The 229,709-nt window shown below is 69.7% G+C and carries 197 protein-coding genes, 5 tRNA genes, 1 other RNA gene, 4 pseudogenes and 1 riboswitch; of the genes and pseudogenes, 86 read left to right on the top strand and 121 right to left on the bottom strand.

Features of this window, described 5'->3' with window-relative positions; all coding sequences use genetic code 11:
- Positions 1-2 precede the first annotated feature (2 nt).
- Together ACFWBQ_RS06060 and ACFWBQ_RS06065 are read right to left on the bottom strand one after the other, a co-directional pair.
- On the bottom strand, positions 3-899 hold the full coding sequence (locus ACFWBQ_RS06060) for a spermidine synthase (protein WP_385484545.1): 897 nt from the start codon (positions 897-899) through the stop codon (positions 3-5).
- Positions 900-986: 87 nt separating this feature from the next.
- Positions 987-1,358: a hypothetical protein gene (locus ACFWBQ_RS06065; protein WP_385484548.1), complete on the bottom strand. Its 372-nt coding sequence runs from the start codon at positions 1,356-1,358 to the stop codon at positions 987-989.
- 241 nt (positions 1,359-1,599) lie between these two features.
- On the opposite strand from ACFWBQ_RS06065, the gene ACFWBQ_RS06070 reads away from it, so the two are divergent.
- The gene (locus ACFWBQ_RS06070) at positions 1,600-2,982 is read left to right on the top strand and encodes a tetratricopeptide repeat protein (protein WP_385484550.1); all 1,383 of its coding nucleotides are present in this window, start codon (positions 1,600-1,602) and stop codon (positions 2,980-2,982) included.
- Between the two features lie 403 nt (positions 2,983-3,385).
- Here ACFWBQ_RS06070 and ACFWBQ_RS06075 read toward each other — a convergent pair whose 3' ends face one another.
- Positions 3,386-3,982 (bottom strand): histidine phosphatase family protein, encoded by a 597-nt coding sequence (locus tag ACFWBQ_RS06075; protein ID WP_385484553.1) that lies wholly within the window; start codon positions 3,980-3,982, stop codon positions 3,386-3,388.
- Between the two features lie 303 nt (positions 3,983-4,285).
- Between ACFWBQ_RS06075 and ACFWBQ_RS06080 the strand changes: the two genes are divergently transcribed.
- The 7 genes from ACFWBQ_RS06080 to ACFWBQ_RS06110 all read left to right on the top strand — a co-directional run bounded on the left by ACFWBQ_RS06080 (position 4,286) and on the right by ACFWBQ_RS06110 (position 10,659).
- A complete protein-coding gene (locus ACFWBQ_RS06080; RefSeq protein WP_385484556.1) occupies positions 4,286-5,236 on the top strand; it encodes a phosphatase PAP2 family protein in 951 nt (316 codons plus the stop codon).
- Positions 5,130-6,317 carry a hypothetical protein gene (locus ACFWBQ_RS06085; RefSeq protein WP_385484559.1) on the top strand — a complete coding sequence of 396 codons (1,188 nt, stop codon included), beginning with the start codon at positions 5,130-5,132 and terminating at the stop codon, positions 6,315-6,317. The genes ACFWBQ_RS06080 and ACFWBQ_RS06085 overlap by 107 nt, the downstream gene beginning before the upstream one ends.
- Positions 6,308-7,933 carry a hypothetical protein gene (locus ACFWBQ_RS06090; protein ID WP_385484562.1) on the top strand — a complete coding sequence of 542 codons (1,626 nt, stop codon included), beginning with the start codon at positions 6,308-6,310 and terminating at the stop codon, positions 7,931-7,933. Before ACFWBQ_RS06085 ends, ACFWBQ_RS06090 begins: the two co-directional genes overlap by 10 nt.
- Complete coding sequence (locus ACFWBQ_RS06095) at positions 7,930-9,264, top strand: AAA domain-containing protein (protein WP_385484565.1); 1,335 nt, start codon at positions 7,930-7,932, stop codon at positions 9,262-9,264. Before ACFWBQ_RS06090 ends, ACFWBQ_RS06095 begins: the two co-directional genes overlap by 4 nt.
- Positions 9,265-9,371: 107 nt before the next feature.
- Entirely contained in the window at positions 9,372-9,713 is a 342-nt protein-coding gene (locus ACFWBQ_RS06100; protein ID WP_385484568.1) for a hypothetical protein, read from the top strand.
- A gap of 174 nt (positions 9,714-9,887) precedes the next feature.
- On the top strand, positions 9,888-10,595 hold the full coding sequence (locus ACFWBQ_RS06105) for a hypothetical protein (protein WP_385484571.1): 708 nt from the start codon (positions 9,888-9,890) through the stop codon (positions 10,593-10,595).
- Positions 10,586-10,659, top strand: a tRNA-Lys gene (locus ACFWBQ_RS06110). Before ACFWBQ_RS06105 ends, ACFWBQ_RS06110 begins: the two co-directional genes overlap by 10 nt.
- A 57-nt stretch (positions 10,660-10,716) precedes the next feature.
- Here ACFWBQ_RS06110 and ACFWBQ_RS06115 read toward each other — a convergent pair.
- Positions 10,717-11,958, bottom strand: a complete 1,242-nt coding sequence (locus tag ACFWBQ_RS06115) for a M6 family metalloprotease domain-containing protein (RefSeq protein ID WP_385484574.1) — start codon at positions 11,956-11,958, stop codon at positions 10,717-10,719.
- 411 nt (positions 11,959-12,369) lie between these two features.
- Here ACFWBQ_RS06115 and ACFWBQ_RS06120 point away from each other — a divergent pair, with 411 nt between their 5' ends.
- A complete protein-coding gene (locus ACFWBQ_RS06120; protein ID WP_385484577.1) occupies positions 12,370-14,217 on the top strand; it encodes a putative bifunctional diguanylate cyclase/phosphodiesterase in 1,848 nt (615 codons plus the stop codon).
- A gap of 12 nt (positions 14,218-14,229) precedes the next feature.
- Here ACFWBQ_RS06120 and ACFWBQ_RS06125 read toward each other — a convergent pair whose 3' ends face one another.
- Positions 14,230-15,330, bottom strand: a complete 1,101-nt coding sequence (locus tag ACFWBQ_RS06125) for an LLM class flavin-dependent oxidoreductase (protein WP_385484580.1) — start codon at positions 15,328-15,330, stop codon at positions 14,230-14,232.
- An 89-nt stretch (positions 15,331-15,419) separates the two neighbouring features.
- On the bottom strand, positions 15,420-16,184 hold the full coding sequence (locus tag ACFWBQ_RS06130) for a decarboxylase (protein ID WP_385484583.1): 765 nt from the start codon (positions 16,182-16,184) through the stop codon (positions 15,420-15,422).
- A gap of 185 nt (positions 16,185-16,369) precedes the next feature.
- Between ACFWBQ_RS06130 and ACFWBQ_RS06135 the strand changes: the two genes are divergently transcribed.
- From ACFWBQ_RS06135 to ACFWBQ_RS06160, 6 genes are all read left to right on the top strand, one after another.
- Positions 16,370-17,329 (top strand): D-2-hydroxyacid dehydrogenase, encoded by a 960-nt coding sequence (locus tag ACFWBQ_RS06135; RefSeq protein ID WP_385484586.1) that lies wholly within the window; start codon positions 16,370-16,372, stop codon positions 17,327-17,329.
- A gap of 197 nt (positions 17,330-17,526) precedes the next feature.
- Positions 17,527-18,429 carry an ectoine/hydroxyectoine ABC transporter substrate-binding protein EhuB gene (gene ehuB, locus ACFWBQ_RS06140; RefSeq protein WP_385484589.1) on the top strand — a complete coding sequence of 301 codons (903 nt, stop codon included), beginning with the start codon at positions 17,527-17,529 and terminating at the stop codon, positions 18,427-18,429.
- An 18-nt stretch (positions 18,430-18,447) separates the two neighbouring features.
- On the top strand, positions 18,448-19,182 hold the full coding sequence (gene ehuC, locus ACFWBQ_RS06145; RefSeq protein WP_385484592.1) for an ectoine/hydroxyectoine ABC transporter permease subunit EhuC: 735 nt from the start codon (positions 18,448-18,450) through the stop codon (positions 19,180-19,182).
- The gene (ehuD, locus tag ACFWBQ_RS06150) at positions 19,179-19,820 is read left to right on the top strand and encodes an ectoine/hydroxyectoine ABC transporter permease subunit EhuD (protein WP_385484595.1); all 642 of its coding nucleotides are present in this window, start codon (positions 19,179-19,181) and stop codon (positions 19,818-19,820) included. Before ehuC ends, ehuD begins: the two co-directional genes overlap by 4 nt.
- Positions 19,810-20,643: an ectoine/hydroxyectoine ABC transporter ATP-binding protein EhuA gene (ehuA, locus tag ACFWBQ_RS06155; RefSeq protein WP_385484598.1), complete on the top strand. Its 834-nt coding sequence runs from the start codon at positions 19,810-19,812 to the stop codon at positions 20,641-20,643. Before ehuD ends, ehuA begins: the two co-directional genes overlap by 11 nt.
- A gap of 167 nt (positions 20,644-20,810) precedes the next feature.
- Entirely contained in the window at positions 20,811-21,572 is a 762-nt protein-coding gene (locus tag ACFWBQ_RS06160) for an IclR family transcriptional regulator (RefSeq protein WP_385484601.1), read from the top strand.
- A gap of 128 nt (positions 21,573-21,700) precedes the next feature.
- Here the strand turns inward: ACFWBQ_RS06160 and ACFWBQ_RS06165 are convergent, their stop codons facing one another.
- From ACFWBQ_RS06165 to ACFWBQ_RS06190, 6 genes are all read right to left on the bottom strand, one after another.
- Positions 21,701-23,353 carry a glycoside hydrolase family 13 protein gene (locus ACFWBQ_RS06165; protein WP_385484605.1) on the bottom strand — a complete coding sequence of 551 codons (1,653 nt, stop codon included), beginning with the start codon at positions 23,351-23,353 and terminating at the stop codon, positions 21,701-21,703.
- Between the two features lie 69 nt (positions 23,354-23,422).
- Positions 23,423-25,936 (bottom strand): CBM35 domain-containing protein, encoded by a 2,514-nt coding sequence (locus ACFWBQ_RS06170; protein ID WP_385484607.1) that lies wholly within the window; start codon positions 25,934-25,936, stop codon positions 23,423-23,425.
- 35 nt (positions 25,937-25,971) lie between these two features.
- Positions 25,972-26,859, bottom strand: a complete 888-nt coding sequence (locus tag ACFWBQ_RS06175) for a carbohydrate ABC transporter permease (protein ID WP_385484610.1) — start codon at positions 26,857-26,859, stop codon at positions 25,972-25,974.
- Positions 26,860-26,873: 14 nt separating this feature from the next.
- Positions 26,874-27,773, bottom strand: coding sequence for a carbohydrate ABC transporter permease (locus ACFWBQ_RS06180; protein ID WP_385485019.1), 900 nt, complete (start codon positions 27,771-27,773; stop codon positions 26,874-26,876).
- Between the two features lie 86 nt (positions 27,774-27,859).
- Positions 27,860-29,233, bottom strand: a complete 1,374-nt coding sequence (locus ACFWBQ_RS06185; protein WP_385484613.1) for an extracellular solute-binding protein — start codon at positions 29,231-29,233, stop codon at positions 27,860-27,862.
- Between the two features lie 171 nt (positions 29,234-29,404).
- Positions 29,405-30,415 (bottom strand): LacI family DNA-binding transcriptional regulator, encoded by a 1,011-nt coding sequence (locus ACFWBQ_RS06190; RefSeq protein WP_385484616.1) that lies wholly within the window; start codon positions 30,413-30,415, stop codon positions 29,405-29,407.
- A gap of 166 nt (positions 30,416-30,581) precedes the next feature.
- Between ACFWBQ_RS06190 and ACFWBQ_RS06195 the strand changes: the two genes are divergently transcribed.
- Positions 30,582-30,655, top strand: a tRNA-Lys gene (locus tag ACFWBQ_RS06195).
- A gap of 78 nt (positions 30,656-30,733) precedes the next feature.
- Here ACFWBQ_RS06195 and ACFWBQ_RS06200 read toward each other — a convergent pair.
- The 3 genes from ACFWBQ_RS06200 to ACFWBQ_RS06210 form a co-directional block, all read right to left on the bottom strand.
- On the bottom strand, positions 30,734-31,324 hold the full coding sequence (locus tag ACFWBQ_RS06200; protein WP_385484619.1) for a lytic polysaccharide monooxygenase: 591 nt from the start codon (positions 31,322-31,324) through the stop codon (positions 30,734-30,736).
- 159 nt (positions 31,325-31,483) lie between these two features.
- On the bottom strand, positions 31,484-33,334 hold the full coding sequence (locus ACFWBQ_RS06205; RefSeq protein WP_385484622.1) for an SPFH domain-containing protein: 1,851 nt from the start codon (positions 33,332-33,334) through the stop codon (positions 31,484-31,486).
- Between the two features lie 92 nt (positions 33,335-33,426).
- Positions 33,427-34,710 carry a peptidoglycan-binding protein gene (locus ACFWBQ_RS06210; protein WP_385484625.1) on the bottom strand — a complete coding sequence of 428 codons (1,284 nt, stop codon included), beginning with the start codon at positions 34,708-34,710 and terminating at the stop codon, positions 33,427-33,429.
- A 169-nt stretch (positions 34,711-34,879) separates the two neighbouring features.
- On the opposite strand from ACFWBQ_RS06210, the gene ACFWBQ_RS06215 reads away from it, so the two are divergent.
- From ACFWBQ_RS06215 to ACFWBQ_RS06225, 3 genes are all read left to right on the top strand, one after another.
- Positions 34,880-34,953: transfer RNA gene (locus tag ACFWBQ_RS06215), tRNA-Lys, on the top strand.
- A gap of 446 nt (positions 34,954-35,399) precedes the next feature.
- Complete coding sequence (locus ACFWBQ_RS06220) at positions 35,400-37,310, top strand: glycosyltransferase family 2 protein (RefSeq protein WP_385484628.1); 1,911 nt, start codon at positions 35,400-35,402, stop codon at positions 37,308-37,310.
- Positions 37,307-39,241 carry a galactose oxidase-like domain-containing protein gene (locus tag ACFWBQ_RS06225; RefSeq protein WP_385484631.1) on the top strand — a complete coding sequence of 645 codons (1,935 nt, stop codon included), beginning with the start codon at positions 37,307-37,309 and terminating at the stop codon, positions 39,239-39,241. The genes ACFWBQ_RS06220 and ACFWBQ_RS06225 overlap by 4 nt, the downstream gene beginning before the upstream one ends.
- A 303-nt stretch (positions 39,242-39,544) precedes the next feature.
- On the opposite strand, the gene ACFWBQ_RS06230 is transcribed toward ACFWBQ_RS06225, so the two are convergent.
- From ACFWBQ_RS06230 to ACFWBQ_RS06275, 10 genes are all read right to left on the bottom strand, one after another.
- Positions 39,545-40,591 (bottom strand): glycoside hydrolase family 6 protein, encoded by a 1,047-nt coding sequence (locus ACFWBQ_RS06230; protein ID WP_385484634.1) that lies wholly within the window; start codon positions 40,589-40,591, stop codon positions 39,545-39,547.
- 271 nt (positions 40,592-40,862) lie between these two features.
- Positions 40,863-41,540, bottom strand: a complete 678-nt coding sequence (locus ACFWBQ_RS06235) for a class F sortase (RefSeq protein WP_385484637.1) — start codon at positions 41,538-41,540, stop codon at positions 40,863-40,865.
- A gap of 1 nt (position 41,541) precedes the next feature.
- Entirely contained in the window at positions 41,542-42,093 is a 552-nt protein-coding gene (locus ACFWBQ_RS06240; RefSeq protein ID WP_385484640.1) for a hypothetical protein, read from the bottom strand.
- Positions 42,094-42,229: 136 nt separating this feature from the next.
- The gene (locus tag ACFWBQ_RS06245; protein ID WP_385484642.1) at positions 42,230-43,702 is read right to left on the bottom strand and encodes an amidase family protein; all 1,473 of its coding nucleotides are present in this window, start codon (positions 43,700-43,702) and stop codon (positions 42,230-42,232) included.
- Positions 43,699-44,499 carry a glycosyltransferase family 2 protein gene (locus ACFWBQ_RS06250; protein WP_385484645.1) on the bottom strand — a complete coding sequence of 267 codons (801 nt, stop codon included), beginning with the start codon at positions 44,497-44,499 and terminating at the stop codon, positions 43,699-43,701. Before ACFWBQ_RS06250 ends, ACFWBQ_RS06245 begins: the two co-directional genes overlap by 4 nt.
- Positions 44,500-44,629: 130 nt before the next feature.
- Positions 44,630-45,748, bottom strand: coding sequence for a beta-ketoacyl synthase N-terminal-like domain-containing protein (locus ACFWBQ_RS06255; protein ID WP_385484648.1), 1,119 nt, complete (start codon positions 45,746-45,748; stop codon positions 44,630-44,632).
- Positions 45,741-47,114 (bottom strand): class I adenylate-forming enzyme family protein, encoded by a 1,374-nt coding sequence (locus ACFWBQ_RS06260; protein WP_385484651.1) that lies wholly within the window; start codon positions 47,112-47,114, stop codon positions 45,741-45,743. The genes ACFWBQ_RS06255 and ACFWBQ_RS06260 overlap by 8 nt, the downstream gene beginning before the upstream one ends.
- Entirely contained in the window at positions 47,108-48,868 is a 1,761-nt protein-coding gene (locus ACFWBQ_RS06265) for a thiamine pyrophosphate-binding protein (protein ID WP_385484653.1), read from the bottom strand. Before ACFWBQ_RS06265 ends, ACFWBQ_RS06260 begins: the two co-directional genes overlap by 7 nt.
- 163 nt (positions 48,869-49,031) lie before the next feature.
- Positions 49,032-49,652 carry a hypothetical protein gene (locus tag ACFWBQ_RS06270; protein WP_385484656.1) on the bottom strand — a complete coding sequence of 207 codons (621 nt, stop codon included), beginning with the start codon at positions 49,650-49,652 and terminating at the stop codon, positions 49,032-49,034.
- Positions 49,649-50,938, bottom strand: coding sequence for an aldehyde dehydrogenase family protein (locus tag ACFWBQ_RS06275; protein ID WP_385484659.1), 1,290 nt, complete (start codon positions 50,936-50,938; stop codon positions 49,649-49,651). The genes ACFWBQ_RS06270 and ACFWBQ_RS06275 overlap by 4 nt, the downstream gene beginning before the upstream one ends.
- Before the next feature lie 857 nt (positions 50,939-51,795).
- On the opposite strand from ACFWBQ_RS06275, the gene ACFWBQ_RS06280 reads away from it, so the two are divergent.
- From ACFWBQ_RS06280 to ACFWBQ_RS06330, 11 genes are all read left to right on the top strand, one after another.
- Entirely contained in the window at positions 51,796-53,106 is a 1,311-nt protein-coding gene (locus tag ACFWBQ_RS06280) for an MFS transporter (protein WP_385484662.1), read from the top strand.
- Positions 53,107-53,242: 136 nt separating this feature from the next.
- On the top strand, positions 53,243-53,656 hold the full coding sequence (locus ACFWBQ_RS06285) for a hypothetical protein (protein WP_385484665.1): 414 nt from the start codon (positions 53,243-53,245) through the stop codon (positions 53,654-53,656).
- A gap of 15 nt (positions 53,657-53,671) precedes the next feature.
- A complete protein-coding gene (locus tag ACFWBQ_RS06290) occupies positions 53,672-55,219 on the top strand; it encodes a GMC family oxidoreductase (RefSeq protein WP_385484668.1) in 1,548 nt (515 codons plus the stop codon).
- Between the two features lie 253 nt (positions 55,220-55,472).
- The gene (locus ACFWBQ_RS06295) at positions 55,473-56,285 is read left to right on the top strand and encodes a glycosyltransferase family 2 protein (protein WP_385484671.1); all 813 of its coding nucleotides are present in this window, start codon (positions 55,473-55,475) and stop codon (positions 56,283-56,285) included.
- Positions 56,282-57,892, top strand: coding sequence for an ABC-F family ATP-binding cassette domain-containing protein (locus ACFWBQ_RS06300; protein ID WP_385484674.1), 1,611 nt, complete (start codon positions 56,282-56,284; stop codon positions 57,890-57,892). The genes ACFWBQ_RS06295 and ACFWBQ_RS06300 overlap by 4 nt, the downstream gene beginning before the upstream one ends.
- Before the next feature lie 60 nt (positions 57,893-57,952).
- A complete protein-coding gene (locus ACFWBQ_RS06305; RefSeq protein ID WP_385484677.1) occupies positions 57,953-60,022 on the top strand; it encodes an HAD-IIIC family phosphatase in 2,070 nt (689 codons plus the stop codon).
- Positions 60,019-60,978 (top strand): ribonucleotide-diphosphate reductase subunit beta, encoded by a 960-nt coding sequence (locus tag ACFWBQ_RS06310; protein WP_385484681.1) that lies wholly within the window; start codon positions 60,019-60,021, stop codon positions 60,976-60,978. Before ACFWBQ_RS06305 ends, ACFWBQ_RS06310 begins: the two co-directional genes overlap by 4 nt.
- Positions 60,979-61,314: 336 nt before the next feature.
- The gene (locus tag ACFWBQ_RS06315; RefSeq protein WP_385484684.1) at positions 61,315-62,514 is read left to right on the top strand and encodes a glycosyltransferase family 2 protein; all 1,200 of its coding nucleotides are present in this window, start codon (positions 61,315-61,317) and stop codon (positions 62,512-62,514) included.
- Positions 62,515-62,666: 152 nt separating this feature from the next.
- Positions 62,667-63,617: a UDP-glucuronic acid decarboxylase family protein gene (locus ACFWBQ_RS06320; RefSeq protein WP_385484687.1), complete on the top strand. Its 951-nt coding sequence runs from the start codon at positions 62,667-62,669 to the stop codon at positions 63,615-63,617.
- 699 nt (positions 63,618-64,316) lie between these two features.
- Positions 64,317-65,549 carry a DUF6271 family protein gene (locus tag ACFWBQ_RS06325; RefSeq protein ID WP_385485021.1) on the top strand — a complete coding sequence of 411 codons (1,233 nt, stop codon included), beginning with the start codon at positions 64,317-64,319 and terminating at the stop codon, positions 65,547-65,549.
- Entirely contained in the window at positions 65,542-67,170 is a 1,629-nt protein-coding gene (locus tag ACFWBQ_RS06330; protein ID WP_385484690.1) for a GNAT family N-acetyltransferase, read from the top strand. The genes ACFWBQ_RS06325 and ACFWBQ_RS06330 overlap by 8 nt, the downstream gene beginning before the upstream one ends.
- A 118-nt stretch (positions 67,171-67,288) precedes the next feature.
- Here ACFWBQ_RS06330 and ACFWBQ_RS06335 read toward each other — a convergent pair whose 3' ends face one another.
- The 3 genes from ACFWBQ_RS06335 to ACFWBQ_RS06345 all read right to left on the bottom strand — a co-directional run bounded on the left by ACFWBQ_RS06335 (position 67,289) and on the right by ACFWBQ_RS06345 (position 70,652).
- Positions 67,289-68,083 (bottom strand): HAD-IIA family hydrolase, encoded by a 795-nt coding sequence (locus ACFWBQ_RS06335; RefSeq protein ID WP_385484693.1) that lies wholly within the window; start codon positions 68,081-68,083, stop codon positions 67,289-67,291.
- Between the two features lie 142 nt (positions 68,084-68,225).
- Positions 68,226-69,362, bottom strand: coding sequence for a peptidase (locus ACFWBQ_RS06340; RefSeq protein WP_385484696.1), 1,137 nt, complete (start codon positions 69,360-69,362; stop codon positions 68,226-68,228).
- A 159-nt stretch (positions 69,363-69,521) separates the two neighbouring features.
- A complete protein-coding gene (locus ACFWBQ_RS06345; protein ID WP_385484699.1) occupies positions 69,522-70,652 on the bottom strand; it encodes an ROK family protein in 1,131 nt (376 codons plus the stop codon).
- A gap of 56 nt (positions 70,653-70,708) precedes the next feature.
- Between ACFWBQ_RS06345 and ACFWBQ_RS06350 the strand changes: the two genes are divergently transcribed.
- The gene (locus tag ACFWBQ_RS06350; protein ID WP_385484701.1) at positions 70,709-71,815 is read left to right on the top strand and encodes a Gfo/Idh/MocA family oxidoreductase; all 1,107 of its coding nucleotides are present in this window, start codon (positions 70,709-70,711) and stop codon (positions 71,813-71,815) included.
- Positions 71,812-72,291, top strand: coding sequence for a heme-degrading domain-containing protein (locus tag ACFWBQ_RS06355; RefSeq protein ID WP_385484704.1), 480 nt, complete (start codon positions 71,812-71,814; stop codon positions 72,289-72,291). Before ACFWBQ_RS06350 ends, ACFWBQ_RS06355 begins: the two co-directional genes overlap by 4 nt.
- Positions 72,292-72,478: 187 nt before the next feature.
- On the opposite strand, the gene ACFWBQ_RS06360 is transcribed toward ACFWBQ_RS06355, so the two are convergent.
- From ACFWBQ_RS06360 to ACFWBQ_RS06370, 3 genes are all read right to left on the bottom strand, one after another.
- Positions 72,479-73,339 carry a fumarylacetoacetate hydrolase family protein gene (locus tag ACFWBQ_RS06360; RefSeq protein ID WP_385484707.1) on the bottom strand — a complete coding sequence of 287 codons (861 nt, stop codon included), beginning with the start codon at positions 73,337-73,339 and terminating at the stop codon, positions 72,479-72,481.
- Positions 73,340-73,462: 123 nt separating this feature from the next.
- Positions 73,463-74,233, bottom strand: coding sequence for a YidC/Oxa1 family membrane protein insertase (locus ACFWBQ_RS06365; RefSeq protein ID WP_385484709.1), 771 nt, complete (start codon positions 74,231-74,233; stop codon positions 73,463-73,465).
- Between the two features lie 88 nt (positions 74,234-74,321).
- Positions 74,322-74,651, bottom strand: a complete 330-nt coding sequence (locus tag ACFWBQ_RS06370; RefSeq protein WP_385484712.1) for a DUF6412 domain-containing protein — start codon at positions 74,649-74,651, stop codon at positions 74,322-74,324.
- A 273-nt stretch (positions 74,652-74,924) separates the two neighbouring features.
- Between ACFWBQ_RS06370 and ACFWBQ_RS06375 the strand changes: the two genes are divergently transcribed.
- Complete coding sequence (locus tag ACFWBQ_RS06375) at positions 74,925-75,932, top strand: SEC-C domain-containing protein (RefSeq protein WP_385484715.1); 1,008 nt, start codon at positions 74,925-74,927, stop codon at positions 75,930-75,932.
- Positions 75,933-75,950: 18 nt separating this feature from the next.
- Here the strand turns inward: ACFWBQ_RS06375 and ACFWBQ_RS06380 are convergent, their stop codons facing one another.
- From ACFWBQ_RS06380 to ACFWBQ_RS06395, 4 genes are all read right to left on the bottom strand, one after another.
- Positions 75,951-77,438 (bottom strand): extracellular solute-binding protein, encoded by a 1,488-nt coding sequence (locus tag ACFWBQ_RS06380; protein WP_385484718.1) that lies wholly within the window; start codon positions 77,436-77,438, stop codon positions 75,951-75,953.
- Positions 77,435-80,221, bottom strand: a complete 2,787-nt coding sequence (locus tag ACFWBQ_RS06385) for a caspase family protein (RefSeq protein WP_385484721.1) — start codon at positions 80,219-80,221, stop codon at positions 77,435-77,437. Before ACFWBQ_RS06385 ends, ACFWBQ_RS06380 begins: the two co-directional genes overlap by 4 nt.
- Before the next feature lie 5 nt (positions 80,222-80,226).
- Positions 80,227-80,712 (bottom strand): hypothetical protein, encoded by a 486-nt coding sequence (locus ACFWBQ_RS06390; protein WP_385484724.1) that lies wholly within the window; start codon positions 80,710-80,712, stop codon positions 80,227-80,229.
- Between the two features lie 165 nt (positions 80,713-80,877).
- Positions 80,878-82,956, bottom strand: coding sequence for a SpoIIE family protein phosphatase (locus ACFWBQ_RS06395; protein WP_385484727.1), 2,079 nt, complete (start codon positions 82,954-82,956; stop codon positions 80,878-80,880).
- Positions 82,957-83,216: 260 nt separating this feature from the next.
- On the opposite strand from ACFWBQ_RS06395, the gene ACFWBQ_RS06400 reads away from it, so the two are divergent.
- The 5 genes from ACFWBQ_RS06400 (at position 83,217) to ACFWBQ_RS06420 (ending at position 89,469) form a co-directional block, all read left to right on the top strand.
- Complete coding sequence (locus ACFWBQ_RS06400) at positions 83,217-83,429, top strand: DUF4287 domain-containing protein (RefSeq protein WP_385484730.1); 213 nt, start codon at positions 83,217-83,219, stop codon at positions 83,427-83,429.
- Between the two features lie 224 nt (positions 83,430-83,653).
- Positions 83,654-84,217: a hypothetical protein gene (locus ACFWBQ_RS06405; RefSeq protein WP_385484733.1), complete on the top strand. Its 564-nt coding sequence runs from the start codon at positions 83,654-83,656 to the stop codon at positions 84,215-84,217.
- A 261-nt stretch (positions 84,218-84,478) separates the two neighbouring features.
- Entirely contained in the window at positions 84,479-86,008 is a 1,530-nt protein-coding gene (locus tag ACFWBQ_RS06410; protein WP_385484736.1) for an ATP-binding protein, read from the top strand.
- A 49-nt stretch (positions 86,009-86,057) separates the two neighbouring features.
- Positions 86,058-88,988, top strand: a complete 2,931-nt coding sequence (locus ACFWBQ_RS06415) for a Z1 domain-containing protein (protein WP_385484739.1) — start codon at positions 86,058-86,060, stop codon at positions 88,986-88,988.
- A gap of 22 nt (positions 88,989-89,010) precedes the next feature.
- Positions 89,011-89,469 (top strand): very short patch repair endonuclease, encoded by a 459-nt coding sequence (locus ACFWBQ_RS06420; RefSeq protein WP_385484742.1) that lies wholly within the window; start codon positions 89,011-89,013, stop codon positions 89,467-89,469.
- Here the strand turns inward: ACFWBQ_RS06420 and ACFWBQ_RS06425 are convergent.
- The 3 genes from ACFWBQ_RS06425 to ACFWBQ_RS06435 form a co-directional block, all read right to left on the bottom strand.
- Entirely contained in the window at positions 89,404-90,699 is a 1,296-nt protein-coding gene (locus tag ACFWBQ_RS06425) for a DNA cytosine methyltransferase (RefSeq protein WP_385484745.1), read from the bottom strand. The two genes, ACFWBQ_RS06420 and ACFWBQ_RS06425, sit on opposite strands and share 66 nt — an antisense overlap.
- Positions 90,700-91,077: 378 nt before the next feature.
- Positions 91,078-91,929 (bottom strand): IS5 family transposase, encoded by an 852-nt coding sequence (locus ACFWBQ_RS06430; RefSeq protein WP_385484748.1) that lies wholly within the window; start codon positions 91,927-91,929, stop codon positions 91,078-91,080.
- Positions 91,930-92,044: 115 nt separating this feature from the next.
- Positions 92,045-92,551, bottom strand: coding sequence for a GNAT family N-acetyltransferase (locus ACFWBQ_RS06435; RefSeq protein WP_385484751.1), 507 nt, complete (start codon positions 92,549-92,551; stop codon positions 92,045-92,047).
- A 209-nt stretch (positions 92,552-92,760) separates the two neighbouring features.
- On the opposite strand from ACFWBQ_RS06435, the pseudogene ACFWBQ_RS06440 reads away from it, so the two are divergent.
- Positions 92,761-92,853 (top strand): annotated as a pseudogene (locus tag ACFWBQ_RS06440) (IS5/IS1182 family transposase); the annotation flags it as partial.
- A gap of 22 nt (positions 92,854-92,875) precedes the next feature.
- On the opposite strand, the gene ACFWBQ_RS06445 reads toward ACFWBQ_RS06440, so the two are convergent.
- The 4 genes from ACFWBQ_RS06445 to ACFWBQ_RS06460 form a co-directional block, all read right to left on the bottom strand.
- Positions 92,876-93,580: a protein NO VEIN domain-containing protein gene (locus ACFWBQ_RS06445; RefSeq protein ID WP_385484754.1), complete on the bottom strand. Its 705-nt coding sequence runs from the start codon at positions 93,578-93,580 to the stop codon at positions 92,876-92,878.
- 43 nt (positions 93,581-93,623) lie between these two features.
- Positions 93,624-95,453, bottom strand: a complete 1,830-nt coding sequence (locus ACFWBQ_RS06450) for a DEAD/DEAH box helicase (RefSeq protein WP_385485023.1) — start codon at positions 95,451-95,453, stop codon at positions 93,624-93,626.
- A gap of 2 nt (positions 95,454-95,455) precedes the next feature.
- A complete protein-coding gene (locus ACFWBQ_RS06455; RefSeq protein WP_385484757.1) occupies positions 95,456-96,880 on the bottom strand; it encodes a transcriptional regulator in 1,425 nt (474 codons plus the stop codon).
- A 94-nt stretch (positions 96,881-96,974) separates the two neighbouring features.
- Positions 96,975-97,658: a hypothetical protein gene (locus tag ACFWBQ_RS06460; RefSeq protein WP_385484759.1), complete on the bottom strand. Its 684-nt coding sequence runs from the start codon at positions 97,656-97,658 to the stop codon at positions 96,975-96,977.
- Between the two features lie 215 nt (positions 97,659-97,873).
- On the opposite strand from ACFWBQ_RS06460, the gene ACFWBQ_RS06465 reads away from it, so the two are divergent.
- Both ACFWBQ_RS06465 and ACFWBQ_RS06470 read left to right on the top strand, forming a co-directional pair.
- Positions 97,874-98,686: a hypothetical protein gene (locus ACFWBQ_RS06465; RefSeq protein WP_385484761.1), complete on the top strand. Its 813-nt coding sequence runs from the start codon at positions 97,874-97,876 to the stop codon at positions 98,684-98,686.
- Between the two features lie 124 nt (positions 98,687-98,810).
- On the top strand, positions 98,811-99,311 hold the full coding sequence (locus ACFWBQ_RS06470; protein WP_385484763.1) for a hypothetical protein: 501 nt from the start codon (positions 98,811-98,813) through the stop codon (positions 99,309-99,311).
- A gap of 135 nt (positions 99,312-99,446) precedes the next feature.
- Here ACFWBQ_RS06470 and ACFWBQ_RS06475 read toward each other — a convergent pair whose 3' ends face one another.
- Together ACFWBQ_RS06475 and ACFWBQ_RS06480 are read right to left on the bottom strand one after the other, a co-directional pair.
- Positions 99,447-99,638 carry a DUF397 domain-containing protein gene (locus ACFWBQ_RS06475; protein ID WP_385484765.1) on the bottom strand — a complete coding sequence of 64 codons (192 nt, stop codon included), beginning with the start codon at positions 99,636-99,638 and terminating at the stop codon, positions 99,447-99,449.
- Complete coding sequence (locus ACFWBQ_RS06480) at positions 99,635-100,486, bottom strand: helix-turn-helix domain-containing protein (RefSeq protein ID WP_385484767.1); 852 nt, start codon at positions 100,484-100,486, stop codon at positions 99,635-99,637. The genes ACFWBQ_RS06475 and ACFWBQ_RS06480 overlap by 4 nt, the downstream gene beginning before the upstream one ends.
- A gap of 178 nt (positions 100,487-100,664) precedes the next feature.
- Between ACFWBQ_RS06480 and ACFWBQ_RS06485 the strand changes: the two genes are divergently transcribed.
- Positions 100,665-101,135: an ATP-binding protein gene (locus ACFWBQ_RS06485; RefSeq protein ID WP_385484769.1), complete on the top strand. Its 471-nt coding sequence runs from the start codon at positions 100,665-100,667 to the stop codon at positions 101,133-101,135.
- A 70-nt stretch (positions 101,136-101,205) separates the two neighbouring features.
- Here the strand turns inward: ACFWBQ_RS06485 and ACFWBQ_RS06490 are convergent, their stop codons facing one another.
- A complete protein-coding gene (locus ACFWBQ_RS06490; protein ID WP_385484771.1) occupies positions 101,206-101,952 on the bottom strand; it encodes a GntR family transcriptional regulator in 747 nt (248 codons plus the stop codon).
- A 120-nt stretch (positions 101,953-102,072) separates the two neighbouring features.
- On the opposite strand from ACFWBQ_RS06490, the gene ACFWBQ_RS06495 reads away from it, so the two are divergent.
- The 4 genes from ACFWBQ_RS06495 to ACFWBQ_RS06510 all read left to right on the top strand — a co-directional run bounded on the left by ACFWBQ_RS06495 (position 102,073) and on the right by ACFWBQ_RS06510 (position 108,078).
- Positions 102,073-103,491, top strand: coding sequence for an MFS transporter (locus tag ACFWBQ_RS06495; protein WP_385484773.1), 1,419 nt, complete (start codon positions 102,073-102,075; stop codon positions 103,489-103,491).
- 35 nt (positions 103,492-103,526) lie between these two features.
- Entirely contained in the window at positions 103,527-104,735 is a 1,209-nt protein-coding gene (gene manD, locus ACFWBQ_RS06500) for a D-mannonate dehydratase ManD (RefSeq protein WP_385484775.1), read from the top strand.
- Positions 104,732-106,153 (top strand): mannitol dehydrogenase family protein, encoded by a 1,422-nt coding sequence (locus ACFWBQ_RS06505; protein ID WP_385484777.1) that lies wholly within the window; start codon positions 104,732-104,734, stop codon positions 106,151-106,153. The genes manD and ACFWBQ_RS06505 overlap by 4 nt, the downstream gene beginning before the upstream one ends.
- A gap of 218 nt (positions 106,154-106,371) precedes the next feature.
- Positions 106,372-108,078 (top strand): protein kinase, encoded by a 1,707-nt coding sequence (locus ACFWBQ_RS06510; protein ID WP_385484779.1) that lies wholly within the window; start codon positions 106,372-106,374, stop codon positions 108,076-108,078.
- A gap of 68 nt (positions 108,079-108,146) precedes the next feature.
- On the opposite strand, the pseudogene ACFWBQ_RS06515 reads toward ACFWBQ_RS06510, so the two are convergent.
- Positions 108,147-108,317: pseudogene (locus tag ACFWBQ_RS06515) on the bottom strand (IS5/IS1182 family transposase); the annotation flags it as partial.
- Between the two features lie 647 nt (positions 108,318-108,964).
- Between ACFWBQ_RS06515 and ACFWBQ_RS06520 the strand changes: the two are divergent.
- Together ACFWBQ_RS06520 and ACFWBQ_RS06525 are read left to right on the top strand one after the other, a co-directional pair.
- Positions 108,965-109,588: a DUF485 domain-containing protein gene (locus tag ACFWBQ_RS06520; protein ID WP_385484781.1), complete on the top strand. Its 624-nt coding sequence runs from the start codon at positions 108,965-108,967 to the stop codon at positions 109,586-109,588.
- Positions 109,585-111,204 carry a cation acetate symporter gene (locus ACFWBQ_RS06525; RefSeq protein ID WP_385484783.1) on the top strand — a complete coding sequence of 540 codons (1,620 nt, stop codon included), beginning with the start codon at positions 109,585-109,587 and terminating at the stop codon, positions 111,202-111,204. Before ACFWBQ_RS06520 ends, ACFWBQ_RS06525 begins: the two co-directional genes overlap by 4 nt.
- Positions 111,205-111,472: 268 nt before the next feature.
- Here the strand turns inward: ACFWBQ_RS06525 and ACFWBQ_RS06530 are convergent, their stop codons facing one another.
- Positions 111,473-112,003 carry a GNAT family N-acetyltransferase gene (locus ACFWBQ_RS06530; RefSeq protein ID WP_385484785.1) on the bottom strand — a complete coding sequence of 177 codons (531 nt, stop codon included), beginning with the start codon at positions 112,001-112,003 and terminating at the stop codon, positions 111,473-111,475.
- A 60-nt stretch (positions 112,004-112,063) separates the two neighbouring features.
- Here ACFWBQ_RS06530 and ACFWBQ_RS06535 point away from each other — a divergent pair, with 60 nt between their 5' ends.
- The 3 genes from ACFWBQ_RS06535 (at position 112,064) to ACFWBQ_RS06545 (ending at position 114,718) form a co-directional block, all read left to right on the top strand.
- Positions 112,064-112,540, top strand: a complete 477-nt coding sequence (locus ACFWBQ_RS06535; RefSeq protein ID WP_385484787.1) for a hypothetical protein — start codon at positions 112,064-112,066, stop codon at positions 112,538-112,540.
- A 437-nt stretch (positions 112,541-112,977) separates the two neighbouring features.
- Entirely contained in the window at positions 112,978-114,021 is a 1,044-nt protein-coding gene (locus tag ACFWBQ_RS06540) for a MarR family transcriptional regulator (protein WP_385484789.1), read from the top strand.
- 103 nt (positions 114,022-114,124) lie between these two features.
- On the top strand, positions 114,125-114,718 hold the full coding sequence (locus ACFWBQ_RS06545) for a DUF4291 domain-containing protein (protein ID WP_385484791.1): 594 nt from the start codon (positions 114,125-114,127) through the stop codon (positions 114,716-114,718).
- 165 nt (positions 114,719-114,883) lie between these two features.
- Here the strand turns inward: ACFWBQ_RS06545 and ACFWBQ_RS06550 are convergent, their stop codons facing one another.
- Complete coding sequence (locus ACFWBQ_RS06550) at positions 114,884-115,468, bottom strand: DinB family protein (RefSeq protein WP_385484793.1); 585 nt, start codon at positions 115,466-115,468, stop codon at positions 114,884-114,886.
- Between the two features lie 199 nt (positions 115,469-115,667).
- Positions 115,668-116,081, bottom strand: coding sequence for a hypothetical protein (locus ACFWBQ_RS06555; protein WP_385484795.1), 414 nt, complete (start codon positions 116,079-116,081; stop codon positions 115,668-115,670).
- A gap of 278 nt (positions 116,082-116,359) precedes the next feature.
- On the opposite strand from ACFWBQ_RS06555, the pseudogene ACFWBQ_RS06560 reads away from it, so the two are divergent.
- Positions 116,360-116,625 (top strand): annotated as a pseudogene (locus ACFWBQ_RS06560) (TipAS antibiotic-recognition domain-containing protein); the annotation flags it as partial.
- 96 nt (positions 116,626-116,721) lie between these two features.
- Here the strand turns inward: ACFWBQ_RS06560 and ACFWBQ_RS06565 are convergent.
- Positions 116,722-117,327 carry a GNAT family N-acetyltransferase gene (locus ACFWBQ_RS06565; protein WP_385484797.1) on the bottom strand — a complete coding sequence of 202 codons (606 nt, stop codon included), beginning with the start codon at positions 117,325-117,327 and terminating at the stop codon, positions 116,722-116,724.
- Positions 117,328-117,350: 23 nt separating this feature from the next.
- Entirely contained in the window at positions 117,351-118,217 is an 867-nt protein-coding gene (locus ACFWBQ_RS06570) for a GyrI-like domain-containing protein (protein WP_385485025.1), read from the bottom strand.
- A 159-nt stretch (positions 118,218-118,376) separates the two neighbouring features.
- Here ACFWBQ_RS06570 and ACFWBQ_RS06575 point away from each other — a divergent pair, with 159 nt between their 5' ends.
- Positions 118,377-118,664 carry a hypothetical protein gene (locus tag ACFWBQ_RS06575; protein ID WP_385484799.1) on the top strand — a complete coding sequence of 96 codons (288 nt, stop codon included), beginning with the start codon at positions 118,377-118,379 and terminating at the stop codon, positions 118,662-118,664.
- Positions 118,665-118,683: 19 nt separating this feature from the next.
- Here the strand turns inward: ACFWBQ_RS06575 and ACFWBQ_RS06580 are convergent, their stop codons facing one another.
- Positions 118,684-119,499: an SGNH/GDSL hydrolase family protein gene (locus ACFWBQ_RS06580; protein ID WP_385484801.1), complete on the bottom strand. Its 816-nt coding sequence runs from the start codon at positions 119,497-119,499 to the stop codon at positions 118,684-118,686.
- Complete coding sequence (locus ACFWBQ_RS06585; RefSeq protein WP_385484803.1) at positions 119,486-120,055, bottom strand: PadR family transcriptional regulator; 570 nt, start codon at positions 120,053-120,055, stop codon at positions 119,486-119,488. The genes ACFWBQ_RS06580 and ACFWBQ_RS06585 overlap by 14 nt, the downstream gene beginning before the upstream one ends.
- A 125-nt stretch (positions 120,056-120,180) precedes the next feature.
- Between ACFWBQ_RS06585 and ACFWBQ_RS06590 the strand changes: the two genes are divergently transcribed.
- The 3 genes from ACFWBQ_RS06590 to ACFWBQ_RS06600 all read left to right on the top strand — a co-directional run bounded on the left by ACFWBQ_RS06590 (position 120,181) and on the right by ACFWBQ_RS06600 (position 122,787).
- On the top strand, positions 120,181-120,801 hold the full coding sequence (locus ACFWBQ_RS06590) for an isochorismatase family protein (protein WP_385484805.1): 621 nt from the start codon (positions 120,181-120,183) through the stop codon (positions 120,799-120,801).
- A 123-nt stretch (positions 120,802-120,924) separates the two neighbouring features.
- Positions 120,925-122,307, top strand: coding sequence for an SGNH/GDSL hydrolase family protein (locus ACFWBQ_RS06595; protein ID WP_385485027.1), 1,383 nt, complete (start codon positions 120,925-120,927; stop codon positions 122,305-122,307).
- A 141-nt stretch (positions 122,308-122,448) separates the two neighbouring features.
- Positions 122,449-122,787 carry a hypothetical protein gene (locus ACFWBQ_RS06600; RefSeq protein WP_385484807.1) on the top strand — a complete coding sequence of 113 codons (339 nt, stop codon included), beginning with the start codon at positions 122,449-122,451 and terminating at the stop codon, positions 122,785-122,787.
- Here ACFWBQ_RS06600 and ACFWBQ_RS06605 read toward each other — a convergent pair.
- A complete protein-coding gene (locus ACFWBQ_RS06605) occupies positions 122,760-123,497 on the bottom strand; it encodes an SDR family oxidoreductase (protein ID WP_385484809.1) in 738 nt (245 codons plus the stop codon). The two genes, ACFWBQ_RS06600 and ACFWBQ_RS06605, sit on opposite strands and share 28 nt — an antisense overlap.
- A gap of 92 nt (positions 123,498-123,589) precedes the next feature.
- Here ACFWBQ_RS06605 and ligD point away from each other — a divergent pair, with 92 nt between their 5' ends.
- Positions 123,590-124,549 (top strand): non-homologous end-joining DNA ligase, encoded by a 960-nt coding sequence (ligD, locus tag ACFWBQ_RS06610; RefSeq protein ID WP_385484811.1) that lies wholly within the window; start codon positions 123,590-123,592, stop codon positions 124,547-124,549.
- A 15-nt stretch (positions 124,550-124,564) separates the two neighbouring features.
- Here ligD and ACFWBQ_RS06615 read toward each other — a convergent pair whose 3' ends face one another.
- Complete coding sequence (locus ACFWBQ_RS06615) at positions 124,565-125,518, bottom strand: Ku protein (RefSeq protein ID WP_385484813.1); 954 nt, start codon at positions 125,516-125,518, stop codon at positions 124,565-124,567.
- A 538-nt stretch (positions 125,519-126,056) separates the two neighbouring features.
- On the opposite strand from ACFWBQ_RS06615, the gene ACFWBQ_RS06620 reads away from it, so the two are divergent.
- The 3 genes from ACFWBQ_RS06620 (at position 126,057) to ACFWBQ_RS06630 (ending at position 136,688) form a co-directional block, all read left to right on the top strand.
- Positions 126,057-129,581 carry a LamG domain-containing protein gene (locus tag ACFWBQ_RS06620; protein WP_385485029.1) on the top strand — a complete coding sequence of 1,175 codons (3,525 nt, stop codon included), beginning with the start codon at positions 126,057-126,059 and terminating at the stop codon, positions 129,579-129,581.
- Between the two features lie 258 nt (positions 129,582-129,839).
- Positions 129,840-136,190, top strand: a complete 6,351-nt coding sequence (locus ACFWBQ_RS06625; protein ID WP_385485031.1) for an RHS repeat-associated core domain-containing protein — start codon at positions 129,840-129,842, stop codon at positions 136,188-136,190.
- Positions 136,191-136,325: 135 nt separating this feature from the next.
- Positions 136,326-136,688 carry a hypothetical protein gene (locus ACFWBQ_RS06630; protein ID WP_385484815.1) on the top strand — a complete coding sequence of 121 codons (363 nt, stop codon included), beginning with the start codon at positions 136,326-136,328 and terminating at the stop codon, positions 136,686-136,688.
- Between the two features lie 281 nt (positions 136,689-136,969).
- Here the strand turns inward: ACFWBQ_RS06630 and ACFWBQ_RS06635 are convergent, their stop codons facing one another.
- Genes ACFWBQ_RS06635 through ACFWBQ_RS06645 form a run of 3 tightly spaced genes read right to left on the bottom strand, consistent with a single transcriptional unit; the run spans position 136,970 to position 139,600 of the window.
- Positions 136,970-137,506: a hypothetical protein gene (locus ACFWBQ_RS06635; RefSeq protein ID WP_385484817.1), complete on the bottom strand. Its 537-nt coding sequence runs from the start codon at positions 137,504-137,506 to the stop codon at positions 136,970-136,972.
- Between the two features lie 46 nt (positions 137,507-137,552).
- Positions 137,553-138,137, bottom strand: coding sequence for a TetR family transcriptional regulator (locus ACFWBQ_RS06640; protein WP_385484819.1), 585 nt, complete (start codon positions 138,135-138,137; stop codon positions 137,553-137,555).
- On the bottom strand, positions 138,134-139,600 hold the full coding sequence (locus tag ACFWBQ_RS06645; protein WP_385484821.1) for an MFS transporter: 1,467 nt from the start codon (positions 139,598-139,600) through the stop codon (positions 138,134-138,136). Before ACFWBQ_RS06645 ends, ACFWBQ_RS06640 begins: the two co-directional genes overlap by 4 nt.
- 140 nt (positions 139,601-139,740) lie before the next feature.
- Between ACFWBQ_RS06645 and ACFWBQ_RS06650 the strand changes: the two genes are divergently transcribed.
- The gene (locus ACFWBQ_RS06650) at positions 139,741-140,043 is read left to right on the top strand and encodes a hypothetical protein (RefSeq protein ID WP_385484823.1); all 303 of its coding nucleotides are present in this window, start codon (positions 139,741-139,743) and stop codon (positions 140,041-140,043) included.
- Between the two features lie 156 nt (positions 140,044-140,199).
- Here the strand turns inward: ACFWBQ_RS06650 and ACFWBQ_RS06655 are convergent, their stop codons facing one another.
- Positions 140,200-141,645 (bottom strand): DUF445 domain-containing protein, encoded by a 1,446-nt coding sequence (locus ACFWBQ_RS06655; protein WP_385484825.1) that lies wholly within the window; start codon positions 141,643-141,645, stop codon positions 140,200-140,202.
- A 141-nt stretch (positions 141,646-141,786) separates the two neighbouring features.
- Here ACFWBQ_RS06655 and ACFWBQ_RS06660 point away from each other — a divergent pair, with 141 nt between their 5' ends.
- Entirely contained in the window at positions 141,787-143,040 is a 1,254-nt protein-coding gene (locus ACFWBQ_RS06660) for an SGNH/GDSL hydrolase family protein (protein ID WP_385484827.1), read from the top strand.
- A gap of 11 nt (positions 143,041-143,051) precedes the next feature.
- Here ACFWBQ_RS06660 and ACFWBQ_RS06665 read toward each other — a convergent pair whose 3' ends face one another.
- The 4 genes from ACFWBQ_RS06665 to ACFWBQ_RS06680 form a co-directional block, all read right to left on the bottom strand.
- Positions 143,052-143,720 carry a DUF1707 domain-containing protein gene (locus tag ACFWBQ_RS06665; RefSeq protein WP_385485033.1) on the bottom strand — a complete coding sequence of 223 codons (669 nt, stop codon included), beginning with the start codon at positions 143,718-143,720 and terminating at the stop codon, positions 143,052-143,054.
- Between the two features lie 113 nt (positions 143,721-143,833).
- Positions 143,834-144,808, bottom strand: coding sequence for an ATP-binding cassette domain-containing protein (locus ACFWBQ_RS06670; RefSeq protein ID WP_385484829.1), 975 nt, complete (start codon positions 144,806-144,808; stop codon positions 143,834-143,836).
- Between the two features lie 9 nt (positions 144,809-144,817).
- Positions 144,818-145,693: an ABC transporter permease gene (locus tag ACFWBQ_RS06675; protein ID WP_385485035.1), complete on the bottom strand. Its 876-nt coding sequence runs from the start codon at positions 145,691-145,693 to the stop codon at positions 144,818-144,820.
- A 1-nt stretch (position 145,694) separates the two neighbouring features.
- Positions 145,695-146,495, bottom strand: coding sequence for an ABC transporter permease (locus ACFWBQ_RS06680; RefSeq protein WP_385484831.1), 801 nt, complete (start codon positions 146,493-146,495; stop codon positions 145,695-145,697).
- A 153-nt stretch (positions 146,496-146,648) separates the two neighbouring features.
- On the opposite strand from ACFWBQ_RS06680, the gene ACFWBQ_RS06685 reads away from it, so the two are divergent.
- The gene (locus tag ACFWBQ_RS06685) at positions 146,649-149,048 is read left to right on the top strand and encodes a transglycosylase domain-containing protein (protein ID WP_385484833.1); all 2,400 of its coding nucleotides are present in this window, start codon (positions 146,649-146,651) and stop codon (positions 149,046-149,048) included.
- Positions 149,049-149,051: 3 nt separating this feature from the next.
- On the opposite strand, the gene ACFWBQ_RS06690 is transcribed toward ACFWBQ_RS06685, so the two are convergent.
- The 3 genes from ACFWBQ_RS06690 to ACFWBQ_RS06700 form a co-directional block, all read right to left on the bottom strand.
- Positions 149,052-149,372, bottom strand: coding sequence for a DMT family transporter (locus ACFWBQ_RS06690; protein WP_385484835.1), 321 nt, complete (start codon positions 149,370-149,372; stop codon positions 149,052-149,054).
- 36 nt (positions 149,373-149,408) lie between these two features.
- A riboswitch (guanidine-III (ykkC-III) riboswitch) is annotated at positions 149,409-149,479 on the bottom strand.
- 51 nt (positions 149,480-149,530) lie between these two features.
- Positions 149,531-149,869, bottom strand: a complete 339-nt coding sequence (locus tag ACFWBQ_RS06695) for a co-chaperone GroES (RefSeq protein WP_356422461.1) — start codon at positions 149,867-149,869, stop codon at positions 149,531-149,533.
- 62 nt (positions 149,870-149,931) lie between these two features.
- On the bottom strand, positions 149,932-150,252 hold the full coding sequence (locus ACFWBQ_RS06700) for a DUF3618 domain-containing protein (RefSeq protein ID WP_385484837.1): 321 nt from the start codon (positions 150,250-150,252) through the stop codon (positions 149,932-149,934).
- Between the two features lie 129 nt (positions 150,253-150,381).
- Here ACFWBQ_RS06700 and bcp point away from each other — a divergent pair, with 129 nt between their 5' ends.
- From bcp to ACFWBQ_RS06720, 4 genes are all read left to right on the top strand, one after another.
- Positions 150,382-150,849: a thioredoxin-dependent thiol peroxidase gene (gene bcp / locus ACFWBQ_RS06705; protein ID WP_385484840.1), complete on the top strand. Its 468-nt coding sequence runs from the start codon at positions 150,382-150,384 to the stop codon at positions 150,847-150,849.
- A 138-nt stretch (positions 150,850-150,987) separates the two neighbouring features.
- A complete protein-coding gene (gene proP / locus ACFWBQ_RS06710; protein WP_385484842.1) occupies positions 150,988-152,484 on the top strand; it encodes a glycine betaine/L-proline transporter ProP in 1,497 nt (498 codons plus the stop codon).
- Positions 152,485-152,638: 154 nt separating this feature from the next.
- The gene (locus ACFWBQ_RS06715; RefSeq protein ID WP_385484844.1) at positions 152,639-153,643 is read left to right on the top strand and encodes an HNH endonuclease signature motif containing protein; all 1,005 of its coding nucleotides are present in this window, start codon (positions 152,639-152,641) and stop codon (positions 153,641-153,643) included.
- 49 nt (positions 153,644-153,692) lie between these two features.
- Positions 153,693-153,779, top strand: a tRNA-Leu gene (locus tag ACFWBQ_RS06720).
- Between the two features lie 47 nt (positions 153,780-153,826).
- Here the strand turns inward: ACFWBQ_RS06720 and rdgB are convergent.
- The 4 genes from rdgB to ACFWBQ_RS06740 all read right to left on the bottom strand — a co-directional run bounded on the left by rdgB (position 153,827) and on the right by ACFWBQ_RS06740 (position 156,041).
- Entirely contained in the window at positions 153,827-154,429 is a 603-nt protein-coding gene (rdgB, locus tag ACFWBQ_RS06725; protein WP_385484846.1) for an RdgB/HAM1 family non-canonical purine NTP pyrophosphatase, read from the bottom strand.
- Positions 154,430-154,450: 21 nt separating this feature from the next.
- Positions 154,451-154,840: a hypothetical protein gene (locus ACFWBQ_RS06730; RefSeq protein ID WP_385484848.1), complete on the bottom strand. Its 390-nt coding sequence runs from the start codon at positions 154,838-154,840 to the stop codon at positions 154,451-154,453.
- 103 nt (positions 154,841-154,943) lie between these two features.
- Positions 154,944-155,681 (bottom strand): ribonuclease PH, encoded by a 738-nt coding sequence (gene rph / locus ACFWBQ_RS06735; protein WP_385484850.1) that lies wholly within the window; start codon positions 155,679-155,681, stop codon positions 154,944-154,946.
- A gap of 126 nt (positions 155,682-155,807) precedes the next feature.
- Positions 155,808-156,041 carry a glucose PTS transporter subunit EIIB gene (locus tag ACFWBQ_RS06740; RefSeq protein WP_385484852.1) on the bottom strand — a complete coding sequence of 78 codons (234 nt, stop codon included), beginning with the start codon at positions 156,039-156,041 and terminating at the stop codon, positions 155,808-155,810.
- Positions 156,042-156,261: 220 nt separating this feature from the next.
- Between ACFWBQ_RS06740 and ACFWBQ_RS06745 the strand changes: the two genes are divergently transcribed.
- Together ACFWBQ_RS06745 and ACFWBQ_RS06750 are read left to right on the top strand one after the other, a co-directional pair.
- Positions 156,262-157,521, top strand: coding sequence for a PTS transporter subunit EIIC (locus tag ACFWBQ_RS06745; RefSeq protein WP_385484854.1), 1,260 nt, complete (start codon positions 156,262-156,264; stop codon positions 157,519-157,521).
- 255 nt (positions 157,522-157,776) lie between these two features.
- Entirely contained in the window at positions 157,777-159,042 is a 1,266-nt protein-coding gene (locus ACFWBQ_RS06750) for a PTS transporter subunit EIIC (protein WP_385484856.1), read from the top strand.
- A 363-nt stretch (positions 159,043-159,405) separates the two neighbouring features.
- On the opposite strand, the gene ACFWBQ_RS06755 is transcribed toward ACFWBQ_RS06750, so the two are convergent.
- The gene (locus ACFWBQ_RS06755) at positions 159,406-160,158 is read right to left on the bottom strand and encodes an MBL fold metallo-hydrolase (RefSeq protein WP_385484858.1); all 753 of its coding nucleotides are present in this window, start codon (positions 160,156-160,158) and stop codon (positions 159,406-159,408) included.
- A gap of 172 nt (positions 160,159-160,330) precedes the next feature.
- On the opposite strand from ACFWBQ_RS06755, the gene ACFWBQ_RS06760 reads away from it, so the two are divergent.
- Positions 160,331-160,804 (top strand): type II toxin-antitoxin system PemK/MazF family toxin, encoded by a 474-nt coding sequence (locus tag ACFWBQ_RS06760; protein ID WP_385484860.1) that lies wholly within the window; start codon positions 160,331-160,333, stop codon positions 160,802-160,804.
- Positions 160,805-160,957: 153 nt separating this feature from the next.
- On the opposite strand, the gene ACFWBQ_RS06765 is transcribed toward ACFWBQ_RS06760, so the two are convergent.
- The 7 genes from ACFWBQ_RS06765 to clpS form a co-directional block, all read right to left on the bottom strand.
- Complete coding sequence (locus tag ACFWBQ_RS06765) at positions 160,958-161,908, bottom strand: PLP-dependent cysteine synthase family protein (RefSeq protein WP_385484862.1); 951 nt, start codon at positions 161,906-161,908, stop codon at positions 160,958-160,960.
- Positions 161,908-162,186 carry a MoaD/ThiS family protein gene (locus ACFWBQ_RS06770; protein ID WP_329210557.1) on the bottom strand — a complete coding sequence of 93 codons (279 nt, stop codon included), beginning with the start codon at positions 162,184-162,186 and terminating at the stop codon, positions 161,908-161,910. The genes ACFWBQ_RS06765 and ACFWBQ_RS06770 overlap by 1 nt, the downstream gene beginning before the upstream one ends.
- Before the next feature lie 115 nt (positions 162,187-162,301).
- Entirely contained in the window at positions 162,302-162,415 is a 114-nt protein-coding gene (locus tag ACFWBQ_RS06775) for a putative leader peptide (RefSeq protein WP_329210556.1), read from the bottom strand.
- Between the two features lie 121 nt (positions 162,416-162,536).
- Complete coding sequence (locus ACFWBQ_RS06780; protein WP_385484865.1) at positions 162,537-162,971, bottom strand: Mov34/MPN/PAD-1 family protein; 435 nt, start codon at positions 162,969-162,971, stop codon at positions 162,537-162,539.
- A 112-nt stretch (positions 162,972-163,083) separates the two neighbouring features.
- On the bottom strand, positions 163,084-164,517 hold the full coding sequence (locus tag ACFWBQ_RS06785) for an amino acid permease (protein WP_385484867.1): 1,434 nt from the start codon (positions 164,515-164,517) through the stop codon (positions 163,084-163,086).
- Between the two features lie 362 nt (positions 164,518-164,879).
- Positions 164,880-165,467, bottom strand: a complete 588-nt coding sequence (locus ACFWBQ_RS06790; RefSeq protein ID WP_385484869.1) for a DUF2017 domain-containing protein — start codon at positions 165,465-165,467, stop codon at positions 164,880-164,882.
- A gap of 43 nt (positions 165,468-165,510) precedes the next feature.
- On the bottom strand, positions 165,511-165,819 hold the full coding sequence (clpS, locus tag ACFWBQ_RS06795) for an ATP-dependent Clp protease adapter ClpS (RefSeq protein ID WP_031100168.1): 309 nt from the start codon (positions 165,817-165,819) through the stop codon (positions 165,511-165,513).
- 107 nt (positions 165,820-165,926) lie between these two features.
- Between clpS and ACFWBQ_RS06800 the strand changes: the two genes are divergently transcribed.
- Positions 165,927-167,255, top strand: a complete 1,329-nt coding sequence (locus tag ACFWBQ_RS06800; RefSeq protein WP_385484872.1) for a nicotinate phosphoribosyltransferase — start codon at positions 165,927-165,929, stop codon at positions 167,253-167,255.
- 200 nt (positions 167,256-167,455) lie between these two features.
- Positions 167,456-168,040 carry an isochorismatase family protein gene (locus ACFWBQ_RS06805; protein ID WP_385484874.1) on the top strand — a complete coding sequence of 195 codons (585 nt, stop codon included), beginning with the start codon at positions 167,456-167,458 and terminating at the stop codon, positions 168,038-168,040.
- Positions 168,041-168,055: 15 nt separating this feature from the next.
- Here the strand turns inward: ACFWBQ_RS06805 and ACFWBQ_RS06810 are convergent, their stop codons facing one another.
- Together ACFWBQ_RS06810 and ACFWBQ_RS06815 are read right to left on the bottom strand one after the other, a co-directional pair.
- Entirely contained in the window at positions 168,056-168,400 is a 345-nt protein-coding gene (locus ACFWBQ_RS06810) for a hypothetical protein (protein WP_385484876.1), read from the bottom strand.
- A 122-nt stretch (positions 168,401-168,522) separates the two neighbouring features.
- Positions 168,523-170,922 (bottom strand): immune inhibitor A domain-containing protein, encoded by a 2,400-nt coding sequence (locus ACFWBQ_RS06815; protein WP_385484878.1) that lies wholly within the window; start codon positions 170,920-170,922, stop codon positions 168,523-168,525.
- Positions 170,923-171,304: 382 nt separating this feature from the next.
- On the opposite strand from ACFWBQ_RS06815, the gene ACFWBQ_RS06820 reads away from it, so the two are divergent.
- The gene (locus tag ACFWBQ_RS06820; protein ID WP_385484880.1) at positions 171,305-171,595 is read left to right on the top strand and encodes a hypothetical protein; all 291 of its coding nucleotides are present in this window, start codon (positions 171,305-171,307) and stop codon (positions 171,593-171,595) included.
- 50 nt (positions 171,596-171,645) lie between these two features.
- Here the strand turns inward: ACFWBQ_RS06820 and ACFWBQ_RS06825 are convergent, their stop codons facing one another.
- Positions 171,646-172,314, bottom strand: coding sequence for an RDD family protein (locus tag ACFWBQ_RS06825; protein WP_385484882.1), 669 nt, complete (start codon positions 172,312-172,314; stop codon positions 171,646-171,648).
- 109 nt (positions 172,315-172,423) lie between these two features.
- The gene (locus ACFWBQ_RS06830) at positions 172,424-173,938 is read right to left on the bottom strand and encodes an RDD family protein (protein ID WP_385484884.1); all 1,515 of its coding nucleotides are present in this window, start codon (positions 173,936-173,938) and stop codon (positions 172,424-172,426) included.
- A 272-nt stretch (positions 173,939-174,210) separates the two neighbouring features.
- Here ACFWBQ_RS06830 and ACFWBQ_RS06835 point away from each other — a divergent pair, with 272 nt between their 5' ends.
- On the top strand, positions 174,211-174,687 hold the full coding sequence (locus ACFWBQ_RS06835) for an SsgA family sporulation/cell division regulator (protein ID WP_385484886.1): 477 nt from the start codon (positions 174,211-174,213) through the stop codon (positions 174,685-174,687).
- A gap of 11 nt (positions 174,688-174,698) precedes the next feature.
- Here the strand turns inward: ACFWBQ_RS06835 and ACFWBQ_RS06840 are convergent, their stop codons facing one another.
- Complete coding sequence (locus ACFWBQ_RS06840) at positions 174,699-176,066, bottom strand: FAD-binding oxidoreductase (RefSeq protein ID WP_385484888.1); 1,368 nt, start codon at positions 176,064-176,066, stop codon at positions 174,699-174,701.
- Positions 176,067-176,163: 97 nt separating this feature from the next.
- On the opposite strand from ACFWBQ_RS06840, the gene ACFWBQ_RS06845 reads away from it, so the two are divergent.
- Positions 176,164-177,810, top strand: a complete 1,647-nt coding sequence (locus ACFWBQ_RS06845) for a tetratricopeptide repeat protein (protein WP_385484890.1) — start codon at positions 176,164-176,166, stop codon at positions 177,808-177,810.
- Between the two features lie 95 nt (positions 177,811-177,905).
- Here ACFWBQ_RS06845 and ACFWBQ_RS06850 read toward each other — a convergent pair whose 3' ends face one another.
- Together ACFWBQ_RS06850 and hppD are read right to left on the bottom strand one after the other, a co-directional pair.
- The gene (locus ACFWBQ_RS06850) at positions 177,906-179,111 is read right to left on the bottom strand and encodes a hypothetical protein (RefSeq protein WP_385484892.1); all 1,206 of its coding nucleotides are present in this window, start codon (positions 179,109-179,111) and stop codon (positions 177,906-177,908) included.
- 220 nt (positions 179,112-179,331) lie between these two features.
- Entirely contained in the window at positions 179,332-180,477 is a 1,146-nt protein-coding gene (hppD, locus tag ACFWBQ_RS06855) for a 4-hydroxyphenylpyruvate dioxygenase (protein WP_385484894.1), read from the bottom strand.
- A gap of 122 nt (positions 180,478-180,599) precedes the next feature.
- Between hppD and ACFWBQ_RS06860 the strand changes: the two genes are divergently transcribed.
- From ACFWBQ_RS06860 to ACFWBQ_RS06880, 5 genes are read left to right on the top strand one after another with little or no spacing between them, the layout of a single operon-like run.
- Positions 180,600-181,073 carry an Lrp/AsnC family transcriptional regulator gene (locus ACFWBQ_RS06860; protein WP_385484896.1) on the top strand — a complete coding sequence of 158 codons (474 nt, stop codon included), beginning with the start codon at positions 180,600-180,602 and terminating at the stop codon, positions 181,071-181,073.
- Positions 181,074-181,088: 15 nt separating this feature from the next.
- Complete coding sequence (locus ACFWBQ_RS06865; protein WP_385484898.1) at positions 181,089-181,736, top strand: ABC transporter permease; 648 nt, start codon at positions 181,089-181,091, stop codon at positions 181,734-181,736.
- The gene (locus ACFWBQ_RS06870) at positions 181,729-182,997 is read left to right on the top strand and encodes a betaine/proline/choline family ABC transporter ATP-binding protein (protein ID WP_385484900.1); all 1,269 of its coding nucleotides are present in this window, start codon (positions 181,729-181,731) and stop codon (positions 182,995-182,997) included. The genes ACFWBQ_RS06865 and ACFWBQ_RS06870 overlap by 8 nt, the downstream gene beginning before the upstream one ends.
- Complete coding sequence (locus tag ACFWBQ_RS06875; protein WP_385484902.1) at positions 182,994-183,863, top strand: ABC transporter permease; 870 nt, start codon at positions 182,994-182,996, stop codon at positions 183,861-183,863. The genes ACFWBQ_RS06870 and ACFWBQ_RS06875 overlap by 4 nt, the downstream gene beginning before the upstream one ends.
- A gap of 20 nt (positions 183,864-183,883) precedes the next feature.
- A complete protein-coding gene (locus ACFWBQ_RS06880; RefSeq protein WP_385485037.1) occupies positions 183,884-184,849 on the top strand; it encodes a glycine betaine ABC transporter substrate-binding protein in 966 nt (321 codons plus the stop codon).
- A gap of 152 nt (positions 184,850-185,001) precedes the next feature.
- On the opposite strand, the gene ACFWBQ_RS06885 is transcribed toward ACFWBQ_RS06880, so the two are convergent.
- From ACFWBQ_RS06885 to ACFWBQ_RS06910, 6 genes are all read right to left on the bottom strand, one after another.
- A complete protein-coding gene (locus ACFWBQ_RS06885; protein WP_385484904.1) occupies positions 185,002-185,790 on the bottom strand; it encodes a S16 family serine protease in 789 nt (262 codons plus the stop codon).
- Between the two features lie 117 nt (positions 185,791-185,907).
- The gene (locus ACFWBQ_RS06890) at positions 185,908-186,552 is read right to left on the bottom strand and encodes an IclR family transcriptional regulator (RefSeq protein ID WP_056798545.1); all 645 of its coding nucleotides are present in this window, start codon (positions 186,550-186,552) and stop codon (positions 185,908-185,910) included.
- A gap of 469 nt (positions 186,553-187,021) precedes the next feature.
- The gene (locus ACFWBQ_RS06895; protein ID WP_385484907.1) at positions 187,022-188,803 is read right to left on the bottom strand and encodes a DEAD/DEAH box helicase; all 1,782 of its coding nucleotides are present in this window, start codon (positions 188,801-188,803) and stop codon (positions 187,022-187,024) included.
- A 164-nt stretch (positions 188,804-188,967) separates the two neighbouring features.
- Positions 188,968-189,336 carry a type II toxin-antitoxin system death-on-curing family toxin gene (locus ACFWBQ_RS06900; protein ID WP_385484909.1) on the bottom strand — a complete coding sequence of 123 codons (369 nt, stop codon included), beginning with the start codon at positions 189,334-189,336 and terminating at the stop codon, positions 188,968-188,970.
- On the bottom strand, positions 189,336-189,533 hold the full coding sequence (locus tag ACFWBQ_RS06905) for an Arc family DNA-binding protein (protein ID WP_385484911.1): 198 nt from the start codon (positions 189,531-189,533) through the stop codon (positions 189,336-189,338). Before ACFWBQ_RS06905 ends, ACFWBQ_RS06900 begins: the two co-directional genes overlap by 1 nt.
- Before the next feature lie 32 nt (positions 189,534-189,565).
- Complete coding sequence (locus tag ACFWBQ_RS06910; RefSeq protein ID WP_385484913.1) at positions 189,566-191,032, bottom strand: MFS transporter; 1,467 nt, start codon at positions 191,030-191,032, stop codon at positions 189,566-189,568.
- Positions 191,033-191,222: 190 nt separating this feature from the next.
- On the opposite strand from ACFWBQ_RS06910, the gene ACFWBQ_RS06915 reads away from it, so the two are divergent.
- Positions 191,223-191,297 (top strand) — tRNA-Cys (locus ACFWBQ_RS06915).
- A gap of 203 nt (positions 191,298-191,500) precedes the next feature.
- On the opposite strand, the gene ACFWBQ_RS06920 is transcribed toward ACFWBQ_RS06915, so the two are convergent.
- The 3 genes and pseudogenes from ACFWBQ_RS06920 to ACFWBQ_RS06930 form a co-directional block, all read right to left on the bottom strand.
- Positions 191,501-192,154 carry a hypothetical protein gene (locus ACFWBQ_RS06920; RefSeq protein ID WP_385484915.1) on the bottom strand — a complete coding sequence of 218 codons (654 nt, stop codon included), beginning with the start codon at positions 192,152-192,154 and terminating at the stop codon, positions 191,501-191,503.
- A gap of 99 nt (positions 192,155-192,253) precedes the next feature.
- The gene (locus tag ACFWBQ_RS06925) at positions 192,254-192,880 is read right to left on the bottom strand and encodes a hypothetical protein (protein ID WP_385484917.1); all 627 of its coding nucleotides are present in this window, start codon (positions 192,878-192,880) and stop codon (positions 192,254-192,256) included.
- 78 nt (positions 192,881-192,958) lie between these two features.
- Positions 192,959-193,382 (bottom strand): annotated as a pseudogene (locus ACFWBQ_RS06930) (hypothetical protein); the annotation flags it as partial.
- 234 nt (positions 193,383-193,616) lie between these two features.
- Between ACFWBQ_RS06930 and ACFWBQ_RS06935 the strand changes: the two are divergent.
- Entirely contained in the window at positions 193,617-194,174 is a 558-nt protein-coding gene (locus ACFWBQ_RS06935) for a hypothetical protein (protein ID WP_385484919.1), read from the top strand.
- A 19-nt stretch (positions 194,175-194,193) separates the two neighbouring features.
- Here ACFWBQ_RS06935 and ACFWBQ_RS06940 read toward each other — a convergent pair whose 3' ends face one another.
- The 9 genes from ACFWBQ_RS06940 to ACFWBQ_RS06980 all read right to left on the bottom strand — a co-directional run bounded on the left by ACFWBQ_RS06940 (position 194,194) and on the right by ACFWBQ_RS06980 (position 205,166).
- The gene (locus tag ACFWBQ_RS06940; protein WP_385484921.1) at positions 194,194-196,533 is read right to left on the bottom strand and encodes a xanthine dehydrogenase family protein molybdopterin-binding subunit; all 2,340 of its coding nucleotides are present in this window, start codon (positions 196,531-196,533) and stop codon (positions 194,194-194,196) included.
- Between the two features lie 91 nt (positions 196,534-196,624).
- A complete protein-coding gene (locus ACFWBQ_RS06945; RefSeq protein WP_385484923.1) occupies positions 196,625-198,127 on the bottom strand; it encodes a 2Fe-2S iron-sulfur cluster-binding protein in 1,503 nt (500 codons plus the stop codon).
- On the bottom strand, positions 198,124-199,020 hold the full coding sequence (locus tag ACFWBQ_RS06950; RefSeq protein ID WP_385484925.1) for an FAD binding domain-containing protein: 897 nt from the start codon (positions 199,018-199,020) through the stop codon (positions 198,124-198,126). Before ACFWBQ_RS06950 ends, ACFWBQ_RS06945 begins: the two co-directional genes overlap by 4 nt.
- Positions 199,021-199,269: 249 nt before the next feature.
- Complete coding sequence (locus ACFWBQ_RS06955; RefSeq protein ID WP_385484927.1) at positions 199,270-200,901, bottom strand: beta-N-acetylhexosaminidase; 1,632 nt, start codon at positions 200,899-200,901, stop codon at positions 199,270-199,272.
- 1 nt (position 200,902) lies between these two features.
- Positions 200,903-201,742: a carbohydrate ABC transporter permease gene (locus ACFWBQ_RS06960; protein WP_385485039.1), complete on the bottom strand. Its 840-nt coding sequence runs from the start codon at positions 201,740-201,742 to the stop codon at positions 200,903-200,905.
- Between the two features lie 8 nt (positions 201,743-201,750).
- A complete protein-coding gene (locus tag ACFWBQ_RS06965) occupies positions 201,751-202,722 on the bottom strand; it encodes a carbohydrate ABC transporter permease (RefSeq protein ID WP_385484929.1) in 972 nt (323 codons plus the stop codon).
- Between the two features lie 2 nt (positions 202,723-202,724).
- Complete coding sequence (locus tag ACFWBQ_RS06970; protein WP_385484931.1) at positions 202,725-204,029, bottom strand: extracellular solute-binding protein; 1,305 nt, start codon at positions 204,027-204,029, stop codon at positions 202,725-202,727.
- A 246-nt stretch (positions 204,030-204,275) separates the two neighbouring features.
- Positions 204,276-204,575 carry a DUF3039 domain-containing protein gene (locus ACFWBQ_RS06975; protein ID WP_329210492.1) on the bottom strand — a complete coding sequence of 100 codons (300 nt, stop codon included), beginning with the start codon at positions 204,573-204,575 and terminating at the stop codon, positions 204,276-204,278.
- A gap of 30 nt (positions 204,576-204,605) precedes the next feature.
- Positions 204,606-205,166, bottom strand: coding sequence for a YqgE/AlgH family protein (locus tag ACFWBQ_RS06980; RefSeq protein WP_385484934.1), 561 nt, complete (start codon positions 205,164-205,166; stop codon positions 204,606-204,608).
- Between the two features lie 298 nt (positions 205,167-205,464).
- Here ACFWBQ_RS06980 and murA point away from each other — a divergent pair, with 298 nt between their 5' ends.
- Positions 205,465-206,805 (top strand): UDP-N-acetylglucosamine 1-carboxyvinyltransferase, encoded by a 1,341-nt coding sequence (gene murA / locus ACFWBQ_RS06985; protein ID WP_014155976.1) that lies wholly within the window; start codon positions 205,465-205,467, stop codon positions 206,803-206,805.
- Between the two features lie 343 nt (positions 206,806-207,148).
- Here the strand turns inward: murA and ACFWBQ_RS06990 are convergent, their stop codons facing one another.
- The 6 genes from ACFWBQ_RS06990 to ACFWBQ_RS07015 form a co-directional block, all read right to left on the bottom strand.
- The gene (locus ACFWBQ_RS06990) at positions 207,149-207,430 is read right to left on the bottom strand and encodes an HU family DNA-binding protein (protein WP_003968811.1); all 282 of its coding nucleotides are present in this window, start codon (positions 207,428-207,430) and stop codon (positions 207,149-207,151) included.
- A gap of 378 nt (positions 207,431-207,808) precedes the next feature.
- The gene (locus tag ACFWBQ_RS06995) at positions 207,809-209,242 is read right to left on the bottom strand and encodes an NAD-dependent malic enzyme (RefSeq protein WP_385484936.1); all 1,434 of its coding nucleotides are present in this window, start codon (positions 209,240-209,242) and stop codon (positions 207,809-207,811) included.
- A 426-nt stretch (positions 209,243-209,668) separates the two neighbouring features.
- Entirely contained in the window at positions 209,669-212,044 is a 2,376-nt protein-coding gene (locus ACFWBQ_RS07000; RefSeq protein ID WP_385484938.1) for a HelD family protein, read from the bottom strand.
- 84 nt (positions 212,045-212,128) lie between these two features.
- Positions 212,129-213,004 (bottom strand): anti-sigma factor family protein, encoded by an 876-nt coding sequence (locus tag ACFWBQ_RS07005; protein WP_385484940.1) that lies wholly within the window; start codon positions 213,002-213,004, stop codon positions 212,129-212,131.
- Entirely contained in the window at positions 213,001-213,588 is a 588-nt protein-coding gene (locus ACFWBQ_RS07010; RefSeq protein ID WP_385484942.1) for a sigma-70 family RNA polymerase sigma factor, read from the bottom strand. Before ACFWBQ_RS07010 ends, ACFWBQ_RS07005 begins: the two co-directional genes overlap by 4 nt.
- Positions 213,589-213,691: 103 nt before the next feature.
- Positions 213,692-214,282 (bottom strand): CGNR zinc finger domain-containing protein, encoded by a 591-nt coding sequence (locus tag ACFWBQ_RS07015; RefSeq protein WP_385484944.1) that lies wholly within the window; start codon positions 214,280-214,282, stop codon positions 213,692-213,694.
- 109 nt (positions 214,283-214,391) lie between these two features.
- On the opposite strand from ACFWBQ_RS07015, the gene ACFWBQ_RS07020 reads away from it, so the two are divergent.
- Entirely contained in the window at positions 214,392-215,015 is a 624-nt protein-coding gene (locus ACFWBQ_RS07020) for a GNAT family N-acetyltransferase (RefSeq protein ID WP_385484946.1), read from the top strand.
- On the opposite strand, the gene ACFWBQ_RS07025 is transcribed toward ACFWBQ_RS07020, so the two are convergent.
- The 7 genes from ACFWBQ_RS07025 to ACFWBQ_RS07055 all read right to left on the bottom strand — a co-directional run bounded on the left by ACFWBQ_RS07025 (position 214,948) and on the right by ACFWBQ_RS07055 (position 223,681).
- On the bottom strand, positions 214,948-215,511 hold the full coding sequence (locus ACFWBQ_RS07025) for a GNAT family N-acetyltransferase (protein ID WP_385484948.1): 564 nt from the start codon (positions 215,509-215,511) through the stop codon (positions 214,948-214,950). The genes ACFWBQ_RS07020 and ACFWBQ_RS07025 overlap by 68 nt on opposite strands.
- 20 nt (positions 215,512-215,531) lie before the next feature.
- The gene (locus ACFWBQ_RS07030; protein ID WP_385484950.1) at positions 215,532-216,674 is read right to left on the bottom strand and encodes a uroporphyrinogen-III synthase; all 1,143 of its coding nucleotides are present in this window, start codon (positions 216,672-216,674) and stop codon (positions 215,532-215,534) included.
- A 130-nt stretch (positions 216,675-216,804) separates the two neighbouring features.
- Positions 216,805-218,136 carry a nitrate/nitrite transporter gene (locus ACFWBQ_RS07035; protein WP_385484952.1) on the bottom strand — a complete coding sequence of 444 codons (1,332 nt, stop codon included), beginning with the start codon at positions 218,134-218,136 and terminating at the stop codon, positions 216,805-216,807.
- A 153-nt stretch (positions 218,137-218,289) separates the two neighbouring features.
- Entirely contained in the window at positions 218,290-219,687 is a 1,398-nt protein-coding gene (locus ACFWBQ_RS07040) for an acyltransferase (protein ID WP_385484954.1), read from the bottom strand.
- On the bottom strand, positions 219,684-221,882 hold the full coding sequence (locus ACFWBQ_RS07045; RefSeq protein WP_385484956.1) for a bifunctional polysaccharide deacetylase/glycosyltransferase family 2 protein: 2,199 nt from the start codon (positions 221,880-221,882) through the stop codon (positions 219,684-219,686). Before ACFWBQ_RS07045 ends, ACFWBQ_RS07040 begins: the two co-directional genes overlap by 4 nt.
- 2 nt (positions 221,883-221,884) lie before the next feature.
- A complete protein-coding gene (locus ACFWBQ_RS07050) occupies positions 221,885-222,556 on the bottom strand; it encodes a hypothetical protein (RefSeq protein ID WP_385484958.1) in 672 nt (223 codons plus the stop codon).
- Between the two features lie 153 nt (positions 222,557-222,709).
- Positions 222,710-223,681 (bottom strand): LysR family transcriptional regulator, encoded by a 972-nt coding sequence (locus tag ACFWBQ_RS07055; protein ID WP_385484960.1) that lies wholly within the window; start codon positions 223,679-223,681, stop codon positions 222,710-222,712.
- Between the two features lie 83 nt (positions 223,682-223,764).
- Between ACFWBQ_RS07055 and ACFWBQ_RS07060 the strand changes: the two genes are divergently transcribed.
- On the top strand, positions 223,765-224,946 hold the full coding sequence (locus ACFWBQ_RS07060) for an MFS transporter (protein ID WP_385484962.1): 1,182 nt from the start codon (positions 223,765-223,767) through the stop codon (positions 224,944-224,946).
- Between the two features lie 70 nt (positions 224,947-225,016).
- Here the strand turns inward: ACFWBQ_RS07060 and ssrA are convergent.
- From ssrA to ftsE, 5 genes are all read right to left on the bottom strand, one after another.
- Positions 225,017-225,404, bottom strand: a transfer-messenger RNA (tmRNA) gene (gene ssrA / locus ACFWBQ_RS07065).
- A gap of 109 nt (positions 225,405-225,513) precedes the next feature.
- On the bottom strand, positions 225,514-226,002 hold the full coding sequence (gene smpB, locus ACFWBQ_RS07070) for an SsrA-binding protein SmpB (RefSeq protein WP_385484964.1): 489 nt from the start codon (positions 226,000-226,002) through the stop codon (positions 225,514-225,516).
- Between the two features lie 18 nt (positions 226,003-226,020).
- The gene (locus ACFWBQ_RS07075; protein WP_385484966.1) at positions 226,021-227,208 is read right to left on the bottom strand and encodes a S41 family peptidase; all 1,188 of its coding nucleotides are present in this window, start codon (positions 227,206-227,208) and stop codon (positions 226,021-226,023) included.
- Between the two features lie 68 nt (positions 227,209-227,276).
- Positions 227,277-228,194, bottom strand: a complete 918-nt coding sequence (gene ftsX / locus ACFWBQ_RS07080) for a permease-like cell division protein FtsX (RefSeq protein WP_385484968.1) — start codon at positions 228,192-228,194, stop codon at positions 227,277-227,279.
- 35 nt (positions 228,195-228,229) lie between these two features.
- A complete protein-coding gene (gene ftsE, locus ACFWBQ_RS07085; protein ID WP_382735168.1) occupies positions 228,230-228,919 on the bottom strand; it encodes a cell division ATP-binding protein FtsE in 690 nt (229 codons plus the stop codon).
- A 258-nt stretch (positions 228,920-229,177) separates the two neighbouring features.
- On the opposite strand from ftsE, the gene ACFWBQ_RS07090 reads away from it, so the two are divergent.
- Entirely contained in the window at positions 229,178-229,369 is a 192-nt protein-coding gene (locus ACFWBQ_RS07090; RefSeq protein ID WP_385484970.1) for a hypothetical protein, read from the top strand.
- The last annotated feature ends 340 nt before the right edge of the window (positions 229,370-229,709 follow it).

A 229,709-nucleotide genomic window follows, 5' to 3' on the forward strand; every position in this document is an offset into this window, starting at 1 on the left:
GCTTACGTGAAGGCGCCGGGCGGCGGGGCGGGGGACGGCTTGGCGCCCTCGTCGGTGACGACGGCGGCGCCGCCGGTGAAGTCGGCGAGAGCCCGGCCGTGTTCGACCCGGCCGGGGTGCGGGTCGCTCGCGACCCGTCGGGTCAGTTCGGCGACGGCGATCGGCAGGTCGGAGGCGACCAGAACCGCGTTCCCGAAGCGGCGGCCCCGCCAGACGGTCGGGTCCGCTGCCAGAGCCAGCTCGGGGAAGAGGGAGGCGGCGGTGGCGATCTGGCCGCGGAGGTGGGCGAGCGGCGGACCGTCGGCGAGGTTGGCGGCGTACCGCCCACCGGGCTTCAGCACCCGGCGTACCTCGCCGAGGAATTCGGCGGAGGTGAGGTGTGCGGGGGTGCGGGCCCCGCTGAAGACGTCGGCGATGACGAGGTCGGCCCAGCCGTCCTGGATCTTGGCGAGCCCGGCGCGGGCATCTCCGGAGCGCACCCGTATCCGGGCCTGTGGGTCCAACGGGAGCTCCCTGCGCACGAGTTGGACCAGGGCGGCGTCGATCTCGACGATCTGCTGGGTGGAGCGGGGGCGGGTCGCCGCGATGTAGCGGGCGAGCGTGAAGGCGCCGCCGCCCAGGTGCACGACCTGGAGGGGCTGGTTCGGGGGCGCCGAGAGATCGATGACATGGCCGAGCCTGCGCTGGTATTCGAACGAGAGGTACGAGGGGTCGTCCAGGTCCACGTGGGACTGCGGGGCACCGTCCAGCAGCAGGGTCCAGGCGCGCGGGCGTTCACGGTCGGGTACGAGTTCGGCGAGGCCGCCGTCCACCGTCGCGGCGACGGGCTCCTGCCCGCGGTCGCGCTCGGACCGCTTCCGGGCGCTCGCACCCTTGGCCGGCGCTCCTCGACGTGCCACGCGCGCTCGTCCTCGCTCACCGGATCGGGCCGGTTCCTGGGGTGGACCGGCGACGGCGGGAGATCCGCCCACCAGGCCATTATGGCCTCAGCGGCAGTTGTCGGCCGCCTCGATGAGCCTGGCCGCCTGGTCGAGCGCGGCCCGCAGCGCGGCCGGGTCGGTGACCGGGGCGTCCTCGGCGGGCGGCAGGAGCCAGCCGCCGCCGGTCACGGGCGGCTCGGCGGGGATGCGCAGCCCCCGGCCGTCCGTCCGCGTACAGGCGCTGCCGGGTACGTCCCAGGCGTCGGCGGTGCCGGGCGGCACCAGGAAGCCGAGGATGTCGCAGGCTCCGTCGTGCAGGACCGGGCCGACGACCACGTGGTCCGCACCGCGGCGCAGGATGTCCACGGCCTCCAGGCCCTGACGTGCCGGGACGGTCACCAGGTCGCACGGTGCGGTTTCCGGACCGATGTGCAGCAAGGGAACCCCTCCTCTCGTCGCGAGGCAGAGCCACGCTCCGCCTCCTCATGGACCAACGCGCCGACTGCGTCAAGGGCTACGGCACTACGCCGCCGCAAAGGGTGGCAGTTCATGGCGGATCGTGGGCGAGATGTCTCGTTTATGGGGAAACGCTGCGTGTGTGGCGTGTCACAACAGGTACGTTCTTGCTCCGCCGGGACACCGGAAGCAGGCGCCCGGCTGCACCAGAGAGGGCCCCGCCATGGTGTCGACACGGGCAGTTCCCAACCTTGCTTTCCGGCGGCTGCGCGGTCAGCGCTCCGCCGGGGAGTTCGCGGCCGCGGTCCGCAGGGCCGCACGCGAGATCGGGGAACACGTCGCGTGCGACGCCCGGTACGTCGGGCGCGTGGAGTCCGGCGAGATCCGATGTCCCAACTACGCGTACGAACGGGTGTTCCTGCACATGTTCCCCGGGGCGAGCCTGGTGGACCTGGGCTTCTCGGCCCGCGAGAGCGTGCGCGGCCGGGGGGCACACACGTGGGCCACCGCGCCTCCGCCCCTGCCCCCCATGCTCCACAGCGATATCGACGAGGAGAGCGACGTGCTGCGTCGCGTGTTCATGACGAGCGGCACCACCACGGTGGCAGCCGCGTCCCTGGGCCTGGGCGGCCCCTCAGCCGTCACCGGTCCGATGGCCGTGCCCCCACAACGCCGGGTCGGCGAGGCCGAGGTGAGCGCCGTCGAGAAAGCGGTGCGGCAGATCCGGCTGCTGGACGACCGGCACGGCGCGGACGGGCTCTACCGGCGGGCCTCCCAGCCGCTCCGGGCCGCGTACGCCCTGCTGGACGCCGGCACCGCGAGCCGCCGCAGCACCGCGGACCGGCTGCACTCGGGCGCCGGCGAGCTGGCGATCTCGGTGGGCTGGCTGGCGCACGACTCGGGCCGCTTCGACGACGCGCGCTCGCACTACGCGGAGGCGCTCGCGACGGCGCGGCTGGCCGGGGACGCGGCCCTGGAGGCGCACGCGTTCTGCAACGCGTCGTTCCTGGCCCGGGACACGGGGCGGGCGCGGGAGGCGGTCCGGGCCGCGGAGGCCGGACAGCGGGCTGCCGGCCCGCTCGGCTCACCGCGGCTGCTGGCCCTGCTCGCCCTGCGGGAGGCGGGCGGGCGGGCGTGGCTCGGCGACCGTACCGGGTGCGAGCGGGCCATCGGGCGGGCGCGTACGGCTTTCGAGCGGGGGGAGGGTGCGGCGGACCCCGAGTGGATGTCCTTCTTCCGCGAGGCGGAGCTGGAGATGCTGGAGGCGCAGTGCTGGTCGGCGCTGGGCGACTGGCCGAGGGCGGCGCGGCATGCGCGGCGGGCCACTCGGCTGCAGGATCCGCACTTCACCCGGAACCTCGCGCTGTACCGGGCGCAGCTGACCGGTGACCTGGCGCGGGCGGGTACGGCCGACGAGGCGTCGACGGCGGGCCAACAGGTACTGGACCTGCTGGACCGCGTCCAGTCCTCGCGGATCCGGGGGATGCTGGCGAGCGCGGTACGGGTGCTGAGGCCGCGGGGCGGTCCGGAGGTGGCGGCGTTCCTGGAGCGCTACGAGGAGTTGCCGCCGGTGCCGGTGCCGGTGCGGGTGCCGTCCGCGGGGTGAGCCGGTCCTGGCGCCGAAGGGCCGGTCCGTCGAGCGGGGCCCTCCCGGCGCCAGGGTTCCGTCCTCAATCGCCGGACGGGCTTCAACTGGCCCCGGCCCCTCGAGTGGGGCCAACCCCCGGCGTCAAGGTTCCGCCCTCATCGCCGCACGGGCTCCAACTGGCCCCGGCCCCCTCGAATGAGGCCAACCCCCGGCGTCAAGGTTCCGCCCTCATCGCCGCACGGGCTTCAACTGGCCCCGGCCCCTCGAGTGGGGCCAACCCCCGGCGTCAAGGTTCCGCCCTCATCGCCGCACGGGCTTCAACTGGCCCCGGCCCCCTCGAGTGGGGCCAACCCCCGGCGTCAAGGTTCCGCCCTCATCGCCGCACGGGCTCCAACTGGCCCCGGACAGGCTCGGTCGGGCCCTAACGCTCCAGGTGGCCCGTGTCGTTCCAGCGTTCCAGTGCGGGCATTCCGTACGCCCACCCCAGCGCCGACAGTGAGGTCGGCTCGAGCCGGAGGTGCGCGGCGAAGGACACGTCCTCGCCCAGCCACCGCGCCCCCAGCGCCCGCAGGATGTGCCCGTGGGCGAAGACCAGCACATCGCGGTCGGCCGAGCGCGCCCAGTCCACGATCTCGTCCGCCCGGCCGGCCAGCTCCGACAGGGTCTCGCCCCCGGGGACGCCGTCCCGCCAGATGATCCAGTCCGGCCGGTCCGCCTTGATCTGCGCCGGGGTCAGCCCCTCGTAGTCCCCGTAGTCCCACTCCATCAGCGCGTCCCACGGCTCGGCGCGCTCACCGAATCCGGCGATCGCGCACGTCTCGGCAGCCCGGACGAGGGGGCTGGTCCGCACGTCCACCCCGGGCAGGCCGCCCCAGGGCTCCCGGTGCAGTCGTTCCCCGAGCAGCTTGGCGCCCTCGCGGCCCGTGTCGAGGAGGGGAATGTCGGTCCTGCCGGTGTGATTGCCCTGCACGGACCACTGCGTCTGGCCGTGCCGGGCGAGCAGGATTCGCGGTGCCATGACAGCTCTCCCTGAAAATACTGAGATCTGAAGATCCGAGGACCCTAGGATCTGATGGGTCCTGGACAGCGGTGTCCGGGACGAAGACGGGGACGGCAGCCGGCCGGGGGACGGTGCCGACGAGGTCCCGCTCCATCATCCCGTACGTGCCCCACAGGCAACCTGCGGGGCCGTATCGGCGTCCCACTCTGCGCACGACCAGGGACGTCCGCAGGGGACGCCCCCCGGGGGAATTCACGGCCGACAACCGCCGTACGGTTGAACGCCCGCCGTCGACCGCATGAACATGGGGAGAGCTACCGGATGCCGCATGCCACCGCCGCGACACGCTCCTCCGGTCACCGGCCACGCTGGTGGACGGAGCTGCCACTGATCGCGGTGGTGTACGGGCTGTACTCGGCGGGGCGGCTGCTGGTCCGGGGCGACGTGTCGACGGCCGTGGATCACGGGCTCGCCATACTCGACCTGGAAAAGGCGCTCCACCTCAATGCCGAGCACCCGCTCAACCGGCTGCTCACCGCCAACCCGGCCCTGGGGATACCCGCCGACTTCGCCTACGCCTCGTTGCACTACCTGGTCACTCCGGCCGTCCTCATATGGATGTTCCGGCGCCGGTCCGCCGCCTACCGGGCGGCCCGCACCTGGCTGATGACCTCCACGCTCCTCGGGCTCATCGGCTTCACGCTGATGCCGACCTGCCCGCCCCGTCTGCTCGACGCCCGTCACGGATTCGTCGACACGATGGCCCAGTACAGCGCGCACGGCTGGTGGGGCGCGGGCGCGAGCGCCCCGCGCGGACTCAGCGGGATGACCAACCAGTACGCGGCGATGCCGAGCCTGCATGTCGGCTGGGCGCTGTGGTGCGGGGTCCTTCTGTGGCGCCACGGGCGCCACCCGCTCGTCCGTGCAGCAGGCGTCGCGTATCCGCTGATCACGGTGCTCGTGGTGATGGGCACCGCGAACCACTACTTCCTCGACGCGGTCGCCGGCGCCGCCGTGATGGCCGCCGGAGCCCTGCTGACCAGGCCGGTCATCCGGGCCGCCGACCGGGTCAAGACCCGTCTGAAGGCCGTTTTCGCACCGCTCCCCGCTCCCGCTGTTGCCACGAAGTCCACGATTGTCAGCGCCGGATGCAAGACTTCCGCGGGTGAGCGAATACCCGGCCAGCGGACCTCCTCCGCAGATTCCAGCGACGCGGCCACCGGCTCCGCAGCCGAAGCCGCCAGCGACGACGCTCCGGCAGCGGCTCGCTGAGCTCCGCGGCCCGTCCGTCGCACCGCACCCGCTCGACGCACGCGCGCTGGCCGCTCTCGCCGCCAACCCCGGCTGCAAGCGGCGTGCCCTGCTCGACGGCGCCGGGGTCGACAAGGCCGTGCTGGCCACCGCGCTCGGCTCCCCCGCCGCGTTCGGCCAGTCGCAGTTCGCGTTCATCCGGGGCAACGCATTCGAGGCGAAGGTCAAGGCCGACGGCGGTACGGAGCTGCTGCGCCTGCTGTTCGAGCGGCTCGGCGGCGGGGCGGACGCACCGGACCGGGCCGTGGTGCCCGATCTGACGGCGGCCGGTCCCGAGGGCCGCGCCGCGCGCACGGCACTGGCACTGCGCGAGGCCACGGCGGCGGGCGGCTGGGCCCTGCTCGACCATCCGATGCTGGCCCTGGAGGTGGCGGGCTCGCCGGCCTATCTGGAACCGGACGCCGTGGTGGTGCACCCGGACGGCACCTGGACGGTCGTCGAGATCAAGTCCTTCCCCATGATCGACAGTTCGGCGGATGCCGCGAAGGTCGGCGCGGCGGCCCGTCAGTCCGCCGTCTACGTCCTGGCGTTGGAGCGGATCGCAGCCGTGACCGAGGGCGCCGGGGTCGGGCACCGGGTCCTGCTGGTCTGCCCGAGGGACTTCTCCAACCTGCCGACCGCCTCGGTCCTCGACGTACGCAAGCAGCGCGCCGTCACACGCCGCCAGCTGGCCAGGCTGACCCGTATCGAGGACATCGCGTCGGCCCTTCCCGAAGGCACGACGTTCGACCCGGAGTGCTCGTCCGAGGAGCTGGGTACCGCGGTCGAATCGGTGCCCGCGGCCTACGCCCCCGAGTGCCTGGCCGCCTGCGAGCTGGCCTTCCACTGCCGGACGAAGGCACGGACGGACGGCGCCGTGGAGGCGCTGGGCCGGAGTGTGCGGGGCGAGCTCGGCGGTCTGACGACGGTCGCCGGGGTGCTGGCCGCGGCGGCCGGCAAGGAGGGCGACCCGGCGGATCCGACGGTGGCGGCCCTGCGCCGGGCGGCGGCTCTGCGCGCGGAGGCCCTGGAGACCGCGAGCGGCGGCGCATCATGTCGTTGATCAACACCCTGGCCCGGCTGGAGGCTGTGGACAGCGGGCGGGCACAGCCGCTCACCACCGTGCGCCACCGCCGTCTGACCGGCGGGCCGCTCGTGCTGGTGCCGCTGACCACGGCCGGTGAGTCGGGCGCGCCCCTCGGGGCCCTCGTCGGGACGGACCGTGAGGCGCCCCGGCTGCTGGCGGTGGCCCAGCCGCGCGACCGCGACCTGCGGTTCGCGTTCCTCGCCGAGCTGGCTGAGGCGGTGCTCCCGCACATCGAGTCGTACGCGGACGTCATCGAACCGGCCGAGCGCAACGAGACCGATCCGGCGACCGGCAAGAAGGTCAAGGTCGAGGTCGAGCTGTGCACGGACGCGGCCCAGCTGATCGTGCCGAGCCGGGCCGGCATCGACTTCGTCCGGCTGCTCGGGCGGTCCATGCGGTTCCGGCGCACCGCCGAGGACGATCCGGACACCCCGTATCCGGCGCCCGCCCGTGTCCCGCTGCTCGGCCGCTGGCTGACGCACTACGGGGAGCGGGCCAGGGTGCCCGGCTCCTCGCTGCTGCTCGCCACGACCGACCTGCTGAACCGGCACTGGGCGACGGGGCAGAGCAGCCTGGAGGACCAGCATCTCGGTGCGCTGCTCGCCTGGATCGACCCGCCGGAGGGCGAGACGGGGGCGTCGGCGGCGCTCCGCGCGGAGCTGCTGCGGGACCGGGCCGGCCAGCTGGTCGTCCCCCCTGCGGGACCGGCCACGGACCCGGCGTTCGACAACAGGCTGCTCGCGCCCGCGATCGAGACGTACGACCGGGCGCGCACGGCGCTGGCCGCCGCGGAGGACGGCCTCGCCGCCGATGCACGGCTGGGTGAGCTGAGCGGTGCCGAGCGGGAGATCAGATCGCTGCTGGCGGGGGTGCTGCTGCCCACGTGGGACGCGGTGTGGCGGGGTCTCGACCTGCTGCGGGAGTTGCCGGAGGGCTCCAGGGCCGAGGACCGGTGGACCCGGGACCGCTGGTCGTTCACCGCGCACCGGGACCGGGTGCGGGCCGGCGAGCCGCCGCAGCCGCGCCGGGACGACGCGGTGACGGCCGCGCAGAAGCTGGCCTCGCGGGAGACGGCGCAGGCACAGCTGGAGGCGCAGGAGGCGCTGGACGATCCGCTGGTGCTGGCGGGGCGGCGGCTGGCGGGCGAGGCGTTCGTCGCCCAGGTGACGGACGTGGAAATGACGTACAGCGAGTCGAAGCGCCCCTCGCCGCGCCCGCTGGTCACGGTCCGTACGGACGAGCGACCGCATCTCGGCGAGCGCACGAAGGTGTACCGCTCGCTGGACGGCAAGCCGCAGACGGCGGAGTTCGTGGGGTACGGCTCCGGGGAGTGCGCCGACGACGAGGACACGGACGCGGTCCTCCTCGTCCTGCGGATCACGGACCGCATGGGGCGCGGCAAGGAGCCGGCACCCGGTTCCGTGCCGGAACCGGGTGACCGGATCACCTGGACGCTGTTCGAGCACGATCAGCGGGGCGGCCCGAAGCTGCCGGACCCGGAGGACACCCCGTGGACCCACGGCGGCCCGCCGGGCGCCGGTGACGGGCATGCCGAGAAGCCCGACCCCGTGACCGCGGAGGACCTTCTGTGACTGCCGTTTACGATCCGGGTGCCGCAGCGGCGCAGGCGACCGACGCGATCCTCGGCGACACCCTGCGGGGTACGGCTCGCGGCATCGTGGTGGACTCGCCGCCGGGTGCCGGGAAGTCGACGCTCGTGGTGCGGGCAGCGCTCGACCTGGCCGCGGCGGGTCGCCCGCTGATGGTGATCGCGCAGACCAACGCCCAGGTGGACGATCTGGTGGTCCGGCTGGCGGAGAAGGCCCCGGATCTGCCGGTCGGCCGTCTGCACAGCAGCGACTCCGATCCGTACGACAAGATCCTGGACGGTTTCGCTCAGGTGCGGAAGTCGGCGAAGGCGGCGGATCTGGCCGGTCTCGACATCGTCATCTCCACGGCCGCCAAGTGGGCGCACGTGAAGAACGTGGAGCCGTGGGGACACGCGATCGTCGACGAGGCGTACCAGATGCGGTCGGACGCGCTGCTGGCCGTGGCCGGGCTGTTCGAGCGGGCGCTGTTCGTCGGGGATCCGGGTCAGCTGGACCCGTTCTCGATCGTCGGTGCGGATCAGTGGGCGGGGCTGTCGTACGACCCGTCGGCGAGCGCGGTGGCCACCCTGCTCGCGCACAATCCGGAGCTTCCGCAGCACCGGCTGCCGGTGTCGTGGCGGCTGCCCGCGTCGGCGGCGCCGCTGGTGTCGGACGCGTTCTACCCGTACACGCCGTTCCGCAGCGGTACGGATCACGGCGACCGCCGGCTGTCGTTCGGTGTCCCCTCGGACGGCTCGGGTCCGGACCGGGTGCTGGACGTGGCGGCGGAGTCGGGCTGGGGGCTGCTCGAGCTCCCGGCCCGCCACACTCCGCGGACCGATCCGGAGGCGGTGCGGGCGGTGGCCCTGGTGGTGCGCCGGCTGCTGGACCGGGGCGGCGCCGCGACGAGTGAGCGGGCACCGGATCCGGTCCCGGTGACGGCGGACCGGGTCGCGGTCGGTACGGCGCACCGCGACCAGGCGGCGGCGGTGCGGGCGGCACTCGCGGAGCTGGGTGTGACGGGCGTGGCGGTGGACACGGCGAACAGGCTCCAGGGCCGCGAGTTCGATGTGACGGTGGTCCTGCATCCACTGTCGGGCCGCCCGGATGCCACGGCTTTCCACCTGGAGACGGGCCGCCTGTGCGTGCTGGCCTCCCGGCATCGTCATGCCTGCGTCGTGGTGTGCCGTGCGGGCGTGGCGGACCTGCTGGACGAGCACCCGTCGACGGAGCCGGTCCAGCTGGGCGTGACGGTGAAGTTCCCCGACGGGTGGGAGGCGATGCAGTCCACCTTCGAGCACTGGTCGAACCACCGCGTTCCCTGGCGGCCGTGAGTCCGTGGTGCGTCGCATGCATCGCACGCCCCGTTCGTGGGAAGCGCTCTTGCGCCGGGCTGGACAATGGAAGGTGGCCGTCCGGCCGTACGAGGAAGGAACACCACATGGCACAACCCGAGCGGAACGAGCGGCAGAGGCTGCGTCCCGCACCGCTGCTCTTCGAGCCGTCGGAGGCGGTGGCCGACCCGGAGCACTTCTTCGACCTGGAGTCGATGGACGATCCGAAGGAGCTGCTGACCCGCGCGACCGAGCTGGCGCTCGCCTTCCGGGCCGCGACCGACCGGGCCGTGGAGTTCCAGGCCGTGGCCGCCGCCCAGCTCGCCGATCCGCGCCGGTTCGACCGGCTCACCGCCGCCGACATAGCGGCCGGTGCGGAGTGGACCGAGGACTATGCCAAGAAGATGATCGAGTTCGGCCGGTCCCTGCTGAACGCTCCCAGGCCCTGACGCCCCCAGGGCCTCTCGCCTGGATCATTTCCGGGTTCGGCTCGCGGGCCTTTCGTCACTCCGGGTACAGCCTCTGGCATATGCCGCCGGGCAAGATACCCCTTCGAGGCCCACCCTGTCCGGCTTTCGGCAACTCTCGGAAACAGGACAGTCACTGCCGGTAGACCTGACGTCATGAGCGCATGGCTGAAAGACGAAACGACCCTGCACACCGGTGCTGCCTCACACCACGGCGTCGACATCTTCGCTCTGCTGCGGGACCGGACAGGCGACCGGACGGCCGATGACAGGGCCGCCCAGGTCACCGCATCGGGAGCCGCCTGGCTCGCCGGGGCCTCGGCCTACCCGCGCAGCACGCTCTCCCAGTGGGAGGCCCGCCCCGGCTCTCCCGGCGTCCTGCCGTGCGGCACCGCCTTCGACGTGGTGAACGTGCCCTCGCTGTTCGGCCGGCGCATGCTGGAGCAGCTCTGGACCGAGGGCCCGGGCTCCGGTCCGGTCGCCACGCACCGCGGCCGGATGCTGCTGTTCGCCACTCCCGGCACCGCCCAGCGGCTGCCCTCGCTGCTTGCCTGGGAGGAGTGGGGCACCGGTACCTCCGACAGCGCCGACAGCCCCCGGGCGCACCACGGATCCATGCCCCCGCTGCTCTGCCACGGCGCCGGTGACGCGGTTACCGTCCCGCCCCTGGTCGGCGGTTCCGGCGGCGGCCCCCGCTGGGTGGTCGCCCCCGATACGCGTACGCCGTGGCTTCCGGGCCCGGACGTTCTGCTCTGGGCCTGCGTACGGGTGGGCAGGTCGGCGGCCCCGTCGACCACCGGGAATTCGATTTTTCCTCCGGCCGATCCGGGTGCTAATGTCTACGACGTCACCAGGCGCCGTTAGCTCAGTTGGTTAGAGCAGCTGACTCTTAATCAGCGGGTCCGGGGTTCGAGTCCCTGACGGCGCACAGACGGAAGAAGCCCCCTCGCGTGAGCGAGGGGGCTTCTTCGTGCGCGCCGCCGGCTCAGGTGCCGGTGGTGATCCGCACCGTCCACGCGCCGGACCGCGTCCGGTCGGCGACCTCGATCCGGGTGCGCTCACCGGGCACGGTGTAGCGCTCGCCCTCGCGGAGCGGGGCGTCCGCGAGCGGCGGGTAGACCGAACGCTCCCAGCAGGCGTCGGAGTCCGGGTGGGTGTCCAGCACCTCGACCGGTCCGCCGCCGGAGGCCGTGTGGTTGCGGATGCGGTAGATCAGCACACCTTCGGTGCAGGTCCCCCGGTCGTTCCCGGTTGCGCTGCGGGCCTCGACGGCCAGCGCGCTGTCCACGCCGGTCCTGATCACGGCGAGCCGGGTCCCGATGGACGCGCCGGGCACGGGCACCTCGGCCATGGATTCGAGGGTGATGTCGGCGCTGCCCTGCACACAGACGACCTGACCGCGGTCGAGCCAGCCGAGCTTCCACTTGTGCCAGCCGAACAGATCCGGGGAGAGGCCGAACTGGCTGCCCATCACGTCCCAGTCGCCGACGTAGGTGTCCCAGTCGCCCTTGCCGTCCTTGGGCCGGTGATAGAGGTCCGCCAGGTCGAAGACGTGCCCCGTCTCGTGGGCGAGGACGTTGCGGTCGGGCGGGTGCTCCTCGAAGAGGGTGACCACACGCCTGATGTCCGCGCCGTCGGCGCGCAGCGGCCGGTCGAAGTTGACCACCTTCGTGGCATCGGCGTCGACGCCGGGCGCGTCCGGGTCGGCGACGAGATAGACGATGTCGTACGCGGAGAAGTCGACCTGGTCGTCGACGGCGTCGATCGCGTCGCGCAGATAGGCGGTGCGCTGCTCGGATCCCCAGTCGCGCTGTATGCCGTACCAGGTGGAGGGGTGCGGCATCCGGGTCCACTGCTGCCGGGGATGGGCGCGGAGGGTGAATTTCCCGTACGAGGCCCGCTTGAAGAAGCGGGCGGTCGAGGGGAAGTAGTCGGCGGCGAGCACAGCGGGAGTGACGACGGGCTCGGAGTCCGGGAACGAGATGAAGACCATGACCGCGTCAAGGCTGTGGTCGGGGCGCGGGTAGGCGTCGTTCCAGGTGTCCAGGCCGAGCGAGTGGTGCGCCCCGGTCCTGGGCAGGGCGCACGGGCCCGCGTCGCGCGAGGCCGCCACGGCGGGTCCGGCGACGAGCCCGGTGGCGGCGAGCGCCAGGAGGGAGGTGAGCGCGGCCGCCGCACTGCGCAGACTCGGCCTTCCCACTCCCCCGGGTCTGTGCTGACGCGGCACATCTACCTCCGGGTGGCGAATGCGGGACTTCCCCCTCACCCTGTGCCGATCCGGTGCCGTACGCCCTGTTGTGCTGCCCCACACGGGTCAGTCGAGGATCAGTCGGAGAGCACAGCACTCACCGCCTCACTCACAGAAAGTCACAATCAATCACCTCAACTACATGTCAGAACAGATCCGCACAGAAACAATCAGTCGCGGGCAAAGAGGGTCGCTGCGTGCCGCGTGGGCCATAGGCGTACGACGGGCTCGAAACAACGGACGCGCTGGAACGCCCGACGCGCCACCATCTATGCTTCACCTCGCTTTCCTGCGTGGTTTCCGCCTCTGACACGGGCACTCCACCCGATGACCCCTGTCCGACCCTGGACCCCCATCTGTTCTCGACAATCTGCACAGCGGGAGCGAGCGGTGAGCGGAACCTCCGAAGGGCCGATGCCCCCGGCCGGCGCAGCGCGCGGCACCGGGCGACAAACGGTCACGGAGCGTGACAGCGACGAAGCGGATCACGCCGAACTGCGCGATTACCGTGCCGCGTTCCAGGTGGCCGTCCTCCCCATGGCCGTCGTCGACCACAGGGGCCAGGTCGTCCGGGCCAACGACGCGCTGGGCGGGTTGCTCGGCACCGACCCCGGGGCCCTGGCCCGGCAGCCGGCGGCCGATCTCGTCGACCTCGTGTCGGACCGCCGCACCTGGCAGGCGTACCGCGAGGTCCTGGGCGGCAGCCGCTCGCGGCTGCGCTGCACCCGCCGGCTCAAGCATCCCGACGGCCGGTCCCTGTGGGCCGAGATCACCGTCGTACCGATGGCCGGACCGTCGGCCGGTCCGGCCGACGGCGGTGTGCTGCTGTCCGTCGCCGACATCAGCGACCGGCGCGAACTGCAGAACCGGCTGCGCCACCTCCAGATGCACGATCCGGTGACCCGGCTGCCCAACCGGCTGCTGTTCTTCGAGCGGCTCTCCACCGCACTGGAGGGCCCGCCGTTCCAGGACGACTCGCTGCCGCGGCACGGCCGGATCGGGCTCTGCTACCTGGACCTCGACGGCTTCAAGGCGGTCAACGACACCCTGGGACACCGGACCGGCGACCGGCTGCTGGCCGCCGTCGCCACCCGGCTCACCGACTGCGCCGAGGCCGACGGCTTCGACCGCAGAGGCAGCCATCTGGTGGCGCGCCTGGGCGGTGACGAGTTCGCGATCCTGGTCGAGGACTCGGCGGGTGCGCATCAGCTCACCGAGCTCGCGCGCTCGGTGCTCAACGCCCTCCAGCAGCCCTTCGATCTGGCCGGACAGCGGCTCTCCGTCTCCGCGTCGATCGGGGTGGTGGAGCGGGCCTCGGCGGGCGCCTCGCCCACCGGTCTGATGCAGGCCGCCGACACCACGCTGTACTGGGCCAAGGCGGACGGCAAGGCACGCTGGACACTCTTCGACCCCGAGCGCAACGCGCACCGGATGACCCGTCAGGCACTGTCCTCCACACTCCGGCCCGCCGTCGAACGCGGCGAGTTCACCCTGGAGTACCAGCCGCTCGTCTGCATGGCCGACGAGGTCGTACGGGGTGTGGAGGCCCTGGTCCGGTGGAATCACCCGCAGTTCGGGATGCTGGCGCCGAACAGGTTCGTCGCCATCGCCGAGGAGGACGGCACGATCGTCCAGCTCGGCCGGTGGGTCCTGCGCACGGCGTGCCGCCAGGCCCGCCGCTGGCAGCTGGAACACCCCGGCGAGTCACCGCTGTTCATCAGCGTCAACGTCGCCGTACGCCAGCTCCGGGACTCCGATCTGGTCGCCGATGTGGCGGAGATCCTCGCCGAGACCGGTCTTGCCCCGGGACTGCTGCAACTGGAGCTGACCGAGTCCGCCGTGATGGGGTCGTCGGGCCGGCCGCTGCAGGTCCTCCAGGCACTGAGCGACATGGGCGTCCGCATCGCGATCGACGACTTCGGCACCGGCTACTCCAACCTCGCCTATCTGAGCCGGCTGCCCGTCTCCGTGCTGAAGCTGGACGGCTCCTTCGTGCGCGGCTTCCGTTACGAGGACGGCGCCCATCCCAGCCCGGCGGACGAGACCATCGTCGAGGCCATGGTGCAGCTGGCGCACCGCCTGGGCCTGACGGTCACCGCGGAGTGCGTGGAGACGTCGGGCCAGGCGGAGCGGCTGCGCCGGATCGGCTGCGACACGGGGCAGGGCTGGCTCTACTCACGTGCGGTCGCCCCGGAGCGCATCGCCGAACTGATCGGCACCCGGGCGCTGGAGGTCTGAGGGGATGTCGGGTCAGCCGAGGACAGGCAGGCCGTACGCGTCCGCGATCAGCTCGTAGGACCGCAGGCGGGCCTCGCCGCCGTGGGCGTTGGCGGTGATCATCAGTTCGTCCGCGCCGGTGCGCTTGGCCAGGTCGTCGAGGCCCGTGCGGACCTCGTCCGCGGTGCCGTGGACGATGTTGACGAGCCAGCTGTCGACGAACTCACGCTCCATCGGGCTGAAGGCGTACGCCTCCGCCTCCTCGGGCGTCGGTACGAGGCCGGGACGGCCGGAGCGCAGGCGCAGCATCGACAGGGCCCCGGTCAGGACCTGGCGGCGGGCCTCGCGCTCCTCGTCGGCGGCCAGGGCGGCGACGCCGATGAGGGCGTAGGGGGCGTCGAGCACGGCGGACGGCTTGAACGACTCGCGGTACAGGTCGAGGGCCGGCACGGTGTTCTGGGCCGAGAAGTGGTGGGCGAACGCGAAGGGCAGGCCGAGGACGCCGGCCAGCCGGGCGCTGAAACCGGAGGAGCCCAGCAGCCAGATGGGCGGGCGGCCCGCGGACTGGACACCACCGGGCGAGGTGGCCTGCACCGGTCCGGGTACGGCGTGGATACGGGAGTAGGGGTGCCCGTCCGGGAAGTCGTCGTCGAGGAACCGGGTCAGCTCGGCCAGCTGCTGCGGGAAGTCATCGGCGCCGTCGTTCAGGCGCTCGGTGCGGCGCAGGGCCGCCGCCGTGGCGCCGTCCGTGCCGGGGGCGCGGCCGAGGCCGAGGTCGACACGGCCGGGGGCCATCGCCTCCAGGGTGCCGAACTGTTCGGCGATCACCAGGGGGGCGTGGTTGGGCAGCATCACGCCGCCGGAGCCGAGCCTGATGCGCTCGGTGTGGGCGGCCAGGTGCGCCAGGATGACGGCCGGGGACGACGAGGCCACACCCGGCATGGAGTGGTGCTCCGCCACCCAGTAGCGGTGGAAACCGCGGCCCTCGGCGAGCCTGGCGATGTCCACGCTGGTGCGCAGGGCCTGGGTCGCGGTACGGCCCTGGCCCACGGTCACCAGATCGAGCACGGACAGGGGCACCGAGGCCGTTCCGCTTGCGGTGCCGCGAATCTCGTCGCCTCGGTTCTCATCCACGTGTTCGGCCTCTCCCGGTGCTGCGTGTGCGTATCGGAGGTACGAACAGGAGGATGGCTCCGCTTATTCCCGCACCGCTCCTGCGCGCCTCATTCCCGTACCTCGATCCCCCGGTGTTCGGCGGCTCCGAGCGGGGGTTCGCGGGTGGCGAAGAGCGTGCCGAGCGTGGGCGCCCAGACCCGGCGGTCGGCCAGCCGGAGTCCTTCCCAGACCGCCACCTGGTTCGCGGTGAGGACCGGCTTGCCCAGCAGTTGCTCCAGCTCGGGAATGTGGGCCGTGGTGTGCAGGGCGTTGTCCGGGAGCAGCACCACCTCGGCGTCGGGATGGTCCCCGGCCACGGCCAGTTCCTTCACCCGCTCCAGGTCCACGGTGGCGGCCTCGGCGGCGGTGATGATGCCGCTGCCCCGGGTGGCTGCCACTTCGATGCCGGCGGACCGAAGGAAGTCCGCGAAGAGTGCGGCGATGCCCTCGGGGTACGTCGCGGCGACGGCGACCCTGGTGGCGCCCAGCTCCCCCACCGCGTGGGTGAAGGCGAAGGACGTGCTGGAGGCGGGCAGCCCCGCGGTCCTGGCGAGGGAAGCGATCTGTTCGTGGGCCCCGTCCCACCCGTAGGCGAAGCTGCCGCCGGTGCAGGCCCAGACGAGCGATTCGGCTCCTGCCATCCGCAGTTCCTCGACTCCGGCGGCCAGGCGCTCGGGCGTGCCCGTCCCGCGCAGCGCGTCGGCACTGCGGGACTCCTCGTCGATGTCGGTGTGGAACAGCGGCACTCTGATGTCGCTGTCGAGCATGATCTCGGTCCGCGGGAAGTCGTCCTCCGCGGCATGGCCCGGGTAGAGAAGTCCTACGGTCGTCATGTCCATCCTTCCGGTGCGTCCGGATGTCCTGCTGCCGCCTCTCGGGCGCGCCCTGTCACCGTTGCCCCCGCCTGGGACAAGTATTCCTCCAATGACCGCACAACGGCGCCCGCAATGGGTGTGACCAGCGCATTCCGGTGTCCTGTTGACGGCGGGGCGGCCGGGTGCGAGCGTGGAGGATCCTGATGCCTCATCCGCAGATCCTCGTCCTTGACGCCGCCCCGGCGCCACGCCTGGGCCGGCTCACCGGGCAGGCCCGCATCCGTTACGCCGACGGGCGCAGCCTGGCCCGTCAGCTGCCGGACGCCGATGTGCTGCTGGTCTGGGATTTCACCTCCGATGCCGTCCGCGAGGCCTGGCCGGGCGCGGGGCCGCGGCCCCGCTGGGTGCACACGGCGAGCGCCGGCGTCGACCGGCTGCTCTGCCCCGAGCTGGCCGCGTCCCCCACCGTGGTCACCAATGCGCGGGGCGTCTTCGAGCTTCCGATCGCGGAGTACGTGACGGGCCTGGTGCTCGCGTTCGCGAAGGACCTCCCCCTGACGCTGGAGCTCCAGCGTCAGCGGCAGTGGCGCCACCGTGAGACCCGGCAGCTCGCCGGAAGCCGCGCGGTCGTCGTCGGTGCCGGTCCCGTCGGCCGGGAGATCATGCGGCTGCTGCACGGGCTCGGTGTCCAGGTGGCGCTCGTGGGGCGTACGGCGCGGCGCACGATTCACGGCGTCGAGGACCTGGACCGGCTGGCGGCCGGTGCCGACTGGGTGATCTGCGCGGCTCCGCTGACGGCGTCGACGCGCGGCATGTTCGACGCCCGCTTCTTCGGACTGCTCCAGCCTTCCGCCCGGTTCATCAACGTGGGACGCGGGCCGCTGGTCGTCGAGGAGGACCTGGCCGAGGCGCTGCGCAGGCGCTGGATCGCGGGTGCGGCGCTCGATGTGTTCCAGGAGGAGCCGCTGGACCGGGGCAGCCCGCTGTGGGACGCACCGGAGCTGGTGATCTCCCCGCACATGAGCGGGGACACGGCCGGCTGGCGGGACCGGCTGGCCGAGCAGTTCGTTTCGATGTACGAGCGGTGGGCGGCCGGGGAGCCGCTGCCGAACATCGTGGACATACAGCGCGGTTACGTTCCTTCCCTCGACATCCCCGCATAACGGACAGTCAACAACCGAGCCTCCCCCGGAAATACGCCACGCACTCCTCTCGTCGCGCTCCGCCCGCAACGAGACACGGGAAGGTCACCCTCCGGCCACTGTTCGATTACATGGCAGCGCTTCCTGCATAGACGTACGGGATCGGGCAGGCGTTCACCCTGTCCGGACTGTTCGACCCCTTCAGGAGATTGCGAACCATGGCTGACTTTCCGAACCTGTCCCGCCGGGGTTTTCTCAACCGATCGGCAGCCGTGGGCGGACTGCTCGTCGTTCCCGGTCTGCTCTCCGCGTGCAGCAAGACCGACGCCGGCTCCGTGGACGGCGAAGGCGCTCTCCACAAGCTCCGCAAGCAGGGTTTCGTCCGGGTCGCGTACGCCAATGAGGCCCCGTACGGCTACTTGGAGGGCAAAGCACTCAAGGGCGAGGCCCCCACCCTGCACCGGGAGATCTTCAAGGCGCTCGGCGTCGACGAACTGAAGCCCACCCTCTCGGAGTGGGACGGCCTGATCCCCGGTCTGCAGGCCGGGAAGTACGACGTGGTCAGCGCGGGCATGGCCATCACCCCCGAGCGCTGCGCCAACGCCATATTCTCCGAGCCGGAGTTCATCTCCCCCACCGCGCTGATGGTGAAGAAGGGCAACCCGAAGAAGCTCACCGACCTGGCGTCCGCGAAGGCCGCCGGAGTCACCGTCGGCGTGATGTCCGGTGCGGTCGAGGGCTCGTACGCCGAGGGCGCGGGCATCGCCGAGGGGAAGATCAAGACACTGCAGAAGCCGCAGGACGGCGCCGACGCCGTCAAGGGCGGCCGGATCGACGCGTTCCTGCTCACCGGCATCTCGCTGCGCTGGCTCGCGAAGACCAACCCGGACACCGAGGTCACCGAGGCCTTCGTGCCGGAGCTGGACGGCAAGCAGCAGTTCTCACCGGGCGGCGCGGTCTTCCGCACGGGCAACGAGGACCTGCGGGACTCCTTCAACCGTGAACTCAAGAAGATCGTCTCGGACAAGTCCCGCTATGTGAGCCTGCTGCAGCAATACGGCTTCGGTGCCACGGAGATCCCGCCGGCCACCCTGAAGACCGCCGATCTGTGCAAGGGCTGACGGGGCGGACCACACCGTATGAGTGACTTCTTCTCCACATTCCTCGATGAGCTGCCCCAGATCGGAGCGGGCCTGCGGGTGACGCTCGAGGCCACGGTCCTGGGCTCCCTGCTGGCCCTGCTCCTGTCGTTCGTACTCGGACTGGCGGCGGGCAGCAAGTTGGCCCTGGTGCGTGGGGTCTCCCGGGCCGTCGTGGAGTTCTTCCGCGGCACCTCGCTCTACATCCAGCTGTTCTGGTTCTACTACGCGATGCCGCAGCTCACCGGGTACGAACTGACGCCGCTGCTCTGCGGGATCGTCGCCTTCGGCCTGAACTACGGTGCCTACGGTTCCGAGATCGTGCGCGGCGCGATCAACTCCGTGCCCCGCGCCCAGTACGAGGCGGCCGTGGCGCTGAACATGAGCCCCTTCCACCGGATGCGGAAGGTGGTCCTGCCGCAGGCCTGGGTGCAGATGATCCCCTCCTTCACCAACCTGCTGATCCAGCTGCTGAAGTGCACACCCCTGCTGTGGCTGATCTCCGCGGCCGACCTGATGACCGTGATCCAGCAGATCCGCGACCGAACCGGTGAGACCCTCACCGCGTACCTCACGCTGCTGGCCTCCTACTTCGTCCTCGCCTACGCGCTGACCCTGCTGATGAATCTGCTGGAACGGAGCGCCAAGCGGCGGCTCGGTCTGCACACCGGCGCGGGAAGCCTGCTCAGGACGCGCAGTGCGGAGTCCGCCACGACCTCCGGAGGTACCCGGTGAACACATTCGACCGGGATGCCGTCGGGGAAGCCCTTCCCCTGCTGCTCGAAGGGTTCAGGGTCACCCTCCTGGCGACCGTGCTCGGCACACTCGTGGCCGCGGTGCTCGGTCTGCTGATCGCGATAGCGGGGCGGGCCCCGTCCCGGCTCGTGACCGTGCCCGTGAAGGCGGTGATGGAGTTCATCCGCTCCACCCCGCTGCTGGTCCAACTGGTCGGCGCGGCTGCCCTCTTCACCTCGGTGGAGCCGCTGACCATCGGCATCGTGGTGCTGGGCATCCACTACGCCACGTACACCTCGGAGGTGTACCGGGCCGGGATCGACGGTGTGCCCAAGGGGCAGTGGGAGGCCTGCCGGGCGCTCTCGCTGACGCCCCGGCGGACCTGGCAGGCCGTGATCCTGCCGCAGGCGGTGCGCAACGTACTGCCCGCCCTCGGCAACTACGCGATCTCGATGTTCAAGGAGACCCCCTTCCTCGCCGTGATCACGGTGCAGGAAATGGTCTTCGAGGCCCGGAAGTACGGGGCCGACCACTTCGCGTACACCGAGGCATTCACGCTCGCGGGACTGGTCTTCCTGGTCGCGAGCTACCCCACCTCGCTGCTGATGAGAAAGCTGGAGAAGCGCCTTGGCCACTGACTCTGCTCCCCTGAAGGAACCCGCGGACGCCGCTCCGGACTCCAGGACGACCGGCGTCGAGCCGCTCGTCCGCTTCGACAAGGTCGTCAAGCGCTACGGCGATCATGTGGTCCTCGACGAGCTGGACTTCACCGTGCGGCGCGGCGAGCACGTCACCCTGATCGGGCCGAGCGGCTCCGGCAAGACCACCATCCTGCGGCTGCTGATGACGCTGGAGAAGGTCAGCGACGGTGTGATCTGGGTGGACGGCTCGCCCCTGTCGCACGTACGGACGCCGAACGGCTCGTTGAAGCCGGCGGGCGAGAAGCAGCTGCGCGAGTCCCGGAAGAAGATCGGGATGGTCTTCCAGCAGTTCAATCTCTTCCCGAACATGAAGGTGCTCCAGAACATCACCGAGGCGCCCGTCAACGTGCTGGGCATGGACCGGGACGAGGCGGAGGCGCGGGCCCGTGAGCTGCTCGACCTGGTCGGTCTCGCCGACAAGATCGACGCGCACCCCTCCCAGCTCTCCGGCGGCCAGCAACAGCGGGTCGCCATCGCCCGGGCGCTGGCGATGCGGCCGGAGATCCTGTTGCTCGACGAGGTGACGTCCGCGCTGGACCCCGAGCTGGTGGCGGGTGTGCTGGACCTGCTCGGTGACATCGCGAGGACCACCGACATCACGATGCTCTGTGTGACCCACGAGATGAACTTCGCCCGGGATGTCTCGGAGAAGGTCCTGATGTTCGACGCGGGCCGTGTGGTGGAGTCCGGAACGCCGGAAAAAATCTTCTCCGATCCGGAGCACGAACGTACGCGCGAGTTCCTCAACGCGGTGCTGTGACCTTGTCATTGATGCAAAGACAATGACTCTGGCATATGCCAGGCGGGTGCGCCCCAGCTGACAGGGCCGGGGCGCGCTCATCAACTCCTCAACAGCCCCTCCGAATCCGGCTCTTGGCGGCTATCGTGGGGCAAAAGCTTGCGGTCACAACCTGGTAGGGGGAAACCGTGGCGTTGAAGCCCGAGCCGAAGGCGCCGTTCCACTCGGTGCAGTACGCCCTGCGTGTGCTCGAATCCGTGTCCACCCACGGCAACGGTGTGACCGACGCACAGATCTCCCGCGAGACGGGGCTGCCCGTCGGCCACCTCTCGTCCCTGCTGCTGATGCTGCGCCGCGAGGGGTATGTCGAGCAGATCACCGACGGCGCGTACATCACCGGCGCCTCGCTCATCGAGCTCGGCTCCGGCGCCGCCGCCCGCAGGCGGACCCTGGAGGCCAAGCTCCAGCAGACGCTGGTGCAGCTGCGGGACTCGGTGGGCGCGGCGGTCTACATCAGCCGGTACGTCGACGGGGAGATCCGGGTCACGCAGATGGCCGACGGACCGCGTACGCCCGCCGTCAACGAGTGGGTGGACTTCCGGTCGGCGGCGCACGCCAGCGCGATCGGCAAGTGCCTGCTGACGCAGCTCGACCAGAACGGCCGGCGCGATCACCTTTCGCGGCACCGGATCGCACGGCTCACATCACGGACCATCACGAGCGAGAAGGTGCTCTTCTCGAAGCTGGACAGCCAGCCGGCGACGGTGCCGGTGCTCGATCTGCAGGAGTACGCGGTGGGTACGGTGTGCGCGGCGGTCCCCCTGACGGCGGGCTCGTCGGCGGGGTGCCTGGCGCTGTCGCTGCCGATCGAGGACGCGCACCGGCTGCGGGCTGCGGCGGCCACGCTGAACCGGCGGGCGGCGCCCGTACTCCTGTCGCTGGCGCTCTGATTTCTGTCCGGTGCGGGGTCCAGGGGCGCCCTGGGATCGTCTTTGTCCTCAATCGCCGGACGGGCTTGAGTTGTGGCCGTCCGGCCTTGAAGTGGCCGGGCCGGCGCTTGACGTGCTGGCCCGGCAAATCAAGCCCGTCCGGCGATTGAGGACGGAACCCCGCGCTGGAGGACCAGCCACGCCGCCGTGTCCGGGGGCAGGACGCCGTCCGGGAGCGGGCCGCTGGCGAGCAGGACTTCCGCACCGGGGGGAAGCGGAACCGGCGCCGCCGAGACGTTCAGCAGGCAGCGGAATCCGCCCGGGCCCCGGTCGAAGCACACCGTCCCCGCCCCCGCGTCGCCCCACTTGAGTGACTCCGGGAGGTCCACGAGGCGCTCACGGCGCAGAGCCAGCCCGGCACGGTACAGGGTGAGGAAGGACTCCGGGTCCGTGTCCTGGGCCGCCACGCTCAGGGCGGACCACGACTCCGGCTGCGGCAGCCAGGGCGTCGCGGACCCGTCCGGGGAGAAGCCCAGCGAGGGGCCCGAACCCCACGGCAGCGGAATCCGGCACCCGTCGCGCCCCCGGTCCGCCCCGCCCGAGCGGACGAACGTCGGGTCCTGGATCAGCGCGTCCGGCAGGTCCTGCACCTCCGGCAGACCCAGCTCGTCGCCCTGGTACACGTACACCCCGCCGGGCAGCGCCAGCGTCAGCAGGGCCGCCGCCCGTGCCCGGCGGCGGCCCAGGACCGGATCGCTCGGGTCGAGCAGCCGCTTGTCCCCCATGTCGAACGAGGTGTCCGCCCGCCCGTACCGCGTGACGTGCCGGATCGTGTCGTGGTTGGACAGCACCCAGGTGGGCGGCGCCCCCACCGGTGCGTGCCCGGCGAGGGTCTCCTCGATGACGTGGTGCAGCGCGTCCGCGTCCCACGCACAGCACAGGAACTCGAAGTTGAACGCCGAGTGGAGCTCGTCCGGGCGCAGATAGCGCGCCGACTGCTCCGGCGTCGGCAGCCAGACCTCTCCGACGAACGTGCGCTCGCCGTCGTACTCGTCGAGGATCTTGCGCCAGGACCGGTAGATGTCGTGCACCGCGTCGCAGTCCTGGTAGGGCAGGTCCGTGACGTCCGGGTCGGGCCCGACGTCCGGCAGGCCCGGCTTCTTCTCCAGGCCGTGGGCCACGTCGATACGGAATCCGTCGACCCCCCGGTCCAGCCAGAACCGCAGGATGTCCTCGAACTCGGCTCGCACCTCGGGGTGTTCCCAGTTCAGGTCCGGCTGCTCGGGCGCGAACATGTGCAGGTACCAGGGCCCCGCGCTGCCGTCCGCCTCCGTCACCCGTGTCCAGGCGCTGCCGCCGAAGTAGGAGGTCCAGTCGTTGGGCGGCAGTTCGCCGCTCTCCCCGCGGCCGGGGACGAACCAGAAGCGCTCCCGCTCCGGCGATCCCGGGCCCGCCGCGAGCGCGTCCCGGAACCAGACGTGCTGGTCGGAACAGTGGTTGGGCACCAGGTCGATCAGGACGCGCAGCCCGTGCTCATGGGCTGCGCCGATGAGCTGCTCGGCCTCCGCGAGGGTGCCGAAGAGCGGGTCGATGTCGCGGTAGTCCGCCACGTCGTAGCCGCCGTCGGCCATGGGCGAGGTGTACCAGGGGGTGAACCACAGTGCGTCGACGCCGAGTTCGCGCAGATACGGCAGGCGGTCGCGGACTCCGGCGAGGTCGCCGGTGCCGTCTCCGTTTCCGTCGGCGAAGCTGCGTACGTAGATCTGGTAGATCGCGGCGTGCCGCCACCAGTGGGTGGTCACTGAGACTCCTTGCTCGGTATGTAAGGCGGTGCGGGCCCGCGTCGGGGCGGGCCCGCACCGGTCATCGGGCTACCAGCCGGTGTTGCCGGCACCCCGGGTGATGGTGAAGCCGCCCGCGGTGGACAGGCCGCCGTCGGTGGCGCCGCTGACGGTGACGCCGGAGAAGGTCCCGGCACCCGCGGAGTTGATCTCGATGCCGTACGAACCGGCCTTGTCGATCCTCAGGCCGTCGACGGTGAGCGCGGCGACGTTCTTCTGCCAGGAGATGAGGAGCCCGCTGTAGGTGCTGTCGAGGATCTCGTTGTCCTTGACGAGGACGGGTGCGGTGATGTCGGAGGAGTCGGCGTAGATCCACAGGGCGCCGAGCTTGCTCTGCCAGTTGGGTTCGTAGCCGCCCGTGCGGGTCAGCGTGTTGCGCTGTACGGAGGTCGTCCCGCTGAACGGCACCGGGGCGAAGCGGCTGCTGATCGCGATGCCGGAGGAGCCGGTGACCGTGTCGGCGAGGACGTTGTCCTCGGCCCGGTTACCGTGACCGCCGTAGATGCCGACGGTGTTGGCGAGCATCGGGAGCTGCACGGTGTTGAAGCGGAACGCGCTGTCGGTGACGGCCTGGGCCTCGGAGAACATGGCGAGTCCGTCGTCGCCGGTGTTGCGGACGCTGCTCTGGGAGACCTCGGTCGCCTTCGTGCCCTTGTGGAGGTTGACGCCGTCCGCGAAGGTGTCGCGGATACGGAGTCCGGAGGCGTACAGGCCGTTGGTCGGGGCGTCGGTCCAGAGGCCGACCTTGGTGTGCTGCATCCAGATGTTCGCCAGCGTGGACCCGTTGCCGAAGTCGCCCTCGATCGCGGCGTCGAAGGTGGCGTCGTCACGGTAGGAGACGTCACCGGCGATCATCAGGTCCTGGACGTTGCTGGTGCCGCCGCGTCCGAAGAGGCCACCCTTGCCGTTGCTGCCGCGCAGCACGGTGTGCCACTGGCCGGCGCCGCGCAGATCGGCACCGGTGAGGTTGATGTGCCCGGAGATGTTGTACGTGCCGGTGGGCAGCCACAGCCCCTTGCCCTGCGAGGTGGCCGTGGTGAGCGCCGAGTTGAGGGCGTTGGTGTCGTCGCCGGAGTCGTCCGGGGTGACGCCGAGCGTGGCCGCGGAGATGAGGCCGGCGGGCATGGCGAGTGCGGCCGGCGCGGTCTCGGTCTCGACGAGGTCCAGGGTGTAGGAGGCGGCGGTGTCGCCGGCGTCCTTCTGGAACTTCAGTACGGTGCCTGCCGGGAGTGCCCCGGTCAGCAGGGTGCGGGTCTCGTCGAAGAAGTGGTGGCCGGAGCCCTGGGAGGGGTCGTTGTTGTACGGGTAACCGCCGTAGACCCAGCTGTACTTGGAGCTGAGGGGCAGGTCGCGGAGCTGGGTGCCGTTGGCGTAGACGCTGAGTGTGGCCTCGGTGCCGGTGCCCGCCGCGTTGTCCGGGACGGAGTAGCGCAGGGTCAGGGCGTTGGCGGGTTCGGTCAGGGTGAACTGCACGTATGCGCCGGTGGTGTCCAGGACGACGGCCCTGCGGCCGGACGCCTCGGACGGGACGGTGAGGTAGGTGCGGTCGGGGCCGATGGTGGTGGCGTTGGTGCTGCCGCTCTCCGCCTCGTAGGTGGTGTACGGGAGGGTCGCGCCCCGGGCGTCGGTGGGGGTGGAGCCGGTGACGCCTATGCCGTCGAGCTGGAGGGTGCCGTTGTCACCGGATGCGGTGCGCAGGGTGACGTGGTTGAGCGCGGCACGCAGGGGGACGTCGGTGGCGGCGTTCTGCCAGGCGCCCCCGGTACCGGGGAGGGTCACCCGGCGGACGGTGGTGCCGTTGGCGAGCAGGGTGATGGTGGAGGCCGTGGCGTCGGGGGTGCGGTAGCGCAGGGTCAGCGGGTACGTGGCCGCGCCCGGGGCGTCGACGGCGAAGACGGCGCGGGCTCCGGCGGTGGTGAACCCGGAGAGGTAGGAGCTGCCCTCGTAGCCGGTGGCCGCGGTGGCCCGCGCCGGGCCGCCGGAGACGAAGGCGTCCTCGGCCTGGTGGGTCAGGGTGGTGGGGCCGGGGTCCGTGGGGGTGGTGGGAGTGGCCGCGGTGGCGTTGTCGATGTTGACGTTGCCGCTGTCGGCGGTGGTGAACGTCCAGGCGACGGTGTTGGCGCCCTTCGCGTAGGTGACCTGCTCCTCGTGCGTGGCCCAGGTGTCCCAGCCCGCCGTGGCGGGGAGGCCGACCTGGCGGACCCTGGCTCCGTTGACGTACAGGCTCAGGGTCATGGTGGCGGTGGTGCCGTTGGCGTACCGGAGGGCGAGGGAACCGCCGCCGGCCGCTTCCGCGGTGATGTCGAAGGACACCGATGCGGAGCCCTTGTGGGTGTCGGTGAAGCCGCCGACGAAGCCCGATCCTGTGTAACCGCCGTGTTCGGTGGACACGGCGGCCCCGCCGGACAGCCGGGCCGACTCCGCCTCGAGCGTTGTGGGGGCCGCCTGTGCCGCCGCCCCGTACAGCAGGGCGCCGAGCACCGACAGGAGCAGGGGGAGGATGAACCGTACGGCGTGGGAGCTCTTTCTTGGTGCAGGAGACACGGCTGGGTGTCCTTCCTGTGGGGGGATGGGCCGGGTCAGCCCTTGAGGCTCCCCGCGGTGAGGCCCGCGATGATGTGGCGTTGGAAGATCAGGAAGAGGACGAGCAGGGGGATGCTCGCCATGACCATCCCGGCCAGCAGCTGATTGGCCGGCATGAACTCGGAGAGCCGGTTGAGCGCGACGGTGATCGGCTGCTTCGCCTCGTCGGGGAGGACGAGCATCGGCCAGAGGAAGTCCTTCCACACGCCGACGACCGCGAAGATCGACACGACGGCGAGCACCGGCCGGGACAGCGGCAGGACCACCGAGACCAGGACCCTGAGCGTGCCGGCCCCGTCGATCCGTGCGGAGTCGAGGAGTTCGGCGGGTATCTGGTCGAAGAACCGCTTGAGGATGAAGATGTTGAAGGCGTTGGCGGCGGCAGGGAGCCAGATCGCGAACGGGGTATTGATCAGGTTGACGTGGAGGAGCGGCACATCGACCACGGTCAGATACGTCGGTACGAGCAGCGCGGACACCGGCAGCATGAGCGTCGCCAGCATCATGCCGAGGACGACGTTGCCGAGCAGCGGCCGGAGCTTGGAGAGCGCGTAGGCGGCGGACACGTCCACCAGGATCTGGGTCAGCCAGGCGCCGAGGGCCAGCACCAGGGTGTTGAGGAAGAACTGGCCGAGCCCGACATTGGTCCAGGCGTCGGCATAGCTCTCCGGATGCCAGCTCTCCGGGAACAGGGTGGGGTTCGGGTCGGCGAGCTCGGAGGACGATTTCACCGCTCCCGTCGTCATCCAGTAGAGCGGGAAGACGAAGGCGATCGTGAAGCCGGTGAGCGTGGCGACGAGCACGAAGCGGTAGAGGAACCTGCCTGTGCGCCGCGTCATCTCGGCGGGCGCGATCAGTGTGCGTACGGGGGTTTCGGCAGCCATGGCAGCAGTTCCTCTCAGCCCTTGCTCCGGGTCAGGCGCAGATAGACGACGGAGAAGAGGCCGAGAACCACGAAGAGCAGGGTGCTCATGGCGCTGGCCAGGCCGAAGTCGTTGTAGACGAAGGCGTAGCGGTAGAGGAGCAGGAGCACGGTGACGGTGGCGTCGTCGGGTCCGCCGCCGGTGAGGACGAACGGTTCGACGAAGACCTGCATGGTGCCGATGACCTGGAGCAGCAGCGTGATCATCAGGATGAAGCGCATCTGCGGGACCGTGACGTGCCACAGCCGCTGCCGGATCGACGCCCCGTCGAGCTCGGCCGCCTCGTACAGCTCGCCGGGGATGCCGCCGAGCGCCGCCAGGTAGATCAGGGTGGTGGTGCCCATGTTGGCCCAGGTGGAGACGAGGACCAGGGAGACCATGGCGAGGTTCTCCGACTCCAGCCACTGCTGCGCCGGCAGGTGGAAGACCTCCAGCACGCTGTTGAACAGGCCGGGGCCCGGGTCGTAGAACCAGCGCCACAGCAGCATGGTGACGATCGGCGGCAGCATGACCGGCAGATAGACGGTCATGCGCAGGTACGAGCGTCCGTGCCGCAGTTCGTTCAGGATGACGGCGGTGGCGAACGGGGCGGCGAATCCGAACACGAGGGCGAGCAGCGTGAAGGAGCCGGTGTTCTGCCAGGCGGTCAGGAACAGCGGGTCCTCGAACAGGCGCCGGAAGTTGTCCAGGCCCACCCACCGGGCGGGTTCGGCGAAGGTGACCTGCTGGAAGCCGAGCAGGACGCCGCGCACGATCGGGTACCAGGAGAAGAGCGCGAAGCAGAGGACACCGGCGGCGAGGAAGAGGTACGCGACGAGGTTCTCGCGCACCGCCCTGCGGAGGCGGGAGTTCCCCGCTCCGGCCCCCGTCCGCATCCCGGCCGGGGGCCTGGGCGCGGCCGGGGGCTTGTCCTCGTCGGTGCTCTTCGCCACGGCGGAAGGGAGTGGCTGGGCGGACACGGTCACTTCACCGGGGCGAGGATGACGTCGGCCTTCTTCGCCGCCTCCGCCAGGAGCGCGTCGATGTCCGCGTCCTCCTTGGTCAGCACGGACTGCATGACCCCGTCGAGGACGGTGTAGAGCTGCTGGGCGTTGGGCGGCTCGACCTTGGTCTCCACCTGCGCGTTGCGCTCGACGAACGGCCGGTAGTTCCCCACCGGGGTGTTGGCGTACTCCGCGCGGATCTCGTCGACCTTCGCCTGCGTCTCCCCGGCGAACAGCCTCGGCTGCGGCAGCCCGATGGGCACGCCGTCGGCCTTGGCCCGCTTGCTGTCCACCGCCTCGCGCTCGGGGCTCCTCAGGTACTTCCACTGGACCCACCGGAGTCCGGCCTTGATCTTCTCGGGGGAAGCCTTCGGGTTGAACATGAAGCCGTCGCCGCCGCCGAGGGTCGCGGTGCCCGGCAGTGCGGCCAGACCGTACTCCTCGTACTCGCGCTCGAACTGCTTGACGATGGTGGGGATGTTGTCGGGGCCGGCCATGTACATCCCGAGCTTCCCGGCGCCCATCATCTTCTGGACGTCGGCTATCTCCAGGAGCTGGCGGGTGCCCATGCTCCTGTCGGTCCAGCGCATGTCGTGCAGCGCCTGGAGCGCCTTGCGTCCCGCATCGCTGTTGAACGCCGACTTCCACGTGCCGTCCTGCCGGGTCGCGACATCGCCGCCCATGGAGTAGATCCACGAGGTGAGGTGCCAGCCGCCCTGGTTGTTCTTGCTGTAGTCGGCGTACCCGACGGTGCCGTCACCGAGCGCGCTGATCCTCTTGGCGGCCGTGCGCACCTCCTCCCAGGTGGCCGGGGGCTTGTCGGGGTCGAGTCCGGCCTTCGCGAACAGGGCGCGGTTGTAGAGCAGGCCCAGCGAGTAGTTACCCGTGGGAAGGCCGTACGTCTTGCCGTCGGCGTCCTTGAAGACCTTCATCAGTGCCGGATCGATGTCCTCGGAGTACGGCACGTCCCCGACGTACGCGCTGATGTCGGCTGCCTGGCGGCGCTGGATCAGCCCGGCCGGGTCGGTGAAGTAGACGTAGTACACGTCCTCCAGCTGGCCGCCCGCGAGCTTGGCCGCGAAGGTCTTCGGATCCATCTGGCCCTCGCGGGCGTCGATCTTGATCTTCGGGTGGCTCTTCTCGAACGCCTTGACGTCCTCCGTGAAGTTCTTGCGGTCCACCGGCTGTGTCTTGGCCGGCATGCCGTTCACGACGACCGTGACCACACCGTTCCTGTCCACACCGGAGGACGAGGGGCCGGAGCCGCCGCAGGCCGTGAGTGCAAGAGCCAGAGCGACGGCCGTCGCCGAGCCGAGAACCTGACGTCTGCTGATGCCGGGCATGCCATCCATGCGAATCGTGCCTTCCTCGAGGTCCGCTGCGGGGTTGTCGGACCCCGAGCACTGAGCTGCGCTGAAGGTAGAAGCCGGTTACGCAAGAAGTCAATGCATCTACGCAAGAAATTAATGTCGGGAGCTTGCGCAAGAAACACAGGAAGGGTGCCCGTCGGGGCCCTCGCCGGCTCAGCGGGGCCGGGCGGCCGTGGAGCCCCGGACGATGAGTTCGGTGTCGAACATCATCACTTCGTTTGCGCCCGCATGGCCGTCGATCTGCGTCATGAGCGAGGCGACGACTGCCGAGGCCATCGCCTGGATCGGTTGCCGGGCGGTCGTCAGCGGCGGGTCCGTGGCCACCATGAACGGGGAATCGTCGAAGCCGACCACGGAGAGGTCCCGCGGTACGGACACTCCTTGGCGACGGGCGCCCCGCACCGCGCCGAGCGCGAGGGCGTCGCTGGCGCAAACGATGCCGGTGACCCCTTCGGCCAGCAGCCGGGGCAGCGCGGTGGCGCCGCCCTCCATCGTGAACAGCGCATGCGCCACCCGTCGCCGCCATTCGTCCGGGGCGACACCCCGGCGCGCACAGAAGGCCGCGAATCCGGCCAGCTTCCTGGCCGAGGGAACGTGCCCCACCGGGCCGAGGATCATGCCGATCCGTTCGTGCCCCAGGGCCGCGAGATGGATCAGCGCCTGGTCCGCGGCAAGGGCGTCGTCCACCCTGACCTGAGCGACGCCGAGGTTCTCGTCCGCAGCATTGAGGAGCACCATCGGCACCTTGCGTTCCCGCAGCGCACGGCCGTGCTCCGGGCCGGCGTCGGCATAGCTGGCGCCGATGAACACGATGCCGCCGATGTTCTGCTGCAGCAGCATCTCGATGTAGTGGGCCTCGGAGACACCGTCGGCGGTGCGGGTACAGAGCACGGGTATGAGCCCGCGCTTGTTGAGGAGCCCGCACAGGGCCTCGGCGAACGCGGAGAAGATCGGATTCTGCAGATCCGGTACGACCAGGCCGATCAGGGCGGCCCGTTCGGCGCGGTAGCGGAGGGGGCGCTCGATGCCGCACACGTCCAGCGCGCTCAGCACCGCCTCGCGGGTCGTGCTCGCCACATCGGGGCTGCCGTTGAGGACACGGCTGACCGTCGCCTCGCTGACACCCGCGTACTCGGCCACCTGAGAGAGTCGTCGTTTCGTCACGGGACTCACCTTACAAAGAGCTACGCAAAAATGAAGATCACTTACGAAAGAAAACGACTTCTTCTGCCGGAAGGCTGTCGGAGACCGGGAGACGGGGCCACCGGAGGCGATGAGGGCACGTGTCACCAGCACCCCTGAGGACCAGGTATTATTTTCGAGTCACCAGGCGCCGTTAGCTCAGTTGGTTAGAGCAGCTGACTCTTAATCAGCGGGTCCGGGGTTCGAGTCCCTGACGGCGCACAGACAACACAGTGGGCGGTCTCCGTAATACGGGGACCGCCCACTGCGCTTTGGTGCTGCCGGTTACCCGGCTAGGCCTCAGAACTGGACATCGGAGCACGCGTAGAACGCGTTGGTGGTGTCCGCGACGTTCCAGACGGCCAGGATGATGTGCTTGCCGGTCTTCTGGGTGGGGATGGTGCCCTGGTGGGTCAGCGTGGCCGGGGGCTGCTGGTTCCCGTACGGCACCGTCATGAACGGCTGCGACTCCAGGGCGGCCCTGGTGAGCGGCTGGCTGGAGTTCCAGCCGTTCTTGGTGATGTAGTACCGGAAGTCGGTCGTGGAGTGGCGTGCGGTGAACTGCCAGCGGAAGCCGTAGCCCTGCCCGCCGGTGACCTTGGTGGCGGGCCAGCTACCGCCGCGGGGGTCGTCGAGCTGGGCGAACTGACTGTTCCCGCCGGAACAGATCTTGCCGTCCGCCGGTCCTGCCGCCGGGAAGCCCTTGGGGCCCTCGACGCTCTGCGGCTCCCACTGGATGTTGCCGCAGTTGGTGACGGTGCCGTTGGCACAGAGCTTCTGCCGGCTGATGGGGGTATCCGTGTAGCCGTGGCTACTGGCACTGCCGGTCGCGAACATGGAGACGCCCGCTATCGCAAGGCCGATGACGGCCGCGCTTGCCCTTTTCCGCATGCTGTGTCGCTCCTAGAAAACGTGGGGGATGTTCCGGGGGCTCTGCTGCGCGCAGGTTGTGCGGTCTAGACCAAGTCCCAGATTATTGACAGGGCATGGACATGTCCAGACCAATGTGGGAACGGTTTCGGCCCGCCGCGGCCGTGCCCCCGGAGCCCGTCAGGCCCTTTCCCCACCGCTGCGACCGGTGTAGAAGGCCACCGTCAGATCCCTGACCAGGGCCTTGTGTTCGTAGTCGTCGAGCTCGACGATGCCGCGCTCCGTCAGCCGGCGGACGGTGTCGTCCACCGCGTCGACCACGGAGGTCAGCACACTGTCCCGGTGCTTGGCGTCGATGGCCGCCACCCGGCACCGCTGCATCGCGGCCGCGACCTCCGGGGCGTACTCGATCCCGGTCGGCTGCGCGGAGTACACCTCGATGCCCGCCGGCTCGCAGTCCGCCTTCAGCATCCGGGTCAGCGCATCGCCGACGGCCTCCGCGTCCCGCAGGGTGTGGGTGTCCTCGTGGAAGGCGTCGGCGGGCAGCTGCGAGAGCACGCGCGCGAGCGCCGCCTCCACCTGGTCCCGCAGATACTGCTCGTGGTCCGCAACGCCGAACGCGGCCCGCACGGTGTCCTTGATCCGCCAGACGACGAGGACGACGACGCGCAGGGCGGTACCGCTCGCGTCCACGGCGCGCAGCGGCTCACTGCGCCAGTGCCGCAGTCGTACGTCGACGCGGCGGCGCAGCAGGAGCGGGGAGACCCAGATCAGGCCGGCGCGCCGGACACTGCCGCGGTACTCGCCGAAGAGCGTGAGGACCGAGGCGTACCCGACCCGGCCGCGTCCGATGCCGCAGAGCGCGAAGAGCACCACGGCCACCAGCAGCGCGAGCAGCGCCCAGGTCCCGATGCCGATGCCGTCGTACGGGCGGGAGCCGACCCCGATGCGGCCGGTCACGGCGGCGGGCAGCGCACCGGTCCACCACAGCAGGGCGAGTCCGGCGCCGGTTCCGGCCGCTCCGGTGAACAGCGCGGCCCACCCGGGAAGTACGGGCCCGGGCCGCTCGGCGAGCCGGGGATCGGCGAGGGGTACGGGCCGGGTCGGCTCCCGCCACTGGAATGGACGCGGCACGGACGTCCGCCGGACACCGGGGCGCTGCACCGCGATTCCCATGTCGGTATCGGTGCCGGCTCCGGCTCCGGTGCCGGTGCCGAGGCCGGTGACCGTGCCCGTGCCCGTACTGGTGGGCTCGCTGTCGTGGCTGTCGTCACGGAAGAGGAGGTGTACGGGGATAGGCGCAGTCGTCTCGTTGGCGATGACGGAGTGCCGCCGCCCGGCCCCCGACCATGCGCCGAGATCCTCACTGCCCGTGGCTGCCGGGACGGGGGCCGTGTCCCACCACTCGAGCCGGGCGCCGCCGTCGCCCATCCGGTCCCACTCCCCCGGCGTCGCGACGCCGGGGACCGTTCCGCTCGCTCCGGCACCTCGGCTCGGCGGGGTGGGCACCTCGATCACCACGCCCGCGACGGGCTCGGGATCCGGGTCGGGCTCCAGGTCCTGGTCCATCGGACCACCCTCACCGGGGCTCGCCACGACAGCCGCCGCTCCGGGATCCGGCACCACCGCGGCACCCGGGTCCTCCGCGCCGGACACAGGAGTCAGGTCCGCGACGGCCACGGGGACAACAGCAGACTCCCGCGCCTCGCCCCCGCCCTGTCCGGGCATCACACCCGCACCCACCCCTACCGGCACCGGCTCGGCATCCGCCGCGCCCCACCCGTCCGCGTCCTCCGCCACCTCTCCCGGCACGTCCCGCGCACCGGTCGCAGCCGCCTCGGCCCACGCCGAGCCCCGGACCGGCGAGTCGTCCGGCCCCGGGCCGGGCACCACTGCCGGTACGACGACACCCGGCCCCGGGCCGGGCACCACCCCCGTGACGACGACACCCTGGCCCGTCACCGGCACTGCGTCCGGCTCCTCGTTCCCGGCCACCGGCTCGCCGGCCAACTCGTTCTCCGTGGATCGCATTCCCGCCTCCGTCAAGTCCGTTCCGACACCGCCACCGATACCGCCGTCGCCGTCACGCGAAGAGCCGCCGCCATATCTCCAGCTCGTCGCCGTCACGCGAAGAGCCGCCGCCATGTCTCCGGCCCCGGATACCCGTCGGCCGCGCCCCCGCGCCAGCCCTGGGCCCGCTGGAAGGCCTCGACATTGCGGCGGTCCACCTCCGTCCACCTCGTGCCGGGCCCGGCCACGTACCGCATGCCGTATCCCTTCGCCACCAACTGGGTGCCGAGCCTGTGGACATGGCTGTTGGACTGCCCCGGCACGAAGAAGCCGCGCCCGGGGTAGGCCGGGACGCCGCTCGGGCTGCCGCCCGATCCCGCGGCGGGAATCCTCTGCCCGTTGCCCCTGACCAGCAGGCTCCAGGTGTCCGGGCCGGGGATGCCGTCCGCCTCCCTGCCCCTCCACCCCTGCGCCTCCTGGAACGCCTGCGTGGCGCGCGTGTCCGCGGTGCTCCAGCGCGGCCCCGCACCCTCCCTGTGGAAGCGCTCGCCGCCCTGGGAGATGAGCATCTTCCCGAGCTGGGTCACATACGCGTTGTCGGCGCCGGTACCGAACCTCTTCGCCCCCGGGAACGCGGTGTCCGACCCGCTGCCACCCGTTCCGCTTGTGAGGCCTTTGTAGCGGTACGCCACATACTTGGACGAGTTGCTCCAGTACGCCATGGGTGTCGATGCCATACGGGTGTGCGGGCTGGCCTGCTCGTAGGCGACGTAGTGACTGTGTGTGCTGTCGGTCCAGCCGCCGAAGATCGTGACGTGCGAGCCCTTCTCGGGGTCGGCCGGGTTGTGGAACAGCAGGATGTCCCCGGGCTGCAGCTCCGCCCGGGAGATCTTCGTCCCGAAAGCGGCGAGGCTGCCGGTCCACTCGTTGGTGCCGAGGTTCCAGGCCATCGAGACATAGCCGGAGCAGTCCTGCCGATACCCGTCCGACCAGTACTTCGCCATGCTGTACGGGACCTGTGAGGTCACCCACGTCGTGGCGCGGTCCATGATGGCGGTCCGGGTGGTCGTGCGCGGCGCGGAGTCCTGCGGGGCCGGCGGCCCCGGGGCTCCCGTGCCGTTCAGGGGCCCGACCGCACCCTGCGGGTTGACGGGCTCGGGGTCCGCGGCTCCGGTGGCCCCGGCACCCCGGTGGGCCGCGGACACCGCCTCGGCCGCTCCGCAGGACAGGACCATTCCTGCCGCGGTGACCAGCACCAGCGCGCGCCGTGCACCGCGGGCGGCCGGGTGGCCGCCGTACCTCACCGGCAGCCTGGCGGCGGCGCGCCGCTGCTGGGCGCAGCCGGCACAGCCGCAGTCGATGGCGGGTTCGTACTCCTCGAAGACCGGCAGAGTCATGCCACTCCCTCTTCCCCTCCGTAACCGTCAAGATCTTCCGTATCCAAACTTCCCGACATTTCTCATGTTGACTGACCAAAGGGAAAAAACGACCATCCGACAGGCCGTACCGGCCGGGAATCGGTCAGGAGCACTCCGGCGCATCGGGTAGAGTTCTCCAGGTCAGCAGGCGCCGTTAGCTCAGTTGGTTAGAGCAGCTGACTCTTAATCAGCGGGTCCGGGGTTCGAGTCCCTGACGGCGCACGCAACAGCAAGGCCCCCTCACCGAACGTGAGGGGGCCTTGTTCGTATCCCCCGGGGGCAGAGCGGTTCCGTAGCGCCGGAAGCCACCTCCGCACACCCCTTCACACACGTCACCCAAATCGTGCGTATGCCCGGTAAACAGCCTGTTTCACCCTTGCGATCACGCCACAGGTCGGACAACCTGTCCTGGTGCCGTCGACTCCAAGGAGGCTTCGGACTCACACAGTTGAGACGATGGAAGCAAGCATTCCGGTTACTTTTCCGCGGGGTGGGGGCCCCGCTCAGGAGCTGATGCCGAGGGGGCATCATGCAACCGGAAGGGTTCCATTCCATGTCTGTGTGGACGGTGGCCCTTCACAGAGTGCGGACGCGGTGAACGAGGGGACCCGACCGCGGACGAAATGACCGATCAATCACGCAGAGAGCTTGCGTGCGGGGGGATGACCATGACGTCGACGCCGCCAGGCGACCGGCAGAACACCGACCCTTCCCGGACGACACAGCTGCGGATACCACCGCAGCTGCGCACCGGGGGATCACGGCGGCGCGCGAAGAAGGCGCTGCCGCGCTACGACTACGAGCACTACAGCCGGCTCGCCGGGCCTCTGACCCAGCCCGACCCGACCCGGCCGTACACGGTCCAGTTCCGCTCGCTCCTCTCGCAGGAGCCGCACCGGATCCGCGCCGCCCTGCTGCTCGGCGCCGCACCGCTCCTCTCGCTCGGCCTCTTCGCCTGGCTGATGCAGCCCGAGCACTGGACGGAGCGCGACCCGAACCTCAAGAACGACACGCTGCTCATCCTCGACATCGTCATGCTGGTCTCGATCGGCCTGATCGAGCTCTTCCGCACGATGAACGTCCTGTCGAACGCGCACGCGACGCTGGTGGCCCGTGACCCGGTCCCCGTCATCCCGGAGACCGGCACCCGGGTCGCCTTCCTCACCTCCTTCGTCCCGGGCAAGGAGCCCCTGGAGATGGTGACCAGGACGCTCGAGGCTGCTGTGAAGATCCGCCACCGCGGGCTGATGCACGTCTGGCTGCTGGACGAGGGTGACGACCCCGCGGTGAAGGAGGTCTGCGCCCGGCTCGGGGTGCACCACTTCTCCCGCAAGGGCGTCGCGCACTGGAACCAGGCCAAGGGCCCGCACCGCGCCAGGACCAAGCACGGCAACTACAACGCCTGGCTCGACGCGCACGGTGACGCCTACGACTTCTTCGCGTCCGTGGACACCGACCACGTCCCGCTGCCCAACTATCTGGAGCGGATGCTCGGCTACTTCCGCGACCCGGACATCGGTTTCGTCATCGGCCCGCAGGTCTACGGCAACTACGACACGTTCGTCACGAAGGCCGCGGAGTCCCAGCAGTTCCTCTTCCACGCGCTGATCCAGCGCGCCGGCAACCGCTACGGCTCACCCATGTTCGTCGGCACGAGCAACGCCGTCCGGATCTCCACCCTCAAGCAGATCGGCGGTCTGTACGACTCGATCACCGAGGACATGGCCACCGGCTTCGAGATCCACCGCCACCGCAATCCGCTCACCGGCAGGAAGTGGCGCTCCGTCTACACCCCGGACGTCCTGGCCGTCGGCGAGGGCCCGACCGCGTGGACGGACTTCTTCACCCAGCAGCTGCGCTGGTCCCGGGGTACGTACGAGACGATCCTCAAGCAGTACTGGAAGGGCTGGTTCTCGCTCCCCGCGGGCAAGCTCTTCAACTACACGATGATGATCATCTTCTATCCGATGTCGGCGATGAACTGGATCCTCGCGGCGCTGAGCTGTGCCCTGTTCCTGGGCGTGGGCGCCTCCGGTGTGCAGATCGACCCGGTGATCTGGATGATGCTCTACGGCAACGCCTCGGCGCTCCAGATCGGCCTCTACATCTGGAACCGCCGTCACAACGTCTCGCCGCACGAGCCCGAGGGCTCCGGCGGCCTCGCCGGCATGGTGATGTCCGCGCTCTCCGCGCCGATCTACGCACGCTCGCTGATGGACGCGGTACTGCGCCGCAAGAGCTCGTTCGTGGTGACGCCCAAGGGCGATTCGTCCAGCCCGGACACCCTCTTCGGCACCTTCCGTATCCACCTGTTCTTCATCCTGGTCTTCGGCGGGTCGATCGCCGCGTCCTTCGTCTTCGGGCACAGCCACCCGGCCATGCTGACCTGGGCCTGTCTGGCCCTGCTGATCACCGCGGCACCGATCGTCGGCTGGCGGTACACCGTCCGTGCCGACAAGAGGAAGAAGCGCCGGGGCGGCCCTGACGCCCCGGGGCCGGAGCACGCTCCGCAGGAGCAGCCCACCTGGGCGGGGAACGACCAGACCATGCAGATCGCCCTTGGGGGACGTAACCAATGAAGTACCGTCCGAGCCGCCGTACCCGCCGCATGGCGATCAGTACGGCGGTGGTTCTGGCGCTCGCGGGCGCGAACGGGCCGTGGCTGTATCGCGTCGGGACCGAGCGCTACCACGAGTACACGATCAACAAGCCGGAGTACAAGGCGGAGAACGGCCACTGGGACTTCCTGGACATCCCCTCCGAGTACCGGATCAACACGATCCACGCAGCGCTGCTGCACACCGGCAAGGTGCTGCTCGTCGCGGGCTCCGGGAACAACCAGAAGAACTTCGACGCGAAGAGCTTCCGCTCCGTGCTGTGGGACCCGGAGTCGAACACGTACAAGAACATCGCGACGCCCAAGGACATGTTCTGCGCGGGCCACACGCAACTGCCCGACGGCAAGCTCCTCATAGCCGGCGGCACGAAGCAGTACGAGAAGCTCGAGGGTGATGTCACCAAGGCCGGCGGCCTGATGATCGTCCACAACGAGGACCCCGACAAGCCGATCACACTGCCCGCGGGCACCCGCTTCACGGGCAAGGGGAACGGCAGGACGTTCGTCACCAAGGACCCCGTGCTGGTGGAGAAGGCCACCAAGGTCTTCGACAAGGAGACCGGCGCCTTCCTGCGCAACGACCCGGGGCTGGGCCGGATCTACGTCGAGGCGCAGAAGTCCGGTGCGAAACACGGGACGGGCACCGAGGACAACTACCGGATCGCGGGCCTGTCGGGCTCCGACACCCGCAACGTATACGGAATCGCGCAGAAGCTGGCCCTCGACAAGAAGGACTTCCAGGGCATCAAGGAGGCCTACGAGTTCGATCCGGTGGCGGAGAAGTACATCACCGTCGACCCGATGAACGAGGCCCGCTGGTACCCCACGCTGACCACGCTCAAGGACGGCAAGGTCCTCGCCCTCTCCGGCCTGGACGAGATCGGCCAGATCGTCCCCGGCAAGGACGAGATCTACGACCCGAAGACCAAGGAGTGGGAGTACACCGGCATCGTCCGGAAGTTCCCCACGTACCCGGCGGTCTTCCTGCTGAACAACGGCAAGCTCTTCTACTCCGGTTCCAACGCCGGCTACGGCCCTGCGAACATCGGCCGCACGCCCGGCATCTGGGATCTGGAGTCCAACACGTTCGAGAAGATCCCCGGGCTCAGCGACCCGGACAAGATGGAGACGTCGGCGACCGTACGGCTGCCTCCCGCCCAGGACGAGAAGTTCATGGTGATCGGCGGTGGCGGCGTCGGCGAGTCCGAGAAGTCCAGCGAGAAGTCGCGGCTGGTCGATCTCCGGGAGGACGACCCCGAGTTCAAGGACGGCGCGTCGCTGTCCGAGGGCACCCGCTACCCGAGTGCCTCTCTCCTCCCCGACGACTCGCTGCTGGTCACGGGGGGCTCCAACGACTATCGCGGGCGCGGCGGTTCGGACATCCTCCAAGCGAGGCTGTACGACGCGAAGTCGGACACGTACAAGCGGGTCGCGGACCCGGCGGTGGGCCGCAACTACCACTCGGGCTCGGTGCTGCTGCCCGACGGGCGGGTGATGATCTTCGGCTCCGACTCGCTCTACTCGGACGAGGCGAACACACGGCCCGGCACGTTCGAGCAGCGCATCGAGATCTACACGCCGCCGTACCTGTACCGCGACGCACGCCCTGCGCTGACGGCGGGCCCGAAGCGGATCAAGCGGGGCGGTACGGGCATGTTCACGACGCAGCACGCGTCCTCCCTCGTATCGGCGAAGCTGATACGGCCGAGTGCGGTCACGCACGTCACGGACACGGACCAGCGGTCGATCGCGCTGGACCTGAAGAAGTCGGCGGACAGCGTCACGGTGACGGTCCCGAAGAACCGGGCGCTGGTCCCGTCGGGCTGGTACATGCTCTTCGTCACGGACGACCAAAGCACGCCGTCCGAGGGCACATGGGTGGAGGTCCCCTAGGGTCTTCCGCTCGGACCAGGCCGGATCAGGGAGCGGGGTCCGGTGCGTGCGGCTGCGGGGCGGAGGACGGAGACAACGCGATGGGGTCTCCCCTGCTCGAGCTCGTCCGAGAGCTCGGGGAAGTCGGTGATGGACAACTGCGCCTGAGGGGTCCCTCCCTGCTCGAGCGAAGCCGAGAACTCGGGGAGTGCGTGCCGGACCCCGCGAGCGCGGCGTGATCCGAACGAGAGACCCTGGCCGAGGGCATCGAGCCGGGCGATCGAGGACACCCCGTGCGGCCTGCGGGCCGCACGGGGCCGTCGGCTACTTCGTGTTGCGGGCCAGCCCCAGCGCGTACTCCGCCCACCAGTCGCCCGCCTTGGGACCGCCCTTGCAGTCGCCGTCCGACTCGCCCGGCCGCTTGACCCACAGGTACGCGTCGACCAGCTCGTCGCCCGTGTCCGTCGTCGGGGGCTCGCCAAGCGCCCGTCCCGGCGGATTGCACCAGTTCTCCGCGGGGTCGCCCCCGTCGTACGGGCCGTTGCCGTTGCGGCTCGTGTCGATCACGAACGGCTTGCCGCCCACCTTCGCGGACAGCTGCTTGCCGAACTCCGTACTGGCCGCTGTCGTCTGGAAGTTGGACACGTTGACGGCGAAGCCGTCGGCCTCCACGACCCCCGCCCTCTGCAGGGGCTGGAACAGCGCGTCGGGTGTCTGCCACCCCGCGTTGCCCGCGTCCACGTAGACCGCGGTGCCCGGCTGCTGCTTCAGCCGCTCGACCGCGCCCTTCAGCAGGTCGTACCGCTCCTCGTGGAACTCCTGCGGGGTGCACCCGTCGACCAGGTGCAGCAGCGCGTCCGGTTCCAGGATCACCGTGGCCCGGCGGTCCCCGATGCCCTGGGCGACACTCTCCACCCACGCCCGGTAGGAATCGCCGTCCGCCGCCCCGCCCTTCGAGAACTGCCCGCAGTCCCGGTGCGGGATGTTGTACAGGACCAGCAGTGCGTCCCGGTCGGCCTTCTCGGCCGCCTCGGTGAAGCCCTTCGCGGTCTCCTGCGGATTCTCCGGCCCGATCCACTCGCCCACCGGCTGCTCGGCGATCTTCCGGATCAGGTCGGCGTTCTTGTCGTCGCCGTCCTGGACGTAGGAGACCACCTGCTTCGCCGCGTTCCCGTCGGGGTTGACCCAGAACGGGTCGTCCTTCTTGGGCTGCTGGTCGACGGCGGTGGGTACATCCTTTGCTCCGTCATCGGACGAGGAGCACCCGGCGAGCAGCAGGACCGCCCCGATCGCGGCTGCCGTACCGACCCTCAGCCCGGTCGCCGTCGCGCGCGCGTGCGCGACGGACCGGCCGGTGCAACTGCCGTACATCCATTCCCCCTTGCATCGATGTACTACCGGTCGGATCCATCCTGGCACAGCGGTCCGGGGCGGTGGACGCTTCCCCCGGACCCGGACATCTTGTCAAAAACCCGCTGGGCCGAGCCGGTCCCCCGCCTACAGTGTCCTGCAGTGCGAACCACCGACCTCCCGTGCTGTACCGGGCTTCTCCCGCAGTCCGGGCACCGCGGTCGAGGACCGGCCCGGCCGGCGACTCCGAGGGGGAGCGGGCCGCCGGCCGGGCCCGGTGAGCGGGTCCGCCTCAGACGCGGCTCCTGCCCGCGCCGCGCTTCTCGCCCGTCAGATACGCCGAGACGATCACATTGGCCGTGTAGGCGTGGGACTCGCGGTCGTACGTACCGCCGCAGGTGATCAGCCGGAGTTCCGCCCGCCCGTCCTCGCGCGGCCCGTAGGCCTTCCGGGCGTCGAAGCGTTCCCGCGTGACGACCTGGACGTCGTCGATGGTGAACTCGGCGACCGTCCCGTCGGACCGGCTCACACGGATCTTCTCGCCGGGCCGGGCCGCGCTGAGCCCGTAGAAGACGGCCGGCTTCGTCTCGGTGTCGACGTGGCCGACGAGGAGCGCGGCGCCCTCGGTGCCCGGCTCGGTGCCGGCGTCGTACCAGCCGACGGTCTGCGGCATCTCGTACGGGGGCGGGTCGATGGCCCCGGAGGTGTCCAGGCCGCGTCCGACGACGGGTGCCTCGATCCCTATCGAGGGGATCTCGACACGCTGCGGCGTCGCTCCGTCGAGCGGGTCGTGCGCCGGGGGCAGCGGTACGCCCAGGGGGCGTCCCACCGCTGCGACATCGCCGGTCGTCGGCGCGGAGCTGCCGTCGGTGGCCTCACGGCCCCACAGCCACAGCCCCAGCAGGAGGACGGCCCACGCGACACCGGTCAGCAACCGCCCGGATCCTGCGGGGCGGTCGGAGGCAGGCATGTCAGTCCAGCGCCGAACGGCGGCGTCGCGCACTGCGGAACGCGACGGCCACGGCCGCTACGGCGCCGAGGGCGAACCCGATCACCGCGTGCCGGGTCCCGGGACCGCTCTGCTCGGTGTGGGCCCGCTCGGCGAGGGTCGCTGTGCCTCCGCCGCCGGCCCGGACGGGGGCGACGGGCGAGGGACGGCTGTGATGGACGACGGTGAACGTGCCGGTGGCCTTGCCGTGGCCGTCCTTGCAGGTCACCCAGACCTCGTAGTCGTCGGGTGCGGCGTCGGAGCGGATCCGGGCCTCGGCGAAGAGGCCTTTGCCGTCGGCCGGTGCGAAGTGCGCTTCGGAGACGAAGGCTTCGGAGTTCCCCGTGGCCGACTTGCCCTTGCCGCAGGCATCGACCCGGAGTTCGACCTCCCCGCCGGGGGAGACGCTGGACGGGGTGACCGAGACCGATCCCTTGTGGTCATCGGGTTCGGAATAGGTCGACGCGGCGGACGCGGGCAGGGCTATGGTCGCGGCCGCCACTGCGGCACAGAACGTGAGGGGCAGTGAACGCATCGTAAACCTCCTGGTAGCAGGTTCGCGTGCGCCACCGCCCTTCGCATCCGCTGCGGGCCGGTCGGGTGACCTCCGGCCCCGGACGGTTACGCGCACAGCACCGCGGTCCTCGTCGTGGTGACAGAACAGCCGCAGCTCACTGCCGAGCCGGGAAAGCAGCCGCCCGGACGGCCTCGGCCGGTGGAGGCCGGAATCCGCCGATGAGGTCGGCCAGCAGACCGGCGAAGCTGATGCCGAGGCGGTCGTCCCCGGGCCGGGCGAGGACCTGAAGGCCCACGGGCAGTCCTTCGGGGGACGTGCCCGCCGGGAAGACGGTGGCCGGCAGACCGGGCAGCGCGGCCAGCGACGCGGGGAAGAACAGATCGTTGTAACGGCCTCTTTGCCCGCCTAGGTCCAGGGTGGAGAACCAGTCGGCCGCCTTGCCCGGGTCGTGCCGGAACGCCACGACCGACGTGGCAGGTGCGATCAGCAGATCCCAGGCGCCGAAGAAGTCGTCCCAGGCGAGTCGCAGCTGGTGACGGTGCGTCGCCCAGCGGGCCCGGGTGTCGGAGGTGGGGAACAGGCCGGATGCCCAGGCGTCGTCGCGGGGATCGCTGCTGGAGCTCAACGCCGCCGCGAATGCCTCCCGCTCCGCCCGGGGGGTCAGGCGGGCACCCTGCGCAGCGAGCACGGCCAGAAAGGTGTCGTGCTGGGCGGTCACACCGCCGGGCAGGTCGGGGGTGCACCAGGTCAGCGCGCGGACCTGCGGCGCGAGGACGTCGGCGAGCCGGTGGTACGCGCTCTCGACATCGGGGTGCACGCCGAACCATCGCGGCGGCCTCAGCAGCGCCACCCTCAGACCGCGCAAGGTGCTCGCCTCGCGGGGCGTGCCGGGGACCGTCGGCGCGAGTACGTCCAGCACCAGGCGCAGATCGTCGGCACTGCGGGCGATCGGGCCGACCTCCGTCATGCGCGGCAGCGGGAGGGGGCGTGCCGGGGCCCGTCCCAGTCCGGCCACGCTGCCCTCGGTCGGCCGGTGTGCGTAGACGCCGCAGAAGGCCGCGGGCAGGCGCAACGATCCGGCGGTGTCCGTACCCAGATCGACCGGCACGATGCCGGCTGCCACTGCGGCGGCCCCGCCTCCGCTGCTGCCACCCGGCGTCCGACTGAGGTCCCAGGGGTTGTTCGTGACCCCGTAGACAGCGTTGTAGGTCTGCCAGTCCCTGCCGTGCGCCGCCTGGTTGGTCTTTCCGACGACGACCGCGCCGGCTTCACGCAGCCGAGAAACGCACGGTGCGTCCGGGGGGCGCAGGTCCGCCCGCTCCGGGTCGCCGGAGGTCGCCGGCAGTCCGGTCACCCCGATGTGTTCCTTGACCGTGACCGGGACGCCGAGCAGCGGCCGCCGCACCCCGCGGCGGCGTTCCTCGTCGGCACGGTGAGCGCTCTTTGTCGCACCCGGCCGGTCCGTCAGTACGACGGTGTTGAGCACGGGGTCGACGACGTCCAGATGCTCCAGGTGCCGGGCCAGGACGCCGGCCGCCGTGGAGTCGTCCTGCCGGAGTTCTGCGAGCAGGGTTGTCGCAGTGCGGAAGACGGGAGGGGGGATGCCCTGCGTCGCGGAGGTGGTCACCGCGCCACCGCGGCGTTCGAGTACCCGCCCATGGAGTACCGGAGGGTCGGCTTCTCGCTGCAGACCATCGTCACCTTCGCGCGATCCAGCAGCACGCACCACGCGTAGTCCTCCGTCCATTCGAGTTTCCGCCACCATCGCGAGTACGTGGTCGGGAAGGGGAATCGCTCGTGCATCCCGCGGCTCACGAGGAGTTCGCTGGTGTCCACGCCGTTGAATTCCTTGCCGCCCGCGCGCAGGGCGTCGCGGACCACCGAGGAACCCGGCCGGAAGACGCCGAGGTCCACCAGGCGCGCGTACGAGGAGGCCCGCAGCGCCGGATCGGGATGCCACGGGTTCTCTCCGGCAACCTCGTAGGGGGAGCCGTCCGGCGAGAAGAGCCGACGCCAGCTGTGCGCAACCTCGATGCCCGGGCTGGCGGCCAGGCATTCCAGCAGAGAGCTCAGATGATCGGGTTCGAACTCGTTGTCGTCGTCGAGCTGGGAGATCCAGTCGCCGCTCGCAGCGGCTATGCCCACGTTGCGCAGGGCACCGAGCCTCGCCGGCAGGTAGTCGTGCGGCAGACCGGCGTGCTCGGCGCCGGTGACGTTTCTGATGACGGCGTGGGGAAAGCGCTCCGACAGGTCGCGGACGATCGACGGGTCCGCCAGCGCAGGGCAGTCGTCGCCGATCACCAGGTGCTCGACGCGTACGCCGCGCTGGCCCGCGACGGAGGCCATCGCCCGGGCGAGCGCGGCGGGGCGGTTCCTGGTCGGGGTCACCACAGTGACAAGGGGAAGGTCGGTGAAGAGGGACATACAGGGTCCTCAGGTCTCGGTCTCGGGTTGGCACGGCCGGCCGGCGGAAGCGGCCACCGGGCGGTCGGCGCATGGTGATCGCCAGGGTCTTTCGTTTCGGATCAGCCCGGCATGATCCGAACGAGAGGCCTCAGGGCCGGGTGAGCACCATCGCTGCGGTGTTCCCGCCGAACCCGAAGCTGTTCACCAGCACGCTGCTGACCGCCGGGAGCTGTTCGGAGGCGGTCAGCACCGTCAGGGCACCGCGCTGCACCGGCTGCCGCAGCCCGGCGGTGCCCGGAACCGTGCCGGTCTCCAGTGTGCGGACTGCCGTCACGGCTGCCGGGAAGCCGGAGCAGTGCATCAGGTGGCCGACGGCTCCCTTGTGGCTGCTCACCGTTGTGCCGGGCCACGCGCCGTGGCGGGCGAGCCGGTCCATCGCGGAAAGTTCGGCGTCGTCGCCCTGAAGCGTTCCGGCGGCGTGCGCGTGGATGTGGTCCGCACGCGGTGCCCCGGCCCGGTGCAGCGCCTCACTCATCACGGCGGTCGCGGACCCGGCGTCGTTGGCCGCGGCCTCGCTGCCGGCGATCCGGCAGGCCAGACCGCCGATCACGACCCGCGGCACGGCACCGCGCCGACGGGCGTCCGCCGCCCGTTCCAGCACGATCGCGCCGCTGCCCTCACCGAGCGTGGTGCCGCTGCGATCCGGGTCGAACGGCCGGGCCACGTCCGGGCTGAGCGCCTTCACCACCTCCATCGAAGCGACGCCGTACTCACCGGCGGTCCAGCCGCCCAGCACGATCGCGCTGTCGGCCAGGCCGGCCCGCAGCCACCGGCCACCGAGGGCGAGCCCGAACAGCACCGACGCGCAGGCGTGCGACACGAAGATCGGCTCCGCGTCCTCGCGTACCGCCGAGGCGAGCGGGTCTGCACCGAGGAACGACAGCCGGCGCCGCGTCACGTGGTCCAGCGCCGCCGTCTGCCCGACCAGAACGACCACCGTCCTGGGCGGCACGTCGGCGTGACCGGCATCGGCAAGCGCTTCCGCCAGTGCGCTGCGTACCAGCCACGGCTGCCGCTCGGGATCGTCCGGCAAGGTGCTCGGACCGGGCGCCGCGGCGATGAGCGGGCCCGCGGCCGGTGTCGTCCGCCCCAGTGCCGAAGCGCCACCCACGAGCTCGGCCCAGTAGCGTTCCACGCCACAGCCGAAGGCGGTGACCAGGCCCAGCCCCGTCACGACGAGGCCGGTCCCGCGAACGGGTTCAGGCATGGTGGGCCGCCGCTTCCCGGGTGACCCACCGGCGCAGCGCCGTACGGTCCACCTTCCCCGTGCCGGTCCGTGGGAGCGGAACGTCGGTATGGATGTCGCGCGGCCGTAGCCGCGGCGGGAGATCCCGGCGGCAGAGGGTGCGCAGGTCGGTCACGGGAACCGGATCGGCCATCTCGACGAACGCCACGATGCGATCGCCCCGGCCCGACGCGTCGTCCGCGGAGCGGACCCCGAGGACGCAGGCCTCGGTCACACCGGGCAAGGCACGGAAGACGTCCTCGATCAGGTTGGGCGCATGTGTCTCGCCGTCCACGATGAGCACCTCCTTCAGACGTCCCAGCACCCGCACGTGGCCGTCGGGTTCGACCTCGCCCATGTCCCCGGAGCGCAGCCAGCCGTCCGCGGTCAACGCCGCCGCCGTGGCATCCGGCTCACCGAGATAGCCCAGCATGCGGCTCGGTGTACGGATCAGCAGTTCCCCGGTTGCCGCGTCGCGGCGTACCTCGGTCCCGGGCAGCGGCGTGCCGACGGTCCCGGGTCGCATGGTGCCGGGTGCGCTGATGGCCACGTTCGGTCCGGCCTCGGTCAGCCCGTAACCGTCGTGCAGGTCGGCGCCGAGCGCGGAGAAGCGTGCGGCCAGAGCCGGATGCAGCACATCCCCACCGATACCTCGGATGCGCAACCGTCGCAGTCGTGCCGCGACCTCGGGCTCGCGGACAGCGGTCTTGAGCAGGATGGAGTACATGGACGGGACGCCGTCCAGCGTGGTGACGTCGCGGCTGAGCAACCGGCCGGTGACGCCGGCCGCCGAGAACGACGTCTCCAGCAGCAGCCTGCCGCCTCTCTCCAGCCACATCAGAACGATGCTCATGCCGTACGCGTGGGCCAGCGGAAGCGGCACGAGCAAGGAGTCCGCGTCACTCAGGCCGAGCCGGGATGCCGTCTCGCCCGACTGGTACGCCAGGCCGGCGTGCGACAGCACGACGAGACGAGGCCGTCCCGTGCTTCCCGACGTCGGGAACACCGCGGCGGCGTCGGACGGCAGGACGGCGTCCCCTGCGCGGGCCAGGGCCAGCACCTTTGGTGTGCCGCCCGGGCCCTCGACGACCTCGGCGACGCCGACCTCCGCCAGCCGAGCCGCCAGGTCGCGGTCCGCGGCGGGCGGTGCGAAGGCGACCGCCGCCCCGAGTCGGCGCGCGGCCACGACGGCCGCCAGGACGCCGAGTCCCGTGCGGCAGGTCGTCACGATCGCGGAACCGGGACCGGCGCCGAAACGCGCACAGCACCGCTCGACATCGTCGAAAGTGCGCCGCAAGGCCACCGCATCGACGGGTATGCCGTCGATGTCGAGCGATCCGGTCAGCATGGTTCCGCTCCCTCCGTGCCGCAGATCCGGCGGATGCCCACCGGAACGTCGTCGTCGTCGACCGGCACCACCACGAGTGCCGGTCGCCCGGCGTCAGCCGCGGCGCGGGCAGCCTTCAGGGCCGAGCGCAGGGATTGTTCGTCGGTCACGGTCGCGGTGACGCCGCCGACGGCCTCCACCAGGGCAGCCATCGGCAGGGGGGTGCGGAAGTCGGCCTGCGTGGACGGATGTCCCTCTTGCCGCCGCAGGAATCGGGGCCAGCCGAATCCGCGATTGTCGAAGACCACCATCACCAGCCGGCACCCGAGTTCGGCCGCGGTCGGCAGCGTATTCGCGCTCATGGCGAACGCGCCGTCACCGCAGACGAGCACGACCGGGCTGCCCGGCCGCGTAACGGCCGCGCCGATGGCTGCCGGGAGGCCGAACCCCATCATGGTCTGCTCGCCGGGGCCGACGAGCGGAAAGCCGGCGGGCAGGGTCAGAGCCGAGATGTGGTAGCCCCAGATGTCGTGCAGCCCGTTCTCCTGCACCAGCACCGCGTCGGGGAACAGCTCGGGCAGGACGCGCAGGACGGCCCGGGTGGGCGACTCGGCGAACGTCACCGTCGACGCATCGGCGTCGAGCGCTCGCCGTGCGGCGGCCACCGTGCTCCGCCACTCGGTACGCGCGTCCTGCCCCGCGATGCCGTCGCCCTGCCCGGCCCACGCCGTCCGCAGGGCCCCGGCGCTGAGCCCGGCGTCGCCCAGCAACGTGATCTCGGCGGGTACGGCCCGGTGGAACGCCGATGCGTCGACGTCGGCGTGGATGAGCCGGACCCGGTCGAGGTCCCATCCCATGCGGACGGTCTCCTCCAGCGCCGTGCCGATGGCCAGCACGACATCGACCTCGGCGAGCGCGGTGGTCAGGGGTGGAGTGGCGTACAGGCCGACGAGGCCGAAGCAGTGCGGATCCCGTTCGTCGAAGGTGCCGCGCCCGGAGGCCGTCGTGGCCGTGGCCGCGCCCCATTCCGTCGCCAGTGCGCGTACCGACTCCGCTGCGCCCGCCGCGCGGACACCTCCGCCGGCGAGCACCAGAGGCCGCCGTGCCTGCGCCATCACGGCCGCCGCGGCGGCGACGTCGTCGGGATCCGGGTGGGAGCGCAGTGCCCGCACCGGAGCGGCGTACGACGTGCAAGCGATGGCGTCGGTCGATGCTGCGGTCTCGGCACTGATCTCGACCAGCACCGGTCCCGGCCTGCCGTTCAGGGCGAGGTGGGCCGCTCGGCGGAGCGCCCACTGCAGGGCGTCTCCGGTGGCGACGACGAGATGGTCCTTGACGACCGACTGGGCCAGCGAGCGGTGATCGGTTTCCTGAAAGCCTCCCCGGCCGATCTCATTCGCGGCGATACGAGTGGTCACGACGATGACCGGTGCGCCGAGCGACATGCCCTCCAGCAGTCCTGTGAGGGCGTTGGTGAAAGCCGGTCCCGTGGTGAGGGCGAGGACGACCGGACGACGGGTCAGCATCGCGGCCGCCACGGCGGCACAGGCGCCGGCCCGCTGATCGCGCACCGGGACCGTGGTGAGGCCGTCGGTCGAAGCTGCCGCGTCGAGCAGACCCGGCTCGTCCGCAGGCAGGCCGATCACGACCTCGCAGCCGGCCTCCCGCAGCGTCCGGGCCGCCACCGGCCAGCAGGTCGCGGTCTCGGCCTCGGGGCTCGCTGTGCCGGAATCGGTGAGCGGTCTCGGGGCGCTGATGGCACTGCCTTCCTTCATCAGAGGTCCCCTTCCGGGAACGCTTGCAAGGCTTGTCCGTCGAGGAGTGTCATGAGATGGCGTCCCGGGAGAACGGCCTTGAGGGCCGGACCGGGTGGCCCGCCGCCGGACCGGCGAAGACGAGGGACGACGCCGGGAATGGCCGGACGGCCTGAAGGGTGTCTCATGCGGGTGCTCCGGCGGCCGTGGTCCGGTGTGCCGCTGCGGTCGGTGGCCACAGCGCAAGGTCGCCCGTTGCGGCGCCGGCGGTTGCGCGCACCAGCAGCATCGCGGCCGCGGACAGGGCGGCCGGCTTGCCGTCCGGGTCCCCGGGAGCGACCGTGATGTCGCAGACCAGCGCAGCCGGGGCTCCGTCGGCGAGCGCGGCCTCGGCCCCGCGGACCGACTGCCGCACGTCCCACTCCGGGGTGCAGAGGAAGAAGAGGTCACCCACCCAGCGGTTCGCCTGGTCGAGATCGTCGTCCAGGCCCTGGACGAGGCGCGAGCACTCCATCTGGATCGAGTGCGACGGGCGTAGGCGCCGGGCCGGATCCTCGTGCCGCTCGGCGAAGTACGTGGCCGTGTACGCGGCGTACGGCGCTGCGGCGACGAAGGCGGGCACCTGCCGCCGGTCCGGGCCGTCGAGGTGATCGAGGGCAACCCTCATCACCTGCCGGACGACCTGCTGCTCCGGCACCGGGGTGAGCGCGCGCACCGGGATGCCCGGGTGGAGAACCGTGAGACGCGGCGATGCCGACCCCGGAGGGCGCGAGGCCAGCACGGCCGTGCAGTGCGTCCTCGTCATGCCGGTTCTGTCGCCGCGGTCGTCCCCGCCGAGACGAGGGCCCGCCGGGGACGTCCGGCGCCGAACTCCGCCGAGACGAGCAGCGGGCGGGCGGTCAGCCGGCCGTGCTCGTGCACGCTGCTGGCGTGGGCGCCGTAGCCGCCGAACGGCCGGTTGCCGTCCTCGATGTCGAACGTGGTGCAGTCCCGGTACACGACACTGGTGCCGATCACGCCGGGCTGGAGTTCCGGCTCGCCGTACACGGACATGTACATGCCGCGGGCCAGCTCCTCCGGGGTGGTGGCCCACCGAGTTATCTGCGCCGCGTCGTCGTAGGCGCACACCAGGAATACCGGCGAGAAGAACTCCGGTGGTCGCAGACCGGGATGCAGGTCGGTGACCAGGATCGAGGGTGCGACCGTTCGGGCCGCCATGTCGACCGTCCCGCCGAACCGGACCTGGTCGCGGTGCCGGTCGAGAAACGCCGCGGCGTCCTGGAGGGCGTCGTCGTAGACGAGCGGCGTCACCCGGGCATCCGGGTCGCGCCGGTCGGCGATCGGAAGCTCCGCGAGGCGCTCGCCCAGATGCGTCACCACCTCGCTCAGCCTGTCCCGGTGCACGAATACCGCGTCGGGGCACAGGCAGTCCTGGCCGGAGTTGTAGAGCCGGCTGCGCAGGAGGTCGTGGACGGCCGTACCGGTGCTCGCCTCGGGCCCCACGACGAAGGGGTTGGGGCCCGATCCGAACAGCAGCACCTTGGTCCGGCTGGACACCCGGGACGCGATCTCCAGGCCGTTCTGGAACCGGCCGGTGAAGATGACGCCGTCCGCCTCGCCGCACGACCGCACGAAGTCGCGCTGGGATTCACGCGTGAGCGCCAACTGGCCTCTCCCGCGCTCCCGGACGACCGGCGCGAGGATCTCGTGCACGGTCTCGATGACGCCCTTCACGCGGCTGGACGGCCGGATCTCGATGCGTCGGCAGTACAGGGCCGGGATGAGGCACATGAGCGTGTACGAGTACAGGATGTTGTTCGACGGCAGGAACACCCCGAGCAGGTCCAGCGTCTCCGGCTGGTTCCGCGCCAGTTCCCAGCGGGCCCCGGCGAGCGCCTGGATCGAGCGGTGCAATTCGTCGGAGGCGCTGTCGTGCGTGGCGATCTCGGTCAGCGCGTCGATGAGCTCGTCCTGCCGCCGCAGCATCGCGTCGATGAGGTCCTGGCAGTACTGGGCCACATCATGATCGTCGCCGGCGCCGCGGTGAGCGGCCAGGAGGTCATGGGGCTCACGAGTATGACTGGAATTCATGGTGGTTCCCCGTAGTTTTGACGATGAGGGGGCTGAAAAGACCGGTGTCATGTGTCCGAAAGGTCGCCGGAAGATCGATGATCCGCTTCACGGAAGGCGGAACAATGCATCGGTGACGGGGTGGTAGGTATCGACGCCGATGATTGCGCGGCGCCCTGACGGCACCCCCGTGCCACTCCATCGCGGCACGGGCGTAAGACGTCGGAGGGCGCTTGCCCGCACCGTCGGCACCATCGAAAGCAATGAACGTATGGAGACTTCGAATCTCCAGCGGGAGAATCCGGCTGGGGACCGGTACGCAAGGGCCCCGCACCGCTGAATCGGAACAGCCTGTTCACTCCGGTGCAGAAAAGCAGGACGTGATCATCCCCTGTCGGTGGCACCGACACCCGTCAGTGTCCTGAAGAGTTGTACGTAGCTCGGCAGATCCACGTCAAGCCTTCGCCTGGGAGCGCTTCCAGACGCTCGGCGATCTTGACTGGGAAAAGTTGTACGCAGTGCAGTGGGCTCACGTCAAGGCTTTTCCAGAGAGCGCTCTCAGACTCTTGACGACGGGCGATCCGGCCCAGTAGACATGTGGACCGTCTCTGCAAACCGCTTTTGATGCTTCTCCCTGGCGAGCCGACAGCGAGCGAACCGGGGGCCTGCATACGTGGGCACGCCAAGCCCACTCGGAAGGTTCCGCTGAACGACGGCGCCGACGCGCCGCAAGTGGAGCGGGTGGCGCCGGTTCGGCTGTCGTCAACGGCCGATCGCGGCTCCGCATGCATGATCGCTTGAACGAAGGGAAGGACTCACATGCTCGTCCGGCCTACGCGGAGAGCGCTCTCACAGCGCCTGGTTGTGGGGTCGCCCGCATGAGCCCAGAGTCAGTGCGCCCCGCGAGATCGTCCATCTGGCGCACACCCGGCCTCGCCCGCCTGGTCGTGAGCATCTCGATCAGTCAGCTCGGCACCGCCATCACCGGCGTCGCCCTGCCCATCTTCCTGCTGGACCGCTTCGGCCTGGGCCTCGACTTCGGGCTCACGCTGGGGATCCGGCTCATCCCGAACATCGTGCTCGGCACGGTCGTGTCCGAAGTGGTCCGACGCTGGGACCCCCGCGCCGTATCCGTCCTGGCCTCGGTCGTGAGTGCCCTCATCGCCATCGCGATCCCGTTCACCGACGCACTGTGGCAGATCCAGGTCTTGTCGTTCCTGATCGGCCTGACCACGATGTTCCTGGCCCCGGCCAGGCTCGCGCTGCGAACCCGGGTGACCCCGGACGGCCGCGAACTCGAATCGAACGGGTTGATCGTCACGGCCCAGCGGACAGCCTCCCTCCTGGGCCCGGTGGTGGTCGGCCCGGTCCTCGTCTTCGGAACCATTTCCATGTTGTTCTTCGCCGAGGCGGCCACGGCGCTCATCGCGGCGGGATTGCTGGTCGGGTCATTTCCCGGCCCCAAGGACGAGCCCGCTACGGAGGCCGGCACGGCTCCGCCCAGAATGCCGAAGTCTCCCCTGGGAATCCTGCGACGACTGTTTCTGGACAATCCTCGGGATCTATTCGCCATCATCCGTGGCGACGGGATGGTCTTCGGCCTTACGCTCACGGCATTCACCTATGTTTTCGTCGTCGGCATGAATTCGGTCTTCGTTCCCGCTTTCGCCCGAATTCGGTTCCCGGAGATCGACGGAATGCTGGGATATCTGATCGCGGCTATGGGTCTGGGTGGCGCGGTCGGCGGCATTCTGGCCGGGCGGCTCACGCGGTTCAGTCCGGGCCTGATGTACATTCTTGGCAACGTGCTGGAGGGGGTGTGCTGGCTGCTTCTGCTCCTCGCCCACCAGCCGGCGCTCGCTATCGGTCTGTTGGTTGTCGGAGGAATTCTTGAATCCGTGGCGACGGCCGTCTATATGGCCGAGGTACAGGCACGCTTCACCGAGCGCGAACTGACGCATTACTACTCGATGCTGCTGCCGACCAACGACGTGTTCGTTCTGCTCGGCGCCACGGTGGCCGGGTTGCTGGTGGCACCGGGTCGGCTGGGTGTCTCGGTCGCGGTGATCGCGGGTGTGATGGCCGTACCGATCCTGCTGCTGACCCGCAGCTTCTTCACCCCGCGGCCGGAGCGCCCCACGGGCGCCCGTAAGGAAGGAGCGGTGCCGGCCGTCGACGTCGCAGGTTGACTCCGCTCCGGCTGATCCGGAAGGGGTCACCGACGCGGAGGCCGTAGGTCGCGCGTAGTCGCCCACCCGGCATCGGCACGGTCCGGTCGAGTGGTCGTCGCCGACGCCCGGACCACCTGGGACGCTGCCGGCCCGTATGACCGAGAGCGACTTCACCGACGTCGTCGACTCGAATCCGACCGTCGTGTGGCGGGTGGCCCGGCGTGCCGCCCCGGCCGCGGTCGGCGTCCGGCTCTTGTCCGTCTCCTCCGCCGTCGTGGCGGAGGAGACAGGGATCAACCATGCGACCGCCGAAGCAGGGCAGCTGACCGGTCTGCGCCCGGTCGCTCCCCCGACGGCCGGCACCACACGGCATCACCGCCCATGTGGCGGCGCCGGAATACAAACCGACAGGACCGAGCCCGCCGGCGCCGCGCCGACCGGTGCGCCCCTGTACCCGCTGGGGCGCGCCGCGATGTCGCCGGAAGTCGCCGCCGCGGTCCTGTTCGTGGCCGCCCTGGCCTGCCTGACCGGCGTGGCCATACGGCGTGAGACGGCATCCGAACCGTGAGAGGGACAGAGGACCATGACCGCTGACCGTACGAGAAACAGCCTGACCGGAGCCGGTCCCGCGCCGTCACGGGCCCGAGTGGTGATCGTCGGTGCCGGATTCGCCGGACTGGAGACGGCCCGCCACCTCGCCGGGCACGGCGTGGACGACATTCTCGTGATCGAGGGCGGGCCGGCCGGTGATCTGCGGCACACCAACGTCGCCCACGACCCGAACACCGCCGTCGACCTATGGCTCGATCCCGGGCAGGACCCGTACCACCAGCGCCCCTGGGAGTCCGGCAGTCCCCCGCACTTCTCCGGCAACGCCGGCATCCGCGCGCGGGTCGGCGGCCGGTCCCTCTACTGGTACGGCGTCACCCTGCCCCTCGAGTCATGGGCGCTGGATCTCGACCACTGGCCCGCGGCGGTCGTCGAAGACCTCGTCTCGTCCTGGCACGGCGGCCCGTCGCTCTACGAACGGGTGACCACCGAGCTCGGGCTCACCTGGTCGGACGGGACGGTTGAGTCCCCCGGTCCGGTCCGGCACCTGGGCGGATACGCATTGCGCGCAACACCCCGCGCCTCCCGTACACACCCGGAGTTGCCGGGTCGCTGGTCGGCGTACTCGCCGCTCGATCACTGGCGCGACCCGGATACCGGCGCCGTCGGTGAAGTGCCGGGGTCCGTGCGCTTCCTGGTCGACAGCCAGGTGCGGCACGTGTTGTTCCGCGACGGCCGGGCGGCCGGCGTGGTGGTCGCCGACGCGCGCACCGGGCAGCTGACGGATGTGGCTGCCGATGCGGTCGTCCTGTGTGCCGGCACGGTGGAGAACAGCCGACTCGCGATTCAGGCTCTGAGCTCGCAGACAGGTGCCGAACCGCGGCTGGGCGGCCTCGCCGATCACCTCGCCCAGGGGTTCTTCGTGCGCATCGACTCCCGCTCGGCGCCTCGGCCCCTGCCGCTCCGGCCCGGCTCCTACTACGTGCCGGTCCCCGAGGCGCGGTGCAACCTCTTTGTGTCCCTGTGGCGGGAATCGCGGGAGGAGCTCGTACTGGACGTGAAGATCAACGGCGAGTTGCCGCCCGACCCGGACAGCTACGTCGCCTGCCTGCCGTCGGACGGCTTTCCGTGGCCCACGCGGGTGCACGCGAGCGTATCGGCGGACGGCCGGGCGGTCCTCGCCGCGCAACGGGAGGTGCTCACCGACGTGTGGTCGGTCGTCGCCGCAGCCTTCGGCCTCGACGACGACCTGTCGTTCGGCGCGTACGACGAACCGCTGGCCACCAACGTCGCCGTGCTGCCGCGCAACCGCGAGAAGTACCCGGTCGGCCGGCCCCAGACATGGTCCAGTGCGCTGGGTGCCGAGGACCACGACGGTGGGACGCTGCCCCTGGGCGGCGTGCTGACCGAGAACCATGAATTCGCCCGGATCCCCGGCCTGTACGCGGGTGGTCCGGCGACGTTCCCGCGGATCGGCGCGGCGAATCCTTCGCTGACCACCATGGCGCTGTCCCGCCGCCTGGCCGCAGTCCTGGCGGACCGGCTGGGTGCCGCGGTGCCGTCAGGCGGGCGGCACGCATGAGTTCCCGGCAGGTCGGCCGGACTTCCGTACCGGACCGGGCGCCCGAGGGTCGCCTCGATGTCCTGCTGTGCCGGAAGATTTTCGGCCGGCCCTCTGCGGAGCGTGTCCCGGAAGCCGATCGGACGGCCTCGGCCCGACGGTGCCGACGTCGCTCATCCCGGCCGACGAACGGCCCCCACTCCTGGAAATGCACCCACCGGGACCGAGAGGTCACCACCCGGCCCGCAAGGGCTGCAGAAGAGATGGACCTCCCATGAGCACACCCGACGTCGTCGTCGTCACCCCGACCCGCAACCGCCCGGAGCTGTTGTGGCGCGCCGTGGAATCGGCCGCCGCGCAGCGCGACGTCACGATCCGGCACATCGTCGTCGGCGACAACTGCCCCGTACTGGCGGATGACGGTTTCACCGCGAGGCTCACCCGGGCGTTCCCGCACGTCACGGTCATCAACGCCACCCCCCTGTCGCACCCGCGGGTGCAGAACGACTACCAGTGGGCGCGGGTTGCGCGGCTCCGCAACCTCGGTGCGGCCGCCACGGACATCGATCTGATCGCACACCTGGACGACGACAACACCTGGGACACCGGCCACCTCAGCTCTCTGGTGGCTGCGCTGGAGGCGGCCCCGAGCGCCGAGATGGCACACGGGTGGCGGCGTCTGCTCAACGACGACGGGTCACCGTTCTACATCCCCGACGGTGTCGATCCCTGGAACGACGACGCGGAGGTCGGTGCCAAGTCGTACGCACTGCTCGTCGACGCCGGCGTCGTCGTGCCCGGATCCAACGTGCTGCGGGACCGCATCCACTTCAACGGCGTGTTGCTCGGGCGCGTCGACACGAACGAGCTCATGGTGCGCCGCCGACTGTTCGAACGCATCCCGTTCCCGGAGGAGTTCTCCCGGTGGAAGCAGAAGATCGGCCTCGGCGATGACGCCCTGCTCAACTATCTGCTGCTCAAGAGCAACGTCGAGGTGGTGTGCACCGAGCAGGTGACGGTGAACTACTTCATGGGCGGCAAGTCCAACCACGAAACGTACGCGCCGCTGTCCCCGGTGGCGCGATGAGCGGCTTCCTCACCGTGCGCGGGCTGTCCGTGACCTTCGGCCCGGTGCCGGTCCTGGACGGGATCGATCTGGCCGTCGGGCCGGGCGACCGGATGCTGATCGTCGGGCCGAACGGTGTCGGCAAGTCCACCCTTCTCAAGGTTCTGGCCGGCGAGATCGAACCCGACGCGGGCGAGGTGATCCGGCCGTCGGTCGGATACGTGCCCCAGGAGACCGACGTCGTGTCCGGTGAGACCCTCGCCGGATACCTGGCCCGGCGCACCGGCGTGGCGGGCGCCGCCGCAGCGATGGAGGCGGCGGCCGAGGGCCTCGCCGTCGGTGAGCGGGGAGCGGACGACGCGTACGCCCGGACGCTCGACGCGTGGCTGGCCGCCGGTGGCGCCGATTTCGAGGAGCGGTGCGAGAAGGTCTGCGCGCGGCTCGGCCTCCCGGACGCGGTCCTCTCCCGGGGCGGCGACGCCCTGTCCGGCGGCCAGCAGGCGCGCCTGCGTCTCGCGGTGATGCTGTTGATACGTGTCGACCTGTTGCTGCTCGACGAAACCACCAACGATCTGGACGCTCCGGGACTCGCGGCGATGGAGCAGTACGTCACCGGCTTCCGCGGCGGGATCATTGCGGTGTCGCACGACCGGGCGTTCGCGGAACAGGTCGCCACGCGCGTGTTCGAGATCGACGAGTTCACCCGCACCGGGCGGCTGTACACGGGCGGCTGGACGGCATACCTCGCCGAACGTGCCAACGACCGCGACCGTGCCGAGCATGACTACGCCCAGTACGCGGCTCGTCAGCAGGCGATGCAGGAGCGGATCCGGCGGATGCGCGAGTGGGCGGAGGCGGGCGGGCGGCGGAGCGCGGGCGGCGGGGGCGAGCAGGACAAGTTCATCCGGCACAGGAACAAGTCCTCGGCGCAGGGTGTCGCCGCCAAGGCCGGTGCCACCAAGAAGGCGGCCGAGCGAATGGAGACGGTCGAGGAGCCTCGCGAGGCGTGGGAGCTGCGGCTCTCCATCGCCGCCGCCGAGCTCAGCTCGCGCATCGTCTTCTCCCTGCGCGATGCCGTGATCGCCCGCGGGGACGTGCGGCTGGGGCCCTTCGGTTTCACGATCGCGGCCGGTGACCGCGTACGGATCAGCGGACCGAACGGATCCGGCAAGTCCACCCTGATCCAGGCGCTGCTGGGCCGGCTGCCGCTCGTGGAGGGGACCCGCTATGCCGGCCCCGGGGTGATCGTCGGCGAGCTGGAACAGACGAGGGCCGCGCTGCGCGGTTCCGAGCCGCTGCTCGACGTCTTCCGCCGCCGGAGCGGGCAGCCTGCGGAGGAGGCGCGCACCCTGCTGGCCAAATTCCGCGTCGGCGCCGACGTGGTCCTGCGCCCGGCCGACTCGCTGAGCCCGGGGGAACGGACCCGGACGGGACTGGCGCTGTTCCAGGCCCGTCAGTCCAACTGCCTGATTCTCGACGAGCCCACGAACCATCTCGACATCGAGGCGATCGAGCAGTTGGAGCAGGCGCTGGCGACCTATCCGGGCACCGTCCTGCTGGTCACCCACGACCGCCGGCTCGCCGAGGCGGTGACCTTCACGCAGGAGATCGACGTGACCGCGTTGTAGCCGGGCGACCGGACCGTTCGACGATCCCCGGCGCGAACGCCGGGCAAGGAAGGAGTGATCATGGGGGACATACCACTTCGGCTGGGCGACAGTGTCCGGCTGATCCCGGTATTCGATCATCACGTGCTCATCGATGTGGTGCAGTTGCAGCGCATCACCGTCGCTGCCGAGTGGGTGGGCCTGTGCGAGCGGGCCGCCACCGGCCGGCGCACCCGGCAGGACCTGACCGACGCGGTGGATCCGGCGCACCGCGACGCGGCCGCCACGTTCATCGCCTTTCTGCTCCAGCGCGGCTTTCTCACCGATCGCGACGGGCCGGCCGATCCGGTGGCCGGCCTGCCGGATGTCATCGCGGACGGCGAGCTCGCCTCCTACTGGCAGCCGAATGCAATCACGGCTGCCGACCTGGCGCCGGCCGAGCAGGGGCTGCGGCCGGTCCGGACGATGCTCATCGGTGGCTGCGTCGCGCAGTTCGCGGCGGACGCGCTGGTACGTGCCGGCCTGCGGCGGGGGCTGGCCATCACGCCGACCCACGAATGGCCTTCCGTCCGAGGACGGTTGAGGGAGCTCGTCGAACGGCACCAGCCTGATCTCGCCGTGCTCCAGCCCACGGTGCAGCCCTTCCTCACGGGCCTGTGGGACGACGGTGTCTTCGTCGCGGCGGCCGAGCGGCGGCGCCGGCTGGCCGTCACCAAGCGGGCACTCACCTCGGCGATCGCCGAGTTCGCGGAGGCGCTCGGCACGCGATTGGGCATGGTGCACAACGTGGCACCGCTGGCCGTGTCACCGTTCGGACGCTACGACTTCCGCCAGGAGATGAGCCACCGCGAGATCGTGGCCGAGCTCAACCGGCACGTGGACGAGCAGGTGCGCCGGTATCCGTCGCTGTTCGTGCTGGACGAGGAACGGATCACCGCGCGGCACGGTGCCGCACACCTCTTCGACGACCTGATGTTCCCCTTCGGCCATCACGGCGGTCGCCCCGATCCGGCGGTGGAGGAACCCAACCAACTCGCGGCCCTCGGCGACGTCTTGGCCGAGGAGTACGTCGCGGGCTATCTGGCCCATCATGGCCTGAACCGGATCAAGTGCGTGGTCGTGGACCTCGACAACACCCTGTGGCCGGGCATCGCCGCCGACGACGGGTTTTCCTGGGTGCAGGGCGATGCCACCAGCCGCTGGATCCATCTCGGGTTGCACCAGGCGCTTCGGGTCCTGCGCCACCGCGGGGTCCTGCTGGCCACGTGCAGCAAGGGCACCGGGACCGCGACCTTGCAAGCCTGGGAGTCGGCGCCCTCGGGTCAGGTACTGACCCCCGACGACTTCGTGATCCACCGGATCAACTGGGAGGCGAAGTCGGTCAACATCGCCGACATCTGTACGCGCCTGGGCGTGGCACCGTCCGCCACGCTCTTCCTGGACGACAACCCGGTGGAACGGGCCGAGGTCCGGCGGCATCTGCCGGGCGTACGGGTACCGGAGCTGGCCGTGTCGCAGTTCCGCGAGTTCCTGCTGACCGAGCCCGGCCTCGAAGCAGCCACCGCCACAGACGAGTCGCTGCATCGCACCGAGACGACGCGGGCGATGCTGCGCCGGGCCGAGCTGATCGAGGAGAGCGGCGACGACTTCCTCCGCGAACTCGATGTCTCCGTCACGGTCCGGCACGCCGACCCGGACGATCTGCCGCGCGCCGTCGAACTGCTCAATCGCACCAACCAGTTCACCACCACGGCGTGGCGCACCACCGAGGCTGAGCTCGCCAGGACGATCGCCGACGGCGCCGAGCTGTACCTGATGGCGGTGACCGACCGCTTCGCCGAGTACGGGACGGTCGGTGCCTGCCTGGTCGATGACGCGGCGGTCGTGGCGCTGGCGGTCAGCTGCCGCGTCATCGGCCTCGACGTCGGGCCGGGATTCCTGGCCACGTGCCTGAACCGGCGCACCGCCGGAACGACCGTCACGGGACGCGTCGTGCGTACCGATCGCAACCATGCCGCCCAGGACGTCTTCGTACGGGCCGGTTTCGTTCCCGCCGCCGACGGCGAGTTCGTCCTCGTCCCCGGCGCCGACCTTGTCAACACCGCTGAGCTGCCGCAGCAGTTCACCGTACGAGAGGAAATCGTCCGATGAGCAGCCGATGGAGCACCCTTCTCATGGACTCGGCCGACCTGAGCCGCCTGCCGGAGGTGCCGCTCGGCGAGGTCGCAAACCACGCCGAGTCGGTCTTCGGCCAGCGGCTCGGGCCCATGGCCCTGTACCGCCGCTGGGAGACCCAGCAGTGGGAGGCCGAGGCCGTTCCGCTCGCGGCCGACCGCGAGGAGTTCGAGGCACTGCCGCCGATGTTCCGGGACAAGATCCGGGAACTCGTCAACACGTTCGTGGTGGGCGAGTACACCGGCCTGGATCTGCTCGGGCCCATCCTGGGCGGCTGTCCCGACGAGCAGAGCCTGATCTACCTGGGCACCCAGGTCGCCGACGAGTCCCGGCACACGGTCCTGCTCGCCAAGACAGCCGTCGATCTGCTGGGCATGGAGCCTGATCTGCGGTCCATGCTGCCGCTCATCTGGGCCGAGATGACGGCGGCCCACCGGGAGCTCAGCGTCGTGGAGGCGGACCTCATCCGGGAGCTTTCCGAGAAACCGTCCGACTACGGCCGCTGGGTGCGGGCGGTGACCCATTTCCACCTCATCACCGAGGGCGTGCTCGCGCTCAACGCGCAACGCAACCTGATCAAGGGGTTGCGGCACCGGCAGGTCCTGCCGGGCCTGCAGGCCGGCTTCATCGCCATGGCGCGCGACGAGTCCCGGCATGTCAGCTACGGCATGCACGCACTGCGCCAGGGCCTGCGCGAGGGATACCACGACGAGGTGATGGACGTCCTGGAGCACTGTGCGCCGCTCGCTGTCCACATCGAACAGCGGGAAACGAAGGAGACGCCGCACGCCCGCCGGACCGCGCGCGAGCTCACCAGGGAGCTCGAGCGCCGGCTCGTGCAGCTGGACCTGCCCCGCACGTCGATCGACCACATTCTGACGGTGGCCGCGCGTCCGTTCACGCCGCCCGGCACCGAGCCCGCCGATGACTGACGGGGGACTGCCGCCCGGGCGGCAGCTGCTGATCACCGGGGTCGTCACGCCCTGGTCGATCGCGTACGCCGTCGCCCGGGAGGAACAGCTGCGGGGTGCCCGGACCGTGCTCACCGCGTACGGCCGGCCGGCGCCGGTGGGCCGGATCGGTGCACGCCCGCCCGAGTCGGCACCCGTGGTGGACCTGGACGGGATCCCACCGACGCCCGCCCGGTCGTCACGGCGTGCGCGACGCTGCTGTCGCCGCAGTCCTACGCCACCCCGGGCAGCGTCCTTCACGTCGACGGGGGCTGTCCTGCCATGGCCTGACAGCCATGCCGCCTCCTGGAGAGCCCGATGAAGATCAGCGTCATCATTCCTGCCTACAACTCACAGCAGGCGCTCGAGCTCTGCCTTCTCACCCTTGGGCACACGCAGCTTGCACCGCCGCACTCGTACGAGGTCGTCATCGTGGACGACGGCTCCGACGACGGCACGGCCGAGATGCTGGCGTCGTTCCGGGCACGGTTCGACCTGCGCTGGGTCACTCTTCCCCGCACGGCGGCGTCGGGCCGGAGCAGGGCCCGCAACGCCTGCGTCGAGCGGGCGACGGGGGACGTCGTCCTGATGATCGACGCCGACCAGCTCATCACCCCCGGTCTGGTGGCCGAGCACGTCCGCTATCACGAACTCAGCCCGGATCTGGTAGTCGTCGGCCGACGCGACGAACTGGCCGAGGGCCCGCTCGACCGGGACGTCCTCGCCCGCAGCTTCACCATGCAGGCGCTGCCTCCGGTCGTCGCGGAGGACAGCCGCGAGGCGGTGTACGCCTGCTTCTCCGCCAACCTGAACAACCTGGCGACACGCTGGCACCACCTCTACAGCTGCAACGCCTCGGTCCGCCGTGAGCACCTCCTGGCCGTCGGCGGCTTCGACGAGTCCTTCCGCGGTTGGGGGCTCGAGGACACGGAACTCGGCTACCGCCTGCATCGGCGGGGCCTGGCATTCGCCTACAACCCCGCCGCCGTCGTCTACCACCAGCGTGCCCAGCGGGTGACCACCCGGATGTTCGCCGAATGGCGCCGCAACCTGCGGCGCTTCTCGGACAAGCACGCCAACGCTCCGGAGGTCGTGATCCAGTCCGTCCTCGGGCGTCCGGAACTGCCTTGGGAGCACTGCATGCAACGCTTCGAGTACGCCGCGCGGGCGCTGGCGGGGCGGCTGCCGCGGCCCATCTCGTACCACCTGCTCGAAGCGGACGACGGGAACGTCACCACCGTGCGGGACCGCCTGTCGTCCATGGCCGCCACCACAGACCTCCTGGTGATCGACGACAGCACGCACGCCGAGCTGTCCGGCGCGGTGCAGTGCATCGACACGCCCCATGAGCTCCTGTACTTCCGGCGGCCCACCGCGGGGGAACGCACCCGGATCCTCGCCAGGCACCAGCTCGCCCGACAACCCCGCACCGCACGCCGGTTGCGGAGTGAGGGGCAGGACGCCGGAGCCGGCGGATCACGGCAGAGCCCCTCACCTACCTCGGCATTCGGCCGGTAGCACGTCGGCAGATGTCTCCGGCCTGCTCCGGTTCAACACCCCGGTCAGCCGGTCACCGGAGGGCCCGTACACGTCCGGACCGCTCGGCGCGGTCCTCGACGTCAGTTTCACCCGTTCGCAACTTTCGTTCCTGGGATAGGGGTTGGTGTGTCATGCGCGTCGTCATCACCGGTGGTGCGGGTTTCATCGGATCGCATTTGGTGGATGCGGTACTCGGCCGTGGTTGGTCGGTCGTGGTCGTGGACGACCTGTCCTCCGGGTTCATGGACAACATCACGCGGCTGCAGGACGAGCCTCGCTTCGAGTTCATCGAGGCCGACATATGCGGTGAATGGACCGTTGACGGCCAGGTCGACCTGGTGCTGAACTTCGCGAGCCCGGCGTCGCCACAGAAGTTCCTCGAGCGCCCTCTGGAGACCCTCGATGTCGGCGCGACAGGCATGCGCAATGTCGCCGAGATGGCCCTCGCGAAGGGCGCGCGTCTGATCCAGGCGTCGACCAGCGAGGTCTACGGTGAGCCGCTGGTGCATCCGCAGCCCGAGAAGTACTGGGGCAACGTCAACCCGATCGGCCCGCGCAGCGTGTACGACGAGTCGAAGCGTTACGCGGAGGCGTTGCTCGGCGCGTACCACCGCCTGGGCCTGCTCGATGTCGGCGTCGTGCGCATCTTCAACACCTACGGCCCACGACTGCACCCGACCGATGGCCGCGTGGTGTCGAACTTCGTGCACCAGGCGTTGAGCGGCAGGCCGTTGACCTTGTACGGCACGGGCTCGCAGACCCGCAGCTTCTGCTACGTCGGCGACCTGGTCCGCGGCATCCTGGCGCTGGCCGATCTGAGGGGCGAGTTCGGCCCGGTGAACCTTGGCAACCAGCAGGAGATCACCGTGCTGGAACTGGCGCGGATCGTCGGCGACCTGACCCGCACCGAGGTGAACCTCGTGTATTCGGAACTGCCGGTCGACGACCCGACTCAGCGCAGGCCGGACATCACTCGCGCGCAGGAGATCCTGGGCTGGAAGCCCGAGGTCAACCTGCGCGAGGGCCTGCTGAAGACGATCGAGTGGTACGCGGCGAACGCCTTGCCGAGCCCCGTCGGGTGACGCCATCCGAAGTGAACGAATACGTTCAGATCTCAACAGAAGACCACACGGTCGTGGAATCCTTTGCTATTCTCCTGAGCCTGCTTGCTGACCGGGGCATTCTCCCCCCTCAGAGGGGAGAAGAGGTGGAGCGACGAAACCTGCGCGTTGACGATGTCGGGTTCCCTATTTGACGCTGCACTCGGCCACGTACCGGAACTCCGCTCATTCGATAACCAACTCCGGCCCGCCGGTCGTTCCCCTATGACGGGAAAAACACCCTTGTCCGCTTCCTGAGGTACGGGAGTCCGTGGATCTCCGCGACTGTGGAACAGCTGCGGGCGGCAGGAGTTCGGCGGGCGGCCGGTGCCGGCCTCTGCGGTCCACTCACTCCCGATCTGCCGGTCGGATCCGTCGCCGTACCCACCGGTACGGTTCGCACCGACGCCGTAGGGACTGTGCACCGCTCAGCATCCAGCGATTCCGGATATTCGGTGATCTTCACGGAAGGAACCTCTCTGCACCGATAGAGAAGGCTTATCAGTAGCGCGTAACCGTGTCGCACCGGTCGCGTGCCGAAAGATACTGTGCAGAATGCAACGCAGGAGTGATACGGGTGAGTGACCACTTGTCGATCTTTCCTTCCCCCAGTCCTAACCTCGGTGCCGCCCCCACGCAGCTCCCGCTGCTGTGCCCGATATCGCGGCGGGAGGTGCGGACGTGCGCCGTGTCTGCCTGACCGTGCCGACGAACCGGGAGTGCGCCGCCACGCTCGCGGAAGTCGTCGCAGAGGCCGCCTACGCCGCAGAACACTTCGACGTCGAGGTGTACCTGCTGGTTCTCGATTCGTCTTCGGACTTCGCGGCCCATGCCCGCGCGCTGAGTCGGGCGGACCACGTCTGGCACCTGGACGAGTCGGCCCAGCGCACGTTCCTGCAGCGGGTGATCCGGCGCGCCGGTGTCGCCGGGCCCGACGTCGTGGCCGATCTGATGCTCCCGCAAGGCCTCTCGTACGGTGCCTGCACCAACCGCGCCTTCCTGATAGCAGCCGCGCTGGGATGCGATTCGGTGCACCGCCGCGACTCGGACAGCTTTTTTCAGACCCATGACGGGGAGAAAGTCTTTCCGATCCACGCGGAGCTGCTGTCCCTCGGCAAACCGGCGCACCAAGCCGTAACCGTCGAGAACTGGCTGGATCCGTCGTTGCGAGACGCCACGGTGGCCATGGTCGGCGCGTCGTTCGTCGGCGAGATGTCGGTCGACCTCGGTGAGATCCGCGGCCACGAAGCGTATTTCGACCTGGTGAGCCTCTGGGCCGCCGACGGCACCTCGGAACAGGAGAAACGCGCCCTGGTTGAGGAGTCGTTCACCGGTGCGGACCCATTCACGGGCGACTGGTCCGCGCTTTCCGTGGTCGATCCGATGCGGGTGGACATGCACAACATCAGCTTTCACGGGCTGCACGAGACGATTCCGCTACCGCCGGCTACGGACACCATAGGCAGCGACTACTTCCTCATCCACGTGGCGGACAAAGCCCGGCTGCCGGGAGTTCTGCACAACCGGCATATCGTAAATTTCCACACCCTGGAACGCAAGACCGACGCCGGATTTCTGGCCTACCAGATGCGGTTCGCGAAATTCATTCTGTCCATGTACTACTTCCACTTCATCTACCAGCGCATGACCAATGACGATCCGGCCGTGATCGCTGCACTTGTCCGCGAGAGCGCCCGGCAGGACCTGGAGCCCAACGAAGCCAGGATCGACGACATGGAACGGGCGTACCGAAAGCTCGGCGGCCGGTTCATGGGCGTCGCGGACCGGATCCGGGACCGTCGGGAGAGTCTGCTCATCGAGGCCCGCCGGGACATCGACGACTATGCGCTGCTCATCGGCATATGGGCGCCGCTGGTCGAGGCCGCACGCATCACGGGTATCCACCATGTCTGAGCCGGCACACGTACGGGCCGCACTCGACGGCGCCGACCAGGATCAGCTCCTCTATGACCTGACCGGCATCGAGAACCAGTTGGACACCCTGCGCAGCGAACTGCCGGGCGTCACCGTGCGATTCGCCATGAAGGCCTGCCCGGTGCACGAGGTGCTTACCTGCCTGGCCGACCGAGGCGCCGGCTTCGACGCGGCCAGCCCCGGCGAAATCCGGCAGGCCTTACGGACCGGGGTCGCCCCCCACGACGTGCATTACGGCAACACGGTCAAGTCCGATGCGGATATCACCGCTGCCCGCCGACTGGGCGTCACCACGTTCGCCACCGACTGCGTCGAGGATGTGCGGGCGATAGCCCGGCACGCCCCTGGTTCCAGGGTGTTCTGTCGCCTGGCGACGAGTGGCTACGGTGCGCTGTGGGGACTCGCCGACAAGTGCGGCAGCAACGACCCGGTCGGTGTCCTGGACGAGGCACGCCACCACGGGCTCGTCCCGGCAGGGTTGTCCATCCATGTCGGGTCACAACAGATGACCGTCCGGGGGTGGCAGCTGGCCTTGGACGATCTCGCCGACCTCCTGCCGGAGCTCGAATCGCGGGGCATCCGCCTCGATCACATCAACCTCGGCGGCGGACTGCCCGGCCACGGCTATCTCACCCGTGACGGCAAGCCGCTGACGCCGCCGACCGCGGAGATCTTCGCCACCATCCGCTCCGGTATGCGGCGGCTGCGGGACGCGTCACGCAGCCGGCTCACCTTCCTCGTGGAACCGGGGCGGCATCTCGTCGCGGACCACGGCACGATTCGCGCTCACGTCGTGCGGCTGACCGTGCGCCAACAGAGGTGGCTCTACCTGAGTTGCGGCCGGTTCAACGGGCTGTACGAGGGTGACCAGATCGGCTACCCCCTGGCATTTCCCACCCGTACCGGCAGTCGGAGCCTTCCTGCGGTCGTCGCCGGCCCGACCTGCGACAGCGACGACGTATTCGGCGGCTCTCCGGTACCCGTGCCGGACGATCTCGCCTCGGGGGATCCCGTGTGGATCCGGTCCGCCGGTGCCTACGCCATGAGTTACACCACGCGCGGCTTCAACGGCTACGCCCCGCTGCCCTGCGTGACCGTCCGAGCGGAGCGGGTCCGGCCGATAGACGCCGACGACTGGAGCACCATCGCAGCGCTGGAGGCGAACGCCTACACGGCAAGCGGGCTCTCCGAGAGCCGCGCCGTGCTCGAGTCCCGTGGCCGGAGCTCCCCGGCGACCTCGTTCGTCATGGACGCCGGCGAACGTATCGGCGGATACCTGCTCGCCCTTCCCTACCCGCAGTTCCGGTTCCCCGATCCGGACCGCCCCGAGGACACCGTCTTCAGTTCGTCGAACCTGCACCTGCACGACATCGTCATCGGCGACGAGTTCCGCGGCCGCGGCTGGGCGAGACGCATGCTGCGGCACCTTACCGACACCGCCAGATCCTTTCGGTACGAGCAGATCTCCCTGGTCGCCGTCGGCGGGACCACCGGCTTCTGGTCCACACACGGGTACCGCCCTCATCCCGAGATCGCCCTGCCGGCCGGATACGGACCGGACGCCGTCTATATGTCCCGTGCGATCGCCGGCGAAAGCTGAAGACACTCTCTGCCCCTCGAAACGCCGCCCGGACGGGGCGAGACCGATCCCGATCCCTTGTGGTCCTCGGGTTCGGAATCGGCCGGCGCGGCGGACGCGGGTGAGAGGCCCCTGACGGTTACGCCACGGGCAGATCGACGAGGTCGACCAGGTCCGCGATCGAGTCGACGACGGTGGACGGCCGGAACGGGTAGCGGTCCATGTCGGCGTGCGTGGTGAGCCCGGTGAGAACCAGGAACGTCTGCATTCCGGCCTCGAGACCGGCGAGCACGTCGGTGTCCATCCGGTCACCGATCATCGCGGAGGTCTCGGAGTGGGCGCCGATGGCGTTCAGGCCGGTCCGCATCATGAGCGGGTTGGGCTTGCCCGCGAAGTACGGGGCCTTGCCGGTGGCCTTGGTGATCAGCGCGGCGACGGAGCCGGTCGCGGGCAGCGGGCCCTCGGCGGACGGGCCGGTCTCGTCCGGGTTGGTGCAGATGAAGCGGGCACCACCGTTGATCAGCCGGATCGCCTTGGTGAGCGCCTCGAAGCTGTACGTACGCGTCTCGCCGAGCACCACGTAGTCGGGCTCGTGGTCGGTGAGGACGTAGCCGATGTCGTGCAGCGCGGTGGTGAGCCCCGCCTCGCCGATGACGTACGCCGTGCCCTGCGGCCGCTGGTCGTCCAGGAACTGGGCGGTGGCCAGGGCCGAGGTCCAGATGTTCTCCACGGGCACGTCCAGGCCCATGCGCTTGAGGCGGGCGTGCAGGTCGCGGGCCGTGTAGATGGAGTTGTTGGTGAGAACCAGGAACGGCAGTCCGGACTCCCGCAGCCGCTTGATGAAGGCGTCGGCCCCGGGGATCGGTGTTCCCTCGTGGATGAGGACACCGTCCATGTCGGTCAGCCAGGATTCGATCGGCTTGCGCTCTGCCATGTGAAGGGCTCCTGCCGTACGCGCTGTGCACTCGAGGTGCTGGACGCCGGCGGCACCGCGTTGTGCAGCGCCGACGTCCCGATTTTAGGCTGCCCGTTCGACTGGACGGAACCGGTTGATCAGGGAAAACCCGTCGTGGGGCTCAGCGGTGGCCGCGGCGCAGGCGTCGGGCGTGGATCAGTGCGGCGGCCCCACCGAGGAGAAGCGCCCCGGCCAGGAGTCCGGCCCGGGGTGCGGCCTCCTGGCCGGTGCGGGCAAGTTCGGGCAGGGGGTTGCCCGCAGCGTCGCGCCGCGGGGTGTCCGTTCCTGTGCCGCTGTCCGTTCCTGTGCCGCTGTCGGTACCTGTACCGCTGTCCTTTCCGGTGCCGCTGTCGGTACCTGTGCCGCTGTCCGTTCCTGTGCCGCTGTCGGTACCTGTGCCGCTGTCCTTTCCGGTGCCGCTATCGGTTCCTGTACCGCTGTCGGTTCCCGTGTCGCTGTCCGTTCCTGTACCGCTGTCGGTTCCCGTGCCACTGTCGGTGTCGGTGTCGGTGCCACTGTCGGTGTCGGTGGTGCCGGTGTCCCTCCCCCCGTCGATGCCGCCCTCGACGATGACGAAGGGGTAGTCGGCCGACTCCCCCACCCAGTCGCCGTCGGCCGTCCCGCCCGCCTGTTTCTGTGCGTCCTTCGCGGAGCGCCGCTGGACGATGGCCGCGTTCGCCGTGACCCGGCCCGGCCGGGTGTCGGAGGTGAACGCCATCCGGACCTCGACGGTGAGGGTCTTCCTGGCGGGGACCGTGAAGCCGGGGAAGGCGTCGTCCTGCTCGCCGCTGCCGAAGACACCGATCTGTTCGTCCCGGTCGGTCGACTCCCAGGTGACCCGGTGTTCCGCGTCGGGGTGCGCCCGCTCGGTGAACGCCAGCTGGATCTGCTCGGGGGTCAGTGTCCGGTCCTCGTCGGTGAGGACCAGGACGGGGTGGATGGAGTCGCAGGACTCGGTGGTGGTGTTGGTCAGGTCGAGATACCAGGTCCCGTAACCGCCGCCGGACGCATAGGTGTCCGGGCCGCCGTGGATCCTGGTGCCGATGGGGAAGTCCTCGCCGGCCGGATTGCCGCAGACGGGCTGCCCGGCATCGAGGAAACCGACGGCCGCGGGTGGTACCGCCGGAGGGGCCGTGACCGGGACGGCGATCGCGGCCGGACCTCCGAGGATGCCGACGGGGACGGCGAGGCCCGCTGCGAGCCCGAGGCTGGTGAGGGCACGGCCGTCGCGCAGTCGTGCAGGGGGTTTGGGGGGCATAGGGGGACACCCTTTGCTGCTCGCGAACGGTCGGGGCGGAAGGCCACCGACTGTGGGCGCGACGCTGCCACGCGCGCGCAGGGGGATGCCACCGCCGGAGGGGCGAAACCGCCCGTTCGGGGTTCACAAACCCCTCGACCGGCCCCGCCCCGCACGCGTTCAGCCCCGTTCGTCGCCCTCGCCCACCCGGCCGAAGACCGGGGCCAGGACCAGTTGGGCGGCCCCCTCGGCGACGGGGCGGTCGCCGCCACCGGCGACCGTGACCGGCACGGGGGTGCCGATGCCGTCGCGCCGGGCGCGCTCCTCGATCACGGTGCGCACCCCTCGTACGTACGCGTCCTCGTCGGCGGCGACGGTCCGGCCGCCGAGGACCACCCGGTCGATGTCGAGCAGCCCGACGAGGTTGGCGGCGCCCGCCCCGAGGACCCGGGCCGCCTCCGCGATGTCGCCTCGGGCCACAGCGGCCAGGCAGAGCGCCTCGATGCAGCCGCGCCCGCCGCAGCCGCACGGGGGGCCGTCCAGCTGGAGGGTCTGGTGGCCGAACTCTCCGGCGCCGGTACGGGCTCCGCGGTGCACCGTCCCGCCGAGGACGAGCCCGGCGCCGAGCCCGGTACCCAGGTGCAGATACGCGAAGTCGGCCTCGCCGCCTTCGCGCAGGGCGAGGCCGAGGGCGGCGGCGTTGGTGTCCTTGTCGACGACGACGGGCAGCCCGGTCCGCTCTTCGAGCGCGTCCCGCAGCGGGTAGCCGTCCCACTGCGGGAACCCGGTGACGCGGTGCAGCACCCCGGCCCGGTGGTCCAGGGGGCCGGGCATGGCGACTCCCACGCCGAAGACCGGCCGGTCCTCGGTCCGGGGCGCCCCTGCCCGTACCGTCTCCACCGCATGGGCCGCGGTCGCGACGACGTCGGCCGCCGGGGCGCCGAGGTCGAGAGGGGTGGTCCGGGTGCCGACCGGGGTGCCGGACAGGTCGACCAGGACGGCCGTCAGTTCGTCACGGTCCAGGTGGAGCCCGACGGCGTACCCCGCGTCCGGGACCAGCCGCAGCACCGTTCGGGGCTTGCCGCCCGTGGAGGCGAGATGACCGGCTTCGGCCGCCAGTCCTTCCGTCCGCAGGCGGCCGGTGATCTTGCTGACGGCCTGCGGGGTGAGTCCGGTGCGCTCGGCGAGCTCCAGCCGGCTGATCCCGCGCTCGCCGGCCCCGCGCAGCAGGTCGAGCACGAGCGACGCGTTGTGGTGGCGCAGGGTCGGCAGGTTCGCCCCGCCGCCGCCCCTGGTGTTGCTCCTGTTCACACGACCATTGTCCTCATAGCTTGCACTTTGGCAACAGCGTTGCTTAAGTGGATTGCATGACTGCCAACGCTCCTCTCCGCGTCGGACTCGTCGGCTACGGCCTGGCGGGCTCCGTCTTCCACGCCCCGCTGATCGCCGCGACCGAGGGCCTCGTCCTCGACACGGTCGTCACGTCGAACGAGGAGCGGCAGGCGCAGGCCCGCGCCGAGTTCCCCGGTGTGCGGTTCGCGGCCTCGCCCGACGAGCTCCTCTCCCGCGCGGACGAGCTGGACCTCATCGTGATCGCCTCCCCGAACAGGACCCATGTCCCGATCGCGACCGCCGCGCTCGAGGCCGGCCTGTCCGTGGTCGTGGACAAGCCCCTCGCCGGTACGGCCGCCGAGGCCCGCGAGCTGGCCGCCCTGGCCGAGGGCCGGGGGCTGCTGCTCTCGGTCTTCCAGAACCGTCGCTGGGACAACGACTTCCGCACGCTCGCGCAGCTGATCGAGGACGGTGAGCTCGGCGACGTACTGCGCTTCGAGTCCCGTTTCGAGCGGTGGCGTCCGGAGCTGAAGGGCGGCTGGCGTGAGTCGGGCGACCCGGAGGAGATCGGCGGGCTGCTGTTCGACCTGGGCAGCCACGTCGTCGACCAGGCGCTCACCCTGTTCGGGCCCGCCGTGCAGGTGTACGCGGAGTCCGACGTACGCCGGGCCGGTGCGGCGGCCGACGACGACACGTTCCTCGCGATCACGCACGCGAACGGGGTCCGCTCGCATCTGTACGCCAGTGCCACGACGGCCCAGCTCGGCCCGCGCTTCCGGGTGCTCGGCTCGAAGGCCGGCTATGTGAAGCACGGCCTGGACCCGCAGGAGGCCGCCCTGCGCGACGGTGTCCGCCCGTCGGCGGGCGAGCCCTGGGGCGAGGAGCCCGAGGAGCTGTGGGGCCGGCTCGGCGCCGGTGAGTCGCCGCTGACCGGAGGCGGCAAGCCGGTCCGTACGCTCCCGGGCGACTACCCCGCGTACTACGCGGCCGTCGCGGCAGCCCTGCGCGGCACCGGTGAGAACCCGGTGACCGCCCTGCAGGCCGCCGCCGCGCTGGACGTCCTGGAGGCCGCGCGCCGCTCGGCCCGCGAGGGCGTCTCGGTCACCCTTCTTCCCCACCACGACGAGGAGCAGCGCGCATGAACCCCAGCGCTCCGACCATCTCCGAGCTCATCGCACAGGAGCGGCGTCTGACGCTGCCGTATTTCAGCTACGACGACGCCTACGCACTGGGCGGCCTCCTCGTCGCGCTGGCCCGCGACCGGCATGCCCCGGTCGCGATCGACATCCGGCGCGGTGCGCAGCAGCTGTTCCATGCCGCGCTGCCCGGTTCGAGCGCGGACAACGACGCCTGGATCGACCGCAAGCGCAAGGTCGTGGAGCGGTACGGGGAGAGCTCCTACCTGGTGGGCACCCGGTTCCGGGCGAAGGGCACCACCTTCGAGGAGTCCTCCCGCCTGGACCCGGACACGTACGCGGCCCACGGCGGCTCGTTCCCGATCTCGGTCGAGGGCGCGGGCGTGATCGGCACGGTCACGGTCTCGGGCCTGCCCCAGGCCGAGGACCACGCGCTGGTGGTCGAGGCCCTCGAACAGTTCGCCACCCGCCGCCCGGCCTGACGCACAAGCCCGCCCGGCCTGACGCAAAAGGCCCGCCCGGCGATCGAGGGCAAGGCGCCCGTCCCGCACGGGGGCGCCCGCCCTCATCCCGGGCCGACCGCACCGGGCCCGTCTCCGGCGATCGAGGAGAGAGCGTCAGCCGGACGGGCCCGGCAACCCGACCCCCGGCACCTGCCCCGCCCCGGACCTACGCGTCCTTCAGGGACTGCCGCTGCCGCCCCAGTCCCCCCACCTCGAGCTCCACGACATCCCCCGCCCGCAGGTACGGCTTCGGCTCCGGCCGGCCCATCGCCACCCCTGCCGGCGTGCCCGTGTTGATCACGTCCCCCGGGTACAGCGTCATGAAGTGGCTGAGGTAGCGCACGACCTCTCCCACCGGGAAGATCTGGTCGGCCGTCGTGCCGTCCTGCTTCAGCTCCCCGTTGACCCACAGCTTCAGCGACAGCGCCTGCGGGTCCGGCACCTCGTCCGCCGTCACGAGCCACGGCCCCAGCGGGTTGAACGTCTCGCAGTTCTTGCCCTTGTCCCAGGTACCGCCGCGCTCGATCTGGAACTCGCGCTCCGAGACGTCGTGCGCCGTCGCGTACCCCGCGACATGCCCGAGCGCCTCCTCGGCGGAGTCCAGATAGCGGGCGGTGCGGCCGATCACCACCGCGAGCTCGACCTCCCAGTCGGTCTTGCGGCTGCCGCGCGGCACGAGCACGGTGTCCTCGGGCCCGACCACCGTGTCCGGAGCCTTGAAGAACAGGATCGGCTCGCCCGGGATCGCCGCGCCCGTCTCGGCGGCATGGTCGTGGTAGTTCAGCCCGATGCACACGATCTTGCCGATCCGGGCGACCGGCGGCCCGATCCGCAGCCCGTCCGCATCGAGCGGCGGCAGCACGTCGGGCGTCGCCGCCGCCTCCCGTACCCGGGCCAGCGCCGACGTGTCGGCGAGCAGCTCACCGTCGATGTCGGTGACGAGCCCGGACAGGTCACGCAGGGTGCCGTCACGGTCAAGCAGTGCGGGGCGTTCCGCCCCCGCCGTACCCACTCGAAGAAGCTTCAACGGTCCATCTCCCCTTGGTCGCGATCGAGCCCGTCGATGGGTTGCGGCCGACGATGGGCTTGGCTGATCCTCCAAGACATCGGATCACCCCGCAAGACCCTGTTCACACACTGGACCCGCTGCTCAGATCGCAGGGGCCAGCGCGGCCTCCGTGGCCGGGGTGTCCCGGTAGAGATACGCCCGCTCGATCGCGGTCCAGGTCGTGCTGGTGACGATGTACAGCGCCGCGGCCAGCGGCACGAAGGCCACGGAGAAGAGCGTCAGGAACGACATCAGCGGCATCACCTTCGTCATCGCTCCCATGCCCGGCATCGGCTGCCCGTCGGGGCCGGCCGCGGGCGTCACCGGATTCGCCGCCATCTGGCGCTTCGTACGGCCGTAGTTGAACGTGGCGACCACGGCGACGATCACGAAGAGCGCGAGGTAGACCAGCCCCTGCGCACCGAAGGGACCGCCGTCGGCGAGCGCGTTGTGCCAGCGTTCGCCGAGGGGTGCGCCGAAGAGCTCGTGGCCGAGCAGGGAGTTCGGGTCGCCGCCGATCCTCTGGCTGGAGAAGAGGTGGTAGAGCAGGAAGAAGGCCGGCATCTGGAGCAGGCTGGGCAGGCAGCCGGACAGCGGCGAGACCTTCTCCTTCGCGTGCAGCTCCATGAGCGCCTTCTGCATCCGCTCGGGGTTCTTCGCGTGCTTCTTGCGCAGTTCGGTGATCTGCGGCTGGAGCTTGGTGCGGGCCTTCTGCCCACGCGCCGCGGCCCGCGACAGGGGGTGCACGGCCAGCCGTACGAGGGCGGTGAACAGGACGATCGCGGCGGCGGTGGACGCGGTCTGGAAGAACGGCTGGAGCAGATCGGCGAGCGCGCCGACCAGGCTCGCGAAGGCGGACATGAAAGCGGACATGGGTGAGCCCTCCGGGGGTCTCGTCGTGCCGGGAAGAGTGGAACTCGGCAGGACGACCCGCGTGGGGAGTACGAAGAGGAGCTGGTCCCTACGCGGCCGTCAGGAGGGCGGGCCCGGGCGCTCGGGGCCTGGTGCGCCCCCTGGCGTCGGGATCCCGTTGAGGCAGGAACGCGGTGCGCTTCGCGCGGTCGCGCATCGCGGTGCGCACCCGGGTGCGGGGCACGGGGGCGGCGCAGCGTGCGCTGATGACGGAGCAGACGAGGAGCGCCGATCCGGCTGCCGCGGTGGCGGCGAGCGCGACCGCGGCGGAGAGGCTGCCGCCTTCGGCGAGCAGGACCTCGGTGAGGAACAGGACGAGGAAGGCGGCGGGCCGGAGCAGGCGGGCGACTCCGCGACGCACACGGTTCATGTCGTTCATCGGCCCCTCTCCTCCACCTCGTGCGACGCGTGCGCGCCTGGCCCGGTCTGTCCTGCAGGTCCTACATGTCCTTCAGCCCGTTATACACGATCGGCCCAAGGACCGGCCTCACGATCCGCCTCACGATCGGCCTCCGACGGCCGAGGAGGCCGACGGGGACGAGCGCGGCGCGACCCACCGGATTCACCGGAACCCACCCCGCACTGTGGCCTCCACCACGGCTCCATCCGTTGCTCTCTCACCCGGCCCCCGTACCGCAGTACGGTGTGGTTCATGCGCCCCGACACGCCTGCCGACCACACCACCGAAGCCGAGCGCCTGCTGCGCACCGCGGCGCAGTATCCCGAGGACCACGAGCCTCTGTTCCTCCAGGCCGCGGCCCATCTCGAGCTCGCCGGTGATCGCGCCCGCGCCGCCACTCTCTACGACGAGCTGCTCGCGGCCTCCGATACCACCATCGAGAACCCGCATCTGGTCAAAGCACTCAAAGCGGCCAATCTCTGGGAGTACGGCCACGAGGCGGAGGCCCGCGCGATCATCGACGGCATCCGTGCCGCGGGCCCGCTCGACGCGGCGGCATGGGAGATCGTCGCGGAGACCCTCGAGGCACATGACGAGCTGGAGTCGGCCCACGACTCCTTCTCGGCCGGGCTGACGCTCCTGCTGTCGCCGGGCGAGGAGGTGCCGTACGCCACCCAGTCGCTGCTGACCGGACGCCATCGCGTGCGCAGGCTGATGGGGTCCGGTCACGATGCGTGGGACGAGCTGGCCGACGCGCTCCACACGGCCGCCGTGCCGCTCGACGAACTCCACGACCCGAAGCGCCTGTGGGCCCTGGGTTCCTCGGACCCGGGCGAGCTGAGGGCGGAGATCAACCGCCTCCGCTCCGAGCTGGGCATCTACCGCACGGCGCTGTCCCGCCCGTTCCCCGTCGCGGTGCTGCACTGGCCCGAGGACGAGCTGCGTGAACTTCTCACCGCGTACCCGGAGTTGACCCAGGAGTACCTCGGTCACGCCGACCATCTGGCCCGCCTGGAAGCCGCATTGCGGGATCTGTACGCCGCGGGCACACCGAATCTCGGCATTGTCACGGGTACGGTCCCCTCGTACGAGGCGTTCGCCGCATCGGAGGCCGCCTCCCCGTCCGACCCGGACCTGCTCCCCCAGTACGCCACCACCCTCGCGGCCCGCGGCCGCGCCGTACCGTGGCCCCCGGCGCGCAGTGCGGCGTGCTGGTGCGGCTCCGGGCGTACGTACCGGGAGTGCCACGGAACCGCGTAGCACGCCCCGGGGGGATGCTCACCTGCCGGCGAAGGCGTCCCGCAGCTCGGCGTCCAGCTTGACGGCCGCCGCGGTGCTGTCCGGCGACTTGGCGGCCAGCAGTGCGTGCACACGGGACTGCAGTACGTGAGTGAACGCCCCGTAGTACGGGGTGCGCGGGCGCTGCACCGCCTCGTTCAGCGCCGCGCTCAGGGTCCGTGTGTACGCGGCCCGCGCCGACACCCCCTGTTCCCCCGAGGCACCCTCTCCCGACGGAGAGGGCGCCCCGGACGGCGGCGGATCGGCGGTACCCGCCGCCTTGGGCGAGTCCCCGGCGGGCCGCAGTGCCGCGGCCACGGCGGGCCAGCAGGGCCATCGGGAGCCGTCGGTGTACGCGGAGGCCCGGGTCGCGGCGAAGCCCGCGTCGAGCAGGCAGCGCTCGCTCTCCCTCGAGGTCAGGAACGTGACGAGCGCGCGGGCGTTGTCGGCGCGGGGCGAGTCCGCGGTGACGGCGAGGTTCTGCCCCCCGAGTACGGAGACACCCGGCAGCCGGTTCACCGAGTACGCGTTCGATGGCAGCAGCGCCTTCAAAGCCCCGTACACGTAGGGCCAGTGGCGCAGGAACACGGCGCGTCCCGCGGCGAAGTCGGTGAGCGCCGCCGTCTCGTCCGAGGAGAGGGCGGCGGGCTGGATCCGGCCGAGGCGGGCGCGGTCGAGCAGTTCGTCGAGCCCCTTCTTCAGCTTCTCGGGGCCGGACGTGTAGCGACCTTCGCTGTCGGCGAGCTCGACGCCCACGCTGGCGAACGCCTCGATGGCGTTGGCGGTCAGCCCCTCGTACTGCTTCAGCTGGGTGGTCCAGCCCGCGCGGTCGTCCGTGCGGTCCGGGCTGAGCGCGAGGGTGCCCACGGAGGCGTAGAGGTCGTCCCAGGTCCAGGCGGCGGTGGGCTGCCGGCCGGTCTGGATTCCCGCGGCCGTCAGCAGATCGGGGCGGTAGTAGAGGAGACCGACGTCCGTGTTGAACGGCCGGGCGTAGGAGCGGCCCTTCCAGACCGTCGTCGCGTGGACCCGCTTGATGAAGTCGAGATCGATGTCGTCGGTACCGTCGTCGCCGCCGCCGTCGCCGGTGCCGGGCATCGGGCTGATGAGTCCGGCCTCGGCGAATTCGGGGATCCAGGTGATGTCGAGATTCACCACGTCGTAGCGGGCGCTGCCGGACTGGAGCGCACCGAGAAGCTGGCTGCGCTGCTGGTCGGCGCCGCCGGGCAGTTCGACGAGCTTGGCCTGCTGGGCCTTGTTCTTGGCGTGGCTGCGGTTCCACTCCTCTATGAGCTGCTGCCGCACGCCCCCCGACCCCGTGACGTCGAGCCCGCTGGCGACGACGACGGGCCCCTCCGCGGCCTCGCTCTTCATGTCGGGCGAAGGCGTGTCGTCGGGGCCGCCCGTACAGGCTGCGCAGGCGAGGGCGAACAGACAGGTGACCGCGGCGGCTGCGCGGACACGGGAACGCCGGACGTGACGGCTTGTCATGTCGCGTCCCCCGTGCCGGTCTTGGCGACCTCGGCTGCCAACTCGGTCGGAATGTCGTCCGCCGGGTCCAGGCAGCGCCCGCCGGTCGCCCCGGCGATCTGCTCGCCGAACCGGCCGGCCGAGCAGCCGCCGTTCTGCAGCGAGACCGCCACGATCCTTACCCGCAACCCCTGGTGAGCGTCTGCGAGCAGCTGACCCAGCTCCTTCTTCCTGATGTCCGTGGAGTCCTCGTCGTCGGTGACCAGGACGAGGAGCCGCGGCTGTTCGTCCTTGGTGGATCCTCCGCGCAGTGTGGTGAGTGCGTCGCGCAGCCCGTCCACGATGCGGGCGTCGATGTCGGCGGTTCCGGCTGCGGCAACGGCCCGTTGTGCGCTGTCCCGCTGCCCGTTGCCCCCGGTGTTCGGCCCGAACGGCACCACGTCCGTGGCCGTCCTCCCCTTCTTCACGGCCAGTGTCCACACGCCGTACGTGTCCTTGGTGCCCAGAGAGCCCATCGAACGGGTCACCAGCTCCTTGGCCCGCCCTGTGCCGTCCCAGACCCGTTTGTCCGCCATCGAGGTCGAGTTGTCCAGGAGGTACAGGACCCGTCCCGGCCCGAGGGCCTCCCGGTAGCGGCGCAGGGTGTCGCTCAGCGAGGCGGCCGTGACCGTGCTCGCGTCGGCCGGCGGGAGCTGCTCCCGTACGGCTTCCTCGTTGGCGTCCGCCATGAGCGGCGAGCCCTCGGCGGGCGCGGCGGGTTTCCCGTCCTCGCCGACGCCGCGGAATCCGTCGTCGGTGAACAGCTTCTTCGCGTCGGGGTCCGTGACCAGCCAGTCGTGGAAGTCCGTCACCGCAGCCCTGCGCGCCCCGGCGTCCCGGCCCGCGTCGTCCCAGGTGACCCGGAGGAACGGCAGATCCAGGACCGGTACGTCCGAGGGGTACTGGGCGGTGCGGCCGTCCAGGGTGTCCGTCGCGCAGGACTGGTGGCCGGGGTCCTTGGGGCGCAGGTTGAACTGCGCCATGGTCTGCTCGGGTACGAGGACGGCGGCCCTTTCCTCCAGGTCGTTGAGGGAAGCATCGGCCAGGGCACACATCAGCTCCCTGGCCGTGGAGGGCATCGGGCTGAGTGCCTGGGCCATGCCCTGCTCGATGACGGATGCGGGTCCGGAGCCCTCGGACGCATACAGGGCCCCGGTCGACAGCAGGGCCCCGTCCGTGCCCTCCGGGTCGGGCCGCAGGACGGCGACCGGCTCCTCCTGCGCCTCCCGTCCCTCCAGCAGCGCGGAGATGATCGAGCCGAGCGGGGTGCCGGTCTGCACGGCTTTCGCGAGCGGCATGGTGTACGGCACGGCGAGGACCATCGGGGTGAACGCGAGGGGTCCGAGCGGCTCCAGCGTCACGACACTGTCCCCGGCACCCTCGTCGGAGCCGGCCACCGCCGCCGAGGCGGAGGCGGCAGCGATGCCTCCGGCGGCGCCGTTCTCCCCTGTGTCCGTCGCCCGCTGCCACGCACTCCCGGCGGCCGGAATCCAGATGTCGGGCTGGGCGCCGAGGTCCCGTTGGGGCCGCAGGCAGTCGCCCGACGTGGGGCAGGCGGCGGGCGGCTCCTGCCAGAGCGAGGAGGACCGGAAGGCAGCCACGGCGTCCGTGGCCTTGGCGTCGTACACGCTGATGCTGACGGCCCGGCAGTCGGCGTCCCCGTCCCGCTGCCGCTTCGGATAGGCGTCGGCGGCCCTCTGGATGGTGGGACTGATGTCGGGGTCGGCGAGAACGCGCAGTTCCAGGGGCGGCGCACAGGAGGTGGGCCCGCCGGGCAGAAGGCCTGGGAGGAGCCAGGCGCCCGCCCCGGCGAGGACGACGACGCCCGCGAGGACGAGGGTGGTTGCGCGGGTCATACGGCGTTGCTGCGCCAGGAGCCAACGGCCCACGACAGCAGGTGAGGGCAGTCGCCGCATCCGGGGCTCCGGCAGAACCGCCGGATCCGTCGGCCGCGGCCGAGGCGGCGGGGAAGACGCCGGGGGCGGTGCCGTGTCTCCCGTCAGGGCGAGCACCACATCGTCGCCGTGCCGCCGCTCCTCCGGAATCCACGGGTGCCCGTCGACGGCTTTGAGCGGTGCCATCGCCTCGCGTATCCCCGTGACGATCCTGGTGAACGTCGCCGGTTCCGGCCCGGCGGTGGACCCGGTCAACAGCCGGTGCAGGGCTGCGGTGAACTCCGTACCGGCGGCCGGGTCGCCGGGTGGGATCTCCACGCCCGGCTCGGCGGCGGTGAGCAGGGCGAAGTTCTGCCCGACGGAAGGGGCGAAGGAGGAGAGCGCGTTGCCCGCGAAGCAGCAGTCGAGAATGACGACCACCCAGTCGGCGCGGGCGTTGCGCAGCTCGGGCATGACGTCGTCCCGCCAGGACAGGGTGTCCACGAAGGGGTGGCGCGGGTCCCGCGTGACACGCGAGTCGGTGAACATCAGGTTGAGGTCGCTGCCGTCGGGGCGCACGATGCCGTGCCCGGCGAAGTAGACGATCAGCAGGCCGGTCACCTCGTCGCGGGCAGCGCTGAGCGCCGCACGCACGTGAAGCGGATCGACGGCCCCGGAACCGTCCGGCTCCCCGGCTTCCGGAACGATGACGAGATCCGCCGGATCCAGTACCCCGGTGCCCTCGGCGGTCAGGGCCTCGGCCATGAGGCGAAGGCTGTGCCGGACGGCCGGCAGGTCGTTCCGGTTACCGGTGTAGGACTCCACCCCGACGAGCACGGCACGGTGCCGCTCGGCCCTGTTCTCCTCGCCGCGCGCGTTGTACGGCGGCACGGCGTCTAGACCTCTCCGGGCTCGTCGCCGCGCGCTCCGTTCCGCCCGCCGGACTCGGGCCCCGCCTCCGGCGGGTCGTCACGATCGGTGTCACGACCGAGACCGGAGCCGGGCCCCGTGCCGGGCCCGGCGAGGGTGACGCGTGGTGTCTCCTCGGGGTCGGCGAACCGGCGCCGGTTGCGCAGCCAGGTCTCCACGGCCCGCCACGCGTTCTCCGAGACGGACCGCGCCACCTCGACGGAGACGACGAGGATGATGTCCTGGATCAGCTCCCCGCTCATGCCCTCGGTCTGGGTGAGCGAGTCCTTCCGCCGGACGCCGAGCTCGTCCCGCTCCTGTGCCTCTTCGAGCGCGGGCGCGCTCTTCAGCCAGGTGTGGAGTGCTTCGAGGTCGTCCCTGCGGGTGTGGGTACCGCTGACGCTGATCCGTAACTCGACCGTTCCCCCGCTCCGCCCCGGCTCCTGCCCGCCCGCGTACGCCCCGTCTGTCATGCGCTCTGCCCCCATCGGCACCGTTACCGCCGCCCCGCGATGAAGCGATCCTGAAGCGATCCACTGAACACACAAGTATTTCACGCGAGTTGACACGGGGCACCCCTTTGCACCCACTCCACTCACGAGCCGTGCGAAAGCCGGTGCCGGCCCCGGGCAGTCGCGTCAGGCGGGCTCAGGAGACTCGGGCGGCAGTGCCTGCTCGGCCCAGACAGTCTTGCCCTCGGGCGCGTAGCGGGCGCCCCACTGGTTGGCGAGCTGGGAGATGATGAAGAGGCCACGGCCGCCCTCGTCGACCGTCCGGGCATGGCGCAGGTGGGGAGCCGTGGGGCTGGTGTCGCGGATCTCGCACGTCAGTCCCCGGTCGAGGATGAGACGCAGTTCCAACGGCGGCCGGCCGTAGCGCACCGCGTTGGTCACGAGTTCGCTGACGATGAGCTCGGCCGCGTAGATCGAGTCCTCGTCCAGGTTCCAGTCGGCGAGCGTCCGTTCTGCCAGACGGCGAGCCGACGCGGGGGCCGAGGTGTCGTGCGGCAGCTCCCATGCGGCGAAGCGGTCCGCGGGCATGCCCTTGGTCCGCGCCAGGAGCAGGGTGGCACCCTGGAGGTCGATCGTGTCGGGGAGCACGTAGGAGGCCTCGTCGCACAACTCCCGCAAGGGGCGCTCGGGGTGGGTGAGCACGCGGCGCAGGGCGCCGGACGAGGACTCGGCATGGCTCTGCATCGCTCGGCTGTAGAACGCCAGCATGCTGCCCTCGCTCAGCGTGAACGAGGTTGTCGCGAACGGTGTCGGCTCGTCGGAGCCGAGCGAGGGCCCTTCGGGCAGGCCGGCCATCGACGCGGAACCGTCCGGGCTGATGACGAGCGGGGCCGGATGACCGGCCGACGCGACCGTGCACGTACGGCTGAACGGGTCGTACGTGGCGTACACGCAGGTGGCCGCGAGCGGGCTCCTGTGCAACGGGTCGCTGGTCGGCAGGTCCGCACGCTCCTGCGCCAATCGCCTGGCGGTGCCGTACAGGCGTGCGAGCAGCTCGTCCGGTTCCAGGTCGAGTCCGGCGAGCGCGTGGATGACGGTGCGCAGCTGGCCCATGGTGGTTGCCGCATGGATGCCGTGCTCGTCCACCTCGCCGATGACCAGCGCGGTGCGGGCACCGGACAGGGCGATCGTGTCGAACCAGCAGCCGGTTCCTCCGCCCGGCATCAGCAGATGGGCCGTCTCGACGCCGGTCCTGGCTGCCGGGTCCCCGGGAAGGAGCCGTCGCTGGAGGGTGCTGGCGATGGTGTGCTCGTGCACGTAACGGCGTGCGTTGTCGATGCTGAGTGCGGTCCGGGAGGCCAGCGTCGTCACGACCGGGATGTCGTCGTCGCCGAACGGTTCGGAGTCGTTGCACCGATAGAGGCTCACCATGCCCAGGACCGCTCCGCGCAGGGTCAGCGGTGCCACAAGGAGGGTGTGGGCGCCGACCGAGTGGATCGAGCGGGCACGTGCGATGTCGGAGTCGAACCACGGGGCGTCCTTCAGGGAGATCAGGCGCGGCCGGAGATCGGACATCACCCGCTCGTAGGGCGTTCCGGGCGCGATGGCGCGTACGTCTCCCACCGGGTGGGCGGGGTCGACGCTGTTGCCTCTGGAGGCGGCACGGCGCAGCGGTACACCGGGGGCCAGCGGGCCCGGAGTGGGTTCCTCGCCGCGCAGCACCGCGTCGACGACCTCGACCACGGCGATGTCCGCGTAACCGGGTGCGAGCGCGTCGACGAGTTCGCGGCAGGTGGCCTCGACGTCCAGCGTCCGGCCCACGCTCTGGCGGACCGAGAGGAGCGCCGACTGCCGGGCCTCCGAGCGCACCCAGCCGGTGGCATCGACCACGGCGACCGCCGCCCCCAGCTCCTCCCCCTGCGGGTCCCGCAGGGGGAACGCCGATACGGACAGGGTGCGCAGACCCGCCGATCCGTCGGTCGGCCGGGCGCGGAACGAGCGCTCCGTGCCGAGGCTGCCGGTGTACAGGGCCTCACGTACGAAGGCCTCCGCACCCTCCGGGTCCACGAATCCGCACGCCTCGGCGAACGAGCGCCCGCGAAGCTGCCCGATGGCCGCCTCGCTCTCGGGCGGGCCGCTGACGCGTACGACGTTCAGCTGCGGATCGAGCACAAGGACGCGTACCCGCGACTGCGTGAAGAGCGCTTCCAGCAGGGCCGCCCCCACAGCGTCCCCGTCGGCCCCGGTCAGGGGCGTATCAGCCATCAACCCTGCTCCTTCGCCCCTTTCACGGGACCCGGGAGCGAGTCTCCGTACACCGACATGGACGCCCCCAGGATCTGCCCCCTGCCAGCCGCCCGCGACCGGAGGCTTCAGACGGCCGCAGGCGGTGCGGATATCAGAATCTAAAAAGTCGACGCGGCCAACCGATCACTTTCGGGCGCGCCCGCAGTCGTAAGCGCAACAGGACTCGACCTCCCTGTCGATCACCTGACGACGTACGAAAACAGACGGGACGCAACGACATGACCGAGCCGGTAAAGGGCCCCGCGAGCTACTTCCCCTCGATCGAGAAGAAGCACGGCCGCCCGATCGCGGAGTGGAAGGACCTCGTCCGCACCTCGCCACTGGCCAAGCACACGGAGCTCGTGTCCTGGCTCAAGACGGAGCACGGCCTGGGCCACGGCCACGCCAACGCCCTGGTCGCACACACGCTCGCCGAGGACAAGGCCAAGTAGGCCACGCTCGGCCTGCCGGGGACAGCTCACCAGTCCGGGCAGATGGGACGTGATACGCCCCAATATCACTTTCCTCGCCCCGAAGGACGAGTACATCCACATACGCGCAATTCGCTGACACCCGGACCACACCTGCGCCACACTCTGGCTCCCGAACAATGACAGAGCGGACAGGCGGTCGGATGGCAGGCCCGGTCGGCCGCACAAGAGGAAGGCAGGCACCGGTGCTGAACGGACTCGGGCAGCTGGGGAAGTCCGTACGAAGGCGGGACATGCTCAGGTACGGCGGCCTCGGCCTGCTCTCCGTCGCACTGGCGGCCTGCGGCGGGAAGAAGGACGGCGACGAGGCGCCGGGAGCGGTCGGCAAGCCCGCCAGGCCGACGGTCACCGGGGCCGCGGTCCAGGCCTTCGTAGCCGGCTCATGGAACCTCGCCTTCACCCCGCAGGGTCAGGTCAACGACGAGTACAAACGGATCGAGATCACGGGCCGGAACTGGAGCCTCGACGGGGACGACCTGATGGGTTCCTTCGAGCTCACCGGAAGCGAGCTCGTGGTCCGCATCGACAACGTGAGTACGGAGAACGTCTGGGCGGCCACCGGCATGCCCGGCACGGTCGGCGACGATGCCTCGCTCACGCTGCAATGGGGCCACTCCGCGGAATCCGCCCCGGTCGACGCCGGCTCCCCGGTGGACACCACACCGTTCCCGCTGCCCGCCACATGGGACGGCACCACACTCAGGATCCAGGCCGGAAACGGCGTACTGATCACCGCAGTACGCGCCTGACACCCCACCGCGACCCCCGTACGGAGCGCCTCCGCGCCCGCACGGGGGCGCTCGGCTGCGCGGGCGACGGCGTTGCCCTCTGCAAGGGGCTTCGCGAGCAGCGGCAATGCGCCACAAAACCCCCGCTCGCCCCGCCGGGACGACCGGAATTCACCGGGACTCCCCTATGTCGCATCTTTGCAATACGATCACATTCAACTAATCGTCCCCGGGCCGCTCGTCCCCACGCAAGCCCCGCTCTGTCTGTGCGAGGAAGTTCCCATGCCGCCCTACCAGCCTTCCGCGGACTGGCAGTACGAGATCCCGACGACCGGCAGCAAGCGCCTCCCGCCCGCGCCCCGTTACGTCGAATCACTGACGCACCAGGGATACGGATTCGAGGCGGCGATTGCCGACCTCGTGGACAACTCCATCGACGCGGGCGCCCGCAACGTCGTCATCAGCTTCCTCCGGGACGAGGACCGCCTCGTCAGTCTCCTCGTCGTCGACGACGGTTCCGGCATGAACGACGAGGCGCTCGACACCGCTATGACGGTCGGAGGCAGACAGGGGTACGGCGAGCGCGCGCTCGGCCACTTCGGCGCCGGCCTCAAGGCCGCCTCCCTCTCCCACGCCGATTCGCTCACCGTCATCAGCCGCACCAAGCGCAGCCCGTCCACCGGCCGCCGCTGGCTGACGGCACGCGCCCAGGCCGACTTCACCTGCGACATCGTCGACCCCGGCTACTGCCAGGACCTGGTCGACCGCTACGACGGCCTGATCGAGTGGCACGGCACGATCGTCCGCTGGGACCGGGTCCGCGCCTTCGACACGGTCACCGCGGGACAGGCGGACCGCTATCTCAACGACGCGATCGAGAAGCTGGAGACCCACCTGGGGCTCCACCTGCACCGCTTTCTGGCCGACGACGACTTCAACGTCGACATCGTCGTCGAGGACGTGGCGACCAAGGAGGAGCTGGACCACCGCGGCGTCGAGCCGATCGATCCCTTCGGCTACCGCATCCCCGGCCGGGCCGGTTACCCACGTACGTTCACCGCCCCCGTCGAGGGTGTCGGCGAGGTCGCCCTGGCCGCTCACATCTGGCCGCCGAAGTCCCCGCTCGTCAGCTTCCGCGGCATCGGCTCGCTCTCCGAGCGCCAGGGCTTCTACATCTACCGCAACAACCGGCTTGTCCAGGCGGGCGGTTGGAACAGCACCCGCAGCCCCGAGGGGCACCTGGCCCTCGCCCGTATAGCGATCGATCTGCCGGCCGAGCCGAACGACGTCTTCAGCCTCACGGTCAAGAAGGACGGCGTGACCGTCACCCCGGCCTTCGCACGGGGTCTCGAGCAGGCCACGGACGCAGCGGGCCACACTTTCGCCGAGTACGTCCAGGAGGCGCAGGCGACCTACCGGGAGGCGGCCAAGCGTGCCTCCGAGCCGCAGCGCAAAGCGGTGATCCCCGCAGGCAAGGGACTCGACCCGCGTCTGAAGCGCACGCTCCGCGACGAACTGCCGGAGCTGGAGGGTGAGGACCCGGTCACCTTCCGATGGGACACGCTGTCGCCGGACGTGTTCTTCGAACTCGACCGCGACGAGCGGGTCATCAAGCTCAACAAGGAGTACCGGCAGGTGTTCAACGGCGGCCGGCGCGGTGGTCTCAACGACGCCCCGGTCGTCAAGAGCATGCTCTATCTGATGGTCAACGAGATCTTCCAGAAGGAACGGGTGCGGGCCGTCCACACCGACAACGTGGCCCTGTGGAACAGCGTCCTGGTGGCAGCGGCCCGCTGCGAACTGGCCCGCTGACACTCACCGCCCCGTCCCCCCGCCACCCTTCGAGGAAGCCGCTCCCGCGATGACCGACCACCTGTTCAATCTCCACGGCGACGTCCTGGCGGCCATGCGCCGGGGTCCCAAGGCCTTCGCGAAGCTGGCCTTCGCACTCTCCGAGGCGGAGGAACCGGCCGACACCTACCTCGGCCACTTCCGCGACCGGATAGTCGCCGCAGGCCCCGGGGACGAGCTCACCGCGCTCTGGCACCGCACCCTGACCGCCTGGGACCTCGCGGAGCAGGCCGACTGGTCCGCCTCCCCGCCCCGTACCGACGCACGCCGCGCGGACACGTTCGACCGCCTCGGCTTCGGCGCCGATCTGCGCAAGGCCCTCGACCATGCGGTCCCGGTCTTCAAGGAGCCCGGCGCGACGGTCATCAGCCGGGAGTTCACCCCCTGGTACTCCAGGGACGCAGCGGCTGCCCGCGCCTTCTACTGGGACTCCTACGAGCGGACGCTGCGCAGCAAGGGCTGGTCGGACGCGGCGGTCTCCAGCCTCGACGAGGCGAGCCACGCCGTGGTCGAGCGCCTCTCCGACCCCACCCGCACCGAGGCGTACGGCGCACGGGGCCTGGTCGTCGGGTACGTCCAGTCCGGCAAGACGGCCAACTTCACGGGCGTCACCGCGAAGGCCATCGACGCGGGCTACCGCCTGGTCATCGTGCTCGGCGGCACTCTGAGCCTTCTCCGCGGCCAGACCCAGCGCCGTCTGGACATGGAGCTGATCGGTCAGGAGAACATCCTGCGCGGCGCCGATCCGGCGGACACAGACGCGCTCGTCGGCGTCGACTACCAGGATGACGAGGACTGGCCGGCGAAGTTCGTCAGCCACGGCGGTCGTCCGTCGACGCTGGGCTCCTTCGACATCGAGCGCCTCACGACACGGGACAACGACTACAAGAGCCTGGAAACCGGCATCCGGGCCCTCGAATTCGACAAGCAGGACCGCACCCAGCCGCTGTACGTCCCGGAAAACCTGCACCACGCGGCCGCGCGCGTGATGGTGGTGAAGAAGAACTCGTTGGTCCTGGCCAAGCTGATCAAGGATCTGAAGAAGATCGGCCCGATCCTCTCCGAGATCCCCGCTCTGATCATCGACGACGAGTCCGACCAGGCGTCGGTGAACACGACGGACCCGAAGAAGTGGGAGGACGGCAAGGTCACGCGCAAGGCCATCAACGGCCAGATCACGCAGCTCCTCAGCCTGCTTCCGCGCGCCCAGTACGTCGGCTACACAGCGACGCCCTTCGCCAACGTCTTCGTGGATCCGGGCGACGAAGAGGACATCTTCCCGCGGGACTTCCTGATCTCACTGCCTCGCCCGACCGGTTACATGGGCGTGCAGGACTTCCACGACCTCGAGACCGAAGGAACCGCCGAGGAGACACACGTACGCGGGATCTACGACGGTACCGTCGACCGGCTCCAGGAAGCGCTGGATGCCTTCGTCCTCACCGGCGCGCTGAAGTTGTACCGAGCGGCCCATGGCGTTCCCGAAGGCCCGTTCCGCCACCACACGATGCTCGTCCACGAGTCCGTACGGCAGCGTGAACACGCAATTCTCGCCCTGCGCATCAACTCGATGTGGCACCGTTCGGCCTACACCGGTCAGGAGGGTCACGCCCGCCTCGCCGCCCTCCTCGCCGACGACTTCCAGCGCTTCGCGGACGACGACCTGCCCACGCCCACGTCGTACGACGACCTCAAGCCGTACGTTTCCCGGGCACGCCAGCTCATCAACTCGGGTGGCGAACCGGTCATCATCGTCAACGGCGACACCGAACGGGACTACGAGCAGCCGGAACTGGACTTCGACCGCACGCCGCACGTGTGGAAGATCCTGGTCGGCGGCACCAAGCTCTCCCGCGGGTTCACGATCGAGGGCCTCACGATCACGTATTACCGCCGCACCACCCAACAGGCCGACACCCTCATGCAGATGGGCCGCTGGTTCGGTTTCCGCCCCAACTACCGGGATCTGGTCCGCCTGTACATCGGGCGCGAGGAGGCCCTGGGTAAATACAAGACCGTCGACCTGTACGAGGCCTTCGAGGCGATCTGCCGCGACGAGGAAACCTTCCGCGCCCAACTCACCCGCTACGCCGCCCTGGTGGACGGCAAGCCCCAGGTCACCCCCGCCCAGATCCCGCCGCTGGTCTCGCAGCACCTGTCCTGGCTGAAGCCGGCGGCCCGCAACAAGATGTTCAACGCGGAGCTGGTGGAGATCCGGTCGCCGGGGCAGTGGGTGGAGCCGACGGCGTACCCGACGGCGGCGGCGGACCTGCGGCACAACGCGGAGGTCTGGCGGCCGAGCCTCGAAGCGCTGAGCGAAGACATAACCGTCCTCGTCACTCTCTCCGACGACGACCGTGGCGGATTCACCCGCTACGTAGCCAAAACAGCAGTCCTCAGCCACGCCCGGCTGCTCGGCATCATGAGCAGCGTTGCCTGGGGCCGACCTGACCTGTTCGCTCCCCACCTGGCCTATCTCAAGGACGCCAGCGACGCGGGCTGTGCTACCGACGACTGGGCGTTGATTCTGCCCCAGACTTCTGGACCGACGAGCGTTGCAGCCAGCATTCTCGGAAGCCAGCCCGTCACGCTGGTGCAGCGCAAGCGGAACGTGCGCGGTGTGTTCAACCGCATCTCTGGTGTGGCCCACCGTCAGTCCGCTGAGCGCATCGCCGGCCTTCGCCCGTTGAGCGATGACGACCCGTTCGCGTCACAGCTTCATCGTCCGCGCCGTGGAGCCGTGCTGTTGTACCCGGTAGTCGACCCTGATCTGGGCTATCCGGCAGATCTCGTAACCGGCCGCAGCATCGATCCGGCCAACGTGGTGCTGGCAGCGGCATTCATTCCGGCCGCCAGCGCCACAGCGCACTCGGTACCCTGCGTTCGCTTCCGGGCAGTCGACTCGTCCCGCCGTGGTGAGGCCACTATTGAAGTGCCATGACAAATGATTCTGGAGTGAACCGGTGCCTGATCCCAAAGGCTGGACCCCGCCAGACGGTTCGTGGGCCTCTTCTGCCGCGCGCAGGAGAAACATGCAGGCAATTCGCAGCCGCGATACGCAGCCGGAGCGGCTCATCCGGCGGCTCGTACACGCAAACGGTCTGCGGTACCGAGTCGCCGCCAGACCGTTGCCAGCCCTTCGCCGGACGGCAGACCTGGTCTTCCGTCCGGCGAAGGTAGCCGTATTCATCGACGGCTGCTATTGGCACGGCTGTCCCGAGCACTACGTCGCCCCCAAGACCAATCCCGGCTACTGGTCAGACAAAGTGGCCCGGAATATGGCCCGGGACCGCGATACCGACAAGCGCCTCACCGAGGCGGGCTGGCTGGTCCTACGCTTCTGGGAGCACCAGGACTCAGACGTGTGCGCTCTCAAGATTGTTAGCACTGTCCGCAGGCGTCGGCGCGGCCTGTCCGGGTAGAACAGCCTTGGGAGCATGCTTGTGACGGTCGCGCTCATGGGCAGCGAGCAGCACATCCGCGATCGCCTTGCCCACTGCGGCCGCAACAGGCGGCGGGAACGCGTTGCCGACCTGCCGGTACTGAGCCGTCTTGCCGCCAGAGAACTTCCAGTTGGCCGGAAACCCCTGGATAATCGCGGCCTGCTCGACTGTGAGCATGGGCCCTGCGTCCCGGAACAGGTCCCTGTCCTGGCTCTTCTTCTTCACGCTCTCATCGTGCGAGTTGGCAACACCCACCCCCGAGACGCCCAGGAGCGCCCAGGCCGCCTTCGCGCGGCTCGGCCCGAGGTCGGCACCGCCGTGCTTTTTCGACCCGCCAACCAGCGTGGGCGCAACGCCGCAGTCTTTTCTGCTCTCAGCCTTCTGCGCCTTCTCCTTCCACTGGCGAAGCCGTTGCTCCGCCAGGCGTGCCACATCGCCACTCATCTTCAGGTAGGGCGCATACCTGAGGTTCATGGAGCTCTCTAGCGCACGGAAGACACTCTGAGGAATTCCCGTAGCGGTGGGCCACACAAATTTGATGTCACCTAGCACATCCTTGCGGATAGCCACAAGGACTGCCCTTGGACGCAGCTGTGGCACACCAAAATCGCTGGCCTCAAGCACTTCCCACTCGCAGACTTCGTAGCCGAGACCAGTAAAATTCTCTTGGATTCCCGTGACAGGGTGCTTGGCCCAGCCCCCCTGAAGGCGCGCCTTAATGTACGTGCGATACTCTTCAAATTTCGCGTCTTTGATACCGCGTACGTTCTCAATCATCACCGCTTTAGGGCGAAGCTCATCAGTCAGCTCAAGAATGCGCGGGAATAGGTCACGCTCATCATCCTTCCCCAACTGCTTTCCGGCATGCGAGAATGGGGGGCACGGCACACCACCAGCGAGGAGGCCGAGATCTCCTCGGGCAAGCGGCTTCCCGAGATATCCCCGAACCCTTTTTAGATCAGATTCACGACTCTCATCGGAAGGAATGGGAGAGAAATCGTTCACGTCACCGGAAATAACGTCGCAGTATTCTCTCTCCCAACTCCACTCCTTCAGGTTGCCAATGTTGCCCCGAAGAGTCTCGGCAGCATGCGGGTCAATTTCCACAAGCGCCAGGTGCTTAAAACCGGCCTCATGAAGGCCGATGGCCTGCCCTCCGGCCCCCGCACAGATCTCGATTGAGGTCAGCACGTCATCGCTGGGACCCATCGGGTCCTCCTGGCGGGACTGGAGGCCCATCGGCTCAGGCTCCTCTTCGTACGGTTGATTGACAGAGGACAGGTGTCGCGTCGGCACACCCACACGCGGGCCGAGTACTCAAACTCGCGAGCAACCGCTTCGGCTCAAACTTGAGACGCGGCACGCGCAGAGCCTACCCGGGCCGGCCCTCGCAGCGCCGGCCCGAGTTGTCACCCACTCGAAGCACCGATCCCCGGCGAGAGACCAAGTCAGGTCGGCACCGCATGGGCGGAGATCGAAGCCGAGTATATTCGAACAAACGCTCCAATCTGCTTCGATTGGAGTCATCCAGCACCAGCAGCCGTCCGCGCGCGCCTGATTGCAGCCTTAGAGCGACCGGCAAATGGATCACTTGAGGCGTCGGGTCGTGGGGCGGCTGTCCCAGCGGTACCGGGTTGTCGAGCGTCGGATGAGCATGCGGAGCGTGACGAAAACGGCAGCAAGGTAGAGGTAGAAGTCCACAGTGCTGCCGCTCTTCTCGGTGCAGCGCCGCAGCTTGCCGTAGCCGTTCATCCACGCATGGGAACGCTCGACCACCCACCGCTTGCCGGCCTGGATCGGTGCGGGCATGCCCTTGCGGGCGATCTCGCCAGTGAAGCCGCATTCGTCGAGCAAGGCACGGGTCGCGGCACTGTCGTAGCCCCGATCGAGGTTGACGTTCACATGCTCCGGCAGTTCCCCTACCTGGGCTTTCGTCGCATCGAGGGTGGGGCCGAGCAAGGGTGAGTCATGTCGGTTGGCGCCTGCGGAGACGATCCCCAGAGGGATTCCGGCCGCGTCGGAGGCCACCGAGCGCTTCAGTCCCTGCTTGCCTCGGTCGACCGGGGAGCGTCCGGCTTTCTCGCCGCCCGAGGGAGCTTTCGTGATGCAGCCGTCCACGGAGATTTCGGCGAGTTCGAGGCCGATCATCCGGTCGTATGCCGTGAGGGCCAGAGCGTGGACCTGCTCTGATATGCCCATCTCTGACCAGAGTTTGACTCGGCGTCGGATGGTGCGGTCCGAGCAGCCGGGACTGGCGATCCGCTCGTATCCGGTGCCGTGGACCAGGGCCTGCACGATGTGCTCGAAGACGATCCGGTCCGGGACTCGGCGACGGTGACAGCCCAGCGGGTGGGTCGGCGCATAGTCATCGTGCGCGGGCAGCAGGGCGGCGAACTGGTCCCACAGGGGTTCGAGCAGGCAGGATGGCACAGTAGGCACGGGCCCTCCGTTGATCACTGAGCGTAGAAAAATCCATGATCACTCAAGCCCGTGCCTGTCTCGTGTCCAGCGCCACCATTCGCCCGAGCTCGCAGTAAGTGGCTGTGCTGCGCGGTCACACTGCCCGGTGCATGCTCGTCCGCGGCCACCTGTCCAAGCCGCGTGCCGCCTCGCGCTCGCGAATGTCACGCAGACCGGGCGTGAGCTCGTTCTGGGCGAGGTGCTGGAAGCCGAGGCGAGTGTAATACGGGGCATTCCACGGGGTCTCGGTGAACGTGGTGAGCGTCAAGGCGGGAATTCGGTTGGTCCTGGCGTACTCCGCCAGATGGTCAATGAGCAAGCGCCCGATACCGCGTCGTGCACTGCCGGGATGCACCGAGACCTGCTCGATGTGGAGGTTGCCGTCAACGCGGACTGCGACCAGGTAAGCCACTGGCGCGTCTGCTTGATCCACCGCGACCCAGGCCAGTCCCGCCTGGTGGTGGCGGTTCAGCTCGTTGAGCGGCAGAACGTCTCCGCCGGCAATCTCTGGCATGCCGACGTCGCGAAAGCTCGCGTCGGCAGCCTGCTCGATGTCCTGCAGTAGGGGCAGTTCGTCCACGTGTGCTGCTCGGATGCGCATGGACGCATTGTCCTTAGCCGACGGTTCAGCGCCACCGATTTATCAGCACGACATCGCCTGCCTGGGCTGCCACTTCTCCAAGGCCCGTAACATCAAGCGCACATACAACGACCGGTACAACCTCACGGACGCCGCGAAGAACGTCAACGAGCGCGCCACTACTTGCCCCGCGCTGCCCGCGACATCGCTGCCCCCGGACGACGACGCCCACCGCCGTTCTCGTCACGCTCCGCATGCTCATCCGACGCTCGACAACCCGCTACCGCTGGGACAACCGCCCCACGACCCGACGCCTCAAGTGATCCATTTGCCGGTCGCTCTTAGTTAGGCGGACGCCCCATGTGACGGCTGGAACGCCCAGACGGTGCTCGGCAGCCCCTCCGGCAGCAGCACCCATGTGCCCGTATCCAGTCCCGGTGTGAGGGCGCACACCGGGACCGTTAACCGCACCGACTCCCAGCGGCCATCTCTCCTCTGATCTACTGGAACAGCCCCGTGGAGCCACCCTCGGTTCACCGTGGCGACGCTCGCCGCGTTGCCGTCACTGCCGACGAGAACTGCGACCAGACACCAATCGGCATCTGCCGCCATGACCTCGTACTCATGTCGCGTCAGGTGAACCACCAGACGGGTCGGATCCGTGGTCGCCTTGACCTCGATGTGTGCGCGCTCAAAAACGGACCGGGCAGCCTCTATGTCGTATCCGTAGGCGTCGGACTCCGCAGCCACGTGTCTGACGTGTGGCACCCCGTCCCGCCGCAGGAGCCGCAGCAGCGCTTGTTCCCCAGCCGCCCCGATGGCCTTCTTCGCGTCTTCAGCGGCTTGGTTCCACAGCACGCGAGGAATTGCGACGGCTGCCATGTCTTCCCGCAACTCACCGTCGCATACCTCCACCACTGGCCGCCCCGCCGCAGTCACCATGCCCGTACGCCTGAGCCACGCGAGGCCTTCGGCGTACTGGGCCGGGGTGAGATCCGCGTACCGCGGATGGTTCGCGAAGAGCACCCGGACCCGGGGCACCCCAGCCACCCGCAACTCACTCAGCCAGCGAAGCGCCGCGCGGCGCGTCGGCTCAGTGGCCAGCGACGGCATCGACGTGATTCAGCAACGCGCGGACATCCGCCATATCCATGCCTGCGGCCCCGGACGGCTCATCCTCAAGATCACCGAGCTGCTGCACAGAAGGGTCATCCAGGATCCGCCCCATGAATTCGAGCTTCTCCTCAAGCCTCATCGCCACCACCTCGTCAATCGTGCCCTCCACCGCAAGCACGGTGACGCGGGTCCGGGTATCAGGCGCCAGTCCGAGTCGGTGGATTCGGTCCAGACTCTGAAGGAACCTCCCTGCCATGAAGTCACGATCGACGTACACAGCGTCATGGCAGACATGATGCAAGCTGATGCCTTCGCCGAGGGTGGCGGGGTTGGACAGGAGAACGTGGCAGTCAGGATCCTCGCGGAAGCGCCTGATCTGCTCTTCTCGGTCGGGGGTGCCACCGTGCACTACGGCGGGCTGATAGGCCGCGAAAAGGCTCTCCATCGTCGTGATGCTGCGCACGAAGGTCGTCCAGACCAACGTCTTCCGTCCCATCGCTGCATTCGTTGCAACGATATTCAGGGCCTCTTTGTACTTCGGGGAGAGTTCATGCGCCGGCAGGTTTCCCATGAGCGCGTACAGCGATTCGCCCTGCGGCACTTCGAGTGGCGGGACCTGGTACGTCAGCGGCTCATACCTGCTTCCGCCTTCGACAAGCAACGCAGGACTGGTGGCTGCCATGAGAAGGCGAAGCATCGCCTTGCCCAGGGCGTCGAAGTCATCACGCGATGCCTCAGCCCTCGTGGTGAATCGCCCAACCAGGGCGTCGTACACCTCGCGATGCAGCTCCGGCATTTTCAGGCGCCGGATGCGCGTCTCGAACGGGGGCAGGCCCAGCTCCTTCTTCGTCGTCCGCGTGAACAGCGGCCTCAGCACCGAACTTGCGTAGGCGAGATCACCACCTGCGACCGCCTGCGTGACCACTCTCCGGCCGTGGCCCGGCCAGACAAACGACAGCAGGTTCTCCAGGTCGCGAGCCCCGTTCGGGGCCGGGGTTCCCGTGAGAATGAGACGTCGCCGGGTCAGTGGTCCAAGCGCCATGCAGGCACTTCCGTACGTCCCCTGAGCCCCCAGCTTCATCCGATGCGCTTCATCAAGAACGATCATGGAGGGCGCACCCCTCAGCCAGGTCGCCAGCGACGCCAGCGACCTGTCGAGTCGCTCGTAGTTGACGACCAGGATCTCCGCCATGCCGTCGGGGGTCTTCCCCATGACAGCAGTCAGCGGGGGCTCCTTGAAGCACAGCTCGCTCTCAGTGAGCCACGCCTCGTAAGCAGATTTCGGGCTGACAACCAGCAGCCGGCGGACTTCGCCCCGTTCACGCATGGCTGCATACACCGCCAGCCCGACCCGGGTCTTTCCAGCTCCAGGCACACTGAAGTTCGCCCCGTGCTGCAGAGACAGCAGCCGTTCGATGTCACGACGCTGGAACTCCGTGAGGTCAGCACGCCATGCCGGGCCCAGCGCCGACTCCACACCACTGTCATCCCACGCTGCGTCCGAGCGAGGTGTCTGAAGTTGTTGTTCCGCCCGATCGGCATCATCGAGTACCTCGCCGACCAGGGCACTCAGTTCGTCCGCCCAGACGACCGACTCGGGGTGCGGCCAGTCGGCAAGAACGTCGATACCCACCAGGAAGTCATCGAGGGTCAGCTCAAGTGCGAGACGGCCCCGGAGCCCGCCTCCGGGAAACCTGGCTGCGATCCGGTTAAGGTCGCTGCGGCACTGCTCGCTCGCCCGCAGCACGGCCTTAGTACGCGTGACATCGAAGCCGATGTGCAGGGATGCTTCCCCAGCCGCCGCCATGGTCACGCCTGGCCCTGCCGCACCGCGTCACGCAGCCACTCGACGCCCTCGCCTGGCACTTCGATGGCTTGTGTGGTGGCCTGCGCCAGCTTCCTCAGAGTGGCCTTCAGCTTGAGGACAGCCTCGTCCAGGGCCTCCTCATCCAAACTGCGAGAAGCACTCGCCAGCACCATGTCGGTGATGCACTGTTCGATGTCCTGGCAGGCATCGTTGAGGCGATCAGGGGCAGCTTGCTTCCGCTTGCGGACACGAGCGTCCTTGCCGGCAGGCTCAAGCGCGTCTTCGACGGCCTTGTGTGCCACTTCAAAGACGGAAGTTGCCGCATCCAGCTGTGCCGAAGGAACCTTCTCCTTCGCCCGGACCACCGCCTTCGCGCGAAGCACCGAATCAGTGAAGGCGCGGGCCGCAGCCACCTGGGGCACATCTGCCTTGACCGCACGGCCGATACCGGGGATCACCCGCGCGGGGGCCGCGGCAGGAGCCGCCTTCAGTTCGTCTGGCAGCCGGTGCTCCAAGTAGCGGCCCCGGAAGTCAGCTTCGATGAGACGGACGTCGGTTTTGGAGAAGTTCATCACGATGGCAGCAAGGCGGTTCTCCTTGAGCAGCTCAGCTTTCTGCGTATCGGTCTTCGATTCCTTGGCGTAAGCGCGGTGCACCTCACGAAGCCTCTCCTGCGCGTCCTCGAAGTCCAGCAGCCGCAACTGCACACCGCCGGTCGAGGACCTGTCGCTCAGGTCCCGAAGGCAGACAAGCACCCAGAGATCCTGTTCAGCTGTCGATTCCCTGATACGGAAGTCTCGCGCGACTTCCTTCAGCGGCCGGCCTGATTCCACCTGCTCATCGATCGTGAGGAGCCTGTTGATGTACGAATACGGCCGCCGGGTGTCATGGCGGAGCTGAAGGGAGAGTTCAACTTTGTTGATGTCTGCCCAGGTGCAGGAGTCCGGCAGCACAGCCACCCGGATGTTCTCCACACCGAGCTCACGCAGGGCCGCCGCCCTGGTGTTGCCGTTGACCAGGATGCCTTCGCGGGTGATGAGCCCCGGCTCGTTCTGCTTGAAATCAGCAAGGCTCTGCTTCAGAGCATCGAAATCCTTGTCCCTCTTCGACGGGTCAGAGGGTTCGGCTTGGAGCAGGTGCTGAAGGTAATTCTGGCTGTCTTCGCTCCAGGGGGCCTCATCAAGCCGACGGTCAAGCTGCGGGTCGTAGCTGCGCTGCGCCCTGATCCGGTGAGTCCCCGGGTTGTAGTAGAGCGAGTTCACCGGCATGTCGATGACCTGTACGACCTGCGGCTTCGTGCGCCACTCAATCGTCAGGGTCTCCTGAAGTCCACTGCCGACAGCTACGTCATTGAGACGCTTCTCTACAACTTCCCAGTTCTTGGCGGCGTGCGGCGGCAAGCCGAAGTCCCCGACGTTTCTGATCACAGCTCGTTCTCCTCTGGCCTGCGAATGGTGTGGCTGGGCTTCATGGGTGGGGCTGCTGCCGGCAGCAGCCCCACCACGGCTCTACGTATGGAACTCAGGCGGGGGGCAGGCCGAGGGTTTCGCGCACCTTGTCGCGTGCCTCCGCCGGCAGCGTGCGAATGTCTGCCCACACCCGCTCCACGACGCTGAATTCACGCTCGTCGGCCGAGACCCAGTCCTTGAGAGTCTGCAGCTGAAGCCCACCGAGCTTCTGAACATCTTCAAGCACGGCAGTGAGATCCGCTTCCAGAGTGCGGCCGCCCACGCGGCAACGATTGCACTCCGCGATCGGCTGCACCGATGAGGTGCCGCTGGGCAGCTTCACCTTCCGGCGGGCGATGTCGATCTGAGCAGTCTCGAAGGTTCCGGAGTAGGTCTGCCCGGGCGTGATCCCGCATGACCGGCAGCGGTTGCCGTCGCGAGTGAGAACCGCCCGCCTCTGCGTGTCTGTGAGGACCGAACCGCTCTTGGTTGCCTTCCCCGGTTCCCAGACATGCTGACCCGCCGCGACAAACCGCAGCTCGTGCTGGCCCAGGCTCGCGTCCTCCCGGTGGGTATCAATCTTCCACCCGTGGTCACGCAGGTCACGCACCCTGCGATCGGCCTGACTGATGCCGGGGAAGGCTGCCTTGACATCTTCCTTGGTGAAGGTGCCGCCCTCCTGCACGACCGTCAGCAGCCACAGCGCGGCCCTCTTCATCGTGCCGAGCTTCTCGTTCTCCCACGACGGCAAATTCATCCACAGCCCCCAGCTATGTCAGATGCACGGCAGTCCCGAATGCCAGTCCTCTGGCACCCCTCGCTGACTCCGCCACTCTCTCTGGTTGACGACCCATCACGCCAGGTTCCGCAAGCTTTCGAGGGGCTATGGAAAACATCCACACACTGCCGAAATCTGCCCGCGTCGTCCACAATTGGTGATCACCGCTGCACTGACGACGAACGGATGCGTGCGTGACACCGAAGCCGAGGACGTGGAAAGAGCTGCCGCCCGGCATCACCGCAGCACACAGGGCGTTTGTGACAGCACTGCGCGGGATCCGGGAGTGCAGCACTCGAACGCAGGCCGACATCGCCAGGGATGCCCACCAGGAGCCAACCACCCTCTCGAACCATCTGAACGCTGGCCGTATCCCCGAGGAATCGCTTCTGTGTGACTTCTACGCTGTCGTGGAAAAGGACGCCTCAGGCACCGGCCCGCTGCCACACACCCTGAAGTTCCTTCTTGATCTGCGTATTCACGCCAAGATGAAGCACTGCGCATGCTGCTCCGTCGGCTATCCGGCCACGGCCGCAAGCTCCCAGGCGGGACCACAGCAGCCGGCTTCGCACAGTGTGCAGGAAGCCAATCTGGTGCGGATGCGGCGCCTTCGCCGACGTGTCCGGCGGCACGCTTTTCCGATCCCCCAGGAACGCGCCGAGGTGCCGGTCCCCCGCAGAGAGGGGGACCGGCACCCCGTAGACACGGCAGAACTCACCTGGTCCGAGACTGGAGTGGTGGCCCGATACCTTGCCGTTGGCCAGAAACGGGACGCTGGCTTCCTGCTCTGGCGGGCGGGTGCGTCCTACTCGGCCGCGGAAATCGTGGTGGCCGTCAGCTCCTGCCGAGCGGCCGGGCTGCACGATGCTGCCGAGGCAATACTGATTAATGTCGCAGAACGGACAGACAGGCAGGCGGTCCTGAACATCGCGGCGGCGCTAGACAGTGCCGGCCGGCACGATGAGGTCACGTTCATGCTCACTGCGGCGATGCGAGCTTCGGCCTGACTCAGGGGCGAAACCACCGACGCTATGGATCTTGCAAGCCGCAGATCTGCTTCGGGCAGCCGGAGCGGAGGCCTCAACCGCCAGGACGGCTCCCATCGCCCCATCAGGACACAGGAATGGCGCCATGCAGTCCACAGACTTCTTGTTGAGCAAACTGGCCCACCACATGGACACGTTAGCCACGGTCTCGCGCGTCTACATCCGGGTCGGCCGCTTTACCGACGTAGCTCCCAGCACGGCTGAGCTGGCGGAGCAGGTCCACGGGCTACTCGTCCAGATCTTCGAGGACGTGGCTTGGAAGCGCTTCTTCACGTCGCACGAACCGATGCCGGCCCTGAACATTGAGGCCAGCCTGGAGCCCATCGAGATCAACGAGGCGGCAGCATTCATGGCCATCGCCGCCACGGTCGACATCGTCTGGCCGCCGCATCGCCTCATGGACGACGCCGGAGCCCTCCACACCGCGAAGCGCGTGGTGAGTCTGCTCGGCGCGGATGCAGCCTGGTGGACCAACCACGATTCCTACTGCGGCGCGACCAACCTTGTCACCCCTGTCTTCGACAGCCTGATCGCAGGGATGAACGGCCACGTGTTCGCGATGTTGATCCAAGTCGCGGACGACTGACGGGACCGGGGCGTCGAAGAATCTCTGCAAGCGTCCGCGTGGCGACGGTTGAGCGGCTCCTGAAGCGGCGCACCGACTGTACGCGTACCCACGTGACCTCCCAGGTCACCGGCTAAGCCAGCGCACCCGGGATCCTCAGACCTGCGAGTCGGCAGCAAGCTCCGTGAAGGCTGACCAGGCGCGAGGCGAGACCGTCAGTGCGCGTTCTCCCGCATCCTTAGAGTCTCTGACCAGCACGGCCTCGAGACCGAAGGCGATCTCCACGCAGTTGCCCCCGCCGCCACCGCTGTAACTGCTCTTGAACCATGCAAGTTCAGTGGTGCTCATAGCGCTCCTCGCATCTGCTCCAGCAGACCCGCGGTGGCTTGTTGACTCAGAGCCTGCGAGCGCATCTTGCCATAGCGCTGAAGCATCGCGCTTGCGGCTTTTGAGTCGGTGATCAGCATGCTGCTGTCGTGGGCCTCGACGTATCCCACCCACCGGTTCTCCGCCGTCTCGGCCAGGGAAAGTGGACCTTCGAAGCCTGAATGGTCCTCCTGGACGAGCGGCATGGCCTGGATCTCCACGTTCCGCAGACGACTCACCGTGAGCAGGTGGTCGAGGAGCGCCCGCGTGACCTCGTCACCGCCCATGCGGCGTTCCAGCAGCGCCTGTTCAATGATGAAGCTGAAAGTGGTGTTCGGCCGCTCCGCGAGAAGACGCTGTCGCTCCAGGCGGGCAGTGACCTGGTGCTCGAACTGGTCCTCCGACAAGGGTGGCAGACGACGCTCGAAGAGTGCGCGAATGTACGGCTCGGGTTGCAACAGCCCTGGAATCACGCTGGACTCGTACGAGAAGAGCGAAATCGCGTCCTCCTCGATCGCCGCCCACTGCAGGAACCACGACGCCAGCCCCACCTTCCGCGTCAGGCTCCTCGCCGCCGCCGCCAGCACCCGGGCCGCCGCCGGTCCCAGGACCTCCTCCGAGCGGTCCAGTAAGTCCCTCGGCGGGAACCGCTTCCCCTGCTCGATCTTGGCGATGTATGCCGCCGAATACCGCACCCGAGGCGCGAACTGCTCCTGGGTCAGGCGCGCTTCGTCGCGCAGCGCCCTCAGCACGGCCCCGAACGTCTTCAGGCTGTCCGACAGCTCCGGCTCACCGCACTGCGCGCCGACCCCGCCATTGTCCGAAGCCATGCGCGGCCGCCTCTCTCCTGTGCCCACCCGTACCGCGCGTCGTCCGCACTGCGCCACGCCTGACCACGCAAGGCTTACGCACAGCGACTCTCCCAGTCCAGCGGGTGAACCAGTACAAGCCGATCTGTATGGGTGTCGTGCCTGCCCCAGGGCATCGCCTCCGCACCAGGCTGGGCTCATGCCAGCCCCTCACACCCAGTCCCCCGCCCTCATCCGCCTGTTCGCGCAGCGCTTCTCCGCCACGCGGCGGGGTGCCCGCCTCGCGCGCCTGCTTGCCGGGCTGCAGTTGGCCGAGTGGGGGCACCCTCGCGATGCTGATGTCCACGACGCGGTCACGGCCGTCGTGGCCGAGCTCGCCGCGAATGCCGTACTGCACGGCCGCGTGCCCGGCAGGGACTTCGCTCTGCTCCTCCGTCATGACGGAGGACGGGGCCTCGTCCATATCGAGGTGTCCGACACCCACCCGGCCCGGCCTGTCCTGGTCATGCCGGCCTTCGACGAGGACCACGGCCGTGGGCTGGTCCTCGTCGACGCCCTCGCCACCCGCTGGGGCGTTGATGACCGCGTCGGCCCTGGCAAGACGGTCTGGGCGGAGTGCACCCTGTCCACGGCGGTCGGAGAGCCCACGTACGGGCAAGCCGGTCAGTAGGGCCGCATGCGTCAGTCGCGGGGTGAGCGCGGCCCGGAAGTCGTTGGTTCTTCAGGGCGACGCCCGCCCGTCATCCGTCCGTGCGGCGGCGCGGCTCGCGGCGCGGGCGCGGCGGCGCGTCGGTGTCGCCGAAGAGGTCGGGGTGTCGCGTGCGGATCGTGTCGACATCGGCGAAGACCTGGCGCAGATGCCCCCGCAGCGCGGCATCGGCGCCGTCGATGTCCCGGCGCTCCAGCGCATCGACGACGTCGGTGTGCTGCCGGATGAGGAGGGGCAGCTGGTCCTCGAGCGGCAGCGACAGGCGCCGTGCCCGGTCGAGGTGCGCCTTCGCGTGGCTGACGACGGACCACACCTCGGGGTGTCCACCGGCAGCCATGAGGCGGGCGTGGAACTCCTCGTCGAGCTTGAAGAAGGCCTCCGGGTCGGATTGCTGTTCCGCGTCGGACTGCGCGGCGAGCAGGGCGCGCAGTTCCAGCACGTCCCGCTCACCGGCGCGCGTCACGCTGTCCCGCAGGGCGGCCAGCTCCAGTGCCTCGCGGACGAACTGGGCGGAGGCGATGTCCCGCTCCTTGATCCGCGCCACGAACGTGCCGAGCTGGGGATACACGTCGACCAGCCCCTCCTCCGCGAGGAGGATCAGGCTTTCCCGTACGGGGGTGCGGCTGACGCCGAGCTCGGCGGCCAGGTCGTTCTCCGAGAGGGCCGCCCCCGGCAGGATCTCCAGCAGCACGATCCGCGTGCGCAGGAGCTCGTGCACCAGTTGCCGGGTATTGCGCCCCCGCGCCCGGGCGGCGTGCAGTCCTGTGGACAAGGCCATCGTTGCCCCTCCCCCTCTTGACGTTGCCTGAAGTACTTGTATGGTAGCCGACGCGATCTAGATTGTGTGGTCCTTCATGCAACCGGCCACGTGATCTTTTACCTGCAAGGAGGCAGGCAGATGAGCGAGCACACCCCCAAGGGAACCACCCCCACCGGGACCGCCCCCGTCGAGGCTTCACCCAAGGAACTGCGCCGGACCGTAGGCGCTTCCGTGGTCGGCACCATCGCCGAGTACTACGACTTCTTCATCTACGGCACCGCGTCGGCGCTGGTGTTCAACAAGGTGTTCTTTCCCGAGGTGGACCCCGCGGTGGGCACCCTGGCCGCGTTCTCGACGTATGCCGTCGGGTTCTTCGCGCGCCCGCTGGGCGGCCTGGTCTGGGGTTACATCGGTGACCGCGTCGGCCGTAAGAAGGCGCTCGTCTTCACCCTGCTCCTCACCGGCCTCGGAACCTTCGCGGTGGGCCTGATGCCGACCTACGACCAGATAGGCATCTGGGCAGCCGTCATCCTCGTCCTGGTCCGCCTGATCCAGGGATTCGGTGTGGGCGGTGAGCAGGGTGGCGCCGTCCTGCTCACGGCGGAAGCGGCACCACCGGCCGAACGCGGCTTGTTCGCCAGCTTCGTGCAGCTCGGTTCGCCGGCCGCCTACCTGATCCCGACCGGGCTGTTCGCCCTGCTCACGTCGTTGCTCTCGGAGGAGGCGTTCGTCTCCTGGGGATGGCGCGTGCCCTTCCTGCTGAGCGCATTCGTCGTCCTCATCGGCCTGTTCGTGCGCATGCGCGTCAACGAGTCGGAGACCTTCAAGGCCGCCAAGGAGACGCAGGCGCACCAGGTCGCTCCGCTGAAGCTGCTCGCCCGCGACCACAAGCGGGAGATGTTCGGCGGTCTGTTCACCAAGTTCGTCGAGGCCGCGGTCTTCCCCTTCTACACCGTCTTCCTGGTCAGTTACGCCAAGGAGCACGGCATCGACGACAGCATGGTCCTCAACGCCGTGATGATCGCCATCGCCTGCGAACTGGTCGCGATCCCGCTGATCGGCAGGCTCACCGACAAGGTCGGCCGCCGCCCGGTCTACCTGGCCGCCGCGGTCCTCAACCTGGTGCTCGTCGTCCCCGCGTTCAAGGCGATCGAGAGCGGCAGCATGGTCCTCATCGTGCTTCTGCTGATCGCCGGCCTCGCGCTCGGCCACGCCGGCACCTACGCGCCGCAGGCGTCCTACTTCCCCGAACTGTTCCCGGCCCGCGCCCGCTACAGCGGCGTCTCCGTGGTCTGGCAGTTCGGCTCGATGATCGCCAGCGGCCCGTTCACCGTCGTCGCCACCGCCCTGCTGATCACCGGTGACGGCTCCTACACCTGGGTCGCGCTGTACGTGGCCGCGCTCATCACGGTCAGTATCGTGGCCCTGCTCTTCATGCCGGAAACGGCACCCGGCAAGCGCGGCGGCATCGAGTACGCCGACTGGGGCCGGGGCGAGACCGCAACGCCGCGTGCCGAGACCGCCGCCCCGCGTGCCGAGTCACTCGCCCGCAACTGATCCCTCACCCCCCTCGCTCCCTGAAGGGCTGTCCCATGGCCACCATCACCCAGGCGAAGGTCATCATCACCTCGCCGGGCCGCAATTTCGTCACGCTCAAGCTGACCACCTCCGACGGTGTGACAGGCCTCGGCGACGCCACCCTGAACGGCCGCGAACTCGCCGTCGCGTCGTACCTGAACGACCACCTCGTACCGTTGCTCATCGGCCGTGACGCCGACCGCATCGAGGACATGTGGCAGTACCTCTACAAGGGCGCCTACTGGCGTCGGGGCCCGGTCACCATGACGGCGATCTCCGCCGTCGACACCGCGCTCTGGGACATCAAGGGCAAGGTCGCCGGCATGCCGGTGTACGACCTGCTGGGCGGCAAGGCCCGCGAGGGCGCCCTGGTCTACGGCCATGCGAGCGGTGCCACCGTCGGTGAACTGATCGACGATGTGGCCCGGTTCAGGGAGGACGGCTACCGCGCGATCCGCGCCCAGGCCGCGGTGCCGGGTGTGGCGGGCACGTACGGCGTCCGCAAGGGCTCCGTCTACGAGCCTGCCTCGGCGGCCCTTCCCGAGGAGCAGCTCTGGGACACCGAGCGGTACCTGGACTTCGCTCCCCGCTATCTCGCCGATATCCGGGAGAAGTTCGGCTTCGACTTCCATCTGCTGCACGACGTCCACCACCGCCTCACCCCCACCGAGGCCGGCCGGCTCGGCGCGCGCCTGGAGGACCTGCGGCTGTTCTGGATGGAGGACCCGTCCCCGGCCGAACTCCAGGAGAACTTCCGGCAGATCAGGCAGGCGACGACGACACCGATCGCCGTCGGAGAGGTGTTCAACTCGATCTGGGACTGCCAGCAGCTCATCTCCGAGCGCCTCATCGACTACATCCGCTGCTCGGTCGCCCACGCCGGCGGCATCACCCATGTGCGGCGGATCTTCAACCTCGCCGAGCTGTACCAGGTCCGTACCGGCTCGCACGGCGCGACCGACCTGTCGCCGGTCAGCATGTCCGCCGCGGTCCACCTCGACGTGACCGTCCCCAACTTCGGCATCCAGGAGTACATGGAGCACAGCCCGGTCACCCACGAGGTGTTCCGCCCCACCTACGAGCTCCGCGACGGCGCCCTGTACCCCTCCGCCGCCCCCGGCCTCGGCGTCGAGCTGGACGAGGAGGCCGCCGCCCGCTTCCCGTACGACCCCAAGTACCTGCCGGTGGGCCGCCGCTCGGACGGATCGGTGCACGACTGGTGAACAGGCTCTCGTACGCGACGCTCGGCGCCCTGCCCGCCGGAACCGGACCGCTCACGGACCCGCGGGCACTGCGCACCCGGATCGTCCACCTGGGACTCGGCGCCTTCCACCGGGCCCATCAGGCCGTCCACACCGAGCAGGCGGAGGCACTGCACGGCGGAGGATGGGGCATCGCCGGCTTCTCGCAGCGAGGCCGCTCCGTCGTCGAGCAACTCGCCCCGCAGGACGGGCTGTACTCGCTGACCCTGCGTGCCCCCGAGGGCCCCCGCACCCGCGTGATCGGGCAGCTCACGGAGATCCGTCACGCCGCGGACGACGCGGCCCGACTGCGTGATCTGCTCGCCTCGCCGGACGTGACGGTCGTGACGACCACGGTCACCGAGAAGGGCTACCGGCGGGCCGCCGACGGCAGCCTCGACACCCGAGACCCCCTGGTCGCCGCCGATCTGGCGGGGGCCCCCGCCCCTGCCACCGTGGTTGCACAGTTGGCGCACGGCCTGCGTGCCCGTCGGATCGCATCCGGCGCGCCGCTGTCGGTGGTGCCCTGCGACAACATGGCCGACAACGGCACCGTCGTCGCCCGGCTGGTCGGCGAGTACATCGAGGCCTCCGGCTGGGCGGACCGCGAGGCACTCCTGACGTGGATGGCGGATGCGGTCGCCTTCCCGTCCACGGTCGTCGACCGCATCGTCCCCGCCACGACCGAAGCCGACCGCGACGCCGCGAGCGCCGTCCTCGGCATCCGCGACGAGGGCGCAGTCATCGGCGAGCCGTTCACCCAATGGGTACTGCAGGACACGTTCGCCGCCGACCGGCCCCGCTGGGAGGACACCGGCGCACTCTTCGTCCCCGACGTCGCGCCCTACCAGGTGATGAAACTGCGCCTGCTCAACGGCGCGCACACACTGCTGAGTTGCCTGGGCATCGCGGACGGCCGGGTGAGCGTCGCCGATGCGATGACCGCCCCGTGGGGCGAGCCGGTCCTGCGCGCCTACGCCGCCGAGGTCGCCGGCAGTCTGCCGGCCGGCCTCGACGTCGAGGGGTACATCGACGGACTCGTCCTGCGCTTCGCCAACCCCGCCATGCGGCACCTTCTGCGGCAGATCGCCACGGACAGCTCGCAGAAGATCCCCGAACGGTGGCTCACGCCGCTGCGCGAGATCCGGATCGCAGGAAGGCCCTCGGCAGTCCTCACCGGCGCCCTCGCGGCGTGGATGCGCCACACCCGGGACCAGCCGCTGGACGACCCCGCCGCCGACCGCATCCGTGCGGCCTGGACAGGGTCGGGCGACCGCCCGGTGCGCGGACTGCTCGCCGTACTGGGGGCACGGGACCTCGCGGACGACGCCGAGTTCGTCACCGCCGTAGGGGAACGACTCTCGGCCCTCGACGCCGACGGGCCGAAGGCGTTGCTGTAGCCCGACCGGCGTCGGCAACTCCGCCATCTGCTGCGGGAGGCCACATGGACGTCCTGAAGTGGCCGTCGTAGGCCCCGGTGACGGTGCCGCAGAAGGTGCGGGTGGCGGTCGGGGCGTCCTCGGTGCCGGTCATGGGGAGGCCCCGCAGCGGGCCGCGCCGTATGCTCCGCTCAGGCCGCTGGCGTTGGCCAACGCATGACAACGGGGGTACGGGACTGATGAGCCATGCGACGGATGTCTTCCAGCCACTCCAGGCCGACGACCCGCCCGCGGTGGCGGGCTATCGGCTCGCCGCGCGGCTGGGCGCCGGTGGCATGGGCCGGGTGTATCTGTCGCACACGCAGGGCGGGCGGCCCGTGGCGATCAAGGTCGTGCGGCCGGAACTGGCCGACGATCCGGACTTCAGGCGGCGGTTCGGCCGGGAGATCAAGGCGGCCCGGCGGGTCCAGGGGGCGTACACCGCCGAGCTGATCGACGCCGATGCGGACTGCGTACCACCGTGGCTGGCCACCCTGTACGTGCCGGGGCCGTCGCTGACGGAGGCGGTGACCCGCCGCGGGCCGCTGCCGGTGCCGGCGGTGCTGTGGCTGATGGCGGGTGTGGCCGAGGCATTGCAGGCCATCCACGCCGAAGGCATCGTGCACCGGGACCTGAAGCCGTCGAACGTGCTGCTGGCCGCCGACGGCCCACGGGTGATCGACTTCGGTATCGCGCTGGCCGCCGACGGGACCTCGTACACGGCGACGGAGGGCACGATCGGCACACCCTCCTTCATGTCCCCGGAGCAGGCGTCCGGGAGTGACATCACGGCGGCTACCGACGTCTTCGCGCTCGCCCAGACGGCGGCGTTCGCGGTGCTGGGCAGGCCGCTCTACGGCGACGGTTCGGCCGTCAACGTGCTGTACCGGATCGTGCACTCCGAACCCGACCTGTCCCTGCTGCCCCAGTTGCTGCGTCCGCTGTTCGCCCGGTGCCTGGCCGCCGACCCGGCGGAGCGGGCCACTCCGGCGGAGGTCGTGGAGTGGTGCCGGCAGCGGCTGGGGGCGGATGCCGACGCGGGCGGGGGACCTGCCGTGTGGCGGGAGGTCACCGGGCCCGAGGCCGTGGTTCCGGCGCCGGTACCCGAGCCGACCCCGGCCCACCCGCAGCCGCCGGTGCCCGCACCGACGTACCCGCAGCCGCAGCCGCAGTTCAGGTGGCCGCAGCCGCAGTCCGGGGGGCCGCAGCCGACGCCGACGCCGGAACAACGTAAGGCCCGCAGGCGGCGTACGGCGCTGATCGCGGCCGCCGCTGTGACGGGAGGCTCGCTGCTGGTCGTGGCACTGGCATGGTCGCTCATCGATGCGGCGAACCGGCTCGGCGACCGGGACACGGCCGGCTCCAAGACGTCTGCCACGGAACCGGCCGCACGGTCGTCGGCGTCCGCACCGGGATCCTCGTCGGGCTCCTCCGCGGATGCCGCGGATGCCGCGGATCCATCGGCGGCCGGGGCCGATGGCGGTGCATCCGGGGATGCCGCGTCCTCGTCGGACTCCCCCGAGGATCCGCGGCCGGAGGGGTTCTACCTGGTGCGGTTGGACGCGGAGAACTCGCTGAACCTCAAGAACTCCGAGCCGCAGGTGGCCAGCAGCAAGGGCGATATCCGCTTCAGTTGTGAGACGGGCGGCTGCGAACTGAAGAGCGACCGCGCCGCGTTCGTCCAGATATTCGGAGGACACGGCACCACCCTCGACGAGTGTCGTCTCATGCTCCACAGCGCCAAGTACCACAGCTGGACGCTGGATGCGACGGCGGCCGGCACGGAGATCTGCATGAAGGACACCGAGGGCAACATCGGGCTGTACGTGATCCAGGTCAAGTCGACCGCCCTACCGGACCTCGCCTTCCTCCTGGGAGACCTGACCGTCTGGCGGAACGCGGCCTAGCTTGATCTTCGACCTCGGCGTCCGGCGTGCTGAACTTGTTCCCATGGGCCTAGGCCGTTTCGTTTGGATCACCGCGCAGACCGGAGGAAGATGCCCGCGATGCGGAGTCCGGCCAGGTAGATGGTCGCGGTCTTCTCATAGCGGGTGGCGATGCCTCGCCACTGTTTCAAGCGGTTGATGCAGCGTTCGACGGTGTTGCGCTGCTTGCATGCCTCGCGGTCGAAGGCGGGTGGCCTGCCGGTTCACCTGCTGGTGCCGCCTCGGCCAGCGGAAGTGATCCGACCGAGCCGGCCTAGGCCGTGAGGACGCCGAGGTCCCGCCGGAGTCCTGCGGGGAGAGGCCTCCGGTCGCGGTGGCGAAGAGCAGCATGAAGGCGAGACCGAAGCCGAAGCCGATGAGGAGGATGTCGGGCAGCCGGTGGGTGGCGTAGGAGCCGCCGGCCTCGACGCCGGTCAGGAGCGCAAGGCCGACCGACGCGAGCGCCAGGCCCGGCACGATCAGGCCGCGGGGTGCCGGCCGGTGCTGCAGGCGGGCGGAGACCTGGGCGGAGGCGTTCCTGCCATCGGCAGCAGGACAGGCCGATCCGGGCCGGGGGCAGCCGAGGGCATCCACCCGACCACATCGTGGGCCCGCCCTGCGCATTCGCCGGACCGGTCGTGCCGAGCGGCCTGCCCGGCCCCAGGGGCGGCCCGAGACCCACCCGTGACCTGCGGGAAGATCCACGACGGGGTTACCGCGGGTTCCGTCGCCACGCGCACAGGATCGTCACCGAACCGACATACCGAGCGGTCGGAAACCCCCTTACGCAGGAGCTATACCCATGAGTAACGTACGCGGACCACCAGCGCCACCCGCCCGTTCCCCGGGGCGGCAAGGAGCAAGATCGATGTCGTACCACCAGCCTTTCCCCGGCCCACCGCCCGTACCCCAGCACCGGAATGCCGGGCGGCACCGCCAAGAGGCGGCGTCGCAGTCCTGGGAGGGTGGATCGCCGTCCTGGGACACCGATCCACAGGCAGCCTGGGACTCGTCCCCTCGAGCCTGGGACTCGTCCCCTCGAACGTGGGACTCCTCGCCGCAAGGCTGGGACTCCGCGCAGCAGCCCTGGGACGCGTCCCCACAGCCGCAACCGCCCGCCGCCACCGACGATCGTGATGATCTGCACCGGCTCGGATCGGCTTACCGCAGGCTCCGCCGCGTCGCCACCTTCACCACGCTCGGCTACTTCGTCATCTTCCTTTTCCTGTCCGGCTACGCCCCCTCGATGATGACCAGCAACATCACCGGTGGTCTCACCACCGGTCTGGTCCTGGGGCTCCTCCAGCTGCCCGTGGCGCTGGCTGCGATCGCGCTGTACGAGCGGATCGCGCGCAACCAGGTCGACCCGCTCGCCGCGGCGATCCGCGAACGCGCCGAGCAGGAGGCCGCGGCAGCCGCGCCCCGGCCGGAACGCCAGAGCCGCTCCGGACGTCCCGTGTGGCAGCAGCCCACCGGAGGTGCGCGCGCATGACCAGCTTCAGCTCCGAAGCCCAGACCATGTCGCTGATGGCGTTCATCGCGGTCATCACTGTCACGCTGCTGCTGTGCGTGATAACCGGCCCCGATCGTGACGACCTGGGCGATTTCTACACCGGCTACCGCTCGCTCTCCCCCGTGCAGAGCGGCCTCGCGATCGCCGGCGACTACATCTCCGCCGGCACCGTGCTCGGCACCATCGGCATCATCGCGCTCGTCGGCTTCGACGGCATCACGCTCGTCCTGAGCACCGTGCTCTCGCTGGTCCTGATGATGTTCCTGCTCGCCGAACCGCTGCGTAACGCCGGCCGGTTCACGATCGGCGACGTCTTCACCCGGCGTCTCCCCGGCCCCGCCGTGCGAATCACCACGGCCGCGGTCACTCTGACCGCACTGCTGCCGCTGGTGATCTTCCAGCTCGCGGGCGCCGGCGATCTCCTCTCCGTCGTCCTCGGCTTCGACGCCGACGGCTTCAAGACCGGGGCGATCGTGTTCCTGGGCCTGCTGATGATCGCGTACGCGGCGATCGGCGGCATGAAGGGCACCGCCTTCATCCAGATCGTCAAGACCGTCGTCCTGCTCGGCGCGTCCCTCGCGATCGCCGCGCTCATCCTCAACCGCTTCGACTTCAGCCTGCCCTCCCTGCTGGACGCCGCCAAGCGCGGCAGCGGGGCGGGAGACGCCTATCTCGCCTCCGGTCTGCAGTTCGGCGGCAACGAACTCGACATGATCAGCACTCAGTTGACGGTCGTGCTCGGCGCCGCGGTGCTGCCGCAGATCACCATGCGCATGTTCACCGCACGCAGCGCGGCAGCCGTGCGGCGCTCGATGTCCTGGGCCGTGTCGACCGTCGTCGTGACCTGTCTGCTGATCGCCGTCATCGGCTTCGGCGCGGCGGCGATCGTCGGCCACCAGGGGATCGTCGCCGGCGACCCGCAGGGCAAGACAGCGTTCCTCATGGTCAGCCAGGCCGTCATGGGCACGGAACAGACGACCGTCGAGACACTGCTGTTCACGGCCGTGGCGACAGCCATCTTCCTCACCCTGCTGGCCTCGGTCGCCGGGATCACCCTCGCCTGCGCCAACACCCTGGCGCACGACCTCATCACGCACGGGCTGCGCCGCAAGGCGCAACTGAAGGACTCCACAGAGATGGCCATCGCCCGGACCGCCGCGGCGGGCGTCGGGCTCGTGGCGATCGCGATCGCCGCCGGTACACGGCATCTGAACCTTCAGGCACTGCTCACCCTGTCGTTCTGCATCGGCGCGTCCGCGGTGGCACCGGCCCTCATCTACAGCCTCTTCTGGCGCCGCTACTCCCGTACGGGACTGCTCTGCACCCTCATCGTGGGCAGCGCCTCCGCGTTCCTCCTCATGACCGGCAGCAACCTGGTGTCCGGATCGCCCCAGGCGATCTTCCCGGACCAGGACTTCAACTGGTTCCCGTTCACCACCTCGGGCATCCTCTCGGCCCCGCTGGGCTTCCTCGCGGGCTGGCTCGGCACGGTGCTCTACGAACGTGACCCGGCCGACCAGCGCATGCGGTACGAAGCGGTGGAGGAGACGATCCTGGCCGGCACACCCGCGGCGAACAGCGCCTCCGCGTACTGACGCGCACGCCCCGACGAAAGGGCGCCCGGCCTGAAGTTCCAGGCCGGGCGCCCTTTCGGCTGTCCCGAGGCGCCTAAGGGCTGTCCCGTAGCCAAAAAAGTCGACGGTTCGGGACGACCGGTGATCGAAAGCGCTGTGAGCGAGACACGGGGGGTGCTGCCCGCCTACGCGATCGAGGTCGGGCCCGAGCCGTTGGTCCGGCCGGTGCGGAACTCGTTGGGCGGCCGGCCCTTTCTCGACCGTGGCCAGGCATGGCCCGAGTGCTTCGTCAGCCGACCCGCCGGGCCAACACCTGTCCCGGCCATGACCCGGACAGGAAGCGAACGGTGGGAGTGAAACCGTTGCGCTCGTAGAACGCGACCAGTTCGCCCCCGCCGCCCGCCCAGCAATCGACCCGCAGCAGCTCCACGCCGGCCCGCCGGGATTCCTCGACGGCATGGGCCAGCAGCGCCGCCCCGATGCTCCGACCGGCGTGCCGCCGGTCGGAGATCAACAGACGGACATATCGCTCGGGTTCCTCGGCCGGCGCGATCGGCATCTGAGGGCTGGGCCCGGAATCCAGCACCAGAGCTCCGACAGGCGCTCCGTCCAACTCCGTGATGAACGGGGCGTTCTCGGTCATGTACCGCTCGACCCGCGCCACCGCTCCAGGCTTCTGCGAATACGGTGTCGTGCCCCACTGCTCGGTGTTGCCGCGATCGTTCATCCAGACCACCGCTGCGTCGAGCATGTCCAGCACGGCCGGTGCGTCGGCCAGGGTGCCCGGTCTGATCCGTATGCCATGTGTGGTGTCGTTCACGGCAGAAGCCTACGTAGGGTGGCGTCGATCCGGCAGATCGCACACCGGGAGGGCAGCGTAGTGGGTGCAAGCGGGTGGACGTACGTCACACCGTACGAAGGCAGCGTCCAGAAGTCTCTGGAGGCTCTGCACGCGCAGGTCTTCCAGGAGCTCTTTGGCGACGACGACACATACGAGTGCCTTGAGGACCTGTGGGACGACGAGGAGTTCATGGGCGAGGAGGGAACCCACTCGATCCTCGACATCCAGCAGGTCGTCCAGGCGACCACCGCCCCGTCGGAGCGGAACGCCGAGGACTACGGAACGCTGCGCCCGCTGGCGGACGACCGCATCGCGCACCATTTCGGTGCCGACCGACCGACGCCCGAACGGTTCGAGAAGCTGCTCGCCAGGGACTTCGGGCCCGCCGGAGGTTCGCCCGGCTCCACCGAGTCACTGCTCGACGAGTGCCGCATGCGGTGGACCGGCGTGTACGTGGTTCTGCACACCGATGACAGGCCGACGCACGTGGGGATCTTCGGGTACTCGGGCGACTGATCCATGGCGATGTCGGCTGAGGGACACGGGCCGGATCCGAGACCCGAGACCCGAGACCCGAGACCCGAGACCCGAGATCCGGGACTCGGGACTCGGGCTTCGAGGGCCGAGAGCCTGGACCCGAGCGTCGGCTCGGCCCCTTCACCCTTTCGTGGGTACGAAACGGAGGCCCGGCCCGACGCTTGAGCTTCGGGATCCGGGGGTCGGGATGCGAGGTTCGGGATTCGAGCGGTGTCTGTCATCCGGTAGGTAAAGGAAGGGTGGGGAAGAACCTCCCTACCCTCCCTGACCCGTCACGGCCAGCAAGTATGACTAATCGTGACCAGCTTGCGGCGCGGAGTCGCGGCTGCTTACGGTGCCCTCAACGAAACGACCCCGACGCGGTGTTGGACGCACCAGGCCGGGGTCTCACCCCAAGATCGAACGGACCCGATCTCGTGGCTACCGAGCAGCCTAGCTCCGCCTTGCGCGCACCCGCAGGCCCCTCCCGCGCCTCCCGCCCGTACCGGAAAGCCCACCGCGGCTACGGCAAGCGCTCCGCGCCCGATCAACGCCCGCCGGTTGCGGCCGATTTCGCGCTGCTGCCCGAGCGGGAGCGGTACATCGCCGGATACGTCGACCGGCTGCCGGAGGGCGCGGCCATGGACATCAAGTCGCTGGCCAAGGACCTCCCCCTGTACGGGCAGATGGCCATCGGCACCGCCCTGCGGGCCCTGGGCGTGGCCGGGCATCTACGCCACGTACGGTGCCGGGTCGAGACCCTCGGCCAGAACCGCTGGGTCACCCTCACCTTCTGGTCGCGCACCGCCCGCGACAACGAATGGTGGGCCGCCCACCTCGACGCCGGGAACGGCCCGGCAGCCAGGACGACGACGGCGTCCGCTCCCCCGCCGCACCCGGCCCTCGCGGTGCCTGCGGAGACAGAGGAGACAGCGGAGACAGGCGATGCGGCCGAGCCCGCGGCCACCGTCTCCGTACCGCAGCGGCGGAATGCGGACCCGGCGCCGGGCAGCGGCCCCTCCCCCGCGTACCTCGCTCTGGCCCGACTGGGCCGTACCGAACCCCGGCTCGCCCTCTCCGCCACCGACTGCAGCGCCCTGGAGGACCTGGCCGCAGCCTGGTTCGTACGCGGCGTGAACGCCGACTACCTGACCCAGGCGCTCGTCTCCGGGCTCCCGGCCCAGGTCGGCTCCCCCGTCGGATTCGTACGTCGCCGGCTCCTCGACAAGATCCCGGCCCGCCTGCCCGTCGCCGCCGCTCCGACGCCGGGCAATCCCGCGCGCCGCCTCCTGGTCGAGTGCACCGAATGCGGCCGCCCCGGACCCGCCGGGTCACTGCCCGACGGTCTCTGCCGCCCCTGCCGCGCACCCGCTGCGGACACTGCCCCGGCAGCCCAAGAGCCCTCGGCCGACCTGCCCGCGGAACGCGATGTCCGCCGTTACGTCGACGTACTGCGCGGCAAGCACCGTATGCCCTCGTAGTCGGCTGCCCGGAGCCGAGCCGAACGCTCCCGCCCGGAGAGGCGCCGGCTGCGGCCCGGTAATTCGATGGCGCAAGGCGCACCGAACGTCGACGCTGGTCAGCGTGCCAGAACCCAAGTATCAGATCCGCGCCCTCCATACGGCCTCCACGGTGACCGTCTACCAGGCATACGCACCGGAGATCGGCCTGCCCGCCGCACAGGACGGTCATTTTCCGGCGGCCTGGAAGAGGGGCCGAATGACGTGGATCAAACCGTCGTTCCTCTGGATGATGTACCGCTGCGGATGGGCGAGCAAGGAAGACCAGGAGACCGTCCTCGCGATCGAAATCACCCGCGAGGGCTTCGAATGGGCCCTGCAAAACGCCTGCCTGTCCCACTACGAACACGGGCTGCATTCCGACCACGCCACCTGGAAGCGGCAGCTGAAGCGAGCCCCGGCCCGAGTGCAGTGGGATCCCGAACGCGATCTGCACCTCCAACCGCTTCCTCATCGCTCCCTCCAACTGGGCCTCGCCGGCGAGGCCGCTGAGCGCTACGCAGAGAAATGGATCGTCTCGATCAACGACGTCACCGCACGCGCGCATGCGATCCATGCCCACGTGAGGGACGGGGCTCTGGATGCCGCCCGGCAACTTCTTCCCGCAGAACGCCCCTATCCGTCGGGCGACGCGCTTCTGACCCACCTACGCGACTGAGCGCTCGTCACACGGAGCGGTCCCACCACCTTGCGGACGAGCAACGAACGACGGCAGCAACGGGGCGGCCGGCTCCCAGAGTTCATCAGGAACCAGACGCTTCGACAGATCAGCACCCACGACCGGCATCATGCCGCACGAACATCAAGTCACGTGGGACAACCTCTAAGCCTTGACTGGTGCGGCCGACCTGGCAGCCTGCTCGATCTTCGCGCAGTAGGCTGCACGGGCTTCCTCGTCGATCTGCTGCTCGTTTTCGGCGCGCACCCCGGTCCGGCCGTCGAGGCCCTCGCGCAGGATATCGGCGTGCCCGGCATGCCGGATGGACTCGCCGAGTACATGGACCATGATGGCGAACAGGTTCGTGTTGGGATAAGGCTCCGGCCACCACGGCACGTGGCCGGGGGCGTCGAGGGGCAGCTCGTTGATCGTCGCGTCCGAGTGTTCCCACGTGCGCCGGTAGAACCCGATGATCTGATCGCGGGTCTCGTCCTCGGTCGCCCACAGATCGCTGCCGTTGGAGTCCTGCCACCGAGGCAGCGGTTCCGGGGAAGGGCGGTCGAAGACCTCACCGAAGTACCTGGCCTCGACGGTGGCCACGTGTTTGACCAGGCCGAGGAGGTTGGTCCCGGTCGCTGTCAAAGGTCGGCGGGCGTCGTATGCGGACAAGCCGTCGAGTTTCCAGAGCAGCGCCTCGCGGTCCCGCCGCAGTCTCCTGTGCAGGTTGTCTTTCGCGAATTCATCGATCATGCGGCATGAGCCTGCCATGGGCTGCTCGTGGTCCCAAGATCCCGTACGTGTTCCGCAACGACTGGCAGAGCCGAGGCCTGGCCATGGCGCCGCCCTGACCTGCTACAAGAAACTCACGAAACCAGTCACGTGAGACAACCTCTAAGAACTGGATCAATTGAGGCAATGGGGGCCCCTCCGCCCGCGAGGGGCGCGCAGGTCACCACAGTGGTTGAAGGAGTTTGCGGGCTTCCTCGCTCACGGCACTATCCGCATCCGATGCCAGCGCCGAGCACAGTACTGCGAACCGTTCCCCGTCCTCCTGGGACTGACGGCAGACATTGAGGATTGCATCATCGAGGTGATCGCCGGTGCTGTCATCCGCAGCGACGAACGCGGCCAGCACCATGCGCAGACCAACCACGTCCCAGCGTTCGAGCAGAGCTTCCGCCGTCTCTTGAGTGACGAAAGTGTCGCGACCATCCAGCAGCAGTCGGTGCAGGGTCTCGGCTGCTTCAGGAACCTCCGCGACGGCTGCCAGGCGCCGGCCTGCGGCCGCTCTGACAGACCACGATGCCGAAGCAGCGTCCTCGAGGAGAGGGATCAGCTGGTCATCGGACTCGCAACGGGACATGGTTCACACTCTGGCATACACCGCTTCGCCCTGGGTGCGGAGCGGGTGCGGAGCGCCCTGCCGGTCACCGGGTCACTTCGACGAGGTGAGAACGTGCGCGCCGTGGTCATGAAGCACTACCCGGCCGAGTCCAAGAAGGCTGCGGTCGAGCTGTGCGGTCGAGGTACCTGGCCCGTTCCCCAGACGTTCGGCGCGGCGAGGGCGAGAGCGGGCCGAGACCCTGGTTTCTGGGCTTGCAGTTGCCGCACCGGCAGCTTCTACCGTCGTGATCAGGGCCGGAGAGACCGGCTCAGGCGATCCGCCTGGCCGAGCTGCTGGCCGCAGGTACGCCCGCGGACGACGACGCGGTGCTCGCCGAGATCGATGGCCAGTACCGGGCGCTGACCGGGCTCCGGACAGTTTCCGCCGACGAGTACCGCGCGATCGGGCGATCGGGCGGGTGGAGAACGAGCAGTGGCGCGCGGCGTACGAAGCGATCGCGCCGGGCCTGGCCGCGTACCAGCGGGATGCCATCGAGGCGTACGCCTCGACCTGGCTGCGCTGAGCCGGAAGTGCCGCCGCCACGGAAGTCGACCCGTGGCGGCGGCACTTGGGCTGCCCGCGCTTCGTTCCGCCGCGCGAGGTCGGACTGTGGGTGGGGTCAGTAATCCGTGGGGGCGGGGCGCCCGTGGCCCGGGACGCGGGCGTGCAGGTGCATGTCGTGCCGGCCGTCGCCGTGGACGGCCGCACTGCGCTTGGTGCCCTCCAGGACGAAGCCGGACTTGGCGGCGACCCGGCAGGAAGCCTCGTTACGCGTGGAATGGTCCAGCTCCAGACGGTGGAAACCGGCCTCCCTCAGCGCCCAGTCGCTCACGGCAGTGAGCGCGCCGGAGGCGACGCCGGTGCGGCGTGCGGCCGGGAGGACCCAGTACGCACACTCGGCGACGCCGTCATCGAGGTTCATCCCTCGCAACGCGATGCGGCCGAGCACCTCACCGCCGTCGCGGGTCACCGCCCAGTTGGCGGCCTTCTCCTGTGCCCAGTCCTGGCGGTATCCGGCGAACCACTCGCGGGCCTGGTCCTCGGACGCGGGGCTGCGCGTGTGCCAGCGCCGGATCTCGGGGTCCCGGTAGGCGTCGAGGAACACCGGGGCGTCGGCGGTGTCCCAAGGCCGCAGCAGCAGGCCCGCAGCGCGGAGCACGGGATGCGGAGCGGCGACGAGAGAACCGGCGGGGATGGCGGACTGCGTGGACAGCACGTAGGTCATGGGCCCATCGTGCCCCGACCGGCTCAGACCGGATTCCGCTCCACGGGAATCCAGAGCTCCGCGTCCGCCTGTGCCGCGTCCGGCGACAGCCGGGTACGCAGGATCTCGGGACCCGGCCTGCTCCGGTACGGATTGGACGGGAACCACTGCGTGAACACGTCCCGCCACAGGTACTGGAGCGTCTGCGGAAACGGCCCGGAGCTGTCGAAGACCGCCCACATCCCGGCGGCGACGGTGAGCACGTCCATGTCGTCGGGCACCTCGGCGCCGGTCACCACACCGTGGTAGTAGTCGAGTTCGGTTCCTTCGGCTCGGCTGTCGTCCAGGTTGTCACTCACCGAGACGATGCCCTCCGGCTCCTGGTCGGACAGGCTCTCGATGCGCTGCAGCGTCTCCTTGCCCAGGCCCCGGATGAAGTCGCCGATGGCCGGGTTCATTCCCTCGTGCACGAGGGGGACGCGCGCCTTCCTGCCGACCACCCGGAACTCCTCCCGCTCCACAACCCTGTACCGCATGCTGCTGCTCCCTTCGACGATGAGGCGGAAGGACATCCGGGGCTGGGACTGCAGGCTCGCACCGGTCCGTCTGGCCTCACCGGGGCCGACTCCGTGCATGGCACGGAACGCCCGAGCGAACGCCTCGCCCGAGGAGTAGCCGTAGCGCACCGCGACCTCCAGCAGCGTCCGCTCCCCGGCCAGCACCTCGGCGCCCGCGACCGTCAGCCGCCTGCGCCGGATGTACTCCGACAGCGGGATGCCCGCCAGCGCGGAGAACAGCCTGCGGAAGTGGTACTCCGACGTCATCACGATCCGGGCCAGTTCGGGCACCTCGATCCGTCGGCCGAGGTGGCCCTCGATGTGCTCCATCGCCTGGTTCAGCCGCTCCAGCACCCTGGACTCCTTCCTTTCGTCCCTCACGCTAGGCAGGACCCGCCCCGCCGGACCCGACTTCCCGTGCCCGGTACGGTCGGGTGCGTCTCCGGGAGACCGCCTCGGGGCCGGCGTCGCGCTCGACCATGGGCGCGACCGTCACCGTCACCGGAGGATGCCGTGATCCGAGAGCTGTACAACGTCCGCGCCCTGCCTTCGGAGCAGGCGACGACTCCCCTCACGCCCGAGGAGGAACGGCGTTGCAGGGCAACGCTGTTCACCGAGCTGGGCAACAAGATCGCCGACCGCGGCTGGGTACGGTTCCCCGCCTACAGCCGGGAGGAACGCGCGCGGCTCGTCGACGTCGGCCGGATGCTGAGCGAGCACTGGGGCATGACCGTCACGGTCGAGGCGGAGGACGAGTGCGCCCTGCGCCTGTCGCTCGCGGGTCACGCCCTGCGCCCGTAGGAACAACAGACGGACCGGACTACGACGGCTCCTGGCGGCCGGTGTCCGCCGGGGAGGCGAGCGCGCTCAGGGGCAGGAGCTCGGGGCGCTTCGCGATGCGGCCGTCGCCGGAGGACCTGCCGCGCAGTCGGCGTCCCAGCCAGGGCCCGAGGAACGCTGCCGCCCAGCGCACTTCGGCCCGTGCGGCCTTCAGGCCGGAGGGAACGGCCTGCGGCGGCAGCGGGAGCATCCAGGCGTCGTCGCTGCCGGGCAGACCGATGGTACGGGCGACGGCGGCGGCGATCCGCTCGTGGCCGAGCGGGCTCGCGTGCAGCCGGTCCTCGCTCCACAGCCGCGGGTCGGTGGCGACGGCCTGCGGTGCGATGTCGACGACCGTGACGCCGTGCCGGGCTGCCGCCGCGCGGATGCGGGCGTTGATGTCGAACACGCGGGACCTGACCGGCCGCGCGAGCGGCGCGATCTTCCCCACGTCGGGAAAGGTCATCGTCACCACGTGGGCCCCGGCTGCCGTGAGCGCGGCGAACATCTCCTCCAGGTGACCTGCCACCTCCTCGGCGTCGAAACCGGGCCGGAGCAGGTCGTTGACCCCGGCGACCACGGTGGCGAGGTCGGGGCGCAGGGTCAGCGCGGGCCCCAGCTGTTCCGCGCGGACCTGGCCGGCCACACGTCCTCGTACAGCCAGATTGGCGTACTGGAGACCGGGGTTGGCTGCCCCCACGTGCGCGGCGAAGAGGTCGGCCCAGCCCCGCAGGCCGGTGACATCGTCGCCGTCGCCGACCCCTTCGGTCTGACTGTCGCCCAGTGCGACGTAACGCAGGTACTCACCGCTCGGCACGGGTCGTCCGCCTCTCTCTCAGTACGTTCGCGATCCGCAGGCACCAGTCCCGGTGCCCCTCCTCGAAGGCGAGGCCGCGCAGGCAGGTCAGGTACGGCCCGACACGCTCGCCCGTGCGCAGGTACTGCTCCTCGTCCAGGTCGCCGCGCATCTGCCGCAGCAGGTTGCCGAGGAGCTGGATCTTGGCGTCGGCCGCGGACGCTCGCTCCTCCAGCTGTTCGATCACCGGTGCGGTGCCGATGCGGTCGGCTGCCTGGACCTTGACGAGCAGGTCGTCGCGGATGAACGAGGGCTTCGACACGTCCGCGGCGAACCGTTCCAGCTCGGCTCGGCCGGCATCGGTGACGTGGAAGAGGCGTTTGTTGGGCCGGGTCTCCTGGATCACCTGCCGGCCGGCGACCAGCCCGTCCTTCTCCAGCTTGGCCAGCTCGGTGTACAGCTGCTGGGGCAGGGCGTGCCAGAAGTTCGCGACGCCGATGTCGAACGCCTTCGCCAACTGATATCCGCTGTACTCACCGTCCAGCAGTGCTGCCAGCACGGCATGCCGCAAGGCCATCGAAGCGCTCCTTCTCCCGTTTCTGGTCCGCCCCCATCCTACTCAAAAATTTGTCTAGTCATACCCTTGAGCATGAGGACGGAAATCACGTGGAGGCACACGGCGCCGACCACGAGGATGACGGGATGAGCAACCACGCAATTCCCGCAGAGGCACTGCTTGTTGTCGACGTACAGTCGGCCTCCGTCGTCGGCGACGGAGCACTGCCGAACGCGGCCGGGCTCCTGGACCGGACGACGGACCTGATCACACGGGCGCGGAGGGACGGGGCGCTCGTCGTCCACCTGCAGAACGACGGGCGGCCCGGAGCCGGCGACGAGCCGCACACACCCGGCTGGGAGCTCCACCTCCCCGTCGAGGCCGGTCCCACGGAGACCGTGATCCGCAAGACCCACGACGACGGGTTCAAGGAGACCCCGCTGGGGGGCCTGTTGACCGGTGCGGGAGTACGGTCGCTCGCCGTCTGCGGGCTGATGTCCGAGATGTGCGTCCAGGCGACGGCCCGCACGGCCCTGGCGCTCGGGTACCGGGTCGTCCTGCCGTACGACGCCCACGCCACGCACGACGTCCCGGCGGCCCCCGGGATCAGCGAGGTGATCCCGGCCGCCATGGTCGCGCGGGTTGCCGCGTGGGCCATCAGCGGGGATGCCGACGTCACGACACCGGCCGCGGACGTCAGGTTCACGGCGCCACCCCGGCCCAACTCCCCGCGCCCGCATGGCGGGACGCGTTCTGCGACACATTGACGAAAACTTTCGAAGCGTTGACCGAAATCTATCGGAGAGCTAGCCTGCCGCCTGAATCCCTGGGCGCAAGTGAAGACGCCGTCCATATACATGGACGCACTCCTCGCTCGCCCCCGCTTCTTCATGCCCTGCTTCCCCCACCCAGCCAGAGGGAGCACCACCGTGAACCGAAGATCGTCGATCCTCAGCCTGATCGCCACCGCAGCACTCGCCGCCACCGTCGTCACCCCCGCCATCGGAGCCGGGGAAGGCGGCCACGGCCCGGGCAGCTCCCCGACGCCGAGGGAACGGAACGCCCGCTGGGTGAGCACCTGGACATCCATGCCACAGCTGACGGAGCCGGGCAACATGCCTCCGGCGCCGTTCACTCAGGCCGGCTCCGTACTGACGGATGCCACCCTGCGACAGACGGTCCATGTCTCGGCCGGCGGCGAGCACATCCGGCTGCGCTTCTCCAACGCGTTCGGCGGCGCGGTGCTGCCGATCACCAAGGTGTCCGTGGCCCTGCCGCTCGACGGCAGGGCCGGAACCAGCGCGGTCCAGGCAGGAACCACCCACGAGGTGACCTTCCAGGGGCGCTCCTCCGTGTCGGTGCCGGCCGGTGCGCAGGCGGTCTCCGACCCGCTGGACTTCCCGCTCGAGCCGGGCTCCAACCTCACGGCGACGGTCTACCTGGCCAACGGCCAGGCATCCACCGCCATCACCTCGCACCCCGGCTCCCGTACGACCTCCTACCTGCAGGCCGGGAACCACGTCGGCGACACGGACCTCACCGGGGCGACGGCCACCGACCACTGGTACTTCCTCAGCGGCGTCGAGGTCTGGTCCAGGAACACCACCTCGGCCGCCGTCGTGCTCGGTGACTCGCTGACCGACGGCCGGGGCTCCACCACCAACATGAACGACCGCTGGCCCAATCTCCTGCAGAAGCGGCTCGCGTCCGGGCCCGCCACCGCGAAGGCCGCGATCGTCAACCAGGCGGCAGGCGGAAACCGGCTGCTCAACGACGGTCTCGGCCCCAACGGCCTGGCCCGCCTGGACCGTGACGTCCTGGCCCAGAGCGGCGTCGACTGGCTGCTCGTCTTCGAGGGCGTCAACGACATCGGCACGGCCGAGGCATCACCGGCCGCCCAGAAGCAGGTCGCGGCCGACGTCATCGGCGCGTACGAGCAGATCATCACCCGGGCCCACACACAGGGCATCCGCGTGTACGGGGCGACCCTGACCCCCTTCGGCGCCAACACCGGCTACGACGACCCCGACGGCTACCGCGAGGAGGCGCGGCAGACGGTCAACACCTGGATCCGTACGAGCGGCCGCTTCGACAGTGTGCTCGACTTCGACAGGGCCGTACGCGACCCGCTCGCCCCTGGCCGGCTCCGGGCCTCGATGGACACCGGCGACCATCTCCACCTCAACCCCTCGGGTTACCAGGCACTGGCCGACGCGGTTCCGACCCGGCTGTTCCAACAGGCTCCGCTTCCCCGGGGCTTCGGCTACAACTGACCCGAACGAAAGATCCTGGGGCCGGGTGCCACGACCCGTCACCCCCACCCGGCCGCCGTCCGGGACTCGTACGACAGCGTCGCCACCGACTACGCCGCACGAGTCCCGAGGCCGGCCGGACCCGACCCGTTGAACCGGGCGATGCCGGCCGCCTTCGCCGAGCCGGTGCGGGCCGCAGGAAACGGACCGTTCGCGAACCTCGGCTGCGGCCCCGGCCCGGTGACGGCACACCTGGCCCCCCTGGGGCCGGACGCGTTCGGCATCGACGTGGCCCGGACGCCCGTGACTCCCGGGTCCTGCGTCGCGGTGCGCTGCGGCGCCGATCGCGACATCCTCGCCGCGGCGGTAAATTGTCGCCTGAGCGGGCCACGCACGCATCCGGCCCTGCAGAAGGGCCGCGGAGCCCTGCGCGCCGGGTTTCCGGGCTCCGTGCGCCGGGCTCCGTGCGCCGGTCAGGCCGTCGCGAGCCAGTCGCGGTAGCGGGTGGGCGCGATGAGTACGTCGCTCTTGGCGATGAGGGCGTCGCCGGGCACCGCCGCGAACATTCCGGCGCTGTCGTCCGTGACGACGGTGCGCTTGTCGCCGCGGGCGGCCAGCGTGATCCTGCCGAGCTCGTCCAGCGGAAAGACGTCGGCGCCGGCGACGTTGCGGGTGCCCCCGAGAGGGCTGTCGACGGCGACGTCGGCCACCGCCCGGGCGACGTCGGCCGCGGCCATGGGCTGCAGCGGAGTGGACGGAAGGCGGACGGTCTCCTCATCGGCGGTCCAGGACAGGACCGCGTCCATGAACTCGAAGAACTGGGTGGCGCGGACGATCGAGTACGGGACGGGCCCGGCCTTCAGGACGTCCTCCTGGAGGACCTTGGCCCGGTAGTAGTCGAGGCCGGGCACCTGGTCCGCGCCGACGATGGACAGCACGACCGCGTGGCCGACCCCTGCCTGCTGAGCCACCATGAGGAGGTTGTCCATCGTCATCCGGAAGAAGTCGAGAGAAGCGTCGTCGAAGGTGGGCGAGTTCGTCAGGTTGACGACGACATCGGCCCCCTCGAGCGCCTGGGGCAGCCCCTCGCCGGTGAGGAGATCTACGCCGGTGGACAACGCGTGCGGTACGGCGTCGTGTCCGGCCGCTTTCAGGATCTTCACGACCTGTGAACCGATAAGCCCTGTGCCGCCGATCACTGCGATCTTCATGCTCTTGCCTTCCGGAGAGTGGATCCTGAATCCGATATGCCGGATTTGCAACGACTTGCCCACTCTACTCAGAGAGCTGAGAAGGTGGCTCCATGGCCACTCTGCCCCGGATTGCCCCCATGCTCGCGACGCCCGGCACCCTGCCGCCCGCGGCCACCGACGACCAGTGGGCGTTCGAAGTGAAGCAGGACGGCCAGCGCGCCATGGCCTATCTGCCGGGAGACGGCACGGTGGAACTCCTGGCCCGCTCCGGTGCCGACATCACGGCCGCCTATCCGGAACTCACGGCACTCGGCGCCGCGCTCGACGGCGTACCGGCAGTGCTGGACGGCGAGATCGTCGCGCTGGACAACCAGGGGCGCAGCGACTTCGAGCGGCTGCAGTCGCGCATGGGGCTCTCCGGGTCGCCCGCCAGGGCAGCCCGCATGGCGGAGCGGGTCCCCGCCCACCTCGTCCTGTTCGACGCCGTGTTCCTGCGGGGTACGAGCCTCCTCCGGCTGCCCTATACGGAACGCCGTGCGGCCCTGGAAGGTCTGGGGCTCGGCGGGGCGCACTGGTCGACGCCCGCGGTCGTCGTCGGGCACGGCGAGGAGGCCCTGGGGATGACCCGGGAGGCCGGACTGGAAGGTCTGATCGCCAAGCGGCTCTCATCCTCGTACGAGCCCGGGGTCCGCTCCCGTACCTGGATCAAGATCCGCCACGTACACACCGTGGACGTCGTCGTGGGCGGCTGGGTGCCCGGCCGCGGCCGGCTGGACGGACTGCCCGGAGCGCTGCTGGTCGGCGAACGGCACGAGGGCGGCCTGCGCTACGCGGGCAGCGTCGGAACGGGGTGGAGCGATTCGGAGCGGACCACCCTGGCCGGGCTGCTCCGGGTCGCCGCGATCGGCACCTGTCCGTTCGACGAGGTGCCCCCGGTCGCGGGTGCGCGGTGGGTGCTGCCGCGGCTGGTCGGCGAGGTGCGGTACGCGACCCGGACCAGGGCGGGGCGGCTGCGCCAGCCCTCCTGGCACCGGCTGCGGCCCGACCTCGCCCCGGACGACCTCGGGTGAGGGAACGCGGCGGACTCAGGATGCCGTCCGCTTCCTGGCGGCCCTCTTCCCGGCCGGTTTCCCGGCTGCCTTCGCCGTCTTCCCGGCCGCCGTCTTCCTGGTCGCTGTCTTCTTCGCGGTCCTCTTCCGGGTACCGGACTTCATCTCGTGCACGCTCGCGCGCTCGCCCTCCGTCCCGGTGGCCTCGCCGCGCGTCTCCTTCGCCGCCTTCACCGAGGCGTTCAGCGCGGCCATCAGGTCCATGACCTTCCCCGGCTCCTCCTCCTCGCCCCCGCCGGGTTCCGGAAGCGCCTTGCCCTCCGACTTGGCCGCGATCAGCTCCTCCAGGGCTTCCCGGTACCGGTCGTGGAACCCGGAGATGCCGTCGAGGGCCATCGTGTCGGTGAGCTGGACGGCCCGCTCGATCTCGTCCTCGCCCAGCTCGACGTCGCCAGGCCCGAGCGACTCGGGGCTGCGGATCTCGTCCGGCCAGCGCATGGAGTGCAGCACGATGGCGTTCTCCCGCACCCGCAGCAGGCCGAGGCGCTCGCGGTTGTGCCAGGCGAACTTCGCGACAGCGACCTTGTCGCTGCGCTCCAGTGCCTTGCGGAGCAGGGTGTACGGCTTCGCCGCGACCTGGCCGTCGATCGCGAGGTAGTAGCTGTCGCTGATCCGTACGGGGTCGACACGGTCGGCGTCGACGAACGCCACGATCTCGATCGCCTTCGCCGTCGGCAGCGGCATCCGGTCGAGCTCCTCGTCGGTGACGGGCACGGTCCGGTCCTTGGCGATCTCGTACCCCTTGCCGATCTCGTCCTGCGAGAGGACCTCACCGTCGAGCTCGCACACCTTGCGGGTACGGATCCGGCCCATGTCCTCGAGGTGGTACTGGTGGAAGGAGATCGAGTGGTTCTCGGTGGCGGACACCACCTTGATCGGGATGGTGACCAGCCCGAAGCTGATCGCTCCGGTCCACAGGGGCCGCGGCATCCAGTACCTCCGTTACCCCCCTGGTGGCTGGGCTGCAGGGCCTCCCGGCGCGTGTCGTCGTCGCACGGCGGACGCCGGACTCGCGCGGGGACCCACAAGCCTGTCCTCGTCTCGTCCACCACGCTATGAGGACGAGGCGGTCCGTGCCACTCGCGTCGGTGACGGCGGGCTTCCGACGCCGGGCGAGAGCCGGAACGGGACACCCGCCACCTCAACCGGATGCCCTTTCACACCATCCCCCCCACGAAGGGCACATTGTGACGTACGTCACTATTGACCAAGGTGAATGTACATCACATGATCTTCGCAATTCTTGTAATGAAAAATTAAGGGGTGGGGCGTGTTCACGCACGAACGGAACGGCTGGAGACGGGCGGTGCGGAGCGGTGCTCTGGCCGTCGTACTCCTGGGGGGCGGGCTTCCGGTAGTCGGAGCAGCGGCGACCCCGGCACTCGCCCAGGACGGGACGGCCTCGGTGGCGGCCGGCCGGACTCCGGAGGCGGAGGCCGGCGCTCTCGCGGCGAAGACAGGCGAGCGGGTGGCCGTGGACGCGGCGACCACCGAGTCGTCACAGGTCTTCGCCAACCCTGACGGAACCTTCACACAGGAGACGAACGCGGCTCCGGTCCGTGCCCGGAAGGACGACGGCACCTGGGCTTCCATCGATACCGGTCTCGTGCGCGGGGCGGACGGTGCCGTCCGGGCGAGGAACACGACGGCCGGTCTCACCTTCTCGGGCGGGGGCAGCGGGGCCGGACTGGTCGCACTGGAGGACGAGGGACACGCGCTGCGGCTGGGCTGGCCCACCGCACTCCCCGAGCCACGCCTCGACGGTGACACCGCCACCTATGCCGAAGTCCTTCCGGACGTCGATCTGCAACTGACCGCGCTGAGCTCCGGCTACACCTCGGTACTAGTGGTCAAGACCGCGAAGGCAGCGCAGAACCCGGCCCTCGCGACGATCAAGATGTCGGTCTCCGGCGGCGGCCTGGACATCTCCCCGACGGCCGACGGCGGTTTCGTGGCGCGCGACGGCGACGGCACCCCCGTGTTCGACAGCCCGGCGGGGCGGATGTGGGACTCGGCCGGTGACGCCCCGGCCACCACGACCACCGTCACCACGCAGAGCGCCCGCACCGCTTCCCTGGCCGAGGACGACGCGGAAGCGACTCCGCTGCCCGCCGCCGGAGGCGAGCCGGCTCCGAGCGAGGCTCCCGGTAGCGGTGACGCGGCAGCCGATCTCCCGCTCAAGGTCACCGGCACCACCCTGGAGATCACACCCGACCCGGAGCTGCTGCACGGCGAGGACACCGTCTTCCCGCTCTACATCGATCCGCCGACCAAGGGCATCGCCCTGGGCGACTGGACGGCTCTGGCCTCCAACGGCACCAAGTACTGGGAGTTCGACGGGGACAAGGGCGTGGGCCGCTGCTCCAACTACGCCGGCTACCTCTGCTCCAACAGCCCGTACACCCAGCGCATGTACTTCGAGTACCCGCTCTCCTCGATCCACGGCAAGAAGGTCCTCGACGCGACGATGGAGGTGTACCAGGAGTGGACGTTCACCTGCGATCCGCACTGGTACGACCTGAGCCGGGTCGACAAGGGCATCTCCTCCAGCACCACCTGGTCGTCCCGCCCCACAGCGGTGGACCTGATGGGCGACCGCTCCGTCGCCTACGGGCGGGGCAGCCTGTGCAGCCCGTCCCAGCCGGCGAACTGGGTGCGCTTCAGCGACAACGTGGACGAGGAGACGAACGAGAACCTGACGACGACCCTCGCGTCCTACGCCGCGAACAAGACGTCGCAGATCACCTTCTCGGTGGCCGCGCACGACGAGTCCGACGCGGCCTCCTGGGCGCGGTTCCGCAACGACGCGAAACTGTCGGTCACCTACATCTCCTACCCGAGCACGCCGACCTCGTACGGCGTCCAGCAGGGCACCACCGGGCGGACCTGCAACGCTTCCACCCTGCCCTTCGTCACCAGCGACACCACGCCGAAGATGCTGGCCACCGCGCAGTCGGCCGACGGCTCGAACGCCCAGCTGCGTACCCTCTTCGAGGTGTGGAAGGCCGACGGATCCAGCCGCGCCTGGTACGCGGCCTCCCCGGACAGTGCCTGGGTGGCCGACAACGCCGTCCGCGACGCGACCTCCAGCACGCTGCCGGCGCAGACGGACTACCGGATGAGGGTCAAGACACAGGCGTACTACAAGACGGACCGGGGTGTCACCGGTGTCCTGGACTCGTCCTGGTCGTCCTGGTGCTACTTCCGGGTGGACACCGATTCGCCGCCGCCCCCGGTGGTGACCAGCGCCGACGGCGTCTACAAGCCGGCCGAGACCGATCCGGCCGCAGGCGGGGTGGGCTCGGCGGGCAAGTTCACCTTCACCCCCGCGGACACCAACCCCACCACGGCCGGCATCCAGTCCGACGTCGTCAGCTACAAGTGGCGGCTCAACAGCGGCGCGGTCTCCGCCCCGATCACCGTCGCCAAGGGCGCGGCAACCACGCAGACCATCACACCCAACCAGGCCGGTGAGAACACCATCCAGGTCTGGGGCTACGACGCTGCCGCGCACAGCTCACTCACCGGCTACTACAGCTTCCTGGTGCTGGGCGCCGAGAAGCCCTCGGGGGTCTGGCACCTGGACAACGCCCTCACCGACTCCACCACGGCCACCCAGCACCCGCTGACCTCGTCGGGGGCCACCTGGGACAGCTTGGCCCGCAGCGGCTCCGGCGCGGCGAAGTTCAACGGCACGAGCGCCTACCTGTCCACCTCCGGCGCGGTACTGGACACCACCAAGTCCTTCACCGTCTCGGCGTGGGCACGTCTGGAGAAGAAGGACGTCAACTACACCGTTCTGTCCCAGGCGGGAACGAGCGCCTCCGGCTTCCAGCTGTACTACTCCAGCTACTCCAACGCCTGGATCTTCAACCGCCACCAGACGGATGTCGTCGATCCCGTGATCACCCGCTCGTTCGGCACCAAGCCGCCGGTCCTGAACGCCTGGACCCACCTGGCGGGCGTGTACGACGCGGCGGCGCAGACCGTCCAGCTCTACGTCAACGGCGTCCCGCAGGGCAATCCGGTGCCGTTCACGGTGACCCCGTGGAAGGCGTCCGGCGGCCTGCAGGTCGGGCGGCTGTGGTACAAGACAGGTGGGGCGGAGAACTTCGCCGGAACCATCGACGAGGTGAAGACCTGGTCGCGTGCGCTCGCGGATTCCGAAGTGGCCCACGATGCCTGGCTCGAGGACGAGGACCTCTCCGACGGAACCGCCGGTGATCCGGTCCCGGCGCTCGTCGCCAAGTGGGATGCCACGGACCTGGCCAACGCCACGGGCACCACGGTCAAGGACACCAGCGGCTTCGGCCGCAACCTGACGCTCAGCGGGGCCGCGCTCACCCAGTTCACGACCGGCGATCCCGAGATCGGCGAAGAGGTCACGACCAGGCAGGCGATGACCCTGAACGGCACCAGTGCCTATGCCACCGCCACCGGCCCGGTCGTCGACGACGCCGGTTCGTTCACCGCGACCGCGTGGGTGACGCTGGACCCCGCCAAGCTTGCCGACACCAGCAAGTCGTACGCGGTACAGGTGTTCGGCCAGTCGGGGGCGAGCCAGTCGTCCTGGGGCGTCTGGTACGAGCAGCCGGCCGGCAGCGCCCAGGGCCGGTGGACGTTCGGCCGCCCCGACAAGGACGGAACCGGGGCGGTCTGGACCAAGAACGAGTCAACTGCGTTCACCACGGCGCAGTTGGGCGTCCCGGTCATGCTGTCGGTCGTCTACGACGCCCAGGCAGCAGCCGACCCTGACGACACCTCCAAACTCGGTGCGCTCAGGCTCTACGTCGACAGCGCCCTGATGGGCGACGAGGAGGGCGTGGCGCATTCGGCCCCCTGGCAGGGCGGAGGAGCCTTCGAGATCGGCCGGGCGAAGATCAACGGCGCTGCCGCGCGTTACTTCCCCGGGTCGATCGACAGCGTCCGCGTCTGGGCCGGAGCCACCTCCACCGACACGATCGCCGACCGGCGCAACACCGAACAGCAGTAGCAGCACTGCGGGGCAGTGCGGGCCTTCCGGCCCGCACTGCCCCGTTTCGCTCGACACACCCTGCGCGTCCGCGGACGCGCTACCCAGATACAGCGCATCAGGGCGGCGACGCCGCCCCAGCGCCCCCTGCCCCCATCGGAGAACCGGGACATCACTGTGTCTTCACCACATTTCCGCCCACGCGTGCCGGCGGCGGGTATACGCCGCTGGCTCGGCCGTGGCGCGCTCATCGTCTCCCTCACCGTCCTTCCACAAGTAATGGTTCCGTCGGGCTACGACTTCGTCGCCCAGGCCCAGGCCTCGGCAGCCCGTAAGCAACTGGAGGACCGGCCCGACGCGAAGATCGACAAAGTCGGCATCCTCGACCCCAGCACCTCCAAGGCCCCCAAGGACAAGGCCGGGCCCGCCTCCACGAAGACTCGTGAGCGGCTGAAGAAGGCCGCGTGGCCGGAAGCCGGGAAGGCCACCGCCAAGGTCACGGCGACCGGCGGGGCCGCCGTCACCGTCGGCGGGCTCGACGTCGCACTGGCCCAGGAACCCGCCGCCCCGGCGCCCGGGGCGGCCACACGCGGGGCGAAGAAGGCGAAGGCCACCGGTCCGACGGAGAATGTGGCGCTCAGTGTCCACTCCCGGTCGGCCGCGCAGAAGGCAGGCGTCAACGGCGTCCTGCTCACCGTCGACCCGGCGGGAGCCGTATCCGGCAACGCCACCGGTGACACCGACAAGCTCCGCGTCTCCCTGGACTACTCCTCGTTCAAGGACATCTACGGCGGCAACTTCGGCGCCCGTCTGAGCCTGGTGACGCTCCCGGCGTGTGCGCTGACCACCCCGGAGAAGGAGTCCTGCCGCACCCAGACCCCGGTGGCGGGCGCCGACAACGACGCGGGCTCCCAGACCCTGACGGGCGCGGTCCCTGCCCGCGCACTCGCATCCGGCACCCCGATGCTGCTCGCCGCGGCGGCCGACGCCTCCGGCGGCGGGAGCGACTACAGCGCCAGCCCGCTGGCCCCGACCGCGACCTGGGAGGCCGGCGGCAACACGGGTGACTTCACCTGGAGTTATCCGCTGCGGGTCCCCCCGGCGACGGCCGGCACGGCCCCGAACCTGTCGATCTCCTACGACTCCGCCTCGGTGGACGGCCGTACAGCCGGGGAGAACAACCAGACCTCGGTGGTCGGCGAGGGTTTCTCCCTCACCGAGTCCTACGTCGAGCGCACCTACGGCTCTTGCAAGGACGACGGCCAGTCCGGCAAGGGCGACCTGTGCTGGAAGTACGGCAATGCCACCCTGGTCCTCAACGGCAAGGCCGTCGAACTGGTCAACACCTGTGCCGACAAGGCGGCCTGTGACACCGCCGCCCTCTCGGAGGCGAACGGCGGCTCCTGGAAGCTGAAGAACGAGGACGGCACCCGCGTCGAGCACCTCACCGGTGCGACCGCCAACGGTGACAACAACACCGAGTACTGGAAGGTGACCGGTCCCGACGGCGTCCAGTACTTCTTCGGCAAGCACCGGCTGCCCGGCTGGAGCGACAAGGGAACCACCGACACCGCCGACGACGACCCGGTCACCAACTCCGTGTGGACCGTCCCCGTCTTCGGCGACGACTCCGGTGAGCCCTGCTACAAGTCCACCGGCTTCGCCGACTCCTCCTGCAACCAAGCCTGGCGCTGGAACCTGGACTACGTCGTGGACACCCACGACAACGCCTCCGCCTACTGGTACGGCAAGGAGACGAACTACTACTCCAAGAACGCCGACACCGGCGTCAACGGCACCGCCTACACGCGCGGCGGCTACCTCAGCCGCATCGACTACGGGCTGCGCTCCGACCTGCTCTACACCAAGCCCGCCTCCCAGCGGGTCACCTTCACCCACGCCGAACGCTGCGTCACGTCCGGCGGATGCGACAGCCTCACCAAGGACACCAAGGCCAACTGGCCGGATGTGCCCTTCGACATGATCTGCGCGTCCGGCACCAAGTGCACCACCCAGATCGGCCCGGCGTTCTTCACCCGCAAGCGCCTCACGGACATCACCACCTCCGTGTGGACGGGCACCGGCACCACCCGCCGGGACGTGGACGCCTGGCACCTGGAGCACAGCTTCCCCGACACCGGCGACGCCTCCTCGGCGAGCCTGTGGCTGAAGTCCATCCAGAACACCGGCAAGGCGAACAGCACCACCGCAGTGATGCCGCCGGTGGTCTTCGGCGGCATGCAGCTGTCCAACCACGTGGAAGGCAGCGGCCCGGACACCCTGCGTTACATCAAGTGGCGCGTGCGGACCATCAAGTCCGAGACGGGTTCGACCCTCACCGTCAACTACTCCGACCCGGACTGCATCTGGGGCAGCAGCATGCCCGCGGACGTCGACAAGAACGCCCGCCGCTGCTTCCCGGTCAAGTGGTCCCAGTCCGGCGCCACTCCGGTCACCGACTGGTTCCACAAGTACGTGGTCACCTCCGTCTTCCAGGAAGACCCCTACGGCCACGGTGACACCGGCGAGAAGTATTACGACTACCAGGGCGGCGCCGGCTGGGCGTACGCCGACGACGAGGGCCTGACCAAGCCGTCCAACCGCACCTGGTCGCAGTGGCGTGGCTACGGCAAGGTCGTGGAGACCTCCGGCGACTCCGAGGGCCCGCGCAGCAAGAAGACCACGCTGTACATGCGCGGCCTCAACGGCGAGAAGGAACTCGACGGCACCGCCCGCGTGGAGAAGGTCACCGATTCCACCGGCACCGCGATCGACGACTCCCGCCAGTACGCCGGTTTCGTCCGCGAGACCATCGTCCACAACGGCACCGCCGAGGTCAGCGGCACCATCAACACCCCCTGGTCGCACCGGACCGGCAGCCACACCTACGACTGGGGCACCACCGAGGCGTGGATCGTCCAGCCGGGGGAGGTGAGCACCCGCACCACGACCCCGGGCGGCATTCGTACGGTCCGGCAGAAGAGCACGTACGACACCACGTACGGCATGGCGCTCACTCTGGACGACAGCGGCGACGCCGCCAAGAGCGGCGACGAGACCTGCACGCGCAAGACCTACGCCCGCAACACCTCGGCCTGGCTGGTCTCGCTGACCTCCCGGATCGAGACGTACAGCGTCCCGTGCACGACCACCCCGTCGGTCCCGGCGGACGTGGTCTCCGACATCACCACGGCCTACGACCAGCAGGCCGTCGGCACGGCGCCCACCAAGGGCGACCCCACCGCCTCCTACCGGGTCGCGAGCTACGGCGAACTCGACAAGAAGCCCGTCTACCAGCAGGTCTCCAGCTCCACCTACGACAAGCTGGGCCGCCCGTCCACCGCGACCAACGCCCTCAACCGCACGGTCAGGACCACGTACGTCCCCGATGACACCGGCTACGGTCCGCTGACGTCGAGGACCACCACCGACCCCAAGCTCTTCACGACCACCGACGAGGTGGACCCCGCCTGGGGGACGACCACCAAGTCCACCGACGCCAACGGCAACATCACCGAGTGGGAACTCGACGCGCTCGGGCGGCTGCGGTCGGTGTGGAAGCCGGACCGCGCCCGCGGGCTCGACGACGCTGCCAGCATCGTCTACGCGTACAGCGTCAACAACGACAAGGAGACCTGGGTCCGCACCGACGCCCTCAAGGCGGACGGGAAGACGTACAACAGCTCGTACGAGATCTTCGACGGCATGCTGCGGTCCCGGCAGAAGCAGGTCCCCGCACCGAACGGCGGCCGGGTGATCTCCGAGACGCTCTACGACGACCGCGGCCTCGCCTATCTCACCAACGAGCAGGTCCACGACAACAACGCGCCCTCGGGAACCCTGGCCAACACCTTCCCCGGCTCCGTTCCCTCCTCCACCGAGACGGTCTTCGACGCCGCCGGCCGCGCCACCGCGTCCATCTTCCGGGTCTACGACCAGGAGAAGTGGCGTACCGCGACGGATGAGCAAGGCGACCGCACCGCCGTCACCGCCGCCGCGGGTGGCACCGGCACCCTGACCGTCACCGACGCCCGGGGCCACGTGACCGAGCGCCGCGAGTACAACGGACCCGTGCCGAGCGGCAGCGACTACACCCGCACCCTGTTCACCTACACACCGGGCGGCCAGATCAGCAGGATGACCGGCCCGGACGGCGCCGTGTGGTCGTACGGCTACGACCTGCGCGGACGCCAGGAGTACGCGATCGACCCCGACAAGGGCCGAACGGACAACACGTACAACGACGCCGACCAGCTGGTGACGGTCACCACCACCCTCAACGGCGCCTCGCGCACACTGATCACCGACTACGACGAGCTCGGCCGCAAGACCGGCACCTGGGACGGTGTGAAGGACAGCGCACACCAGCTGACGAAGTTCACCTTCGACTCCCTCGCCAAGGGACAGCCGAGCGCCTCGATCCGGTACGTCGGCGGTACCACCGGCAAGATCTACTCGCAGACCGTCACCGGCTACGACGCCCTCGGCCGGGCCAAGGGCACCAAGACGGTACTCGCCGCCGGCGACCCCCTGGTCGTGGCGGGTGCGCCGCAGACGTACACACAGTCCACGGCCTACAACGTCAACGGCACCGTCCAGTCCGCGTCGATGCCGGCGCTCGCCGGCCTGCCCGCCGAGACCGTAGCCAACAGCTACAACGGCATGGGCATGCTCACCGGCACCGACGGCATGACCGACTACGTCCAGAACATCGGCTACTCCCCGTACGGGGACATCGAGGAGACCCGCCTCGGCACCTCCACCGACGCCAAGCAGCTCCAGGTCCTCAGCCGCTACGAGGACGGCACCCGCCGCCTCGCCAACACCCATACGGTCGACCAGACCAACACCGGATACACCAGCGACGTCGACTACGCCTACGACGCCAGCGGCAACGTCAAGTCGGTCACCGACAAGGCCAACGGCACGGACACCCAGTGCTTCGCCTACGACGGCTACCGGCGGCTGAGCGAGGCGTGGACCCCGTCCTCCAACGAGTGCTCCACCACCCGCTCGGCAAGCGCTCTGGGCGGCCCGGCCCCGTACTGGATGAGCTGGACCTACAAGTCCGGCGGCCTGCGCGAGACGCAGACCGAGCACAAGGCGGCCGGCAACACCCAGACCGCCTACGCGTATCCGCCCGTCAACGCCTCCGGCACCGGCCAGCCGCACACCCTGACCTCGTACAGCGTCAACGGCGGCACCGCCAAGGCCATGACGTACGACGAGCACGGCAACACCACCAAGCGCTACGGTCCCACCGGCACCGCAGAGGACCTCACCTGGGACATCGAAGGAGAACTCACCCGCCTCACCGAGGGCACCAGGACCACCGACTACCTCTACGACGCCAACGGCGAACTCCTGATCCGCCGGGACCAGGCCACGACCGTCCTCTACCTGGCCGGTCAGGAACTCCACTACGACAGCGCCACCAAGAAGTTCACCGCGCAGCGCTACTACGCGGCCGGTGCCGTCACCGCGGTGCGTACCGAGTCCGGCCTGAACTGGATGATCGACGACCACCACGGAACGGCCTCGATGTCCGTCGGCGCCCTCAACCAGGACATCACCCGGAGCTATACGAAGCCCTTCGGCGAGTCCCGCGGCGCGGCACCGTCCACCTGGCCCGACGACAAGGGGTTCCTCGGCAAGGCCGCGGACGCGGGCACCGGCCTCGTTCACGTCGGGGCTCGCGAGTACGACCCGGCCACCGGCCGCTTCCTCTCGGTGGACCCCGTCCTCGCCCCGGACGACCACGAGTCCCTCAACGGATACGCCTACGCCAACAACACCCCGGTGACGAAGTCCGACCCGAGCGGCGAACGCCCCATCACCGACTGCGAACGCGGGTGCAGCGACGGCAAGGGCGGGACCTACCACGACTCCATGACGATGGGCCCCAACGGCACCTGGGTCTACCACTCCACGAAGACCTACACGCTGCCCGCGCCCTTCACCGGCTTCAGTGGCAGCGGCGGGATCATCACCATCACCGTCAAGAACGACGGCGGGAAGATCTCCCAGAAGATCACCTTCAAGAAGGGCCCCCAGCCCAAGCCTGATCTGAAGAAGGGTGAGGACCTGTTCTCCCAGATGGAGAGCTACATGTACGACGAACTGACCCGCAACGCACGGTCCGACGACGTGAAAATGATGCAGGGCCTGCTGCGGCCGTCCGCCTGGTACGACGGACTGGCCGGGCGCGACCAGGGGGCCGAGACGATAGCAGCCCTGACCATGTGGGGTGCCAAGGTCTGTCCCAAGATCTGCGACTGGGACCACAAGCCCAAGCTGGACAAGAAGTTCAACCTCTCCGAAAAGGGCTACTTCGCCGACGTCCCGGGCACCGACTACAAGGTCTTCTACGACATGTGGTCGAACGTCCACTACGGATACGTCGGCCGGGCCGCAGGCTTCGACTCCAAGACGCTCATCGAAGGGGCCTCCGTCGCCGACCCCATCCTCGTCGGACAGGATGACCCCGGGGACCACATGACCATGCAGGCCGGGGTCGACCTCTTCGACCAGCACGGTCTGAACCTGACCAGGGAACAGTTCCATGCCTCGGTGATCGACATGATCGGGCAGATGTATGAAAAGGGAACGGACCAGGTGAAAAAGAAGTAACCCGGGACCGGCCCGGCCCGTCCGTCAAGGGCCGGGCCGGTCCCCGCTGGTCAGGACGTGATGAGCACATGGATACAGTGACGAGCCGTTGCGGCTGGGGTGCTTTCCGGAGCGGACGATCAATTGGGGGGATGTATGGGTAACCGACGGCTGCATGGATGTCTCGGCACAGTGGTGGGGCTGGCTCTCGCGGTGCTCACAGCCATGCTTCTCGGCAGGGCGTTGAGTGCCTGCGACGCCGGAGTGAACAATTCGGCGAACAGCACCTTCCTGCTCTTCCTCTTCATCCCGTGCCTCTGGGCCGTCCTGGTCCTGGGCTGGGTGGCCGTGGGCGCCCTCCTGGGGAACCGGCCGCCCCTTCACGCCGTCGCCCTCGTGGTGATACTCCTCGGCCTTTCCTGGTGCGCCCTCTCGCTCTTCTGGAGCGGCACCACCTACAACTGTCCCAGCGGCGTACCCCCGTGGTGGCCGGGCTTCCTTCCCGCCCCCGGGTTCTGAGCCTTTCGTTCAACCTCGACTCCCGGAACACGTCGCAAGGGTCCCTCCAGAATTCTGGAGGGACCCTTGCTCATGCATACGGCGGGCCCGGCACAACCCGCCGGGCCGGGAGGCGGACCGGGGCGCCCGGAAGGGAGAACCGGCCGGCGACGGCCGAGGCGCTACCGGGCCACCGCCCGTACTCCCGATTCTCACGCCGGGCCCCCGGGGCCGCATGTCGATCACGGCAGGTACGTCACACCCGGTTCCGGCCACCGGGTGACGCCCCTGGCCGCGCCGGGTCAGCGGTAGTCGTCCGGGTGGCCCTGCATCCAGGTGTTGATGCGGTCGCGGGTGCCGATCAGCTGGGTGCGGTGCTTCTCCAGGTTGGCCGTGGAGTCGTCGTTCTTGAGCTCCGTACGCAGGGTGCCCATCCAGGCCAGGGGCTCCTTGAAATGGCCCGGACCCTTCGCGTCCGCCCTCATCGCCGCGTCCAGACCGGTCAGTTCCTCGTTGACCCTGCCCAGGAAGTAGGCGCAGTTCCCGTCGCCCGGGGTGCAGGTATCGAACAGAGTCGCTTGCAGGCCGGAGAAGGCATCGCGGACCAACACGGGCCTGTTCAGGTCCGCTTCGGTGAGCGTCTCCGGGCTCGCCGAGGCAGACGCCTCCGCCTCCGCCCGCTCGGCCGCCGCACTCGCCGCCGCGGCGTTCACCTCCGGCGCCACCTGCGGAACGTCACTGCCCGGCCCGTTCGTGGTGGTCGCCTCCACACAGCCGGCCAGGCATGCCCCCAGGATCACGGCCGGTATCGCGGCACGCAGAGCATTACGGATGAACATGAGGCCCCCCTCGTCGTGTGGCCCAGACCATACTGCCTGCGGCCGGTCAGCCCGTGACCAGGCTCTGGAGCGCGGGGGCGTACAGGTCCGCGAGATGCTCCGGGGTGGCGCGGGAGCCGGCACCCTCGCGGTGAAGGCTGAGGGTGGCGCCCAGTCCGATCAGCTGGCCGGCGATCAGCTCGGCGCGCAGGGCGCGTTCGCGGCCTGGAAGACGGGCTGTCAGGCGACCGGTGACCTGTTCGTGGAAGCGGTCGCGGAGCAGGGAGCGTTCGTCGTGGTTGCCGAGGGAGAAGACGACACGCAGCAGGGGGTCGCTCTGCTGCGCCCTGCGGCTGCGTACGAGCGTCAGCACCATGTGCCGGCCGAGCCCGTCGAGCGGAGCGTCGAAGAGCTCCTCGGCGGCCGGGCCGAAGTCCGCGACGGTGTTGAAGAGTTCTTCCTTGCGGCCGAAGTGCTTCACCACGAGGGACGCGCTCACACCGGCATCGGCCGCGATGCCCCGGATGGTCACCTCCGCGTAGGGACGCTGGGTGAACGCCCTGCGCGCGGCACGCAGAATCGCGTCCTTGCCCGTCGGGGCGGCCGGTGCGGGTGCTGCCGGTGTCGATGCTGCGGTGACTCGGGCGATCATGCGCCCTCCTGGATCGGCATCGCCCGCGTACGGCCGCTGCTCCTGCGGTTCCCTTCGACCGTACCCGTATCCGCGCGCCCGCCCGGCAGGCACAGCGTCACCGCGAGGGCCAGCAGCGCGGCGCCCGCCGCGATCTGGAAGATGAGCTGGTAGGCCTGGAGTGTCGGAGCCGTACGGCCACCGGCCAGGAAGGTCATGTGGGCGAGCACCGTGGCCACCGTGGCACTGCAGAACGCCTGGCCGATCGAGCGCATGAGGGTGTTCAGACCGTTGGCGGCGCCCGTCTCGCCGACCGGGACCCCGCGCATGACCAGCGCGGGCAGTGCGGAGTACGCGATGGCGGTGCCCGCCGCGACGACCGTTGCGCCGGCGATGATCAGCCACAGGCTGTGGCTGGTGAAGTACCGCACCACATAGCCCACGGCGATGATCCCGGCGGCCAGCGCGAGGCTGGTCCTCGGGCCGCGCCCGGCGGAGATCCGCGCCGATACGGGCGAGAGCGCCACCATCGCCAGGCCGCCCGGCAGCAGGCACAGGCCGCTGACGACGAGCGAGGCGCCGAGCCCGTAGCCGGTGGCCTTCGGCTCCTGCACCATCTGGGCGGTGACCAGGGAGTTGGCGTAGAAGGCGAAGCCGATCAGCAGGGCGGCGACGTTCGTGAGGAGCACCGCGGGACGGGCCGAGACCCGCAGGTCGACCATGGGGTTGGGCATGCGGAGCTCGTACGCGCCCCAGAGCAGCGCGACGACGACGGCGACGGCGAGCAGACCGAGGGTGCGCGCAGACGTCCATCCCCAGTCGCCGCCCTGGGTGACCGCGAGCAGCAGGCAGACCAGCGCCGCTGACAGGCCGAGCGCACCGACCGCGTCGAAGCGGCCACGGGAACGCAGCGGGGACTCCGGTACGCAGCGGAGCACCAGGACGATGTCCAGGACGCCGATGGCCCCGGACACCCAGAACATCGTGTGCCAGTCGAAGTTCTCGATGACGAGTGCCGCGACCGGCAGGCCGACGGCCGCCCCGATGCCGAGCGTCGAGCTCATCAGGGCCACCGCGGACAGCACCCGCTCGGGCGGCAGTTCGTCCCGCAGGATGCTGATGCCCAGGGGTACGACGGCGATCGCCGCCCCCTGCAGGGCACGACCGGCGATCAGCACGCCGATGTGGGAACTGACGGCGCACAGCACCGAGCCGACGACGAGGACGCCCAGGGATGCGACGAGCACGCGCCGCTTGCCGTACATGTCGCCGACCCGGCCGAGCACGGGGGTGAACACCGCGCCGGTGAGGAGGGTGACGGTGACCAGCCAGCCGGCGGCGGCCGGGGTGGCGCCGGTGAGGGCCGGGATGTGCGGGAGGAGCGGGACGACGATCGTCTGCATGACCGCGACCACGACACCGCAGAAGGCCAGTACCCCTACGGCGAAGCGGGGGTGGTCAGGGGCGGGGGCCGGGGCGGTCATGTGGTCTCCGTACGCAGAGGGGTGCACAAGCGTTCACCTTCAGGGTAAACGCTTGTGCACCCCCTGGGTGCCACGGGAGTCCGGAGCAGCGCGTTAGCCTCGGAGCCTCGACCTGTACGAAGGAAGCGAAGGTGGCTGCGATGGCGAAGGTTCCGGCGGCGGCAGTGGCGGCGAGCGGGCTCGTCGGGGGGTACGGGATCGCCCGGTGGACCGGGAAGCGGCCGCTCGGCGGCGTCGCGCTCGCCGCCGCCGGATCCCTCGCCGCGTACGAGTGGAACCGGCAGGCGGGGACCCGGGCGGCCGTCGGGCTGACCGCTGCCTACGTCGCCGCGTTCGCCGGATCGCACCCGCTCGCCAAGAAGGTCGGCGCCTGGCCCGCCGTGTTCGCCGTCGCGGGCGGGGTCGCCGCGGCCTCCTGGGCGGTCACGCGGCGCGGCGCCTGAAAAAGGTGCGCCGGAAGATGAACACCGGCGACGCGGGGCGCGTACTGAACGGCAACTCCCCTGCGTGACCCGGGGGTGCCCCCGTACGACAGGACGGGCGCACCCCCGGAGCTTTCCAGCCGCTGCACGCCCCTGCTGCGGCCGCTGCCGACGCCCTCAGGCGCCGAGTGCCCGTGAGACCGAATAGATCACCAGACCGGCCAGCGCACCCACCACCGTGCCGTTGATCCGGATGAACTGCAGGTCACGGCCGATGTGCGCCTCGATCTTCTTCGAGGTCTGGTCCGCGTCCCAGCCGGCGACGGTATCGCTGATCAGCGAGGTGATCTCCTGGCGGTACGTCGTGACGACATACACCGCCGCGTCCTCCAGCCAGCCCTCCAGCTTGGCCTGCAGCCGCTCGTCCGTCGCCAGCCTGGCGCCCAGCGACATCAGCGAGGCCCTGGCACGCAGCCGCAGCTCGCTCCGCTCGTCCTCCGCCGCGGCGATGATCATCGTGCGTACGGAGGACCAGGCCGACGCGATGACGTCCTGGACCTCGCCGCGCCCCAGGATCTCCGACTTGAGCCGCTCCACACGCGCCCGGGTGTCCGAGTCCGTCTGGAGGTCGGCGGCGAAGTCCGTCAGGAACGTGTCGATCGAGCCGCGCGCCGGGTGCTCGGGCATGTCCCGCATCTCCGTGACGAAGCGCAGCAGTTCCTTGTAGACCCGCTCCCCCACCCGCTTGTCGACGAACCGCGGGGTCCAGCCCGGCGCCCCGCCCTGCACCGCGTCCATCACGGACTCGCCGTGCTCGACCAGCCAGTCGTGGGCCCGTACGCAGACGAGGTCGACGACCCTGCGGTGACCGCCGTCGGCGACGACCTTCTCCAGCATCTTGCCGATCCCGGGCCCGACCTCCGCCGCATCCGCCCGCCGGGTGATCGCCTCGCCGACCACCGCCTGCACGTCGGAGTCCCGCAGCACCGTCAGCGCACCGCGCAGCGCGGTCGCGAGCTCCGCGGTGACCCGGTCCGCGTGCTCCGGCTCGGCCAGCCATGCCCCGAGCCGTGCGCCGACGCCCAGAGCGTGAATTCGGTCACGAACCACGTCTCCGGAGAGAAAATTCTCGCCCACGAAGGAACCGAGTGATGCCCCGAGCTGATCCTTCTTGGTGGGAATGATGGCCGTATGGGGGATAGGCAGTCCGAGCGGGCGCCGGAAGAGCGCCGTGACCGCGAACCAGTCCGCCAGCGCACCCACCATGCCCGCTTCGGCAGCCGCCGCGACGTAGCCCGGCCAGCCGCCCACACCCTCGTTCTTCGCCCAGGTGGCGAGAACGTACACGAGCGCGACGAGCAGGAGCAGACCTGTGGCGGTGATCTTCATACGGCGCACACCGCGCTGCTTCTCCTCGTCGGCAGCGGTGTATGCGAAACCGGACAGCGGCGCAGTCGTACGCCGGGCGCCGGGGCCGCCGGCCCCGGCTGCGGGTCCGCCTTCCCCGGCTTCTGTCCCCGCCCCGGACATCAGCCCCGGCCGCCCGGACGCGGGATCGTGCGACCCCGGTCCCGCCCCGGAGTCCGGACCGGACCCCGTTCCCTGTCCCGCGTCGTGTTCCATCCGCTCCACCCGTCCGCGTACGCGTCACCCAGTGCCGTACGCATTGTCCTTACCTCACCTACTCCCGGGCCGCACGTCGAGTTCCCCACGGCCTGTCGCATCATGAGACCAGCCCGATCACCACAAGGAGAATCACCGCACATGCCCAGGCGCCAGGGGTATGCCCTGCTCACCGCCCTCGCAGCAGGCACCGCCGCGCTCGCCGCCGCGCTCGCGTTCAGTACGTCGCTGATCGCCGGGGAACGCCGCGCGCCGCTCCCCGGGCCCGAGGCACACGCGGCTGCGCGCAATCCCGCCGCGCCGGCCAACTCCACCGGCACCTGGGTCGCCACCTGGACCGGAGCACCCGTCAGCGGCGAACCGGACACGGAACGCGGCTTCCCCGGGCGCACCATCCGCAACATCGTGCACACCAGCGTCGGCGGCGACGCCGCCCGCATCACCCTCTCCAACCTCTTCGGCGCGGCCCCGCTCGTCATCGACGAAGCCACCGTCAACACCCGCCCCGTGACCTTCGAAGGCCTGCCCGCCGTCACCGTCGCCGCAGGCCGTCAGATCGTCAGCGACCCGGTGGTCGTGCCCGTCGCACCCGACGCCGATCTCGTCGTCACCCTGCGCACCCCGCACTCGAGCGGCCCCGTCACCTACCACGCCCACGCCCTGCAGACGTCCTACCTGGCCGACGACCGCGGCACCTGGCGGACCGACCGGTGGCGCTATCTCACCGCAGTGGACGTCCGCAACAAGACCTCGCCGGGCGCGGTCGTCGTGCTCGGCGACTCACTCACCGCGGGCAGCGGCTCCACCACCGACGCCAACAACCGCTGGACGGACGTGCTCTCCGACCGGCTGCAACACCGCTACGGGATCGCCAACCAAGGCATCGCGGGCAACCGCCTGCTGCGCGACAGCGCCCGCGAGAGGAACGGCCGGGGCGGCCTCGGCGGGACCCACCGCTTCGAGCGCGACGTGCTGTCCGTCACCGGAGCCAGGACCGTGATCATCGCGCTGGGCATCAACGACGTGCAGCAGACTCCCCAGGAGGAGGACCCCCGGCGCATCGTGGCCGGCCTCCGGTCCCTCACGGAGCGCGCCCACGCCCGCGGGCTGAGGGTTGTCGGGACGACGCTCACCCCCTTCCAGGGCTACGCCACCTGGACACCCGCACGCAACGACGTACGCCTGGCAGTCAACGAACAGATCCGGGCAGGCCGCATCTTCGACGCCGTCGTCGACTTCGACCGGGCCGTACGCGACCCCTACGCCCCCAACCGGCTCCTGCCCTCGTACGACTCCGGCGACCGGCTCCACTTCAACGACGCCGGCTACCGCACCCTGGGCCGCCTCGTCGACCTCGCGACGGTGACCGGAACGCCGAAGGCCGGCACCTTCTGACCGGCCCCTCCTCAGGAACCGTCCGGCTTCTCCAGGCGCAGCCACGCCGCCTCCTTGAGCCGCTGCCGCTGCGCCTTGCTCCACTTGCGGTCCACGCCGACCCCGCCCATCAGGGCGAACCCGGTGACCCGCACCCGAGGCGCGTCCGGAGCCGGGTCGCCGAAGTCGGCGTCCTTCGTCTGCTCGTCGAACCCGCCCATGACGCCGACGCCATTGACATGGAGGTGCACGTTCGGCGGGACCTTCACCTGCAGCCCGCCCATGATCGTGATACAGCGGATGACGACGTCGCGCTCCTCGAAATCGGCCTCGCGCAGATCGATCTCGCCCCCGCCCCACATGGCGAACGCGGTGAACGTCCGCCCCACCGTCCAACGGCCCCTGCGACTGAACCCGCCCCAGAAGGCGAACCCTCCCGACGACGTCGCGGGGCCGCCGATACGCCCCGCCCAGTCGACGGACGTCCCCGGGGCCCGCGCGGGCGACGACGCGCCCACATGCGCAACAGCCGTACCCGGCACCGGGAGATCGCTCACGAGCGGCTCCAACTCCCCGTGCGTACGCGCCTTGTACGTCGCGTCCAGCCGCTGCTCGAACTCGTCCATCTCCAGCCGGCCCTCGGCCACGGCCTCCCGCAAGGTCTCGGCGACCCGCTCACGTTCCGCATCGGAAGCACGCATGTCCGGACGTTCACTTGTCATGCCGCGCAGCCTATAGAGCAACCCGAAGACGGGCCTAGAGCCTCTCGTTCGTATGAAGCCGGGCTCGCGGGGCCCGATCCGAACGAAAGACCTCAGAGACGCGAATCCGACACGTACATCTTCGCGATCACGGCCTCGATGTCCGGCTCCCGCACCGACAGGTCCACCAGTGGATAGTCCGCCGCGATGCGTGCCACCAGCGGAGCCGCGGACGCCGACGCGGGAAACGCCAGCCACTGCCGGGGCCCCTCCACCTTCACCACCCGCACCGAGGGCTCCGACGCCAGCTCGATCGGTGGCAGCACCCGCTCCAGATCGACCACGAGCGTGCGCTCGCTCTCCCCCACCTCGTGCAGCCCCGCCAGCGCACCGTCGTACACCAGACGGCCGTGGTCGATCACCATCACCCGCTTGCACAGCTGCTCGATATCGGTCAGATCGTGCGTGGTCAGCAGCACCGTCGTGGACCGCTCCGCGTTCAAGTCCCGCAGGAACTCACGCACCTTGGCCTTGGAGACCACATCGAGCCCGATCGTCGGCTCGTCCAGATACAGCACCTCCGGATCGTGCAGCAGCGCCGCCGCGATATCGCCCCGCATCCGCTGCCCCAGCGACAGCTGCCGCACCGGAGTGTCCAACAGCTCCCCCAGGTCGAGGAGTTCCACACAGCGGTCCATGTTCTCCCGGAAGCGGCTGTCCGGGATCCGGTACATCCGGTGCATCAGCCGGTACGAGTCACGCAGCGGCAGGTCCCACCACAGCGTCGTACGCTGCCCGAACACCACACCGATCCGGTGCGCCAGCTTCGTGCGCTCCCGCGACGGATCGATGCCCGCGACCCGCAGCCGGCCTCCGCTCGGGGTGAGGATCCCCGTCAGCATCTTGATCGTCGTCGACTTGCCCGCCCCGTTCGGGCCGATGTACCCGACCATCTCGCCGCGCGGCACCCGGAAGCTGATGCCGTCCACCGCGCGCACCTCGTGCCGCTCCCGGCGCAGGAACCCGGTCCTGCGGCGTACGTCGAAGACCTTCTCGACCCCGTCGAGCTCAATGAAGTCCATGTCCATGCCCACTCCTCAGCTTCCCGTACTGCGATACGCCCGCAGCCCCGCCCGCCAGGCCAGCCCCGCAAGAACCCAGCTCAGCCCCGCCACCAGCGGGGGCAGGAACGCCACCCACTCCGGCAGACCCAACGGATAGTCCCGGCCCAGCACGTACAGCGCGGGCAGCCAGCTCACGAACGCCAGCGGCACCACGAACGTCACCCCGCGCACCAGATCCTTCGCGAAGATCGACGGCGGATACTGGAGCAGCGTCGTCCCCCCGTACGTGAAAGAGCTCTGCACCTCCGCCGCGTCCTGCGCGAAGAACTGGAACGCCGCCCCCGCCACGAACACCGCCCCGAAGATCGCCGCCCCGCTCAGCACCATCAGCGGCAGCATCAGCACCTTCAGCGGCGTCCACGCGATATCGAGCGTCACCAGCGCATAGCCGAAGACCACCAGCCCCTGGGTGACCCGCCCCAGCCTGCGCAGCGCGAACCGGTCCGCAGCCACCTGCGCCAGCACCGGAACGGGCCGCACCAGCAGCGTGTCGAACGTCCCGTCACGCACCCGCCGCCCCAGCCGGTCCATCGACCCCAGCGCCAGATCGGACAGCCCGAACGCCGTCGCCGACGCCCCGTACAGCAACGCGATCTCCGGCAGCGAGTAGCCACCGAGTGCGTCGACATGAGCGAACATCAGCATGATCGTGACGAAGTCGAACGCCGTCGCCACGAAGTTCCCGAGCGTCGTCATCACGAACGAGGCGCGGTACGCCATCGTCGAACGCAGCCACATCGCCACGATCAGCCCGTACGCCCGGACCCCCTCCACCAGCCGCGACCGGTCGGAGAACACGATCTCCGGCAGCCGCTCCAGCTCCCCCGCGGCCACCCTCTCGGCCTGGATCTCAGCCACCCTGGACCACCACCCTCCTGGTCGCCACCGACTGCAGCAGCCGCCCCGCAAGCAGCAGCGTCACCGCCCAGCCGGCCTGGAAGACATACGCCTGCACCAGGCCCCACCCCGTGCTCCTGCCGAGGAACACATCGGCCGGCACCTGCAGCAGCGACGACCACGGCAACGCGCGTGCCACCTCGCCCAGCACCCCGGGGAACAGATTCAGCGGCAGCAGCATCCCCGAGAAGAACATCCCCGCAAGCCAGGCGATCTGCATCGCACCCGCCCCGTCCATCAGCCAGAACGCCGACAGCGCCACCAGGAAACGCACCGCGAAACTGACCACGACACCCAACGCGACCGACACCAGGAAGGCCAGCCACGTCCACGGCGAGGACGGCAGCGCCAGATCGAAAGCCAGCGCCCCCAGCAGCAGGGGCACGATCCCGCGCCCCAGCAGATGGAACGCGGCCCGGCCCAAGTCCCCCGCCATCCACCACAGCTGAAGATCCGCCGGCCGGTACAGATCGATCGCGATGTCCCCCGTCCTGATCCGTTCCATCAGCTCGTCCTCGAAGCCGCCGCCCATCAGCGCACAGGTCATCAGCAGCGCCTGCCCCAGCCACACATACGTCAGGGCCTGGGACACGTCGTAGCCACCGAGCTGCGGCCGCGCGTCCCACAGGGCCATATAGGTGTACGCCATGATGAAACCGAAGACGGTGTTGGTGAACACCCCCGCCGCCGTCGCCATCCGGTACGTGGCATGCCGCCGGAATCCACCGGCCGCCACCACCGCATAGAGCCGCACCGCGCCCCCTCTCCCCGCTCATCGGCCAAAGCGCACGACCCTAGTCCACGGCCGGCGGCCGCCGCGACCCGTTATCCGGGGATGATCCGGTGGTTATCACTCCGAAAAGTGCACTATGGGATAACTGCCCGCAGCCGAGGAGCCTCCACAGCCATGAGCCACGAGCCACCGCAGCCCGGCGGAGACCACGGAGAGCCAGGTCAGAAGGGTCCCGGCGGCTGGAAGCCCCGGGACCCCTCGGCCACGGCGACCAACCCGAGCCCGCAGTCCACGGGCGCGCACAACCGCAAGGGGCGCACACAACGCGTCAAGCGGCCCAAGCGCACCGGCTGGCGCCGGGCCATCCCCACCTGGCGCACGGTCCTCGGCAGCGCCCTCCTCATCGCCCTCCTGCTCATCGGCGGATTCATCGCCGGATACCAACTCGTCGGCATCCCCGCCGCGAACGCCAGCGCGACCGCCCAGTCCAACGTCTACCTCTACGAGGACGGCAGCGTCATCGCCCGCGACGGCGAGGTCAACCGGGAGAACGTCCGGCTCAGCCGGATCCCCCGCACCGTCCAGCACGCCGTACTCGCCGCCGAGGACCGGGACTTCTACTCCGAGCCCGCCATCGACGTCAAAGCCATGACCCGCGCCGGCTGGAACACCCTCACCGGCAAGGGCAGACAGGGCGGCTCCACCATCACCCAGCAGTACGTCAAGAACTACTACCTCGGCCAGGAACAGACCGTCGTACGCAAAGCCAAGGAATTCTTCATCTCGATCAAGCTCGACCGCGAGCAGAGCAAGGACGAGATCTTCGAGGGCTACCTCAACACCAGCTACTTCGGCCGCAACTCCTACGGCATCCAGGCCGCCTCCCACGCCTACTACGGCAAGGACGCCGAAGACCTCGGCACCGGCGAAGGCGCCTACCTCGCCTCGCTGCTCAACGCCCCCAGCGCCTACGACGTCGTCGCCCGCCCCGAGAACAAGGCCGCGGCCCTCGCCCGCTGGAACTACGTACTCGACGGCATGGTCAAGGAGGACTGGCTGAGCCCCTCCGACCGCGCCGCCATGACCTTCCCCGTCCCCGACAAGGCCAAGCCCGCCACCGCACTCTCCGGACAGCGCGGCTACCTCGTCCAGGCCGTCGAGGACTACCTCGCCGCCAACAAGATCATCGACGAGAACACCCTCGCCACCGGCGGCTACCGCATCACCACCACACTCGACAAGAAGAAACAGAACGCCCTCGTCGAAGCCGTCGAGGACAACGTCCTGGCCAAGACCAGCGACGACCGCAGAGCCGACCGCAACGTCCGGGTCGGCGGCGCCTCCATCGACCCCGCCACCGGCCACGTCCTCGCCATGTACGGCGGCATCGACTACACCAAGCAGTACGTCAACAACGCGACCCGCCGCGACTACCAAGTCGGCTCCACCTTCAAGCCGTTCGTCCTCACCGCCGCCGTCGCCAACGGCTCCACCACCCAGGACGGCCGGGGCATCACCCCCAACACCCGTTACGACGGCACCAACGAGCGCACCGTCCAGAGCGCCCACGGCTCCACCGGATACGCCCCCGCCAACGAGGACGACGTCGACTACGGCTCCGTCACCGTCCGCGAAGCCACCGACAAATCCGTCAACGCCGTCTACGCCCAGATGGCCCAGGACGTCGGCCCGGACGCGGTCAGGGAAACCGCAGTCTCCCTCGGCATCCCCCAGAACACGCCCGACCTCACCGCCTCCCCCTCCATCGCGCTGGGCCCCGCCACCGCCAGCGTCCTCGACATGGCCGAGGCCTACGCCACCCTCGCCGACCACGGCAGACAGCGCGAACACACCCTCGTCGTGAAGATCAGCAAGAACGGCGCCGGCATCGCGCTCCCCGCCAGGAACACCCGACAGGCCGTCAGCCGCGAAGCCGCAGACACCACCACCTCCGTCCTGCGCAGCGTCGTCGACGGCGGAACCGGGACCGCCGCCCAAGCAGCGAACCGCCCCGCCGCAGGCAAGACAGGCACCGCCGAGGAGGACAAGGCCGCCTGGTTCGCCGGCTACACCCCCGACCTCGCGACCGTCATCGCCGTGATGGGCCAGGACCCCGACACCGGCGTACAGAAGCCCTTGTACGGAGCACTCGGCCTCGCCCGCATCAACGGCGGCGGCGTACCCGCCCAGACCTGGGCCGCCTACACCGCCGTCGCACTCGAGGACGACGAGGTGCAGGCATTCGAGCTCGAAGCCGAGGAAGGCCCGGAAGAAGCCGACCCGGACGAGAGCGAGGAAACGGATAAAGAAACGGACGAACCCGGAGAGGAACAGAAGAAAACCGACTCCCCCGCGTCCGACGCCCCCTCCGAGATCACCACAGAAACCTCCCGAGCCCCACAAGCCCCGACGACCGGCACCCCGGCCGCCGCCCCCTCGCCCGCACCCGGCAGCAGAGCACCCACCACCCCCGACGGCAACCGCCCCGCCCCGGGCAACCCGGAAGGCGACGGCCCCATCGAAGGCGCCCGCGGCCCCGGCCTGCCCGGCCTCCCCGGCCCGCCCGGCCGCTGAGACTCAGTGCCCCGACGTCGCCTTCAGACCCACCACGGCCACCAGCAGCAGACAGACGAAGAAAATCCGGGCAGCAGTCACCGGCTCATGCAGCACCACCATGCCCAGCACCGCCGCACCCGCCGCACCGATCCCGACCCACACGCCGTACGCCGTGCCGATCGGCAGCGTCCTCGCCGCATGCGACAGCAACACCATGCTGGCCACGATCCCCAGACCCGTGAACACACTCGGCCACAGCCGTGTGAAGCCCTCGGTGTACTTCATCCCGATCGACCAGCCCACTTCCAGCAGACCGGCAACAATCAACAGAACCCACGCCACGACGGCACCTCCGACACGAAACACGCGAACAACACGGGTGCGTCGTCTTTACGGAAACCCGGTACGGCGCGTCTCGTCGGGGTCGTCCCAGCCTAGCAAAACCCAGCCAAAAGGCCTGGTGACAACGGTCACCAGGCCCAATCGGCACACCTGCCGAACTACAGATACAACCCGGTCGAATCCACCGAACCCTCGAACCGGTCCGCCGCCACCGCGTGCAGATCCCGCTCCCGCATCAGCACGTACGCCACGCCCCGCACCTCGACCTCGGCACGGTCCTCGGGGTCGTACAGCACCCGGTCCCCCGGCTCCACCGTCCGCACGTTCTGACCGACCGCGACCACCGCGGCCCACGCCAGACGCCGGCCGACCGCCGCAGTGGCCGGAATCAGAATGCCGCCGCCCGAACGCCGCTCACCCTCGGGCGAATCGGACCGGACCAGCACACGGTCGTGCAGCATCCGGATGGGCAGCTTGTCGTCGGTGTCGTTGCTCACGCCCCGAAACCTACCTGCCCCCAACCACTCCGCACGCCCCCGGGCCCACCCGGGATCCGCCCTCAGCGCTTCCTGTGCCGCACCGAAACCGTCAGCAACGCCACCGCGCCCGCCACCAGCAACGCCGCCGGAATCACGCGCTCCAGCCGCGGCGAACCCTCCTCCGACACGAACTGCGCCCTCACATCCGACACCGACCGGTTCACCGCGACGAACGCTCGCCCGGCGGTCCGGTCCACCGTCGACGCCACCTTGGCCTTCGCATCACCGATGATCGTCTTCGGGTGCACCCGCACCCCGATCTCGTCCAGCACCACTGCAAGCTGCTCACGCCTGCTGATGATGTCCGCCTCGATCTGCGCAGGGGTCCTCGTATCCGACACTGCGCCGCCTCCGTCATCGTCGTCCGGTAAACCTTCATCGACAGTCTGTCAGCTCGACCGCCCCTACACCTGGCGGCACCCCCTATTACGCTCGGTCCCACACACCCCGCGTGCCAATCGAGGAGAAACATGAGCGAGCGACTCCAGACCGGCGACACCGCTCCCGCCTTCACCCTTCCGGATGCCGACGGCAACGAGGTCTCGCTCGCGGACCACAAGGGCCGCAAGGTCATCGTCTACTTCTACCCCGCCGCGCTTACCCCGGGCTGCACCAAGCAGGCCTGCGACTTCACCGACAACCTGGAGCTCCTCTCCGGAGCCGGATACGACGTCATCGGCGTGTCACCCGACAAGCCGGAGAAGCTCGCCACGTTCCGCGAGAAGGAGAACCTCAAGGTCACCCTCGTCGGCGACCCGTCCAAGGAGACCCTGGAGGCATACGGCGCCTACGGCGAGAAGAAGCTCTACGGCAAAGTGGTGACGGGCGTCATCAGGTCCACGATCGTCGTCGACGAAGAGGGCAAAGTGGAGCACGCGCTCTACAATGTCAAGGCGACCGGCCACGTAGCCAAGATCATCAAGGACCTCGGCATCTGACCGGAAACCGCCCCCGCACCGCCCCCCGTCCGGCCGGAACATGTGAGCGACGTCGCATTCGGCCACAGATTCGGTTTGCAACCGCCATGACCGCGCAGAAGCCTTTCCTGGAACACCCTTCGAGGAAAGGAACCGGCCATGGCGGCCCCCGACCCCCACCAGGCGGCCGACCCGGACGCGGTCAAACGCCACCCCGCGCTCTTCCGCGCCATCAGGAAGCGCCAGAACCCCCGGCTCCGTCGGACCGACATCACCGTCACCGACGACCAGGCGGTCAAGCGCGCGGTGAAAGCGGCATCGCTCGGTAACGCCATGGAGTGGTTCGACTTCGGTATCTACTCCTACCTCGCCGTCACCATCGGGCACGTCTTCTTCCCCTCCGGGAACGACACGACCCAGCTCCTCTCCTCCTTCGCGACCTTCGCCGTGGCCTTCCTCGTTCGGCCACTCGGGGGAATGTTCTTCGGACCGATGGGCGACAAGATCGGCCGGAAGAAGGTCCTCGCCCTCACCATGATCCTCATGGCGATCGGCACCTTCGCGATCGGCCTCATCCCCTCGCACGGCACGATCGGGCTCTGGGCCCCCGCCCTGCTGATCCTCTTCCGGATGCTCCAGGGCTTCTCCACGGGCGGCGAGTACGGCGGCGCCTCCACCTTCATCGCCGAGTACGCCCCCGACAAACGCCGCGGCTTCTTCGGCAGCTTCCTCGAATTCGGCACGCTCGCCGGATACATCGGCGCCGCAGGGCTGGTCACCGCCCTGTACGCCCTCCTGGACACCGGACAGATGGAGTCCTGGGGCTGGCGCATCCCGTTCCTCGTCGCGGGACCCCTCGGCCTCGTCGGCCTCTACCTGCGACTGCGCCTCGACGAGACCCCCGCGTTCCAGAAGCTGGAGGGCGGCACCGCCCACGCCACGGAGGCCGCCGACCACGTCGAGACCACCGCCAAGGGCGACCTCGCCAAGATCTTCCGCCAGTACTGGCCGACGCTGATCCTCTGCATCGCCCTGGTCGGCGCGTACAACATCACCGACTACATGCTGCTCTCGTACATGCCGACGTACCTCTCCGACGAACTCGGCTACAGCGAGACCCACGGGCTGCTCATCCTGCTCGCCGTCATGGTCTTCCTGATGCTGGTCATCAGCCAGTTCGGCAAGCTCTCCGACCGCTTCGGCCGCAAGCCGCTCCTGATGGCCGGCATGCTCGGCTTCCTCTTCCTGTCCCTGCCGTCCTTCCTCCTGATCCGCCAGGGCAGCATCCCGGCGATCACCATCGGCATGCTGCTGATGGGCCTCTCGCTGGTCTGCATGCTGGGCACGATGTCCGCCGCACTCCCGGCCCTGTTCCCGACGAACGTCCGCTACGGCTCCCTGTCGGTCGGCTACAACATCTCGGCCTCGCTCTTCGGCGGTACGACCCCGCTGGTGATAACGGCCCTGATCAGCTGGACCGGCTCGAACCTGATGCCGGCGTACTACGCGATGGCGGCGGCCCTGGTGGGCGTGATCGCGGTGGCCTGCATGAAGGAAACGGCCAACCAGCCGCTGGCCGGCTCCCCGCCCTCGGTGGAAACGGCGGAGGAAGCAGCGGAACTGGTCCACGCCCAGAGCCCGGACCCGAAGTTCTGACCCGTTCCCCTCACGGAAGGGCCCGCACCGTTCTCGGTCGTCGAGAAGTGGTGCGGGCCCTTCCGCATCTCATCGCATTTCGGACGTGACCATCCGATTAACGGTTCGTTGCTCCGTACGAGGCCGCGAACGCGCGGCCGAGGATGGAGGCAGGATGTCTGAGGTGTACGACCCAGCGAGGCTCGCGCCAGCTGTAGCAGCAGCAAGCAACTGGACCGACCTCATGCGCCGTCTGGGCTTGAAGGAGAGTGGCGGGAGGCACCGCGTCCTCAAGGAGAAGGTCGCAGAACTTGGTCTCGACACAAGCCACTTCAAACAGCGCAGTCCGTGGCGCAAATACCCGGATGCAGCCATCGCCGCCGCCGCGACATCGTCATCATCGCTCCGCGAGGTCGTGCTCAAACTGGGTGCGACCCCGGCAACCGGCACGTTGTCTCACATAGCCCGCCGCATCGCAGCTGCAGGGATCGACGTCAGTCACTTCCCTGGCATGAATCAACCCCAACTGGGCCTCCTGTTCACCACCGAGGAACTGCGGGCTGCCGCTACCTCAAGCGAGACTGTTCGTGGGGTTGCGCGTGCGCTCGGTGTTCCCGATGACGGGCGGTCGCGCGCCGCAGTGGCGGCCCTGCTTCGCAGGAGGGGCATCGACACCTCCCACTTTCGCAACGCGCGCCTGACGATCCCGGAGAATGCGCTGCGGGCAGCGGTACCGGAGGCCAGGAGTTACGCCGATGTCATGCGGGCGCTTCGCCTCGACGTGAACGATTCCAATCACCGCCGTGTTCGGCGCAAAATTCTGCAGTTAAAGCTGGACACGAGCCACTTCAAGCGTCGTTCCTGGGGCTCGACTGAGGTCCACGAGCCCAGGTCTATCGCGGCGACCACCCTGGTAGTCATGCCCCGAGACTCAACACGTACTAACCGCCCGAGGCTTCACCGCGCGCTGCAAGAAATCGGGATCCCGTACCGATGTGAATCCTGTGCCAACCCTGGCGAGTGGCGGGGCAAGCCAATCACTTTGCAGATCGACCACATCAGTGGCGACTGGCTCGATAACCGGGCCGAGAACCTGCGCTACCTCTGCCCCAACTGTCACGCGCTCACGGACACCTGGTGCCGCAACCGTAGAAGCAGTCCAGCGGCGTCTACCCAGTGACTATGCTGTGCCGTGAAAACGCCGAGCCCGGTATCATGGTCCCGCGTATGCGGCCGTAGCCAAACTGGTATCGGCGGGTGTTTTAGGGGCATCTGGGAGAAATCCTGTGTGGGTTCGAATCCCACCGGCCGCACCAATGCAAAGAGGGGCCGTTCCGACCAGGGCGGCCCCTCTTTGCACGCCTCAGCCCACCAGCTCCCGCACCACCGGCACCAGCGCTCGGAACGCCTTGCCGCGGTGGCTGATGGCGTTCTTCTCCGCCGGGGTCAGTTCCGCGCACGTGCGGGTGTCGCCGGACGGCTGGAGGATCGGGTCGTAGCCGAAGCCGTTCGTGCCCGAGGGGGCGTGGCGCAGGGTGCCCGTCAGGCGGCCTTCGACCACGCGTTCCGTGCCGTCGGGGAGGGCCAGGGCCGCCGCGCACGCGAAGTAGGCGGTGCGGTGGGGGGCGTCGATGTCGGCGAGCTGGGCCAGGAGCAGGTCCAGGTTGGCGCGGTCGTTGCCGTGGGTGCCGGACCAGCGGGCCGAGAAGATGCCGGGGGCGCCGCCGAGTACGTCGACGCAGAGGCCGGAGTCGTCGGCGACGGCGGGGTGGCCGGTGGCGCGGGCCAGGGCGTGGGCCTTGAGCAGGGCGTTCTCGGCGAAGGTGACGCCGGTTTCCTTGACGTCGGGGATGTCGGGGTACGCGTCCGCGCCGACGAGGTCGTGGGCGAGACCTGCGTCGGCGAGGATCGCGTGGAGTTCGGTGATTTTCCCGGCGTTGCGGGTGGCGAGGATCAGGCGCGTCATGCGTCGATTATCCCCGCCTGATCACGGGGAGCAGACCTTGCCGATCTCGGTCGCGGCGTCGGTGACCGGGGCGATGTCGGGGGTGGCGTCGCCCTTCTCCACGGAGCTGCGGACGTTGGTGACACCTGCCTGGAGGTCGTCGACGGCCTTGCTGAGGTCGGCGTTGTCCGTGGTGTCGCCGAGGTTCTTGAGTTCCTTGTCGATCTCGTCCAGGGCTTCGGAGGCCTGCGTCGGGTCGTTGGAGGCGTTGGAGATGGCCTGCTGGAGGTTGTCGACGCTGGTGGCGATGGCGTCGGCGGTGCGGACGCAGTCCAGGGCCTTGTCGACGGCTCCGCAGCCGGCTGCTGCGGTGAGGGTGAGCAGGGTGGCCGTGACGGCGAGTGCGGTGCGGTGGTGGCGGCGCGAGGCCATGGAACGGTCCCTCCCCGGGGGTTGAATACGTGGACGGACGCACGGTTCGACCCGTGCGCCCGTACCCGCTACGACGCTGTGCGGTGCGTAATTGGTTGCTTCTTTACTCGCCGAGGGTACGGGCGAGTGCCGCTTCCTGAATCTTCGTCAGGTCGGCACAGCCGCCCGTGGCGAGGTCGAGGAGGGCGTTGAGCTCCGCCCGGTCGAAGGGCTCGGACTCGGCGGTTCCCTGAACCTCGACGAAGCGGCCGTCGCCGGTGCAGACGACGTTCATGTCGGTCTCGGCGCGGACGTCCTCCTCGTAGCAGAGGTCGAGGAGGGGTGTGCCGTCGACGATGCCGACGCTGATTGCGGCGACGGTGCCGGTGAGCGGCTTGCGGCCGTGCTTGATGATCTTCTTGCCCTGGGCCCAGGTGATGGCGTCGGCGAGGGCGACGTAGGCGCCGGTGATGGCGGCGGTGCGGGTGCCGCCGTCGGCCTGGAGGACGTCGCAGTCCAGGACGATGGTGTTCTCGCCGAGGGCCTTGTAGTCGATCACTGCGCGCAGGGAACGGCCGATGAGGCGGCTGATCTCGTGGGTGCGGCCGCCGATCTTGCCGCGTACGGATTCGCGGTCGCCGCGGGTGTTGGTGGAGCGGGGCAGCATGGAGTACTCGGCGGTGACCCAGCCCTCGCCGCTGCCCTTGCGCCAGCGCGGGACGCCTTCGGTGACGGAGGCGGTGCAGAAGACTTTGGTGTCGCCGAAGGAGACGAGTACGGAGCCTTCGGCGTGCTTGCTCCATCCGCGTTCGATGGTGACGGGGCGGAGCTGTTCGGGGGTGCGGCCGTCGATACGAGACATGGCGTCGAGCCTAGCGGCTGGGGCGGCCGGGTCCGTTCGGGTGCACCGCAGGCCCCGCTCGGGGCCGCTGGGGGACGGGGAGCGGGGCCTGCGGTGGACTCCTGGTGGGCCGGCCGGGTCAGCCGGTCACATCATGTCTTCGATGTCGGCGGCGATGGGGTCGGCGTCGGTGCCGATGACGACCTGGATCGCGTTGCCCATCTTGACGACGCCGTGGGCTCCGGCGGCCTTCAGTGCGACTTCGTCGACCTTGCTGGGGTCGTGGACTTCGGTGCGGAGGCGGGTGATGCAGCCTTCGATCTCGTCGATGTTGTCGATACCGCCGAGCCCGGCGACGATCTTCTCAGCCTTGCTGGCCATGTCCTTCTCCCTGGTCTATGCGTGTGGGGGCGGCCCACCGTGGGTCCGTTTCGTCACGGTAACGCACGGTTGGCCCAACTTCACGGGCGGGTATCCGCACAGTCCCCAATGATGACGATCACCGGCGCCCTGCCTTCCGGCAGGGCTCCGCACCGTACCGCAACTGGTCTACACCAGTGTGCAACGACCGCCAAACCTGGCCAGTTCCGGGAGGATGCCGATGAGTTCGAACGCGGCCGCGCAACCGCAGCGGAAGTGGTGGAACGGGCCGGTCCAGGGCTTGCAGAAGGTCGGCCGCAGCCTGCAGCTGCCGGTGGCCGTACTGCCCGCGGCCGGCCTCCTCGTCAGCCTCGGCAACCTTTTCGACTCCTCCCTGCACGGCGCCTTCTGGGACAAGTTCGCGCAGGTGCTCCTCAAAGGCGGCGGCGCGATCCTCGACGGCGAGCTGGGCCTGCCGCTGCTGTTCTGCATCGGTGTCGCGATCGGCTTCGCGAAGAAGGCGGACGGCTCGACGGCGCTCGCCGCTGTCGTCGGTTTCCTCGTCTACCGGGGCGTCCTGAAGGCCTTTCCCATCGACGACTCGGTGACCAAGGCGGTCCCCGACGGTGTTCCGCAGAACCCCGGCGTACTGGGCGGCATCCTCATCGGCCTGCTCACCGCGGTCGTGTGGCAGCGCTACCACCGCACCAAGCTGGTGGACTGGCTGGGCTTCTTCAACGGGCGCCGGCTCGTCCCGATCCTGATGGCGTTCCTGTGCGTGATCCTGGGCGTGCTGTTCGGCCTGCTGTGGCAGCCGGTCGGGGACGCGCTGACGTGGTTCTCCAAGCAGCTGATCGACCTCGGCGCGTGGGGCGCTGCCATCTTCGGCTTCGCGAACCGGCTGCTGATCCCGATCGGGATGCACCAGTTCCTGAACACGTTCTTCTGGTTCCAAGCGGGTGAGTTCACCGGGGCCGACGGCACGACCGTGCAGGGCGACATCTCCCGCTTCTTCGCCGAGGACCCGTCGGCGGGCCAGTTCACGTCGGGCTTCTTCCCGATCATGATGTTCGGGCTGCCGGCCGCGGCACTGGCCATCGCCCACACCGCGCGGCCGGAGCGGCGCAAGGAAGTCGCGGGTCTGATGCTGTCCGTGGCGCTGACGTCGTTCGTGACGGGTGTGACCGAGCCGATCGAGTTCTCGTTCCTGTTCGTCGCGCCGCTGCTGTACGGGGTGCACGCGATCCTCACCGGAGTCTCGATGGGGGTCACCTGGGCGCTCGGCGTGCACGCGGGATTCAGTTTCTCGGCCGGACTGATCGACTATGTCGTCAACTGGCACCTGGATACGAAACCGTGGCTGATCATCCCGATCGGGCTGTGTTTCGCGGTGATCTACTATGTGATCTTCCGGTTCGCGATCACCAAGTTCAACCTCCAGACCCCCGGGCGCGAGCCCGTCGAGGAGGAGGAGAAGATCGAGGACGACCTGACGAAGTAGGGCCTCTTCGGCCCTCCGCGCGGCCCTCGGACCTGACGGTCCGGGGGCCTTCGCCGTGTCACCCAGGGTGGTGACGGAACTACACGGCACATGCGAGGGATATGAAGGTTCCTTATCCAACCCTCACCGTGCTAAAACTGGTCTACACCACTGAGTGGTCCAGACCACGCGGCCGTATTTCCCCGCCGCGTTCCTCGAGTCGCCGCCTCCCCTCATCACTGACCTGGGCGGCACCGTGCCCCATGGAGGAAGTTGATGAGTACGGATACCGCTCCGGCGGCACCCGCGAAGAAGCGGGGCGCAGGCGTGATGGCTGTCATGCAGCGCATCGGCCGCAGCCTCATGCTGCCGGTGGCAGTGCTGCCGGCGGCGGCGCTGCTGGTCCGGCTCGGCAATGCCGACATGCTCGGCCGCGAGTCCTTCCCGACCGTCATCACGAAGCTGGCCGGCTACATGGCCGCCGGTGGTGGCGCCATTCTCGACAACATGGCCCTGCTGTTCGCGGTCGGCATCGCCATCGGCTTCGCGAAGAAGTCCGACGGCTCGACGGCCCTCGCCGCTGTCACCGGCTACCTGGTCTTCCAGAAGGTGCTCGCCACCTTCACGGACAGCAACCTGCCGCAGGTCGCGAGCGTCGTGGACGGCAAGATCGTCATGAACGACGCACCGGTCAACGCCGGTGTGCTCGGCGGTGTCGTGATGGGCATAGTCGTGGCCCTGCTGTACCAGAAGTTCTACCGGACGAAGCTGCCGGACTGGGCGGGCTTCTTCAGCGGCCGTCGTCTGGTCCCGATCCTCTCCGCCTTCGCGGGTCTGGTCATCGGCATCGTCTTCGGGCTCATCTGGCCGGTCCTCGGTGCGGGCCTGCACAACTTCGGTGAGTGGCTGGTCGGTTCCGGCGCGGTCGGCGCGGGCATCTTCGGTGTCGCCAACCGTGCGCTGATCCCGGTCGGCATGCACCACCTGCTGAACTCGTTCCCGTGGTTCCAGGCCGGCGAGTACAACGGCGCCCACGGCGACATCTCGCGCTTCCTCGCCGGTGACCCGCAGGCCGGCCAGTTCATGACCGGCTTCTTCCCGATCATGATGTTCGCCCTCCCGGCGGCCTGCCTCGCGATCGTCCACTGTGCCCGTCCGGAGCGCCGCAAGGTCGTCGGCGGCATGATGTTCTCCCTCGCGCTGACCTCGTTCGTCACCGGTGTGACCGAGCCGATCGAGTTCACGTTCATGTTCATCGCCCCGGTGCTGTACGCGATCCACGCGGTCCTGACCGGTGTCTCGATGGCCCTGACCTGGGCGCTCGGCATGAAGGACGGCTTCGGCTTCTCCGCCGGTCTCGTCGACTTCGGGCTGAACCTGGGTATCGCCACGAAGCCCTGGCTGCTGGTGCTGGTCGGCCTCTGCTTCGCGGTGGTCTACTACGTGGTCTTCCGCTTCGCCATCACGAAGTTCAACCTGCCGACGCCGGGCCGCGAGTCCGACGAGGAGCTCGCCGAGCTCCAGAAGGCCGAGGCCAAGTAGGCCCCGCCCGTACGCAGGAAACCGAAGGCCCCGCCCCCTCTCGCCGAGGGGCGGGGCCTTCGTCGTTCCCGTGCCCCGCGACGAGACCGTTCCGCATGCTCGGGCGTCGGACCGTCCGGGCCCCTGCCTCCGGTGCGACCGTATGCGCGGTGCCCGTGCCGGTCCGGGCGGTCGGTGCGCGTGCCACGCGTTCGTCCGGGACGTGTCGGAGCCGGTGAGTGGCGAAGAGCGGGTCGAACGCGCCCATGCACGTGAGGAGACAGGACCTCGCCGCCACTGGGCCCGGGGCGGTGTCCGGTCAGGGGAAGCCCGCCTGGGCCGGCATCCCGTGGCCGTCGCCCGGCATGATCCGGACGGGAAGCCCTAGATCTCGTACATCGCCCCGGGAACGGCCAGCTCGACCGGGCCGTCGTATGCCTCGCGGGCGTCGGCGAGGTTGCGTTCGGCGTCCGTCCACGGCGGGATGTGGGTGAGGACGAGGCGTCCCGCTCCGGCGCCCGCGGCGTACTCGCCGGCTTCGCGGCCGTTGAGGTGGAGGTCCGGGATGTCCTCCTTGCCGTCGACGAACGACGCTTCGCAGAGGAACAGGTCCGCGCCCTCGGCGAGTTCGGCGAGGGCTTCGCAGGCGCCGGTGTCACCGGAGTACGCGAGCGCGCGGCCGTTGTGTTCGACGCGGATACCGAAGGCGTCGACGGGGTGGCAGAGCTTCTCCGTACGGACCGAGAAGGGGCCGATCTCGAACGATCCGGACTTGAGCGTGTGGAAGTCGAAGACTTCGCCCATCGCGTGGTCGGACGGAGTGTCTGCGTGCGCGGTGGTCAGGCGCTGCTCGGTGCCCTCGGGGCCGTACACGGGGATGGGTGCGGGGCGTCCGCCGTCGAAGGGGTAGTAGCGGACGACGAAGTACGCGCACATGTCGATGCAGTGATCGGCATGGAGGTGGCTGAGGAAGATGGCGTCGAGGTCGTAGAGACCGACATGGCGCTGCAGCTCGCCCAGGGCGCCGTTGCCCATGTCGAGGAGCAGCCGGAAGCCGTCGGCCTCTACGAGGTAGCTCGAGCATGCCGAACCCGCGGACGGGAACGAGCCGGAGCAGCCGACGACGGTGAGCTTCATGGAGCGTGAACCTCCGAGACGTGGGAACGGGGAGGGTTCGTGCGGTGCGTCGAGCGTAAGGCGCGAAACCGCTGGTCGCTCCTCCGCGGCCTACCGTTGTGGGGGAACTCACCTGTGCTGTCACCGGTTCGATGGAAGCCCGCGTGTCTCCGGGCGCCGGTACGGTCGGGATATGAACACGTGGTGGTGGGTGGCGCTGGTCGCCGTTGTCCTGCTGGCTCTCGTCGCGACGGTCACCGACGCGCGGGGGCGGGGCGGCCGTGGGCCGCGACGTCCGGGCGGGCGGACCCGGCCGCCGGGGCGGGCGCCGGAGCGGGAGCGGCGGCCCCGGCCGGGTGCGGTGCCGCGGCCCGGGGAGATCTGGTGGGCGGATGTGCCGTACGAGGACGGGCCCGGGTCGAAGGACCGGCCGTGTCTGGTGCTGTCGGTACGGGGTGGCACGGCGGTTGTCGCCAAGATCACCAGTAAGCATCACGAGGAGCGGCCGGGGGTGATCCTGCTGCCGCCGGGAGCCGTGGGGGATGCGCGGGGGCGGCAGAGCTTCCTGGAGACGGACGAGCTGCGGGACGTGGCGGTGGCGGGGTTCCGCCGGAAGGCGGGCGAGGTGGACCCGGGGGTGTGGGGCCGGGTGCGCGGGCTGGGGTGAGGGGTTCCTGCGGCGCGGTGCGCCCTGCGGTGCGGGTGGGTGGCGCCTGCGGCGGGCTTTCACCCCGCCAGCCCCTCCCCTTCCTGACACCCGAAAGCGCCGGACGCACTGGGAGATCCAGCCCGTCCGGCGCTCGGGCATCTGCCCGGGCCGCTAGGCCCAGAGCTGGCCGTGCAGAGTCTCGATGGCGGCCTCCGTCGTGGGGGCCGTGTAGACGCCTGTCGACAGGTACTTCCAGCCGCCGTCCGCGACGACGAACGCGATGTCGGCCTGCTCCCCCGCCTTGACGGCCTTGTTGCCGACGCCGATCGCCGCGTGGAGCGCGGCGCCGGTGGAGACGCCCGCGAAGATGCCCTCCTGCTGGAGGAGTTCGCGGGTGCGGGTGACCGCGTCGGCGGAGCCGACGGAGAAGCGGGTGGTGAGGACGGATGCGTCGTAGAGCTCGGGGACGAAGCCCTCGTCGAGGTTGCGCAGGCCGTACACGAGGTCGTCGTAACGCGGCTCGGCGGCGACGATCTTGACGTCCGGCTTGTGTTCCCGCAGGTAGCGGCCGACACCCATGAGCGTGCCGGTGGTGCCGAGGCCCGCCACGAAGTGCGTGATGGAGGGGAGGTCGGTGAGGATCTCCGGTCCGGTGGTGGCGTAGTGGGCGCCCGCGTTGTCCGGGTTGCCGTACTGGTAGAGCATCACCCAGTCGGGGTGCTCGGACGCGAGCTCCTTGGCGACGCGGACGGCCGTGTTTGAGCCGCCCGCCGCCGGGGAGGAGATGATCTCGGCACCCCACATGGCGAGCAGGTCGCGCCGCTCCTGCGAGGTGTTCTCCGGCATGACGCACACGATGCGGTAGCCCTTGAGCTTGGCCGCCATGGCGAGCGAGATGCCGGTGTTGCCGCTGGTCGGCTCCAGGATCGTGCAGCCGGGCGTCAGGCGGCCGTCCTTCTCCGCCTGCTCGACCATGTGGAGCGCGGGGCGGTCCTTGATCGAGCCGGTCGGGTTCCGGTCCTCCAGCTTGGCCCAGATGCGGACGTCCTCGGACGGGGACAGCCGCGGCAGGCGGACCAGGGGCGTGTTGCCCACGGCCGCCAGTGGGGTGTCGTACCGCATCAGCGCATGCCGCCGGCGACGGCCGGGAGGATGGTGACGTTGTCGCCGTCGGCGAGCTTGGTGGAGATGCCGTCGAGGAAGCGCACGTCCTCGTCGTTGAGGTAGACGTTCACGAAGCGGCGGAGCTGGCCGCCGTCGACGATGCGCTCACGGATGCCGTTGTGGCGGCTCTCCAGGTCGGCGAAGAGGTCGGCGAGGGTCTCCCCGCTGCCTTCGACCGCCTTGGCGCCGTCGGTGTAGGTGCGGAGGATGGTCGGGATGCGGACCTCGATGGCCATGGCGTGGGCTCCTGTCGAAAGCGGGGAGTGGCGTGGGGCGCGCGTTTGTGCCCCCGCGCTGGGGGTGGTGCGTCCGTGGTGGAGCTCGGGGCCGCGGCTCAGGCCGTCGGGCGGCTCACGGGCATGCTGCAGCGGGACAGATCGCGCTGGACAGCCTGCACAGGTCGACGTGCAGCCGCGCGACGAGCAGCATGCCCGGCGTCTTGTCGCTCACGTCATGGGGAACCATGCGGTCATCGTATCGATTCCCGACCCGGAATCCGGAGTGTGATCCCACATCGTGGATGGTGAGCGTTCGCCATGTGGACAGGAGGGCGGGGGCGGTGCTCACGGCCCCGCCCCCGGCGGGCTCAGGAGGCCGCGGGATACGCCTCGACGACCTCGACGTCCTCCTCCGTGATCTCGCCGTCCACGATGCGGTACGAGCGGAACTGGAAGGGGCCGGACTCGTCGGTGTCCGCGGTGGAGACCAGGACGTAGTGGGCGCCCGGTTCGTTGGCGTACGTGAGGTCGGTACGGGAGGGGTAGGCCTCGGTCGCCGTGTGCGAGTGGTAGATGATCACCGGCTCCTCGTCCCGGTCGTCCATCTCGCGGTAGAGCTTCAGCAGGTCCGTCGAGTCGAACTCGTAGAACGTGGGCGAGCGTGCGGCGTTGAGCATGGGGATGAAGCGTTCCGCGCGGCCCGTTCCGGCCGGTCCCGCGACCACGCCGCACGCCTCGTCGGGGTGGTCGGCACGGGAGTGCGCGACGATCTGGTCGAAGAGCGCCTGGGTAAGGGTCAGCATGGCGCCAGGATAAGCAGACGGGCCCCCGCGTACCGAGGAGCGGTACACAGGGGCCCGGATGCTGGACGGGCCGTTGGGGCAGCCGTTGTCCTGGGGGGCGCTTTCGCGCAGGTCAGCGCTTGGCGAAGGAGGTGCTCCCGGGGTTACGGGACTTGAGCACCAGGTACGAGACGCCGAGGATGAGGCCCCACAGCGGCGCGCAGTACAGCGAGATCCGGGCGTCCTTGTCGACGGCCATCATCACGATCACCAGGCCGATGAATCCGAGGGCGAACCAGCTGCTGAACGGGGCACCCGGCGCCTTGAAGGTGGACTGGGGCAGCTCGCCGCGGTCGGCCTTGGCCCGGTAGCGGAGCTGGCAGACGAGGATCATGATCCAGGCCCACATGCCGGAGATGGTCGCGAAGGAGACGACGTAGTTGAACGCCTCGCCCGGCCACTGGTAGTTGATCCACACGCCGACGAGCATCAGCCCGGCCGAGAAGGTGGTGCCGACGAGCGGGAGGCCGTTCTTCGTCAGCTTGGTGAAGGCCTTCGGCCCCTGCCCGTTGAGCGCGAGGTCGCGCAGCATGCGGCCGGTGGAGTACATGCCGGAGTTGCAGGAGGAGAGCGCGGCGGTGAGGACGACGAAGTTGACGATCGCGGCGCCGACGCCGAGGCCCATCTGCTCGAACGCGGCGACGAACGGTGAGACACCCGGCTGGAACGTGCTCCACGGCACCACCGAGAGGATCATGATCAGCGCGCCGACATAGAAGACGGCGATGCGCCACGGCACGGTGTTGATGGCCTTGGGGAGAACGGTCTTGGGGTCCTTGGACTCGCCGGCGGTGACACCGACCAGCTCGACCGCGAGGAAGGCGAACATCACGATCTGGAGGGTCATCAGCGTGCCGCCGATGCCTTCGGGGAAGAAGCCGCCGTCGTTCCACAGGTTGGCCACGGTCGCGGTGTCAGCGGCGTCGGAGAAGCCGATCGTGAGGACTCCGGCACAGATGAGGATCATGCCGACGATCGCGGTGACCTTGACCATCGAGAACCAGAACTCGAGCTCACCGAAGAGCTTTACCGAGATCAGGTTCGCGCCGTACAGGATGACGGTGAACACCAGTGCGGACAGCCATTGCGGGATATCCCACCAGTACGTCATATAGGTGGCCGCTGCGGTGACTTCGGTGATTCCGGTGACGACCCAGAACAGCCAGTACGTCCAGCCGGTCACGAAGCCGAAGAACGGACCGAGGAATTCACGTGCGTACTCCGAGAAGGAGCCGGATACCGGGCGGTACATGAGCAGTTCGCCCAGGGCCCGCATGATGAAGAAGATGACCAGACCCGCGATGGCGTACGCCAGGATGAGACTGGGCCCTGCCCGGTCGATGGCTTTGCCCGCACCGAGGAAGAGCCCCGTGCCGATGGCACCGCCGATGGCGATCATCTGGATCTGACGGGCTCCCAGACCACGCTGGTAGCCCTCACCCGTCGTGCCCGTGTCCACGGCCTGCGGGCCGGGCTGTCCCTTGTCGTCGACCTGCGCCGATGTCATGGTGGTGCGCCTTTCTCCACGCCGATCCGCGCCCTCGTAGGCGTCGGATCAGGTCCTGATCCCCCCGGATATGGATGGAGTGCCGCCGGCGTTCGGCCGGCTTGTAGCGCCCCCGGGGACAGGGGTGGCGTCCCCGGGCGGTCGTGAAGATTTATCACGGGCGCACGGGCGAGCCGTCGGACATTATGTGGCGCACGCCACAGGAAAAAGCGGACAAGGGTTTCCAGCCGCTGCAAAGAAGGCTATTCAGGTGACGGGATCGTTATTCGGATTTGAGCATCCGTTGAGCGAACAGGGCACTGGCGGAACGCGGCCGCCGGAACACGGCGCTCCGTCCGAACACGGCGCTGTCGCGGAAGGCCTCAGTGAGGCATCAGCGTTTCGATGAGGGTTTCCTGGAGAGCGCCCAGCCAGAGATAGGCCATCACCATCGGCTTGCGCGGATCGCTGTCGGGGAGCCGGTAGAGCGAGCCGTCCTGCCCCTGGTCCTCGTCGGACACCTCGAGACGGGTGCCGATGGTCAGCCTGAGGTCGTTGAGCGAGCCCAGCCAGCTGCGGCACTCGTCGGCGGTGAGGGTGAGTACCGCGCCGCCGTCCCCGGTCGGCGTGAGCGCGTCGAGCGTCCGTACGACGAGGAGGGCGTCCTCGCGCTTGCGGGTGCGCAGGTCGTTCTCGGTGAAGCGGCGGAACTCCGCGGACGCCTCGCGCAGTTCCTTGTCCTCGTCCCCGTACGCCTCGGGGAAGAGCCGGGCGAGCGCCGGGTCGGTGGGCGGTTCGCTCGGCCCCTCGGCGAAGAGGGAGGCGAGCGGGTCCTCGCCGTCGGCGGGTTCGTCGCCGGGGCCCACCAGTTCCAGGAGCTGGACGGCGAGGGAGCGCAGGATCGCGATCTCGACCTCGTCGAGAGCGACGGACGCGCCGCCGCCGGGGGTGGCCTCGAAGTGGCCGGCCATGGATTCTCCGATGGATGGGTCGGGCGGAGGGACAGCGGTCAGGTCAGTTGCGGTCCTGGGTCAGCGTGGCCCAGAGCCCGTAGCCGTGCATGGCCTGGACATCGCGCTCCATCTCCTCGCGGCTGCCGCTGGAGACGACCGCGCGGCCCTTCTGGTGGACGTCCAGCATCAGCTTGTGCGCCTTGTCCTTGGAGTAGCCGAAGTAGGCCTGGAAGACATACGTCACATAGCTCATGAGGTTGACCGGGTCGTTGTGCACCAGCGTCACCCAGGGGACATCGGGCTCGGGGACGGCGAAGGTCTCCTCGGCCGATTCGGGACGTTCGATCTCTACGGGGGCAGCAACGCTCACCTACCCCATGCTGCCACCAGGGAGGGCCTCGCGCACAAACGGAGCCCGCCGACGCCCCGTCGTCCTAGATCTCGTCACATTGACGAATAGGGGGTAGCATCCCTGGCATGAACTCAGCGGACCTTGGGCGACGGGTCGGTGTGCCGTCGACCGCACTCTTCACCGACCAGTACGAGCTCACGATGGTGCAGGCCGCACTGAAGGCGGGCACCGCGGACCGGCGCTCCGTCTTCGAGGCCTTCACCCGGCGGCTGCCCGAGGGGCGGCGCTACGGCGTCGTCGCGGGCATCGGGCGGGTGCTGGACGCCGTGGAGAACTTCCACTTCGACGACGAGATGCTCGCCTTCCTGCGTGACCAGCACATCGTCGACACCGCCACGATCGACTGGCTGGCCGACTACCGGTTCAGCGGTGACATCTGGGGCTACCCGGAGGGCGAGGTGTACTTCCCGGGCTCGCCGCTCCTGCGGGTCGAGGGCTCCTTCGCCGAATGTGTGCTGCTCGAGACCGTCATCCTTTCGATCCTCAATCACGACTCGGCGATCGCCGCGGCCGCGTCACGGATGTCGGCCGCGGCGGGTGGCCGCCGGCTGATCGAGATGGGCGCCCGGCGCACCCATGAGCTGTCCGCGGTGGCGGCGGCCCGTGCCGCGTACATCGGCGGCTTCCACACCACCTCGGACCTGGCGGCCGGCTTCCGGTACAACATCCCGACCGTCGGGACGAGCGCGCACGCCTTCACGCTGCTGCACGACAGCGAGCGGGACGCGTTCCGGGCGCAGGTGGATTCGCTGGGCCGGGGCACGTCGCTGCTGGTCGACACGTACGACGTGACCGAGGCGGTCCGTACGGCGGTGGAGATCGCGGGGCCGGAGCTCGGGGCCGTACGGATCGACTCGGGAGACCTGCTGCTGGTCGCCCACCGGGTGCGGCAGCAGCTGGACGAGCTGGGCGCCACACGGACGAAGATCGTGGTGACGTCGGACCTCGACGAGTACGCGATCGCCTCGCTGGCCGCCGCGCCCGTCGACGCGTACGGGGTGGGCACGCAGCTGGTCACCGGGAGCGGGCACCCGACGTGCTCGATGGTCTACAAGCTGGTGGCGCGTGCGGGGTCCGCCGATCCGGCCGATCCGCTGCTGCCGGTCGTGAAGAAGTCGCTGGGCGCGAAGTCGTCCAGGGGTGGGCGCAAGTGGGCGGCGCGCCGGCTGGACGAGCAGGGGGTGGCCGAGGCGGAGGTGATCGGCACGGGGCCCGTTCCGGCGGAGCTCGCGGACCGGCAGCTGCTGGTCGAGCTGGTCAGGGGCGGCGCGGTGGTCGCCCGCGAGCCGCTGGAGGCTGCGCGCGAGCGGCACGTCGCGGCGCTGAAGGGGTTGCCGATGTCGGCGATCCAGCTGTCGCGGGGGGAGCCGGTGATCCCCACGGAGTACGTGTGAGGCCGGCGGGGGTCGGTTCCGGGACGTCCCGGGGCGCTTCGCCCTCGGACGCCGGACGGGCATGTTCCGGGTGCGGGGCGCAGACCCGCCGAGTGTGCCCCCTCCCGCACACTCCGCCGAGTCTCTAGGCTCGTCGGCATCCCCACCGTCCCGTTTCTCCCGCCGAGTCCCCGTCGACCCCCCACCGAAGGACACCCGTCATGCATCGCGCCTTGATCGTCGTTGACGTTCAGAACGACTTCTGCGAGGGCGGCAGCCTCGCGGTGGCGGGCGGCGCCGATGTCGCCGCCGCCATCACCGACCTGATCGGTGAGGCCCAGCCCGGGTACCGGCACGTGGTGGCCACCCGCGACCACCACATCGACCCGGGTGACCACTTCTCCGCGCAGCCCGACTTCGAGCACTCCTGGCCGGTGCACTGCGTCGCCGGTACGGAGGGGGTGGGCTTCCACCCGAACTTCGCCCCCGCCGTCGCCTCCGGCGCGATCGACACCGTCTTCGACAAGGGGGCGTACGCCGCTGCGTACAGCGGGTTCGAGGGCCTCGACGAGAACGGGGTCGGGCTTGCCCAGTGGCTGCGGGACCGCTCCGTCACCGCTGTCGACGTCGTCGGCATCGCCACGGACCACTGTGTGCGCGCCACGGCGCTGGACGCCGTCCGGGAGGGCTTCACCACGCACGTACTGCTGGAGCTGACCGCCGGTGTCGCCGAGGGGACCACTGAGCGGGCCCTGGAGGAGCTCCGCACCGCGGGCGTGGGGCTGTCCGGCAAGCCGGTCGTCTGACCGCTCCCGGGGCCCTCAGGCGGCCGGGCGGACCGGTCCCGCGTAGCCGGTGGGTCCCAGCAGGGCGCGGATCGGGTGCCACAGCTCCTGGCCGGTCTGCGGCGCCGTCCGCCAGAGCAGCCCGTCCGGGTGGTGCAGCACCGCCGTGATCTCGTCCTCGGTGGGCGGCTGGGCGTTGCCGCGCAGGTAGACGGCGCGCAGTCCCAGGTTGCGCAGTCTGGTCAGGGCACGCGCCCGGGTGGCCGCGTGCACCAGCACGCGTATCGGGGTTCCGGGCCCGGCCCCGTCCGCGGGACGGTTGAGGGCGACCGCCACCACCACCGTGCCGTTGGGCAACCTGCAGAAACCTCCGCCTGCCATGCTTTGCGCTCCCCCGTGAGACATCGCGTCAATAAGGATCGAACACGACGCACCTAAACACGATCGGCCGCCGCCCGCTAGAGGGCGACGGCCGATCATGATCTGACCTGCGGTGTTGCTGACTACTTGGTCGAGGGTCCGACCTTCACGGTCATCGTGGAGCCGCTGAGCGGCTCGCTGATGATCGAGATCCGGGTGTTGGTGTCAGAAACGCGGACACTTCCCGTGGGGTTCTCCTCGTACCAGTACGTGCCCTTGTGGTCGTCGAAGACCGGCACGCCCAGCGAGGGCTTGATCTTGAGCGGCACGTCCGCGTTGTGCAGCGTGAAGCCCTTGTTCGGGTACCAGCTGAACGGCGCGTCGAACGGCTGGATCTTGTTGCGCAGCAGCGAGCCGTTGGCCCACTTCAGCGGCTTGGCGTGCGAGTCCACCGGCAGGATCAGACCCTGGCCGTGGTGCTGCGAGGTGTTGTTGTCCTTCTGGGAGGTGTCCCAGAGCCACACCATCAGGCCGTTCTGGTACGCGTAGTGCTCGACCCAGTCCGGACGGGTGGCGGAGAAGCCGAAGTTGTACGGGCCGACCTCGAGGGTCTCGTCGTACGACACGTACTGGCGGTTCTCGGCGATGTAGTACTGCGGGTAGTCGTTGGTGAACGACTCACCGATCCGCGAGAAGCCCTTGGACGTCCAGCCGTTGTCGTCGCCCTCGGCGTTGTCCGTGAAGAGCACGGCACCGTCGGCGCTGACCGTGATGGCGTCGGCCGTGAAGCCCTTGCCGCCCGCGCCGCCGTCCGTCTGGTAGCGGAAGCGGAGGTCGACCTTCTTGCCCGCGTAGGCGTTCAGCGAGTACGTGAGCTTCTTGTACGCGCCCGAGACGTCGGTAAGGGCCGGCTTGTCACTGGCGTCGCGCGGGATGGCCTGGCCGTCGGCCGTGCCGTCGAGCGCGGTCCAGCTGGAGCCGCCGTTCTCGGACACCTCGGTGTAGAGGTAGTCGTAGTCGGCCTCGATGTCGTACCAGCCGGACAGGTCCAGCGAGGCGGACGTCTTGCCGGTCAGGTCGACCGAGCGGGTCAGGGTGTTCGACAGATCGTCGCCCATGTCGCTCCACCACTGCTTCGAGCCCTCCGCGGGCTTCGTGACGGTGGTGGTGACTTCCTTCTCGGGCAGCTCGACGACGAGCGCCTGCTTGTTCTTGGTGTTGTACTCCGAGACGCCCAGCTTGTGGACGGAGTTCGTGGCGGCCTTGGCCGTGCCGTAGTCGAGCCAGCCCAGCTGCAGCTTGTCCCAGGCGGTCATGTCGCCGGGCAGGTTGCCTATCTCGCCCTTGCCGGTGCCGAGCCAGGAGCCCGCCGACATCAGGGACCAGAAGCCGACCGAGTTCTCGCCGCCGCCGGAGGTGTCGTAATGGTCCGGCAGGCCGAGGTCGTGGGCGTACTCGTGGGCGAAGACACCCAGGCCGCCGTTCTCGGGCTGCGCGGTGTAGTCGCCGACCCAGATGCCCGTGTCGCCGATCTCGGCGCCACCGGCCTTGTTGCCGGCCGGACCGGTCGCGCCGGCGTTGGTGCCGTACGCGTACCAGCGGTGCGCCCATATGGCGTTGGTGCCTTCGGCGCCGCCGCCCGCGGACTCGTCCTCACCGGCGTGGACCAGCTGGAAGTGGTCGATGTAGCCGTCGGCCTCGTTGAAGTTGCCGTCGCCGTCGAAGTCGTAGCGGTCCCACTGGTCGTACTGAGCGAGGTCCGCCTTGATCTGCTCCAGCGTGCGGCCCTTGGCCTTCTGGTCGGTGACCCAGGCGTTGACGCCGTCGCGGACCGTGTCCCAGACGTTGGCACAGTTGGAGGAGCCGCAGTAGTTGGAGCCGTAGCGGGCCTCGTTGTACGGGACCTTGACCCAGTCCGAGACCTCGCCGTCGACCGAGTAGCGCCCGGAGGACGTCTTCTCGTAGTACGTCTTCAGCGAGTTCTTGCCCTTGCCCTCACCGAAGTAGATGTCCTGGAAGTGGGCCTGGTTGTAGTCGGCCTGCCAGGCGGTGCTGTTGTCCTTCGCCGGGTCCGGCTCGGCTATCTCGTTGTGCTGCGGGCCGGGCGTGCCGCCGTACTTCTTGACCGGCGGCTTGGGGCCCTCGCCGTCCGGGTCGAACATCGTGGTGTCGTCGACCGTGTCGCCGAACTCCACCAGGATGGTGAAGATCTTGTCGGTCTTCTCGCGGCCGAGCTCGACGTACTTGTTGTTGCCGAGCTTGACGACCTTGGAGCCACCGCGGGTCGAGACCTTCTTGTCACCGGCCAGTACCTGCTCCAGCGCGGCCTGACGCTGAGCGTCCTGCTCCTTGCTGAAGGGGCCTTCCAGGTCGTGCTCGCTCGCCTTGACCGGTGCGGGATCCCGTCGGTCAATGATGGAGGCGCCGGATCCCGACGCCTTGTCATCTGCCTGGGCGGTGGCAAAAACCGATGCCGTCGCGGCGGTGGCGGCCAGCGCCACGGCTACCGCGGTGGCGCGTAGCGCCCGTCTCTGAGTGATCACTTGATGCAGTCCTCCCCGGCGTTTCGCGTCCGCGGCAAGGGGGTTGAGAAAAGCCGCGCGCGTCAACGCGTCACACGTGACGACATTCGATCGGATGTATGAGAGAAAAGACAGATCTTGACTTGCACAGGCCAACTGCACTATGCAGGAGTCGATTTCCGGTATTCGGACGTTCACCGCTTCTTCGGCGGCCGGCCAACCGGCGCGCCGCGCGCGCCCGATCGGCGACAGCGTGACTCAGTGCGCCCCCCGTGCACCGGTACCGTGGGTTAGGTCACGCTTACTACGTGTTCCTCACGGGCATCCACCGTCGTAGAGTCGATTGACAGTGCGACTGTGTTGAGAGACTGCCCCAGCCGATGCCCCGAGGACGGATACCGCCATGCCGCGTCCGACTGCCGCACAGTTCTCCTACGGTTCGGTCACCGTCGTCTTCGCGACCCTCGCCATGCTGCTGCTGTCCCGCACGAATTCGGGCATCGGTGTGGCCGTCATCGGCACCGCGGCCCTGGGGCTCGGTCTGCTGGTGGCCGTGACCGTGCCCCTGCCCAAGCGCACGAAGGTCCGGACGGCACCGGCGCCGGCCGCTGTCCGTGCCCACCGCACGATCGAGGACATCGAGATCGCCTCCGCGCACACGGAGCGGATCGGCGAGCATTCCCTGCACCGCTGAGAAGCTGCCGACCCAGCGGGTCGGGCAACAGCTCCTGAACCGCCCCGGCCTCATGGGACGGTGACCACAACTGTCTTGGACGCCTTGTCCTGCAGCCCCTGCCGGTACGGCTTGTCCGTGAACATCAGCAGGATGTTGATCAGCCACCACAGGCAGGGGCAGCACAACAGCGCCGGGAGCCACAGCACGACGGCCCGCATCAGCGCGGAGGCGGTGTCGGGCACCGAACCGTCGTTGAGCATCGCCACGCGCATCTTCAGCAGCCGCTTGCCGAGCGTCCGCCCGTCCTTGTGCGTCAGATACGTGTCGTAGGCGACGTAGGCCGCCAGGCCGATCAGCGACCAGAGCAACTGATGCCCGCTGTAGGTGTTGCTGATGGCGTCGCCGAAGTCGTCGTCGCCGCCGTCCGAGGAGACATCGACCGCGCCACCGAAGGGCAGCGAGATCAGGTACAGCGGGATCGAGATGATGAGGAAATCGATCAGCCGCGCCAGGATCCGCTTGCCCGGCTCCGCGAGCGGCGGCATACCGGCCAGCGGATCCGCACCGCCGTGCTGCCCGCTGCCGCCGAACGGATCCCGATCGTGCGGCGGAGGTGGCGGCGGCCCGCTGTCGTAGGGCGAGCCGCCGGACGGTGGCGGAGAGCCGTCCGGCGGCCTCTTGGAAAAGGGATCGTCCTCGGGCGGCTGACCGGGCGGCGGCGGCGGTTCGTTGCTCATGGGGGCAGTGCACCCCGGCCCGCACAGGCCCGCAACGGCTCAGGTGCTTTCGGGGGACGGGGGTCGGCACACGGGCGTAAGCGGCCCGTCCCCGGTGGCTGCCCCGCCCTCAGCCGGCAACGAACGTGCGGGCCGCCTTGTCGTGCCAGCACTGCCGCCACGGGCGGTCGAACAGGCACCACAGCACGTTGATCACGCCGATGACGAGAAGACCCAGCACCCCGTACACGAGCCAGCGCCGCAGCGCGGCCCCGATCGTGGGCGGTCCGTGGGACTCGATGTCCCGTACGTCGAGTCCGCAGAGCTTCTTGCCCAGCGTGCGGCCCCACTTGGCGGTGGGCAGGGCCTCCAGCACGAAGCCGAGCACCAGGAACACGCCGAGTACGGCACCGAACAGCCCGGCCGTCGTGGAGTCCAGCAGCCAGACGGTGACCGTCTCGCCGGACAGCTTGGCCGCCTCGATCTTCGCGTCGATGTGGTCCATCGCCTGTGTGACCAGCGGGAAGCTGATCGCACCGACGACCGCGCCGAGCACCACCGTGTCCAGGAGCCGGGCGGTCAGCCGCTTGCCGAGCCCTGCGGGCCTGGCGGACGCCTGGGCCCGGGCGAGCTGCTGGAAGGGGTCCTCGACCGGAGGCTTCCAGGGCACGACCGGCTGCTGCTGCTCGGGCCGGGCGCCCTGCTGCTGCGCGGGCATCGGGCGCTGCGGCTGATGCTGTTGCCGGTGCGGGCGGGCCGTCTGCTCGGGCTGGGCGAGCTGGTGCGCCTGCTGCGCCCAGGACGCGGATCCGCCGCCGGGACCGGGAGTCAGGGGCGTGTTCACCGGGGGCGTCTGCGCCTGTGCCGGTGCCTGCGGCTGAGCCTGCGCCTGGGGCGGGTTCGGGGCCTGCGGCTGGGACGTGGAGCCGGGCGGCACGGCGCGGATCGCCATCGTGCCGTCGGCGGGCGCCGGTCCCTCCTCGCGCGGGCGAGGTGTACGGGCGGCGCCGTCCCGTCCCACGGCACGGATCGTCACCGTGCCGTCGGTCGGCGGACGGTCCGCGTCACCACTGCCGCCGGGCCGGCCGACCCGCATGGCGACGGTGCCGTCGGTCACGTCACTGTTGCCGTCCCGCATGCCGGGAAGGGCGCCGCGCGTCGGGTCCGGTTCCCCGGGCCGGCGCGGATCCTGGGGCGCGCGGTCGGCCGGAGCGCGGTCCGCCGGAGCGGCGGCGGGAGGCGGTGCGCCGTCACCGGGCGTACGGGGATCCGGGCCGCCCCAGGAGACACGGCGGTCACGGTCGCCGCCGAAGCCTGTCTGCCGTGACGTGTCGGCCTGCCAGGCCGTCGCGGGTTCCGGGCGGCCGCCGGTGGCCCCCGCCTCGCCCCCGCCGAGCCCGTCGGCCTCGTCGAAGAACATCGGCCCGGTCTCATCCACCGGGACGGTCTGCTGCGCCGACGGCTGCGGGGCGGAATCCGCGGGAGGCGGCGCAGGGGTCGCCTCGCCTTGCCGGGGTGCGGGCCGGCTCGTACCGGGAACCCAAGATGCGCCGTTCCAGTACCGGACATATCCGGGAATGGACGGGTCGGGGTAGTAGCCCTCTCGGGGGCTTTCGTCACCGGGTGCCGGGGTTGGGGCGCTCATCACCGTGGTCCCGTATCTCTTCGAGGCCTCAGACCGGCCGGCGATCGGAGGGTGGCGTCGCACCGTCCGATCGCCGGCCGGCCTCAATACAAGGGTCCACATCTATCAGACCGTCGCGCACCCACGGGCCGGTCCTGCCGTTTGGACCACTTTCCGGGCCTGCGGAAGTTTTTCTGGGAAGTCGCGTCATGGATGGCCGGGAGGGCGCTCTCTCCTTGTGCGGACCGGTCGAGGGACCGGCCCCTACGAGCATCGGAAGGTCGTGCACCCTCATGCAGAACATCGTGGAACGCGAACTGGAACTGAAGCTGGTCCTCTCGCCGGAGCGCTCCGTCCCGGTACCCGCCCGGCTGTCCTACCTCACCGACGACCCGTACGCCGTGCACATCACCTTCCACATCGGATCCGAGTCGCCCGTGCACTGGACGTTCGCCCGTGAGCTGCTCGTGGAAGGCGTGTTCAGGCCGTGCGGGCACGGGGACGTACGGATCTGGCCGGCCAAGGTCGACGAACACGACGTCATCTGTGTCGCGCTCACCTCGCCCGAGGGCAACGCCCTCCTGGAGGTGCCGTCGGCCGCCGTCGCCGCCTGGGTGGAGCGCACCCTTCGCGTGGTGCCCCCGGGGTCCGAGAGCACGCTGCTCGGCCTGGACGGCGCGCTCGCCGAGTTGCTCGCCCCGCTGCCCGCCGACGACCTGTGGCTGAGCGACCCCTGGCCCTGCGACGAGTCCCAGGACGGCGAGGCCTGAGTGGGGCGGGGTCAGAACAGCTTGCCGGGATTGAGCAGCCCCAGCGGATCGAAGGCTGCCTTGATGCCACGCTGCAACTCGACGCCCACCTCGCCCAGTTCGCGGGCGAGCCACTCCTTCTTGAGGACGCCGACACCGTGCTCGCCGGTGATGGTGCCGCCCAGTTCCAGGCCCAGAGCCATGATCTCGTCGAAGGATTCGCGAGCCCTGCGGGACTCGTCGGCGTCGGTGTGGTCGAAGCAGACGACGGGGTGGGTGTTGCCGTCCCCCGCGTGGGCGACGACACCGATGGTGAGGCCGAACTTGTCGGCGATGGCGGCGGTCCCCTCGATCATCGCGCCGAGCCTGGAGCGCGGTACGCACACGTCGTCGATCATCGTGGCGGACTTGACGGTCTCCATCGCGGGAAGCGACAGCCTGCGTGCCTGCAGCAGCAGTTCGGACTCGGCGGCATCCTCGGCGGGTACGACTTCGGTGGCGCCCGCCCCGGTGCACAGTTCGCCGACAGCGGTGAGGTCGGCCGCCGGATCGGGAGTGTCGAAGGCGCAGAGCAGCAGCGCCTCGGTGGATTCGGGGAGTCCCATGGAGGACATCGCGTTGACGGCACGCACTGTCGTACGGTCCATCAGTTCGAGGAGTGACGGGGTGTGGCCGCGTTCCATGATCCGGCAGACCGCGTCGCAGGCGGCCGCGGCGGAGGGGAATTCGGCGGCCAGAACGAGCTGCTGCGGAGGCTGGGGCCGCAGCGCGAGGACGGCCTTGACAACGATGCCGAGACTGCCTTCGGAGCCTACGAAGAGCCGGGTCAGGTCGTACCCGGCGACACCCTTGGCGGTGCGCCGGCCGGTGTTCAGGAGCCGCCCGTCGGCGAGGACGACCTCGAGACCGAGTACGTACTCGGCGGTGACGCCGTACTTCACGCAGCACAGTCCGCCGGACGCGGTGCCGATGTTGCCGCCGATGGTGCACGTCTCCCAGCTGGAGGGGTCCGGCGGGTAGTACAGCCCGTGTTCGTTGACGGCGCGGGACAGCACGGCGTTGATGACGCCCGGCTCGACGACCGCGACCCGGTCGACCGGGCTGATCTCCAGGATCCGGTTCATTCTGACGAGGGAGAGCACGATGCAGCCGTCGGAGGCGTTGGCCGCACCCGACAGGCCCGTTCTCGCGCCCTGCGGCACCACGGGGACGCGCAGCGCCGTGGCGGTCCGCATGACGTGCTGGACCTCCTCGACCGTGCGCGGGAGCACGACGACGGCCGGGGCGCCCGCCTCGCAGAAGCTCGCCATGTCGTGGGCGTACGTGGCGGTGACGTCGGGGTCGGTGATCAGGGCATCGGCCGACAGACCCGTGCGCAGCTGTTCGAGAAGATCGTCCATGATCCAAGCCTGACACCCGGGGCCAATGGTGTGAACCCGTCTGCGCCAGCGATCGTCCAGCGCGATGTGATCTTCACACTGACGCAGAGTGATGCGCATGGATGCCATGCCGCAGCAGAATCCGGAGCCACCCCCCTCCACCCTGCCGCCGGAGGGTGCGACGGCCGTGCCACCGCTTCCCACGCCGATGCGCACGACACTGCGCAGGGCGGCATTCGGCGCGGTGGCGGGCGCCGTGCTCGTGGCCGGTGCGGTGGTCGCCGTACCCGACGGCCGCAAGGAGGCCGTGCCGCCCTTGCCCGGGCCGGTCGCGCGGGCCGAGGCGGCCGCGGCGGCGGGCTCCCCGGCGTCCCTCTCCGACCTCACGGCGCTGATCGGGGACCGGCAGCAGTGGGTGGACACCCATCCCTCCGACGCGCCGTCCTGGGCGGTGCTCGGTGCGGCGTACGTGGAATGGGGCCGGCGTTCCGCGGACGCGGCGTACTACACGCGGGCCGAGCAGGCCCTGCAGCGCTCGCTGGCCGCGCAGCCCGGTGAACGCGGGAACACGGAGGCCTGGGTGGGGCTGGGGGCGCTCGCCAACGCACGGCACGACTACCTCGCCGCGAAGAAGTGGGGCGAGACGGTACGAACCCGGCAGCCGAAGAACTGGACGGCCTACCCGGTCCTGATCGACGCGTACAACGGCCTCGGCGAGTACGAGGCCTCCAACAAAGCCACGGAGAAGTTCGGGTCGCTGCGCAAGGGCGCTCCCGCGCTCGCCAGGACGGCCGAGATGTACCGCAGCCAGGGCTGGCGCGAGGACGCCCTGGCCACCGCCCAGGAGGCGGCGGACCACGCCACCGCCCCGGCGGAGAAGGCGGAGGCCCTGCACCGCCTCGGCGACCTGGCGTGGGAGCGCGGCGAGCCCGCGGAAGCCGTGGCCCAGTACGAGGCGGCCCTGCGCACCGACGGCAACCACTTCGCCTCCCGCGCCGGCCGGGCCCGCGCCCTGGTGGCCCTGGACCGCACGGACGAGGCCCTGGCCGACTACCAGACGGCGACGGCGAAGCTGCCCCGCCCGGAGTACGTACTCGAACTGGGCGAGCTGTACGAGTCCCTGAGCCTGGACGGCGACGCCCGCACCCAGTACTCGGAGCTCCGCAAGCTGCTCGCACAGGCGAGGACGGCCGGAGTGGACGAGTCCCTGACCGAGGCCCGCTTCGAGGCCGACCACGGCGACCCGGCGGCGGCGGTGGAGCTGATGCGCGCCGAGTGGTCGGCCCTGCACCGCAGCTCGGCGGCGGCGGACGCGCTGGGATGGGCGCTGCACCGTGCGGGCCGGTCGGAGGAGGCCCTGCAGTACGCGGAGCAGGCGGTGGAGACGGGCATCCGGAACGCCTCGTACACGTACCACCTGGGTGTGATCGAAAGCGCCCTCTCGCAGAACGGCCCGGCCCGCGGCCACCTGGAGGAGTCCGTCCGCACGAACCCGGTGTTCTCTCCGCTGGCCGCTCCCCTGGCCCGGGCGGCACTGGACTCCCTGGGCGAACCGGCGCCGGGCGGCCCGACGGACATGGAGCCGGATCCCGCACCGGAACCCGAACCGGAACCGGCGAAGCCCGAAGCCGAGGAGTCCGAAGCCCCGAAGGCCGAAGCGTCCGGTCCCGAACCGGTTCCCGCGCAGGGACAGGCTGCGAGGCCCACGCCCGCCTCCTCCCCCGGGGCGAAGTCGAGCGCGGCAGCTTCCTCCGCGAGCTCCTAGGAGATCTCGCGGGGCCCGTCCGGGGCCGACGACGGGGCGCGGGGCCGGTTTCACCGGCTCCGCGCCCCGTCGTCGCGTTCAGTGGTGCGAGGGTGTCACCGCACCGTGGTGCTGGTGATCACACCCGTCCGCTGGAGGGTCTCGTAGCCCGTGGCCAGGAGTTCGGCCGAGACCTTCAGCCCGTCGCGCCCGCCCGTACCGCCATCACGCTGAGGGGTCTCGCGGTGGGTGACGGTGAGCGCGGTGCGGTAGGTGCCGTTCGGGTCCACGTCGACGCTCGGCGGGAGCGACACGACCCCGGTGAGCGTCCCGCGCGGACCCGGGGTGAGGGTGAGGGGCCGGCCGTTCGCCGTCACGGTGAGGGCTCCGGGGGCGAGTGCCCGTCCGTTCGAGAAGACCAGGCGGGTGCCGACGGCGCGGTACTCGGGGCCGCCCGCCGGGTCGGTGAAGATGACGACGCCGCTCGCCGTGTCGCTGTACGTACGCGGGCAGGGGTTGCTCGCGCGGTGGCAGGGCCTGTCCTGGTTGCTGTGGTTCAGCACGATGCGGCCCGTGGCGAGCCCTTCGACGGCGAAGTCGTGCGTGGTTCCGTTCACGGTCAGGTTGTCCACGTAGGTGTCGAGCGATGCTTCGACGTCACCGGGCCTGCCGACGCTCGCGACGAGGCCGCCGACCCCGTCGCCGGGGGCGTCGCAGGCGGCGGCGTAGGTACTCATCGGTGAGTCGGATCCGGCGGGCAGCGCGGGGTCCGTGGGCAGCGCCTGCGAGGTACGCCAGAGCGAGGAACCGGTGGACGCGAAGTGCTGCCAGGTGTCCGGCACCACGCCCGTGCGGCCCTGACCGTCCGTGGCGAGCTGCGGCTGGAAGCTGAGCGTCGTGGAAGCGCCCTGGCAGACCAGCGGGAGCTGGAGGTTCGCCGCGGTGCCGGTGGCGCCGTCCTCCACGGTCCTCACGTAGGAGTCGTAGGACAGTTCGGCGGCCGCGACCGTGCTCAGCGGGACCGGAGCGGTGTAGTGGTGCGCGGCCTGGGCCTGCTGTCCACCCGCGACCGCGAGGTGCAGGCTGCCGTTGAACCGGACGGGGTCGGTGATCGGCGAGACCTCCTGGACGCCGGGCGGCCGGTTCGCGATGCTCGGGACGTCCTGCAGCCGGCTCCAGGACCCCCCGGGGCCCAGATCTGCGGCTCGGACCTGTTGTTCGACGTTCGCTGCCGCTGCACCCACGGCGGAGGGGGCGAGCATGGCGAGGGATGCGCCCGCTGCCACCACAGCGGCGGAGACGGACGCGGTGAGACGGACCATGGTGTGAGGGCTCCCATCGGAAGCTGCGACGCGATCGGCGCAGGCCGCGACGTCGCGGCTCCCCCATCCGTCCCACGCCCGGTCGGGACAACTCCCGCCGCGCCAATACCTCACCCGATCAGCACGGTCAAGGACCCCATCGGCCCGAGCGTGTCCCCGTCGTCCGCACGAGCCCGGCGGGGCCTCCGGCTGTACGGAGGCCCCGCCGTTCCCCGGTCGATCAGAGGTTGCCGCGCTTCTCCTGCTCGCGCTCGATGGCCTCGAACAGTGCCTTGAAGTTGCCCTTGCCGAAGCCCATCGAGCCATGGCGCTCGATCATCTCGAAGAAGACCGTCGGACGGTCCTGGACCGGCTTGGTGAAGATCTGCAGCAGGTAACCGTCCTCGTCGCGGTCGACCAGGATCTTCAGCTCGCGCAGGGTCTCCACGGGGACCCGGGTCTCGCCCGCCCACTCGCCGAGGGTGTCGTAGTACGAGTCCGGGGTGTCCAGGAACTGCACGCCGGCAGCCCGCATCGCCTTCACGGACGCGACGATGTCGTTCGTGGCGAGCGCGATGTGCTGGACGCCCGCGCCACCGTAGAACTCCAGGTACTCGTCGATCTGCGACTTCTTCTTCGCGATCGCCGGTTCGTTGATCGGGAACTTCACCTTGAGCGTGCCGTCGGCGACGACCTTCGACATCAGGGCGGAGTACTCGGTGGCGATGTCGTCGCCCACGAACTCCTTCATGTTGGTGAAGCCCATGACCTTGTTGTAGAACGCCACCCACTCGTTCATCCGGCCGAGCTCGACGTTGCCCACACAGTGGTCGATGGCCTGGAAGGTGCGCTTGGCCGCCGGCTCGACGATGGGCGCGGCCTCGGTGAAACCGGGGAGGTACGGGCCGTCGTAGCCACCGCGCTCGACCAGGGTGTGGCGGGTCCTTCCGTACGTGGCGATGGCGGCCAGGACGACCGTGCCGTGCTCGTCCTTCAGCTCGTACGGCTCCGTGATGCCCTTCGCGCCGTGCTCGACCGCGTACGCGTACGCGGCGCGGGCGTCGGGGACCTCGATGGCGAGGTCGACCACGCCGTCGCCGTGGGCGTTCACATGGTCGGTGAGGAAGGTGCCCCACTCGGTGGACGCCTTGATGACGGAGGTGAGGACGAAGCGGGCGGAACCGTTGGTCAGGACGTAACTCGCGGTCTCGCGACTGCCGTTCTCCGGTCCGGAGTAGGCGACGAGCTTCATGCCGAAGGCGTTCGAGTAGTAGTGCGCCGCCTGCTTGGCGTTGCCCACGGCGAAGACCACCGCGTCCATTCCCTTGACCGGGAAGGGATCGGCCTGCCGGGCGGTGTCGGGGGTGGTGTGCAGAGTCTCAGTCATGTCCGAAGGTTCCCGCCGCTTCGCAAGGTGCGCAATAGTTCACATAATCGCTGGTCAATCTGTACAGCGAGTGGTGAGGACGAGCGGGCTATCCGTACAGGGTGCCCATCAGGAGGCGGATCATGGCGATCGATCATCTGGACGGCCGGCTCATCGTGCTGCTGGCCCGTGAGCCCCGCATCGGCGTACTGGAGGCCTCGCGGCGGCTCGGAGTGGCGCGCGGGACCGTGCAGGCGCGGCTGGACCGTCTTCAGTCCAATGGCGTCATCCGCGGCTTCGGCCCCGACGTCGATCCGGCGGCGCTCGGCTACCCCGTCACCGCGTTCGCCACGCTGGAGATCAGGCAGGGCCAAGGCGCCGACGTGCGGGCCCATTTGGGTGGCGTGCCCGAAGTACTGGAACTGCACACCACCACCGGCCACGGCGACATGCTCTGCCGGCTCGTCGCCCGGTCCAACGCCGATCTCCAGCGGGTGATCGACCGGGTTGTCGGTTTGGATGGCATTGTCCGGGCATCCACGGCCATCGTCATGGAAAACCCGGTCCCTCTGCGTATTCTCCCGCTCGTCGAGCAGGCTGCCCAGGACACCGACTGATCCGAGGAGCGTCATGTGAACTTCTGGGAGTACGTGAGCACCCGGCACCAGCAACTGTTCACCGACGCGTTCCAGCACGTCAGCGCCGTCTTCCAGTGCATGGTCGTCGCCACCGTGCTCGGTGTCCTGATCGGCGTGGTCAGTTACCGCAGCGGCTGGGGCGGTTCGCTGGCCATCACGTCCACGGCTGCGATCCTGACCATCCCCTCGCTCGCCGCGATCGGCCTGCTGATCCCTTTGGTCGGGCTCGGGGTTCCGCCCACCGTCATCATCCTGACGCTGTACGGGCTGCTGCCCATCGTCCGTAACTCCATCGTCGGACTGCGGGGCGTGGACCCGGCCCTCGTCGACGCGGCGAAGGGCATCGGGATGTCACGGACGGCGCGGCTGTGCCGCGTGGAACTGCCGCTCGCCTGGCCGCCCATCCTCACGGGTATCCGGGTCTCCACCCAGATGCTGATGGGCATCGCCGCCATCGCCGCGTACGCCTCGGGTCCCGGCCTCGGAAACGAGATCTTCCGCGGCCTGGCCTCGCTGGGCAGTGCCAACGCCATCAACTCGGTCCTCGCGGGCACGCTCGGCATCGTCGTACTCGCCCTGCTCTTCGACGCCGCGTACGTCCTGCTCGGGCGGCTGACCATCTCGAGGGGGATCCGTGCCTGAAACCGCCACCGGGCCGACGGAGGCATCCGCGGCCGGCACCACCACCTCGGGTGCCACCATCCAGCTGGAGAACCTCACCAAGTCCTACCCGGGCAACCCCGGTCCGGCCGTCGACAACGTCTCCATGGACATCAAGGCCGGCGAGACCGTGATCCTCGTGGGGCCCTCCGGCTGCGGGAAGTCCACCACCCTGAAGATGATCAACCGGCTGATCGAACCGACGTCCGGCCGGATCAGGATCAACGACGAGGACGTCACCGACATCGACCCGGTGAAGCTGCGCCGCAGGATCGGGTACGCGATCCAGTCCTCCGGGCTCTTCCCGCACATGACGGTCGCCGAGAACATCGCCCTCGTACCGAAGATGACCGGCTGGTCGAAGTCCGGCGTCAAGGACCGGGTCGAGGAGATGCTCGATCTGGTCGGCCTGGATCCGCGGGAGTTCCACGGACGCTACCCGCGGCAGCTCTCCGGCGGCCAGCAGCAGCGCGTCGGCGTGGCGCGGGCGCTCGCCGCCGACCCGCCGGTGCTGCTCATGGACGAGCCGTTCGGTGCGGTCGACCCGATCACCCGCGACCACCTCCAGGACGAGCTGATCCGGCTCCAGCACGAGCTGCACAAGACGATCGTCTTCGTCACGCACGACTTCGACGAGGCGATCAAACTGGGCGACCGGATCGCGGTGCTGCGGGAGCGTTCGCACATCGCGCAGTTCGACACTCCGGAGGCCATCCTCACCAATCCGACGGACGACTTCGTCTCCGGGTTCGTGGGTGCGGGCGCGGCGCTGAAGAGGCTCAACCTCACCCGCGTACGGGATGTGGGGATCGCCGACTTCCCGACGGTGACCGTCGAGGACCCCCTCCAGTCGATCTTCGACAAGCTGCGCGACGGCTCGCACAACGAGCTGCTGATGCTGGACCGCAGGAACCGCCCGTACAAGTGGCTGCGGCGTGGCGACCTGATGCGGGCCCGCGGCTCGCTGGCCCGGGCCGGCCAGCTGGTGCATGACACGGTGACCCGGGACGCGACGCTCCACGACGCGCTGGAGGCGGTGCTGACCGACAGCAGCGGGCGGGTCGCGGTGACGGGGCGGCGCGGGGAGTTCATCGGCGTCGTCGACATGCACACGCTGATGAATTCCGTGCAGGAGCTCCTGGAGGCCGACCGGCTCGCCGCGATGGAGGACCAGGACGACCTGGAGGACCTGCGGGTCCATCGGACCGAGCAGGAACCGGAGGGGGGTGGCAGCGGCGTATGAGTCCCAGCCGGCCCGCACCGCCCGGGCGTGATCCGTCCGAGGCCCGCCCGCCCGACGATCACGACGTGAACGGGGACGCCTTTCGTGATGCCGAGGAGGCGGAGCCCGTCCCGCCGCCGCCAGGCCCGCCGCGCCGGATCACCTGGCAGAGGCTCGTACTGGTGCCGGCCGTGCTCGCGGTCGTCCTGGCCGTGACCTACGTGTGGATCTCCCACGTCGAACTCGACTCGATCGCGGAGAACTCGCTGGCGGGCGGCAATGTCCAGCTGCGCTGGTGGCAGCACGTCAGGCTGACCGCGATCTCCACCTTCTGGGTGCTCATCATCGCCATTCCGCTCGGCATCGCACTGACCCGGCGCCGCCTGACCAAGGCGGCCCCGGCGGTCACGGCCCTCGCCAACATCGGCCAGGCGACCCCCGCGATCGGGCTGTTGGCGCTGCTGGTGATCTGGCTCGGCATCGGCCCGTCGACGGCGATCATCGGGATGGTGATCTACGCGGTGCTGCCGGTGCTCTCCAACACGGTGGCCGGCCTGAAGGCGATCGAGCCGACGCTCGTCGAAGCGTCCCGGGGCATCGGCATGTCGCCCATGGGGACGCTCACCAAGGTCGAACTGCCGCTCGCCGTCCCGCTGATCCTGGCGGGCGTACGGACAGCTCTGGTGCTCAACGTGGGCACGGCGACGCTGGCCACGTTCGGGGGCGGCGGCGGGCTCGGGGACCTGATCACCTCGGGGATCCAGACGCAGCGGATGCCGGTGCTGGTGCTCGGTTCCGTGCTGACGGTGGTGCTGGCACTGCTCGTGGACTGGCTGGCCTCGCTGGTCGAACTGGCGCTGACGCCGCGCGGGCTGGGGGAGTCGTGAGGACACCGCGCACAGGGCGCATCCGTGCCGGTCTGGCTTCGGCGACCGTGCTGGCCGTCGTGCTCGCCGGGTGCGGGCTGAAGAGCGGGTCGCCGCTGGTGGACGACGTGGTGCCGGGGTCGGTCGGACAGGGGCAGCCGCTGGACGGCGCGTCGCTGACGGTGACCTCGAAGAACTTCAGCGAGAACATCATCCTGGGCCAGATGATCGGCCTGGTCTTCGAGGCGGCCGGCGCCGAGGTCCTGGACCGGACGAACCTGCCGGGCTCGATCAGTGCGCGCGAGGCGATCGCCCAGGGGGACGCCGATGCGATGTACGAGTACACGGGCACGGCCTGGATCACCTATCTGGGCCACGCCGAGCCGATCGTCGATCCCCTGAAACAGTGGCAGGCCGTGCGGGACGAGGACCTCGGCAACGGCGTGACCTGGCTGCCGCAGTCCACGCTCGACAACACCTACGCCCTGGCCATCAGCAAGAAGAACAACGCGAAGTACAAGCTGAAGACGCTGTCGGACGTCGCCGCGCTGGCGAGGAAGAACCCGTCGGCGGTGACGATCTGCGTGGAGAACGAGTTCGCCTCCCGCGACGACGGGCTGCCCGGCATGAAGAAGGCGTACGGGCTGTCGATCCCCGCCGGGAACGTCAAGAAGATGGACGCCGGGATCATCTACACCCAGGTATCGAAGTCCGGCTCCTGCCTGCTGGGCGAGGTGTACACCACGGACGGGCGGATCAAGTCGATGAACCTGGATGTGCTCGAGGACAACAAGCACTTCTTCCCCAACTACAACGCGGCGCCCGTCATCCATACGGCGACCCTCGAGAAGTACCCGGAGATCGCCGAGCTGCTGGACCCCGTCACCGCGAAGCTGACGACGCCACTCGCGCAGGAGCTCAACGCCAAGGTGGATGTGGAGGGGCAGGACCCGCACGAGGTGGCCAAGGAGTGGCTGATCGCGGAGGGGTTCATCGAGGAGGGCTGAGCGGAGGCGGGGCTTCCGAAAGCCGATGCAAAAAAGCGTTGCAAAGCAATCTTTGCGCGGTGTCGCGGGCGGCATGCTCAACCCGATCCTGGCGACGCTGAGCCCTCTGGTGTTCCCTGCCTGGCGCACGATGGACGGGCCGGGGGCGCCGGTCAGCAGCTCGGGACCTTGCCCCCCTGTTCAAGGGCCTTCAGCGAGGACACCGCGTTCTTCAGTGTCGTGACGGGGATCAGCGACAGGCCCTTCGGCTGCTCCGCCTTCGCCTCCTGGCACTCGGCCCTGGGGACGAGGAAGACGGTCGCACCGTCGCGCCGGGCGGCCTGCGTCTTCAGGGAGACCCCGCCGACGGCGCCGACCGTGCCGTCGGCCTCGATCGTCCCCGTACCGGCGACCGTGCGGCCACCGGTCAAGTCGCCGCCGGAGCCGTCACCGGCCAGCTTGTCGATGATGCCGAGCGAGAAGAACAGGCCGGCACTGGGGCCGCCGACGTCGGCGAGGTGCAGAGTGATGTCGACCGAACCGGGGGCCTTGCCGAGGTACTTCAGGGCCGCGTCGACGGCGACGTCCTGCGACTCCACCATGTCCTCGATGTTGTGCTGCTCGATCTCCTTCTCGGAGCCGCCGGTCGGGTAGACGGAGTCGCGGGGCATGACCGCCCGGTCCGTCCTGAACCAGCTGTCGACCACGTCGCCGATCCCGACATCGGCCGTCGGCCCGGTGGCGACGATGGTCGTCATCCGCAGTTCGCCGTCGGTGGGGCGGGTCGGCGCGCCCTTGATCGTGATGACCGGCTTCCCCTGGTCGTCCCCGAGGACGTCCGCGGTCGTCCCGGGCTGCGCCAGGGTGAACGGCAGCGGCGCGAAGGCGGCCGTGCCGAACAGGGCGAGGACGGGCAGCGCGCAGAGGGCGAGGATGCGGGGGCGCGAGAGACGAGTGAGCACCCGCCCAATCTATCCGCCGCCGTGCGCCCCCTGCTCCGCAGGACAGTGCCGGGGGCCGGGTCTCCCCGCCTCCCGGCACTGTCCCGGGGGCCGAGGTGACTGGGCCCCCACCTGCTCTCAGCGCAGCGCGTCCGCGACCTCCCGGGCGGCGTCGAGCACGCGCGGGCCCACCCGCTCCGGTACGGCGTCGGCGAGCATCACCACACCCACGCTGCCCTCCACCCCGGACACCCCGACCAGCGGCGCCGCTGCGCCGCAGGCGCCGGCTTCGAGCTCGCCGTGGGTGAGCGTGTAGCCGGGATGGTCGGCGACCGCCTTCTGCCGGGCGGTGAGAATCGCCCGGCCAGCGGCACCCCTGTCCAGTGCGTGACGGAAGCCGGCCCGGTAGGCGACGTGGTAGTCGGTCCAGGTCGGTTCGACGACCGCGACCGCGAGCGCATCGGCCCCGTCGACGAGCGTGAGGTGGGCGGTCGCCCCTATGTCCTCGGCCAGGGAACGCAGCGCGGGCAGCGCCGCCTCCCTGACGAGCGGATGCACCTGGCGGCCCAGGCGCAGCACGCCCAGGCCGACTCTGGCCCGGCCGCCCAGATCACGACGGACGAGGGCGTGCTGTTCCAGAGTGGCGAGCAGTCGGTAGACCACGGTGCGGTTGACGCCGAGTTTGTTGGACAACTCGGTGACGGTCAGGCCGTGGTCGGTATCGGCGAGCAGTTTGAGGACACGCAGTCCCCGGTCGAGCGTCTGAGAAGTCTCCGCGGTCACGACGCCCTCTCCCTCTTGGTGAGCGGGGCGGTTCTCCCGGAAGTGAGACGCCAGTCCCAGCGGCGACGCACGGAGAGGCCGCCGACTGGCCATGGCACCGGCTGCGCTCCGCGGCCACGCTGCCACGGGGCGTTCATGTTTCGGGGACATTAGCGAGCGAGTCCGCTCAGCGGAAGCCCTCGTCCAGAATCCGGTCGCCCCCGGGAACGCGATGACATAACCGCCGGTCAGCGCGGAACCGTCCGGAACGCGAACATCTACGCGCGTTCAAGTCGGGTGACGTCATCGCGACGCTCCGTACACCACACGTGAACGGTTGTTAACCCATCGTGAATAAAAGTTTCAAATTTTTTCCCGCGCACCCGCGTCGCACCGGGACGACGACGGCGGGCCGGTGCGGGACACACTCCCCCCGCACCGGCCCGCCGTCGTCGCTCCTGCCGTCCCGGTTCACCTCACCGGCAGCCGCTCACCGCATCCGGGTGGCCCACTCCTGGACCTTTTTGATCCGGTCCTGGATCTGCCCGGCCGTCGCCTCCGCGCTCGGCGGGCCGCCGCAGACCCGCCGCAGCTCCGTGTGGATCACTCCGTGCGGCTTGCCGCTCTGATGCGTGTACGCCGACACCATCGTGTTGAGCTGCTTGCGCAGGCTCAGCAACTGCTTGTGCGTGACCACCGGCCGCCCCTCGGCCGGCTTCTCCAGGAGATCGGCCTCCGAGGCAGGCTTCTGGCGGCTGTGCGCGATCTGCCGGGTCTGCCGCTTCTGGAGGAGCAGCTGCACCTGGTCGGGTTCGAGCAGCCCCGGGATACCCAGGTAGTCCTGCTCCTCCTCGCTCCCCGGGTGCGCCTGCATGCCGAACTCGGCACCGTCGTACAGCACCCGGTCGAAGACCGCGTCGGACTCCAGAGCCTCGAAGGGCAGCTGCTCCTCGGTCTCCTCGTCCTCGAGCTTCTCCGCGTCCGCGAGGAGCTGGTCCTCCTCGGCGAACGGGTTCTCCTCGTCGCTGCCCTTCTTCGGCTTGTCGAGTACGTGGTCGCGCTCGACCTCCATCTCGTTCGCGAAGTCGAGCAGCATCGGGATGGTCGGTACGAAGACGGAGGCGGTCTCGCCGCGCCGCCGCGACCGTACGAAACGGCCGACAGCCTGCGCGAAGAAGAGCGGGGTCGAGATGGTGGTGGCGTACACGCCGACCGCGAGGCGCGGCACGTCGACGCCTTCCGACACCATCCGGACCGCGACCATCCAGCGCGAACCGTCCTCGGTGAACTGGTCGATCCGCTTCGAGGCGGCCTTCTCGTCCGAGAGGACGACGGTCACCTTCTCGCCGCTGATCCGCTTCAGGATCTTGGCGTACTCGCGCGCCGACTCCTGGTCGGTCGCGATGACGAGGCCGCCCGCGTCCGGAATGCCCTTGCGCACCTCGGTGAGCCGCTTGTCGGCGGCGCTCAGCACATTGGGGATCCAGTCGCCCGTGGGCGACAGCGCGGTGCGCCAGGCCTGCCCGATGGCGTCCCTGGTCATCGGCTCACCGAGCCGGGCAGCGATCTCGTCACCGGCCTTGGTGCGCCAGCGCATGTTGCCGCTGTAACTGAGGAAGATCACGGGGCGGACGACACCGTCGGCGAGCGCGTTGCCGTAGCCGTAGGTGTAGTCGGCCGAGGACCGCCGGATGCCGTCGTTGCCCTCCTCGTACGCCACGAAGGGGATCGGGTTGGTGTCCGACCGGAACGGCGTACCGGTGAGTGCAAGCCGCCGGGTCGCCGGGTCGAACGCCTCCTGGCAGGCCTCGCCCCAGGACTTCGAGTCACCGGCGTGGTGGATCTCGTCGAGGATCACGAGCGTCTTGCGCTGCTCGCACCTGTTGCGGTGCAGCATCGGACGCACGCCGACTCCCGCGTACGTGACCGCGACCCCGTGGTACTCCTTGCTCACGGGCCCGGCGCTGTAGTCGGGGTCGAGCTTGATGCCTATGCGCGCCGCGGCCTCCGCCCACTGCTTCTTGAGGTGCTCGGTGGGTGCGACGACGGTGATCTGCTGCACGACGTGGTGGTGCAGCAGCCATGAGGCGAGGGTCAGCGCGAAGGTGGTCTTCCCCGCGCCGGGGGTCGCGACGGCGAGGAAGTCGCGCGGCTGGTCCTGGATATACCTCTCCATCGCACCCTGCTGCCAGGCTCGCAGCTTGCCGGCCGTACCCCAGGGGGCGCGGCCGGGAAAGGCGGGTGAGAGGTGGTGGGAGGCGGTAGTAGTCACGGTCTCCGGTTCGGGTCTCTCGGGTACGTGGGGCGCTGTCCTCACGGGCCGGGACGGGCTCGCACGCAATACGACAACCGGGCCACCCTACCGGCGGGCGGCGCGGAACCCCGTACGAATCAGCCGTGGTTCGGCACTGCTGAGACCCGCTTCACAGGAGACGGCTACTTGGCGAACCCGGGCAGCTGCTCCGCGATCTTGGGCATGTCCAGCGCCCCTTGGCACACGTCCAGCACGAACCGCTCGGCTTCATCCACGTCGAAGCCGGCGTCGAGCGGATGCCCGTTCATGTGCAGGAAAACCCAGGTCGCGTACCAGGCGATGCGCTTGTTGCCGTCCACGAGACCATGGTTGCGGGCCAGGGACTCCATCAGCGCCGCGGCCTTCTGCCACACGTCCGGATAGGCATCCTGGCCGAATACGCTCGCCTGCGGGCGCGCCAGCGCCGAGTCGAGCAACCCGTAGTCACGCACGTCTGCTGCGCCGAGCCGCTCCGCGAGGTTGAGCAGCTCGGGCAGGGTCAGGTACTGCATCAGGCGAGCCTCCGGTTGAGCTCCTCACTCGCCTTCAGCACATGATCCGCCGCCTCGTTGAAGAGGCGTGAGTGTTCGTTCATGGCAGTGATCACCGCATCGTGGGCGAAGGACTGCATGCTTCGCCCCTCCGCCTCGGCACGCGCGCGCAGGGCGTCCAGCTCTTCCTCGGTGAACCGCAGATTCAGACCGGCCATGGACGAATGGTACCGCGCAGTACCACGCGGTGCTACGCGTCCGTCCGCACCCGCGTAGCCACCCACGCCCCCACCAGCGCCACCCCCGCCATCGGCAGGAACACCGCCGCGAACGCCCCCGGGTGCGACCCGGCGGCCCCGCTCCCCACCGCCCCGTGCGCGGCCGCTCCCACCGCACCGCCGCCCAGCGCGGCGAACGCCGCACCGCCGCCGGCGAGCAGGAGCACGTTCGACAGCCCGTCCGAGATCTGCAGGGCCGCGGAGTTGCCGCCCGCCTCCTGGGGGGCCGACAGCTTCAGCAGCAGCACGCTCGTCGACGCGATCACCATGCCCATGCCGAAGCACCCGAAGGCCCACGCCACGGCCACGATCCAGACCGGCACGGACTCGATCAGCACGCTCGGCGCCGCCGCGATCGCCAGGGCCACGAGGACCATGCCCGCGACCATCAGAGGCTGCCTGCGCGCCTCCAGGCGGGGCCGGGCCAGTACGTACGAGCCGAGCGCCCACGTCAGCCCCCCGGCCGCGAGCGACAGCCCTGCCATCGTCGGGGACAGCCCGCGCTGGGTCACCAGCATGAGAGGTACGAAGGACTCGGCGGCGATGAACGACCCGGCCGACACCCCGCGCAGCAGGATCACGGCGGGCAGCCCCCGCGCGGCCCGCATCGTCCCCCGGGGCAGCAGCCCGCGCACGGCGGGCACGAGCAGCGCGGCACCGATCACCGCCGGGACCAGCGATGCCCACCGCAGCTCCTGCCCGGCGAACTGGAGCAGCCCCGCACCCAGCGAGATCCCGAGCGCGAGCCGGATACGCCTCCCGTCGAACGGCTCGGCCCCCGCCGCGGCGTCCGTGGGACCGGCCGCCATCCGCCGTATCGCGGGCAGCGCCAGGCCCAGCGGCAGCACGATGAGCACCGGGATCCCGACGAAGACCCAGCGCCACCCGAGATGCTCGGTCACCGTCCCCGACGCGAGCGGCCCGACGACGGACGGGACGATCCAGGCCGCCGAGAACGCGGCCATGATCGCCGGCCGGATCCGCTCCGGGTAGGCCCGCCCGATGACGACGTACAACGCCACGATCACGAGCCCGCCGCCGACGCCCTGGACGGCCCGCCCCAGGATGAACATCCACATGCTCCCCGCCGTCCCGGAGAGCAGCAGCCCGGCCCCGAACGAACCGATCCCGGTGGCCAGCGGCGCGAGCGGCCCACGCCGGTCGGCCCACTGCCCGGAGAGCACCATCGCGAAGAGGCTGGTGGTGAAGTACGCGGAGAACGCGAACGCGTACAGCGGGATGCCGTCCAGTTCTCGGGCGGCCACCGGCATCGCGGTACCGACGGCGGTCGCCTCGAAGGCGATCAGCAGCACGACGGAGACGATGCCGATGCTGAGCGCCCGGTGGGTCCGGCCCAGCACGCCCTCGGGCGGGGCGGCGTCGACGGTGTCTTCGAAGGGGCTGGTGACGTCGGCGTCACGCGGTTCCAGGGCACTCATGGAGCCAACAGTAAGGGGCAAACAAGCAAGTGAACCCTGTCGGTGGACGGGACCGCGCTCATCCCTTGGTCGTAGGACCGCCCGCCGGAACATGAACGCGGCATGGCAGTCGCATTGCAGCGCGCCCGACACCCTTGAGGCCCCTGCGTCCCGCGCCTAACGTCGACATCAGAACGAAGAAGAGGCACATGGCCGTGTGCCCGAGTGGTTTAGGGGCTCGACTGCAACTCGAGTTACACCGGTTCGATTCCGGTCACGGCCTCCAGCGGGAGAACCCGAAAGGGAACGGCCGCCCCCATGGTGCGGGGGCGGCCGTTCCTGTTCTCCGGGGCCACCGGGTCACACGGGGAGAAGGAGTGGGCGACGGTCGCGCAGGCATCCTTGGGCGCCCTGGGCGCCCACGATGACTGGCCGCGCGAAGGAAGCGAGACACCGGAGGTCGGCCTCTCCGGTGTCAGCCATGCCACGCTACGTGGCCGCCGGCAGTACGGAGGGAATGACGGGAGGCGTCGCGCACCCCATTTCTTCCGTCACCGACTGAGCGAATGCCCTCAGCAGGCCCCACCGGAGTTCCGCTCCGAGACTCAAACCCGACACGTCGAACTGGAGCGGCAGATCGGACGACTGCGACTCAGCTGCTCCGGGCACCGCGCATGCCGCGAGCAACTGCATTCGGGCCGGACCAGGCTCCGGTGCCACGTACACCGATTCGTTCACCTGACGCCACGTCCGGCTGTTCTTCGGACTGTCCAGCAGCCCGAATGAGAGAACGGACCACTTCACCGATACATCGATTGTGCCGCTGAGTTGATCGCCCTCGAACGCATCCATTCGGCAACCAGTGTAGGAGTTGTGCAGCAGATCCGACTCCTGCCACTGCTTCGCCTCCCGTACGAGACTGTCCGCCAACACATCCGCCTGAGGTGTCCCGCTCACCTCGACATCGCTTCCGCCCGTCGTCTTGACGGCCGCCTCCACGTTCCCGGCACCGAGCAACGACTTGCACCGCCCCAGTTTTGGGGATTCTGCGCGTTCCTCACCCCCGGAACATCCCGAAAGTAGACCGCCGATGACCAGAACCGCGATGACGGTCAGCCGGTTCGAGTTGCGCAGCATCATCACTTCACCCTCCCTTGATCACTGGCCGCCGTGTTTCACACAGCCTGAGGCCCGGCCCTTTCGCATGCCCGGCCAGGAATCAGCCGACGAACCAGGTCCCGGCTACTTCGGCGTGAGAACCGGGGTCTCGGGCAGTCCAGCATCCCGCTCACAGCCCAGTTCCTTGACGAGTGCCAGCGCTCCAGCGTGCAGGATCTCCATGTTGGCGTTGCGGAATCGACGGCTATCGGGCGCATCACTCTCGCCGCGCCCGAAACCTCCGTAGATGCGGAGCGGGACCTTCTCCGATCCCTTGATCTGAGGGCTCACACACTCCAGGTAGAGCGACGCGCCTCCCTCCCGGACCTCGGACTTCTTCCCCATGGTGTAAAGCTCCGCGCCGGCGGGCCCACCCGGCTCCTCCACATCCTGCGGTGCGTACATGGAGAACTTGATCCCTGCCCCATCCCCCAGCCCCCCACCCTTCGGGTCGAGTTCGCACAGGTCCGCACCGGTGGCTGAGCTACGACCGGCCGCGTATCCCCGTTTCAGGGCATTGACGACGTTACTCATCGCCTTGCCCTTGTTCCCGGTCGCGAAGAACTCGGTATCACCTGTGACTGCCTCGACCTGCTTCGCCAACGGACCGGCGAAGAGACCGTCGCAGGCCTCTTCGGCACCGACAAATGTCCTCTCCTCGCTCTCGCCGTCAGCTCCACAGGACACCAACCCGAAACCCGTGGTCAGCACCAGCCCAGCGACTACAAGCAAACGTCTTACCCGCACGGCTCCCGCATCCTTCATCTCTAAGCCTTGTCCCCTGTCTCGTCAGCCGGTTTCCGGAGCCCTGCCCTGCTGATTCTCGCGGTCGTTGCCCGTCGAATATCCGGCCCGCATGGAATTCCTTCAGGTCCTGCCCGAGTTCGCTCTTCCCGTCGATGCCGTTCCGTGCCATGAACTCTTCCATCGGAGCCTCAGCCATGGACTCGCCGGAACGGTAGATCCTGTTCCACTCCTCCTCGGTCAGCTCTTCAGCCTTCTCCTTGCTCTTGTCCACCGAGTTGTCCGAGATATCTCCGACGACTTGCCCGATGATCTGCTCCGCAGCACCGCCCGCGGTGTCGGTTGCCAACGGAATGAGGACGGCGGCCGCGCCCACTGCGGCAGTCGCGGGCAGGAAGGCAACACCAGCCGCGACGCCGGCCGCCGCACCGAACTCGACCCAGCCCGTGCGCTTGGCAACAGCCTTCTGCGCAGACCGCTTCGTCCGAATCACGCGGCCACCGACCTACTCACCGTATCGGTTTCATATTCACCGGCGCCGAGTGGACGAAGGAAGGCGTTCGCAATTCCGGGCGAAAACGGCCGGGTGCCTGTACACCGGCCCCAGCACCCCTCGGACGGGACGGGCGCGGGGCCCTCGCCGAAGGGCCGGAGCGTAGGATCTGGCGCCTTGTCCAGGAGCGGGTTCACGGGGAGTGCGTGCATGGGTGTCGTCGTCTTCTTGTTCGTCATAGCCGCGGCGTTTCTCGTCGTGGCGCTTGTCGGCCCGTACCGGCTGTACTGGCGGGCTCGCCCGCAGGCGGCCGGACAGCCGTCGGACGGGGCGCTCGCGTTCGGGCGGGTCGCCGCGTTCGGGGTCGCCGGGGTGTTCGTCTTCGGTGGCTGTTCGGTCCAGGCGGACGTCGACAAGGGTTCCTGGAGCGCGAGCGAGGTCCGGGAGGCCGCCGCGGACGCCGCCGAGTCGCTGGCCGCCGAACCACAGATCCGCCGCGACCCCTCTGACGGCTACGCCTCGCTGATCGAGGCGGACGTCACGCGGGCGGGTGAGGACCAGGGGCCCTCGTACCGCATCTCCGTGGAACGGGCCGGGGACGGGCAGGACTACGAGATATCCGCCGGCGGCTCCGACACCACCGTCTGCATGCACGTCACGGAGGAGAAGTCCGCACAGGGCGGAATCTTCGTCCCGGGAGCGGACGGCAGCAGCAACTCCATTCCTGAGTACGACCTGGCCGCCGCCGTCGACGACGGCGCCTGCTGAACCGACAGGCGCCGCCGGATCAGGACTTGGAGGTGGCCGCCACCGCCGCCTGCGGGCGGATCGGGAGGCGGTTGACCGGGCGGCCCGTGGCTGCGCGGACGGCCGAAGCCACCGCTGCGGGGGACGTCACCACCGGTACCGCCGAGGCCGCTTTGGCCCCGAAAGGTGCAATCACGTCGCGTTCCTCGACCAGTTTGACGATGCGAATGTCCGGAGCGTCCAGGGACGTCGGAAGTGCGTACCCGGTGAGGTCCGGGTGGCGGACCAGGCCGCGGGTTGTGCGCAGGTTCTCCGTGAGGGCCGCACCGATGCCCTGGGTGATGCCTGCCTCGATACGCGTCGCCAGCTGGGACGGGTTGAGGACCCGGCCGACGTCCTGGGCGACCGCCATCTCGACCACGCGGATCGAGCCGAGCTCGATGTCGACGTCGACCACCGCACGGACCGCGCAGAAGGCCAGGCCGACGAAGGCGTCGCCCTGGCCCGACTCGTCCAGGGGTTCGGTGGGGTGGGGGCGGCACTGGGCCGTGGCCCAGAGTTCCTTGCCGTCCATCGCCTCCATGACCGTCGTGGAGAGCACCCCGTCGTACGAGGTGATCTTGCCGTCGGCGATCTGGAGGAGCTCCGTGGACATGCCGAACTTGTGGGCCAGGGGCTGGAGGAGCTGGGTGCGGACCATCTTGGCCGCGCGTTCGACCGCGCCGCCCGAGACCCAGGTGTGGCGGCCGTGTGTCGCCGGGCCCGCGGGGGGCTGGTCGGTGTCCACCGCCGCTACGTGAACATCTTCGATGCCCAGGGTCTCCTGGACGATCTGGCGGGCGAGCGTGGTGAAGCCCTGGCCGGTCTCGACGGCCGCGCAGATGACCGTGGCGACGCCGTCGTGGACCCGGACGGTGGCCGTGGAGACCTCGTCCGTACCCTCGGCGCCGAGCATGTGGACCATGCCCAGGGCGTAGCCGACGCCGCGGCGTACGGCTCCGGGCTCGCCTGCGCCCTCGGGGCCGCCCGGGAGCAGCCAGTCGTCCTCCGGGGAGTCCTTCGGGAGCGCGGGGAGCGGGAAGTCCCGGACCTCACGGAGCAGTTCCGCCACCGGGGCCGGGCAGGTCACGGTCTGACTGGTGGGGAGGATGTCGCCGGTGGACAGGGCGTTGCGAAGACGGAGTTCGGCCGGGTCGATGCCCAGCTTCGCCGCCAGTTTGTCCATCTGGCCCTCGTAGGCCGCGCAGACCTGCATCGCACCCTCACCGCGCACATGGCCGGAGGGCGGGTTGTTCGTACGGACCGCCCAGCCCTCGATGAAGGCGTGCGGGACCACGTACGGACCACAGGCGAAGGCCACCGCGGCGGCCAGGGATTCGGACGAGGAGTCGGCGTACGCGCCTGCGTCCAGGAGGATCTGTGCCTCGACCTTGACCAGCCTGCCCTCCGTGTCCGCGTGGTGGCGGTAGCGGAGCAGCGTCGGGTGGCGGTGGGCGTGGCCGAGGAAGGACTCCTCGCGCGTAGCGGCCAGTTTGACCGGGCAGCCGGTGCGCAGGGCGAGCAGGCCGAGCGGGATCTGGAAGCCGGGGTCCTCCCGGTCGCCGGTCGCTCCGGGGACGCCGGTGACGACGACCTTGACCCGGTCGGGCTCCAGGCCGAAGCAGGCCGCGGCGAGGTCGCGGTCGGTGTGCGGGTCGGTGGACGCCGTGTAGAGCTCCACGCCGCCGTCGGGGCGGGGCACGGCGAGACCGGCCTCGGCCCCGATCGGGGCGGGGTCCTGGCGGCCTATGCGGTACAGGCCCTCGACGATGACCTCGCCCACGGTGTCCGGGTCGCCGTAGCGCAGCGGGATGTGGCGGATGAGGTTGCCGTCGGGGTGGAGCGGTTCGGCCGCGAAGGCCTTCTCCGGGTCGGTGACCGGTTCGAGCACCTCGTACTCGACCGCGATCGCCGCCGCGGCCAGGCGGGCGGTGTCGGGATGGTCGGCGGCGACGGCGGCGATCGCCTCGCCGTGGTGACGTACCAGGTCGGAGGCGAAGACGGGGCGGTCGACGACACTGCGGCCGTAGGCCCCGTCACCGGGGATGTCCTCGTGGGTGACGACCGCCCGCACGCCCGGCATCTCGGCGGCGGCCGAGGTGTCGATCGACAGGATGCGCGCATGGGGGTGCGGGGATCGGAGCACGGCCGCCCACAGCAGGCCCTCCGCCCAGAGGTCGGCCGCGTACGGGAACGTGCCCTCGGTCTTGGCACGGGCGTCGGCCGGCGGGAGCGAAGCGCCCAGACCGAGCGCGGGCGCCTCCTCGTCCGGGCCGGTTCGCTCGGTCTGCGGGGGGTTCGTGCGGGTGGTGCCGGTCGCGGTGGCTGCGTCGTTGCTCACGCCGCCTCCTTGTCGTTCGCCCCGCTGCGGCAGCAGCTGATGGTGGAGGTGTGGGTGGTGTGGGTGACCGGTGCTGACGGAGGCGCGGTGCTCACCGGGCGTCTCCCTCGTGCGGGTGTGTCCGGACGTTGCCCGCGCCCGGGGCAGCCTGGTGCGGGATCCGCGGTTCCTCGGCGTCGGGGGCGTTGGCCGCCTCCGCGGTCGCCTCCCGGCCCGCGACGACCTCGCGTACGGCATCGAGCACGCCCCGGTAGCCGGAGCAGCGGCAGAGGTTGCCGCACAGGGCCTGTCGCGTCTCCAGCTCACTGGGGGCGTGGTTGCCCTCCAGGAGGTCGTGGACGGTCATGGCCATCCCGGGGATGCAGAAGCCGCACTGGACGGCCCCGCAGTCGGCCAGGGCCCGCTGGACGTCGGACGGTTCCCCGTCGACCGCGAGGCCCTCGACCGTACGGACCTCGCTGCCCGCGGTGGTGGCTGCGGGAACCAGGCAGGAGGCCACGAGACGGCCGTCCACCTGGACGTTGCAGGCACCGCACTCGCCCTGCGAGCAGCCGTCCTTGGCGCCGGCGAGGCCGAGGCGCTCGCGGAGCACGTACAGGAGCGACTCGCCGATCCAGGCGTCGGTGACGGGGCGGTCCACGCCGTTCACATGCAGGACGTACGAGGCGGCGGGGTGCTCGCTGGCGGTATGCGAGAGGGCGGTGGAGGGCTCGTCGAATGCCGGGTCGGGCGCGGTGGCGTCATCGGATACGTCGGCTGCCTCGGGAGCCTCCTCGGGCTCACCGGGTGCACTCCGGGGGTCATCCTGCGCGTTCCCGGGCGTGCCGGAAGGCCCAGGGGCCTCGGCGGAGGTGTCCTCCCCGGGAGCCTCCAGCTCCGTCCCGGACTCCGCGGCTTCCGGCTCGGGCTCCGCTACGGCTTCCGGCTCGGGCTGCGGCTCGGGCTCCGGCGAAGCCGGGGCCACGTCCGAGGTCGACTGCGTGGCCCACGGCGCGGAGGCACCGCCGGGCAGCGTGGCCGGGGGGGTGTCCGCGTACCACTGGGACGCGAGCGCCGAGGCTGCGAACTCACCGGACTCCTCCGGGAGGTCCCCGTCGGCGACCGGGATCGTCCACTGACCTGTGTGCCCCGCAGGCTCGGCCGGGGCGGGGGCGGGGTCCGGCGGGACGGCCTCGGTGAAGTTCCACTGGGCCGTCGTGGACGACGTCTGCCCGTACTGCGACGTCTCCGGGTACTGCTGCCGGTACGGCTCCTGCTGGTGGTTCGGGTCCGGCCAGTGGACCGTCTCCGACGCCGGCTCCGTGCCCGCCGCGCGGTCGGCCCGCTCCTGCTGGCTCTGCGTCTGCACGACCCAGCTGCCCGTCGCGGCGGGGTCCAGCCCGGCCGCCGGGGTCAGCGGGAGGATCATCGGCGGTACGTAGCCCTGGCCGGGCGCGGCCAGCGGGTCGTTCCCGAGGTTCGCGAGGTCCTCCGGGGGCAGGTGGACGAACGCGGTCGCCTCGGCGTCGTACTCGCCGCCCTGCGGGGTCGGCTGCCAGCCGCCGTACGGGTCGGGCTGTCCGTGCTGCTGCTCGGGGTTCTCTTCATTGCTCACGACAGTGCCCTCCCCAGCGCGCGTCGGGCGAGCGCGGCGACCGTGCGCCGCAGGTGGAGTACGGCCGGGGGCAGCGGTGGTACCTCTCCCCCGCCGTCCGGCGGTGCCTGGTCCGGGATGCAGGCCGCGGCAACGTACTCGCCGAAGGCGGCCAGCGCGTCGGGGGCCAGGCCCCGCTCGCCGTCCCAGTCGATCAGGGAGGCGATCCAGCGTTCGGCCTCCAGCGGCCGCAGCGGCATCGGGGCGATCGCGCCGACCGCGCAGCGCACGCCGCGCCGGGCCGGGTCCAGGACGATCGCGACGGAGGCGGTGGCACGGCCGGGGCCGGTGCGGCCGGTCGCCTTGAGGAAGATCTGGGGGGCGTGCAGCAGCGGTACGCGGACGAAGCCGATCAGCTCGGCGGGCTCGAGCATCTCCCGCCCGGCCAGCAGGTGCGAGACGGGAATCTCGCGGCGCGAGCCCTCCGGTCCCGCGATGACCAGCTCGGCCTCGAGGGCCGCCAGCACCGGCAGGGAGTCACCGGTCGGGGCCGCGGTGGCGATATTGCCGCCGAGGGTGCCCGCGTTACGGATCTGGGGCGGGCCCGCGGCTCGGGCGGAGGCGGCCAGCGCGGGGATGAGGGCGGCGAAGTCGGGCCGGCCCATGCGTGCGTGGGTGAGACCGGCCCCGAGCAGGGCGTGGCCGTCCTGGTAGTGCCAGCCGCGCAGCTCGCTGATCCGGCCCAGGCCGACCAGTCCCGAGGGGCGCATCAGCCCCTTGTTGACGGCCGCCATCAGGTCCGTGCCACCGGCCACAGGAACGGCGGCAGGCATGGCGCCGAGAGCCGCCACGGCCTCGTCGAGCGAGGCCGGCAGCGTTACCGACTGCATCGCCTGCGGTGCGTGCGTGGTCAACCCAGCTGCCCCTTCCCGGTGTCCCGGCAGTCCCGCCTGTCCGCCGTACGGTACGTGCTCACGGCCGGGACGTGGCAACTCTGGCACATCTTCGGGGCGGACCGACGCGAGGGTCCACGAAGGACACATCTGTCCCTGACCAGGGGAAAAGTCGTCTTTCACGCATCTTCTGCCCGCCGTACGAATTGCCACTCTTCAGCGAGTTCGTACGACTTATTCGGTTCACGCGCCCCACGGGCCGGGCCGTACTCACACGTGCGGAGGCGGTCCCTCGATCGGGCGACCCAGGACTCCGGGCCGCCGCTGCCACGGCAGCGGGCCGCCCGGCGGGCGGTAGTCGACCCCCAGGGCGTCGAGCCGGGCGTAGTGCGCGCCCATGCGGCTCTCGAAGCCGGCGAAGTCCCGCTCGCCGGGGGCCGGGAGCCGGGACCAGGCGACCTCGGCGAAGGCGGCGAGCCGCGGGAAGACCTGGTAGTCGACGCGGGCCCGGTTCTGCATGACCTCGGTCCAGACGTTCGCCTGGGTGCCGATGATGTGGCCGGCCGCTTCCTCGGAGAGCCCCGGGGGTACGGGCTCGAAGCGGTAGACGTCCTGCAGGGTGCGGACGAATCCGATGGGCATCGGCTCGTCGGGGCCGCCGTCCTGACGGTGGTCCAGATACACCTGCTGCTCGGGGCACATCACGACGTCGTGCCCTGCCTCGGCGGCGGCGATGCCACCCGCGTAACCCCGCCACGAGGACACCGCGGCGCCCTCGGCGAGTCCGCCCTCCAGGATCTCGTCCCAGCCGATGAGGCGACGCCCCCGGGCGGTGAGCCAGCTGTCGAAGTGCCGGATGAACCAGGACTGGAGCTCGTCCTCGTCCGCCAGGCCGAGTTCGGCGATCCGGGCCTGTGCGGCCGGTGACTGCTTCCACTGGTCCTTGAGGCATTCGTCGCCACCGATATGGATGAACGGCGATGTGGCGGCGGGAAAGAGGTCGAGCACCTCCTCGAAGACCCCTTCGAAGAAGCGCAGGGTGTTGTCAGTGGGGGCGAGTACGTTCGGGTTGATGCCCCAGGTGTCCCAGACGGAAAGGGCGGAGGTGTCGATGACGTCGCTGTTGCCCAGTTCCGGATACGCACTGATGGCTGCCTGCGAGTGTCCCGGGATGTCGATCTCGGGGACGACCCGGATATGCCGCTCGGCGGCGTACGCGACGATTTCGCGGATGTCGTCCTGGGTGTAGAAACCGCCGTGCGGGGTCTCGTCCCACAACTCGGAGGCCCGGTGGCCGTATTTGGTGCGGGCGCGCCAGGAGGCCGTCTCCGTGAGCCCGGGATAGCGCTTGACCTCGATGCGCCAGCCCTGGTCGTCGGTGAGGTGGAAGTGGAAGACGTTGAGCTTGTGTGCGGCCAGGAGATCGAGATAGCGCAGAACGCCGTCCTTGGGCAGGAAGTGCCGTGCCACGTCGAGCATCAGGCCCCGCCAGGCGAAGCGGGGGCTGTCCTCGATCTCCGTGAACGGGATGACCCGCTGCGCGCCGGGACTGACGGGCGCCCGGCGGAACGCCTCGGGGCCCAGGAGCTGACGGAGGGTCTGCGCCCCCCAGAACACTCCGGCGGCGCTCCCTCCGGTGATCCGTACGCCCTGGTTGGGCGCCACGTCCAGCCGGTAGCCCTCGCTCTCCAGGGAGGCATCGAGGCGCAGCTCGACGGTGTTCCCGCCGTCGCCCGCACCCGGGGCGAGCGGCAGGCCGAACGCGGCGCCGAGCGTGGACCGGAGCCAGCGTTCGGAGGTACCGGTGCCGGCCTGTGCCGTGATGGTCGTGGACGGGTCCAGGGAGAATCCGGACCTGCCTGGGTTCCCGATGCGGACGGGTGCCGGAATCAGGTTGTGCACGTCAGTCCTTAACCGCTCCGCCCAGTCCCGAGACCAGGCGGCGCTGTACGAGTACGAAGAAGACCAGCACGGGAATGGTCATCACCGTCGAGGCTGCCATGATCCCTCCCCAGTCGTTCTCGTCCGGTTTGAAGAAGACCAGCAGCGCCATGGGGAGCGTCGACTGGGAGGTGTCGCTGATGATGAACGATTTCGCGAACAGGAAGTCGTTCCAGGTCGAGATGAACGAGAAGACACTGGTCGCCACAAGTCCCGGGAAGACGAGCGGGAAGAGGATCTGCCACAGGAAGCGGGTGCGGCTCGCCCCGTCGATGTAGGCGGCCTCCTCCAGCGCGTCGGGAACGGCCTTGACGAAGCCGCGCAGCATCCAGATCGCGAACGGCAGCGAGAAGGCGAGATGCGGGAGGATCAGCGAGCCCAGGGTGTTCAGCTGTCCGAAGTCCCGCATGAGGAAGAACAGCGGAATGGTCAGCGCCTCGACGGGCACCATCTGCGCGACCAGGAACATGATCAGCAGGGTCGTGCGGAATCTGAAGCGGAATCTCGTCACCGCTGTCGCGGCGAGGAAGGCGATCAGCGCGGACGCGATGACGACCGTGCCGGCGACGAGCAGGCTGTTGAGGAAGTACCGGCCGAAATCCTGCTGTTCGAAGACGCGGCGGAACGAGTCGAGGGACGGGGACAGGGTCCAGGGCCGCGCTTCGGTGGACTGGATCTCGCCCGCCGGCTTGAGCGCGGAGAGCACCATCCAGTACAGGGGGAAGGCGACCACGACGGCGATGACGAGGGCAGCAGCCTCCGCCGCCAGCCTGCCGGGGCGCCGGATGCGCAGACGGGTCATCGGCGTGCTCACAGCTCCTCCCCCTGGCGTCGCACCAGGCGCAGATAGACCAGCGTCACGGCCAGCAGGATCACCAGCATCACGACACCGATCGCCGATCCGAGGCTGTACTGCGAGGACGCGAACGCCTTCTGGTACGCGTACACGTTGAGCACCAGGTTCTGCCCGGCGATGCCGCCGCCGTTGGTCATGACGTAGATCTGGGTGAAGACCTTGAAGTCCCAGATGATCGACTGGATGGTGACGACGATCAGGATCGGCCGCAGCATCGGCGCCATGACCGACCGCCAGATCCGCCACTGCGAGGCGCCGTCCAGCGAGGCCGCCTCCAGTACCTCGGCGGGGATCGCGCGGATGCCCGCGTACACGGTCACCATCACGAACGGGAACGAGCACCAGAGCACTTCGAGGAGCACCAGGGCGAAGGCGCTGTAGCGCCCGTACGTCCAGGAGAAGTCGCCGAGTCCCAGCACTCTGTTGACCGGGCCGAAGTCCGGGTCGAAGAGGAAGACCCAGACGGTCGAGCCGGTGACCGCCGGGGTCGCCCAGGCGCCCAGCGCGGCCATCATGAGCGCGAGCCGGGGCAGGGCCCGGATGCGGGTCAGCAGGACGGCCAGGGCGCAGCCGACGAGCAGGGTGGCAAGCACGCAGGCCGTGGCGAAGAGCACGGTCGCGAGGAGCACCTGCCAGAACTGGCTGTCGCCGAAGAGGGTCGCGTAGTTGCCGAAGCCCTGGAAGGTGGTCGGTTCGCCGCCGCTGACCTGGGCCTGGGTGTACTCCAGGAAGGAGATCAGGCCCAGCTGGTAGATCGGGTAGACGAGGAGCCCGCCGAGCAGGACCAGCGCGGGCAGCAGGTACAGCCAGGGGGTCCAGCCGGAGCGCCGTGCGGGAGATGCGGGGCGGCGCCGGGGCGGGCGGGCCGGTGTGCCGGCCGCCCCGGTCCTCTCGGGAGCTTTGTACGCCGTGGTGTTCGCGGTCATGGTCAGCCCGCGTCGGCGAACGCCGCGTCCATCTTCTTCGCCGCGTCGTCCGAGGCGGCTGCCACGTCCTTACGGCCGCTGACGATCTCCTGGAACATCGTCGGCAGAACCAGCGAGGCGTCGATCTGGCCCCAGGCCGGGGAGGCGGGGACGAACTTGGCGCCCTCGCCCAGCGAGTTGACGAACGGCTCGACGAAGGGCTCCTTCTCCGCGACCGTGGCCCGCACGTCCGTGTACGTCGGCAGGAAGCCCATCGCGTCGAACATCTTCGCCTGCGTCTTCTTGCCGGTCAGCGACTTCATGAGGTCGACGGCGAGGGTGCGGTGCGAACTGCTCTTGAGTACGCCGATGTTGTTGCCACCGGCGAACGCCGGAGCGATCGAGCCCTTCGCCACGCCCGGCACCGGCACGACGGCGTACTTGCCCTTCACGGCGCCCGCCTCGACGGCCGCGTGACTGAAGTCGCCGCCGATCGCCATGGCCGCCTTGCCGGACGCGAAGGCGGTGACGGTCGCGTTGCCGCCCATCGCCGCGCACTTGGCGGCGGGGCAGTTGTCGTCACCGAAGAGCGAGGTGTAGGCCTCGATGCCCTTGCGCGCCTTCTCGCTGTTGATGGCCGACTCGTAGCTCACCCCGGTCTCGTCGGCCAGTTCGCCGCCGTGCGCCCAGATGAAGGGCATCGCTCCGTAGGTGTACGCGCCGCCGACCGCGAGGCCGTAGAGGTCCGGCTTCTCCTCATGGACCTTCCTGGCCGTGGAGATCAGCTCGGCCTGGGACTTCGGAGGCTCGATGCCGAGGTCCTCGAAGATGTCGGTGCGGTAGTACAGCGCCCGTACGCCGACGAAGAGCGGCGCCCCGTACACCTGGCCGTCGACCGTCACGGACTGCTTGGCGGTCGGGTCGGTGTCCTTGGCCTCGTCCCAGGCCGCGAACTCCTTGCTCACATCGGCCAGCCCGCCGTCCTTCACGTATCCGGCCGTGTCCGTGTTGCCGTACTCGATGAGGTCGGGGGCGCTCTTCGGGTCGTTGAAGGCTGCCTTGATGCGCTGGGCCCGGGTGTCGACCGGTATGTACTCGACTTCGACCTTCGCCCCCTCGTGGGACTTCTCGAAGTCGGCGACGGCCGCGTCGACGACCTTCTCCTTGGGCTTGTTGCCGACCTCCTGGAAGAGCCAGACGCGAAGCGTGCCGCTCTTCTTGTCCCCCTCGGCGCCGGTGTCGGAGGTCTGGGGCGCGCAGGCGGTGGCGGTGAGGCCCGCCAGCACAAGCGCCGCGGCCGGGGCGGCAATTCGGGCAGAAAGCTTCATCCGGAACCCTTACCGGTCAGTCGTTGCATCCCGTGCAACGCACGTTTCGTTCTGCACAACATGCAGGAGAGTAAGGGCGCACCAGCACGCCGACAAGTGGTCTCAACCACTCTGTGACCCCCGGCGCAGCCCGTGCAACGCACACCGCATTCCCCCACCCGGCCCCGGGCATGCGAAAGACCCCCGGGGCTCGCATCGCTGCATGCCCCGGGGGTCAGGACCCGGAGGGTGACAAAAGGCCGCGGACTACTTCTTGCTGCTGTCCTTGCCGCCCTTGCCCTTGTCCTTGTCGCCGCCGGCGCCCATGGACTCGTAGATCTCCTTGCACATGGGACAGACCGGATACTTCTTGGGGTCGCGCCCCGGTACCCAGACCTTGCCGCACAGTGCCACCACGGGAGTGCCCTCCAGGGCGCTCGCCATGATTTTGTCCTTCTGGACGTAATGGGCGTAGCGCTCGTGGTCGCCGTCGCCGTTCGACACCTGTGGCGTCGGCTCTACGAGGGTCCCCGTACCTGCCCCGCGCTCGGGCTCAAGAGTGCTCATAACTGCCAAGCGTACTGAAAGCTCAGGACATCAGTTCAGGGAAGGGTCGTCCGGATACGTCGCGATCATGGCGAGCTCGCTGCGCTGACGCCGCAGAACGGCCCGCCAGAGACTCTCCGGGCGGGGCGACGACACGTCGCCCGGCTCCGACTCGACCACGTACCAGGCGCCGTCCGTCAGCTCCGCCTCGAGCTGTCCGGGTCCCCAGCCCGCGTACCCCGCGAAGATCCGCAGCGAACCGAGAGCCGCGGCCAGCAGCTCCGGCGGCGCCTCCAGGTCCACCAGGCCGATCGCCCCGTGCACCCGGCGCCAGCCCAGGGGCCCCTCGTCGCCGGGGATCACAGCCACACCCAGCGCCGAGTCGAGGGAGACCGGGCCCCCCTGGAAGACCACGTCCGGCTCACCGGTCAGACCGGCCCAGGACGCGAGGATGTCACCGACGCCGACCGGGGTCGGGCGGTTCAGGACGACGCCGAGCGAGCCCTCCTCGTCGTGGTCGAGGAGAAGCACCACCGCGCGGTCGAAATTCGGGTCCGCCAGGGCGGGTGCGGCCACGAGCAGCCGCCCTGTGAGCGAGGACACCTCGGTCATGGCAGAAATGATCCCGCATCTTCGCCCTCCGTGGGGACCAAGTGGCCCTCACGGCCGCCGCGGGGCATACGCCTGCAGCTCAGGGCGCACGGATGCGGCACAGGCGCACGGGGAGCGCACGAATCCGACCGGATCGGACCGCCTTGTTGACGGTAACCCTCCGCAAGGCTTGTGGGGCAGAACGTGTTGTGGCGGATTCATGACGTTCGTATACCCCCCTGTGACTTACGGAAGGGGGGTGGGGGGCCATTACCCTTTTCGATGGCCCCCTGCCCGACCACTCCGGAACGCGAGATACATGACCGGCACAGACGATGTCCTGCTTGTCCACGGCGGCACCCCGCTGGAGGGCGAGATCCGCGTCCGAGGCGCCAAGAACCTGGTGCCGAAGGCAATGGTCGCCGCGCTGCTCGGCAGCGGGCCCAGCCGGCTGCGCAACGTGCCCGACATCCGCGATGTGCGGGTGGTCCGGGGACTGCTGCAGCTGCACGGTGTGACCGTCCGCCCAGGTGACGAGCCGGGCGAACTCATCCTCGACCCTTCGCACGTCGAGAGCGCGAACGTCGCCGACATCGACGCCCACGCGGGCTCGTCGCGCATCCCGATCCTCTTCTGCGGTCCGTTGCTGCACCGCCTGGGCCACGCGTTCATCCCGGGGCTCGGCGGCTGCGACATCGGCGGACGGCCGATCGACTTCCACTTCGAGGTGCTGCGCCAGTTCGGCGCGACCATCGAGAAGCGGGCGGACGGCCAGTACCTGGAGGCCCCGCAGCGACTGCGCGGCACGAAGATCCGGCTGCCGTACCCGTCGGTGGGCTCCACCGAGCAGGTCCTGCTGACCGCCGTCCTCGCCGAGGGCGTCACCGAGCTGTCCAACGCGGCCGTCGAGCCGGAGATCGAGGACCTCATCTGCGTACTGCAGAAGATGGGCGCGATCATCTCCATGGACACCGACCGGACGATCCGGATCACGGGTGTCGACAGGCTCGACGGTTACACGCACCGGGCGATCCCGGACCGCCTGGAGGCGGCCTCCTGGGCGTCGGCGGCACTGGCGACCGAGGGCAACATCTACGTGCGCGGCGCCCAGCAGCGTTCGATGATGACGTTCCTCAACACCTTCCGTAGGGTCGGCGGCGCCTTCGAGATCGACGACGAGGGCATCCGCTTCTGGCACCCGGGCGGCGCGCTGAACGCCATCGCGCTGGAGACGGACGTCCACCCCGGTTTCCAGACCGACTGGCAGCAGCCGCTCGTGGTGGCCCTGACGCAGGCCGCGGGCCTGTCGATCGTCCACGAGACGGTGTACGAGTCCCGGCTCGGCTTCACCTCGGCGCTCAACCAGATGGGTGCGCACATCCAGCTCTACCGCGAGTGCCTCGGGGGCTCCGACTGCCGATTCGGCCAGCGGAACTTCCTGCACTCGGCGGTCGTGTCCGGACCCACGAAGCTCCAGGGCGCGGATCTGGTCATCCCTGACCTGCGTGGCGGGTTCTCGTATCTGATCGCCGCTCTGGCGGCGCAGGGAACGTCCCGGGTGCACGGCATCGATCTGATCAACCGCGGCTACGAGAACTTCATGGACAAGCTCGAGAAGCTCGGTGCGAAGGTCGAGCTGCCGGGCGGTTCACTCGTCTGACACCGCGCCGGACGCGCTCCGGCCTGCGCACAGTGCTGCCGCACACAGCATTGCGCCCCCCGCACAACAGTCCGCCGCCCCGGCCCCGCACAAGGGACCGGGGCGGCGGACTGCTGTGGCCACCCACCGCTGACCACCGGACTCCCCCTCACAGGCGCCGCAGGACGCCCGTACAGCCCCGTACGGGGCTCAACCGCCCAACTCCGTACACCTGGGGCTCACGGCGGCCGTACGGGCCCTGTGCGGCGCCGGCGGGGTCCTCGGGTGCCACGACATTCCTCCGGGCATGCCGAAGGGCGGCCGTCCCGGTCAGGACGGCCGCCCTTCTTGATGCCTACGGGGCTTACTTGCCCTTGGCGGCTTCCTTGAGCTTCGAGCCCGCGGAGACCTTCACGCTGTAGCCGGCCGGGATGTTGATCGGGTCGCCGGTCTGCGGGTTACGAGCGGTGCGAGCGGCACGGTGGGTGCGCTCGAAGGTCAGGAAGCCGGGGATGGTGACCTTCTCGTCGCCCTTGGCGACGATCTCGCCGACGGTCTCGGCGAGGGCGGCCAGAACGGCGTCGGCGTCCTTGCGGGTCACCTCGGCACGGTCGGCCAGGGCGGCCACCAGCTCACTGCGGTTCATGTTGTTACTCCCGTGTTCTTCTTGCCTGTGAGGCGTGAGATCGAAGCCGATGCTGCCAGGGCCCTCTGACAGTCCCCGGACCCGGGTCTGATGTCAGACCCTCGCGCCCGAATACGCATCCTGCCCCCACCTGCGGCGGTAACGCCAATCCGGAACCCCTCGACGTCACACGAAAAGCGCCACTGATTGCCCGTGGTGACGTTCCGTCGACTTCTTGAAGCGGTCCGCAGCGGATGCCGGGCCTGTGGGGCTCGCTGCCCGCCCACCCTAAAGGGGCGTTTGGGACGCCGCGACCCGCGACGCGCCGTACGGGGCGCGCGGACGTGAGGTACGGCACCGTCCACAGGGGCCGTGGCCGACCCCCGCGGACGGCGTGTGCTAGGCGGGATCCGGCGTCGCTCCGGCGGCTCCTGCCGCCTTCGCGGCGTTGCGGACCGCGCCCGCGACCGCTCCCGCGACCTTGTCGTTGAAGACCGACGGGATGATGTAGTTCGCGTTCACCTCGTCCTCGGCGACGACACCCGCGAGGGCACGCGCAGCGGCGAGCATCATCTCCGTGTTGACGGTGCGGGACTGAGCGTCCAGCAGACCGCGGAAGACGCCCGGGAAGACCAGGACGTTGTTGATCTGGTTCGGGAAGTCGGAGCGGCCGGTGGCCACAACTGCCGCCGTCTCGCGGGCGATTGTCGGGTCCACCTCGGGGTCCGGGTTGGCGAGGGCGAACACGATCGCACCGTCGGCCATCGCGGCGACGTCGTCGCCGTTCAGGACGTTGGGGGCGGAGACCCCGATGAAGACGTCGGCGCCGACGACGGCCTGCTTGAGGGTGCCGGTGACGCCCTCGGGGTTGGTGTTGTCGGCGATCCAGCGCAGCGGCGAGTCGGGGTCGGCGGAGACGAGGTCCTCGCGGCCCGCGTGCACCACTCCGTGGATGTCGGCGACGACCGCGTGCTTGACGCCCGCGGCGATGAGCAGCTTCAGGATGGCCGTACCGGCGGCTCCCGCGCCCGACATGACGACCCGTACATCACCGATCGCCTTGTCGACCACACGCAGCGCGTTGGTCAGCGCCGCGAGGACGACGATCGCCGTGCCGTGCTGGTCGTCGTGGAAGACGGGGATGTCCAGGGCCTCGCGCAGCCGTGCCTCGATCTCGAAGCAGCGGGGGGCGGAGATGTCCTCGAGATTGATGCCCGCGAAGCCCGGGGCGATCGCCTTGACGATCTCGACGATGGCGTCGGTGTCCTGGGTGTCCAGGCAGATCGGCCAGGCGTCGATGCCGGCGAAGCGCTTGAACAGGGCCGCCTTGCCCTCCATCACGGGAAGCGCCGCCATCGGGCCGATGTTGCCGAGGCCCAGCACCGCGGAGCCGTCCGTGACCACGGCGACGGAGTTGCGCTTGATGGTCAGACGGCGGGCGTCCTCGGGGTTCTCGGCGATCGCCATGCAGACCCGGGCCACACCCGGGGTGTAGATCATCGAGAGGTCGTCACGGTTGCGGATGGGGTGCTTGGACGCCATCTCGATCTTGCCGCCGAGGTGCATCAGGAACGTTCGGTCGGAGACCTTGCCGAGGACGACACCCTCGATGTCGCGCAGACCTTCGACGATCTCGTCCGCGTGCGAGGTGGAGGATGCCGCGATGGTGACGTCGATCCGCAGCTTCTCGTGGCCGGAAGCGGTCACATCGAGGCCGGTGACCGAACCCCCGGAGGACTCCACGGCCGTGGTGAGCTGGGAGACCGCTGTGCCGCTCGCGGGCACCTCCAGCCTGACCGTCATCGAGTACGAGACGCTGGGCGCCGTTGCCATGGCCGAGTCCTTCGCTGTCCTGAGCTTCATTGCTGTCGCACACACATGGGATCGACCCCGTACGCGCGTTCCGATCGTCGCACCTACCGGCGGGTAGCCGGTAATGACTGCCATCTTTCGGAAAATTTATTCCACCATACGAGAAGTTACTCGTTCGAGGGAACCCCTGTCCGGTCCGTGCGCCCCGCAGAAACGAAAACAGACCCGCGCCACCCTCAGGTGACGCGGGTCCGTCTCTTCACGTAAGCGGCACCGACCCGCCATGCTCGCCTCGCGGCAAGTGGTCGCTCGAAGCGACGAAGGTTGGGCCCGGGGGCTTGGATCGAGCCGGTGCCAACACCAGGCTAACAAACACCCTGGAGAAGTGATTCCTGCGCGACGGGTTGACTCGGAAAAGTGCCTCCGCCTGCAGCAGCCCGCGTCCCCTCAGTCCCTCAGCAGGTCGGGAACACCGTCCGCGTCCGGCATGTCACGCTCCCCCGAGATCACGGTCAGCTGCTGCGTCGCCCGGGTGAGCGCCACGTACAGCACCCGCAGGCCCGCCGGGGACTCGTCCGCGATCTCCGCGGGCGAGACGACGACCGTGGCGTCGTACTCCAGGCCCTTCGCCTCCAGGCTGCCCAGCGCAACCACCCGCTCGCCGAGCTCCGCCAGCCAGGCGCGGGCCTCGGCGCGCCGGTCCATCGCGACGACCACGCCGACGGTGCCGTCCACCTCGGCGAGCAGTCTGCGCGCCTCCTCGCGGACGACCTCGGCGAGGTCCCCGTCCCGTACGGTCTCGAAGCGCGGTTTCACCCCCGTCGAGCGCACCGCCACCGGGGATTTCATTCCCGGCATCGCGAGCGCCAGCACCTTCGCCGCCAGCTCGGCGATCTCCGCCGGGTTGCGGTAGTTGACCGTAAGGGTGAACCGGCGCCGCGGCCGGTTGCCGAGCGCCTCGTCCCGCGCCGCGGACGCCTCGTCCGGGTCGGACCAGGAGGACTGCGCCGCGTCGCCGACGATCGTCCAGGTGGCGTGCCGGCCGCGGCGGCCGACCATGCGCCACTGCATGGGCGTCAGGTCCTGCGCCTCGTCGACGATGACGTGGGCGTACTCGGTACGCTCCGCCGCCAGCCGCTCCGCCCGCTCCCACTGGGTCTCCTCGCGCTGCGGCATCAGCTCCTCCAGACCGGTGAGCTGGTCCAGCGGGTCGAGCTCACGCTTCCGCTTCGGGCGGTGCGGGGTCCCCACCAGCGTCTGCAGCTCGTCCAGGAGCGCCACGTCGTGGACGGAGAGCGGGCCCTTGCCGTCCCCGTCCAGCCGCTTCAGCGAACGGGCGAGGCGGCGCACCTCGCCCGGGTTGAGGATCCGGCGCGCCCACCGGCCCAGCCGCCGCTCGTCGGCCATCGCGGCCAGCACCCGGCGAGGGGTGAGTTCCGGCCACCAGGCGTTCAGGAACGTGAGGAACGGGGTCTCGGTGGAGACGTCCTCGTCGAAGGACGAACGGAGCTCGGCGGCGAGTTCGGGGTCGGTGTAGCGGCCCCGGCCCGACGACTTGTTCCACAGGGCGTCCAGGAGCAGCTTGCGGGCGCGCGGGCGCAGCAGGTTGACGGGAGCGGTGCCGCCGAGGACGTTGTGCCGGATGCGCCGGAGCTCGTCCGCGTTCAGCTCGACGCGGGCGCCGAAGACCACCACCCTCAGCTGGGTGGGGGTGACTGCACCGTCCGGGGCCTCCGCCTCTCCGAACGACAGCTGACCCTCCTGGGCGGCGGGCCGGGGCGCGGGCTGCTCCAGCGCCCCGCGGGCCACCTTGCGCAGCACGTGGAGCATCCGGGAGGAGCCCTTGATCCGGGCGACGGCCGGCTCGTCGTACGTGGTGGCGCCCTCGACGCCCGCCGCCTCGTCGGACAGCGAGCCGACGGCACGGATCGCCACCTGGCCCTCCTCGCCGAGCGAGGGCAGCACCCCTTCGGTGTACGCGACCAGGAGCGGCGTCGGCGAGACGACCAGGATGCCGCCCGCGTACCGGCGCCGGTCCTGGTAGAGCAGATACGCGGCCCGGTGCAGGGCGACCGCCGTCTTGCCGGTGCCGGGCCCTCCGGAGACCTCCGTGACGGAGGCCGCGGGGGCGCGGATCACCAGGTCCTGCTCGGCCTGGATGGACGAGACGATGTCCCGCATGGTGTGGCTGCGGGCCTGGCCGAGCGCGGCCATCAGAGCGCCGTCGCCGATGACGGGCAGCTTGTCGCCGCCCAGGTACGCGGTCAGCTCCGGACGCATGAGGTCGTCCTCGACCCCGAGGACCTTGCGGCCCTTGGAGCGGATGACCCGTCGGCGTACGACCCTGCCCGGGTCCTTGGGCGTCGACCGGTAGAACGGCGCGGCGGCCGGGGCGCGCCAGTCGATCACCAGCGGCGCGTAGTCGGAGTCGAGTACTCCTATGCGGCCGATGTGGAGCGTCTCCGCGACATCGGCGGTGCTGTCCTGACGTACGGCGTCGTCGGCGGGCTCGACGGAGGTGAACGCACCGTCCGGGCCGCGTTCGCCGTCCTTGCCGAGGAGCAGGTCGATCCGCCCGAAGAGAAAGTCTTCGAACTCACTGTTCAGCCGGTTGAGGTGGACCCCGGCACGGAAGACCTGGGCGTCCCGCTCCGCGAGCGCACCCGGCGTACCGACCTGACCCCGTTTACCGGCGTCGTGCATGAGAAATTCCGCCTCGTCGATCTTCTCTTCGAGACGGTGGTAGACCCGGTCCAGATGTGTTTGTTCGACACCGATTTCCCGGTCCCGCAACGAATCGACAGCGGCATCCTGCGCGGCCACCGAGGCCCCCTTCTGACGTGCATTGGGCAGCCGTCAACCGTACGCGAAAAGGGGCCCTCAGCGCACCTGCCGCCCGGATTGCGATTACGCGTCGATCTCCACCAGCCGCTCGCCGTCGAAGGTCCGCACCTCGAAGTGGTCGATGTCGTTGCGCGCCATCGCCGCGCCGCCGTGCACGTACAGCGGGTACTTTGCGGTCGCGTGCGTGGAATTCTCGATCCCGTACCCCCACTGCGGGACGGACCAGGAGGTGACGACCTCCTCCTCTCCGGTCTTGGACACGGCGATCAGGCTGCATTTCTGCGGGCCCTTGACGTTCTTCAGCTCCAGGACCGTGTGCGTCCCCCAGGCCTTGGGCTCCATGCCGACCGTGGCGTCGACCCGGGTGGTGGGGTCCGTCGCCTGCAGTTTCTCCGTCATGTGATGGAAGAAGGCGTCCTCGGCCGGGCTCGTCGGATGCGGATCGGCCGCCTGGACCGTTCTGCCTGTGGTGTCGTCGCCGGTGGCCACGACCGCGAGCACGGGGCCACCGATCACAAGAACCGCGGCCGCCGCGATCAGATACCTGCTGCGCCGCCGCCGCTGCGCCCGCTTCTGCGCGACCTCGTCGACCAGGCTGTCCAGCAGCCGCGGCGCCGGCCGCTCGGGGACGTGCGGGACGGGGCGGGCGCCGGGGAGGGCCGCAGGGGCCTCCGCGAGCATCGCCAGCATGGGTTCCATCCCGGCGAATTCGTCGAGGTGGGCGGCGCACAGCGCGCAGCCGGCCAGATGGGCCTCGAAGGCGCTCGCCTCGGCGTCGTCCAGGATGCCCAGGACATAGGCACCGGCGGCGTCGTGCTCCGGGCCCTCCACAGGGAACTCGAAGGGGCCCGCGGACGGGCGTGGGGGGCCTGACGGCCCCGATGGGCCGCGGGGACCCGTCGGCCGGGGCCCGAACGGCTGCCACTCGTTCTCGCTCATGCCGTGATCCCCCTCTCCTCGAGTGCGAGCTTCATGGAACGAAGTGCGTAGAAAACCCGGGACCGCACAGTCCCGCTGGGGATGCCGAGTACCTCGGCGGCCTCGTTGACCGTACGGCCCTTGAAGTAGGTCTCGACCAATGCTTCCCGGTGAGCCGGGGTCAAATCGTCGAGCGCGTCCGAGAGCGTCATCAGCCACAACGCCTTGTCAATCTCGTCCTCCGCGGGAATGACCTCCAGCGGCGACGGATCGACCTCGCGCGGCCGGGCCTGCCGGCTGCGGTGGCCGTCGATGACGATGCGCCGGGCGACCGTCACCAGCCAGGGGCGGACTGAGCCGGTCGCCCGGTTGAGCGAGCCGGCGTTCTTCCAGGCACGGATGAGCGTCTCCTGCACAACGTCCTCGGCCCGCTGTCGGTCGCCCGCGACGAGGCGGAGCACGTAGGCGAGCAGGGGACCGGCATGTTCGCGGTAGAGCGCCCGCATCAGCTCCTCGTCGGGGACGGCGGAGGGAGACGGGGGCGGTTCACTGCGATGTCGAGCCCTATGGGGACGGTCATCGGCCACGGCCGCATCCTTGCGCACACGAACCTCCCGGTCGAGACCCTGTCGAGCTCTGTGACCATCGATACGCAAGCGGGCTCCGGTTCATTCAACGGACGCTCAACTTTCTTTGACGGCCCGTGGTTCACGAAACGGCCTTGACCCGGCGGCGGTGCCGGGCCACCCGCTCCCGGTTGCCGCAGACCTCGCTGGAGCACCAACGGCGCCGCCGCCCCCGTGACGTGTCCAGGTAGAGCCGCCCGCAGGCATCGCCCTCGCAACGGCGCAGCCCCGCCCTGGCCACCGGATCCGTCAGCAGCTCCACGGCGTCCCGGGCCACCGCCGCCAGCAGTGCGTCGCACGCGGGGCCGCCGCTCAGCGCCCGTACGAGCACGCCGCCCTTGCCCCGGACCGCCCGCAGACCCGGGGGCGCCACGGCCGCCAGTGCGTTGATCCGGTCCAGAGCGCCATCGGCGCTGCGGCCGGCCGGCTCGGCGGTCATCAGCAGGTCGATGCCCGCCCGTAACTCCCGGAAGCGCGCCACCCAGCTGTCGTCCACAGCCGCCAGCGGCGTCCCCTTCGGAACCAGCCCGGACGCCACCAGCCAGTCGGCGAGCCGTGCGGGGCGGTCGAGCTGCTCGCAGGCACCGGAGGTCCCCATCCCCGTCGCCACCAGGTCCAGACAGATCCGGCCCGCGTCGAAACGCCAGCCGTACGAGCTCGGGCCCGCCGCCATGCGCCTGTCACCGCCCTGGGTCCACCGTGGGAGTCACCCCCAGAGTGCCCGTCTCCGGCCCCGCCCGGAACCCCTCCTGCCGCCCGGGCCACCGCCGTACCGTGTCCCCATGAACGACGAGACGGTCAGGCTGACGGCCGGGCCGCTGCTGCTGCGCCCCTGGCGCCCGGACGACATCCCGGCGCTTCTCACGGCGCACGACGACCCCGCGATGCGGCAGTGGGTGAACATGCCGGTGTCCGATGTCGCGGACGCGGAGCGGTGGATGGCGATCCAGCGGGACGGGTGGGCGTCCGGCAAGCGGTTCAGCTTCGCCGTGACCGACACGACGCGGGGTGGCGAACTCGTCGGCAACCTCTCCCTGAAACGCCCCGTGCCCGGTGCGCAGAGCGCCGAGGCGGGTTACTGGACATCGGCGGCGGCACGCGGCCGGGGCGTGGCGCCGCAGGCGCTCGGGGCGCTGACCGACTGGGCGTTCACCACGTTCGCCGCGGAGGGCCTGCGGCGGCTGGAGCTGCTCCACCAGGTGGACAACGAGGCGTCCTGCCGGGTCGCGGAGAAGGCCGGCTACACGCTCGCCGAGGTCATCCCCGCATGGCCCCCGCAGTACCCGCTCGCCGGCCACCGGCACGTCCGGCAGGCCCCCCTCGCACCACAGGAACCGCTCAGCGCTGCGGCGGGCCCTCGTGCAGGATCCGCTGGAACAGCCGGTGGTCCTGCCACGCACCGTTGATGTGCAGATAGCGGGGCGCCGTACCGATGTGCTCGAACCCGGCCTTCGTCAGCACCCGTTGCGAGGCCGCGTTGTCCACGACCGTCCCGGCCTCGATCCGGTGCAGCCCGAGCTCGTCCCGCGCCGCCTCGCAGACCCGGCCGACTGCGGCGGTCGCCAGCCCCTGTCCCGCCCGGTCGACGTCGACCCAGTAGCCGAGCCTGCCGTTGCGGAACGGACCGCGCTCGATCGAGGCGAGCGTCATCGCACCCACGACCCGGTCCTCGTCATCGGCCAGGACCCAGGGCATGGCCCGGCCGGCGTCCCGGTCCGCCAGCAGCCCGGCCAGGCGCTGGGCCTGGCCCTGCGGGGTGTAGAAGGCCTCGGGCCGCACGGGCTCCCAGCGGCGCATGTACGCACGGCTGCGGGTCAGGGTCTCGGCAAAGGACTCGGCGTCGCCGAGCGTCGCAGGCCTCAACCGGACGCCGGCAACCAGGGGATGAGTGTCGTCGATCATCCCCGCACGGTAGCGACCCGTCAGGAATCGGCGTACTTGGTATCCGCCGACGGGTCCAGCGCCAGCCGGTAGCCGCGCTTGACGACCGTCTGGATCAGCCTCGGCACGCCCAGCGCCGTACGGAGCCGGGCCATCGCCGTCTCCACCGCGTGCTCGTCCGTGCCGGAGCCGGGCAGCGCCCGCAGCAGATCGGCGCGCGACACCACCCAGCCCGGCCTGCGGGCCAGCGTGTGCAGGAGGGCCATGCCCGCGGGCGGCACGGGACGCAGGGCGGCGTCGACCAGCGCGGCCTGCCCGCGGATCTCCAGCACGTGGCCGGCGACCGGGAGGGTGCGGGCGCGGGCGGGCAGCTGGGTGCAGAGCACCTGGACGAGCGGGCCGAGCCGGAAGCGTTCCGGCTGGACGGTGTCGATGCCCAGGGCCTGCAGGGGCAGTGCGGTGACCGGCCCCACGCAGGCCGTGATGACGTCGTGGTTCAGGGCGGACAGGACCTCCGGGAGCATTCCGCGTGCCTCGGCCCGGTTCAGGTACGAAGCGGCGGCGGGGGCGCTCGTGAAGGTGAGGGCGTCCAGCCCGCGGGCGACCGTGACGTCGAGCATCCGGTCGAGCGGGGCGATGTCCTCCGGGGGCATCCACCGGTAGACGGGTACGCCGACGACCTCGGCGCCCGCCGCCCGGAGCGACTCGACGAAGCCGGGCAGCGGTTCGCCGTGCAGCTGGAGGGCGACACGGCGTCCTTCGACGCCCTCGCCGAGCAGCCGGTCCAGCACCTCGGCCATCGACTCGGACCCGGGCGACCAGGCCTCGGTGAGCCCGGCTGCCCGGATGGCGCCCTTGACCTTGGGGCCACGGGCGAGCAGCTCGATGCCGCGCAGCAGGTCCAGGAGCTGGTCACCGATGCCCCAGCCGTCGGCGGCCTCCACCCAGCCCCGGAAGCCGATGGCCGTGGTGGCGATCACGACATCGGGTGCGTCGTCGATCAGTTCCTTGGTGGCGGCCAGGAGTTCGCTGTCGTCCGCGAGCGGCACGATCCGCAGGGCGGGAGCGTGCAGAACCGCGGCGCCCCTCCGCTGGAGGAGCGTCCCGAGCTCCTCGGCGCGACGGGCGGCGGTCACCCCGACCGTGAAGCCCGCGAGGGGGCCGTGCTGTGCGTCGTCGTGCATGGCGTGATACCCGGCTCTCGTCCCGCTGCTGCTCGATGGTACGGAGGACCGAGACTGCCAACCCTGCGTGACAGTCTCGGTTCGCCTGTATTTCCCGCCCGTTACGTCACATGACGCCTTGTGGTCATCCTCACACCTCGGCGTAGCTGAGCTGGGGCTTCGCGGCCACAGGCGCGGTCCGGCGAAGGTATACCGCCCACGTGAGGGTGAAGCAGACGGCGTAGAAGACCAGGAAGGACCAGAAGGCGGCCGTCCCGGCGCCCGAGGTCGCGAAGGACTGGCGGAAAGCGAGGTTGATCGCGAGGCCGCCCAGTGCCCCGACCGCACCGATGAGGCCCATGGCCGCACCGGACAGTCGGCGTCCGTACGCCGCCGCCTCCTCGCCTCGCAGGCCCTTGCTGATCGCCTTGGCGTGGAAGATGCCCGGGATCATCTTGAACGTCGAACCGTTGCCGAGTCCCGTCAGCACGAACAGGGCGATGAATCCGATGAGGAAGACGGAGAGGGACTCGATCCCGGAGGCGTAGACGACGACACCGGTCGCCGCGGCCATCGCCGCGAAGTTCCACAGCGTGATCCGGGCGCCGCCGTACCGGTCGGCGAGCCAGCCGCCCGCGGGCCTGATCAGGGAACCGAGCAGCGGTCCGATGAAGGTGAGCGAGGCGGCCTGCAGCGGGGTACGGCCGAACTGCGTCTGCAGGACGAGGCCGAAGGCGAAGCTGTAGCCGATGAACGAGCCGAAGGTGCCGATGTAGAGCACCGCCATGATCCAGGTGTGCGGGTCGCGTGCGGCCTGGACAGCGGCCCCGGTGTCGTTCTGGACGGGCCGGAGGTTGTCCATGCGCAAGGCGGCGCAGAGCGCGGCGACGATGATCAGCGGTACGTAGACGCCGAGCACGATCCGCGGGTGCGCGGCGCCGGCCGTGCCGATCACCAGCAGGCCGATGAGCTGGACGACGGGCACGCCGATGTTGCCGCCGCCCGCGTTGAGCCCGAGGGCCCAGCCCTTCTTGCGGAGCGGGAAGAAGGCGTTGATGTTCGTCATCGACGAGGCGAAGTTGCCGCCGCCGATACCGGTGAGAGCGGCGACGACGATGAAGGTGGTGTACGAGGTACCGGGTTCCATCACCGTGAAGGCGGCAACGGTCGGCACCAGGAGCGTCAGCGCGCTGACCACGGTCCAGTTGCGCCCGCCGAACAACGCGACCGCGAAGGTGTACGGCACCCGGACGACGGCACCGACCAGGGTGGCCGTGGAGATCAGGAAGAACTTCCCGGCGGGGTCGATCCCGTACTCGGGTCCCATGAACAGGACCATGACGGACCACAGGGACCAGATCGAGAATCCGATGTGCTCCGAGAGCACGGAGAACCACAGGTTCCGCCGTGCCACGCGCTCGCCGGACTCACGCCAGAAGGTCTCGTCCTCCGGCTCCCACTGTTCGATCCAACGACCGGCCATCACGCGCCTCCACAGGGGTCGGGGTGTTGTCCTGCCGACGTTATGGAACCCGCGTTTCGGTGCGGTGCCGCGAGGTGACCGGTGCGCAACCTTGCTCTCACTCGGCCGTCGGGGGTGCGGTGAGCCGTGCCCGCCGCACCCCTGTCACCGGCCTCAGGCCCGGCGCTTGCCCACCCCGTTGGGCCACAGGCGCGGCCGGCGCTTGGCGGCGACGTCCTCGACCCAGCCGAACGCCAGGATCGCCAGCCCTATGAGCGGCCAGATCGCGATCAGGACCAGCACCTCGTACGACTGCTCGATGTACGTACCGAACGTGTCGCCGAACCACGGGACGGACCAGAGCTCGTTGACGAGGTGCGCGGCCGCCATCAGCAGCAGGTTGTGCCACAGATAGATCGTCACGGCCCTGTTGTTCGCCAGGGTGACCATGCGGTCCCATCCGGCGAGCTTCCCGGGGAGCTTCTGCCAGGACGGCGCGTACACGAGCAGGATCGCGCAGAAGCCGAGGGACCAGGTGGCCTGGGCGAGCGGGATCTCGTCCAGATTCCAGCCCTCCTCGGTCAGGTGGCCGGACGCCCACCACAGGCCGAAGCCCATGACGATCGCGGCGGACGACACCGCCAGATAGCGCGGGATCTCCTTCAGCAGTCCGTCGTTGTGGGCGAAGCCCAGGATCCAGCAGGATCCGAACACGGCGAAGTCGATGAGACCTTCGCCGAACGTGCCGGGGACCGTCACCAGGCCGGTACCGATCACGGCCGTGAGGCCGATCGGGGCGAGCAGCGTCACCCACGGCAGTCTGCGGAACGCCTTCAGCAGCAGGGGCGAGGCGAGCACGAACCAGAGGTAGGCCCGGATGTACCAGAGCGGCCCCGCTGCCTGGTCGGCCCAGGTCAGCTCCAGCCAGCCGCCGGTCGAGCCGCTCTCCTCCGGGTACGGCGGGGTTCCGACCGGGAAGAGGTAGTAGCCGATCTTGATGAACCACCACAGCCCCTCCTCGCGGACGGGCTTCCAGCTCAGCGCGAACATCACCGGCACGACGACGAGCGAGAACGCCCACATCGGGGGGAGCAGCCTGCGCAGCCGGCTACGGATCACGCTTCCTGCGGGGCGGGCCAGCGAGCGGGCCATCAGCGAACCGGCCAGGGCGAACATCACGCCCATGGACGGGAAGAGGACGGTCAGCCAGGCCCAGCCGAAGAGGTGGAAGAAGACGACGCGGACGAGGGCCACAGCCCTCAGGAGGTCGAGATAGCGGTCCCGTCCCGGCTTGGCGGCCGGGGCGGCCTTGGCGGCGGCCCCGGCGGACGCGGAGGACTGGACGGTGGGCGGGGCGGTACGCGGTGCGGTGGGCGGGGCGCCCCGGTGCGAGCCCGTGTGCGCACCGGGGTGCGCCGGGCGAGCGCCGGGGACCGCCTGCGGGTCCAGGCCGGGCTCCGCCGCGAAGGGACTGTCCTGCGGCGGGTACTGGACGTACTCGCCGTACTGGCCGTACTCGCCTTCCGGCGGGTACGGGCCGTCCTGACGGGGCTGCTGGTTCGGATACGTCACGCGACTGGCCTCCGGTCCTTGTCGGCGTCCTTGCGACGGGTCTGTGTCGCACCCGGCGCTTCCACCGCTCCCGTACGGCGCAGCTTCTGCCAGCGCAGCCGGCCGCCGGTGAGAGCGGTGATCCACGACTGGAGCAGCACGACGTACATGAGCTGGCGGTAGAGGATCTGCTGGAGCGGCAGGGAGATCAGATGGACCATGCGCTCCCGGTCGAGCCGGAACGCGTACGCGGCGCAGACGGCCTGGACCAGCAGGACGCCGAACCAGGCGGCGACCGTCTTCCCCGTCGGGCCGAAGACCAGTCCGTACAGCAGGAAGACGTCGATGAGGGGCGCCAGCAGCGGGGCGACGACCATGAACAGCGAGACGAACGGCAATCCGACCCGTCCGAAGCGTCCCGAGGGGCCCCGCTCGATGACGGCGCGACGGTGCTTCCAGATGGCCTGCATCGTGCCGTACGACCACCGGTAGCGCTGCGACCACAGCTGCTGCACGGACTCCGGAGCCTCGGTCCAGGCCCGCGCGTTCTCCGCGTAGACGACATCCCAGCCGTCGCGGTGCAGGGCCATGGTGACGTCGGTGTCCTCGGCGAGGGTGTCCTCGCTCATGCCGCCGATCCGGTCGAGCGCGTCCCGGCGGAAGGCGCCGACCGCACCGGGGATGGTGGGCATGCAGCGCAGCATGTCGTACATCCGGCGGTCGAGGTTGAAGCCCATCACGTACTCGATGTGCTGCCAGGCGCCGATCAGCGAGTCGCGGTTGCCGACCTTGGCGTTCCCCGCGACCGCCCCGACCCGGGGGTCGGCGAAGGGCTGCACGAGCTCACGCACGGTGGAGGGTTCGAACACCGTGTCGCCGTCCATCATCACGACGATGTCGTAGCGGGCGTTCGCGATGCCGTTGTTCAGCGCCGCGGGCTTTCCGGCGTTGCGCTGGCGGACGACGCGGACGTTCGGAATCCACATCTCGTCGACGAGGTCGGCCGTACCGTCCGTCGAGCCGTCGTCGATGACGATGACCTCGATCGGGTAGTCGCTGGCCACCAGCGAGCGCACGGTGGCGGCGATGCACTCGCGCTCGTTGTACGCGGGGACGAGGACCGACACCGGTCGGATGAAGGGTTCGCCCCAGCTGAAGTCCTTGCGGCGCACCCGCCTGGCGTGCAGGAAGGAGAGCAGCAGCATCAGACCGAAGCGGACCATCACCAGCACGCCGATGGCCGCGAGCCCGACCACCAGGACGCTGGTGACGTTCTCGGAGATCTCCACCGCCCCGATGAACGCCTTGCCCTTCCAGAGCGCGAACCCGGTGACCGGGGTGTGCGCGCTGGGGGCGCCGAGCGCCGTCGTGAGGTTGGTGAAGTCGTAGCCCTTGTCCTGCATCTTGGGCAGGAAGTGACCGAGTGCGGCAACGGTCTGGGACCGGTCGCCGCCGGAATCGTGCATCAGGACGATCGCGCCCTTGCCGTGCTTGGGCGTGGCGTTCTTGGAGATCACTCCAACCCCGGGGCGCTTCCAGTCCTCGCTGTCGGTGTTGTTCACGACGGTGAGGTAGCCGCGGCTGCCGATGTACTGCGTGACCGGCCAGGACTTGTTGTCCATGGCGTCGGAGAACGAGGAGTACGGCGGCCGGAACAGCGAGGTACGGATACCGGCTGCGCCCGCCAGCACCAGCTGGTTCTGGGAGAGCTCCCGGTCTATGCGGCTGGTGGACTGGAACGACAGGTCGGGGTGGTTGAACGTGTGCAGCCCCACCTCGTGCCCCTCATCGACCATGCGTTCCACGAGGTCGGGGTAGCGGGAGGCCATGGTGCCGGTGACGAAGAAGACGCCGTGCGCGTGGTGCTTCTTGAGCTCGTCCAGGACCCGCGGGGTCCAGACCGGGTCGGGGCCGTCGTCGAAGGTCAGGACGATCTTGTGGTCGGGTATGCGAAGGGTCTTCGCGGCCTGGCCCGGGGCCCGGGCGTCGATGACCGGACCGCCTTCGAGGACACTGTCCGGCACCTGCGTGGTGGGGGCCGGGGCCTGGACGCGGTGGTCGGCGAGGATCTCGCTGTGCACGTATCCGCGCAGCATCAGCATGGCGAGCAGGGCGACAAGAAGGAGCGACGGAAGCAGGTAGCGCATCGGAAGCCTGCGCCGGACGGTCCGCTTCTTCTTCCGGTTGTGCCTGCCCCGCGGGACGGGGGTTGTCATTTTTACTGGGCGCCTTCTTGTTGGACCACCGGCGGGGCCGAGGACTCTTCGGGCGGGGGCGGGCTCGACTCGGCCGGCCCGCCCGGGTCGGTCGACGGCGGAGGGCTGGCGGGCGGCGTCTCGGAGGCCGACGCCCCGGGAGCAGGCTGCGTGGCGACGTCGTCGTCCTTGGGCGGCACGATGCTCGCGGAGGCCGAGGAACCCTTGCCGGGCGAGGACGGTCCGGCGGACGCGCCGCCGATCGCGGTCGCACCGGCGGTGGCGGCCGGACCGGAGGCGGTGGAGCTGGGCGTGGGCCCGGGACTCTCGGCCACCGAGCCGGTGCGGTCGGTCGGGGCGGGCTGGACCTCCACCTCGCCCGACTTCTTCTCCTCCTGTCCGGAGAGAGGCAGCCAGGGAGCGCTGGAGTTGCCGCCGAGCACGGCGACGACCAGCGTCACCGCGTAGACGGCACAGATCGCGGCGAGTACCCAGCCCAGGCGCCGGTACGTCTTGCTGCGGCGGCCGCTCTCGTCGACGAAGACCGGACCGTCGGTGCTGTCCGGCGGAGTCGGTTCAACGGGCAGTTCGGAAAGTTGCCGGCCGAGTCCGTCCAGTTGGACGGTGACGTCGTTCGGCTCATGCGTGTGCCCGGTACGGGTACCTTCGCGCCAATTTTCCACAGGTGTTCGCACATCCCCCACTCAATGAGTCGGGTGCGCGCGAATGACTGGATTTCTGCCGTCGGACCGGGCCCCCACCCTGTCCGCACGCCCCCCACGCGGTGCACCCGGAAACATGAATGTAGCGCACCCCGGTGACCGTCAGGCCCGTGTGTCAGGTGTTGTTCATGAACAGTGACGCATGAGTGACACATCGGCTTCCGGCAGCCACGATTCAGGTGGCCGCACCATCCACCCCGCTGTCGCAGCCAGTTCGGCCGCAGCAGCACGCAGCGCGTTCAGACCTGGGTGAACCAGCCCGGTGCGCCACACCAGCAGCAGCGGGGACAGCGGGACGGGGCGGACCAACGGGCGCACCACCGTCCCCGGCAGCGGCGGGAAGTCGACGACGCTGAGAACGGGGTTGCCCGACTTGGCCATCACCCGTTGGAATTCAGCCACTCCGACGGCCAGCGGAGCGGGCGGGGCCAGCACGATGCCCCACTCGCCGAAGAGGCGGGCGGCGAGATCGGTCCACTCCAGGGTGCGCGTATTGCCTGCCCCCGCGTAGACGGTCTCACCGGACAGGTCGTCCAGGGTGACGACCTCACGCCCGGCGAGAGGATGGTCGCGCAGCAGCAGGACGGCCATCGGCTCGTACCGCACCGGCTGTACGGAGAGCCGGGCGAGAACCGCGGGGTCGAGCCCGGCCGCCCGCCCGAAGGAGACATCGAGCCGCCCCGCGAGCACCTCACCGGCCGCCCAGGTCAGACCGCTCTCGAAGCGGGCCATCAGCTCGCACTCGGGTGCGAGCTCCCGCGCCCTGGCCAGGACCCGGGCCGCGGTCATCCCGTCGATGTTGAGGTCGACGAGCAGCGGGCGGGCCGCCGGGTCGCCGAAGGCGGCGGCAAGCTCGGTGTGCGCGTCGAGCACCCGCCGGGCGTACGGAAGAAGGCGTTCCCCGTCCGGGGTGAGCGACACCTGGCGGGTGGTACGCACAAAGAGTTCCTGGCCGAGTTCGCGCTCCAGCCGGCGGATGTCCCGGCTCAGCGCCTGCTGCGCGACGTAGAGCCGGGCGGCGGCACGGGTGAAGTGCAGTTCCTCGGCGACGGCGACGAAGGCACGCAGAATCCGGGGGTCGACATCGGAGGAAGGCATACCCCGAATTTACAACAGAGGTGCGTGAATCGATGCGGGGTAGGTGTTGGACGGTACGGGCCACGCCCCGTGAGGGTTGATCCGTGCTCCAGAAAACCGCTTCCGCCCCCGTCGGCAACCCCTACCTCCGCCTGCTCGCCACCCCCGGCGCCCGCGCCTTCACCGCGGGAACCCTCCTGGCCCGGCTGCCCATGGGGATGTTCAGTGTCAGCGCCGTCATCATGATCGCCGGTGCGCACGGTTCGTACGCCCTCGCAGGCGCCGTCACCGCCACCGGCCTCGCCGCGACCGCCGTGGTGGCCCCCTGGACCGCGCGGCTCGTCGACCGGCACGGCCAGGCCAGGATCGCCGTGCCGGCCACCGCGCTCTCGGCGCTCGGCTCGCTCGCCCTGCTGCTCTGCGTGCACTACGACGCCCCGGTCTGGACGCTCTTCGCCGCGTACGCCGCCACGGCCACCGCCCCGAACACCGGAGGCATGTCCCGGGCCCGCTGGGCCCATCTGCACCAGGACGATCCGGCGGCCCGGCACACCGCGAACTCCTTCGAACAGGCCGCCGACGAGCTGTGCTTCATGCTCGGCCCGGTACTGGCCGCCACCCTGTGCGGGGCACTGTTCCCCGAAGCCGGCACACTCACCGGCGCGATCCTCCTGATGACCGGCGTCCTGATCTTCGCCGCACAACGGGCGACCGAGCCCCCGGTGGCACCGCGTACCCACGCGGCCTCTCCCCTTCGGACCCCCGGCATGCCCGCCCTGCTCGCCGCCTTCCTCGCGACGGGTGCGGTTTTCGGCGCCCTGGAGCTGGTCTCGATCGCCCACGCCGGGGGTGCGGTCCTCGCTCTCCAGGCGGGCGGTTCCTGCGTGGCGGGACTGCTGTACGGGTCGCTGCGCCCCGCCGGGGACATCCGGCGCCGACTGCTGCTCTGCCTCGCCGCGATGACCGTACTGATGTCGCTCCCCCTGATCGCCGCGGCCACGACCGACTCCCTGCTCGTCCTCGCGGGCTGCCTGCTGCTGGCAGGTGCGGCCACGGCGCCCACCATGGTCACCGCTATGACGCTGGTGCAGCGGCTCACCCCGCAGGCGCAGCTCAACGAAGGCATGACGCTCGCGGTCACCGCACTGCTGGGCGGAGTAGCCGTGGGTTCGGCGGTCGGCGGCCGGCTGGTGGAGCACTCCGGGACGGTCACCGGCTATGCGGCGCCGATGTGTGCGGCGGCGCTGGCGCTGGTGGTGGCTGCGGCCGGGACACGCAGGGCCTGAGTGCGGACGCACACAGAAAAAAACGAGGACCCCGTTGCCAGGGGCAACGGGGTCCTCGTTCACATGGGAATTGTGGAGATGGCGGGAATCGAACCCGCGTCCAACGGTGCGGAACCAGGGCTTCTCCGAGTGCAGTTCGCTGCGCTTTTCTCGGCCCCGGAGGTCACGCGAACAAGCCTCCGACAGGCCCAGTCACTGTTTGGTTTCCTTCTAGACCCCGTGACCGGGTTTAGAAGTTTAGATCCCTAATTGATGCCAGGATCCGGGTCGGGATCACCCCCGGGCTGACACTCCGCAGAGTCTTCGCTTAGCTGCTAATTAGGCAGCGAGGGCGAAGGCGGAGGAATCGCGCTTAGAAGTGGCGATTATTGTTTGCGACATATGGTTAACGAGATCATTGTCGCTTCCTCGACTCGCTTCCCCTGCTTCGACATCCGCTGTCGAAACCGATCATCCCCATGTTGATTTTTCAATGCGCGCACCTTCTGTGAGGTGCACGACCCATCGTACGTGACCGGAGCACGCCGGTGCCACCGTATTTTGGCAGCTCCGGGGCGAGGTCCCGGGCTACGCGCTCCGCTGGCGCCGGCGGACCGCCGAGATCGCGCGGTTCGTCTCCCGTGTGTCCTGCTTCTCGCGCAGCGTCTGACGCTTGTCGAACTCCTTCTTGCCCTTGGCGAGCGCGATCTCGACCTTGACCCGGCCGTCCTTGAAGTACAGCGCGAGGGGCACGATGGTGTGGCCCGTCTCCTGCGACTTCGACTCCAGCTTGTCGATCTCGGCCCGGTGCAGGAGCAGCTTGCGCTTCCGCTTGGCCGCGTGGTTGGTCCAGGTGCCCTGCACGTACTCCGGGACGTGGATGTTGTGCAGCCACGCCTCGTGGTTGTCGATCTGGACGAAGCCGTCGACCAGCGACGCCCTGCCCATCCGCAGCGACTTGACCTCCGTACCCATGAGCACGAGGCCGCACTCGTAGGTGTCGAGGACGTGGTAGTCGTGCCGCGCCTTCTTGTTCTGCGCAATCATCTTGCGCCCGGTGTCTTTTTCCTTGGCCATAGTGCGGTCATTTTCGCACTACGACCCACCCCCGAGGCCACTCAATACTGTCTCGGCCCGCTGCTGGGCCTCCGAACCCGCCCCGACGTCCGGTGTGATGCCGCGTCCTTCGACGCTGCGGCCCGCCGGAGTGCGGTACTGCCCGACGGTCAGTTCGGCCACCGAGCCGCCCGGCAGCTTGCTGGGCATCTGCACGGATCCCTTGCCGAAGGTGCGCGATCCGACGGTCACGGCCCTCCCCCGGTCCTGCAGGGCGCCGGTCAGCAGCTCGGCTGCGCTCATCGTGCCGCCGTCCACGAGGACGACCACGGGCCGGTCGGTGTCGCCCCCGGGCTCGGCGTAGAGGGCACGCTGCTCTCCGTGCACGTCGTAGGTGGCGACGAGTCCGCCGTCCAGGAAGGCGGAGGAGGCCGTGACGGCCTCGGTGACCAGTCCGCCCGCGTTGGCCCGCAGGTCCAGGAGGATCCCGGCTGCCCCCGGGGCCGTGCGCACGGCGTCGCGGACCGCGGTGCCCGCACCCTTGGTGAAGGCGGCGACCTTGATCAGCACGACGGAGGAGGGATCCCCGCCCAGCCGCTGGACGGTGACGGGCCGCGTGGTGAGCCGGGCCCGGCGCAGGGTCTCGGTCCAGGAGTGCCCACCTCGCCGGAGCCCGAGGACCACGGTGGTGCCCTCGACCGCTCCCGTACGGTCCCCGCGCAGCAGGGCGACGACCTCGGCCACCGGACGCTTCTCGACGGGGTGGCCGTCGACCGTACGCAGCAGGTCGCCCTTGCGGACACCTGCCAGGTCCGCAGGTCCGCCCGGCTGGACTCCCGTCACGACGACGTCTCCGCGGGCCGAGCGCTGCGCGGAGATGCCCACTCCGGTGTACGAGCCGTCGAGTGCCTGCTCGAAGTCCTTGTACTCGTGCTCGTCGTACACGGCGCCCCAGCGGTCCCCGCTGCGGCTGACGACCTCCGACGCGGCGTCCGTCCCGGACTTCCCGTCGGCCTCGGCGTCGGCCGCCGCGTCCGCGATCTCCTCACGGTCCACGGAACCGACGGTGGAGGAGACGGTGCGGGCCTTTATCTCCGCCGCCGTGTCGCCCTTCCGGGGCAGGGAACCGGTGGCCGCTGCGGTGGCCAGCACGCTCGCGAAAACCAATGTCAGGGCCGCCCCGCGGTAGATACCGCGGGGGTTCAATCGGTGCGTGAGGCCCGGCATGGCGCCGAGTCTAGGACAACGCCCCGGCGGCTCATGGCTCGTTGGCCGCATGCCGCACGGGGCGCTTGTCACACCTTGAGGTACTTGCGCAATGCGAAGAGAGCCGCAACAGCGGGCATCAGCAAGCCGATCGCAAGGACCAGCGGGAGTTTGGTGAGCACCGCTTCCCAGCCGATGAAGTCGATCAGATTCAGCTTCTCCTGGAGCGCGAGACCACCGTCGATCAGGAAGTACCGGCCGGCGAGCAGCATCACGCAGGCGAGCAGCCCCCCGATCAGACCGGCGAATGCCGCCTCCATGATGAACGGCATCTGGATGTAGAAGCCGGAGGCACCGACGAGGCGCATGATGCCCGTCTCCCGTCTCCGGCTGAACGCCGAGACACGGACGGTGTTCACGATGAGCATCAGCGCAATGACCAGCATCAGCGCCATCACGAAGAGCGCGGCCACGTTCATGCCGTTCATCAGCCCGAAGAGGTTGTCCAGGATGCTGCGCTGGTCCTGGACGGACTGCACCCCGTCACGGCCCGCGAAGGCCGTCGCGACGACCTTGTACTTCTGCGGGTCGTCGAGCTTGACGCGGAACGACTCCTGCATCTGGTCCGGCGTGATGTTGCCGGCCATCGGCGAATCGCCGAACTGCTCCTGGTAGTGCTTGTACGCCTCGTCGACCGTCTCGAAGTCGACCTTCTCGACGGCGTCCATCTTCTTGAGATCGGCTTCGATCTCCTTCTTCTGCTGGGCGGTGACAGCACCCTTGGCGCACTTGGGTACGTCCTTGGCGTCGCTCTTGTTGCAGAGGAAGATCGAGACGTTGACCTTGTCGTACCAGTAGGTCTTCATCGAGCTGACCTGCTCGCGCATCAACAACGCACCGCCGAACAGGGCGAGCGAGAGGGCGACGGAGACCACGACCGCGAAGGTCATCGTGAGGTTGCGACGAAGACCGACGCCGATCTCCGACAGGACGAACTGGGCGCGCATGGCGTCCTTTCAGTACTCGATGCTTGTGCAGGTGCTCAGTGCTGGTAGCCGTAGACGCCGCGCGCCTGGTCACGTACGAGACGGCCCTGCTCGAGCTCGATGACGCGCTTGCGCATCTGGTCGACGATGTTCTGGTCGTGGGTCGCCATGATCACGGTGGTGCCGGTCCGGTTGATCCGGTCCAGCAGCTTCATGATGCCCACGGAGGTCTGCGGGTCGAGGTTTCCGGTCGGCTCGTCCGCGATCAGCAGCATGGGGCGGTTGACGAACGCACGGGCGATCGCCACGCGTTGCTGTTCACCACCGGAGAGCTCACCGGGCATCCGGTCCTCCTTGCCCCCGAGACCGACGAGGTCGAGCACCTGCGGCACGGCCTTGCGGATCTCGCCGCGCGGCTTGCCGATGACCTCCTGCGCGAAGGCCACGTTCTCGGCAACGGTCTTGTTGGGGAGGAGCCGGAAGTCCTGGAAGACCGTGCCCAGCTGGCGGCGCATCTGCGGCACCTTCCAGTTGGACATACGCGCGAGGTCCTTCCCGAGCACATGGACCATGCCCTGGCTGGCGCGCTCCTCGCGGAGGATGAGCCGCATGAAGGTGGACTTCCCGGAGCCGGATGAGCCCACGAGGAAGACGAACTCACCCTTCTCGATGTCGAGTGAGACATCCCGGAGAGCTGGACGGCTCTGCTTCGGGTAGGTCTTGGAGACGTTGTCGAATCGGATCACGGATGCACCACGGTCGGCCGGGAGTAGGTGTGCGTGACCATACGCGAACCGGGCTGACGCGTGCAGCCGGCGTCCAGCAATGGGCGTTATGTAACGAAACACGACCGGGTGCGAAACGGGGCGTGCCGGACCTTGTCCGGCGGGCCGCGCCGAAACCCGCACGAGCTGGCACAGTGGTAGGGGGAACGGTTGCGTTTCCCGGAGCGTTGTGCGGAGAGAAAGCGTATGCGGCTCCGCCGCGCGGGAGGAGGAAAGCGCATGACCTATGACCGACTGGTGTGCGCACACTGCGCGGCTCCCGTCAGCGAGGGCCGGTGCCGCGTCTGCCGGGCGAACCGGGAGCGTATGCAGGAGGAGGGCCCGTTCGCGGGGCTGAATCCGGCGATGCTGATCGCCCTGATGGTGATCCTGGTGGCCGCCCTCGCGCTGCTCGCGCACCAAGCCGTGTAATCGAGCGGTTACGGCTTCGCCGCCCCTTTTCACCTGTTCTCCCGCGGGCACCCGCGGGAGCGCTTCCGTGAGCAGCTCACGGCCCGCACCTTGCCCGTCGGGCTTGTACGGGATCGAGGCGATGGCAGGTACGTGAGCGAGCGGACAGGGCACCCTGCCGGCAGCCGGCACAGGCGGCTCGGACGGCTCTGAGGCTGACCGGCTCGCGCTCCGGCGAGGTCGGGCCGAAGGGCACTACCGATGCGTCACCGAGTGTGGTCGGGCCGATACGGAGGACGACGGCGTCACGCACTCGGGGCAGGTACATCAGGTCGCATGCGCGACCGAAGACGTTCACATC

This window comes from Streptomyces sp. NPDC060035 (assembly GCF_042736635.1).
Lineage (GTDB): Bacteria > Actinomycetota > Actinomycetes > Streptomycetales > Streptomycetaceae > Streptomyces.

Bases quoted from the DNA above. Each gene is read 5' to 3' on its own strand.
- ACFWBQ_RS06070 (WP_385484550.1), top strand. From the start codon at position 1,600: ATGGTGTCGACACGGGCAGTTCCCAACCTTGCTTTCCGGCGGCTGCGC.
- ACFWBQ_RS06075 (WP_385484553.1), bottom strand. From the start codon at position 3,982: ATGGCACCGCGAATCCTGCTCGCCCGGCACGGCCAGACGCAGTGGTCC.
- ACFWBQ_RS06080 (WP_385484556.1), top strand. From the start codon at position 4,286: ATGCCGCATGCCACCGCCGCGACACGCTCCTCCGGTCACCGGCCACGC.
- ACFWBQ_RS06090 (WP_385484562.1), top strand. From the start codon at position 6,308: ATGTCGTTGATCAACACCCTGGCCCGGCTGGAGGCTGTGGACAGCGGG.
- ACFWBQ_RS06100 (WP_385484568.1), top strand. From the start codon at position 9,372: ATGGCACAACCCGAGCGGAACGAGCGGCAGAGGCTGCGTCCCGCACCG.
- ACFWBQ_RS06105 (WP_385484571.1), top strand. From the start codon at position 9,888: ATGAGCGCATGGCTGAAAGACGAAACGACCCTGCACACCGGTGCTGCC.
- ACFWBQ_RS06130 (WP_385484583.1), bottom strand. From the start codon at position 16,184: ATGACGACCGTAGGACTTCTCTACCCGGGCCATGCCGCGGAGGACGAC.
- ACFWBQ_RS06135 (WP_385484586.1), top strand. From the start codon at position 16,370: ATGCCTCATCCGCAGATCCTCGTCCTTGACGCCGCCCCGGCGCCACGC.
- ehuB (WP_385484589.1), top strand. From the start codon at position 17,527: ATGGCTGACTTTCCGAACCTGTCCCGCCGGGGTTTTCTCAACCGATCG.
- ehuC (WP_385484592.1), top strand. From the start codon at position 18,448: ATGAGTGACTTCTTCTCCACATTCCTCGATGAGCTGCCCCAGATCGGA.
- ACFWBQ_RS06175 (WP_385484610.1), bottom strand. From the start codon at position 26,859: ATGGCTGCCGAAACCCCCGTACGCACACTGATCGCGCCCGCCGAGATG.
- ACFWBQ_RS06180 (WP_385485019.1), bottom strand. From the start codon at position 27,773: ATGCGGACGGGGGCCGGAGCGGGGAACTCCCGCCTCCGCAGGGCGGTG.
- ACFWBQ_RS06185 (WP_385484613.1), bottom strand. From the start codon at position 29,233: ATGGATGGCATGCCCGGCATCAGCAGACGTCAGGTTCTCGGCTCGGCG.
- ACFWBQ_RS06200 (WP_385484619.1), bottom strand. From the start codon at position 31,324: ATGCGGAAAAGGGCAAGCGCGGCCGTCATCGGCCTTGCGATAGCGGGC.
- ACFWBQ_RS06205 (WP_385484622.1), bottom strand. From the start codon at position 33,334: ATGCGATCCACGGAGAACGAGTTGGCCGGCGAGCCGGTGGCCGGGAAC.
- ACFWBQ_RS06210 (WP_385484625.1), bottom strand. From the start codon at position 34,710: ATGACTCTGCCGGTCTTCGAGGAGTACGAACCCGCCATCGACTGCGGC.
- ACFWBQ_RS06220 (WP_385484628.1), top strand. From the start codon at position 35,400: ATGACGTCGACGCCGCCAGGCGACCGGCAGAACACCGACCCTTCCCGG.
- ACFWBQ_RS06225 (WP_385484631.1), top strand. From the start codon at position 37,307: ATGAAGTACCGTCCGAGCCGCCGTACCCGCCGCATGGCGATCAGTACG.
- ACFWBQ_RS06230 (WP_385484634.1), bottom strand. From the start codon at position 40,591: ATGTACGGCAGTTGCACCGGCCGGTCCGTCGCGCACGCGCGCGCGACG.
- ACFWBQ_RS06235 (WP_385484637.1), bottom strand. From the start codon at position 41,540: ATGCCTGCCTCCGACCGCCCCGCAGGATCCGGGCGGTTGCTGACCGGT.
- ACFWBQ_RS06240 (WP_385484640.1), bottom strand. From the start codon at position 42,093: ATGCGTTCACTGCCCCTCACGTTCTGTGCCGCAGTGGCGGCCGCGACC.
- ACFWBQ_RS06250 (WP_385484645.1), bottom strand. From the start codon at position 44,499: ATGTCCCTCTTCACCGACCTTCCCCTTGTCACTGTGGTGACCCCGACC.
- ACFWBQ_RS06255 (WP_385484648.1), bottom strand. From the start codon at position 45,748: ATGCCTGAACCCGTTCGCGGGACCGGCCTCGTCGTGACGGGGCTGGGC.
- ACFWBQ_RS06260 (WP_385484651.1), bottom strand. From the start codon at position 47,114: ATGCTGACCGGATCGCTCGACATCGACGGCATACCCGTCGATGCGGTG.
- ACFWBQ_RS06265 (WP_385484653.1), bottom strand. From the start codon at position 48,868: ATGAAGGAAGGCAGTGCCATCAGCGCCCCGAGACCGCTCACCGATTCC.
- ACFWBQ_RS06270 (WP_385484656.1), bottom strand. From the start codon at position 49,652: ATGACGAGGACGCACTGCACGGCCGTGCTGGCCTCGCGCCCTCCGGGG.
- ACFWBQ_RS06275 (WP_385484659.1), bottom strand. From the start codon at position 50,938: ATGAATTCCAGTCATACTCGTGAGCCCCATGACCTCCTGGCCGCTCAC.
- ACFWBQ_RS06280 (WP_385484662.1), top strand. From the start codon at position 51,796: ATGAGCCCAGAGTCAGTGCGCCCCGCGAGATCGTCCATCTGGCGCACA.
- ACFWBQ_RS06285 (WP_385484665.1), top strand. From the start codon at position 53,243: ATGACCGAGAGCGACTTCACCGACGTCGTCGACTCGAATCCGACCGTC.
- ACFWBQ_RS06290 (WP_385484668.1), top strand. From the start codon at position 53,672: ATGACCGCTGACCGTACGAGAAACAGCCTGACCGGAGCCGGTCCCGCG.
- ACFWBQ_RS06295 (WP_385484671.1), top strand. From the start codon at position 55,473: ATGAGCACACCCGACGTCGTCGTCGTCACCCCGACCCGCAACCGCCCG.
- ACFWBQ_RS06300 (WP_385484674.1), top strand. From the start codon at position 56,282: ATGAGCGGCTTCCTCACCGTGCGCGGGCTGTCCGTGACCTTCGGCCCG.
- ACFWBQ_RS06305 (WP_385484677.1), top strand. From the start codon at position 57,953: ATGGGGGACATACCACTTCGGCTGGGCGACAGTGTCCGGCTGATCCCG.
- ACFWBQ_RS06310 (WP_385484681.1), top strand. From the start codon at position 60,019: ATGAGCAGCCGATGGAGCACCCTTCTCATGGACTCGGCCGACCTGAGC.
- ACFWBQ_RS06315 (WP_385484684.1), top strand. From the start codon at position 61,315: ATGAAGATCAGCGTCATCATTCCTGCCTACAACTCACAGCAGGCGCTC.
- ACFWBQ_RS06320 (WP_385484687.1), top strand. From the start codon at position 62,667: ATGCGCGTCGTCATCACCGGTGGTGCGGGTTTCATCGGATCGCATTTG.
- ACFWBQ_RS06330 (WP_385484690.1), top strand. From the start codon at position 65,542: ATGTCTGAGCCGGCACACGTACGGGCCGCACTCGACGGCGCCGACCAG.
- ACFWBQ_RS06335 (WP_385484693.1), bottom strand. From the start codon at position 68,083: ATGGCAGAGCGCAAGCCGATCGAATCCTGGCTGACCGACATGGACGGT.
- ACFWBQ_RS06340 (WP_385484696.1), bottom strand. From the start codon at position 69,362: ATGCCCCCCAAACCCCCTGCACGACTGCGCGACGGCCGTGCCCTCACC.
- ACFWBQ_RS06350 (WP_385484701.1), top strand. From the start codon at position 70,709: ATGACTGCCAACGCTCCTCTCCGCGTCGGACTCGTCGGCTACGGCCTG.
- ACFWBQ_RS06355 (WP_385484704.1), top strand. From the start codon at position 71,812: ATGAACCCCAGCGCTCCGACCATCTCCGAGCTCATCGCACAGGAGCGG.
- ACFWBQ_RS06365 (WP_385484709.1), bottom strand. From the start codon at position 74,233: ATGTCCGCTTTCATGTCCGCCTTCGCGAGCCTGGTCGGCGCGCTCGCC.
- ACFWBQ_RS06370 (WP_385484712.1), bottom strand. From the start codon at position 74,651: ATGAACGACATGAACCGTGTGCGTCGCGGAGTCGCCCGCCTGCTCCGG.
- ACFWBQ_RS06375 (WP_385484715.1), top strand. From the start codon at position 74,925: ATGCGCCCCGACACGCCTGCCGACCACACCACCGAAGCCGAGCGCCTG.
- ACFWBQ_RS06380 (WP_385484718.1), bottom strand. From the start codon at position 77,438: ATGACAAGCCGTCACGTCCGGCGTTCCCGTGTCCGCGCAGCCGCCGCG.
- ACFWBQ_RS06390 (WP_385484724.1), bottom strand. From the start codon at position 80,712: ATGACAGACGGGGCGTACGCGGGCGGGCAGGAGCCGGGGCGGAGCGGG.
- ACFWBQ_RS06395 (WP_385484727.1), bottom strand. From the start codon at position 82,956: ATGGCTGATACGCCCCTGACCGGGGCCGACGGGGACGCTGTGGGGGCG.
- ACFWBQ_RS06400 (WP_385484730.1), top strand. From the start codon at position 83,217: ATGACCGAGCCGGTAAAGGGCCCCGCGAGCTACTTCCCCTCGATCGAG.
- ACFWBQ_RS06410 (WP_385484736.1), top strand. From the start codon at position 84,479: ATGCCGCCCTACCAGCCTTCCGCGGACTGGCAGTACGAGATCCCGACG.
- ACFWBQ_RS06415 (WP_385484739.1), top strand. From the start codon at position 86,058: ATGACCGACCACCTGTTCAATCTCCACGGCGACGTCCTGGCGGCCATG.
- ACFWBQ_RS06425 (WP_385484745.1), bottom strand. From the start codon at position 90,699: ATGGGTCCCAGCGATGACGTGCTGACCTCAATCGAGATCTGTGCGGGG.
- ACFWBQ_RS06435 (WP_385484751.1), bottom strand. From the start codon at position 92,551: ATGCGCATCCGAGCAGCACACGTGGACGAACTGCCCCTACTGCAGGAC.
- ACFWBQ_RS06450 (WP_385485023.1), bottom strand. From the start codon at position 95,453: ATGGCGGCGGCTGGGGAAGCATCCCTGCACATCGGCTTCGATGTCACG.
- ACFWBQ_RS06460 (WP_385484759.1), bottom strand. From the start codon at position 97,658: ATGAATTTGCCGTCGTGGGAGAACGAGAAGCTCGGCACGATGAAGAGG.
- ACFWBQ_RS06470 (WP_385484763.1), top strand. From the start codon at position 98,811: ATGCAGTCCACAGACTTCTTGTTGAGCAAACTGGCCCACCACATGGAC.
- ACFWBQ_RS06475 (WP_385484765.1), bottom strand. From the start codon at position 99,638: ATGAGCACCACTGAACTTGCATGGTTCAAGAGCAGTTACAGCGGTGGC.
- ACFWBQ_RS06480 (WP_385484767.1), bottom strand. From the start codon at position 100,486: ATGGCTTCGGACAATGGCGGGGTCGGCGCGCAGTGCGGTGAGCCGGAG.
- ACFWBQ_RS06485 (WP_385484769.1), top strand. From the start codon at position 100,665: ATGCCAGCCCCTCACACCCAGTCCCCCGCCCTCATCCGCCTGTTCGCG.
- ACFWBQ_RS06490 (WP_385484771.1), bottom strand. From the start codon at position 101,952: ATGGCCTTGTCCACAGGACTGCACGCCGCCCGGGCGCGGGGGCGCAAT.
- ACFWBQ_RS06495 (WP_385484773.1), top strand. From the start codon at position 102,073: ATGAGCGAGCACACCCCCAAGGGAACCACCCCCACCGGGACCGCCCCC.
- manD (WP_385484775.1), top strand. From the start codon at position 103,527: ATGGCCACCATCACCCAGGCGAAGGTCATCATCACCTCGCCGGGCCGC.
- ACFWBQ_RS06510 (WP_385484779.1), top strand. From the start codon at position 106,372: ATGAGCCATGCGACGGATGTCTTCCAGCCACTCCAGGCCGACGACCCG.
- ACFWBQ_RS06520 (WP_385484781.1), top strand. From the start codon at position 108,965: ATGTCGTACCACCAGCCTTTCCCCGGCCCACCGCCCGTACCCCAGCAC.
- ACFWBQ_RS06525 (WP_385484783.1), top strand. From the start codon at position 109,585: ATGACCAGCTTCAGCTCCGAAGCCCAGACCATGTCGCTGATGGCGTTC.
- ACFWBQ_RS06550 (WP_385484793.1), bottom strand. From the start codon at position 115,468: ATGATCGATGAATTCGCGAAAGACAACCTGCACAGGAGACTGCGGCGG.
- ACFWBQ_RS06555 (WP_385484795.1), bottom strand. From the start codon at position 116,081: ATGTCCCGTTGCGAGTCCGATGACCAGCTGATCCCTCTCCTCGAGGAC.
- ACFWBQ_RS06565 (WP_385484797.1), bottom strand. From the start codon at position 117,327: ATGACCTACGTGCTGTCCACGCAGTCCGCCATCCCCGCCGGTTCTCTC.
- ACFWBQ_RS06585 (WP_385484803.1), bottom strand. From the start codon at position 120,055: ATGGCCTTGCGGCATGCCGTGCTGGCAGCACTGCTGGACGGTGAGTAC.
- ACFWBQ_RS06590 (WP_385484805.1), top strand. From the start codon at position 120,181: ATGAGCAACCACGCAATTCCCGCAGAGGCACTGCTTGTTGTCGACGTA.
- ACFWBQ_RS06595 (WP_385485027.1), top strand. From the start codon at position 120,925: ATGCCCTGCTTCCCCCACCCAGCCAGAGGGAGCACCACCGTGAACCGA.
- ACFWBQ_RS06600 (WP_385484807.1), top strand. From the start codon at position 122,449: ATGCCGGCCGCCTTCGCCGAGCCGGTGCGGGCCGCAGGAAACGGACCG.
- ACFWBQ_RS06605 (WP_385484809.1), bottom strand. From the start codon at position 123,497: ATGAAGATCGCAGTGATCGGCGGCACAGGGCTTATCGGTTCACAGGTC.
- ligD (WP_385484811.1), top strand. From the start codon at position 123,590: ATGGCCACTCTGCCCCGGATTGCCCCCATGCTCGCGACGCCCGGCACC.
- ACFWBQ_RS06615 (WP_385484813.1), bottom strand. From the start codon at position 125,518: ATGCCGCGGCCCCTGTGGACCGGAGCGATCAGCTTCGGGCTGGTCACC.
- ACFWBQ_RS06625 (WP_385485031.1), top strand. From the start codon at position 129,840: ATGGTTCCGTCGGGCTACGACTTCGTCGCCCAGGCCCAGGCCTCGGCA.
- ACFWBQ_RS06630 (WP_385484815.1), top strand. From the start codon at position 136,326: ATGGGTAACCGACGGCTGCATGGATGTCTCGGCACAGTGGTGGGGCTG.
- ACFWBQ_RS06635 (WP_385484817.1), bottom strand. From the start codon at position 137,506: ATGTTCATCCGTAATGCTCTGCGTGCCGCGATACCGGCCGTGATCCTG.
- ACFWBQ_RS06640 (WP_385484819.1), bottom strand. From the start codon at position 138,137: ATGATCGCCCGAGTCACCGCAGCATCGACACCGGCAGCACCCGCACCG.
- ACFWBQ_RS06645 (WP_385484821.1), bottom strand. From the start codon at position 139,600: ATGACCGCCCCGGCCCCCGCCCCTGACCACCCCCGCTTCGCCGTAGGG.
- ACFWBQ_RS06650 (WP_385484823.1), top strand. From the start codon at position 139,741: ATGGCGAAGGTTCCGGCGGCGGCAGTGGCGGCGAGCGGGCTCGTCGGG.
- ACFWBQ_RS06655 (WP_385484825.1), bottom strand. From the start codon at position 141,645: ATGGAACACGACGCGGGACAGGGAACGGGGTCCGGTCCGGACTCCGGG.
- ACFWBQ_RS06660 (WP_385484827.1), top strand. From the start codon at position 141,787: ATGCCCAGGCGCCAGGGGTATGCCCTGCTCACCGCCCTCGCAGCAGGC.
- ACFWBQ_RS06665 (WP_385485033.1), bottom strand. From the start codon at position 143,720: ATGCGTGCTTCCGATGCGGAACGTGAGCGGGTCGCCGAGACCTTGCGG.
- ACFWBQ_RS06670 (WP_385484829.1), bottom strand. From the start codon at position 144,808: ATGGACATGGACTTCATTGAGCTCGACGGGGTCGAGAAGGTCTTCGAC.
- ACFWBQ_RS06685 (WP_385484833.1), top strand. From the start codon at position 146,649: ATGAGCCACGAGCCACCGCAGCCCGGCGGAGACCACGGAGAGCCAGGT.
- bcp (WP_385484840.1), top strand. From the start codon at position 150,382: ATGAGCGAGCGACTCCAGACCGGCGACACCGCTCCCGCCTTCACCCTT.
- proP (WP_385484842.1), top strand. From the start codon at position 150,988: ATGGCGGCCCCCGACCCCCACCAGGCGGCCGACCCGGACGCGGTCAAA.
- ACFWBQ_RS06715 (WP_385484844.1), top strand. From the start codon at position 152,639: ATGTCTGAGGTGTACGACCCAGCGAGGCTCGCGCCAGCTGTAGCAGCA.
- rdgB (WP_385484846.1), bottom strand. From the start codon at position 154,429: ATGACGCGCCTGATCCTCGCCACCCGCAACGCCGGGAAAATCACCGAA.
- ACFWBQ_RS06730 (WP_385484848.1), bottom strand. From the start codon at position 154,840: ATGGCCTCGCGCCGCCACCACCGCACCGCACTCGCCGTCACGGCCACC.
- rph (WP_385484850.1), bottom strand. From the start codon at position 155,681: ATGTCTCGTATCGACGGCCGCACCCCCGAACAGCTCCGCCCCGTCACC.
- ACFWBQ_RS06740 (WP_385484852.1), bottom strand. From the start codon at position 156,041: ATGGCCAGCAAGGCTGAGAAGATCGTCGCCGGGCTCGGCGGTATCGAC.
- ACFWBQ_RS06745 (WP_385484854.1), top strand. From the start codon at position 156,262: ATGAGTTCGAACGCGGCCGCGCAACCGCAGCGGAAGTGGTGGAACGGG.
- ACFWBQ_RS06750 (WP_385484856.1), top strand. From the start codon at position 157,777: ATGAGTACGGATACCGCTCCGGCGGCACCCGCGAAGAAGCGGGGCGCA.
- ACFWBQ_RS06755 (WP_385484858.1), bottom strand. From the start codon at position 160,158: ATGAAGCTCACCGTCGTCGGCTGCTCCGGCTCGTTCCCGTCCGCGGGT.
- ACFWBQ_RS06760 (WP_385484860.1), top strand. From the start codon at position 160,331: ATGAACACGTGGTGGTGGGTGGCGCTGGTCGCCGTTGTCCTGCTGGCT.
- ACFWBQ_RS06765 (WP_385484862.1), bottom strand. From the start codon at position 161,908: ATGCGGTACGACACCCCACTGGCGGCCGTGGGCAACACGCCCCTGGTC.
- ACFWBQ_RS06770 (WP_329210557.1), bottom strand. From the start codon at position 162,186: ATGGCCATCGAGGTCCGCATCCCGACCATCCTCCGCACCTACACCGAC.
- ACFWBQ_RS06775 (WP_329210556.1), bottom strand. From the start codon at position 162,415: ATGGTTCCCCATGACGTGAGCGACAAGACGCCGGGCATGCTGCTCGTC.
- ACFWBQ_RS06780 (WP_385484865.1), bottom strand. From the start codon at position 162,971: ATGCTGACCCTTACCCAGGCGCTCTTCGACCAGATCGTCGCGCACTCC.
- ACFWBQ_RS06785 (WP_385484867.1), bottom strand. From the start codon at position 164,517: ATGACATCGGCGCAGGTCGACGACAAGGGACAGCCCGGCCCGCAGGCC.
- ACFWBQ_RS06790 (WP_385484869.1), bottom strand. From the start codon at position 165,467: ATGGCCGGCCACTTCGAGGCCACCCCCGGCGGCGGCGCGTCCGTCGCT.
- ACFWBQ_RS06800 (WP_385484872.1), top strand. From the start codon at position 165,927: ATGAACTCAGCGGACCTTGGGCGACGGGTCGGTGTGCCGTCGACCGCA.
- ACFWBQ_RS06805 (WP_385484874.1), top strand. From the start codon at position 167,456: ATGCATCGCGCCTTGATCGTCGTTGACGTTCAGAACGACTTCTGCGAG.
- ACFWBQ_RS06810 (WP_385484876.1), bottom strand. From the start codon at position 168,400: ATGGCAGGCGGAGGTTTCTGCAGGTTGCCCAACGGCACGGTGGTGGTG.
- ACFWBQ_RS06820 (WP_385484880.1), top strand. From the start codon at position 171,305: ATGCCGCGTCCGACTGCCGCACAGTTCTCCTACGGTTCGGTCACCGTC.
- ACFWBQ_RS06825 (WP_385484882.1), bottom strand. From the start codon at position 172,314: ATGAGCAACGAACCGCCGCCGCCGCCCGGTCAGCCGCCCGAGGACGAT.
- ACFWBQ_RS06830 (WP_385484884.1), bottom strand. From the start codon at position 173,938: ATGAGCGCCCCAACCCCGGCACCCGGTGACGAAAGCCCCCGAGAGGGC.
- ACFWBQ_RS06835 (WP_385484886.1), top strand. From the start codon at position 174,211: ATGCAGAACATCGTGGAACGCGAACTGGAACTGAAGCTGGTCCTCTCG.
- ACFWBQ_RS06840 (WP_385484888.1), bottom strand. From the start codon at position 176,066: ATGGACGATCTTCTCGAACAGCTGCGCACGGGTCTGTCGGCCGATGCC.
- ACFWBQ_RS06845 (WP_385484890.1), top strand. From the start codon at position 176,164: ATGGATGCCATGCCGCAGCAGAATCCGGAGCCACCCCCCTCCACCCTG.
- ACFWBQ_RS06850 (WP_385484892.1), bottom strand. From the start codon at position 179,111: ATGGTCCGTCTCACCGCGTCCGTCTCCGCCGCTGTGGTGGCAGCGGGC.
- hppD (WP_385484894.1), bottom strand. From the start codon at position 180,477: ATGACTGAGACTCTGCACACCACCCCCGACACCGCCCGGCAGGCCGAT.
- ACFWBQ_RS06860 (WP_385484896.1), top strand. From the start codon at position 180,600: ATGGCGATCGATCATCTGGACGGCCGGCTCATCGTGCTGCTGGCCCGT.
- ACFWBQ_RS06875 (WP_385484902.1), top strand. From the start codon at position 182,994: ATGAGTCCCAGCCGGCCCGCACCGCCCGGGCGTGATCCGTCCGAGGCC.
- ACFWBQ_RS06900 (WP_385484909.1), bottom strand. From the start codon at position 189,336: ATGCAGTACCTGACCCTGCCCGAGCTGCTCAACCTCGCGGAGCGGCTC.
- ACFWBQ_RS06905 (WP_385484911.1), bottom strand. From the start codon at position 189,533: ATGGCCGGTCTGAATCTGCGGTTCACCGAGGAAGAGCTGGACGCCCTG.
- ACFWBQ_RS06910 (WP_385484913.1), bottom strand. From the start codon at position 191,032: ATGAGTGCCCTGGAACCGCGTGACGCCGACGTCACCAGCCCCTTCGAA.
- ACFWBQ_RS06935 (WP_385484919.1), top strand. From the start codon at position 193,617: ATGGGTGTCGTCGTCTTCTTGTTCGTCATAGCCGCGGCGTTTCTCGTC.
- ACFWBQ_RS06960 (WP_385485039.1), bottom strand. From the start codon at position 201,742: ATGACCCGTCTGCGCATCCGGCGCCCCGGCAGGCTGGCGGCGGAGGCT.
- ACFWBQ_RS06965 (WP_385484929.1), bottom strand. From the start codon at position 202,722: ATGACCGCGAACACCACGGCGTACAAAGCTCCCGAGAGGACCGGGGCG.
- ACFWBQ_RS06970 (WP_385484931.1), bottom strand. From the start codon at position 204,029: ATGAAGCTTTCTGCCCGAATTGCCGCCCCGGCCGCGGCGCTTGTGCTG.
- ACFWBQ_RS06975 (WP_329210492.1), bottom strand. From the start codon at position 204,575: ATGAGCACTCTTGAGCCCGAGCGCGGGGCAGGTACGGGGACCCTCGTA.
- ACFWBQ_RS06980 (WP_385484934.1), bottom strand. From the start codon at position 205,166: ATGACCGAGGTGTCCTCGCTCACAGGGCGGCTGCTCGTGGCCGCACCC.
- murA (WP_014155976.1), top strand. From the start codon at position 205,465: ATGACCGGCACAGACGATGTCCTGCTTGTCCACGGCGGCACCCCGCTG.
- ACFWBQ_RS06990 (WP_003968811.1), bottom strand. From the start codon at position 207,430: ATGAACCGCAGTGAGCTGGTGGCCGCCCTGGCCGACCGTGCCGAGGTG.
- ACFWBQ_RS06995 (WP_385484936.1), bottom strand. From the start codon at position 209,242: ATGGCAACGGCGCCCAGCGTCTCGTACTCGATGACGGTCAGGCTGGAG.
- ACFWBQ_RS07005 (WP_385484940.1), bottom strand. From the start codon at position 213,004: ATGAGCGAGAACGAGTGGCAGCCGTTCGGGCCCCGGCCGACGGGTCCC.
- ACFWBQ_RS07015 (WP_385484944.1), bottom strand. From the start codon at position 214,282: ATGGCGGCGGGCCCGAGCTCGTACGGCTGGCGTTTCGACGCGGGCCGG.
- ACFWBQ_RS07020 (WP_385484946.1), top strand. From the start codon at position 214,392: ATGAACGACGAGACGGTCAGGCTGACGGCCGGGCCGCTGCTGCTGCGC.
- ACFWBQ_RS07025 (WP_385484948.1), bottom strand. From the start codon at position 215,511: ATGATCGACGACACTCATCCCCTGGTTGCCGGCGTCCGGTTGAGGCCT.
- ACFWBQ_RS07030 (WP_385484950.1), bottom strand. From the start codon at position 216,674: ATGCACGACGACGCACAGCACGGCCCCCTCGCGGGCTTCACGGTCGGG.
- ACFWBQ_RS07035 (WP_385484952.1), bottom strand. From the start codon at position 218,136: ATGGCCGGTCGTTGGATCGAACAGTGGGAGCCGGAGGACGAGACCTTC.
- ACFWBQ_RS07045 (WP_385484956.1), bottom strand. From the start codon at position 221,882: ATGACAACCCCCGTCCCGCGGGGCAGGCACAACCGGAAGAAGAAGCGG.
- ACFWBQ_RS07055 (WP_385484960.1), bottom strand. From the start codon at position 223,681: ATGCCTTCCTCCGATGTCGACCCCCGGATTCTGCGTGCCTTCGTCGCC.
- smpB (WP_385484964.1), bottom strand. From the start codon at position 226,002: ATGGCCAAGGAAAAAGACACCGGGCGCAAGATGATTGCGCAGAACAAG.
- ACFWBQ_RS07075 (WP_385484966.1), bottom strand. From the start codon at position 227,208: ATGCCGGGCCTCACGCACCGATTGAACCCCCGCGGTATCTACCGCGGG.
- ftsX (WP_385484968.1), bottom strand. From the start codon at position 228,194: ATGCGCGCCCAGTTCGTCCTGTCGGAGATCGGCGTCGGTCTTCGTCGC.
- ACFWBQ_RS07090 (WP_385484970.1), top strand. From the start codon at position 229,178: ATGACCTATGACCGACTGGTGTGCGCACACTGCGCGGCTCCCGTCAGC.